The organism is Saccharothrix stipae (assembly GCF_054781895.1).
In genome coordinates, this window is the sequence record NZ_BAAGTN010000018.1 from 1 (window position 1) to 230,686 (window position 230,686).

172 protein-coding genes and 3 pseudogenes (1 of these 175 cut by a window edge) are annotated in these 230,686 nt (G+C 72.3%); 93 read left to right on the forward strand and 82 right to left on the reverse strand.

The window, feature by feature from the left end; translation table 11 throughout:
• Positions 1-197: hypothetical protein (locus tag ACYVLT_RS33565; protein WP_461124359.1), on the reverse strand; the 197-nt coding region annotated here is incomplete at its 3' end.
• Between ACYVLT_RS33565 and ACYVLT_RS33570 the strand changes: the two genes are divergently transcribed.
• Positions 102-455, forward strand: coding sequence for a PaaX family transcriptional regulator C-terminal domain-containing protein (locus ACYVLT_RS33570; protein WP_461124351.1), 354 nt, complete (start codon positions 102-104; stop codon positions 453-455). The genes ACYVLT_RS33565 and ACYVLT_RS33570 overlap by 96 nt on opposite strands.
• On the opposite strand, the gene ACYVLT_RS33575 is transcribed toward ACYVLT_RS33570, so the two are convergent.
• Both ACYVLT_RS33575 and ACYVLT_RS33580 read right to left on the reverse strand, forming a co-directional pair.
• The gene (locus ACYVLT_RS33575) at positions 382-4,167 is read right to left on the reverse strand and encodes a WD40 repeat domain-containing protein (RefSeq protein ID WP_461124179.1); all 3,786 of its coding nucleotides are present in this window, start codon (positions 4,165-4,167) and stop codon (positions 382-384) included. The genes ACYVLT_RS33570 and ACYVLT_RS33575 overlap by 74 nt on opposite strands.
• A 226-nt stretch (positions 4,168-4,393) precedes the next feature.
• On the reverse strand, positions 4,394-5,413 hold the full coding sequence (locus ACYVLT_RS33580) for a PaaX family transcriptional regulator (RefSeq protein ID WP_461124180.1): 1,020 nt from the start codon (positions 5,411-5,413) through the stop codon (positions 4,394-4,396).
• 422 nt (positions 5,414-5,835) lie between these two features.
• On the opposite strand from ACYVLT_RS33580, the gene ACYVLT_RS33585 reads away from it, so the two are divergent.
• Positions 5,836-7,059, forward strand: coding sequence for a poly(ethylene terephthalate) hydrolase family protein (locus ACYVLT_RS33585; protein ID WP_461124181.1), 1,224 nt, complete (start codon positions 5,836-5,838; stop codon positions 7,057-7,059).
• Positions 7,060-7,217: 158 nt separating this feature from the next.
• On the forward strand, positions 7,218-8,051 hold the full coding sequence (locus ACYVLT_RS33590) for a hypothetical protein (RefSeq protein WP_461124182.1): 834 nt from the start codon (positions 7,218-7,220) through the stop codon (positions 8,049-8,051).
• Positions 8,052-8,104: 53 nt separating this feature from the next.
• Here the strand turns inward: ACYVLT_RS33590 and ACYVLT_RS33595 are convergent, their stop codons facing one another.
• The 4 genes from ACYVLT_RS33595 to ACYVLT_RS33610 are packed head-to-tail and all read right to left on the reverse strand — an operon-like array spanning position 8,105 to position 12,237.
• Positions 8,105-9,157, reverse strand: coding sequence for an ABC transporter ATP-binding protein (locus tag ACYVLT_RS33595; protein ID WP_461124183.1), 1,053 nt, complete (start codon positions 9,155-9,157; stop codon positions 8,105-8,107).
• Positions 9,157-9,978: an ABC transporter permease subunit gene (locus ACYVLT_RS33600; protein WP_461124184.1), complete on the reverse strand. Its 822-nt coding sequence runs from the start codon at positions 9,976-9,978 to the stop codon at positions 9,157-9,159. Before ACYVLT_RS33600 ends, ACYVLT_RS33595 begins: the two co-directional genes overlap by 1 nt.
• Positions 9,975-10,859 carry a carbohydrate ABC transporter permease gene (locus tag ACYVLT_RS33605; RefSeq protein ID WP_461124185.1) on the reverse strand — a complete coding sequence of 295 codons (885 nt, stop codon included), beginning with the start codon at positions 10,857-10,859 and terminating at the stop codon, positions 9,975-9,977. Before ACYVLT_RS33605 ends, ACYVLT_RS33600 begins: the two co-directional genes overlap by 4 nt.
• The gene (locus tag ACYVLT_RS33610; protein ID WP_461124186.1) at positions 10,846-12,237 is read right to left on the reverse strand and encodes an extracellular solute-binding protein; all 1,392 of its coding nucleotides are present in this window, start codon (positions 12,235-12,237) and stop codon (positions 10,846-10,848) included. The genes ACYVLT_RS33605 and ACYVLT_RS33610 overlap by 14 nt, the downstream gene beginning before the upstream one ends.
• Before the next feature lie 216 nt (positions 12,238-12,453).
• On the opposite strand from ACYVLT_RS33610, the gene ACYVLT_RS33615 reads away from it, so the two are divergent.
• Positions 12,454-14,130 (forward strand): ribonuclease J, encoded by a 1,677-nt coding sequence (locus ACYVLT_RS33615; RefSeq protein WP_461124187.1) that lies wholly within the window; start codon positions 12,454-12,456, stop codon positions 14,128-14,130.
• 45 nt (positions 14,131-14,175) lie between these two features.
• On the opposite strand, the gene ACYVLT_RS33620 is transcribed toward ACYVLT_RS33615, so the two are convergent.
• Positions 14,176-14,949 (reverse strand): alpha/beta fold hydrolase, encoded by a 774-nt coding sequence (locus ACYVLT_RS33620; protein ID WP_461124188.1) that lies wholly within the window; start codon positions 14,947-14,949, stop codon positions 14,176-14,178.
• A 151-nt stretch (positions 14,950-15,100) separates the two neighbouring features.
• Between ACYVLT_RS33620 and ACYVLT_RS33625 the strand changes: the two are divergent.
• The 6 genes and pseudogenes from ACYVLT_RS33625 to ACYVLT_RS33650 form a co-directional block, all read left to right on the forward strand.
• A pseudogene (locus tag ACYVLT_RS33625) lies at positions 15,101-15,289 on the forward strand (antibiotic biosynthesis monooxygenase family protein); the annotation flags it as partial.
• A pseudogene (locus tag ACYVLT_RS33630) lies at positions 15,244-15,432 on the forward strand (hypothetical protein); the annotation flags it as partial. The pseudogenes ACYVLT_RS33625 and ACYVLT_RS33630, both read left to right, overlap by 46 nt.
• 116 nt (positions 15,433-15,548) lie before the next feature.
• Positions 15,549-19,016 carry a tetratricopeptide repeat protein gene (locus ACYVLT_RS33635; protein WP_461124360.1) on the forward strand — a complete coding sequence of 1,156 codons (3,468 nt, stop codon included), beginning with the start codon at positions 15,549-15,551 and terminating at the stop codon, positions 19,014-19,016.
• Between the two features lie 78 nt (positions 19,017-19,094).
• Complete coding sequence (locus ACYVLT_RS33640) at positions 19,095-22,118, forward strand: glycoside hydrolase family 2 TIM barrel-domain containing protein (RefSeq protein WP_461124189.1); 3,024 nt, start codon at positions 19,095-19,097, stop codon at positions 22,116-22,118.
• A gap of 197 nt (positions 22,119-22,315) precedes the next feature.
• Positions 22,316-22,963, forward strand: coding sequence for a response regulator transcription factor (locus ACYVLT_RS33645; RefSeq protein ID WP_461124352.1), 648 nt, complete (start codon positions 22,316-22,318; stop codon positions 22,961-22,963).
• Positions 22,960-24,261 carry a sensor histidine kinase gene (locus tag ACYVLT_RS33650; protein WP_461124190.1) on the forward strand — a complete coding sequence of 434 codons (1,302 nt, stop codon included), beginning with the start codon at positions 22,960-22,962 and terminating at the stop codon, positions 24,259-24,261. The genes ACYVLT_RS33645 and ACYVLT_RS33650 overlap by 4 nt, the downstream gene beginning before the upstream one ends.
• On the opposite strand, the gene ACYVLT_RS33655 is transcribed toward ACYVLT_RS33650, so the two are convergent.
• Positions 24,242-25,738, reverse strand: coding sequence for an aromatic amino acid ammonia-lyase (locus ACYVLT_RS33655; protein ID WP_461124191.1), 1,497 nt, complete (start codon positions 25,736-25,738; stop codon positions 24,242-24,244). The genes ACYVLT_RS33650 and ACYVLT_RS33655 overlap by 20 nt on opposite strands.
• A gap of 63 nt (positions 25,739-25,801) precedes the next feature.
• On the opposite strand from ACYVLT_RS33655, the gene ACYVLT_RS33660 reads away from it, so the two are divergent.
• From ACYVLT_RS33660 to ACYVLT_RS33685, 6 genes are read left to right on the forward strand one after another with little or no spacing between them, the layout of a single operon-like run.
• Positions 25,802-26,002 (forward strand): hypothetical protein, encoded by a 201-nt coding sequence (locus tag ACYVLT_RS33660; RefSeq protein ID WP_461124192.1) that lies wholly within the window; start codon positions 25,802-25,804, stop codon positions 26,000-26,002.
• Positions 25,989-27,461, forward strand: coding sequence for a class I adenylate-forming enzyme family protein (locus tag ACYVLT_RS33665; protein ID WP_461124193.1), 1,473 nt, complete (start codon positions 25,989-25,991; stop codon positions 27,459-27,461). The genes ACYVLT_RS33660 and ACYVLT_RS33665 overlap by 14 nt, the downstream gene beginning before the upstream one ends.
• Positions 27,462-27,476: 15 nt before the next feature.
• The gene (locus ACYVLT_RS33670) at positions 27,477-29,054 is read left to right on the forward strand and encodes an NAD(P)-binding domain-containing protein (protein ID WP_461124194.1); all 1,578 of its coding nucleotides are present in this window, start codon (positions 27,477-27,479) and stop codon (positions 29,052-29,054) included.
• Complete coding sequence (locus tag ACYVLT_RS33675; RefSeq protein WP_461124195.1) at positions 29,051-30,142, forward strand: alpha-hydroxy acid oxidase; 1,092 nt, start codon at positions 29,051-29,053, stop codon at positions 30,140-30,142. The genes ACYVLT_RS33670 and ACYVLT_RS33675 overlap by 4 nt, the downstream gene beginning before the upstream one ends.
• The gene (locus tag ACYVLT_RS33680; RefSeq protein WP_461124196.1) at positions 30,139-31,518 is read left to right on the forward strand and encodes a cytochrome P450; all 1,380 of its coding nucleotides are present in this window, start codon (positions 30,139-30,141) and stop codon (positions 31,516-31,518) included. The genes ACYVLT_RS33675 and ACYVLT_RS33680 overlap by 4 nt, the downstream gene beginning before the upstream one ends.
• Positions 31,515-32,801, forward strand: coding sequence for a cation:proton antiporter (locus ACYVLT_RS33685; RefSeq protein ID WP_461124197.1), 1,287 nt, complete (start codon positions 31,515-31,517; stop codon positions 32,799-32,801). Before ACYVLT_RS33680 ends, ACYVLT_RS33685 begins: the two co-directional genes overlap by 4 nt.
• Before the next feature lie 45 nt (positions 32,802-32,846).
• Here ACYVLT_RS33685 and ACYVLT_RS33690 read toward each other — a convergent pair whose 3' ends face one another.
• Together ACYVLT_RS33690 and ACYVLT_RS33695 are read right to left on the reverse strand one after the other, a co-directional pair.
• A complete protein-coding gene (locus ACYVLT_RS33690) occupies positions 32,847-33,503 on the reverse strand; it encodes a TOPRIM nucleotidyl transferase/hydrolase domain-containing protein (RefSeq protein ID WP_461124198.1) in 657 nt (218 codons plus the stop codon).
• A gap of 462 nt (positions 33,504-33,965) precedes the next feature.
• Complete coding sequence (locus ACYVLT_RS33695; RefSeq protein WP_461124199.1) at positions 33,966-34,607, reverse strand: GNAT family N-acetyltransferase; 642 nt, start codon at positions 34,605-34,607, stop codon at positions 33,966-33,968.
• A gap of 105 nt (positions 34,608-34,712) precedes the next feature.
• On the opposite strand from ACYVLT_RS33695, the gene ACYVLT_RS33700 reads away from it, so the two are divergent.
• On the forward strand, positions 34,713-35,729 hold the full coding sequence (locus tag ACYVLT_RS33700; RefSeq protein WP_461124200.1) for a LacI family DNA-binding transcriptional regulator: 1,017 nt from the start codon (positions 34,713-34,715) through the stop codon (positions 35,727-35,729).
• Between the two features lie 7 nt (positions 35,730-35,736).
• On the opposite strand, the gene ACYVLT_RS33705 is transcribed toward ACYVLT_RS33700, so the two are convergent.
• The 4 genes from ACYVLT_RS33705 to ACYVLT_RS33720 form a co-directional block, all read right to left on the reverse strand.
• A complete protein-coding gene (locus ACYVLT_RS33705; RefSeq protein ID WP_461124201.1) occupies positions 35,737-38,136 on the reverse strand; it encodes a glycoside hydrolase family 9 protein in 2,400 nt (799 codons plus the stop codon).
• Positions 38,137-38,393: 257 nt separating this feature from the next.
• Positions 38,394-39,158, reverse strand: coding sequence for an ATP-binding cassette domain-containing protein (locus ACYVLT_RS33710; protein WP_461124202.1), 765 nt, complete (start codon positions 39,156-39,158; stop codon positions 38,394-38,396).
• On the reverse strand, positions 39,155-40,180 hold the full coding sequence (locus ACYVLT_RS33715; protein ID WP_461124203.1) for an ABC transporter permease: 1,026 nt from the start codon (positions 40,178-40,180) through the stop codon (positions 39,155-39,157). The genes ACYVLT_RS33710 and ACYVLT_RS33715 overlap by 4 nt, the downstream gene beginning before the upstream one ends.
• Positions 40,181-40,183: 3 nt before the next feature.
• On the reverse strand, positions 40,184-41,236 hold the full coding sequence (locus ACYVLT_RS33720) for a substrate-binding domain-containing protein (RefSeq protein WP_461124204.1): 1,053 nt from the start codon (positions 41,234-41,236) through the stop codon (positions 40,184-40,186).
• Between the two features lie 224 nt (positions 41,237-41,460).
• On the opposite strand from ACYVLT_RS33720, the gene ACYVLT_RS33725 reads away from it, so the two are divergent.
• The gene (locus ACYVLT_RS33725; RefSeq protein ID WP_461124205.1) at positions 41,461-42,537 is read left to right on the forward strand and encodes a LacI family DNA-binding transcriptional regulator; all 1,077 of its coding nucleotides are present in this window, start codon (positions 41,461-41,463) and stop codon (positions 42,535-42,537) included.
• A 67-nt stretch (positions 42,538-42,604) separates the two neighbouring features.
• On the opposite strand, the gene ACYVLT_RS33730 is transcribed toward ACYVLT_RS33725, so the two are convergent.
• The gene (locus ACYVLT_RS33730) at positions 42,605-42,826 is read right to left on the reverse strand and encodes a hypothetical protein (RefSeq protein ID WP_461124206.1); all 222 of its coding nucleotides are present in this window, start codon (positions 42,824-42,826) and stop codon (positions 42,605-42,607) included.
• Positions 42,827-42,938: 112 nt separating this feature from the next.
• Here ACYVLT_RS33730 and ACYVLT_RS33735 point away from each other — a divergent pair, with 112 nt between their 5' ends.
• Entirely contained in the window at positions 42,939-43,556 is a 618-nt protein-coding gene (locus ACYVLT_RS33735) for a hypothetical protein (RefSeq protein ID WP_461124207.1), read from the forward strand.
• Between the two features lie 77 nt (positions 43,557-43,633).
• Here ACYVLT_RS33735 and ACYVLT_RS33740 read toward each other — a convergent pair whose 3' ends face one another.
• The 8 genes from ACYVLT_RS33740 to ACYVLT_RS33775 all read right to left on the reverse strand — a co-directional run bounded on the left by ACYVLT_RS33740 (position 43,634) and on the right by ACYVLT_RS33775 (position 59,803).
• A complete protein-coding gene (locus tag ACYVLT_RS33740; RefSeq protein WP_461124208.1) occupies positions 43,634-46,324 on the reverse strand; it encodes an RICIN domain-containing protein in 2,691 nt (896 codons plus the stop codon).
• 813 nt (positions 46,325-47,137) lie between these two features.
• Entirely contained in the window at positions 47,138-48,145 is a 1,008-nt protein-coding gene (locus tag ACYVLT_RS33745; protein ID WP_461124209.1) for a sugar phosphate isomerase/epimerase family protein, read from the reverse strand.
• A 24-nt stretch (positions 48,146-48,169) separates the two neighbouring features.
• A complete protein-coding gene (locus ACYVLT_RS33750; RefSeq protein ID WP_461124353.1) occupies positions 48,170-49,309 on the reverse strand; it encodes a Gfo/Idh/MocA family protein in 1,140 nt (379 codons plus the stop codon).
• Between the two features lie 39 nt (positions 49,310-49,348).
• Entirely contained in the window at positions 49,349-50,383 is a 1,035-nt protein-coding gene (locus ACYVLT_RS33755) for a substrate-binding domain-containing protein (RefSeq protein ID WP_461124210.1), read from the reverse strand.
• Positions 50,384-50,421: 38 nt separating this feature from the next.
• On the reverse strand, positions 50,422-51,450 hold the full coding sequence (locus tag ACYVLT_RS33760; RefSeq protein WP_461124211.1) for an ABC transporter permease: 1,029 nt from the start codon (positions 51,448-51,450) through the stop codon (positions 50,422-50,424).
• Positions 51,451-51,523: 73 nt separating this feature from the next.
• Positions 51,524-53,038 (reverse strand): sugar ABC transporter ATP-binding protein, encoded by a 1,515-nt coding sequence (locus tag ACYVLT_RS33765; RefSeq protein ID WP_461124212.1) that lies wholly within the window; start codon positions 53,036-53,038, stop codon positions 51,524-51,526.
• Positions 53,035-54,321, reverse strand: coding sequence for an ROK family transcriptional regulator (locus tag ACYVLT_RS33770; protein WP_461124213.1), 1,287 nt, complete (start codon positions 54,319-54,321; stop codon positions 53,035-53,037). The genes ACYVLT_RS33765 and ACYVLT_RS33770 overlap by 4 nt, the downstream gene beginning before the upstream one ends.
• A 97-nt stretch (positions 54,322-54,418) precedes the next feature.
• Entirely contained in the window at positions 54,419-59,803 is a 5,385-nt protein-coding gene (locus tag ACYVLT_RS33775) for a ThuA domain-containing protein (protein ID WP_461124214.1), read from the reverse strand.
• An 818-nt stretch (positions 59,804-60,621) separates the two neighbouring features.
• On the opposite strand from ACYVLT_RS33775, the gene ACYVLT_RS33780 reads away from it, so the two are divergent.
• Together ACYVLT_RS33780 and ACYVLT_RS33785 are read left to right on the forward strand one after the other, a co-directional pair.
• Positions 60,622-60,936, forward strand: coding sequence for a LuxR C-terminal-related transcriptional regulator (locus ACYVLT_RS33780; protein WP_461124215.1), 315 nt, complete (start codon positions 60,622-60,624; stop codon positions 60,934-60,936).
• A gap of 115 nt (positions 60,937-61,051) precedes the next feature.
• Entirely contained in the window at positions 61,052-62,404 is a 1,353-nt protein-coding gene (locus tag ACYVLT_RS33785) for an extracellular catalytic domain type 1 short-chain-length polyhydroxyalkanoate depolymerase (protein WP_461124216.1), read from the forward strand.
• Positions 62,405-62,481: 77 nt separating this feature from the next.
• On the opposite strand, the gene ACYVLT_RS33790 is transcribed toward ACYVLT_RS33785, so the two are convergent.
• A complete protein-coding gene (locus tag ACYVLT_RS33790) occupies positions 62,482-63,399 on the reverse strand; it encodes a TauD/TfdA dioxygenase family protein (RefSeq protein ID WP_461124217.1) in 918 nt (305 codons plus the stop codon).
• Positions 63,400-63,665: 266 nt separating this feature from the next.
• On the opposite strand from ACYVLT_RS33790, the gene ACYVLT_RS33795 reads away from it, so the two are divergent.
• The 8 genes from ACYVLT_RS33795 (at position 63,666) to ACYVLT_RS33830 (ending at position 71,008) form a co-directional block, all read left to right on the forward strand.
• Positions 63,666-63,749, forward strand: a complete 84-nt coding sequence (locus tag ACYVLT_RS33795) for a putative leader peptide (RefSeq protein WP_360457754.1) — start codon at positions 63,666-63,668, stop codon at positions 63,747-63,749.
• An 82-nt stretch (positions 63,750-63,831) separates the two neighbouring features.
• Positions 63,832-64,839 (forward strand): ABC transporter substrate-binding protein, encoded by a 1,008-nt coding sequence (locus ACYVLT_RS33800; RefSeq protein ID WP_461124218.1) that lies wholly within the window; start codon positions 63,832-63,834, stop codon positions 64,837-64,839.
• Entirely contained in the window at positions 64,836-65,669 is an 834-nt protein-coding gene (locus tag ACYVLT_RS33805; protein ID WP_461124219.1) for an ABC transporter ATP-binding protein, read from the forward strand. The genes ACYVLT_RS33800 and ACYVLT_RS33805 overlap by 4 nt, the downstream gene beginning before the upstream one ends.
• Positions 65,666-66,523: an ABC transporter permease gene (locus ACYVLT_RS33810; protein WP_461124220.1), complete on the forward strand. Its 858-nt coding sequence runs from the start codon at positions 65,666-65,668 to the stop codon at positions 66,521-66,523. The genes ACYVLT_RS33805 and ACYVLT_RS33810 overlap by 4 nt, the downstream gene beginning before the upstream one ends.
• A 27-nt stretch (positions 66,524-66,550) precedes the next feature.
• A complete protein-coding gene (locus ACYVLT_RS33815) occupies positions 66,551-68,140 on the forward strand; it encodes an FAD-binding protein (RefSeq protein WP_461124221.1) in 1,590 nt (529 codons plus the stop codon).
• Positions 68,137-68,490, forward strand: a complete 354-nt coding sequence (locus ACYVLT_RS33820) for a 4Fe-4S dicluster domain-containing protein (protein ID WP_461124222.1) — start codon at positions 68,137-68,139, stop codon at positions 68,488-68,490. The genes ACYVLT_RS33815 and ACYVLT_RS33820 overlap by 4 nt, the downstream gene beginning before the upstream one ends.
• Entirely contained in the window at positions 68,487-69,674 is a 1,188-nt protein-coding gene (locus tag ACYVLT_RS33825; protein ID WP_461124223.1) for an ROK family protein, read from the forward strand. Before ACYVLT_RS33820 ends, ACYVLT_RS33825 begins: the two co-directional genes overlap by 4 nt.
• A gap of 2 nt (positions 69,675-69,676) precedes the next feature.
• Positions 69,677-71,008, forward strand: coding sequence for an LLM class flavin-dependent oxidoreductase (locus ACYVLT_RS33830; protein WP_461124224.1), 1,332 nt, complete (start codon positions 69,677-69,679; stop codon positions 71,006-71,008).
• A gap of 146 nt (positions 71,009-71,154) precedes the next feature.
• On the opposite strand, the gene ACYVLT_RS33835 is transcribed toward ACYVLT_RS33830, so the two are convergent.
• The 5 genes from ACYVLT_RS33835 to sfnG are packed head-to-tail and all read right to left on the reverse strand — an operon-like array spanning position 71,155 to position 76,446.
• A complete protein-coding gene (locus ACYVLT_RS33835; protein ID WP_461124225.1) occupies positions 71,155-72,303 on the reverse strand; it encodes an LLM class flavin-dependent oxidoreductase in 1,149 nt (382 codons plus the stop codon).
• A 59-nt stretch (positions 72,304-72,362) separates the two neighbouring features.
• Complete coding sequence (gene ssuE, locus ACYVLT_RS33840; protein WP_461124226.1) at positions 72,363-72,914, reverse strand: NADPH-dependent FMN reductase; 552 nt, start codon at positions 72,912-72,914, stop codon at positions 72,363-72,365.
• Positions 72,915-72,926: 12 nt separating this feature from the next.
• Positions 72,927-74,108, reverse strand: coding sequence for an SfnB family sulfur acquisition oxidoreductase (locus tag ACYVLT_RS33845; protein ID WP_461124227.1), 1,182 nt, complete (start codon positions 74,106-74,108; stop codon positions 72,927-72,929).
• A complete protein-coding gene (locus ACYVLT_RS33850) occupies positions 74,096-75,313 on the reverse strand; it encodes an acyl-CoA dehydrogenase family protein (protein WP_461124228.1) in 1,218 nt (405 codons plus the stop codon). Before ACYVLT_RS33850 ends, ACYVLT_RS33845 begins: the two co-directional genes overlap by 13 nt.
• Positions 75,310-76,446 carry a dimethylsulfone monooxygenase SfnG gene (sfnG, locus tag ACYVLT_RS33855; RefSeq protein ID WP_461124229.1) on the reverse strand — a complete coding sequence of 379 codons (1,137 nt, stop codon included), beginning with the start codon at positions 76,444-76,446 and terminating at the stop codon, positions 75,310-75,312. Before sfnG ends, ACYVLT_RS33850 begins: the two co-directional genes overlap by 4 nt.
• Before the next feature lie 386 nt (positions 76,447-76,832).
• On the opposite strand from sfnG, the gene ACYVLT_RS33860 reads away from it, so the two are divergent.
• From ACYVLT_RS33860 to ACYVLT_RS33890, 7 genes are all read left to right on the forward strand, one after another.
• Positions 76,833-77,678 (forward strand): alpha/beta fold hydrolase, encoded by an 846-nt coding sequence (locus ACYVLT_RS33860; protein WP_461124230.1) that lies wholly within the window; start codon positions 76,833-76,835, stop codon positions 77,676-77,678.
• A gap of 634 nt (positions 77,679-78,312) precedes the next feature.
• Positions 78,313-79,623 carry an RICIN domain-containing protein gene (locus ACYVLT_RS33865; protein WP_461124231.1) on the forward strand — a complete coding sequence of 437 codons (1,311 nt, stop codon included), beginning with the start codon at positions 78,313-78,315 and terminating at the stop codon, positions 79,621-79,623.
• A 124-nt stretch (positions 79,624-79,747) separates the two neighbouring features.
• Positions 79,748-81,190, forward strand: a complete 1,443-nt coding sequence (locus tag ACYVLT_RS33870; protein WP_461124354.1) for an RICIN domain-containing protein — start codon at positions 79,748-79,750, stop codon at positions 81,188-81,190.
• 358 nt (positions 81,191-81,548) lie between these two features.
• Entirely contained in the window at positions 81,549-82,952 is a 1,404-nt protein-coding gene (locus ACYVLT_RS33875) for a hypothetical protein (RefSeq protein WP_461124232.1), read from the forward strand.
• Complete coding sequence (locus ACYVLT_RS33880) at positions 82,949-84,085, forward strand: ARPP-2 domain-containing protein (protein WP_461124233.1); 1,137 nt, start codon at positions 82,949-82,951, stop codon at positions 84,083-84,085. Before ACYVLT_RS33875 ends, ACYVLT_RS33880 begins: the two co-directional genes overlap by 4 nt.
• Positions 84,086-84,274: 189 nt before the next feature.
• The gene (locus ACYVLT_RS33885) at positions 84,275-93,235 is read left to right on the forward strand and encodes a SpvB/TcaC N-terminal domain-containing protein (protein WP_461124234.1); all 8,961 of its coding nucleotides are present in this window, start codon (positions 84,275-84,277) and stop codon (positions 93,233-93,235) included.
• An 11-nt stretch (positions 93,236-93,246) separates the two neighbouring features.
• Positions 93,247-93,717, forward strand: a complete 471-nt coding sequence (locus ACYVLT_RS33890) for a DUF4265 domain-containing protein (RefSeq protein ID WP_461124235.1) — start codon at positions 93,247-93,249, stop codon at positions 93,715-93,717.
• A 7-nt stretch (positions 93,718-93,724) separates the two neighbouring features.
• Here ACYVLT_RS33890 and ACYVLT_RS33895 read toward each other — a convergent pair whose 3' ends face one another.
• A complete protein-coding gene (locus ACYVLT_RS33895) occupies positions 93,725-96,280 on the reverse strand; it encodes an ATP-binding protein (RefSeq protein ID WP_461124236.1) in 2,556 nt (851 codons plus the stop codon).
• A gap of 642 nt (positions 96,281-96,922) precedes the next feature.
• On the opposite strand from ACYVLT_RS33895, the gene ACYVLT_RS33900 reads away from it, so the two are divergent.
• The 7 genes from ACYVLT_RS33900 to ACYVLT_RS33930 all read left to right on the forward strand — a co-directional run bounded on the left by ACYVLT_RS33900 (position 96,923) and on the right by ACYVLT_RS33930 (position 108,157).
• Positions 96,923-100,621 (forward strand): nitrate reductase subunit alpha, encoded by a 3,699-nt coding sequence (locus tag ACYVLT_RS33900; protein WP_461124237.1) that lies wholly within the window; start codon positions 96,923-96,925, stop codon positions 100,619-100,621.
• Entirely contained in the window at positions 100,621-102,324 is a 1,704-nt protein-coding gene (gene narH, locus ACYVLT_RS33905; RefSeq protein ID WP_461124238.1) for a nitrate reductase subunit beta, read from the forward strand. The genes ACYVLT_RS33900 and narH overlap by 1 nt, the downstream gene beginning before the upstream one ends.
• Entirely contained in the window at positions 102,321-102,992 is a 672-nt protein-coding gene (gene narJ / locus ACYVLT_RS33910) for a nitrate reductase molybdenum cofactor assembly chaperone (RefSeq protein ID WP_461124239.1), read from the forward strand. Before narH ends, narJ begins: the two co-directional genes overlap by 4 nt.
• Positions 102,989-103,714: a respiratory nitrate reductase subunit gamma gene (gene narI / locus ACYVLT_RS33915; protein WP_461124240.1), complete on the forward strand. Its 726-nt coding sequence runs from the start codon at positions 102,989-102,991 to the stop codon at positions 103,712-103,714. The genes narJ and narI overlap by 4 nt, the downstream gene beginning before the upstream one ends.
• Positions 103,715-103,923: 209 nt before the next feature.
• Positions 103,924-105,219, forward strand: coding sequence for a GGDEF domain-containing protein (locus ACYVLT_RS33920; RefSeq protein ID WP_461124241.1), 1,296 nt, complete (start codon positions 103,924-103,926; stop codon positions 105,217-105,219).
• A gap of 5 nt (positions 105,220-105,224) precedes the next feature.
• A complete protein-coding gene (locus tag ACYVLT_RS33925; protein WP_461124242.1) occupies positions 105,225-106,475 on the forward strand; it encodes an MFS transporter in 1,251 nt (416 codons plus the stop codon).
• Entirely contained in the window at positions 106,472-108,157 is a 1,686-nt protein-coding gene (locus ACYVLT_RS33930; RefSeq protein ID WP_461124243.1) for an acyltransferase, read from the forward strand. Before ACYVLT_RS33925 ends, ACYVLT_RS33930 begins: the two co-directional genes overlap by 4 nt.
• Here ACYVLT_RS33930 and ACYVLT_RS33935 read toward each other — a convergent pair.
• The 3 genes from ACYVLT_RS33935 to ACYVLT_RS33945 form a co-directional block, all read right to left on the reverse strand.
• Entirely contained in the window at positions 108,144-108,962 is an 819-nt protein-coding gene (locus ACYVLT_RS33935; protein WP_461124244.1) for a sugar phosphate isomerase/epimerase family protein, read from the reverse strand. The genes ACYVLT_RS33930 and ACYVLT_RS33935 overlap by 14 nt on opposite strands.
• Positions 108,959-110,830, reverse strand: a complete 1,872-nt coding sequence (locus ACYVLT_RS33940; protein ID WP_461124245.1) for a DUF2264 domain-containing protein — start codon at positions 110,828-110,830, stop codon at positions 108,959-108,961. Before ACYVLT_RS33940 ends, ACYVLT_RS33935 begins: the two co-directional genes overlap by 4 nt.
• Before the next feature lie 85 nt (positions 110,831-110,915).
• Positions 110,916-111,929 (reverse strand): hydroxyacid dehydrogenase, encoded by a 1,014-nt coding sequence (locus ACYVLT_RS33945; RefSeq protein WP_461124246.1) that lies wholly within the window; start codon positions 111,927-111,929, stop codon positions 110,916-110,918.
• Between the two features lie 243 nt (positions 111,930-112,172).
• On the opposite strand from ACYVLT_RS33945, the gene ACYVLT_RS33950 reads away from it, so the two are divergent.
• From ACYVLT_RS33950 to ACYVLT_RS33960, 3 genes are read left to right on the forward strand one after another with little or no spacing between them, the layout of a single operon-like run.
• Positions 112,173-113,162: an ABC transporter permease gene (locus ACYVLT_RS33950; RefSeq protein WP_461124355.1), complete on the forward strand. Its 990-nt coding sequence runs from the start codon at positions 112,173-112,175 to the stop codon at positions 113,160-113,162.
• Positions 113,159-114,046 carry a carbohydrate ABC transporter permease gene (locus ACYVLT_RS33955; RefSeq protein WP_461124247.1) on the forward strand — a complete coding sequence of 296 codons (888 nt, stop codon included), beginning with the start codon at positions 113,159-113,161 and terminating at the stop codon, positions 114,044-114,046. Before ACYVLT_RS33950 ends, ACYVLT_RS33955 begins: the two co-directional genes overlap by 4 nt.
• Positions 114,047-114,101: 55 nt before the next feature.
• Positions 114,102-115,745, forward strand: coding sequence for an extracellular solute-binding protein (locus ACYVLT_RS33960; RefSeq protein ID WP_461124248.1), 1,644 nt, complete (start codon positions 114,102-114,104; stop codon positions 115,743-115,745).
• 24 nt (positions 115,746-115,769) lie between these two features.
• Here ACYVLT_RS33960 and ACYVLT_RS33965 read toward each other — a convergent pair whose 3' ends face one another.
• On the reverse strand, positions 115,770-116,858 hold the full coding sequence (locus tag ACYVLT_RS33965; protein WP_461124249.1) for a LacI family DNA-binding transcriptional regulator: 1,089 nt from the start codon (positions 116,856-116,858) through the stop codon (positions 115,770-115,772).
• A 275-nt stretch (positions 116,859-117,133) separates the two neighbouring features.
• Between ACYVLT_RS33965 and ACYVLT_RS33970 the strand changes: the two genes are divergently transcribed.
• The 3 genes from ACYVLT_RS33970 (at position 117,134) to ACYVLT_RS33980 (ending at position 123,052) form a co-directional block, all read left to right on the forward strand.
• The gene (locus ACYVLT_RS33970) at positions 117,134-119,851 is read left to right on the forward strand and encodes an exo-rhamnogalacturonan lyase family protein (protein WP_461124250.1); all 2,718 of its coding nucleotides are present in this window, start codon (positions 117,134-117,136) and stop codon (positions 119,849-119,851) included.
• A gap of 148 nt (positions 119,852-119,999) precedes the next feature.
• Positions 120,000-122,192: a rhamnogalacturonan lyase family protein gene (locus ACYVLT_RS33975; RefSeq protein WP_461124251.1), complete on the forward strand. Its 2,193-nt coding sequence runs from the start codon at positions 120,000-120,002 to the stop codon at positions 122,190-122,192.
• 620 nt (positions 122,193-122,812) lie between these two features.
• The gene (locus tag ACYVLT_RS33980; RefSeq protein WP_461124252.1) at positions 122,813-123,052 is read left to right on the forward strand and encodes an RGCVC family protein; all 240 of its coding nucleotides are present in this window, start codon (positions 122,813-122,815) and stop codon (positions 123,050-123,052) included.
• On the opposite strand, the gene ACYVLT_RS33985 is transcribed toward ACYVLT_RS33980, so the two are convergent.
• Positions 123,027-123,419 (reverse strand): STAS domain-containing protein, encoded by a 393-nt coding sequence (locus tag ACYVLT_RS33985; RefSeq protein WP_461124253.1) that lies wholly within the window; start codon positions 123,417-123,419, stop codon positions 123,027-123,029. The genes ACYVLT_RS33980 and ACYVLT_RS33985 overlap by 26 nt on opposite strands.
• 402 nt (positions 123,420-123,821) lie before the next feature.
• Between ACYVLT_RS33985 and ACYVLT_RS33990 the strand changes: the two genes are divergently transcribed.
• The 3 genes from ACYVLT_RS33990 to ACYVLT_RS34000 all read left to right on the forward strand — a co-directional run bounded on the left by ACYVLT_RS33990 (position 123,822) and on the right by ACYVLT_RS34000 (position 126,313).
• A complete protein-coding gene (locus tag ACYVLT_RS33990; protein ID WP_461124254.1) occupies positions 123,822-124,430 on the forward strand; it encodes a DUF5994 family protein in 609 nt (202 codons plus the stop codon).
• Between the two features lie 357 nt (positions 124,431-124,787).
• Positions 124,788-125,543: a GAF and ANTAR domain-containing protein gene (locus ACYVLT_RS33995; protein WP_461124255.1), complete on the forward strand. Its 756-nt coding sequence runs from the start codon at positions 124,788-124,790 to the stop codon at positions 125,541-125,543.
• A gap of 23 nt (positions 125,544-125,566) precedes the next feature.
• A complete protein-coding gene (locus tag ACYVLT_RS34000; RefSeq protein WP_461124256.1) occupies positions 125,567-126,313 on the forward strand; it encodes a GAF and ANTAR domain-containing protein in 747 nt (248 codons plus the stop codon).
• 15 nt (positions 126,314-126,328) lie between these two features.
• On the opposite strand, the gene ACYVLT_RS34005 is transcribed toward ACYVLT_RS34000, so the two are convergent.
• From ACYVLT_RS34005 to ACYVLT_RS34015, 3 genes are all read right to left on the reverse strand, one after another.
• A complete protein-coding gene (locus tag ACYVLT_RS34005) occupies positions 126,329-127,093 on the reverse strand; it encodes an AfsR/SARP family transcriptional regulator (protein WP_461124257.1) in 765 nt (254 codons plus the stop codon).
• A gap of 367 nt (positions 127,094-127,460) precedes the next feature.
• Positions 127,461-127,928, reverse strand: coding sequence for a calcium-binding protein (locus ACYVLT_RS34010; protein WP_461124258.1), 468 nt, complete (start codon positions 127,926-127,928; stop codon positions 127,461-127,463).
• Positions 127,929-128,151: 223 nt separating this feature from the next.
• On the reverse strand, positions 128,152-129,468 hold the full coding sequence (locus ACYVLT_RS34015) for a hypothetical protein (RefSeq protein WP_461124259.1): 1,317 nt from the start codon (positions 129,466-129,468) through the stop codon (positions 128,152-128,154).
• Between the two features lie 605 nt (positions 129,469-130,073).
• On the opposite strand from ACYVLT_RS34015, the gene ACYVLT_RS34020 reads away from it, so the two are divergent.
• The 3 genes from ACYVLT_RS34020 to ACYVLT_RS34030 all read left to right on the forward strand — a co-directional run bounded on the left by ACYVLT_RS34020 (position 130,074) and on the right by ACYVLT_RS34030 (position 132,447).
• Positions 130,074-130,934, forward strand: a complete 861-nt coding sequence (locus ACYVLT_RS34020; protein ID WP_461124260.1) for a hypothetical protein — start codon at positions 130,074-130,076, stop codon at positions 130,932-130,934.
• A 146-nt stretch (positions 130,935-131,080) separates the two neighbouring features.
• On the forward strand, positions 131,081-132,307 hold the full coding sequence (locus ACYVLT_RS34025; protein WP_461124261.1) for a cytochrome P450 family protein: 1,227 nt from the start codon (positions 131,081-131,083) through the stop codon (positions 132,305-132,307).
• Positions 132,304-132,447 carry a hypothetical protein gene (locus tag ACYVLT_RS34030; RefSeq protein WP_461124262.1) on the forward strand — a complete coding sequence of 48 codons (144 nt, stop codon included), beginning with the start codon at positions 132,304-132,306 and terminating at the stop codon, positions 132,445-132,447. Before ACYVLT_RS34025 ends, ACYVLT_RS34030 begins: the two co-directional genes overlap by 4 nt.
• Before the next feature lie 105 nt (positions 132,448-132,552).
• Here ACYVLT_RS34030 and ACYVLT_RS34035 read toward each other — a convergent pair whose 3' ends face one another.
• The 4 genes from ACYVLT_RS34035 to ACYVLT_RS34050 all read right to left on the reverse strand — a co-directional run bounded on the left by ACYVLT_RS34035 (position 132,553) and on the right by ACYVLT_RS34050 (position 136,764).
• On the reverse strand, positions 132,553-134,037 hold the full coding sequence (locus ACYVLT_RS34035) for a radical SAM protein (RefSeq protein WP_461124263.1): 1,485 nt from the start codon (positions 134,035-134,037) through the stop codon (positions 132,553-132,555).
• A 7-nt stretch (positions 134,038-134,044) separates the two neighbouring features.
• The gene (locus ACYVLT_RS34040) at positions 134,045-134,287 is read right to left on the reverse strand and encodes a hypothetical protein (RefSeq protein ID WP_461124264.1); all 243 of its coding nucleotides are present in this window, start codon (positions 134,285-134,287) and stop codon (positions 134,045-134,047) included.
• A 291-nt stretch (positions 134,288-134,578) separates the two neighbouring features.
• Complete coding sequence (locus ACYVLT_RS34045; RefSeq protein WP_461124265.1) at positions 134,579-135,355, reverse strand: HNH endonuclease family protein; 777 nt, start codon at positions 135,353-135,355, stop codon at positions 134,579-134,581.
• The gene (locus ACYVLT_RS34050) at positions 135,352-136,764 is read right to left on the reverse strand and encodes an AAA family ATPase (protein ID WP_461124266.1); all 1,413 of its coding nucleotides are present in this window, start codon (positions 136,762-136,764) and stop codon (positions 135,352-135,354) included. The genes ACYVLT_RS34045 and ACYVLT_RS34050 overlap by 4 nt, the downstream gene beginning before the upstream one ends.
• A 310-nt stretch (positions 136,765-137,074) precedes the next feature.
• Between ACYVLT_RS34050 and ACYVLT_RS34055 the strand changes: the two genes are divergently transcribed.
• Positions 137,075-138,205 carry a hypothetical protein gene (locus ACYVLT_RS34055; RefSeq protein ID WP_461124267.1) on the forward strand — a complete coding sequence of 377 codons (1,131 nt, stop codon included), beginning with the start codon at positions 137,075-137,077 and terminating at the stop codon, positions 138,203-138,205.
• A gap of 101 nt (positions 138,206-138,306) precedes the next feature.
• On the opposite strand, the gene ACYVLT_RS34060 is transcribed toward ACYVLT_RS34055, so the two are convergent.
• The 4 genes from ACYVLT_RS34060 to ACYVLT_RS34075 form a co-directional block, all read right to left on the reverse strand.
• Positions 138,307-140,238: a glycosyl hydrolase 53 family protein gene (locus tag ACYVLT_RS34060; protein ID WP_461124268.1), complete on the reverse strand. Its 1,932-nt coding sequence runs from the start codon at positions 140,236-140,238 to the stop codon at positions 138,307-138,309.
• A 64-nt stretch (positions 140,239-140,302) separates the two neighbouring features.
• Entirely contained in the window at positions 140,303-141,616 is a 1,314-nt protein-coding gene (locus ACYVLT_RS34065) for an RICIN domain-containing protein (protein WP_461124269.1), read from the reverse strand.
• Positions 141,617-141,663: 47 nt separating this feature from the next.
• Entirely contained in the window at positions 141,664-143,244 is a 1,581-nt protein-coding gene (locus ACYVLT_RS34070) for a glycosyl hydrolase 53 family protein (protein ID WP_461124270.1), read from the reverse strand.
• Between the two features lie 496 nt (positions 143,245-143,740).
• Complete coding sequence (locus ACYVLT_RS34075) at positions 143,741-144,607, reverse strand: GNAT family N-acetyltransferase (RefSeq protein WP_461124271.1); 867 nt, start codon at positions 144,605-144,607, stop codon at positions 143,741-143,743.
• Between the two features lie 263 nt (positions 144,608-144,870).
• Between ACYVLT_RS34075 and ACYVLT_RS34080 the strand changes: the two genes are divergently transcribed.
• The 7 genes from ACYVLT_RS34080 (at position 144,871) to ACYVLT_RS34110 (ending at position 153,188) form a co-directional block, all read left to right on the forward strand.
• Positions 144,871-144,987, forward strand: coding sequence for a keywimysin-related RiPP (locus tag ACYVLT_RS34080; protein WP_461124272.1), 117 nt, complete (start codon positions 144,871-144,873; stop codon positions 144,985-144,987).
• Positions 144,988-144,998: 11 nt separating this feature from the next.
• Complete coding sequence (locus ACYVLT_RS34085; protein ID WP_461124273.1) at positions 144,999-146,831, forward strand: lasso peptide isopeptide bond-forming cyclase; 1,833 nt, start codon at positions 144,999-145,001, stop codon at positions 146,829-146,831.
• A gap of 12 nt (positions 146,832-146,843) precedes the next feature.
• The gene (locus ACYVLT_RS34090) at positions 146,844-147,101 is read left to right on the forward strand and encodes a lasso peptide biosynthesis PqqD family chaperone (protein WP_461124274.1); all 258 of its coding nucleotides are present in this window, start codon (positions 146,844-146,846) and stop codon (positions 147,099-147,101) included.
• A complete protein-coding gene (locus ACYVLT_RS34095) occupies positions 147,098-147,544 on the forward strand; it encodes a lasso peptide biosynthesis B2 protein (RefSeq protein WP_461124275.1) in 447 nt (148 codons plus the stop codon). Before ACYVLT_RS34090 ends, ACYVLT_RS34095 begins: the two co-directional genes overlap by 4 nt.
• Complete coding sequence (locus tag ACYVLT_RS34100) at positions 147,541-149,265, forward strand: ABC transporter ATP-binding protein (RefSeq protein WP_461124276.1); 1,725 nt, start codon at positions 147,541-147,543, stop codon at positions 149,263-149,265. The genes ACYVLT_RS34095 and ACYVLT_RS34100 overlap by 4 nt, the downstream gene beginning before the upstream one ends.
• A gap of 115 nt (positions 149,266-149,380) precedes the next feature.
• On the forward strand, positions 149,381-151,165 hold the full coding sequence (locus tag ACYVLT_RS34105) for a glycoside hydrolase family 3 protein (RefSeq protein WP_461124277.1): 1,785 nt from the start codon (positions 149,381-149,383) through the stop codon (positions 151,163-151,165).
• Between the two features lie 4 nt (positions 151,166-151,169).
• Positions 151,170-153,188, forward strand: coding sequence for a serine hydrolase (locus ACYVLT_RS34110; RefSeq protein ID WP_461124278.1), 2,019 nt, complete (start codon positions 151,170-151,172; stop codon positions 153,186-153,188).
• Positions 153,189-153,258: 70 nt separating this feature from the next.
• Here the strand turns inward: ACYVLT_RS34110 and ACYVLT_RS34115 are convergent, their stop codons facing one another.
• Both ACYVLT_RS34115 and ACYVLT_RS34120 read right to left on the reverse strand, forming a co-directional pair.
• Positions 153,259-154,272: a TerC family protein gene (locus tag ACYVLT_RS34115; RefSeq protein ID WP_461124356.1), complete on the reverse strand. Its 1,014-nt coding sequence runs from the start codon at positions 154,270-154,272 to the stop codon at positions 153,259-153,261.
• 245 nt (positions 154,273-154,517) lie between these two features.
• Complete coding sequence (locus tag ACYVLT_RS34120; protein WP_461124279.1) at positions 154,518-155,705, reverse strand: cytochrome P450; 1,188 nt, start codon at positions 155,703-155,705, stop codon at positions 154,518-154,520.
• Positions 155,706-155,933: 228 nt separating this feature from the next.
• Between ACYVLT_RS34120 and ACYVLT_RS34125 the strand changes: the two genes are divergently transcribed.
• The 4 genes from ACYVLT_RS34125 (at position 155,934) to ACYVLT_RS34140 (ending at position 159,073) form a co-directional block, all read left to right on the forward strand.
• Positions 155,934-156,647 (forward strand): GbsR/MarR family transcriptional regulator, encoded by a 714-nt coding sequence (locus ACYVLT_RS34125; protein WP_461124280.1) that lies wholly within the window; start codon positions 155,934-155,936, stop codon positions 156,645-156,647.
• A 142-nt stretch (positions 156,648-156,789) separates the two neighbouring features.
• The gene (locus ACYVLT_RS34130; RefSeq protein ID WP_461124281.1) at positions 156,790-157,185 is read left to right on the forward strand and encodes a GntR family transcriptional regulator; all 396 of its coding nucleotides are present in this window, start codon (positions 156,790-156,792) and stop codon (positions 157,183-157,185) included.
• A complete protein-coding gene (locus tag ACYVLT_RS34135) occupies positions 157,182-158,090 on the forward strand; it encodes an ABC transporter ATP-binding protein (protein ID WP_461124282.1) in 909 nt (302 codons plus the stop codon). The genes ACYVLT_RS34130 and ACYVLT_RS34135 overlap by 4 nt, the downstream gene beginning before the upstream one ends.
• Positions 158,087-159,073 carry an ABC transporter permease subunit gene (locus ACYVLT_RS34140; protein ID WP_461124283.1) on the forward strand — a complete coding sequence of 329 codons (987 nt, stop codon included), beginning with the start codon at positions 158,087-158,089 and terminating at the stop codon, positions 159,071-159,073. The genes ACYVLT_RS34135 and ACYVLT_RS34140 overlap by 4 nt, the downstream gene beginning before the upstream one ends.
• Before the next feature lie 130 nt (positions 159,074-159,203).
• On the opposite strand, the gene ACYVLT_RS34145 is transcribed toward ACYVLT_RS34140, so the two are convergent.
• Positions 159,204-160,097, reverse strand: a complete 894-nt coding sequence (locus tag ACYVLT_RS34145) for a LysR family transcriptional regulator (protein WP_461124284.1) — start codon at positions 160,095-160,097, stop codon at positions 159,204-159,206.
• A 118-nt stretch (positions 160,098-160,215) separates the two neighbouring features.
• Here ACYVLT_RS34145 and ACYVLT_RS34150 point away from each other — a divergent pair, with 118 nt between their 5' ends.
• From ACYVLT_RS34150 to ACYVLT_RS34180, 7 genes are all read left to right on the forward strand, one after another.
• On the forward strand, positions 160,216-161,250 hold the full coding sequence (locus ACYVLT_RS34150) for an alcohol dehydrogenase catalytic domain-containing protein (RefSeq protein ID WP_461124285.1): 1,035 nt from the start codon (positions 160,216-160,218) through the stop codon (positions 161,248-161,250).
• A gap of 24 nt (positions 161,251-161,274) precedes the next feature.
• Positions 161,275-162,432, forward strand: a complete 1,158-nt coding sequence (locus ACYVLT_RS34155; protein ID WP_461124286.1) for a flavin monoamine oxidase family protein — start codon at positions 161,275-161,277, stop codon at positions 162,430-162,432.
• A gap of 4 nt (positions 162,433-162,436) precedes the next feature.
• Complete coding sequence (locus ACYVLT_RS34160) at positions 162,437-162,973, forward strand: DinB family protein (protein WP_461124287.1); 537 nt, start codon at positions 162,437-162,439, stop codon at positions 162,971-162,973.
• A gap of 210 nt (positions 162,974-163,183) precedes the next feature.
• Positions 163,184-166,147 (forward strand): hypothetical protein, encoded by a 2,964-nt coding sequence (locus ACYVLT_RS34165; protein WP_461124288.1) that lies wholly within the window; start codon positions 163,184-163,186, stop codon positions 166,145-166,147.
• Complete coding sequence (locus ACYVLT_RS34170; RefSeq protein WP_461124289.1) at positions 166,147-168,000, forward strand: LodA/GoxA family CTQ-dependent oxidase; 1,854 nt, start codon at positions 166,147-166,149, stop codon at positions 167,998-168,000. The genes ACYVLT_RS34165 and ACYVLT_RS34170 overlap by 1 nt, the downstream gene beginning before the upstream one ends.
• Positions 167,997-168,977, forward strand: coding sequence for an NAD(P)/FAD-dependent oxidoreductase (locus ACYVLT_RS34175; protein ID WP_461124290.1), 981 nt, complete (start codon positions 167,997-167,999; stop codon positions 168,975-168,977). Before ACYVLT_RS34170 ends, ACYVLT_RS34175 begins: the two co-directional genes overlap by 4 nt.
• 187 nt (positions 168,978-169,164) lie before the next feature.
• Positions 169,165-169,815, forward strand: coding sequence for a hypothetical protein (locus ACYVLT_RS34180; RefSeq protein WP_461124291.1), 651 nt, complete (start codon positions 169,165-169,167; stop codon positions 169,813-169,815).
• Positions 169,816-169,818: 3 nt separating this feature from the next.
• Here the strand turns inward: ACYVLT_RS34180 and ACYVLT_RS34185 are convergent, their stop codons facing one another.
• Positions 169,819-170,535 (reverse strand): class I SAM-dependent methyltransferase, encoded by a 717-nt coding sequence (locus ACYVLT_RS34185; protein ID WP_461124292.1) that lies wholly within the window; start codon positions 170,533-170,535, stop codon positions 169,819-169,821.
• Between the two features lie 299 nt (positions 170,536-170,834).
• Between ACYVLT_RS34185 and ACYVLT_RS34190 the strand changes: the two genes are divergently transcribed.
• On the forward strand, positions 170,835-171,896 hold the full coding sequence (locus tag ACYVLT_RS34190) for a hypothetical protein (protein ID WP_461124293.1): 1,062 nt from the start codon (positions 170,835-170,837) through the stop codon (positions 171,894-171,896).
• A 67-nt stretch (positions 171,897-171,963) separates the two neighbouring features.
• Here the strand turns inward: ACYVLT_RS34190 and ACYVLT_RS34195 are convergent, their stop codons facing one another.
• From ACYVLT_RS34195 to ACYVLT_RS34205, 3 genes are all read right to left on the reverse strand, one after another.
• The gene (locus ACYVLT_RS34195; protein WP_461124357.1) at positions 171,964-173,109 is read right to left on the reverse strand and encodes an RNA polymerase sigma factor; all 1,146 of its coding nucleotides are present in this window, start codon (positions 173,107-173,109) and stop codon (positions 171,964-171,966) included.
• Positions 173,110-173,117: 8 nt separating this feature from the next.
• Positions 173,118-173,525, reverse strand: a complete 408-nt coding sequence (locus ACYVLT_RS34200) for a YciI family protein (RefSeq protein WP_360457836.1) — start codon at positions 173,523-173,525, stop codon at positions 173,118-173,120.
• A 190-nt stretch (positions 173,526-173,715) separates the two neighbouring features.
• Entirely contained in the window at positions 173,716-173,901 is a 186-nt protein-coding gene (locus ACYVLT_RS34205) for a hypothetical protein (RefSeq protein WP_461124294.1), read from the reverse strand.
• Positions 173,902-174,109: 208 nt separating this feature from the next.
• Here ACYVLT_RS34205 and ACYVLT_RS34210 point away from each other — a divergent pair, with 208 nt between their 5' ends.
• Positions 174,110-174,670 (forward strand): TetR/AcrR family transcriptional regulator, encoded by a 561-nt coding sequence (locus tag ACYVLT_RS34210; RefSeq protein ID WP_461124295.1) that lies wholly within the window; start codon positions 174,110-174,112, stop codon positions 174,668-174,670.
• 85 nt (positions 174,671-174,755) lie between these two features.
• On the opposite strand, the gene ACYVLT_RS34215 is transcribed toward ACYVLT_RS34210, so the two are convergent.
• Positions 174,756-175,658: a LysR family transcriptional regulator gene (locus ACYVLT_RS34215; protein ID WP_461124296.1), complete on the reverse strand. Its 903-nt coding sequence runs from the start codon at positions 175,656-175,658 to the stop codon at positions 174,756-174,758.
• Between the two features lie 85 nt (positions 175,659-175,743).
• On the opposite strand from ACYVLT_RS34215, the gene ACYVLT_RS34220 reads away from it, so the two are divergent.
• Together ACYVLT_RS34220 and ACYVLT_RS34225 are read left to right on the forward strand one after the other, a co-directional pair.
• Positions 175,744-176,586 (forward strand): oxidoreductase, encoded by an 843-nt coding sequence (locus tag ACYVLT_RS34220; protein WP_461124297.1) that lies wholly within the window; start codon positions 175,744-175,746, stop codon positions 176,584-176,586.
• Between the two features lie 144 nt (positions 176,587-176,730).
• Positions 176,731-178,035 (forward strand): ABC transporter substrate-binding protein, encoded by a 1,305-nt coding sequence (locus ACYVLT_RS34225; protein ID WP_461124298.1) that lies wholly within the window; start codon positions 176,731-176,733, stop codon positions 178,033-178,035.
• 142 nt (positions 178,036-178,177) lie between these two features.
• Here the strand turns inward: ACYVLT_RS34225 and ACYVLT_RS34230 are convergent, their stop codons facing one another.
• The 4 genes and pseudogenes from ACYVLT_RS34230 to ACYVLT_RS34245 form a co-directional block, all read right to left on the reverse strand.
• Positions 178,178-178,726: an EF-hand domain-containing protein gene (locus tag ACYVLT_RS34230; RefSeq protein WP_461124299.1), complete on the reverse strand. Its 549-nt coding sequence runs from the start codon at positions 178,724-178,726 to the stop codon at positions 178,178-178,180.
• 177 nt (positions 178,727-178,903) lie between these two features.
• A complete protein-coding gene (locus ACYVLT_RS34235) occupies positions 178,904-179,509 on the reverse strand; it encodes a zinc-binding dehydrogenase (RefSeq protein ID WP_461124300.1) in 606 nt (201 codons plus the stop codon).
• Between the two features lie 106 nt (positions 179,510-179,615).
• Positions 179,616-179,927: pseudogene (locus ACYVLT_RS34240) on the reverse strand (alcohol dehydrogenase catalytic domain-containing protein); the annotation flags it as partial.
• Positions 179,928-179,998: 71 nt separating this feature from the next.
• Positions 179,999-181,762, reverse strand: coding sequence for a hydroxysqualene dehydroxylase (locus tag ACYVLT_RS34245; RefSeq protein ID WP_461124301.1), 1,764 nt, complete (start codon positions 181,760-181,762; stop codon positions 179,999-180,001).
• Between the two features lie 588 nt (positions 181,763-182,350).
• Between ACYVLT_RS34245 and ACYVLT_RS34250 the strand changes: the two genes are divergently transcribed.
• Positions 182,351-184,585 carry a rhamnogalacturonan lyase family protein gene (locus ACYVLT_RS34250; RefSeq protein WP_461124302.1) on the forward strand — a complete coding sequence of 745 codons (2,235 nt, stop codon included), beginning with the start codon at positions 182,351-182,353 and terminating at the stop codon, positions 184,583-184,585.
• Between the two features lie 94 nt (positions 184,586-184,679).
• Here the strand turns inward: ACYVLT_RS34250 and ACYVLT_RS34255 are convergent, their stop codons facing one another.
• Both ACYVLT_RS34255 and ACYVLT_RS34260 read right to left on the reverse strand, forming a co-directional pair.
• A complete protein-coding gene (locus ACYVLT_RS34255; RefSeq protein WP_461124303.1) occupies positions 184,680-186,221 on the reverse strand; it encodes a cellulase family glycosylhydrolase in 1,542 nt (513 codons plus the stop codon).
• Positions 186,222-186,540: 319 nt separating this feature from the next.
• A complete protein-coding gene (locus ACYVLT_RS34260) occupies positions 186,541-188,985 on the reverse strand; it encodes a glycoside hydrolase family 2 protein (protein ID WP_461124304.1) in 2,445 nt (814 codons plus the stop codon).
• A gap of 258 nt (positions 188,986-189,243) precedes the next feature.
• On the opposite strand from ACYVLT_RS34260, the gene ACYVLT_RS34265 reads away from it, so the two are divergent.
• The gene (locus ACYVLT_RS34265; RefSeq protein ID WP_461124305.1) at positions 189,244-190,893 is read left to right on the forward strand and encodes an ABC transporter substrate-binding protein; all 1,650 of its coding nucleotides are present in this window, start codon (positions 189,244-189,246) and stop codon (positions 190,891-190,893) included.
• 59 nt (positions 190,894-190,952) lie between these two features.
• On the opposite strand, the gene ACYVLT_RS34270 is transcribed toward ACYVLT_RS34265, so the two are convergent.
• The gene (locus ACYVLT_RS34270; protein WP_461124306.1) at positions 190,953-192,212 is read right to left on the reverse strand and encodes an ROK family transcriptional regulator; all 1,260 of its coding nucleotides are present in this window, start codon (positions 192,210-192,212) and stop codon (positions 190,953-190,955) included.
• A 104-nt stretch (positions 192,213-192,316) separates the two neighbouring features.
• Positions 192,317-193,462, reverse strand: coding sequence for a cytochrome P450 family protein (locus ACYVLT_RS34275; RefSeq protein ID WP_461124358.1), 1,146 nt, complete (start codon positions 193,460-193,462; stop codon positions 192,317-192,319).
• A gap of 32 nt (positions 193,463-193,494) precedes the next feature.
• Here ACYVLT_RS34275 and ACYVLT_RS34280 point away from each other — a divergent pair, with 32 nt between their 5' ends.
• Positions 193,495-195,798, forward strand: coding sequence for a LuxR C-terminal-related transcriptional regulator (locus ACYVLT_RS34280; protein WP_461124307.1), 2,304 nt, complete (start codon positions 193,495-193,497; stop codon positions 195,796-195,798).
• 55 nt (positions 195,799-195,853) lie between these two features.
• On the opposite strand, the gene ACYVLT_RS34285 is transcribed toward ACYVLT_RS34280, so the two are convergent.
• A complete protein-coding gene (locus ACYVLT_RS34285) occupies positions 195,854-196,273 on the reverse strand; it encodes a hypothetical protein (RefSeq protein WP_461124308.1) in 420 nt (139 codons plus the stop codon).
• Positions 196,270-196,839, reverse strand: coding sequence for a PadR family transcriptional regulator (locus tag ACYVLT_RS34290; RefSeq protein ID WP_461124309.1), 570 nt, complete (start codon positions 196,837-196,839; stop codon positions 196,270-196,272). The genes ACYVLT_RS34285 and ACYVLT_RS34290 overlap by 4 nt, the downstream gene beginning before the upstream one ends.
• 161 nt (positions 196,840-197,000) lie before the next feature.
• Here ACYVLT_RS34290 and ACYVLT_RS34295 point away from each other — a divergent pair, with 161 nt between their 5' ends.
• Both ACYVLT_RS34295 and ACYVLT_RS34300 read left to right on the forward strand, forming a co-directional pair.
• Positions 197,001-198,809 carry a TIR domain-containing protein gene (locus tag ACYVLT_RS34295; RefSeq protein WP_461124310.1) on the forward strand — a complete coding sequence of 603 codons (1,809 nt, stop codon included), beginning with the start codon at positions 197,001-197,003 and terminating at the stop codon, positions 198,807-198,809.
• The gene (locus tag ACYVLT_RS34300) at positions 198,806-201,583 is read left to right on the forward strand and encodes an AAA family ATPase (protein ID WP_461124311.1); all 2,778 of its coding nucleotides are present in this window, start codon (positions 198,806-198,808) and stop codon (positions 201,581-201,583) included. The genes ACYVLT_RS34295 and ACYVLT_RS34300 overlap by 4 nt, the downstream gene beginning before the upstream one ends.
• Positions 201,584-201,597: 14 nt before the next feature.
• Here ACYVLT_RS34300 and ACYVLT_RS34305 read toward each other — a convergent pair whose 3' ends face one another.
• On the reverse strand, positions 201,598-201,756 hold the full coding sequence (locus ACYVLT_RS34305) for a hypothetical protein (RefSeq protein ID WP_461124312.1): 159 nt from the start codon (positions 201,754-201,756) through the stop codon (positions 201,598-201,600).
• Positions 201,757-201,861: 105 nt separating this feature from the next.
• Between ACYVLT_RS34305 and ACYVLT_RS34310 the strand changes: the two genes are divergently transcribed.
• A complete protein-coding gene (locus ACYVLT_RS34310; RefSeq protein ID WP_461124313.1) occupies positions 201,862-202,266 on the forward strand; it encodes a DUF4260 family protein in 405 nt (134 codons plus the stop codon).
• Positions 202,250-202,792 carry a TetR/AcrR family transcriptional regulator gene (locus ACYVLT_RS34315; protein ID WP_461124314.1) on the forward strand — a complete coding sequence of 181 codons (543 nt, stop codon included), beginning with the start codon at positions 202,250-202,252 and terminating at the stop codon, positions 202,790-202,792. Before ACYVLT_RS34310 ends, ACYVLT_RS34315 begins: the two co-directional genes overlap by 17 nt.
• Here ACYVLT_RS34315 and ACYVLT_RS34320 read toward each other — a convergent pair.
• From ACYVLT_RS34320 to ACYVLT_RS34340, 5 genes are all read right to left on the reverse strand, one after another.
• Positions 202,770-203,909 (reverse strand): nucleotide disphospho-sugar-binding domain-containing protein, encoded by a 1,140-nt coding sequence (locus tag ACYVLT_RS34320; RefSeq protein ID WP_461124315.1) that lies wholly within the window; start codon positions 203,907-203,909, stop codon positions 202,770-202,772. The genes ACYVLT_RS34315 and ACYVLT_RS34320 overlap by 23 nt on opposite strands.
• A 9-nt stretch (positions 203,910-203,918) precedes the next feature.
• Positions 203,919-204,524 (reverse strand): TetR/AcrR family transcriptional regulator, encoded by a 606-nt coding sequence (locus ACYVLT_RS34325; protein ID WP_461124316.1) that lies wholly within the window; start codon positions 204,522-204,524, stop codon positions 203,919-203,921.
• Positions 204,521-206,971 (reverse strand): PEP/pyruvate-binding domain-containing protein, encoded by a 2,451-nt coding sequence (locus ACYVLT_RS34330; protein ID WP_461124317.1) that lies wholly within the window; start codon positions 206,969-206,971, stop codon positions 204,521-204,523. The genes ACYVLT_RS34325 and ACYVLT_RS34330 overlap by 4 nt, the downstream gene beginning before the upstream one ends.
• A gap of 120 nt (positions 206,972-207,091) precedes the next feature.
• Positions 207,092-209,419, reverse strand: coding sequence for a hypothetical protein (locus tag ACYVLT_RS34335; RefSeq protein WP_461124318.1), 2,328 nt, complete (start codon positions 209,417-209,419; stop codon positions 207,092-207,094).
• A complete protein-coding gene (locus ACYVLT_RS34340) occupies positions 209,416-210,123 on the reverse strand; it encodes a hypothetical protein (protein ID WP_461124319.1) in 708 nt (235 codons plus the stop codon). The genes ACYVLT_RS34335 and ACYVLT_RS34340 overlap by 4 nt, the downstream gene beginning before the upstream one ends.
• 482 nt (positions 210,124-210,605) lie before the next feature.
• On the opposite strand from ACYVLT_RS34340, the gene ACYVLT_RS34345 reads away from it, so the two are divergent.
• Positions 210,606-211,658, forward strand: coding sequence for a lytic polysaccharide monooxygenase auxiliary activity family 9 protein (locus tag ACYVLT_RS34345; RefSeq protein ID WP_461124320.1), 1,053 nt, complete (start codon positions 210,606-210,608; stop codon positions 211,656-211,658).
• Positions 211,659-211,831: 173 nt separating this feature from the next.
• On the opposite strand, the gene ACYVLT_RS34350 is transcribed toward ACYVLT_RS34345, so the two are convergent.
• The gene (locus ACYVLT_RS34350) at positions 211,832-213,148 is read right to left on the reverse strand and encodes a GGDEF domain-containing protein (protein WP_461124321.1); all 1,317 of its coding nucleotides are present in this window, start codon (positions 213,146-213,148) and stop codon (positions 211,832-211,834) included.
• 143 nt (positions 213,149-213,291) lie between these two features.
• On the opposite strand from ACYVLT_RS34350, the gene ACYVLT_RS34355 reads away from it, so the two are divergent.
• Positions 213,292-213,417, forward strand: coding sequence for a hypothetical protein (locus ACYVLT_RS34355; RefSeq protein WP_461124322.1), 126 nt, complete (start codon positions 213,292-213,294; stop codon positions 213,415-213,417).
• 35 nt (positions 213,418-213,452) lie between these two features.
• Here ACYVLT_RS34355 and ACYVLT_RS34360 read toward each other — a convergent pair whose 3' ends face one another.
• The 5 genes from ACYVLT_RS34360 to mrf all read right to left on the reverse strand — a co-directional run bounded on the left by ACYVLT_RS34360 (position 213,453) and on the right by mrf (position 218,241).
• Positions 213,453-214,742 carry an MFS transporter gene (locus ACYVLT_RS34360; RefSeq protein WP_461124323.1) on the reverse strand — a complete coding sequence of 430 codons (1,290 nt, stop codon included), beginning with the start codon at positions 214,740-214,742 and terminating at the stop codon, positions 213,453-213,455.
• A gap of 132 nt (positions 214,743-214,874) precedes the next feature.
• Complete coding sequence (locus tag ACYVLT_RS34365) at positions 214,875-216,527, reverse strand: glutamate--tRNA ligase (protein WP_461124324.1); 1,653 nt, start codon at positions 216,525-216,527, stop codon at positions 214,875-214,877.
• Between the two features lie 210 nt (positions 216,528-216,737).
• Positions 216,738-216,899 (reverse strand): 50S ribosomal protein L32, encoded by a 162-nt coding sequence (gene rpmF, locus ACYVLT_RS34370; protein WP_461124325.1) that lies wholly within the window; start codon positions 216,897-216,899, stop codon positions 216,738-216,740.
• Positions 216,899-217,150 (reverse strand): type B 50S ribosomal protein L31, encoded by a 252-nt coding sequence (locus ACYVLT_RS34375; protein ID WP_461124326.1) that lies wholly within the window; start codon positions 217,148-217,150, stop codon positions 216,899-216,901. Before ACYVLT_RS34375 ends, rpmF begins: the two co-directional genes overlap by 1 nt.
• Positions 217,147-218,241, reverse strand: coding sequence for a ribosome hibernation factor-recruiting GTPase MRF (gene mrf / locus ACYVLT_RS34380; protein WP_461124327.1), 1,095 nt, complete (start codon positions 218,239-218,241; stop codon positions 217,147-217,149). The genes ACYVLT_RS34375 and mrf overlap by 4 nt, the downstream gene beginning before the upstream one ends.
• 47 nt (positions 218,242-218,288) lie before the next feature.
• Here mrf and rpmB point away from each other — a divergent pair, with 47 nt between their 5' ends.
• Genes rpmB through rpsR form a run of 4 tightly spaced genes read left to right on the forward strand, consistent with a single transcriptional unit; the run spans position 218,289 to position 219,236 of the window.
• Positions 218,289-218,528 carry a 50S ribosomal protein L28 gene (gene rpmB / locus ACYVLT_RS34385; protein ID WP_461124328.1) on the forward strand — a complete coding sequence of 80 codons (240 nt, stop codon included), beginning with the start codon at positions 218,289-218,291 and terminating at the stop codon, positions 218,526-218,528.
• A complete protein-coding gene (gene rpmG, locus ACYVLT_RS34390) occupies positions 218,528-218,695 on the forward strand; it encodes a 50S ribosomal protein L33 (RefSeq protein ID WP_360464866.1) in 168 nt (55 codons plus the stop codon). Before rpmB ends, rpmG begins: the two co-directional genes overlap by 1 nt.
• The gene (gene rpsN, locus ACYVLT_RS34395) at positions 218,695-218,991 is read left to right on the forward strand and encodes a 30S ribosomal protein S14 (protein WP_461124329.1); all 297 of its coding nucleotides are present in this window, start codon (positions 218,695-218,697) and stop codon (positions 218,989-218,991) included. The genes rpmG and rpsN overlap by 1 nt, the downstream gene beginning before the upstream one ends.
• A gap of 8 nt (positions 218,992-218,999) precedes the next feature.
• Positions 219,000-219,236, forward strand: a complete 237-nt coding sequence (gene rpsR, locus ACYVLT_RS34400; RefSeq protein ID WP_461124330.1) for a 30S ribosomal protein S18 — start codon at positions 219,000-219,002, stop codon at positions 219,234-219,236.
• A gap of 198 nt (positions 219,237-219,434) precedes the next feature.
• Here the strand turns inward: rpsR and ACYVLT_RS34405 are convergent, their stop codons facing one another.
• The 4 genes from ACYVLT_RS34405 to ACYVLT_RS34420 form a co-directional block, all read right to left on the reverse strand.
• Complete coding sequence (locus tag ACYVLT_RS34405) at positions 219,435-219,848, reverse strand: STAS domain-containing protein (RefSeq protein WP_461124331.1); 414 nt, start codon at positions 219,846-219,848, stop codon at positions 219,435-219,437.
• Positions 219,849-220,128: 280 nt separating this feature from the next.
• Positions 220,129-222,144, reverse strand: coding sequence for a cellulose binding domain-containing protein (locus ACYVLT_RS34410; protein ID WP_461124332.1), 2,016 nt, complete (start codon positions 222,142-222,144; stop codon positions 220,129-220,131).
• A gap of 139 nt (positions 222,145-222,283) precedes the next feature.
• On the reverse strand, positions 222,284-223,663 hold the full coding sequence (locus ACYVLT_RS34415) for a flavin-containing monooxygenase (RefSeq protein ID WP_461124333.1): 1,380 nt from the start codon (positions 223,661-223,663) through the stop codon (positions 222,284-222,286).
• A complete protein-coding gene (locus tag ACYVLT_RS34420; protein ID WP_461124334.1) occupies positions 223,660-224,388 on the reverse strand; it encodes a hypothetical protein in 729 nt (242 codons plus the stop codon). Before ACYVLT_RS34420 ends, ACYVLT_RS34415 begins: the two co-directional genes overlap by 4 nt.
• A gap of 154 nt (positions 224,389-224,542) precedes the next feature.
• Here ACYVLT_RS34420 and ACYVLT_RS34425 point away from each other — a divergent pair, with 154 nt between their 5' ends.
• On the forward strand, positions 224,543-226,063 hold the full coding sequence (locus ACYVLT_RS34425) for a flavin monoamine oxidase family protein (protein WP_461124335.1): 1,521 nt from the start codon (positions 224,543-224,545) through the stop codon (positions 226,061-226,063).
• Positions 226,039-227,355 (forward strand): S-methyl-5-thioribose kinase, encoded by a 1,317-nt coding sequence (mtnK, locus tag ACYVLT_RS34430; RefSeq protein ID WP_461124336.1) that lies wholly within the window; start codon positions 226,039-226,041, stop codon positions 227,353-227,355. The genes ACYVLT_RS34425 and mtnK overlap by 25 nt, the downstream gene beginning before the upstream one ends.
• Positions 227,356-227,362: 7 nt before the next feature.
• Here the strand turns inward: mtnK and ACYVLT_RS34435 are convergent, their stop codons facing one another.
• Positions 227,363-230,686, reverse strand: partial view of a hypothetical protein gene (locus tag ACYVLT_RS34435; protein WP_461124337.1) — the 3' portion only. It continues 120 nt past the right edge of the window; the window shows 3,324 of its 3,444 coding nt (coding positions 121-3,444); the start codon falls outside the window, past its right edge — the gene reads right to left on this strand; it ends in the stop codon at positions 227,363-227,365.

The window sequence follows — 230,686 nt, forward strand, 5'->3', positions numbered from 1 at the left end:
TCCACCTCGACCCCACCCACCACCTCAACGTCTTCACCGCCCACACCGCCAAACCCACCGACCCCCACCACATCGCCCACACCGCCTACGACATCCCCGCCATCGCCCACCGCTACCAGGCGTTCCTCCACCGCTGGGACCACCACCAACCACTGCCCCACGCACCCGACGACCTCGCCAGACAACTCCTCCTCCACACCGAATGGCTCCACCTCGTCCGACAGGACCCCCGACTCCCCGCCCAACACCTACCCCACGACTGGCCCGCCATCCGCGCCCAACACCTCTTCCACACCCTCGCCCTCGCCTACCAGGAACCCGCCCACACCATCGCCGAATCGGTGTTGGACACCATCCCGGTCGAAGATCCTCCGACCGGCCTCACCCGTCGCACATCGACAGGTGCTCGTCCGGGTCCAACTCCGGCACGTGCCGCTCCAGGCCGGCACGGGTGAGGTCGCCCCGCACCTGCTCGCACGCGTCCGCGAGGACGCCGTCGGCACCCGCGAAGTCCAACCGCCAGACGCGCACGGTGCGGTCGTCGCTGCCGGTGTGCAGTTCGGTGGTGCCGGGGCGGAAGCGGACCACGTTGACCTTGTCCCGGTGACCGGTGAGGGCGGCCCACGGGGTGGGGGCGGCGGGGTCGGTGACGTCCCACAGCCGCACCGTGCGGTCGTAGCTGCCGCTGGCCAGCTTGCCGCGGCCGTCGAACGCGACGCTGAGCACCGGGCCGGTGTGCCCGACGAGCGGTTCGCCGATCGGGTCACCCGTGCGGGCGTCCCACAGGCGCACCGTGTTGTCGAAGCTCGCCGTCGCGACGACCTCACCCGTCCGGTCGAAGGCCACCCCGCACACCATGTCCTGGTGGCCGACCAGCGGTTTGCCCTTCGGGGTCCCGTCGGCGGCGTTCCACAACCTCGCGACGTGGTCGAAGCCGCCGGTGACGAGCGTGGTGCGGTGGTCGTCGATCGCCATCCCGCACACCGCCTTCCGGTGCGCGGCGGCCGTGCCGGGAGCCTTCAGCTCGGTGGGGTTCCGGAGGGTCGTCCCGTCGTCGGTGATCTCGACCTGCCACCGCTTCACCTTGCCGGTGGTGTCGCCGGTGAACACCGTGTCCTCGTCCGCACCGAAGGTGATGGCGTGGACGGTGCCGGGCCGCTCGGCCGCTTTGGCCCAGTGCCCGGTGAGGACGACCCCGACCCGGTCGAAGCGGGACACGTTCGCCAGCTCGCTGCCGCCGGCCACGGCGACCCGGTTGCCGGATCCGCTGAACGAGACATCGGTGTAGACCGCGCTCGGCCCGCGCAGGAACCTGCCCTCGTCACCCCAGAAGTTCGTCAGGACGCCGCCCGTGGCGTCGACCGACACCACGTGGGCACCGTCGTCGGTGAAGGCGATGTCGTTGACCGCGGCGGTCGAGGACACCTGCGCACGGCCGACGCTCCACCAGCCGAGGGTGCCGTTGTCGTTGGCCGTCACCACCCGGAAGGAGCTGCCGACGAACGCGGCACCGTGCGCGGTGGTGTCCTGGGTTTCCAGGGTCGTCCGCTCCGCGGAGGTGACCACGCCCTCGTGCTGGGTGATGTTCCACAGCCGCGTCGTGAGGTCGTAGCCGACCGTCATCAAGGTGCACCCCGGCTGGTTGCCGCTCCTCCCGCACAACTCGCCCGGTGCGAAGGCCACGCCGTTCACCAGGAGGTTGTGACCGGCCATCGCGCCCAACGGGGCTCCGGTGCCGCCGTCCCAGAGGCGCACCGACTGGTCGTCGCCGCCGGTCGCGAGCAACGACCCGTCGGCGTTGAAGTCGACCGCGAGCACCCGGGCACCCTTGGCCGCCGCCGACGTGCCCAGCGATCGTCCGGTGTTCCGGTCCCACCGCCGGACCGCGCCGACCGTGCCCCCGACGATCTCCGCACACCCGTCGCAGGGCCGGTAGGCGACGTCGAACACCGGTCCCCCGTTGTCACCGAACGTCGGCCCGTGCGGCTCACCCGTCCCGGCGGCCCACTGCTTGACGCCTGGGTCGGCCCCCGCCGTGGCCAGCGACGCGCCGTCGGCGCTGAACGCGACCTTGAAGAGGTACCCCTGTCCGGCGTCGAACTCCCGGCGTCCCGCGTCCGACGTGGCGTCCGGCCACAGCACGACCTTGCCGGTCTCGTCGGGGACCTGGCCGTCGGCGGGCGCCGCGGTCGTCGCGGGTGCCACGGTGGTGGCCGCCAGGGCCTTGTCACGACCGAACGCGAGAGCGGTGATCGTCTGCCCCAGGTCCATCTCCCGCACCACCGCGCGGTCCGCCGGGGACAGCAGCCGGACGATCCCGTCCTCGCCGCCCGTGGCGATGAGCTGCCCGTCGGCGGTGGCGGCCACGGTGAACAAGGGGCCGCCGAGTTCGGTGGTGCCGTCGTACGGGCTGGTCTGCGTGCTCAGCACCGCGCCACGCGACTCGGGGGTTCGCGCCGTGTTCCAGGAGGCGAGCGCCAGCAGGATCGACGCCCTCGGGTTGACCGCGCCGAACCTCTCGGCCTGGGCGACCAGCTGCTGCGCCCGTGCCTCGCGCTCCGCGGTGGCGGCGACGGACGCGCTGTGGGCCGCCATGCCGGCGAAGACCAGCGCGAGGACCATGACCACGACGAGACCGCCGACCATCCGCCGCCGCCTGCGGGTGTCGCGCTGCTGCGCGCGGCGGCCGGCTGCCAGGAACTCCTGCTCCGACGGCGACAGCACGACGTGCCGCTTCTCGGCGGCGGCGTGCGCGTCGGCCAGCACCACCCCCCGGTACAGCGCGTCCGGCGGGCGGTTCTTCCGCTCCCAGGTGGCCGCCGCGTCGGTGAGCCGCTGGTGCACCAGCAGGCCGTCGCGGTCCTTGTCCAGCCAACCCCGCAGCACCGGCCACGCGCGGATCAGGGCTTCGTGGGTGATCTCGACGGCGTCCCGGTGACGGGTGAGCAGGCGGTTCGCGGTGAACGCGTCGAGCACCGCCGCCGCCGCGGTCGGGTCGTCACCGGTGTCGAGGAGCTCGGCGCGGGACAACCGGCAACGCACGTCGTCGGTGCCGTCACCGATCTTGACCAGGCGCAGGAACAGCGACCGCGCCGCCTCCTGTGCCACCGGGTCCAACCGGGCGTGCACCTGGTCGGCCGTCTGGGCGATGGCGCGTTCGATGCCGCCGGTCGTGCGGTAGCCGTCGACGGTGAGCGTGGCGCCGTGCCGCTCGTACCACGCCCCGCGCAGCGCGTGGGCCAACAGGGGCAACCGGCCCGCCTCGTAGCCGCTCGCGCCCTCGGTGGCGCCCAGGTCGCGCAGCAGCAGTTCCACCAGGCCCGGCTCGACGTCCAGCCCCACGGCGCTCGCCGGGTGCATGATCGCCTCGCGCAACTCCGAGTACGACATCGGCCCGAGCACCACGGGGCTGTCCTGAAGCGCCGCCCGCAACGCCGGGTAGTCGGCACAGGTGCCGTAGAAGTCCGCGCGCACCCCGAGCACCACCAGCACGTCCGCGCCGCTCGCGGTCGGTGCGGCGAGCCGGCTGAGCACGTCGACGAACGCGTGGCGCTCACCCTCGTCCGCGCAGAGCGTGAACAGCTCCTCGAACTGGTCGACCACCAGCAGCACGCGGGACTCCGGGTGCCGTCCCCTGAGCCGTCCCACGCACCACTCGGGGTGCGCGACCAGAGCCTCCGCCACGACCGCAGGGTGGGCGCCGATCAGCGGTGCGAGCTGCACGGCGAGGGAGTGCAACGGCTGGGCGGTCGGCGTGAACACCGACTTGGGCCACGTCCGCGACCCCGGCAGCGCCTGGCGGTGCAGCCGGGGCAGCAGACCGGCCCGCAGCAGCGACGACTTGCCCGCACCCGAAGGGGCCACCACGACCTGCACACCACCGGAGGCCAGCCGCCGGCCGAGCAACCCCAGCAGGTCGGCCGTGGTCCGGTCCCGCCCGAAGAACCAGCGCGCCTCCCCCGGCCCGAACGCGGCCAGACCGGGGTACGGGCAGGCGTCGACGACCACGCCGGACTCAAGCCGGCGGGTGCGGCCCGTGCCGTCGTGGAAGTGCAGGTGGCTGTCCCGACCCGACTGGTAGATCACCGCGCCGTCGGCCGCGTTCGCCTCCAGGTTGACGTGGTTCACCGGTGGCGGCACCGACCACTCGTCGGTGTTCGATTCCATCCACGACCCCCGGTGCGGTGATGCTCCTGCGTCCGCACAGATCCTGTTTCCACCGCAGCCGTTGTGGACCGCACTTTTCGTGGCAGGGCATCACGATTCAGCGCGGGTGGACGGTTCGGCGGCCCCGGCGGCGAACCCCGCGCGATCGGCGGTTCTGCTCAGTCCGCGGGAACGGACACGGCTCGACGCGCCGGACCGTGCCGCCGTTCGCGCTCAAGGCGTCGGGTCACGCCGTCGACATCTGGCTCGCCTGCGTGCCGACCGCCTCGTCGGCGCTGCGGCCGGATGACGCACCGCCGACGCCGGCGGCCATCTCGGCCACGGTGTGGGCGCCGATGTCGGGGTGTGGTCCGTCGTCGAAGTGCGCGGCGACGGCTCGGACGTGGTCCTGGGCGGGTTCGGCCAGTCCGTCGTACACCGCGAGGAACACCTCCCGCGCGTGGGTGCGCGGCCAGTCGGGCGGCAGGAGTTCGAGCGGGAGCTGGGGGTCGAGCGCGGGGAATCGGCGGTAGGTGTCCATCACCTCGGTGCGGGCGCGCACGGCGTCCGCACCGGTGACGCGGTCGGCGCGGACGCGGGGCAGCAGCGGGTTCCAGCGCCGGACGAACTCCTGGTACTGCTCGGCGATGGCCGCGGTGTCCCAGGCTTCGATCGGGTCGCGTGTCGTGCCCGAGGTGAACCGCAGGTGCCGCGCGCGGAACGCGGTCGTGGCACCGGGCGTCGCCGCGACGAGCTCGGCGTGGTCCTGCTCCGAGAGCGAGCGCGGCGACACCCAGACCCCGTCGTAGAGCGGCGCGTACCCGCGCCAGCGGAGTTGGGCGCGAAGGGAGCTCCGCCGGGTCTTCTCCTCCTTCGGCATGGTGAAGACGAAGGCCGTCCACAACCCGTCCCAGCTGTCGGGTCCGGCCGCGAACGCCGCGATCGAGGTGCCGCCGACGGACAGGTCGACCGCGGCGGGCCCGGTCAGTCGGTAGGAACTGTGCCGACCGCGCCTGCTGCCCTCCAGCACGCCTCGGCGGGCCAGCCTGCTGATGGCGGTCCTCGCCGCACCGGGGGTCACGCCGAACTCGCCCAGCAGGGCCGCGATCGCCGCGCTCGGCAACCACGCCCGGCGGCGGATGGTGTAGTCGGCGATCAGGGTCACCGCCAGGCCCTGGGGTGAGCTGCCGCTCTGCCGGCGCGGCAACCGCACCGAAGCGGCACCGACGTCGGGAAAGATCTCTTCGACGTCGAACGGGCTGATCACGGTGCGCTCCCGTGGCAGGTCGGCGTGAGGGGCGAGGCCGACTGTAGCGGGCCCGCGCGTATCGAGACCCGATCGTTGACACTTCAGGTGACCCTGGCCAGACTCAGTGACACACTTCGGTTCTGCGGGGAGCCGGTGAGGCCACCCGCCTCCGCGCGGCCCGGATGCCGGGCGCTCGCAGCGCGCTTCGCCACGCACACGGCCGCTGCGGACCGGCCGGCGACCTCACGGCTCGTCATCCCATCGGGTTCGGGTCGGGCCCGCGCACACGTCTGTCCGCCGCACTTCGGCAGGAGGTACATGCAGTGTTAGGAAGCAATGGCGCTCCCTTCACACCAGGGGGACCCGCACTCGGCCGGTCGGAGCGCCGCACCACAGGTCCGCAGTGGCAGCGCGCCGCAGCTGCGGCAGCGGCCGCGGTCATGTTCGGGGCGCTGACGGTCGCGGCGGCGGTCAGCCCGGCGTCGGGCGCCGAGAACCCGTACCAGCGGGGACCGGACCCGACGCCGGCCAGCGTCGCCGCCAACCGGGGCACGTTCGCCACCGCCCAGGTCGGCGTGCCGGCCGGGAACGGCTTCGGCGGCGGGGTGATCTACCACCCCACCGACACCAGCCAGGGCACCTTCGGCGCGATCGCCGTCGTGCCCGGCTACACGGCCACCTGGGCCGCCGAAGGGGCCTGGATGGGCCACTGGCTGGCGTCGTTCGGGTTCGTGGTGATCGGGATCGACACCAACACCCGCAACGACTGGGACACCGCCCGCGGCACCCAGCTGCTGGCCGCGCTGGACTACCTGACCCAGCGCAGCTCGGTGCGCGACCGGGTCGACGCGAGCCGGACGGCCGTCATGGGTCACTCCATGGGCGGCGGCGGGGCCATGTACGCGGCGCTCCAGCGCCCCTCGCTGAAGACCGCGGTCGGCCTCGCGCCGTTCAGCCCCTCGCAGAACCTGACGAGCACGCGGGTCCCGACCATGCTCCTGGCCGGGCAGAACGACACGACGACCACCCCCGCCAGCATCCAGAACCTCTACAACGGGATCCCGGCCGCCGTCGAGAAGGCCTACCTGGAACTCTCCGGCGCCGGTCACGGCTTCCCCACCTCGAACAACCCCACGATGATGCGCACCGTCATCCCGTGGATCAAGGTCTTCCTCGACAGCGACACCCGCTACACGCAGTTCCTTTGCCCGCTTGCGGACCGCAACGGCATCAGGACGTACCAGAGCACCTGCCCGCTGGTGCCCTCCCCGGTGCCGACGACCACCACGACCACGTCGACCACCACCACGTCGACCACGACGAGCACCACGACCACGACAAGCACCACGACCACCACGCCGCAGCCCGGTGGCGCGTGCAGCGCGACCTACCGCACCGCCAACTCGTGGCCCGGCGGATACCAGGGCGAGGTCACGGTGAGGGCGGGCGACTCGCCGGTCAGCGGGTGGACCGTCCGGTGGACGCTGGACAGCGGCCAGACCGTCACCCAGGTCTGGAACGGCGCGCTCACCGTCGACGCTTCGACCGCATCGGTGCGCAACGCCCCGTACAACGGCTCGCTCGCGGCCAACGCGTCGACCACGTTCGGCTTCATCGGCGGCGGCTCACCGCCCACGTCGGTCCTCTCCTGCACCAGCCCGTGACGGTGCGGGGCAGCGCGCCTCCGTCGCACCGGATCCACCCCGACGCGGTACCCCTCGCTGCTCCGTCGGCGGACGGGTGATACCCGGAGGTGTCCGGCGAGGCGGCTAACGGTGATCCCGCTCGGGTCGATTCCGGAATCGACCCGAGGGGGATCACCGTGACGACGACCGTCATCCCACGCACCACCGCCGGACCCCTGCGCTACTTACCGCTGCTGGTGCCCGGACTGCTGTTCCTCGTAGCGCTGGCCATCGCGCCGGTCTCGCCGGCAAGGGCCACCGACGGCCTGTACAAGATCACCACCACGCAGTTCTCGATCAGTCACCACGACATCGACTGCGTGAAGGACGTCGAACGGGTGGCCACCTGCACCACGACCGTCGACGGGAAGGTGCTCGACGTCCGGCTGGACACCGCCCCCGTCATGGAGCTGTCGTGCACGGCGACGTACGACTCGCGCGACACCGCCTGCACACGTGCGTTCGACTACGGCCCCGGTTCTCACCGGGTGCACCTGGACTCGCTGGTCGTCCCGGAGCCCGCTGCCCAGAAGATCCGCGACGCGTACCCGTGGTGGTCGTGGCTCTTCGACGGCCCCTGGTTCCTGTTCGCCCTCGGCCTGCTCGTGGCCATGACGATCGCGGCCGGCGCGCTGGCGTGGCTCTGGTCCCGCCACCCCCGCCCGGCCGCGAGGCACCGGGCGCTGAGAACGCTGGTGACGTTCGCCGTCTACTGGACGTTCCACCTGCCGGTCACGCTGGTCGTGGCGCCGTGGGAGGCGACGAAGCTCTCCTACCACCTCCTGCTCATACCGCACTCGGTCCTGTTGCCCGCCGTGCTCGCGCTCGTGTGGCAGCTCGCGGTCGGCGGGAAGGTCACCGGGGCGACCGGTCAACGGATCGGGCTCACCGCGGCGAGCGCCATGACGACCCTCGTGTGCGGCTCGATGATGATGTTGATGCTCGCCGTGACGACCGGGATGCCCGACTGAGAGCGCGGCCGGGTCCACCAGCGCGGTGACGGTCGACAGCGTCGCCGGACGGGTCAGCCGCCGAGCAGCCGGCCGTCGTCCGCGCCGTAGAACAGCAGCCTGCCGGGCGCGGCGTCGACGGTGAGGGACGCGCCGAGGGCCGGCTCCTCCTGCTCCGGCACGGTGAGGCTGATCAACGTGCCGGAGCAGTCCAGGGTCACCAGTGACGACACGCCCAGGTTCTCCACGGCGGCCACCCGGCCGGTTATGCCCTCGCCGGCCGGAGCCAGGTACTCGGGCCGCACGCCCACCACGACGGGCGTGCCGTCGGCCAGCCCCGCCGGGCCCGGCAGGCCGGCCCCGGCGCACTCGACGCGACCGTCGCGGACCTCCGCCTCGATCAGGTTCATCGGGGTGGAGCCGATGAAGTTCGCGACGAACGTGTCGACGGGCCGTTGGAACACCTCGCGCGGCGTGCCCAGCTGGCGGATCCGGCCCGCCTCCATCACCGCGATCCGGTCGGCCAGCGCCAACGCCTCGGCCTGGTCGTGCGTGACGAACACGGTGGTGAGCGCCAGGTCGTGCTGCAACCGCTTGAGGAACGTCCTGGCCTCCAGCCGCAGCCGCGCGTCCAGGTTGGACAGCGGCTCGTCCAGCAGCAGCACGTCGGCGCCCGCGGCAACGGCACGCCCCAGCGCCGCGCGCTGCTGCTGACCGCCGGACAACTGCCCGGGCCTGCGGTCGAGCAGCGCGGACAGGCTCAGGCCCTCGGCCACCTCGGCGGCCGCCTCCCGTTGCCGGGCCTTCGGCGCACGGCGCACGCGCAGCGGGTAGGCGATGTTCTCCGCCACCGTCATGTGCGGGAACAGCGCGTAGTCCTGGAACACCATCGCCACCCCTCGCCCGCCTGGCGGCAGGTGTGTCACGTCCCGCGACCCGATCGTGACGGCACCCGCCGAGAGCGGCTCCAGGCCCGCGATCGTGCGCAGCAACGTGGTCTTGCCGCAGCCGGACGGGCCGAGCAACGCGAACAGCTCGCCGTCCACCACGCGCAGGTCCAGTGCGTCCACCGCGCGTACCCCGTTCGGGTACACAGTGGACACGCCGGTGAGGTCGATGCCCGCCATCAGCTCTTGATGCCCCCGTGGAATCGGAACCCGTAACGCTTGTTGACGACCAGGTACAGCAGCACCACCGGGATCGAATACAGCAGCGAGAACACCGGGATCACGGTCAGGTTGGCGCTGCCGCCCTCGTCCTGCAACGTCCGCATCAGCACCGCCGCCGGCTGCTTGCCGACGTCGCGCAGGAGCAGGAACGGCAGCAGGAAGTTGCCCCACGCGTTGACGAACGACCACACCAGGATCATCGCCAGCCCCGGTCTGGCGATCGGCAGCACCACGTGCCCGAGCACCTGGCGGGGTGAGGCGCCGAACACCCGTGCGGACTCCTCGTACGAGCGCGGCACGGAGTCCACGAAGTCCTTGAGGATGAAGATGGCGGCGGGCAGCATGCCGCCCGCGATCACCAGGGCCGTGCCGAAGCGCGAGTCGATGAGCCCGAGCTGCAGCATCAGCACGAACAGCGGCACCATGGCCGCGGTGCCCGTGACCACGCTCGACAGCAACAGCAGCACGTACAGCAGCACGTCCCGGCCGGGGATGCGCACGCGGGACAGCGCGTAGGCGGCCAGGGCGGCGAACGCCGTCGTCACCGACGCCGCGACCAGGCACAGCACCAGCGAGTTGACCAGCGAGCGCACCGCGTACGGGTGGCGGAAGGTGGCGACCACGTTCGCCGACGTCCACTCCGGCCAGCGCAGGCCGAACCCCGGCCGCGCGTCGAACGGCGCGCCCGCCAGCCACAGCATCGGCACCGCGAAGAACGCCAGCACCACCGCGATCAGCACGTAGAAGCCGATCCGGCGCACCACCCACGCCGGTGTCACGCGCGCCTGCGCAACAGCCGCAGGTACACCAGCGCCACCACCAGGTTCCCGACCAGCAGCAGCAACGACATCGCCGACGCGTACCCGAGCCGACCGCCCTCCAACGCCTGCCGGTAGATCAGCACGGGCAGCACCTCCGATTCGTGGTTCGGACCGCCGGCGGTGAGCAGGAACGGCGTGAAGTCGTTGGCCGTCCACAGGCTGATGAGCAGAGTGTTGGTCAGCACGTGCCCTCGGATGTGCGGGAACACCACGTCGCGCACGGTCTGCCAACCGCCGGCGCCGGCCAGCCGGGCGGTCTCCAGGTGCGACGGCGGCACGGCGGCCAGCGCGGAGGTGTACAGCAGCATCGAGAACGCCGTGCCGCGCCAGGTGTTGAACACGATCAGGCTCACCATCGGGTACTGGACCAGCCACGCCGTCCCCGGCCGGCCCAGGAGCAGGCCGAGCGTGCCGCCGTCCCGGCTCAGCACGGCGAACCACAGGTAGGCGACGACGGGACCGGGCAGGATCCACGCCAGCAGCACGAGACCCTCGACGGTGCGCCGCAGCCCCGGCCGCACCCGGCGCAGGAGCCAGGCGAGCGCGAAGCCGAGCACGTTCTGCCCGACGACCGCGGAGCCGAGCACGAACAGGGCGGTCAGCCAGAGCGAGTTGGCGAACAGCGGGTCGGCCAGCGCGGTGGCGAAGTTGTCCAGGCCGACCACGCTCGGCTCGGCCGCGGCCGGCCCGGTCAGCTGGTAGTCGGTGATCCCGATGTAGAGCGTCCACAGCGCGGGGAACACCAGGAACAGGCCGATCAGCAGCAGCGCCGGTGCGACGAACCCGATCGCCCGCGCCGTGCCGAGCCCCGCCGGGTCGCGGCCGTCAACCGCCCGCAACGGCGTCCTCGCCGACCGCCTCGACCAGCGCGTCGTGGTAGGACCGGGCGGCGTCGTCCGGGCTCTTGCCGGCCACCACGTCGGCGGTCGCCTGCTGCAACGCGGCCGACACCTTCGGGTAGTCCGCCAGACCGGGCCGGTACCGGGTGATCGGCAGCACCCGGTCGGCGATGAAGCGCAGCATCGGGTCGCCCGCCAGCACCTCGTCGTTCACGTCGGTGCGTTGGGTGACCTGCGCGGCGCCCGCCAGCGCCGACTTGACCGCCTCGGCCGAGTTGAGGAACCGCATGAGCTCCCACGCCTGCCGCGGGTACCGCGTGTTCGGGTTGACCACCCGCACGCCGCCACCGGACGTGCTGACGAAGTCCTGGCCACCGACACCGGCCCCGGGCGCGCGGGCGGGGATCAGCGCCCACCCGACGGCCGTGTCCCGGTCGGCCATCTTGGCCACGCCGACGCGCGGCTCGACCACCGAGCGCCAGAAGTAGTCGCTCTCCAGCAGGATGCCGATCCTGTTCTCGGCGAACATCGCGAACGACCGGTCACGGCCCTTCGCCTCCTGCTGGAGGATGGGGTCGCCGAGCCCGTCGCGGTAGACGCGCTGGTAGAGCGAGAGGACGTCCTTCACGCCCGCCGTGGCGCCCTGCCACTTGCCGTTCTCGTGCACGGCCGTGCCGGTGCCCAGCAACGCGGGCAGCACGCCCTGCATCGTGGTGGCCTCGCCCATCGCGGTGCCGGCGTTGAGCTGGAGCGGCGAGACGCCGGGCAGCGCCTTGAGCTTCGCGGCGGTGTCCAGGACGTCGTCCCAGCTGCGCGGTTGCCAGTCGGTGGGCAGGCCCACCTGCGCGAACAGCTTCTTGTTGTAGAACAGCACCCGGCCGTCGGTGCCCATCGGCACGCCGTAGCGCCTGCCGTCGAACTCGCCGAGGCCCTGCACGGCGTCCGGGATCTGCCGCCAACCGTCCCACGCGTCGACCTCGTCGGTGCCGACGACGTCGTCCAGCGGCTTGACCTGGCCCGCTTGGGCGAACTCGCCGAGCCAGATGCCGTCCAACTCGACGATGTCACCGCCGCCGCCGGTCTTGAAGTCCAGCGCGACCTTCGTCTTGAAGTCCTCGTCACCCGCGCCGTTCTGCTCGAAGCGGACCGTGGCGTTGACGCCCTTCGCCTTCTGCTCCTCGGTGAACCTCGGTATCACCCAGTTGGTGATCCACTCCGCGCCGCGCGCGTTCTTCCCGCCCGCCACCGCGTTGGCCGTGATCGTCAGCGTGACGTCCTTGGCGTCGGCGTTGCGCGCCGGATCCGCTTCCCGGGACTGGCCGAGGCACCCCGCGAGCAGGCCCGCCACCGACAGCAGGACGATCGTTGTCCGCCGCATCGCGCTCCCCCGCCAGAGTGCACGCCACTTCGTCACCTCTCAACATGGCACCCCGGCCGGCCGATCGCAGCACCTCGGGTCGGCATCACCCGTTTGACGGCCCGCCGTCGTCGGTGGTGACCGGAGGGAGAGGGGGCGAGGTCGCGGTCGTGCCGGTGCGGCGCGGGACGCCGATTTCGATTCCGTCACGCTCGCACGTAACGTGATGGTGTGACCATGGCTCGAACCTCCACCCCTCCACCAGCTCTCGCTCCCGACGCCCTGCGGGTCATCGCCCTGGGCGGGCTCGGTGAGATCGGCCGGAACATGACCGTGTTCGAGCACGAGGGCAAGCTGCTCGTGGTCGACTGCGGGGTGCTGTTCCCCGAGGAGCACCAGCCGGGTGTGGACGTGATCCTGCCGGACTGGAGCTGCCTGCGCGACCGGCTGTCGGACGTGGTCGCGGTCGTGCTGACCCACGGGCACGAGGACCACATCGGCGGGGTGCCCTACCTGCTGCGCGAACGGGCCGACATCCCCATCGTCGGCTCGCGCCTGACGCTGAGCCTGCTCGCCGCCAAGCTCGTCGAGCACCGCATCACGCCCGTCACGGTGGAGGTCAAGGAGGGGCAGCGGCTCGCGCGCGGCCCGTTCGACCTGGAGTTCCTGGCGGTCAACCACTCCATTCCCGACGGTCTGGCCATCGCCATCCGCACCGACGCCGGCCTCGTGCTGCACACCGGCGACTTCAAGATGGACCAGTTCCCGCTGGACGGCCGGATCACCGACCTGCGTGGTTTCGCCCGCCTCGGCGAGGAGGGCGTCGACCTGTTCCTGGTCGACTCCACCAACGCCGACGTGCCCGGCTTCACCACCGCCGAGCGCGACCTGGCCCCCGCCATCGACGAGGTGTTCCGCACCACTCCGCGCCGGGTCATCGTGTCCAGCTTCGCCAGCCACGTGCACCGCATCCAGCAGGTGCTCGACGCCGCCCACACCCACGGCCGCAAGGTCGCCTTCGTCGGCCGTTCCATGGTCCGCAACATGAGCGTGGCCACCGAGCTCGGCTACCTCAAGGTGCCCGACGGGCTGGTCGTGGACATCAAGCGGATGGACCGGCTGCCACCCCACCAGGTGACCCTCGTCTGCACCGGCTCCCAGGGCGAGCCGATGGCCGCGCTGTCCCGCATGGCCAGCGGCGACCACTCGATCCAGGTCGAGGAGGGCGACACCGTCCTGCTGGCCAGCTCGCTGATCCCCGGCAACGAGAACGCAATCTACCGGGTCATCAACGGCCTGACCGACCGCGGCGCGAACGTGGTGCACAAGGGCAACGCCAAGGTCCACGTCTCCGGCCACGCCAGCGCCGGCGAGCTCGTCTACTGCTACAACATCGTGCAGCCGGCCAACGTCCTGCCCGTGCACGGGGAGGCCCGGCACCTGCGCGCCAACGCCGAGCTCGCCATCAAGACCGGCGTGGACCGCGAACGGGTGCCCATCGCCGCCAACGGGCACGTCATCGACCTCCACGAAGGACGGGCCCGCGTCACCGGCAAGGTCGAGGTCCACAACGTCTACGTCGACGGGCAGACCGTCGGCGGGGTCACCGAGGCCTCGCTGGCCCAGCGCCGCACCCTCGGCGAGGAGGGCGTCATCACCGTCGTCGCGATCGTCGACATCGACTCGCGCCGGCTCGCCGAGCCCCCGGACTTCATCGCCCACGGCTTCGAGCACGACGCCGCGACCTTCGCCCCGGCCATCCCCGCGATCGAGAAGGCCCTGGCCGGCGCGAACGAACGGGGCGTCACCGACTTCGAGGAACTGGAACGGCTGCTCGCGCGCGAGGTGCAGAACTGGGCGTACCGGACCCACCGCCGTCGTCCCGTGGTCATCCCCGTGGTCATCGAGGCCTGACCCCGCCGGGGCGCCGCCCGACCGTCCACAGCGACCAGGAACGGCTCACCGACCGACGAGGATCCGGGTGAGCCGTTCCGGCGTGCGCAGCGGTAGGTAGTGATCAGCCCCGGCCACGATCTCCAGGCGCGCGCCGGGGATGCCCTCGGCGAGTCGGCGGGCGATCACCCCGATCTCCGGGTGGTCGTGGTCGCCGACCACGACGGTGGTCGGCGCCTCGACCCGCCCGAGGTGCTCGACGGCGGCCTCCTGCGCGAACCGGACGTGCCCCTTCTCGCTCACCGCGCGCACCTCGGCGTTCTCGGTGACCATGGTCGCGATCGCCGGGTACCCCGGTGCCCGGTCGCCCAGCGAGGCCCACACCGCGAGCTCGGCCTCGGCCAGGCGGTCGGCATCGCCTCCCCGGTCCGCCGCCGCGTAGGCGTCCAACTCGGGTGACCGCGGCCAGTCGTGGCCGCCTGCCGACGCCGCGACGAGCGTCAGCGAGCACACCCGTCCGGGATGTTCCAGCGTGAAGTCGAGCGCGACCTCGCCGCCCATGCTCAGCCCGACCAGCGCGGCGCGCTCGACGCCGAAGTGGTCGAGCACCGCGAGGAGGTCGTCCTCGTAGCGGAACGGCGCGGTCGGCGGCGTCGACCGTCCCAGGCCCCGCGCGTCGTACCGGATCACCGTGCGGTGGAGCGCGAGCGCGGGGAACACACCGTCCCACAGGCGACTGTCGTGAACGGACCCGTGGAGCAGCACCACGGGTGGTCCGTGGCCGGACTTCTCGGTCCACAGGCGGCCCCCACCGGAGACGGGGACGTACTCGATCGTCATGCGACCGATTCGACCACACCATGCCCGCTCCACCCGGACCCGGGCGATACCGCCACGGCCGGGTCCGGGTGCGCGACCGGTGCCGGTGACGCACCGGCGCCACGTGCCCGACTGTCGGCGGCGCGCGGACGCCTGACGTCCCGCCCGCACGCTGCGACTCGCGGACGGTGCCGAGGACCGTTTCATGCACGCCTACCAGGCCATTCGCCACCAGGTGGCCTCGGTCGGCGGCTACCTCGGCGACGAGGTGTGCGAATCGACCACGGATCCACATGAATGGATCATCACCAGTGAGTGGGAAAGTCTGACGCATTTCCAAGCGCGGGAAAGCGGGGTCGATCACCGCGAAACTCGCGGCGCCACTGGTGGCGTGTTCGACACATCGCGAATCCCGCCGGTATCACGTCCGACTGGCCACCGAACCCCGACGACCTGGACGGAGCCGTGCTCGTGCGCCCGGACGGCTTCATCGCGTGGCGCACCACGACCGCGGCACCGCCGACCTGCAACCGTCACGACCACCTGACCGTCGATCCGAGCGCGGAAGGAGACGTGGCCGAAGTTGCGGGTGGCTTGACAGAGCGAAGCGGCTGTGTGCGATGTTGGACGCACGGGGACAGGTCGAGCGGGTGTCGGCGGAACGGCGGCGGGTGGACGAGGTCAGGGTCTCCAGGACCGGGGATGCGATCGCGAGCGCGCCGGGCGCGGTCGCGATCAGCGGAGTCGGCACGGTGCAGCTGACCGGTGCTCCCCCGGCGCGCTCGGACTACCGGCACCAGATCGCCCGGATCGCCAAGACGCCGCTGCGCGACCGGGAGGCGGAGCTCGCCGAGCTGGCCGCGTTCTGCGCCGACGCCGACGAGAACGCACCGGCGTACCGGTGGTGGCGGGCACCGAAGTGGTCGGGCAAGACGCTCCTGATGGCCCACTTCGCGTTACAGCCGCCGCCGGACGTGCGGATCGTGGCCTTCTTCGTCACGGCCCGCTTGGCCGGCAACGACACCCGCGCGGCGTTCGTCGACGTCGTCGGCGACCAACTGGCCGAGATCCTGGGCGAGCCCAGCCCGACCACCCTCCCCCGGCACGTGAGCGACAGCTACCTGAACGGGCTGCTCACCCGCGCCGCGCAGGCGTGCCGCGAGCGTGGCGAGCGGTTGGTGCTGCTGGTCGACGGCCTGGACGAGGACCGGGGCACCCCGCACGACCAACCGGTGCACGGCACCAGCATCGCCGCGGCCCTGCCCACGCACCCCCCGGCGGGGATGCGGATCGTGGTGTCCGGGCGCCCCAACCCCCAGCTGCCCGCCGACGTCCCGCCCGACCACCCGTTGCGGGATCCGTCGGTGGCGCGGCCCCTGGCACGATCGCCGCACGCCGAGGTCGCCGAGGACCAGATGCTGCTGGAGCTGAACCGACTGCTGCACGCCGGTCCCGTGGAGCGTGACCTGCTGGGCCTGGTGACCGCCGCCCTCGGTGGCTTGACCGCCGACGACCTCGCCAAGCTCACCAAGCGGCCGGCCGCGGACGTGCGGCGCCTGCTGCGCGGGGTCACCGCGCGAACCCTCGACACCCGGGGCGGGCACTGGCGCCCCGACACCGAGGTCTACCTGCTGGGCCACGAAGACCTCCACGCCATCGCGACCGCGGAACTGGGCGAATCCCTGCTCGGCGAGTACCGGCAGCGCCTGCACGACTGGGCCGAGCACCACCGCGACCTGCGCTGGCCGGCCGAAACGCCCGAGTACCTGCTCCGCGGGTACTTCGCGATGGTGAGAGCCAACGGCCTCACGTCGCACATGGTCGCCTGCGCGACGGACCCGCACCGCCGCGACCGGATGCTCGACCTGTCCGGCGGTGATGTCGACGGAATATCGGAGATCACTGCCACGCAGGAGGTCATCGCGACCGGGGATCGCCCCGACCTGTGCGCGATGGTCCGCCTCGCCATACACCTCGACCACGTGACCAACCGCAACAGCAACATCCCACCCGTACTGCCCGCCGTCTGGGTCGGACTCGGCCACGTCGACCGAGCCGAATCCATCGCCTACTCGATCGTCGACCCCACGAAACGCCTGGAGGCGTTGACGGCGGTGGCCGCCGCGACCGCGGAGTCGGGTGATCGTGACCGGGCCAGCCGCCTTCTCGACCAGGCGGAGCAGCTCGCCCACACCATGGCGGATGGCCCGGACTCGCACGCGAACGCACTGGCGCGGGTGGCCGGAGCGGCCGCGGAGGCCGGCGATCCCGATCGGGCCGAGCACATCGCCCGCACCATCGCCGACCACCCCCACGCATACGCGAACGCGCTGGTGCGGATGGCCGGAGCGGTCGCGGAAGCCGGCGACGTCGAGCGGGCCGAGGAGATCGCCCTCACCATCGCCGACCACCCCCACGCATACGCGAACGCGCTGGTGCGGATGGCCGGAGCGGTCGCGGAAGCCGGCGACGTCGAGCGGGCCGAGCGGATCGCGCACACCATCTCCGACGACCGCTACTGGTGGGCGAAGGCCATGGCCCGGATAGCCGGGGCGGCTGCCGGCACCGGGGAGTTCGAACGGGCCGAGCGGATCGCCCGCACCATCGCCGATTCCCCGGACCCGCACGCGCGTGCGGACGCGCTGGCGCGCGTGGCCGCAGCGGCCGCGGAAGCCGGTGACCCGGCACGTGCCACACGACTCATCCACGAGGCCAAGCAGCTCGCTCGCTCCATCAGGGAGCCGCACAACCAGGCGAACGCGCTGGAGTGGGTGGCCGAGGCGCTGGTGAAGGCCGGTGATCTCGACGGAGCCGAGCAGATCGCCCGCACCGTCACCTACCCGCCCCACCAGACGAAGGCCCTGGCCCGGTTGGCTGAAGCGGTCGCGGCGGCCGGCCAGGTCGACCGGGCCGAGCAGATCGCCCGCACCATCACCGTCCACGACCCCTACTCGAAGGCGGAGGCACTGGCACGGGTCGCCGGAGTGGTCGCGGAAGCCGGTGACGCGGGACGTGCCACACGACTCCTCCACGACGCCGAGCAGGTCGCCCGCACCATCACTCCCCGCCGCGCGCCGGTGGAGGCGCTGGCCAGGGTGGCCGGGATGATCGCCGAGGCCGGTGCCTTCGAGCGGGCCGAGCGCATCGCCGACACCATCACCAGCTCCCACTGGCGGGCGACGGCGCTGGCGCGGATAGCCGGGGCGGTCGCGGAAGCCGGTCATGTCGACCGTGCCGAGTGGATCGCCCTCACCATCACCGACGCCGACCACTACTGGAAGGCGGAGGCGGTGGCGCGGGTGGCCGCGGCGGTCGCCAAGACGGGCGATGTCGACCGCGCCGGGCAGATCGCCGACACCGTCGACCACGAGAGTTCACCGGTGAACGTCCTGGCACGGGTGGCGGAGGCAGTCGCGGGCACCGGGGACGTCGACCGGGCCGAGCAGATCGCCCGTACCGCTCCCCGCCGGCAGGCCGAGGCGCTGGCGCGGGTAGCAGGCGCGGCCGCCGAGGTCGGCGCCGTCGACCGGGCCGAGGACATCGCCCGCTCCATGGCCGACGGCTATTGGCTGGCGGGCACGCTGGCACGGGTAGCAGGCGCCGTTGCGGAAGCCGGTGAATCCAGCCGTGCCGCACGTCTCCTCGACGACGCCGAGCGCGTCGCCCGGAACATCACTCAACCGTACAACCGGGTGAACGTGCTGACGCGGATGGCCGAAGCGGCCGCCAAGGCCGGTGATCGCCGACGTGCCACGCGTCTCCTCGATGACGCCGAGCGGGTCGCTCGCGCGATCGGTCACCCCTACTCGCAGGCCGACGCGTTGACGCGAGTGGCGAGCGCGGTGGCCGAGACCGGGGATGTCGACCGGGCCGAGCGGATGGCCCGGGCCATCACGGCGGATCGTTCGCATCGGACCGAAGCGCTGGTGGCGTTGGCGGGGAATCGTTCGGTTCCACGCCGGGAACACCTGGTGGTCGACGTGTTGAGACTCCCGGACTGGCAGTTGTCCGTCGACGTACTGGTCGAGCTCGCCCCGGCGGCGCTTGAGGTGGTCCTCGCCGAGCTCGCCACCGTCGAGTGGGCGTGACCCACTATTGACCGGCCTCTGACGGCCTCACTACGCTGTCGAAGCGCTTCGACAGCTGGAGGGGCGAGGAGGAGCGGGATGTCCGGACGCTATTTCGAGGCCTTCTCGCCCGGCTACGGCAAGGTCGCACCACGCGCCGCGCTGGACTCGGACGCCCCGCGGTTGGACCTGAACGGCGACTGGGCGTTCCGGTTCTCGACCACGGTGCTCGACGAGCCGGACGGCTTCGAGCTGCCCGACTTCGACGACACGGCGTGGGACCGGCTCCCGGTCCCGTCGCACTGGCAGCTGCACGGCTACGGCGCACCGGTGTACGTGAACATCGCCTACCCGATCCCGGTCGACCCGCCGTTCGTCCCCGACGAGAACCAGACCGGCGACTACCGGCGCGTCTTCGACCTGCCGCCGTCCTGGGCGGGCACGCCCGCCGTGGTGCGCTTCGAGGGCGTGGACTCGTGCGCCCGGGTCTTCCTCAACGGCGTCGAGCTCGGGGTGGGCTTCGGCAGCCGGCTGCCGGCGGAGTTCGACGCCTCGGCGGCGCTGCGGCCCGGGCGCAACGTCCTCGCGGTCCGGGTGCACCAGTACTCCTCGGGCACCTACCTGGAGGACCAGGACACCTGGCGCATGTCCGGGATCTTCCGGGACGTCACCCTGCTGGCACGGCCGGTGGGCGGCATTCGCGACGTGTTCGTCCACGCCGACTACGACGCGGCCACCGGCGGCGGGCGGTTGCGGGTCGACGTGGACGCGGACGCCCCTGCGGCGATCACCATCCCCCGGCTGGGGGTCGACGACGCGCCCGTCGACCGCGTGTTCGACTTCGCCGCCGTGCGGCCGTGGAGCGCGGAGGACCCCTACCTCTACGACGCCGTGCTGGCCACCGCAAGCGAGCGGGTGCGCGTGCGGCTCGGGTTCCGCACCGTCGCGATCAACGAGTCCGGGGTGCTCACGGTCAACGGCCGCCGCGTGGTGCTGCGGGGCGTCAACCGGCACGAGTTCGACCCGGAGCGCGGGCGGGCGGTCACCGTCGAGACCATGCGCCGGGACGTCGAGATGATGAAGCGGCACAACATCAACGCCGTGCGCACCTCGCACTACCCGCCGGACCCGAGGTTCCTCGACCTGTGCGACGAACTGGGCCTGTGGGTCATGCTCGAATGCGACCTGGAGACGCACGGGTTCGAGTACAGCGGGCCCGGGTACTGGTCGGACAACCCCTCCGGTGACCCGCGCTGGCGCGCGGCGTACCTCGACCGCGCCGAGCGGACCGTGGAGCGGGACAAGAACCACCCCAGCGTCATCTCCTGGTCGCTGGGCAACGAGGCGGGCGAGGGGGAGAACCTGGAGGCGATGGCCGCGTGGGTACGCGAGCGCGACCCGTCCCGGCCGATCCACTACGAGGGCGACCGGATGGCCCGCTACGTGGACATCCACGCGGTCATGTACCGCACGCCGGCCGACGTCGGCCGGATCGGTCGCGGCCTGCTGCGGCCGGGCGAGAACCACTACCCGGCCGACGACGGCGAGGGCGACCCCGCGGACGAGCCGCGCAACCGCATGCCGTTCCTGCTGACCGAGTTCGCCCACGCGATGGGCAACGGCCCCGGCGGCCTGGCCGAGTACATGGCGCAGTGCGAGCGGTACCCGCGGGTGCAGGGCGGGTTCGTGTGGGAGTGGATCGACCAGGGCCTGCGCACCACCGACGCCGACGGGCGGGAGTTCTTCGCCTACGGCGGCGACTTCGGCGAGGACCTGCACGACGGGAACTTCATCTGCGACGGGCTGGTGTTCCCCGACCGGACGCCGTCACCGGGGCTGCTGGAGTACCAGAAGGTCATCGAGCCGGTGCGCATCGAGGCGGGCGACGACGGCATCCACGTGCACAACCGCTACGACTTCCTCGACCTGTCGCACCTGAGGTTCACCTGGTCGCTCTTCCGCGACGGCACTCTGATCGCCGACGGTGTCCTCCCGACACCGCGACTCGGCCCTGGTGAGCGGACCGGGCTGCCCCTCCCCCCGATCGACCTGCGCGGCGACGGCGAACGGTGGCTGACCATCGAGGCGGAGTCGGCGGAGCCCACCGCCTGGGCGCCTCGTGGACATGTGGTCGCGTGGGGCCAGATCCCGCTGCCGACCGCCGGCGACGCCCGCCCCGTCACGCTGAGCGGCGCGCCCGTGCCCGCGCAACCCGTCGAGGCGCACATCGTGCTCGGCTCGGCGCGCTTCGACCGGCACACCGGCACGCTGGTCAGCCTCGGCGGGCAGCACCTGGACGGTCCCCGACTGGCGTTGTGGCGCGCACCGACCGACAACGACCTCTCGTCGACCCAGGGCGACGCGCGGTACTGGGAGGCACGCGGCCTGCACCGGCTGCGCCACCGGACGGTGTCGGTCAGCCCGGGCCGCGACGGCCTGACCGTCGTGGTGCGCAGCGCCGCCGCGGCGGTGACGTGCGGTTACCTCACCACCTACCGCTGGGACGCCGACGGTGAGCGACTCCGCCTGCGCGTGCACACCGAACCGGTCGGCCACTGGCCGGAGCGGGACGACCGCTTCGCCGAGGCGATGGTCGACGCGGAGCTGCCGGCCGAGCGGTACGAGGAACTCGTCCGACGCGACAAGGCGCCCTCCCTGGCACGCATCGGCCTGCGGTGGACGGTGCCCGAGCAGTGGTCGCACGTGCAGTGGCTCGGTGCCGGACCCGGCGAGGCCTACCCCGACTCCCGGCAGGCGGTGCGCATCGGCCGCTTCCGGAGCACGATCGAGCAGCTGCAGACGCCCTACGTGCGACCGCAGGAGAACGGCAACCGGCTGGACGTGCGCTGGGCCGAGGTGGCCGACCCGGAGGGCTCGGGGATCCGCGTCGAGGGCGACCCGGTGTTCAACCTGGCCGCTCGGCGGTGGAGCGACCAGCACCTGGCCGCGGCACGGCACCAGACCGACCTGACCGCCGAACCGAGGATCCACCTGTACACCGACCACGCCGTGCAGGGCCTCGGTTCCGGTGCGGTGGGGCCGGGCGTGTTGCCCGAGTACCGGCTCGAAGTCCGACCCGCCGAGTTCACCTTCGTCCTCACCGCCCTGCCGGGGCGCCGCTGACCGGACGTGCCCTCCATCCGAGACGGCACGAGCGGCCCTTCGGTCCAATCCGGCCCGCCACCGGGCATCCCGCCGATCCGCCGGAGGACGGCGCGGCCGTAGCCACGGTGCTCTCGTCACGTTGACCGAACACCCCGAAGTGGGATTCTGGTCGCGTGCAGGGCAACTCCAGATCCTGGCCGGCCAACTGCTTCCGGTTGTTGCTGGTGGAGGACGACCGCGAGCTCGTGGAGTTGCTCGCCGCCGCGTTGCGCGACGAGGGTTACGCGGTCGACATCGCGTTGGACGGACAACGAGGACTGCACCTGGCCCTCACCCGCCCGTACGACGTGGTGGTCATCGACCGCGGCCTGCCCGCACTCGACGGGCTCGACCTGCTGGTGCGGCTGCGCTCGAAGTCCGTGCGGGCGCGGGCGTTGATCCTCACCGCGCTGGGCGCCGTGCACGACCGGATCGACGGGCTCGACGCGGGCGCGGACGACTACCTGGCGAAGCCGTTCGACCTGGACGAGTTGAGCGCCCGGCTGCGGGCGTTGTGCCGGCGTTCGGTGGAACTGGCGGACGTGCTGCCGATCGGCGCCGGGCACCTGGACGTCGGTCAGCGGGAAGTGGTGCTGCCCGACGGCGGACGGGTGCCGTTGACCACCCGGGAGTTCACGCTCCTGCGCGTGCTCGCCAGCCGCCCGGACACGGTGCACACGCGGGCGCAGTTGCGGCGGGTGGTGTTCCCGGACGCCTCCGCGACATCCATTGTGGACACTTACGTGTACTACCTGCGGACCAAGACCGACCGTTCGGTGGTGCACACGGTGCAGGGACTCGGCTATCGGTTGGGGGCGCTGTGAGTCGTTCGTGGGCCGAGGCGGAACGCGCGGTGGTCCGGCGGGCGCGCCTGCGGATCAGCGTGCTGGTGGCGCTGGCGATCACGGTGCTGGTCGCGTTCGTCGGCGGCATCGCCTACGCCGTGATGGTGCACGCGCAGGAAGCGCAGGTGAAGCGCGAGCTGTGGTACAACGCCACGTTCGGCGCCCCGTCGACGCCTCCGGGGTGCACGTGGCTGTTCATCCTCGACGACGGTGTGCTGGACGACGGCCTGCTGAAGGTGCCGCCGGGTTTCCCGCGGCACGACGACATGGAGGCGGTGCGGGCGTCGGGCGGGACCATCGAGCGCGACCTGGACCTGAACGGCACCGAGTACCTGGTGCGGACCCAGCGCGGCGCGGGTGACAGCACGGTCCAGGCCGTGTTCGACACCCGCTACCAGCTCGCCGACCGGCGGCACCTGTTGCTGGCGCTGGTGATCGCGGAGCTGGGCGGCCTGCTCGTGGCGGCCCTGATGGGGTTGGGCGTGGGTCGCCGCACGGTCGCGCCGCTGGCGGAGGCGCTGGCCAGGCAGCGGCGGTTCGTCACGGACGCGAGCCACGAGCTGCGGGCGCCGATCGCGCGGGCGTACACGCGGGCGCAGTTGCTGGCGCGCTGGGCCAAGGCGGCGGACCTCCCCGACGCCCACCGCGACAGCCTCGACAAGCTCGCCACCACGATCCGCGGGCTCGGTGACGTGGTGGACGACCTGCTGCTGTCGGCGCGGTTGAGCCGGCCGTCCGAGGGGCCGGACGGTCGGCCGGTGGACCTGGCCGCGGTGGCCGAGGCCGCGGTGGAGACGGAGCAGGACCGGGCGGGCGAGCGGCGGATCACGCTGACCGTCGAACGCCCGGCGGGCCCGCTGGTCGTGATCGGCGTCGAGACCGCGTTGCGGCGGGCGGTGGACGAGCTGCTGGCGAACGCCGTGCGCCACACGCCGGACGGCGGCCGGATCGACGTGCGCCTCGGGCGGCGGGACGGGCAGGTCGAGCTGGCGGTCGAGGACACGGGCGAGGGCTTCGACCCGGTCGAGGCGGACCGCCTGTTCGACCGGTTCCACCGGGGGCCGGGCGGTCCGGAGCGGCGGTTCGGCCTGGGGCTCGCGTTGCTGCGGGAGGTCGTGACCGGCCACGGCGGCACGGTGGAGGCGGTCGGCCACCCGGGCCGGGGCGCCCGGTTCGTGCTGCGGCTGCCGGTGGCGGCCGACCCCGCTGCCCCTGCCGACCCCGCTGCTCCGGCCGACCCCGCTGCCGGCGAGGCGATCAGTACCGGCCCGCGCTGACCAGGTCGGCCGCGACCCGGACGTCGACGTCCAGCGGGCGGTCGGGGTCGACCGGGGCGATCGCGTCGGACAGGGCGTCGAGCAGCGCGGCGCAACGGGGTGCGGTGGGCCGTCTGCCGCCCACGTGGACCGCCTGCCGCAGGCCGAGCGCCAGCGAGCCGCACAGCAGCCGCAACAGCTCGGCGAGGTCGTGGGCGCGCAGCGCGGCCTGGGTGCCGAACGGCACGACGTCCTGGTTGTGCAGGTTGGTCGGCAGGCTCTGCGTGCTCGCGGGCACGACCGCCCGACGGATCTCGGCGACGAACGCGGTCGTGGCCAGCTGCACGCCCTGCAACCCGTGCTGACGCCCGGGACCCGCGGCGAGCATGGGCGGCAGGCCGGTGTTGCGGACCGGGTCGACCAGCAGGTCCAGCTGCCGCTCCGCGAGGTTGCCCAACGACGCGGTGACCATGGCGAGCACGTCCGCGGCGAACGCGGCCGGCTGGCCGAAGAAGTTGCCGCCGTGCGCCACGAGGTCGTCACCCGGGAAGAACAGCGGGTTGTCGCTGACACCGCCCAGGTCGGCCGCGACGACGCCCTCGACGTAGCGCAACGCGTCCTCGGCCGCACCGAGCAGCTGCGGCGAGCACCGGATGCTGTACGGCTCCTGGAGGGCGCGCTTCCCGCTCGGGATCGTGCCGACGAGGGTCGCCCGCATGCGGTCGGCGACGGTGACCGCACCGGGATGGCCGTACGCCGAGATCAGCCTCGGTTCGAGGAAGCCGGGATCGGCGCCGAGAACGTCCACGAGCAGGCACGTCAGGTCCTGGATGGCGCGGTGTGAGGCGCGCACGCCCGCCAACGCCAGCGCCGTGGCGGCCGTCGTGACCGACGTGCCGTTGACGAGCGCCAGCGCGTCGCGCCCGTCGAGGGTGAGCGGCGTGAGGCCGGCACGGCGCAGCGCGTCGCCCGCGGGCATCCGCTCGCCGTCCAAGTAGGCGTGGCCACGGCCGCGCAGCGCCTGGGTCGCGTAGGCCAGCGGGATGAGGTCGCCGCTCGCGCCCACCGAGCCGTACCGGGGGATCGCCGGGACGAACGTGGTCGCGAACATCGCCGCCAGCCCGTCCACGACGCGCGCGGAGACGCCCGAGAAGCCTTGGGCGAGCGACCACGTCCGCACGAGCAGCGCGGCGCGGGCGATGTCGGCGGGCAGGTCGGGCCCTTGACCCGCGCCGAGGTGTGCGAGGGTGTTGTCGCACTGGTCGGCCTCGTCGTCACGGCCCGCGAAGCCGATGAGGGCGCCGAACCCGGTCTTCGCGCCGTAGACGGGCCGTTCGTCGTCGGCCAGCACGGTGCGCAGGTACTCGCGGCCCCGGTCGACCCGCTCCCGCACGGAGGCGCTGACCAGCACGGGCAGCGGTGCCACCGCACGGCCGAGGTGGTCGCCGGTCAGCGGGGCGCCGAGGTCTACGGGAGCATCGGTCACGGTCGTGGTCACGGCACCGACGGTAGGCATCCGATCTCAGAGAGTTCTGAGATCCGGTGCGTAGCTTCCTGGCCCATGGCGCACGACTACCTGATCATCGGGGCGGGACCGGCCGGCTTGCGGCTCGCCGCCCTGCCGGAGCGCGACGGTCGCGATCACGCCGACCCGGGACAGCGGCCGCGGTTCGACACCGCCGTCCCGCGCGTGGCCGAGAACCTGGAGAACCGCCGGGATCTGCCGGCCCCGTTCGTGGGGGAACGCCTTGTCGGCGCGTGACGCCGAGCCGTTCCCGCGCGCGGTGCTCGACGTGCTCGACGCCGCCGCGGACCGGCCGGTGTTCGAGCACGGCTCGCGGGTGGTGACCGGCGCGGAACTGCTCGACCTGGTCGCCCGGATCACGGCCGGCCTGCGGCGCGAGGGACTGGGACCGGGTGACGGCGTCGCGCTCGTGCTCGGCGTCAACCCGGAGGCGTTCGCCACGATCCTCGCCGCGCACGCCGTGGGCGCGCGGGTGCTGGGGGTGCGGCCGGGACTGCCCGACGACCAGCTCCGCCACCTCCTGGGCCTCGACATCGCCGCCGTGGTCACCGACTCGGACGTGGCCCGTGCGGCGACCGTCGACCCGGACCGCACCCGCGCGCTGACCGTCGACTCGTTGCGCGGGGCCCGTGCCGACGGCCCGCCCCGCTGCACCGGCAGGCCCGCGGACGTCGCGCGGCTGATCCACACCAGCGGCAGCACGGGCGCGCCCAAGGCGTGCGCGCAGACTTACGCCGCGATGACGGCCGGGTGGGCCGCGCGGCCGGACGCGTGGCCGCCAGCGATCCGCGAACTGGCGTCCCGGCTGGACCGCTTCCTGGTGTTCGGGTCGCTGTCGAGCCAGGTGATGTTCGAGTACGCGGTCGTGGCGATCACCGGCGGTGGCACCGCGGTCGTGGCCGACCAGCCGGGGTTCCCCGCCGCGATCACCCGCCACCGCGCCACCGCGAGCGTGTTCACGGTGCCGCGGTTGGCGAAGCTCGTCGCCGGGCAGCGCCGCGCACCGGCCGACCTGTCGACGTTGCGGGCGCTGATGGTGTCCGGGTCGCCGCTGACGACCGACCGGCACCGCGAGGCGCTGGACGTGCTCGGGCCGGTCGTGTTCCAGGGCTACGGCCAGAGCGAGACGGGCATGATCTCGATGGCGACCCCGGCCGACCCGCCCGGCACGGTGGGGACACCGCCCGCCGCGGTGCGCGTCGAGGTCCGCGGCCCGGACGGCGGACCGGTCCCGCCGGGTGTCGACGGCGAGCTGTTCGTCCGCACGCCGGCGCAGGCCGACGGGTACTGGGCGGATCCCGCGCGGTCGGCCGAGGTGTTCGCGGACGGCTGGGTGCGCACCCGCGACCTCGGCCACTTCGACGCCGCCGGCCACCTGCGCCTGACCGGCCGGACCCGGGACGTGGTCATCGTGAACGCGAACCTGCACTACGCGGGCCCGATCGAGCGGGTGATCGCCGAGCACCCGGACGTCGCCGAGGCGTACGTGGTCGCCGTGCCGGACGAGGACACCGGCGAGGCGGTGCACGCGTTCGTCGTGCCCTCCGGTGACCGGGCGCCCGAGCTCGCGGCACTGCGCGAGTGGGTGACCGCCCGGTTGGGCGCCGCGTGCGCGCCGGTGCGCGTGACCGCGATCGAAGAACCGCCGCTCGCACCGAGCGGCAAGCCGGACAAGCGCCTGCTGTCCACTCCCTGACGTGAGGAGAAAGTCGTGTCCAGCGAGGTTTCCACGGAGTGTCTCGTGATCGGCGCCGGCCCGGCCGGGCTCCAGGTGTCGTACCTGCTCGCCCGCGCCGGGCGCGACCACGTCGTGCTGGAGGCCGGTGACGCCCCCGGCACGTTCTTCACCCGCTTCCCCCGGCACCGCACGCTGATCTCCATCAACAAGCCGAACACCGGGTGGGACGACCCCGAGCTCAACCTGCGCACCGACTGGAACTCGCTGCTGTCCGACGACCCGTCGCTGCTGTTCACCGGCTACACGCCCCGCTACTTCCCGCACGCCGACGACATGGTCCGCTACCTCGGCGACTTCGCCGCGAAGCACGACCTGCCGATCCGCTACGGCACGTCGGTGGTGGAGGTGACCCGGCCGGACGACTTCGTGGTGCGCGACCAGCACGGCGGCACCTACCGGGCACGTCGGCTCGTCGTGGCGACCGGGGTGTCCAAGCTCTACGTGCCGCCGATCGACGGCGTGGAGCTCGCCGAGCGGTACGACGAGGTGTCGGTGGACCCGGCCGACTTCACAGGGCAGAAGGTGCTGATCGTCGGGCGCGGCAACTCGGCGTTCGAGACCGCCGACAACCTGATCGAGACCGCGTCGGTCATCCACGTCGCCGGGCCCGGCTCGCTGAAGCTGGCGTGGCAGACGCACTTCGTCGGCCACCTGCGCGCGGTCAACAACAACTTCCTCGACACCTACCAGCTCAAGTCGCAGAACGCGCTGCTGGACGGCCAGGTGCTCGACATCCGACGCGACGGCGACGGGTACCTGGTGCGGGTCAGCTTCGCGCGGGTCGCGGAACGGGTGAAGGAGATCCGCTACGACCGGGTCGTCCTCGCGACGGGGTTCCGGTTCGACGCGTCGATCTTCGCGCCCGAGTGCCGGCCGCGGTTGACGATCAACGACCGGTTCCCGGACCAGACCGCCGCCTGGGAGTCGACCACCGTGCCCGACCTGTTCTTCGCCGGCACCATCACGCAGTCCAGGGACTTCAAGAAGTCGACCAGCGGGTTCATCCACGGCTTCCGGTACGGGGCGCGGGCGCTGCACCGCATCCTGGAGCACCGCTACCACGGCGTGCCGTGGCCCAGCCGCCACGTCGCCCGTGAGGACGTGGCCGACGCCATCCTCGACCGGGTGAACCGCACGTCGGCGTTGTGGCAGCTGTTCGCGTTCATGGCGGACGCCGTGCTGGTCGGGCCGGACGGCGACCTCCGCTACGCCGAGGAGGTGCCGGTCGCGCACCTGCACGAGGCGGTCGGCCGGGGCGACTTCGGCGACGTCGAGTCCTACCTGGCCGTGACGCTGGAGTACGGCGCGGACCACGACAAGGTCAACCCGTTCGACATCACCGCGGGCCGGGTGTCGCAGGAGGACACCAGCGGGCTCGACGGCCGCTACCTGCACCCGGTGGTCCGGCACTTCCGCGCCGGGGCGCTGCTCGGCGAGCACCACCTCACCGAGAACCTCGAGAACGAGTGGGACAGCGAGGACGTGCACCGGGCGCCGCTGCTGGCGTTCCTGCGGGACCGGACGGCCCCGACCGCCGTGGGGCCGGCGTGAGCACCGGGCTCGCCGAGCTGCACGAGGAGGCCCGCGCGGTGCTCGACGCCGTGCACTACGACTACTACGCGGGCGGGGTCGGCGACGAGGTCGTGCTCGGGGAGAACGAGGCCGCGTTCCGGCGCCTGGCCCTGTTGCCGAGGGTGTTGCGCGGCCGGGTGACCCGGGACCTCGGCGTCGATCTGCCCGGCGGCCGACTGGAAGCGCCGGTGCTCATCGCGCCGACCGCCTTCCACCGGCTCGCCCACCCCGAGGGCGAGCTGGCGACGGCACGTGCCGCGGCGGCGGCGCGGACGGTGCTCGTGTCCGGTGTGGCCGCCACGGTGGCGATCGGTGAGGTGGTGGCGGCGGCCCGGTCGGTCGACGTGGACGCGTCGGTGTGGTTCCAGCTCTACCCGCAACCCGACGAGGACGTGACCCGGTGCCTGGTGGAGCGGGCGGTACGGGCGGGCTGCACGGCGCTGGTCGTGACCGCCGACTCGCCGGTGTTCGGCCGGCACCGCCGCGACGCCGAGCACGGCTTCCACGACCTGCCGGCCGGGCTGGCGGCGGAGAACATGCGGGACCTGCCCGGTGGGCCGCCGGGAGGTGTGCGGGACATCGTGATGTCGCCGTCGGTGTCGTGGGAGCACCTGGACCGGCTGCGGGAGCTGACGTCGCTGCCGTTGTGGCTCAAGGGGGTGCTCCACCCGCGTGACGCGGTGCTGGCGGTGGAGCACGGGGTGGCCGGGATCGTGGTGTCCAACCACGGTGGCCGCCAGTCCGACCTGGCGCCGGCGGCGGTGGAGGCGTTGCCCGCAGTGGTCGACGCGGTCGCGGGCCGGGTCCCGGTGGTGCTGGACGGCGGTGTGCGCGGCGGCGGTGACGTCGCCGTGGCGCTCGCGCTGGGTGCGGCGGCGGTCGGTGTCGGCCGGCCGGTGCTCTGGGGTCTGGCCGCGGCCGGCGAGGCCGGGGTGGCGCGGGTGCTCGACGTGCTGCGCGACGAGTTCGACCACGTCCTCGCGCTGTGCGGCGGGCGTGACCCGGCCGACCTCACCCGCGACCTGGTCGTCGCGCGCGGGGCGGGGGTGTCCGCGCGGTGTGGGTGACCGGGTTGCTCGCCGCCGCGGTGGTGCTGACCGCGCCGCGGTGGCTGCCGGCGCGGGTGGTGGCGCTGCGCGCCAAGGTGTTCGAGAAGGTCAACGGGGACGACGCGATCACCTTCCCGAACGCCGAGGTCGGGCCGGACCGGTTCCGGGAGCTCTACGGGCACCCCGCGGCCGGCGGCCGCAGCCGGGGCGCGGGGCTGTCGGACCTGTTCTGGTACTGGCTCTCCCCCGGCCCCGAGGTGCACCAGGAGCACCTGGAGGCCGGACCGCGTTACGACGCCGTGGCGCGCACGACGCGCGCGCTGCTGTCCGGGCCGGGCGACGCGCTGTCGGAGGCGGCGGCCCGCTGCACCGGGCGGGTGCTCGACGAGGTCGTCACCGGACCGGTCACGCTGGTGCGGCTGCGCGACCTGATGATGCCGGTGTGGGCGGCGTACTTCCACGAGCTGGTGTTCGGCGAGCCGTGCCCGCGCGACGCGCGTGACCTGATCGTGGGGCACGCCGACGACGTGGTGACGTCGCTGAAGTGCACCGGCCTGCGCCACCCCGCCCGGCGGGCCGCGCTGACCCGCTACCTGGCCCGGCGGGTCGCGGCGGGTGACGTGCGGCAGCCGTTGCCGTCGACCCTGTCGCCCACCGAGCAGGTGCACTACCTGCAGGGCACGTTCTTCACCACGGCCGTGGTGCAGATGTCCGAGGCGATGGCGCACCTGCTGCTGGCGTTGGCCCAGCACCCCGGGGTCACGGCACGGCTCAGGGCCGACGAGCGCTACTTCGCCCACGTCCTGGACGAGACGATGCGGATGTACCCGTTGTTCGGCATCGCGCACCGCGTCACCACCGCCGACATCGCGTTGGACGAGCGCACCACGCTGCGCGCGGGGTCGGTGCTGTGCTTCGACTACCCCGCCTACCACGCCACCGGGCACGCGCGGCCGGACGTGTTCGACCCGGACCGCTGGGAGCACGTCGAGTCCCGCACGGCGCACCACATCCCGTTCGGCGTCGCCGCCAACCGCCCGTGCCCGGCGTGGCGGCTGGCCCCGCTGGCGCTGCGCGCGGCGACCCTCGAAGTGCTGCGCCGCGTGACCCCGCACTCCGCGGTGACGCACACCCGGTCGTTGCCGAGCCGGGGCCCCTGCTTGCTGGTCCGCACGGGCGAGTCGCCGCGCGGGCGGGCCGCGCTCGGCGCGTTCCTGCTCGTGCGGGACCGCTGGGAGGGCGTGTGGCGCAGCGTGGTGCAGCTGGTGCTCGGCACGGTCATGGTCCTGCACGCCCGCCGCCTGCGCCTGGCCGGGCGCTACTTCGAGGCGCACGACACCCAAGGTCGTCCGGTGCGGCGTCAGCCGCCTTCCACCGAGGAGATCACCGAGTGAACCAGATCCAGTTCGCGTTGCGGGTGTTCGCCGCGCTGGCGGTCGTGCTCGCGGCGACGACGTTGTGCGGGCGCATCGCCATGGCGGTCAAGCAGCCGAGGGTCGTCGGCGAGATGGTCGCCGGTGTCCTGCTCGGACCGGCCCTGCTGGGGGCCGTGGCTCCCGGCGTGCAGGCCCAGCTCTTCCCCGCGGACGTCAAGGACACGCTGTACGTGCTCAGCACGATCGGCTTGACGTTCTACATGTTCCTCGTCGGGTCGTCGCTCGACCACGGGCTGGCCGCGGGGCGGAACATGCGGCGGGCGGGCGCGCTCGCGGTGTCGGGCATCGTGCCGACGTTCGCGTTGGGCGCGGGCGCGGCGGCGCTGTTCTTCGGGTCGCTGAGCCCGGAGGGCACGACCCGCTGGGAGTTCATGCTGTTCGTCGGCGGCGCGCTGTCGATCACCGCGTTCCCCATGCTGGCGCGGATCCTGCAGGAGCGCGGGATCGCGAACACGCCGATCGGCGGCCTCACCCTGGTCGCGGCGGCGATCGACGACGCGGCGGCGTGGGTGATCCTGGCGGTCATCATCGCCGTCGCGGCGGCGGGCAGCCCGTTCGACGCGGTGGGCACGGTCGCGGGCGCGGCGGTGTTCGCGCTGCTCATGCTCACGGTGGGGCGCAACCTGTTCCGGCGGATGGGCGCGCGGGTGGAGCGCGAGGGACGGATGAGCCGCGACGTGATGGCGCTGGTGCTGCTCGTCGTGCTGGTGGCGGGGTGGTTCACCGACTACATCGGCGTGTTCTCGGTGTTCGGCGGGTTCATCACCGGGTTGGCGATGCCGCAGTCGTCGGTCGTGCGCCGGGAGCTGGAAACGCGGCTCACGGACCTGAACTCGATCCTGCTGCTGCCGGTGTTCTTCGCGTTCAGCGGGCTCAACACGCAGGTGTCCGGCTTCGGCGCGGGCGGCGGCCTGTGGTGGCCGCTCGCGGTGATCATGGCGGTGGCGTTCGCCGGCAAGTACCTGGGCTGCGCCGCGGTCGTGCGCGCCCAGGGCTTCTCGTGGCGCTACGCGTCGGCGGTCGGCGGGCTGATGAACGCGCGCGGCCTGATGATCCTGATCTTCATCAACATCGGCCTCGCGCACGGCATGGTGACACCGGAGCTGTTCGCGATCCTCGTCGCGGTCGCCATCGTGACCACCGCCGCCGCGATGCCGATCTACCGCGCCTCCCTGCCCGAGAGCCTGGAGCGCGGCACGACCGACCTCCTACCACCCCCGGTGCCCGCGCGGAAGCCGTGACGCCCGTCGTGCGCAGGCGGCCTCGTCCCGGGGCCGCCTCGTCGGTCAGATGGCGGTGAGCAGCGCGTCGAGCGGTCGGGGCAGGGCGTTCCGGTCGACCGCCGCGGCCACCAGCAGCCGGGCGTAGCGCAGCTTGCGTCCCGAACCGCTGCCCAGGAAGCGCCGCATCTGCGCCTCCGGCCGCCGGCCGCGCCAGGCGGGTTGGTTCTGCATCGACCGGAACGACCCGAGGTCACCTTGCGCGTCGAAGAGCGCCTCGACCCCCGCCGGGCCCACGGCGCGGATGAGCTCGTCCTCCAGGTCGTCGACGCAGACGTGGAAGCCGAGGCGCTCCAGGTCCGCACGCGTGCGCGGAGCGCCGACACCGGCCGCGACCAGCCCGCGCCGGAACACCTCCACCTCACCCAGGTCGCACAGGCCGGCGAGGCGCACCCCGCTCGCAGACAGGCCCGAGCCCGCCAGGACACGGCCGATCGCCTGCGCACCGCCGATCGGCACGATCACCACCCGCTCCGCCTCGAGATCCCGCCCGAGCCCGAGCGCGGCCGTCTCCACCGCGATCTGATCGCTGATGCCTTCGACCACCACCACGGCCACCGCGCCGTCGACCTTCGCCAAGGCACGAGCGGTCGCCCGGATCGGGGCGCCCGGACCACTCACCTCGTCGTCGAGCGCCCCGCGAGGTGGTCGGGCAGTGGCCATGGCCGCCATCATCGGCGACGCGCGGGCCGCCGACAAGCGGTGTTCGCGGTTGCCGGTCGAACTCTCGACCGCAGCTCAGGGCGTTCTCAGCGGGTGCCGGTACAACTGGGCGCAAGGGGAGAGGAGGCGAGCCGCGGTGCGGGAGGTCCACCACGAGCTGAGCGGAACCGCCAGGGATACCGCTGCGGTGACGCGATCCGCGGTCGGGTCGGCATCGCCCACCTGGAGGTCGACCCGTCGGCGGGGGCGTTGGACGTGGTCGCTCGTGCTTACGCGGACAAGTGGGTGCGCCTGCACTGGGGCGACGAGGTCATGACGAGGTACGGCGCGCTCGTGGAAACCGGCCGGATCGCCGCGGACGGCGGCGCGCGCTACTACGGCGTCCAGCTCGGCACCGCGTGCTCATCCTGTTCGCCGGCCGGGACGACGGATCCCGCGGCAGTCACCTGCCCGGGTGAACGCTCACGCGGTTCGCCGCACCGCGGGGTCCGGACGGTGCGCCGCGACCACCTCCGAGTCGACCCGCCAACCGAGGGACTCGTACAGGTGGCGGCCCTCGGCCGTGGCGACCAGGACCGCGACGCCGGCGCCCCGGTCCCGCGCGTGCGCGCCGATCGTGCCCATCACCAGCCGTCCCAGGCCGCGCCGCCGGTGCGCGGGTTCCGTCACGACCTGGTCCACCGCCGCCGCGCCGCCGTGCACCGCGAACCGGCCGCGCGCGGCCCGGCCACCGTCCGGAGCGGTCACGACCACCTCGTGGAACCCGCGCTCCCCCACGACCTCCGTGCGGTACCCGTCCGGCGCGGGAACCGCGAGACCACCGTCGAGGGTGGTGCTCATCAGGAACTCCGGTGCGCCGACCACCCAACCGGGATCGAGCAGCGGCACCACGTCCGCACGCCTCCCGCAGATCTTCAGCCACGTGCCCGGCTCAGTCGACGCCACCGCCCGCTCGCGCACCGACGCCGTGCCTGTCAACACGAACCGCACCCGGTGCCCCGGCAGGCCGACGTCGATCCGGAACCCGTCGGGCTCATCGACCGGTTCCGGCGCGTCGCGGCACCGCGACCAGCCCCACACCCATTCCCGCACGCGCTGCTCCACGAGATCAACACGGTAGCCCGCCCGGCGCGGTCGCGATCCTCCACGTCGCCGTGGGCCGTCGGGTGATGATCGGGTGACCGCGCCGTTGCGCGTAGGCTGCCGTTCGTGGGTGTGGATGGGCGCGCGGGCGGTGAGGTGCGGGTTTCCCGGATCGCGGACCTGGCAGGGGTGTCCGCCTCGACCGTGTCGAAGGTGATCCACGGGCGGCCGGGTGTGTCCGACGGGACGCGCAGGCGCATCGAGGAGTTGATCCGCGAGCACGGCTTCCAGAAGACCGAGAAGGTCGAGCCGGTCCCGATCGTCGAGGTGGTCTTCCAGTCCTTGGACAGCCTGTGGGCGTTGGAGATCATCCGCGGGGTCGAGGAGGCGGTCCGCCCGCACGGCCTGGCGGTGACGCTGACCGAGATGCAGGGCGGCCACACCCCCGAGAGCGCGTGGGCGCGGCAGATGCTGGCCCGCCGGCCGGTCGGTGTCATCGCGGTCTCCGCCGAGTTCAGCGAGGCCCAGCTGGCCCAGTTGGGCAGCCGGGCCATCCCGCTGGTCGCGCTGGACCCCACCGGCGAGCCGACCCACTCGATCCCGTCGGTGGGCGCGACGAACTGGAACGGCGGGCTGGTCGCCACCCGTCACCTGGTCGGGCTCGGCCACCGCCGCATCGCCATGGTCAACGGCCCGTCGGAGTTCCTGTGCTGCCGCGCCCGCCTGGACGGCTACCGCGCGGCCCTCGACGCGGCCGGCGTGCCGCAGGACCGCAAGCTCGTGCGGACCGCGCCCCTCTACCACGACGGCGGCCGCGACGCCGCGCGCGAGCTGCTGCGGCTGCCCGACCGGCCCACCGCCGTCTTCGCCGCCAACGACCTGCAAGCCCTGGGCGTGTACGACGCCGCGCGGGAGGCGGGGCTGCGCATCCCGCACGACCTGAGCGTGGTCGGCTTCGACGACCTGGCGTTCACCCAGTGGTCCGATCCCCCGCTGACCACCGTGCGGCAGCCGTTGCGGCGGATGGGCGCCGAGGCCGCCGGGATGCTGCTGACCCTGGCGGCGGGCGGTGAGCCGGACGACGATCGCGTCGAGTTGCCGACGAGGCTCGTCGTCCGGGGCAGCACCGCGCCGCCGCCGTGACGGACGGTCAGCCCGTGCAGGTGTAGTCCGAGGGCAGTGCGGTGCTGCCGTTGGGACGTGCCGCCTGGAAGCCGAACTCGGCCGTCGCCCCGGGCGCCAGCGAGCGGACGGCCCGCGCGGTCACGACCTGGCCGCTGGTGGTCACCGCCGCGTTCCACGACCCGGTGACCGAGTGCCCGGACGGCAGCGTGAACGTGACCGCCCAGGTGATCGCCGACGCCCCGGTGTTGGTGACCCGCACCGGTTGCACGACGTAGCCGGTGCCCCACTGGCTCTGGGTCGTGGCGACGACCGTGCAGCCGGCCCCGCCGCCCTGCACGGTCACCTGGACCTCCGCCGACGCGGGGGACGTGTTGCCCGCCGCGTCCCGCGCCCGCACCTGGTAGCGGTAGGTGCCTGCGGCCAGGCCGCTGTCGGTGTGGGACGTGCCCGGCGCGGTGGCGACCCGGGTGAACGTGCCGGACGAGCCGGTGGCGCGCAGGACGTCGTAGCCGGTCACGCCGACGTTGTCGGTCGAGGCTCCCCACGCCAGCGACACCGAGCCGCCCGAGGCCGACGCGGTCAGGCCCGCCGGCGTGCTGGGCGCGGTCGTGTCCGCGGGCGAGCCGGACCCCGCCTTCTCCGCCGCCCACGCCGACAGCCACGCCAGCGCGGAGTTCCAGTTCAACGCCACCTCGTTGACCGACCAGGCGTTGATGTCGTCCAGGTAGCACTTCTGGGGCTTGCAGCCCGCCAACTGCTGCTGCGCGACCGGGTCCTGCAGGTCGACGTTGGGGCCGCCCGCCAGCAACCCCGCGGGCGGGATCGGCAGCGACGGGTCCAGCTGGTTGGCCCAGAACCGGTGGTGGGAGTTGCGGGTGGCGCGCTCGCCGTAGCCGGTCACGTAGGAGTGGTTGAACGGGTTGCGCCCGAACAGGTAGTCCAACGTCTGGTAGACGCCCGTCCGGTACTTGGCCTGGCCGGTGAAGTCGTGCGCCAGCGCCAGCACGTTCGCCGCGTTGGCGACCACGCCGTTGGAACCCCAGTAGTAGCCGCTCGCCGGCGCCGGGTAGCCCTGGGTCGACGCCTGGCCGAGCAGCCGGTCGCCGTAGGAGGCGAACGCCGCACGGGTGGCCGACACGTCCGAGGCGGCCAGGCCGTTGGGCACCAGCGCCAAGGTCGTGTCCCCCAGTCCCGCGGTCCACCACCAGTCGAACCCGCCCTGGTCGAACCCGCGGCCGCGGAACAGCGACGACCCGGTCACGTCACCGCGGTAGGCGCCGGAACCGGTGGTGGTGAACAGCTCCGCCGCGGCCCAGAAGAACTCGTCGGTCACGTTGTTGTCGACGTAGGTGCCGCCGCCGTTGCCGTCGTTGGGGTCGGCGTAGCGCGTCGGGTTGGCCTTGGCCGCCGTGTAGGCGCGCTGCGCGGCGGTCAGGGCGCGGGCGGCGAAGTCCGCGTCGATGTCGCGCCACACCCGTGCGGCCTGCGCGGCCACGGCGGCCAGGTTGAGCGTGGCGGCGGTCGTCACGGCCGACAGCAGGCGCGGCTGCGGGTCCTGGTCGGGGCGCATCGGCAGGGCGGTCCAGTTCTCGTCGCTGACCTTGTGCCGCACCATGCCCGCGTCCGCGCGTCCCTGCGGCACCTGCATCTTCATCAGGAACTCGACGCCCCACCGGGCCTCGTCGAGGATGTCGGGCACACCGTTGCCGCGCTCGGGGATCGCCAGCTTCCCGTCGCCCAGGGCCGCCCGGTCCGCGCCGTTCACGTACAGGGTGCGCTCGTACTCGTTGACCAGCTGCCACGCGGCGATGCCGGTGTTCACGCCGTACTTGCCGTGGTCGCCCGCGTCGTACCAGCCGCCCCGCACGTCGGAGGTGTAGCCGCACGACACCCGGCACGGCACCCCGTCGTCGCCCCGGTTCGGCGAGACGTTGACGTGCCCGGCGGGCCGCGCGTACCGCGCGCCGACGTGCTCGGCCTGGATAGGTGTGCCGCTGCGCTGGTGGTAGAAGAACGCCAGGGCGTCGTAGCGCAGGCGCCTGAGCGGATCGGCCGAGATGTCGAACGGGTTGCTGTCCGCCCCCGCCACCGACAGCACGTAGCCGGCGCCGGGCGTGTCGAACGACGAGAAGTCGACCACGTGCACGCTGTCGCCCGACAACGGGTCCACGCCGCGCACGGTGGTCCGGCCCGAGGCCACGGTCACCCCGGAGGCGCTGCGCAACGACCACGCCGCGGGCGAGCCCGAGCCGTCGACCACCGTGGCCTGTTTCGGCAGACCGGGCACGTAGGCCACCTGGTTGACCTTGACCGCGGGACCGGCGTCGGGAGCCGCCAGGGCGGCGGACGGAGCCAGGGTGGCCGCGGCCAGCGCCAGGGCCCCCGCCACCGCCACCCCACGACGAAGTTGGTGATGAGTGCGCACGGACAGATCCTCCTTGGATCACGCCGCCACCCTGACCGAAACGTTCTCGATCCAGAACGACAGTGTTGCGGACCGGGAGCGCTCCCAGAAGAGCGCCTTCAGCTCTGATGGTGAACCACCAGCAACGCTTTGGTCAACGTTCTCTCTGGAGCGAGAAATTTTCGTAGCATGAGCTGCGGCGAACCGGCCCGTCACGCAGGTCGCCCCGGCCCGACGCATGTGGTGCGTCGGGCCGGGGCGACGGCGGGCGGCCTGGTCTAGTCCGGTGGTTCCATGGCGCCGGTCATGATCGCGACGGCGTCGGACATCGAGACGGTCTTCGGGTCGACCACGGCCTTGCGGCGGCCGAGGCGCTGGATGTGGATGCGGTCGGCGACCTCGAACACGTGGGGCATGTTGTGGCTGATCAGGATCACCGGCAGGCCGCGGTCCCGCACCTGGAGGACGAGGTCGAGCACGGCGCGGGACTCGCGCACGCCCAGTGCCGCCGTCGGCTCGTCCATGATCACCACCCGGCTGCCGAACGCGGCGGCCCGCGCCACCGCCACCGCCTGCCGCTGCCCGCCGGACAGCGTCTCCACCGCCTGGCCAGGGTTCTGGATCGTCATGATGCCCAGCGCGTCGAGCTGCCGCCGTGCCTCCTCGCGCATGCCGTTGCGGTCGAGCATGCGGAACACCGTGCCGAGGACGCCCTTGCGGCGGCGCTCACGGCCGAGGAACAGGTTGCTCGCGATGTCCAACGACGGCGAGACGGCCAACGACTGGTGCACCGTCTCGATGCCCGCGTCACGCGCGTCGATCGGCGAGGTGAACGACACCGGCCGGCCGTCGAGCAGGATCTCGCCCTCGTCCGGCACGACCGCGCCCGACAACGCCTTGATCAGGCTGGACTTGCCCGCGCCGTTGTCGCCGATCACGGCCAGGATCTCGCCGGGCAGCAGCTCCAGGTCGGAGCCCGCCAGCGCGGTCACCCGCCCGTAGCGCTTGACCAGCCCGCGGGCCTGCAACACCGGTGTGGTCATGGCTTCACCTTCCGGATCCACTGGTCCAGCGACACCGCGACGATGATCAGCACGCCCACGGCCAGCGTCTGCCACAGCACGTCCACCCCGGCCAGCGCCAGGCCGTTGCGGAACACACCGACGATCAACGCGCCGATCAGCGAGCCGACGATGGCGCCACGACCGCCGAACAGGCTGGTGCCGCCGATGACGACCGCGGTGATCGAGTCGAGGTTGTCCATCTGCCCGGCCTGCGGGCTCGCCGAGGCGATCCGGCCGATCAGCACCCACGCCGCCAGCGCGTACACCAGGCCCGCCGCCGCGTACACGCTCAGCAGCACGCGGGCGGTGCGGATGCCGGACAGGCGGGACGCTTCGAGGTCGTCGCCGGTGGCGTAGACGTGACGGCCCCAGGCGGTGTTCTTCAGCGCGAACGCCATCGCGGCCACCAGCAGCACCATCATGATCGAGCCGTAGGTGACGCGGGTACCGCCGAGGTTCACCGTCTCGCCGGTCCACAGCAGCAGCGACGGCATGTCGGCACCGCGGATGGTGGCGCTCTCCGAGTACCAGAGGTTCAACGCGAAGAACACGTTCAGCGTGCCGAGGGTGACGATGAACGGCGGCAGCTTCAGCCGCGTCACGAGCAGCCCGTTGAGCAGGCCGCACAGCGTGCCGACCAGGAAGCCGAGCAGCAGCGCGGGCAGGCCCGGCAGCCCGGTGTCCGCCGCCACCTTCGCCATCACGATCGACGTGAGCACCATGATCGCGCCGCACGACAGGTCGATGCCGGCCGTGAGGATGACGATGGTCTGGCCGACGGCGAGCGTGCCGATGACCGCGACCTGTTGCAGGATCAGGGAGATGTTGCCCGGCGTGAGGAAGCGGGGCGACAGCACGGCGAACACGACGATCGCGACCAGCAGCACCACGGCGGGCCCGATGGTGGCCTGCGAGTGCAGCAGGTGCTGGAGACGGGTCAGGGGTGACGGACGGACCTGGTCACCGCCCGGCGCGCGTTCGTCCGACAGCGTGGTCGACATCGCTCAGCCCCAGCAGTTCTGCAGGCCCCAGGCGGAGTCCTTCGACTCGACCCCGGCCGCGGGCTGGTCGGTGATCAGCGTGACACCGGTGTCGACGAAGTCCTTGCCCGCGGTGTTCTGCGGCTTCGTGCCGTCCTTGGCGAACTTCGCGATCGCCTCGACGCCGAGCTGCGCCATCTTCAACGGGTACTGCTGCGCGGTCGCGCCGATGACGCCGGTCTTGATGTTCTCCACGCCGGGGCAGCCGCCGTCCACCGAGACGATGACGACGTCCTTCTCCTTGCCGGCCGCCTTCAACGCCTCGTACGCGCCCGCCGCGGCCGGCTCGTTGATCGTGTAGACGAGGTTGATGCCGGGGTCCTTCTGCAGCAGGTTCTCCATCGCCGTCCGGCCGCCCTCGGGTGCGCCGTCGGTGACGTCGTGGCCCACGATCCGCGGGTCGCTCTCGTCGCCGATCCGTTCCTTGTCCCGCACGTCGACGCCGAAGCCCTCCAGGAAGCCCTGGTCACGCTGCACGTCCACGGAGACCTGGTTCGGGTTGAGGTCCAGCAGCGCGATCTTCGCCTGCTTGCCCTCGGTCTCGAACTTCGCCTTCGCCCACTGCCCGATCAGCTTCCCGGCCTGGTAGTTGTCGGTGGCGAAGGTCGCGTCGGCGGCGTCGGCCGGCTCCAGCTGGGTGTCCAGCGCGATGACCAGCAACCCGGCCTGGCGCGCCTTGTCCACCGACGGCACGATCGCCTTCGAGTCGTTGGGCGTGATCAGGATGCCCTTGGCGCCCGCGCCGATCAGGTTCTCGATCGCGTCCACCTGCGACTGGTTGTCGCCGTCCTGCTTGCCCGCGAACGACTGCACCGTCGCACCGGAGGTGCCCGCGGCCTGCTGCGCGCCCTCCTTCATCTTCACGAAGAACGGGTTCGTGTCGGTCTTGGTCACCAACCCGACGAGCGTGCCGCCACCGGCCGCGTCGCCGCCGTCCCCGCACCCGGTGACCAGTGCCAGCAACGACGCCGACACCAGCGCCGTGAGCCTGACGCCCATTCGCGACCGTCCGGTCATGTCTCCTCCAACGTCAACGTTGACGTAACCAGCCATCGAGCAGGAAGCGGATCACGTCGGGCTTGGTCACGCGATATCGCAAGCAGAAGTCCCGCACGTCCTCCCTCGACAGATGCACCGGGAGGAAGGGGGCTTTTTTTAAGTCATCGTTGACGCTAGCTTCGTGGTCCGAGGTGCGACAACCCGCCGTTACGCAAGCGTTACCCAGGATGGAGCAGAGGACCATGGACCCACGGGGTGCACGGCGCGAGCCGACCATGAGGGACGTCGCCGCACTCGCCCAGGTCAGCACGAAGACGGTGTCACGGGTCATCAACGACCTGCCCGGCGCCGGCGCCGAGGTCGTCGAACGGGTCCGCGCCGCCGCGCGCACCCTCGGCTACCGCCCCAACCTGACCGCCAGCAGCCTGCGCCGTTCCGACCGGCGCAGCGCCACCATCGGCGTGCTGTTCGAGGACCTGTCCAACCCGTTCGACGCCGCCCTCCTGCGCGCGGTCGAGGACCGGGCGCGGCAGAACGGCGTGCTGGTGCTGGCGGGCAGCAGCGAGGACGACCCCGGCCTCCAGCGCGAGCTGCTCACCTCCCTGGCCACCCGCCGCGTGGACGGCATGGTCGTCATGGCCGTCGGCGGCCACCAGGACGCGCTCCAGCAGGAGCGCGAGCGCGGCACGCCCATGGTGCTGGTCGACCGGCCGCCGACGTTCGGCGGCACCGACAGCGTCACCACCACCAACCGCGACAGCTCACGGGAAGCCGTGCTCCACCTGGCCGGTCGCGGTCACCGGCGCATCGCCTTCCTCGGCGACCGGCAGACGCTGTGGACCAGCCAGGAGCGCTACACCGGCTACCTGGAGGGGCTCGCCCACACCGGCCTCACGCTGCACGAAGAACTCATCCGCACCGACCTGCACGGCCCCGATGCCGCGGCGACCGCCGCCGCGGCCCTGTTCGACCTGGAAGAACCGCCGACCGCGCTGTTCACCGCGCAGAACCTGGTGACCGTCGGCGCGATGCGGATCCTGCGCGCCCGCGACCTGCACCACCGGGTCGCGCTGATCGGCTTCGACGACTTCCCCTTGGCCGACATGCTCGAACCCGGTGTCACCGTGCTGCGCCAGGACGTACCCGCACTCGGCCGCAAGGCCGCGGAGCTCATCTTCGCGCGCATCGCCGGCGACCAGTCCCCACCGACGCACGCCGTCGTCCCGGCCACCCTCGTCCAACGCGGTTCCGGCGAGCTCACACCGTCACACGACCAGGCCGGCAACCGTCCGGACGCCCTCGCGCACCCGGCACGGTGACGTCCGGGCACCGTCACCCGCGGGGAGCCCGACCGGTGTCGGACTCCCCGTTGTCGGTGCGGGTGCGTCAGGGGCCCGCGACGGCCTGGGCCTTGGCGTTGCGCTCGAAGACCGACCAGAACGAGGACGAGCAGTAGGCGCAGCCGGGGCCGAAGTACAGGCCGCGGGCCTGTTCGTCGGCCATGAGGTGGAGCCGGAACCAGTCGGTGACGGTGCCGTGCAGGGCGGGGATGCCGTAGTGGTCGGCGCCGCGTTGCTCGGCGTAGACGGCGGGGACCTGCGGGTCCATGTGTCCCGAACACACAGGCCACCGGTGCAGAACGGGCGCGATGAACAGCGTGACGCAGGCCGCCACCGAAACCCGGCGCCACCTCGAACGGGTCACGGACGTCCTGTAGGGCATGACCGACGAACGCGCCGCGTCGAGCGCACGCCACGTCGACGTGACGGACCTGCCCGAGGACGTCGTCGCGCTCATCGACGCCCTCGATCCCGGCGAGATCCTGTTCATCACGAGGGACGGTGCCCCGATCGCCGCGGTCGCCGGCATCGGCGGCGGAACCGGCGCGCGGCGCGCGGACGCCGAGCAGGAACCGTCGGTGCACGACGTGACCGTGGTCGCCACCGCGATGAAGTTGTCGAGTTCGGCCCGGGCGTCGCTGTCCGCCGCGCTCGGCGGGGACTACATCGTGCTCGACATGCACTCCGCGCCGACCACGGCCGACGTGCTCCTGGTGCCACCGAGCAGCCCGCAGCTGATCGGGAACCTCCGGTCGATGTTCCCGAGAGCCCGCGTCATCGTCACCGACGTCGAGGACGACGGCCTCGGTGTCGGCTACCGGGGTCCGGTCCGGCGCATGCTCGACGCCGGGGCCGACGGCTACCTCACCTCGACCACCATCCCCCGCCTGGCGCGGCAACTCGACCACGTCGTCACCCGGCACCGCGAACTCGACGCCGGCACCACCACGAGGGTCGAGATCGAGGCCTCCACCTGGGTGCCCGACCCTCCGCCGTGACTCCGGCAGCGTGGAGGCCCCGGCCCGGCTCGTTCGCCGGACCGGGGCCTCCACGCGGCTCCGACCACCTGGTCGGGTCAGCCGCGCAGGCTCCACTGCTGGTTGGCGCCGCTGCCGCAGGTCCACAGGATGAGCTTGGTCCCGTTGGCCGTGCCGGCGCCGTTGGCGTCCAGGCACAACCCGGACTGCACGCCGGTGATGGTGCCGTTGGCGTTGACGTTCCACTGCTGGTTGGTGCCGCCGTTGCAGTCCCAGACCACGACCGCCGTGCCGTTGCTGGTGCCCCGGTTGTAGGCGTCCAGGCACTTGGTGCCGGCCACCTGCAACTGCTTGCCCGAGGTGTGGGTGAAGCGCTGGTTGGTGCCGCCGTGGCAGTCCCACAGCTGGGCTTGGGCGCCGTTCGTCGGCGTCGAGCCGGCGATGTCGACGCACCGGCCGGACTGCGCACCGACGATCGTGCCGTTCTGCTGACCGCCGCCCTGGCGCCGGACGAGCGACTTCGACTCGGCCGACCGGTTGCCCTGTGCGTCCACGACGTAGAGCCGGTAGTCACCGGACGAGGTCGGCACGTCGATGGTCACCGCGGTGCCGCTCGCCCTGGTCATCGTCGGACCGGCGACGAAGTTGGTCGTGCCCGGCGGGGCCAGCCAGACCGTCCTGGTCGCATCGCCGGTGCTCCGGATCGGGATCGACGTCGCCCCGGCGGCGAGGAAGGTGCTGGCGGGCAGGGCGTAGTCCGGCAGGGAGAGGTTGGCCTGCGGCACGATGTCCCGGTACGCGTCCTCCAGCCCGGAGTTCACCGCGATGCCGTAGGCGGGTGCCGGCCAGACGTAGTCGGGGTAGGCGAGGATGTCCTGGATGGTGCTGTTCGGCAGGTTCTTGTTGGAGACCTTGTTGACCGGTCCGTAGGTCTGCGTGATGCTCAGGTCGTGCTTGCGCCCGAAGTCGTCCGAGTTGATGAGCCAGGTGATGTTCGGGTCCACGCTCAGGACGTTGTCGCGGAAGGTGATGAAGGCCGAACCCTCGTCCGGGTGTAGCCCGTACTTGTGGCCCGACGGGACACCTTGCAGGTAGTTGTTGGTGATCGTGGTTCCCGGCTGGCTGCCCAGCGTGTAGATGGGGGCCGTGTCGCTGAGGCGCTGCACCGTGTCGATGATGTGGTTGTGGCTGATGGTGTTGTTCTTCGCCGTGGTGGTCGGCCGGTTGGGCGCGATCGAGCCGGACGACCCGTCGAAGTTCCACCAACCCCAACCGAGCGTGATGCCCGACCACGGGCTCTTCTCGATCCGGTTGCGCTGGATCGTGAGGGTGTCGGCGAAGTACGCCGAGATGGGGCTGTGCCCGTGGAACAGCACGGCGCTGTCGTAGAGGTAGTTGTTCTTGATCTCGATGTTCTTGGGCAGGCCCTCGACCTGGGCCGAGTACTTCTCGCCGTTGGACGCCGTGTGGTCCCCGATGTAGACGTGCTGGGGGTGGCCCACGGTGATGGCGGAGCCCGCGATGTCGTTGGTGTGGTTCCCGATCAACTGCGTGCCCTGCACGTCGTTGACCATGTTGATCCCGTCGGCGCCGGTGTGCTGGACCCGGTTGCGCTGCAGGACGATCCCGTCGGCGTTCTGGACGTGGATGATGCCGGGGGTCACGTCGACGTTGCGGTAGTAGTAGACGTGGAAGTTGCCCCGCGCGTACGCGGTGTTGCCGAGGTTGCCCTGCTGCGCCTGCTTGAGCACGGAGCCGGCCACGGTGAACAGGTTCCAGTCGGAGTGCTGCACCGTGAGCCCGGTGAAGGTGATGTTGCGCGCGTGGCTGCCGGTGGACGTGCCGGCGACCCGCAGCACGGTCGACACGTTGTTCGGCGCGAACACCGTGGCGGTCGCCATGTTGTCCGAGTTGGCCTTGTAGTAGTAGACGGTCCGGCTGGTCTTGTCGAAGTAGAACTCACCCGGCGCGTCCAGGAACTCGTAGGCGTTCATGAACTTCTGGCTGCCGCCGACCTGGGCGTTGCCGTTGAAGGCGCCCTGGGCGATGGCCGCGCCCGGCTGCTGGAACAGCGCCACCCGGCTCGCGCCGTCGGAGCTCGTGGTGACCTGGCGGACGCCCACGATGGCCGTGGTCCAGGTCGTCCCGGTCTCGATCTCGATGTCGTCCTGGTTGCGGGCGATCGCGGGCAGGTCGGCCATGTTGTACCTGGCCCCGTCGCACTGCGAGCCCGATTCCCACGCCCAGGGCGCCTGCCCGGCGGTGATGTTGTACGTGCCGTAGCACCCCTGCGAGCTGATGGTCTTGGACGCCATGAGCGCACGCTTGTCGTTCACGTACAGCGCCCGCAGCTTGTTGGCGCGATCGAGCGGCGCCTTCCAGATGTTGCCGCTGTGCTGCGTCCAGCCGGTCACCTGGACACCGCCGTTCAGCACCGGCGTCTCGTTCTGGTACGCCGAGTACACGACGCGGTGGCCGTTCGTGCCCGAGTCGGCCGGCGCGAACTCCACGGTGCTGCTCACCGGGTAGTTCCCGCCGCGCAGGTACACGTAGATGTCGCCGGACATGTTCGCGTTCACCGTGCGGACGACGTCCCGCGCGCGCTGCACGGTCTTGAACGGCGCGGTGATCGTCCCGGCGTTGGCGTCGTTGCCGTCGGGGGCCACGTAGTAGGTTGCCTGGGTGGCGGCCGAGGCCCGATCGAGGTCCGCGAAGGTCGGCAGCAGCGCAGCGGACACGAACACCGCGAGGGCCACCGACAATCTCGCGGCGGTAGTGGCTGGTTTCACCTTCTTTTCCCTTTCGCTTGGTTCCGGCTGGGCGTGTTGCCCCGCGCACGCTGTCGCGGCGTGGCCGGCGGACGCCCACCGTGCGGTCGGCGGCGGCTCGTGGTGGTTGATCGGACCGGTCGCGGCCGGACGCGTGCGGCGCGGTCGGCGCGTGCGGCAGGGGATGTGGTCGGCCCGGGGTGCGGTCATCGCGGTCGGCCCGTGGGTGCGGCCGGCCGGGGAGTGAGGTCGGCCGGGGAGTGCGGTCGGCCGGGGAGTGCGGCAACGCCCTCGTCCGGCGGCAGGTCGAGGGCGGCCGGGACCGGCGGCGCGGAACCGGGTGGCGGCGGAGGCGCCGTCGTCGGTCCGGCGGGACGGGCCGGGTGCCGGCGGCGTGGCTGACGTCGCGGTCGGTGGCCGTCCTCGTCATCCACCCGCCGACGAACCCGGCTAACCGGCCCCGGTGGCGGGCCTGGGCGCGCGCTCTTCACGATCCCGGCGCGGCGCCGTCCTGTCGAACGCGCGGATCCAGCCCTTCATGAGCACTCCACTTCGCTGTGGCACCTGCGCGGCACCTGCCGGTCGCGCGGCAGGTGAACCTCTGAAGGATGTGTACTACTCATCGAGCTGGCCGGCCCGCACGCACGCCCAATCGGACCTGACGTGCGGGCATCGCTGTTTGCCTTGGTGCAGACGAAATCTTGACGACCGACCCGGTAGTCTATGAGAGCAGCAGGGTCACTCGCCGTCAAGGATAAGCGGGCTTATTTTTCCGCTCGACCACCGATTTGGTGAGCGAAATTGTTTCGCCGGTGACGATCGACCGCGGCCTGCTCACCCCCCGGTCGAGAACGCGGCGTCGAACGAGGCCGACGGCGGGTCGAACGCGTTGCGGCGCACGAAGGCCAGGGCCTCGGGCGCGCCGATGAGGCGGTCCATCCCGGCGTCCTCCCACTCGACGCTGATCGGGCCGTCGTAGCCGATGCTGTTGAGCATCCGGAAGGAACGCTCCCACGGCACGTCACCGCGGCCGGTGGAGACGAAGTCCCAGCCGCGCCGGGGGTCCGACCAAGGCAGGTGCGAGCCGAGCCGACCGTTGCGCCCGTCCCCGACCTGGCGCCGGGCGTCCTTGCAGTCGACGTGGTAGATCCGGTCGCGGAAGTCCCACAGGAAGCCGACCGGGTCGAGGTCCTGCCACACGAAGTGCGACGGGTCCCAGTTGAGGCCGAACGCGGGCCGGTGCCCGATCGCCTCCAGCGTCCGCACGGTGGTCCAGTAGTCGTAGGCGATCTCGGACGGGTGCACCTCGTGCGCGAACCGGACGCCGACCTCGTCGAACACGTCGAGGATCGGGTTCCAGCGGTCGGCGAAGTCGGCGTACCCGGCGTCGATCATCGACGGCGGCACGGGCGGGAACATCGCGACGGTCTTCCAGATCGAGGAGCCGGTGAACCCCACGACGGTCGACGCGCCGAGCTTGGCGGCGGCCCTCGCGGTCGCCTTCATCTCCTCGGCCGCGCGGCGCCGCACGCCCTCGGGGTCGCCGTCACCCCAGATGCGGGAGGACAGGATCCCCTTGTGCCGCTCGTCGATCGGGTCGTCGCACACGGCCTGACCGGTGAGGTGGTTGGAGATCGTCCACACCTTCAGGTCGTGCTTGGCCAGCACGTCGAGCCGATCGCGCACGTAGTCGTCGTCCTCCGCCGCGCGCCAGGGGTCGAGGTGGTCGCCCCAGCAGGCGATCTCCAGGCCGTCGTAGCCCCACTCGGCGGCCAGCCGGGCGACCTCCTCGAACGGCAGGTCGGCCCACTGGCCGGTGAACAACGTGATCGGACGCGCCATTCTCGTTCTCCTGTGGTCGAAGGGTCAGACGTGTCGCCAGGTGCGGGACGCCGCGCTGGCCTCGACGGCGGCCAGGACCCGCTGCACCTGGAGCCCGTCGGCGAACGACGGGGCGGGGTCGGTGCCGGCCGCCACGGCGCGGACGAAGTCGACGGCCTGGTGGGTGAACGCGTGCTCGTAGCCCAGGCCGTGGCCGGCGGGCCACCAGGCGTCCACGTAGGGGTGCTGCGGCTCGGTGACGACGATGCGGCGGAAGCCGGCGACCGCGGCGTCCTCCGCGCCGTCGTAGTAGTGCAGGACGTTCATGTCCTCGAAGTCGAACGCCAGGCTGCCCGCGGAGCCGTTGATCTCGATGCGGATGGCGTTCTTGCGGCCGTTGGCGAACCGGGTGGCCTCGAACGCGCCGAGCGCGCCGCCGGTGAACCGGGCCAGGAACAGGGCGGCGTCGTCCACCGTGACCGGCCCGGTCCGGTCCGCGACGGCGGTGCCGGACAGCCCGGAGTGGTCGGCCGCCAGGGGACGCTCGGACACGAACGTCTCCAGCATCCCGGACACCTCGCTGATGGTGTCGCCGAGGATGAACTGGGTGGCGTCGACGATGTGCGCGCCGATGTCGCCCAGCGCGCCCGACCCGGCCTTCTCCTTCTGCAGCCGCCACGACAGCGGTGCGGCCGGGTCGACGATCCAGTCCTGGAGGTACTGGGCGCGCACGTGGTGCACGCGCCCCAGCCGGCCCTGCGCCACGAGGTCGCGGGCGAGGGAGAGGGCGGGCACGCGCCGGTAGGTGAACCCGACCATCGCGCGCACGCCCTCCGCGACGGCACGGGCCGCCGCACCCGCCATCGCCTCGGCTTCGGCGACGGTGTTGGCCAGCGGCTTCTCGCACAGCACGTGCTTGCCCGCGGCCAGCGCCGCGAGGGCGATCTCGGCGTGCGTGTCACCGGGCGTGCAGATGTCCACCACCTGCACGTCGTCCCGGTCCAGCACGGCCTTCCAGTCGGTCGCGGCCTCCGCCCAGCCCAGTCGCGCGGCGGCGGCCTCGGTACGGGCCTGGTCCCGGCCGCACACCACGGCCATGACCGGGCGCACCGGCAGGTCGAAGAAGCGCGGCGCGACCCGCCACGCCTGGGAGTGGGCGGCTCCCATGAAGGCGTGGCCGATCATCGCGATACCCAACGTCGCTGTCGTCAAGGCGGTGATCTCCTAGGACTCGAAGGCGGTGGGCAGGTAGCGGTCGACGTTGTCCTTGGTGACGACCGGGGCGTACAGCTCGATCTGACGCGGCACCTCGACCTCGACCAGGTCGCCGAGGCTCTTGCCCTGCACGGCGAGCCGCGCCAGCCGGATGCCGTCCGCGCCCTGGGTGGAGGGGTAGACCACGGTCGCCTTGTGCAGGCCGTTGCCGGCCTTGATCTCACGCATGACGTTGGCCGAGCCCGCTCCGCCGACCATGAAGAACTCGCTGCGGCCGGAGTTCTTGATCGCCGCCGTGACGCCGACGCCCTGGTCGTCGTCGTGGTTCCAGATCGCGTCGATGCGCGGCGCGGCCTGCAGCAGGTTCGCCGCGGCGCGCTCCCCGCTCTCCACCGTGAACTCCGCGGCGACCCGGTTGCTCACCTTCAGCCCGCAGTCGCCGAGGGCCTCGGCGAAGCCCTTGCTGCGGTCCTGCGTCAGCGGCAGGGAGTCGATGCCCGCGATCTCGGCCACGACCGCACCGGACTTGCCGCCGAGCTCCTCGCAGATGTACCTGCCGGCGGACACGCCCATGCCGTGGTTGTCGCCCAGCACGGTCGACCGCGCGGCGAACGGGCTGCCGAACTCGCGGTCGACGTTGATCACCGTGATGCCGGCCTTCATCGCCTTGAGCGCCACCGGCGTCAGCGCCGCGCCGTCGAACGGCAGCAGCACGATCGCGTCGACCTTGTCGTTGATGAACGTCTCGACCTGGCTGATCTGGAGGTTGACGTCGTTGGTGCCCTCGACCACCTTCAGCTCCACGTCGGAGTACTTCTCCGCCTCCGCCTTGGCGGCGTTGGTGATCGCGGCCATCCAGCCGTGGTCGGCGGCGGGCGCGGAGAAGCCGATGACGACCTTGTCGCCGGGCTCGTCGTTGGCGACCCGGGCGCCGCCCTGGTCACCGCTGCCGGCCGGGGGCGCCGGGGTGTTGCCCGTGCAGGCGGTGAGGGCGAGACCGACCGAGAGGGCGGCGACGAGACGGGTTGTTGCCTTGCGTGACATGGGATTGCTCCTCGGGATGGCGGCGGTTGTGTCGGGGGTCAAGCACCACTGCGGCGGGCCAACCGCTGCTGGAGCAGCACGGCGACCACGATGATCGCGCCCTTCGCGACGGCCTGGGCGGAGATGGAGAGGTTGTTGAGGGTGAACACGTTCGACAGCGTCGTGAAGATCAGGACGCCGAACACGGTGCCCGCGATCGTGCCACGACCGCCGGACAGCAGGGTGCCGCCGATCACCACCGCCGCGATGGCGTCGAGCTCGTACAGCCCGCCGTGGGTGGAGCTGCCGGTGGTGGTGCGGGCGACGAGCATGATCGCGGCGATCCCGCAGCACACGCCGAGCAGCGTGTAGAGCAGCACGGTGTGCCGCCGCACGTCGATGCCGGCCAGCCGGGCGGCCTCGGGGTTGCCGCCGACGGCGAAGGTCCGCCGCCCGAACGTGGTGCGGTTGAGCACCACCCACCCCACGACCGCGACCAGCGCGAAGATCACCACCAGCACCGGCACGCCGAGCACCGACGCGTCGAAGAACGCGGTGAAGCCCGGCACGTTCACGATCTGGGTCTTGCGGTTGGAGATGATCTCGGCCAGGCCGCGGGCGGCGGCGAGCATCGCCAGCGTCGCGATGAACGCCACGATCCGCCCGTAGGCGATGAGCAGGCCGTTGACCACGCCGCAGCCGGCGCCCACGGCGAGCGCGGCGAACACGATGACGAGCCAGTGGGCGTCGTTGGCCATGGTCTGCGTGGCCAGGGTCGTGGCCCAGACCGAGGACAGCGCGACGATCGCGCCGACGGACAGGTCGATGCCGCCGCCGGTGATCACGAACGTCATGCCGACGCTGACCACGCCGATCACCGACGCCAGGCGCAGGATGGTGAGCACGTTGTCGACGTCGGCGAACCGGTCGCCCGCGGTGGCCACACCCACCACGCACAGCAGCACCAGGGCGACCACGAGACCGGTGTTGCGGCCGGCCGCGGACCCGAGCAGCGCGCTGACGCCGCGATTCGCGCGGTTCACCGTCGGCGGGCCGGCCTTGGTGGTGGCGGCGGTCTTCTCGCTCATGCGCACACCTCACCGGCGCTCGGCGTGGCATGGGCACAAAGCAGTGTGTCGAACGTTTCGCGCGCGAGCTCGCTCATGCGGCGGTTCCTTCCATGACCAGGTCCAGGACCCGGGATTCGTCGATCTCGCGGGCCGGTCCCTCGTGGACGACCCGGCCTTCGCGCACCACCAGCACCCGGTCGGCCAAGCCGAGGACTTCCTCCACCTCGCTGGACACGACCACCACCGCCACGCCCCGGGCGGACAGGTCGCGGATCAGCTCGTAGATCTCGCTGCGCGCACCGACGTCCACGCCCCGGGTCGGCTCGTCGAGCAGCAGCACGCGGCACTCGCGCAGCAGCCACCGCGCCAGCACGACCTTCTGCTGGTTGCCACCCGACAGGGTGCGCACGGCCCGGTCCACGCCCGGCGGGCGGACGTCCAGCGCCGTGGTCAACTCCCGCGAACGCGCGCGCTCCGCGCCGTTGTCGAGGAAACCGAAGCGGGAGAACGCGGACAGCGTCGACACGGTGATGTTGCGGTACACGGACTGGTCCAGCAGCAGCCCCTGGCTCTTGCGCTCCTCCGGGCACAGCCCGACACCCGCGCGCACGGCCGCGCCGACGCTCCCCCGCCGCAGCCGCCTGCCGTCCACCTCGACGGTGCCCGCCGTGGACTTGCGCGCGCCGTAGACGGCTTCCAGGATCTCCGACCGCCCCGACCCCACGAGACCGGCGAGCCCGACCACCTCGCCCGCGCGGACGGTGAGGTCGACGCCGGAGAACCGGCCTCCCGCGGCCAGCCCGCGCACCACCAGCACCTCGGGCGCGGTCGGGTCGACCGGTTCGCGCGGCGGGAAGTCGTACGCCACGTCGCGCCCGGTCATGAGCCTGATCAGGTCGGCGGTGCGGGTCTCGCGGGCGGGCAGGCCGGTGGCCACCGTGCGGCCGTCCTTCAGCACGGTCACCCGGTCGCCGATCTCGCGGATCTCCTCCATCCGGTGCGAGATGTAGACGATCGCCACGCCCTGGGCGGTCAGCTCCCGGATGACCCGGAACAGCGTCCGCACCTCGTCCTGGTCCAGCACCGCCGACGGCTCGTCCATGATCAGCAGCCGCCCGTCGCGGGACAGGGCGCGCGCCATGCTGACGATCTGCTGGTTGGCCGCGGACAGCCGGCCGACGTCGCGGTCCGGCGGGATGTCCGGGTGGCCGAGCCGGTCGAGCAGCGCCCTGGTGCGCCGGTGGACCTCGGCGCGGCGGGTGAAGCCGGCCTTGGACAGCTCGTGGCCGAGGAAGACGTTGTCGGCCACGGACAGCCCGGCCACCAGGTCGAGCTCCTGGTAGATGGCGGCCACGCCGCTGCGCATCGCGGCGGTCGGGTTGTCGAACGACACCACCTCGCCCTGCCACCGGATCTCGCCGTCGTCCGGGCGGTGCGCCCCGGACAGCACCTTGATCAACGTCGACTTGCCCGCGCCGTTCTGGCCGAGCAGGCAGTGCACCTCGCCGGCGCGCACGTCGAAGTCGACCCCGCCCAGGGCCGTCACGCCCGGGAAGCGCTTCACCACGCCCCGGACGGACAGCAGTGGCGCTGTCGTGGTCGTCATACGGTTTCCTCCTGTGCCAGGGGCTTGTCGACCGGCTCGACGAGCACGGGGTCGCGGAAGACGCGGTCGAGGATCTGAGACGCCCCGCCGCGCACGGAGCCGGAGAAGCCGAGGGCCGAGAACGCGACGCGGGTGCTGCCGACGTCCCCGGCGAAGACGTGGCCGCGCAGCTCCTGGCGCAGGGAACCGGCGATCCACGGTCGCAACGCGGCGAAGTAGCCGCCGAGGACCAGCAGGTGCGGGTTGAAGACGTTGACCAGGATGCCCGCGCCGACGGTGAGCCACCGGTCGATCTCGGCGATGGCGGCCAGCACCCGGGCGTCGCCCGCCGCGGCCCGGTCGCCGATGCCGGCCAGCCTGCGTTCCAGGTCGGGCAACGGGTCCTGTTCCGGGTCGTGCACCGACGCGCTGCCCGGCGGGGGCTCCGGGGCGGCGGCGAGCAGCGCGTTGAGGCCGACGGCGGCCTCCCAGCAGCCCGTGCGGCCGCACGCGCACGGCGGTCCGTCGTCGCGGACGCGCATGTGCCCGACCTCGCCCGCGAACCCCTGCGCGCCGCGCAGCAGGCGCCCGCCCACCACGATGCCGCTGCCGACGCCGGCCGCCCCGGTCAGCAGGATGAGGTCGCCGCCCCGGTCCAGGCCCTGCGCCTCGACCTCGGCCAGCGCGGCGAGGTTGGCCTCGTTGTCCAGCAGCACCGGGTACGGCGGCTCGCCCAGCAACCTGCTGATCTCGGCGACCACCGGGATGTCGGTCCACCCCAGGTTGGGCGCCTCGCGCACCACCCCGGTGTCGGCCTCGACCAGGCCGGGCACGGCGATGGCGACGCCGACCGGGCGGACCGCGACGCCGACCAGCGCCGAGTCCAGCAGCCGCCCCAGCCGGGCCAGCACCAGCGCCGGCTCCATCGCGGCGGTGTCCAGCGCGATCCGCTGCCGCGCCACGACCTGGCCGCGCAGGTTGAGCACGAGCACCGACAGGTAGCCGACGTTCACCTCGGCCCCGACCGCGACGACGTGCTCGCCGTCGAGCCGGATGATCTGGCCCGGCCGCCCGACGGTGGCCCGCTCGGTCTCCCCCTCCCCCACCAGGCCGCGGTCGACGAGCTCGGCGACCAGGCTGGAGACGGTGGCCTTGTTCAGCCCCGTCTCCCCGGCGAGCCGCGCCCGCGACCGCGGCCCGTGGTCGCGCAGGTGGGACAGCACGACGGAGAGGTTGTGCCGGCGGACCGTGGCCTGATCCGCGGTCGATCCGCCCGTGCGCGGGCGAGTCGGCCTGTACCTCATGGCACTCCTCGGTTTCGGGCGGGTGGACGTGGGGTGCGCCCCGGCGGCGGGGTCGGTCGAGCGGGTGGGACCCGGGCGGGCCCCACCCGCTCGACCGTCAGACGTGCTGCCGGCAGCCGTCGTCGCGCCCCGGCTTGGGCGTGTACCGGCCGATGGCCTCGACGTTGCCCGCCACGTCGATCGACCGGTACTCCAGGTACTCCCGGCCGTCGGGCCGGATCCGGATCTCCTCGCCCCGGTGGACCTGCCACTTGCCGCCGGAGATGCGGTACTCCGTGCGGGCCACGCCCGAGGTGGCGTCGGTGGCGGTGAGCTTGACCCGGGACGCGGACTTGCCGCGCTTGGCCTTGGTCACCGGCGGCGCGGTGTCCACCTTCACCGTGATCGACTGCTCGGCGGAGGTGTTGCCCGCCGCGTCCGTCGCCCGCACCCCCACCCGGTGGGTGCCGTCGCCCACGGACACCACGCCGGTGTAGGGCCGCCACGGGCCGCCGTCGAGCCGGTGCTCCAGCACCGCGCCGCCGGACGTCGCGTCGGTGGCCGTCGCCGAGACCAGCGCCTGCCGCGTGAACCAGCCCTCGGGTCCGGGGGCGTTGTCCGTCTTCACGGTGAGCCGCGGCGCGGTGCGGTCGACCTTGACGGTCACCGACTTCTCCTCGGAGACGTTGCCCGCGGCGTCGGACGCCCGGAACGCGACCACCCGTTCACCGTCGTCGGCGAACGCCAGCGGTGTCGTGTACTGCGCCCAGTCGCCCGTGCCCACCCGGTACTCGACGCGCACCGGCCCGGTGCCGTCGTCGGTCGCGGAGGCGGTGAGGGTCACCGGACCCGTCCACCACCCGCCCGCACCCGGCGACGCGGGGTCGGCGACCACCGAGACCACCGGCGCCGTGCGGTCGGTGACCAGCCGGAAGTGGTTGAACTTGGCGGGCTTCGACGCGGTCTGACCGCCGCCCAGGGCGAACAACCCGATCCGCGCACCGGCCAGGTTCTCGTTGACCACCGGTTCCAGCGACGTCCAGGTCTGCCCGTCCGCGCTGTAGGAGCCGGTGTAGGTGGAACCGGACTTGGCCAGCCGCAGGTGCCACACGCCCCCGGTGAGGCCGCTGACACCGGGCTGCGGCTGACCCACCACGTCGCCGCTCTCCGTCCGCAGCTCCACGCCGCGTTGCACGGGCGTGCCCGCCTCGTTGGTGGCGATGTGGTCGAACTTCACGTAGTTCGCGTCGTCCGCGTAGGCGATCAGCCCGGCCTGCTGGTAGCGCTCGTCCAACGCCGACGCGTCGACCTCCGTCTCGATCACCCAGTCACCCTCGGGGGCGCGCTGGAGGATGAAGTTGGCCGGGTCGTCGGCCGACCCGCCGTAGATGTCGCCGTCGCTGGTGTCGATGCGCAGGCTGCCGTCGGACACGCCGTAGCGGGTCGGGTCGGGTCGGACCACGGCGTTCCAGCGGCACCCGTCCAGCGCCGTGCCGGCGAAGTCGTCGTCCGGCGCCACCGGCGCCGTGTCGTCCGGCGTGAGGGTGAACCAGTCGAACTCGGCGTTCACCACCGGGCGGTCGCCGCCACCGCCGACGAGCGAGAGCAGGCCGATCTTCGGGTTCACCATGCCCGCCAGCGCCTTGGTCTGCGGCATGTCGGTGAACGTCTGCCCGTCCGCGCTGTAGGACGCGACCAGGTTCTGCCCGTCGCTGGTGAACCGGACCCACACGGTGTCGGGGTACCCGGCGCCCAGCGGCGCGGTGTTCGACTCGCCGACCTCGTTGGGCTGGCCGGCCTCCTCGCGGATGAACTGGAAGATCCGGTTCGCCGCGTCGTCGGTGTCCGACCGGCCTTCGAGCACCATCTTGGCGTAGTTGTCGTCGTCGCCGTAGATCACCAGACCGGCCTGCTGGTAGGCGCGCCGCACGGGCACGCGCACCTTGGCCGTGGCCTGGAACGGCCCGGACGGCAGGTCCTGGAGCACGATGTTGGGCGTGGTGTTGGTGGTGCCGTAGATGTCGGACGGCGCGGTCGGGAGCACCACGTGGCCGTCGCGCACCGCGAGGTCCTGGTTCTCCCGCACCACGGTGGTCCACCGGTCGCGGTCGAGCGTGGTGCCGAGGAAGTCGTCCGAGCGGCCGGAGAAGCAGGTGACGTCGGGTGCGCGGACGGTGATCGGGATGGTCTTCGTCCCGCTCGCGCCGCGCGCGTCGGTCGCGGTGACCTTGGCGTTGAAGGTGCCCGGGGCGGTGTAGGTGTGGCTGACCGACGCGCCCGTGGCGGTGCCGCCGTCGCCGAACACCCAGGTGTAGCCGATGGGGGTGTCACCGTCCGGGTCGGTGGCCGACGCGGTGAAGTCGACCTCCAACGGCGTGGTGCCCGTCGTGGCGGTGGCCGTGGCCTCGACCGCGGGCCGCTGGTTGTGCGTCACGCCGCGACCGGCGAACTCCAGCCAGTTCACGTTGGCCAGGTAGCTGGTCGTCGTGCTGCCTTCCGACCTGCGGGTGACGAAGTACAGCTCGGACCCGGCCGGCACGTCGTCGGCGATGTCGGCGGTGACGGTGGTCCAGTTCTGCCAGCCGCCGGTGCCGGCGAAGGTCGCCGTGCCCGCGAGCGGGCCGTCCGGCGCGCCGACGCGGACCTCCAACCGGCCGCCCTCGGACCCCGAGGCCACCCGGAACCGCACCTGGTCGATGCCCTGGAGCGTGGCCGGGCGCAGCGAGAACCAGTCGCCGTCGGTGATGAACCCGATGTTCTGGCCGCCGCCGGTGTCGGTGGTGTTCTCCTTCTCCACGCCCGCCGTGTCGTCGCCGACGCCGTCCGCGGTGCGGCCGGTGCCGGTGTAGAACTCGGCTTCCTTGTGCTTGGGCTGGAGCACCAGGATCGACTCGCCGGTCAGCGGTGACGCGCCGTCGCCGCCCTTGTCGGTGTACTTCGCGGTGAGGACGCCGAAGATGTTCGCGCCCACGTGGCCCTCGTCGCCCGACATCAGCGCCAGGCCCTCGCAGCCGCGGTACTGCTCGTAGCCGTGGGAGTGCTCGTCGTGGCCCAGGGCGGGCTGCACGACGACGTCCTGGCAGTCGACCGTGCCGTCCTCGGCGTCGGTGACCGTGACGCGGTAGGAGACCTGGTCGCCGAAGTCGATGAAGCCACCGTTGGCCGGCGCGGTCAACGTGACCACGGGAGGCGTGTTGCCGACCACGATGCTCACGTTGGCGACCGCGGACCTGCCGCCCTGGTCGGTGACGGTGAGCCGGGCGGTGTAGTTGCCGTTGGTGGTGTAGGTGTGGCTGGGCGCGGTGTCCGTGCTGTCGGTGGTGCCGTTGCCGTCGAAGTCCCAGGCGAAGGTCAACGGGTCGCCGTCGGGGTCGCGCGACCCGGCCGAGTCGAACCGCACGGTCAGCGGCGCGTGCCCGGAGGTCTTGTCCGCCTTCGCGACCGCGACCGGGCTCCGGTCGCCGCGCACGTAGTCGATGCGGTAGACGCCGCTGTCGGCGTTGTTGCCGCCGAAGCCGGAGCCCCACTCGATCACGTACAGCGCGCCGTCCGGGCCGAACTGCATGGCGTGCACCCGGTTGAACGCCATACCGGGCAACATCCGGCTGATGTCGAACACACCCGTGCCGTCCTCGGTCAGCTGGAGCGAGAACAGCCTGCCGTCGTTCCAGTCACCCCACATCGCCTTGCCGTCCCAGTACGCGGGCCACTTGCGCGCGGAGGCGAGCTCCGGGTCGTACCGGTAGGTGCCGCCCGCCATCGGCGCGCCGCTGCCGCCGATCTCGGGGTTGCCGGTGCTGGTCTTGCCCTGCCAGATCTTGGTGCCGATCGCGGCGGGCAGCTCGGTGAGCCCGGTGTTGTTCGGCGAGTTGTTCACCGGGTTGGCGCAGTCGAACTGCTCGCCGGAGGCGCCGGTGGCGAAGTCGTAGTCGACGTACGGGGTGTTGTCGCCGACGCAGTAGGGCCAGCCGTAGAACCCGGGGCGGTCCACGACGTTCCACTCGACGCGGCCGTCCGGACCACGCCGGGGGTTGCTCTGGCCCGCGTCGGGGCCGTAGTCGGCGACCTGGAGCTTGTTGGTCAGCGGGTCCAGACCGATGCGGAAGGGGTTGCGGAAGCCCATGGCGTAGATCTCGGGCCGGGTCTTGGCCGTGCCGGCCGGGAACATGTTGCCCGCCGGGACGGTGTAGGTGCCGTCGGCCTGCGGGGTGATGCGCAGGATCTTGCCGTTGAGGTTGTTGCTGTTGGCCGAGGAGCGCTGGGAGTCCCAGGCGGAACGGCCGGCGGTCTCGTCGAGCGGCGAGAAGCCGTCGGAGGCGAACGGGTTGGTGTTGTCGCCGGTGGTGATGTAGAGGTTGCCGTCGTTGTCGAACTCCAGCGCGCCGCCGGCGTGGCAGCACTGCTCGCGCTGGGTGGCGACGGTCAGCAGGACCTTCTCGCTGCCGGGCACGATCACGTCGCCCTGCAGCGTGAACCGGGAAACCCGGTCGACGGACTCGGCGCCCGCGGGCGAGTAGTACAGGTAGAGCTGGTTGTTGGTGGCGAAGTCCGGGTCCAGCGCGATGCCCAGGAGGCCGAACTCCTGTCCGGTGTAGACGTTCACGGTGCCCGCGGTGACGACCGCGCCGTCACTCCGGACGATGCGCACCGCGCCGTTGCGGTCGATGTAGAACACGCGGCCGTCGTCGGCGATCGTGAGTTCCATCGGGTTCGCGGTGGTGTCGTCGAGGGTGACCTTCTCGAAGGCGTTGGTCCGGGTGGCCGAGCAGTCGGCGTCCACCACACCGGCGGCGGTCTGGATGCCCTTGAGCAGGTGCTCCAGGAACGCCGGTTCGGCGAAGGACTCGTCGGCGTGGCCCATGCCCGTGTACCAGGAGCGCCCGCCCTGGTAGTCCTGGCACCAGGAGATCGGGTGGCTCGACCCCATCGTGCCGCCGCTGTAGCTCGTCTCGTCCAGCTCGGCCAGCACGTGCACGTCGGCGGACGGGTCGGCGCGGTAGTTGTACCACTCGTCGACCCGGCGCCAGGCCTGCGGCAGGTGCGCCGTGGACGGGTGCGCCGGGTCGGTGACCTTCACGGTCGCGTTCTGCGGTTCGGGGTGGCCGGAGAAGTAGGCGCCCACCAGGTCGCCGTACCAGGCCCAGTCGTACTCGGTGTCGGCCGCGGCGTGCACGCCCGCGTACCCGCCGCCCGCCTCGATGTAGCGCTCGAAGGCCGCCTGCTGGGTGGCGTCGAGGACGTCGCCGGTGGTGGAGAGGAAGACCACGGCCTCGTACTCGGCGAGGTTGGCGTCGGTGAACGCGGCGGCGTCCTCGGTGGCGTCCACGGTGAAGCCGTGGTCGACGCCGAGCTGCTCGATGGCGGCGATGCCCCGGGGGATCGACGGGTGGCGGAAGCCGGCGGTCTTGCTGAAGACGAGGGCCTTGAAGGTCTCGTCGCCGTGGCCGGGGTGCGCTTGAGCCGGTGCGGCCAACGCGACCAGCGACCCCAGTAACGCCGCCACGAACACGACAGTCGACCACCGTCTCCGGCCGCGCCTGGACGAGCTCATCATTGAGGCCTCCCACCGGATCGGCGCGCCGCGCGGCCGAGCACAGGATTCGTCTGTCGGGTAAACAAACTAATGACGCGTTTTCCAGGGGGTCAAGGCCGCGGCATGTCCACTACTCGCCAATCACCCACCTGCCCAAGAAGCGCGACTAGCGCATTCGGCGGCTTTACTCCGCCGCTTCGCCGCTGCACACTTCGCGCACGCGCATGTCGCCCACGCAGCGGCGCAGCCGTCGATCCGCCGTGCGGCGCAACAGTTTCGCGGACGTCGACCGGGCCACCCTGTCGGGACGGTCGAACGGACTCGTCCATTCCCCGTAACGCCGAGTCGGACGCGGCCATTGCCCGCGCCGGATTCCGCCCGGTCCGTGATCCGCGGACGGCCGACCCGGTGGTGTAATGGTCCGCCGACCGGCGGGTTCGCTCGACAGGTCGACCCGGACGCCGGCGACCTACCCCGGACCCTGTGCCGGCACGACCGGATGAGTATGACTCTGTTCGGCCGCGACCGACCGCCCCGAACAGGCCGTCGACGGCCCCTCCGCCACCTCCCCCGGCCGGTCGAACCCGGAGATTCTCAAGTCCGACCGGCCCGTCCCTTGACTTCAGCGGCGTGTGACCGCTGTCATTGGCGTCGGAGGCGGTCGTGGGGCGTCGGCCGGATCCAGGAGCAGTCGGGCGCAGGACCGCCCGCGGAGAGTCAGACACATCCCGCCCCGGATCCGCCCTCGGACGTCACCCGGTGGGTGCCACGACGCAGTGGAGCAGTCCATGACAGTGAAGACCCGAGGGCTCGCGCCCCGTTCCCCCGCGCCACCGCCACGCGACCGCCGGCAGTACGAGTCGGCGGAACTGGCCATGCCGCCCGTCGTGGAGGACGTGGACGACGTGGACCTGGAACCCACGGACGCGACACGGCACCTGCTGCGGCTCATGCGCACCGGGGCGATCGACGAGGCCATCGCGCGGGAGCTGGGCGTCAGCGTCCGCACCGTGCACCGCCGGATCACGCGCCTGCAGAACCTGCTGGGCGTCCGTTCGCGCTTCCAGCTGGGCGTGATCGCCCGCGAACGGGATTGGGTGTGACCCGGTACCGCGAGCCCACCACCCGGTTCTCCCGGGCCCGCAGGGCATCGGCGACCCGGTCCGGCCGCCTGGCGACCACCGAACCCCACCGCCCACGTCCACCAGGGAGTACTCGATGAGACGACTGTCGCGCGCCTTGGCGGCCGCGGTGTTGCTGTTGCCGCTGATCGTCGGCACGGCGCTCATGACGGCCGGTCCGGCGTCGGCCGCCACGTTGACCCGGGTGACGGACTTCGGTCCGAACCCGAGCAACATCAACATGTACGTGTACGTGCCGGACAACGTGGCGCCGCAGCCTGCGCTGCTGGTCCTCGTCCACTACTGCGGCGGATCGGCCGGCGCGATCTTCAACGGCAACGGCCGCGACTTCGCCACGGCGGCCGACCGGTACGGGTACGTCGTGGTCGTGCCCGAGGCCACCCGGGAGGGCCGTTGCTTCGACGTGTCCACCCAGGCGGGGTTGACCCGCAACGGCGGCAGCGACTCCACCGGCATCATGTCGATGGTGTCCTGGGCGCGGCAGCGCTACAACGTGGACCCGGCCCGCATCGTGGTCAGCGGCTTCTCCTCCGGCGCGATGATGACCAACGTGCTGGCCGCCCAGTACCCCGACGTGTTCGCCGCCGGATCCGCCTTCTCCGGGGTGCCGGCCGGGTGCTTCGCCACGACCAACGGCTCGCTGTGGAACAGCCAGTGCGCCGGCGGCAACGTGGTCAAGTCCGCCCAGGAGTGGGGCGACCAGGCCCGTGCGATGTACCGGGGCTACACCGGGCGCTACCCGCGGATGCAGCTGTGGCACGGCGCCACCGACACGACCCTCGCCTACCCCAACTTCGGCGAGGCGATCAAGCAGTGGACCAACCTGCACGGCCTGTCCCAGACCCCGTCGTCCACCGACCGCCCCCAGACGAACTGGACGCGCACCCGCTACGGCGACACCAGCACCCGCGCGACCGTCGAGGGGATCAGCATCTCCAACACCGGTCACACCCTGCCGCAGGCCGGGATGCTGGCATACGCGATCTCCTTCCTCGGTCTCGACGCGGGCGGCGGCGGTGGCGCCAAGACCGGCGCGCTGCGCGCGGTGGGCGCCGGCAAGTGCCTCGACGTGCCCGGCCAGTCCACCAGCCCGGGCACGCGGTTGCACATCTGGGACTGCTGGGGTGGGGCGAACCAGCAGTGGACCTCCACCGCGGCGGGTGAGCTGACGGTGTACTCCGGGAGCACGTCGCGGTGCCTGGACGCCGAGGGCGGCGGCTCGACGGCGGGCACGGCCGTGATCATCTGGTCCTGCCACGGCGGGGTCAACCAGAAGTGGCGGCTCAACGCGGACGGCTCGGTGACCGGCACGCAGTCCGGGCTGTGCCTGGAGGTCACCAACGCCGGGACCGCCAACGGCTCCCCCGTGCGGCTGTGGACCTGCAACGGGCAAGCCAACCAGCGGTGGACCCTCGGCGCGACCGGGTAGGTCCGGCGCCCCATGCCGCGGCGATGTCGGGCGCCGGCGGCCGCCGTCCCGCCTTCACCAGGCGGGACGGCGGGGTGTCAGAGTGCGGAGAAGTGGGCCGCGTCGCCGACGACCGTGGTGCTCGTGACGCCGTCCACGCTGACCGGGACGTCGCCCGCGATGGTGATGCGGTGCAGGCGGCGACGCGCGTCGTCGTAGTCGGCGACGCCGTAGTGCTGGGTGGCGCGGTTGTCCCAGATCGCCACGTCGCCGTCGGCCCACTGCCAGCGCACGGTGTTCTCCAGCCGGGTCACCCGGTCCTGGAGCAGGCGGTAGACCGTGTGCGACTCGGCGCTCGTCAGACCCACGATCCGCTTGACGAAGTGGCCGAGCAGCAGCGCGCGCTCACCGGTCTCCGGGTGCACGCGCACCACGGGGTGCTCGGTCTCGTAGCGCTGGGACTGGAACTCGTCGCGGTAGGACTCCTCCTTCACGTCCACCCCGCCGATGCGGGTCGAGTCCACGTGCCCGGCGTAGTCGTAGACGTTGCTGTGCACCGCCCACAGCCGGTCCACCAACGCCTTCAGCGCGGGCGGCAGCTCCTCGTACGCCCGCACCGTGTTGGCCCACACCGTGTTGCCGCCGTACGGCGGCAGCTCGACCGCGCGCAGGATGCTGATCGCGGGCACGCGGTCGACGAACGTGACGTCGGTGTGCCAGCTGTTGGCCTTGCCGTAGTCGGAGTCGATCGGCAGCACGTTGGCGTGCTCGCGGCCCCTCACGGTCGGGTGGGCCAGCGTCGGCTCGCCGAGCAGCCGGGCGAAGGCGAGCTGGCCCGCGTCGTCCAGGTGCTCCTGGCCGCGGAAGAACACCACCTTGTTGGTCAGCAGCGCGTCCCGGACGGTCGCGACGGCGCCCTCGGACAGGTCGCCGCCCAGCCGGACGCCCTCGACCCGCGCGCCGATGCCCGCGCCGAGCCGGTGGACCGTGATCGTGTCGGAAAGCTGTGCGGTCATCGCCGGTGTCCCCTCGTGAGAATTCCGTTCCGACTCAACGATGGGCAGTCGGGCGGAACGGGCACAACATTGCGCGGCGGTGAATTAAGTCGTCCCAGCACGCGGACGCGGTTGACGTCGGCGACCGCCTCGACCGAGGTTCCGGCACTTCGTTGCACTGGACAAAAAAGTGGCCGGTGTCCAGCCACGCGGACCGCCGACTCCATGATGTGGGACGGCCACCGAGCCCGTTGACCCCGCGTGACCTGGGTGTGAGGCTCTGGCCCGTGAGCCAAGCCGTCAACCTCACCTCGCGCCGGCACGTCGATCTCCGACGGCAAGCCGGCGCCCTCTGTCGCGCCGGTCGCTGAACCCGCCCTCCTTTTTCTCCCCCACTCGGGTGTCGAAACCCGGTATTTCGGCATGCCCGCTTTCCCCAACAAAGGATTCGCCGTGATCAGCACGCGACGGAACTTCCTCGGCCTCACCCTCCTCGGTCTGACGGCGGCCACCGTCGGCTGCTCCACCGCGGGCGCCGGTGGCGGCGCCGAGACCAAGACCCTGCGCTACCAGGGCTGGGCGGGCGACGTGTCCCTGCCCGAACTGGCCGCCGACCTCGGCTACCTCGGCGACGTGCGGCTGGAGTGGGTCGGCAACACCACCAGCGGCCCCCAGGACATCCAGTCGGCGGCCACCGGCCAGGTCGACTTCGGCGGCGCGTTCAACGGCGCGGTGGTCAAGCTCAAGGCCGCCGGCGCCCCGATCAAGTCGGTGATCGGCTACTACGGCTCCGACGAGGCGGCCTTCAGCGGCTTCTACGTGCTGGAGGACAGCCCGATCTCCTCCGCGCGCGACCTGATCGGCAAGAAGGTCGGCATGAACACCCTGGGTGCGCACCACGAGGCCATGCTCGGCATCTACCTCAAGCGCAACGGCCTGTCCCCCGACGAGATCAAGAAGGTGGAGCCGATCGCGGTGCCGCCGGTCAACATCGAGCAGTCCGTGCGGCAGGACCAGATCGAGGTCGGCGTGCTGGGCGGCATCCTGCGCGACAAGGCGTTGGAGAAGGGCGGCCTGCGCAAGCTGTTCTCCGACTTCGACCTGCTGGGCGCGTTCACCGCGGGCACGTACGTGTTCCTGGAGAAGTTCCTCAGGGACAACCCGAACACCGTGCGGACCTTCGTCAGCGGCGTGGCGCAGGCCATCGAGTGGAGCCGCACGACGCCGCGCGAGGAGGTCGTGGCCCGCAAGGTCGAGATCCTCACCAAGCGCGGGCGCAACGAGGACCCGGCCGCGTTGCGGTACTGGAAGTCCACCGGTGTCGCCGAGAAGGGCGGCCGGATCGTGGACAAGGAGCTGGCCATCTGGGTCGACTGGCTCGCCGAGCGCGGTGAGATCACCAAGGACCAGGTGCGGCTCACCGACCTCTACACCAACGAGTTCAACGGGGTGGCGGCATGAACGGCGGCACGAGCACCCACATCAGCTTCCGCGACGTGACCAAGCGGTTCGTGGTCCGCGACCGCGCGTCCCGGCGGCGCACCGAGTTCACCGCCGTGCGGGGAGTGGACCTGGACGTGGAGCGCGGTGAGTTCCTGGTCCTGGTCGGGCCGAGCGGCTGCGGCAAGTCCACGTTGCTCGACCTGCTGGGCGGGCTGACCGAGCCGAGCGAGGGCCGGGTGCTGCTGGACGGCGCCCCGATCACCGGCCCGGGCCTGGACCGGGGCGTGGTGTTCCAGCAGTACGCGCTGCTGCCGTGGCGCACCGCGCAGGGCAACGTCGAGTTCGGCCTGGAAGCGGCCGGTGTGCCGCGCCGGGAGCGCCGCAGGCGGGCCCGCGACTTCTTGGACCTGGTGGGGCTGAACGGCTTCGAGGACCGGCACCCGCACCAGCTGTCGGGCGGGATGCGGCAGCGCGTCGCGATCGCCCGCAGCCTGGCCTACGACCCGACCGTGCTGCTGATGGACGAGCCGTTCGCGGCCTTGGACGCGCAGACCCGCGAGTCGTTGCAGGACGAGCTGCTGCGCATCTGGCGGCGCACCGGCAAGACGGTCGTGTTCATCACGCACTCCATCGACGAGGCGGTGTACCTGGGGCAGCGGGTCGCGGTGCTGACCTCGCGGCCCGGCCGGGTCAAGGAGGTGGTCCCGATCGAGCTCGGTGACCGCACCGGCCAGGTCGACCTGCGTTCCAGCACCGAGTTCGCGCGTTACCGGCACCGGATCTGGGAGCTGCTGCACGACGAGGTCTCCCGCGCACAGCAACAGGAGAAGGAGGTGGCTGCGGTATGACCGCGCTGTTGGAGTCACGACCGGCCGTGGACGAGGAGCGCCCCGTCGGCGGGGACCGGGTGCGCGGGCCGTCGGCCCTGCGCCGGGTCGTGGACGTGCTGGTAACGTCGGTCGGCAAGGTCGCGGCGATCGTGCTGCTGCTGGCGGTGTGGGAGACCGCGCCCAGGCTCGGTCTGGTCGACGCCACGTTCCTGCCGCCGTTCTCCACCGTGGCCGACGCGTGGTGGCAGCTGGCCGCAGGCGGTCAGCTGCTGGACAACACCGGGGCGAGCCTGGCCCGTTCGCTGTCCGGGTTCGGCCTCGCGGTGGCGGTGGCCGTGCCGCTCGGCCTGTTGATCGGCTGGTACAAGCCGGTGGCGACGCTGCTCGGGCCGCTGCTGGAGGTCTTCCGCAACACCGCGGCGCTGGCGTTGCTGCCGGTCTTCGTGCTGCTGCTCGGCATCGGCGAGACCTCGAAGATCGCCATCGTGTTCTACGCCTGCACCTGGCCGATCCTGCTCAACACGATCAGCGCGGTGCGCGATGCCGACCCGACGCTGCTGCGGTTGGCCCGCTCGGTGGACCTCTCCGGGTTCCGGCTCTTCCAGAAGGTGATCCTGCCCGCCGCCGTGCCCACGGTGTTCACCGGCATCCGGCTGGCCGGCGCGGTGTCGATCCTGGTGCTGGTGGCCGCGGAGATGGTGGGCGCCAAGGCCGGGCTCGGCTACCTGATCAACGCCTCGCAGTTCAACTTCGCCATCCCCCAGATGTACGCGGGCATCATCACCATCTCGGCCATCGGCGTGGTGTTCAACCAGTTGCTGGTCGCCCTGGAACGCCGGTTCACGTCCTGGCGGGTCCCCGTCGGTTCCTGATCACCCCGAGCAGTGGAGGAGCATCGCATGACGCTCGAACTCGACGCGGACGTGCTGGTCGTCGGCGGTGGTCCCGCCGCGACGTGGGCCGCGCTCAAGGCGGCCGAGGACGGCGCCGCGGTGGTGCTGGCCGACAAGGGGTACTGCGGCACCAGCGGCGCGACGGCGTCCGGCGGCACCGGCGTGTGGTACGTGCCGCCGGAGCCCGAGGCACGGGAACGGGCCATGGCCAGCCGCGAGGCGCTGGGCGGCCACCTGGCGGACCGGCGCTGGATGGCCAGGGTGCTGGACGAGACCTACGACCGGATCAACGAGCTGGCCGAGGTGGCCCGCTACCCGTTCCCGGTCGGCCCGGACGGCTGGCCGCTGCGCAACGGCCTCCAGGGGCCCGAGTACATGCGGCGGCAGCGCATCCGGGTGCGCCGGGCCGGGGTGCGGATCCTCGACCACAGTCCCGTCACCGAGCTGCTCGCGACGGACGACGGCGCGGTGGCCGGCGCGGCGGGTTACCAGCGGCAGGCCGACCGGGCGTTCCGGGTGCGGGCCGGCGCGGTGGTGCTGGCGACCGGCGGCTGCGCGTTCCTGAGCAAGGCGTTGGGGTGCAACGTCAACACCGGTGACGGCGCGCTGTTCGCCGCCGAGGTCGGCGCGGAGCTGTCCGGCATGGAGTTCTCCAACGCCTACGGCATCGCGCCCGAGCACACGTCGGTCACCAAGACCGCGTTCTACAACTACGCCACGTTCTACCGGGCGGACGGCTCGGTGCTCGACGGCGCGGGCTCCCAGCGCGGCCGGTCGGTGATCGCGCGGACGTTGCTGGCGTCGGAGAAGGTGTTCTGCAAGCTCGACCGCGCCGACGAGGCGGCCCGCAAGGCCATGCGGCTGGCCCAGCCGAACTTCTTCCTGACCTTCGACCGGCTGGGCATCGACCCGTTCACCCAGCCGTTCGCGGTGACCCTGCTGGCCGAGGGCACGGTGCGCGGCACGGGCGGCATCCGGATCGTGGACGACGGGTGCGCGACCACCGTGCCGGGCCTGTACGCGGCCGGCGACGCGGCGACCAGGGAGCTGATCTGCGGCGGGTTCACCGGCGGCGGCAGCCACAACGCGGCGTGGGCGATCTCGTCCGGGTCGTGGTCGGGGCGGGCGGCGGCCCGGTTCGCCCGCGCGCTCGGCCCGACCGCCGTTCGGCGCCGGGTCCGCGCCGCCGGTGGTGCGGGGCTGCGCCCGACCGGCACGACGTCCTCGGTGTCATCGGCGTCGTCGGTCTCGGCGGCGGAGGTCGTGGGCGCGGTGCAGGCCGAGGTCCTGCCGTACGACAAGAACTACCTGCGGCACGGTGACGTGCTGCGCGCGGCGTTGACGCAGCTCGACGGCACGTGGTCGGCGGTGCGCTCCGGTCTGCGCGCCGACGGCCCGGACGTGGTGCGGGCGCGCCAGGCCGCGGCGATGGTCGCGCACGCCCGGTGGATGTACACCTCGGCGCTGGTGCGCAGCGAGAGCCGGGGCATGGCCAAGCGGCTCGACTTCCCCGACCTGGACCCCGCCCAGCACTTCCGGATCACCTCCGGCGGCCTGGACGACGTGTGGGCCCGCCCGCAGGAGGTGGCGGCGTGATCGAGCTGGTGTCGACCGCGCAGTGCGTCACCTGCGACAAGTGCATCGCCGTGTGCCCCACCAACGTGTTCGACCGGGGCGCGGACGGCGTGCCGGTGATCAGCAGGCAGCAGGACTGCCAGACCTGCTTCCAGTGCGAGGCGAACTGCCCGACCGACGCGTTGTTCGTGGCGCCCCACACCCACCCGCTGCCGGCGGGGTCGTCCGCCCACGACGAGGAGCACCTGCGGCGGACGGGGCTGCTCGGCAGCTACCGCCGCGACATCGGGTGGGGTCGCGGGCGCACGCCGGGAGCGGCCCGAGCGGTGGGCCCCGCGCTGTCCCCGTCCGGCCCGCCGCTGATCTCGTGAACCCCGGCGTCGCGGGCCGCGGCACGGCCGCCGCGGCGGTGCTGGGCGCCGTGCTGCGGCACGGACCGGTCGCGCGCACCACCATCGCCCGGCTGACCGGTCTGAGCCCGGCGGCGGTGACGCGCAACTGCGCGGCGCTCGCCGGTCTCGGCCTGCTCACCGAAGTGGCCGGGTCGCTGCCGTACCGGGGCATGGGCCGCCCGCACTCGCCGGTGGACGTGGAGACCGGTCGCCACCTGGTGGCCGGGATCCACATCGCCCACGAGTACTGCACGCTGGCGTTGCTGGACCTGCGCGGCCGCGTCCGGGCCAGGCTGCGCGTGCCGCACCGCGACCCGGACGACCACCGGGAGGTGCTGACGACCGCGGCCGACCGCCTGGTGCGGCTGCACGCCGAGCACCTGCCGGGACACGTGCCGCTCGGCCTGGGCGTGGCCGCCGGCGGTTGGGTCGACACCGAGGCGGGCGTGCTGGTCGAGCACGCCTCGCTGGGGTGGCGTGACGTGCCCGTGCGCGACCTGCTCGCGGCGCGGACCGGGCTGCCGGTGCTGGTGGACAGCCACGCGCGGGCGTTGGCCCGGGCGGAGCAGCTGTTCGGCGCCGCGGGTCACCACGGGTCGCTGGTGCACCTGTTCGTCGGCAACGTCGTGGACGCGGCGATCATCACCGGCGGCGGCACGCACCGGGGCGCGCGGTCGGCGGCGGGCGGTGTCGCGCACCTGGCGCTGGGCGACCCGGCGATCGAGTGCCCGTGCGGCCGCAACGGGTGCCTGGAGGCCACCGCGTCCGACCTCGCCTGGGCGAGGCGTGCCCACGAGGCGGGCGTGATCCCCCGGCCGTCGATCGCGGACCTGGGTGACGCCGCCGTGGCCGGGAACGCCGCGGCCACCGCGCTGCTCGTCGACCGCGCCAGGCTCGTCGGCCGCGCCGCGGCGCTGTTGTTCGACATCGTCAACCCCGACGTCGTCGTGGTCACGGAACTGGGCGTCATCCGGCTGCGCGAGTGCGCGGACGCGTTGCGCGCCGAGGTGGCCGCGACCTCGCGCGTGTGCCCGTCGCCGTCGGCCGTGCTGCCGAGCAGCTTCGGCCTGGACGTCCTCGGCGTGGCGGCCGGGTCCGTGCAGCTGGACGCGATCTACGCCGACCCGCTCGACATCCGCAACCCGATCCGATTGGGAGTCTGAAGTTGTCCGCACGCAAGCTCCACCTCAACGCGTTCCTCATGGGCGTCGGCCACCACGAAGCCGCCTGGCGGCACCCCCGCACCGACCCCGGTGCCCTGGACGAGGTCGCGCACTTCCAGCACCTGGCGCGGGTCGCCGAGCGCGGGACGTTCGACTCGGTGTTCCTCGCCGACGGTGTGCAGATCTGGGGCGACGTGCGGCACACCGCGGCCAACCGGTTCGAGCCGATCACGCTGCTCACCGCGATCTCGCAGGCCACCGAGCGCATCGGGCTGATCGCGACCGCGTCGACCGGGTTCAGCGAGCCGTACAACCTGGCGCGGCTGTTCTCCTCGCTCGACCACATCAGCGGCGGTCGGGCCGGGTGGAACATCGTGACCACGGCGGGCGACCGGTCGGCGCAGAACTTCAACCGCGAGGTCAACACCGAGCACGCCGAGCGCTACCGGCGTGCCGACGAGTTCCTCGACGTGGTCACCGCGCTGTGGGACTCGTGGGAGGACGACGCGCTGGTCGTGGACCGGGAGTCCGGTGTGTTCGCCGAGGACGCCAAGGTGCACGAGATCAACCACAAGGGCCGGTTCTTCTCGGTGCGCGGGCCGCTGAACGCGGTGCGCAGCCCGCAGGGCCACCCGCTGCTGGTGCAGGCCGGGTCGAGCGAGGACGGCAAGGCGTTCGCGTCGGCGTGGGCGGAGGCGGTGTTCACCGCCCACCAGGCGCACGGCGACGCGACCGCGTTCTACGCCGACCTCAAGCGCCGCGTCACCGCCCGGGGACGTGACGCCGACGGCGTCAAGGTGCTGCCCGGGATCGTCCCGGTGCTCGGCGGCACGGAGGCCGAGGCGCGGGCGCTGGCCGACGAGCTGGACGAGTTGATCATCCCGGTGCGGGCGGTCCGGCAGCTGACCGAGCTGATCGGCGTCGACCTGACCGACCACCCGCTGGACGAGCGGTTGCCGGAGTTCCCCCCGGTCAGCCGCGTCAACGGTGCGAAGAGCCGGTTCGAGCTGGTGCGCGACCTGGCGCGGCGGGAGGAGCTGACGTTGCGCCAGCTGCTCGGTCGCCTCGGCGGCGGGCGCGGGCACCAGGTCGTCGCCGGCACGCCCGAGCAGATCGCCGACCACGTCGAGCTGTGGTTCACCACCGGCGCGGCGGACGGCTTCAACGTGATGGCGCCCCTGCTGCCGTCCGGCCTGGAGGACTTCGTGGACCACGTCGTGCCGCTGCTGCGGGCCCGCGGCCTGTTCCGCACCGAGTACACCGGCCGCACGCTGCGCGAGCACTACGGCCTGCCCCGCCCGGCCGGCCGGTACGCCGAGGCCGCGTTGGTCTGAGGTACGACCCGAGGCCGGACGACCGCGGCACCGCGGCCGTTCGGCTGGACGGGACGAACACCTGCTGCTTGAGCCGCGCGGGTGCGCTGGTTCCCGGCGGCGCCGTACCTGGAAGGGCCGTGCCCAGGGCGGCGCCGGCGGCGAGGTCAGCGCGTCGATGCGAACGGGATGCCGCGCACGGTTTCGGCGGGCACGTCGACGGGGTGCCGCCACAACCCCTTGTCCCGCAGCAGGGGCAGCACGCCCTCGCCGAACCAGTAGGCCTCCTCCAGGTGCGGGTGTCCCGACAGGACGAACTCGGTGATGCCCGCCGCGTGGTACTCCTCGATGCGCTCGGCGACCTCCGTGTGGCTGCCGACCAGGGCGGTGCCCGCGCCGCCGCGCACCAGGCCGACGCCGGCCCACAGGTTCGGGTACACCTCCAGGCCGTCCCGGCTGCCACCGTGCAGGGCGATCATCCGCCGCTGCCCCTCCGAACCGCTGCGCGCGAGCCCTTCCTGCACGCGCGCGATGGTGGCCGGGTCGAGCGCGTCGAGCAGCCGCTCCGCCTCGGCCCACGCCTGGTCGGCGCGATCGCGGCTGATCACGTGCAGCCGCACGCCGAACCGGGGCTCGCGGCCCAGCGCCGCCGCCTCGCGCCGGATCCGGTCGACCTTCTCCGCGACCTGGTCGGGCGGCTCGCCCCAGGTGAGGTAGACGTCGGCGTGCCGGGCGGCCACCCGACCGGCGGCGGCCGACGAACCGCCGAAGTAGATCTCCGGCACCGGGTCCGGGGTGCGGGCCAGCTCGGCGTCCTCGACGGCGAGGTGCTCACCGTCGAAGTCGACCCGCTCACCGCGCCACAACGCCCGCACGACGGTCAGGAACTCGTCGGTGCGCCGGTACCTGGCTTCCTTGTCCAGGAAGTCCCCGTAGGCCCGCTGCTCGTGGTCCTCCCCGCCGGTCACCACGTTGAGCAGCAGCCGGCGGCCGGAGTGGCGTTGGAAGGTGGCCGCCATCTGCGCCGCCAGCGTGGGGCTGACCAGGCCGGGGCGGAAGGCGACGAGGAACTTCAACCGCTCGGTGGTCGCGACCAGCATCGCGGTGGTGAGCCAGGCGTCCTCGCACCACGCGCCCGTGGGGGTGAGCGCGCCGGCGAAGCCCAGCTGCTCGGCGGTGCGGGCGATCTGCCCCAGGTAGGCCAAGGTCGCGGGCCGGTCGCCACCGGCCACCGTGGTGGCGACCCCGTGACCGCCGCCGACGAGGTAGCGGCTGTCGCCGTAGGTGGGCAGGAACCAGTGGAACGTCAGTGACATGGGGTCCTCGTCAGGGCATCGGGTGTCGGACGTCGGGTGTCGGGCCGGGCGTCGGGTCGTCAGGGCGCGGCGAGCAGGGAGCGGCGGGAGTGCAGCGCGGCGGAGAAGCCGTCCACCACGTCGTGCAACGGGCGCTGCGCCTCGGCGGCGAGTGCGGGCGCGTCGCCGGTGGTGGTGATGTGCTTGTCCAGCACGAACCACCCCTGCACGACGTGGTGCGCCCCCAGCGAGGACAGGACCGGCCGCAACGCGTAGTCGACGGCGAGGACGTGCGCCGGGCTGCCCCCGGTGAGCACCGGCAGCACCACCTTGTCGGCCAGCGCGAACTGCGGCAGCAGGTCCAGCAGCGCCTTGAGCACCCCGCTGTAGGCCGCTTTGTAGACCGGCGAGGCCACCAGCACGCCGTCCGCCTCCGCCAACGCCGCCACGACCTCGGCGATGGCCGGGTCGCCCGCGTCGGCGCTCAGCAACGCCTCGGCGGGCAGGTCCCGGACGCGGACCGTGCGCACGACGTGGCCGTCACCGCGCAGCCGGTCGGCGACGTGCTCGGCGAGGGCCGCGGTGCGCGAGGTCGGGGAAGGGCTCCCGGACAGCACCAGGATCGAGGACATCGTCCACCTCCGTCAGATCAGGCCGTGGCGCGGCGGCGGTGTGCCGTCGAGCGCGTAGCGGCCGATGTGCTGGACCTTCCAGCGCACCGGGTCGTGCAGGGTGTGCGTGCGGGCGTTGCGCCAGTGCCGGTGCAGGTTCAGCCCGTCCAGCGCCGAGCGCGTGCCCGACACCTCGAACAATGCGCTGCTCGTCTCCAACGCCACCGGTTCGGCGAACGCCTTCGCCGCGGCCACCGCGATCGACGCGGCCGCCGCGCTCCGGTCGTCCAACGCGGCGCCGGCCGAGTCCAGCGCCGCGCCCGCGGCGACGAGCAACGCCTCGGCGGCCCGGACCCGCACCTCCAGCTCGCCGAACCGCTGGACGGTCAACGGGTCGTCGGCGGCGCGCTCCACGCCCGCCTCGAACCACGGCCTGCTCTTGGTGCGCACGAAGTCCGCCGCCTCCGACAGGGCCGAGCGGGCCAGCCCGACCTCGATCGCGGCGTGCAGCGCCTGCGCCCGGGCGCCGTGCAGCTGCGGACCGGTGAACGTCAGGTGGTGCGGCACGACGTGCTCGGCGGGCACCCGCACCTGCCGCAGGTGGACCGTGCCGCTGGCGGTCGTGCGCTGGCCCATGCCGTCCCAGTCGTCCACCACCTCCACGCCCGGCGCGTCGGCCGGCACGTACGCCACCACCACCCGGTCGTCGCCGTCCTTGGCCAGCACCGGGATCCAGTGCGCGAACAACGCGCCGGTGCAGTAGTGCTTGGTGCCGTCGAGCACGAGGCCGCCGTCGGGGTGGGGCAGCAACCGGGTCCGGTAGTCCTGCACGTGCCTGGTGCCCGCCTCGGACTGGGCGTTGCCGAAGCGCCTGCCCGCGAGCACCTCGCCGAAGAAGAACGCCTGCTGCCCGGCGCTGCCCCGCTGCCGCAGCACGTTGACGTAGACGAAGTGGTTCTGCGGCACCTGGGCGATGTTCGGGTCGCCCACCGCGAGCAGCCGGAACACCTCCAGCACCGTCGTCCACGACAGGTCCGGCCCGCCGTGCTCGGCGGGGACCGTGATGCCGAGCAGGCCCGACGCCGACAGCTCGTCCAGCTCCGCCCTCGGCAGCCGGCGCAGCGCGTCGCGTTCCGCGGCCCCCTTGGCGAAGCGCCCGGACAGCTCGGCGGCCGTCCGGACGGCTTCCGCGTCGTCGGCGATCACGTGTACCACGTGGGCTCCGGCACCTCTCCCAGCAGCGCGTAGCGCCCGACCTCGGCGCGCTTGTAGGCGATCGGGTCGTGCAGGCTGTGGGTGCGCAGGTTGCGCCAGAAGAGGTCCAGCCCGACCGAGGCGGCGGTGGCCCGCGCGCCGGTGACCTCGAAGATGCGGGTGCCGATCTCCAGACCGGTGTCGACGGCGCGTTGCTTGGCCGCCGCGATGACCACCGCCGCCTCGCCGCGTTCGCGGGCGGTGACCTCGTCGGGGTGGGAGTTGATCCGCTCGATCAGCCCCGCGGCCCGTTCGGCCAGCGCCTCCGCCGCCCACAGCTTGGACTGCAGGTCGCCGTAGGTCTCCAGGACGTAAAACTCCTCGGTGGCCGAGTCCTTGTTGTCCCCGCCGTAGGGCCAGGGCCGGGTCTTGTCCCTGGTGTAGGAGGTGGCCGTGGTCAGCGCGCCCTGGGCGATGCCGAGGTAGAAGTTGGTGAACACCAACTGGATCAGCGGGACGTTGAGGGTGTTGTAGGTGCGAGGTCGGAACTCCTTGTCGACGTAACCGGCGGCCTGCGCCCAGGGCACCCGCACGCCGTCGACCTCGACGCTGCCGCTCTCGGTGAGGCGCTGGCCCACGTTGTCCCAGTCGTCGTTGAAGACGATGCCGTCCTGGTGGGACGGCACGATGGCGAAGATGTGCTTGTCGGTGCCCTCCAGCACCCCTTCCAGCACGGTGACGTCGGAGACCTTGCCACCGGTGGAGAACGACTTGCGGCCGGTGAACTCGATCTCGTCGCCGTGGTCGGTGATGACGAGGTCGTCGTCGCGCGGGTTGACCGCGCCGCCGAAGAACCACCGCTCACGGGTGGCCTGCTCCTCCACGGCGGCGACCTGCTCGGGGGTGGCGACCAGCCGGGCCGCCCAGAACCACAGGTAGTGGTAGCCGATGAGCTGCCCGATCGACCCGTCGCCCGCGGCGACCTCGCGGATCACCCGGTAGGCGGTGGTCCAGTCCTGCCCACCGCCGCCGTGCTCCACCGGGCCCAGGAGGGTGACCAGCCCGGAGTCCTTCAGCAGGGCGACTTCCGCGTGCGGGGTGGCCCTGGCGCGGTCGCGTGCCACCGCGTCGGTGGCCAGCAGGGTGGCGACCTCCCGCGCGCGGGAGATCCACTCGTCGGAGGTGGCGGGCGTGGTGGTCCAGGTGTGCTGGGCGGACGCGGTCACGGGCGGGCTCCGATCGGTTCGGGGGTGGCGGCGGAGGTGTCGAGGGACGCTTCGAGCTCGCGGACGATCGGCAGCACGTGCTTGCCGAAGTAGGCGACTTCTTCCTTGTAGTGCAGGAAACCGAGCAGCAGCAGGTCCACGCCGCGCCGCCGGTACTCCACGATCCGGTGGGCGACATGCTCGGGCGTGCCGATGAGCCGGGAGCGGAACCCGTCGTTGTACTGCACCAGGTCGTCGAACGCCGAGTCGGACCACATGCCCTTCTTGTCACCGGTAGAGCTGCCGGCCTGCCGCACGGCGTCCCGGAACCCGTGCACCGCCTCGGTGTCGGCCTTGGCGACGATCTCGCGCAGCGTCTCGCGCGCCTCGGCCTCGGTGTCGCGGGCGATGAGGAAGCCGTTGAGCCCGAACCTCACCCGGCGCCCGTGCACCGCGGCGGTGCCGTTGACCTCCTCGATCTGCTCGGTGATGCCGTCGAAGTCCTTGCCGTTGCTGAAGTACCAGTCCGACACCCGCCCCGCCATCGCCCGGGCGGCGGTGGAGTTGCCGCCCTGGAAGATCTCCGGGTGGGCGCGTCCGGGCACCTCGGAGGGCTTGGGTTTGAGGTCGTAGCCGTGCAGCCGGTAGAAGTCGCCGGCGAACTCGGCCGGTTCCTCGGTCCAGCTCTTGCGCAGCACGCGGATGAACTCTTCGGCCCGGCGGTAGCGCTCGTCGTGCTCCAGCCACGGTTCACCCAGGGCGGTGAACTCGGCCTTGAACCACCCGCTGACCACGTTCACCGCGGCACGGCCACCGGAGAGGTGGTCCGCCGTGGCGACGAACTTGGCCAGCACGGCCGGGTGCCACAGGCCCGGGTGCACCGCCGCGATCACCTTCAACCGCCGCGTGGCCAGCAGCAGCGCGAGGCTGAAGCTGGTCGACTCGTGCTGGTAGGCCGCGCCGTAGCCGGCCATGTAGCGGACCTGGCTGAGCGCGTACTCAAAGCCGTTGTCCTCCGCGAGCACGGCCAGCTCGCGGTTGTAGTCGTAGGACCAGTCGGTGCGTTGCTCGATCTTGCTGACGACGAGGCCACCGCTGACGTTCGGCACCCAGTAGGCGAACTTCAACGGCTCCCGCTCCCGGTTCTCGGGCACGGTGAACTCCCAGCTGTTGGGTGGGCAAGCTGTGGGGTGGGCGAGCGGCGGAACTGTCCGGACCGGACAGGGCGTGGACGGTGTCGTGGCCTAACGGGGGCAACAGCCCTGGGCGCCGACGCGGACGAAGTCCACGTGCCGGCGCCTGGTCAACACGGTCGGTCGCTGCACGCCCTCACTCCAACAGCACCGGGCTACCGGGTCAACGCGGAACGTGCGCCTCCCACATGATGAACGCACCGGTGGGGGTCCGTAGAAGTTCACTTGACCGGGCGAACGGCGCTCGGCCGTGCCCACCTGGAGTGGGCGCCGCCGACCCGCCGTACCGTTCGACGGGCCCGCACCCGCACACCCGCACCGCCACGGACCCACCCGGGAGACGCGACATGACCGACGACCTCACCGCTGCCGACGCACGACCGGCAACCGGGCTCGCCGCCGGCCCGCCGCGGACCGCCACGCTCGTCGTCGACGACGGCACCGTGATCGCCCACCACCACTGGGACCCGGACCCCGGCACCGACCCGGACCCCGTCCCGGTCGTGCTCCAGCACGGCTTCGCCGCCGACACCCTGGTCGAGTGGGCCGGTCGCGGTGCGGTCGCCGCCCTCACCGCCGCCGGGCGCCGCGTCGTGGGCGTCGACGCCCGCGGGCACGGCGTGTCCGGGAAGTCCACCGACACCACCCGTTACGGCGAACGACGCATGGCACGCGACCTGCGCGCCGTCATCGCCACCCTCGACGTCCCGGCCGTGGACCTGGTCGGCTACTCGATGGGTGCCGTCATCGTCCTCCTGACCGCCACCGAGGAACCCGCCGTGCGCCGACTGGTCGTCGGCGGCGTCGGCGCCGGGGTGGTCGAACTCGGCGGCGTGGACACCCGGGTCCTGCCCAACGACGTCCTCGCCGAGGCGCTCCTCGCCGATGACCCCCGCACCCTGCCACTGCCACCCGATGTCGCGGGGCTGCGCGCGTTCGCCGAGACGTCCGGAGCGGACCTGCCGTCCCTGGCCGCACAGGCCCGCGCCGTGCACCAGGGCGACATCGACCTCGCCGCCGTCACCGCCCCGACCCTCGTCGTCGCCGGCCACGACGACCCGCTCGCCGAACGCCCGCACGTGCTGGCCGACGCCATTCCCGGCGCCCGGCTCCGCCTGGTGTCCGGCGACCACGGCGGCACGGGCGGCAGCCCCGACTTCCACACCGCGATCGTCGACTTCCTGCGCGGCTGACGCCGCGGCCGGGATCCCGCCGGCCGGAGCCGACCCGACGACCGGAGCGAAAGCGAAAAAGGCCGCAAAGATGTGTTCAGCTTCGAATACAGTCGAAAAAATTCGATAAACGGCGATCGAATTCGACCACCGCGGCGGGGACCCGACCCGGCGGACGGTCCTCGACATGGCGGCAACCACCAGCCCTTTTCCCAGTTCCGGGCACCGTTGACCGGCGGCCCGGCACGGCGGTGCGACCTGCTCCGCCGGCGGAGATGCCCGCGAAGTGGCAGGAAGTGGCCAGCCGTTACGCTCTTGACACCTTAGTGCCTTTGCTCGCACACTATGACGACTTTGGATGTTAGCGCAAACATTCTGAGCAATTCCCGATAGGCATTTCCGAGGAGATCAACGATGAACTCTTCACCCTCCCGCCGCGAACGCGTGACCACACCTACCGCGAACGCCGCCAGGAGCGACTCCGAGGGCCCGGACCGGGCCGATCCGCGGGACGACCGCGCCGCCGGCTAGCGAGTGCCGCCTTCCTGTCCACATCGGACAGCGCACCACCAGGTGCCCCGTGCCCACCTCACCCGCACGGCTTTGACGTCGGTCGCGGCTGCGCGCCCCGTCCCTCCGACCTAGGAGATCATCCGTGAAACGACTGCCGAAGGTCAGCCGCCGGCTGGCCCGACTCGGCCTCGTGGCGCTCACCGTGGCCGGCACCGCGGTCGCGGTCGTGTCACCCGCCCAAGCCGCCCCCGGCTACGTCTACACCACGTTCAAGGGCGACGCCGCCGCCGACCAGGAGCTGTGGGTCTACTCATCGGCCAACGGCACGAACTTCGGCGTGCTGGCCGACACCGACTACCGCGGCCCCTCCGGCGTGCTGCGCGACCCCAGCATCATCCAGCACAACGGGCTCTACTACGTCGCCCACACCGTGCAGTCGTGGACCACGAACTCGACGCACTTCAACATCGCCTCCAGCCCCGACCTGGTCACCTGGACGCACGTGGCGAGCGTCGACTCCGGCGTCGCGAACACGCGGTTCACCTGGGCGCCCGAGTTCTACGTCGAGGGCGGCACCGTCCGGATCATCGTGAGCATCGCCCAGACGACGTGCTCCAACTGCTTCCGGCCCTACCTCTTCACCGCCCAGAACAGCTCCCTGACCTCCTGGAGCGGGCCGGCGCAGATGGGCGGCCTCGGCTACAACTACATCGACACCTACGTGGTGAAGTCGGGCAGCACCTACCACGCCTTCACCAAGAACGAGACCTCCAAGTACGTCGAGCACTGGACCAGCACGAGCCTCACCGGCGGGTGGGGCAACCGGGGTCAGCTGTGGAGCTCGGGCTACGAGGGACCGGCCGTGCTGCGGATGGGCGACGGTTCCTGGCGCATCTGGGTCGACAAGTACACCAACGGCGGCATCTGGACGGCCACCAGCTCGAACCTGGACTCCTGGTCGGGCCTGAGCCAGATCACGTGCCCCGGTTGCCGCCACGGCACGATCCTGCCGGTGGCCGACGTGCCCGGCTCGGCGCCGACCCACCGCGTGACCAACCGCAACAGCGGCAAGGTGATGGACGTCGTGTCGGCCTCCACCGCGAACAACGCCGAGATCAAGCAGTGGACCTGGAACGGCGGCGGCAACCAGAAGTGGCGGTTCCAGGACGCCGGAGGCGGCTTCTTCCGCATCGTCAACCAGAACAGCGGCATGTGCCTGGACGTGGCGAACGGCTCCACCGCCGACGGGGCCAACATCATCCAGTACACCTGCGGCACCGGCGCCAACCAGCAGTGGCAGATGGTCGCCAACGGCAGCTACTTCCAGCTGCGGGCACGGCACAGCGGCAAGTGCCTCGACGTCGTCAACTCCGGCACCGGCGACGGCGCCGACATCCAGCAGTACACCTGCGGCAGCGGCGCCAACCAGCAGTGGAGCCGCGACCAGGTCTGAGCCTGACCGGCAAGCGCTTTCCTCCCTCGACCCCGATCTAGCGATTGGACATTTCATGACACTGATCATGGCGTCTGGTGGTCACTCGTCAGGACCACCCCGGCGCGCTCGGCCGTTGCGGCGGGTGCTGACCGCCCTGGCGGTGACCGCCCTCACCGCGGCGGCGGGACTCGTCGTCGTCGCGTCGCCGGCCAGTGCCGCCACCAGTCAGTTCCGCGGCATGAACTGGGCCGTGATGGGTGACAACTTCAGCACCGGCACGCTCGTCGTGCAGGGCCTGAGCCAGTCCGACAGCAACGCGACGGTGCGGGCCAAGGCCAACGCCCTCTACGACGACATGGCCGCCACCCTGGGCGTCAACACCGTCCGCCTGCCGATCAACACCCACACCGTGGCCAACACGACCTGGTGGAACGCCTACCGCGGCGCCATCGACGCCGCCACCGAACGCGGCTTCAAGGTCATCCTCGCCTACTGGGAGGACGGCGCCGCGTCCGGCGGCCGGATCACCAACCTCGCCGCGTGGAACACGATGTGGTCCAGCGTGACCAACACCTACGGCTCGAACGCCAACGTCTACTTCGAGCCGATGAACGAGCCGCACGGCTACAGCTCGACGGACTGGCGCAACGTCGCGGCGAACTGGCTCAACTACCACACCTCGGCGGTGCCCGGCCGGGTGCTCATCGGTGGCACCGGCTTCAGCCAGGACCTGCGGGACATCTGCAACGACAGCCGCTTCAACTCGACGCTGCTGTCCTTCCACCACTACGCCTTCTTCTACGGCGCGATGACCTACGACCAGTTCCGCAGCCACATCCAGACCCGCCTGGGCAACTGCGCGTCCCGGGCGGTCGCGACCGAGTTCGGCGCGCCGATGTCCACCGGCCTCAACTACGGCGACCCGAACAGCACCGAGAACTTCGTGCGCTACATCCGTGCCATCGCACAGGTCATGCGTGACAACCAGATGGGCGGCACCTACTGGCCCGCGCTCGGTGGCAAGTACAAGGACAACCTCGGTTACGACTGGTACTCGATGTACGCCCTGAGCGGCAGCGGCACCGACCTCAACCTGACCATCCGCAACCCCTCCGGCGCCGACCGGCTCCGGTACGCCTGGGGCGACGGCTCCACGAACCCGCCGCCGACGTCCTACCGGGTCGACGTGCGCCACAGCGGCAAGACCATGGGCCTCCCGCAGGCGACCGCCGACAACGGTGCGCGCGTCGGTCAGTACACCTACGGCGGCAACGCGTGGCAGCAGTGGCAGTTCCAGGACGCGGGCAGCGGCTACTGGCGCATCGTCAGCAAGCACAGCGGGAAGTGCCTCGACGTGGTGACCGCCTCGACCGCCGACGGCGCCGACATCGTCCAGTACACCTGCGGCACCGGCACCAACCAGCAGTTCCAGATGGTCGCCAACGGCAGCTACTTCCAGCTCCGGGCACGGCACAGCGGCAAGTGCGTGGACGTGCCGACCTCGTCGACCGCCGACGGCGTGGTCCTCAAGCAGTACACCTGCAACACGGGCGCCAACCAGCAGTGGTCGCGCACGGCCGTCTGACCGCCGTCTCGACGTGACCGCACGGTCACGGCACGACCTTCGCGCCCCCGGTGTCGAGCCTCCTGCTCGGCACCGGGGGCGCCGGTGTTGCCGGGTACCGGCTGCCGGGCCTCGGCGGTGGGGCCTCGGCGGTCGGGCGGGTCGGGCGTCGGGCGTCGGCGGTCGGGCGTCGGAGGTCGGGTGGGTAGGGCCTCGGCGGTCGAAATGCCCGGGCGGATCCCGGTGGCCGGTTGCTAGAGTTCGCCGGCCGGCCGCGGGACTCCGGTGCGACTTCCGGAACCCGCCTCTGAAGCGATGATTCGCTGATCGTGCCCCCACTCCCCGGCCGGCCCCGACACCACCCCCGGAGCGTGGACGCATGGACGCCATCACCGCCGACGACATGTTGATGTTCATCAACGCGGCGACGACGTCCACCTCGCAGCGCGAGTTCCACGGCGGGGCCGACGACCAGCGGTTGTCGCTGGACTTCCTGCACGACTACGTGATCGGCAACTACCGGGACCTGTACGCGGCGGCGCTCGCGCTGGACATCAACGACCACAACGCCGCGCTGATCGTCCGCAAGCTGCTGGAGACCACCGGTGACGCGACCGCCGACCAGCGGCGGGTCGAAGGCGGGCTGATCGCCCGGCGGCTGCGGGTGCTGCCGCCGCAGCGCGTGTACGACCTGTTCCGCGCGTTGCGCCGGGCACGGGTGAACAACCGGCGCACCCGCGCGATCATCCGCGAGTGGGTCGCGGGTCGACCCGACCCGGCGTTCGACGCCGTGAAGTACCGCACCGGGCTGAAGCACGCCCTGCGGCACGCGCACGTCGCACCGGACGGCGAACTGGGCCCGTTCCTGTTCACGCCCGGCCACCACCGCCGGTACGACACCCCGCTGCTGGAGACCTGGCGGCGCGCGCACTACGAGCAGGCGTCGGTGTACGGGCTGCCGTACACGGTGGCCGAGGGGTTCGCCGCCAAGCACGGGATCGACCGGTCGACGTTCCTCAAGCGCATCGAGCCCCGGATGACCAGGCTCGAACGGCTCCGGGTGCAGCAGTCCGCGCGTCGGGGCAAGGCCGCGGTGGCGGTCGACCTGGGGTCGATGCCGCTGACGCGCCTGGCCTCCTACGTGCTGGCCCTGCCGGTGCCCGAGCGGGTCGAGCGGCGGGGTGAGCTGACCGGCGCGCTGCGGGCGGCGGCGGTCCGTGCCGCCGGGCGGGCCGCCGGCGGGTGGGGTCGGGTCGCGGCGGTGCTGGACGACAGCTTCTCCGCGTCCGGGTCCGCGCAGAAGCGCCGCCGGCCGTTGGCGGTCGCGCTGGCCTGCCACTACCTGCTGGCGGAGTTGGCGACCGAGTACGTCCCGCTGTGGACGTCGGGGCGCACCGACGCCCTGCTGGCCCACCCGTACGGGATGACGCCGCTGGGCGAGCGGGTGCTCGACGCGCTGGAGCACGCGCCGGACCGGCTGCTGATCGTGTCCGACGGCTGGGACAACGCGCCGTACGGGCTCGCGTCGGAGGTGCTGCGGGTGTGGCGGGCGAGGCTCGACCCGGCGCGCCGGGTGGTCGCGGTGCACCTCAACCCGGTGTACGACGCGGTCGACTTCGACGTGAAGCGGCTCGCGCGGGCGGTGTCGACCGTCGGCGTGCGCGACGCGGAGGACGTGCCCGCCCTGGTCGAGTTCGCCCGGTTCACCGAGGGCACGACGGGGTTCGCCGGCCTGCGGGCGCACTTCGACGATCGCGTGGCCAGGTTCCTGGAGGAGGGGTGACGGTGGAGCTCGACCTGACCGGGCTGACCACGCGTGCGGCGCAGGTGTGGGGCGGTGTCCGGCTCGTGCCGTTGACGCGGGACGAGCCGATCTCCGGGCTGCGGCTGCACGCCCGCGCCTACGGGGACGAGCCGGGTCTGGTCGAGGTGGGCCGCCGCACGCACTACGTGTCCTACATCCCGCACGGCTTCGTGGCGACGTGGACCGACGACGACACCCCGGTCGCGGCGTACGGCACGCAGCTGAAGCGGAACACCGACGACGAGCCGCCCGCGCACGGCATGAGGTTGCGCTTCCACCGCCGGATGGCGCGCCGGGTCGAGCGCAACCGCCTGCGCTTCCTGCCCCTGCACGTGGCCGTCGAGGGCTACCTGGCGCTGCACTTCGGCGGCCCGGAGGTCGTGTGGGAGGAGTGGTCGCAGCGCGCCATCCGCCGTGGCCTGTCGCCGCGCGTGGAGGAGGCGTACGTGGGCGCCGAGGTCGCGGGCCTGGCGGACGCGCTGAAGCACTTCGAGATGCACCCGGGCCAGTGCGGTGTGCTGGTGTACGTGGCCGACGCGTTGGCCGCGGCGTTCGTCGTGCCCCACCCGGACGACTACCGTGCGCTGCACACCACCCTCGTGCAGGACATGTACGGCGAGCTGGTCCACCACTACGCGACCCTGACGACGCCCGCGCCGCGGTTCGACGTGCGGCTGCCCGACGACGTGGCGTCGTTGGCCGACCTGCGTGCGGCGGCGGTCCGGGAGCAGGCGGAGTGGGCCCGCTTCCACGACACGACGATGGCGGACGGGCTGCTGGGCGAGAGCTACGCGATGAGCCGCGTGTACCGGATGGGCGACTACACGTTGTCACGCTTCCTGCCGACGTTCCGCCTCAAGCAGGAGAACCACATCGGTGAACTGATCACCGACCGTGATGGCCGCACGGCCTACCTGAAGACCTTCCGCCTCTCGGAGGCCCAGACCCGCCGAGGCCACCTGCTGACCACCCTGGCCGCCCACGACTGGCACCTCGCGACCACCGCGGCCGCGCTCGGCCTCACCGAGCAGCAGCTCGGCCTGCGCCTCCAGGCGGCCGGCTTCGGCGCGCTGCTCCGCGAGGACGTCCTGGCCCGCTACCGCGCGGGTTGACACCAGACCACGACCCCGGCCTCGCGGGCACGACCACTCACACGATGTGTTCCCCACATCGGGGCGGCCGGTCTTAGGCCACCACGGTGCCGGCGGTAGGCCATCCCGGTGAAGCGGTGCAACGGGACGCCGCCCGGCCGCGATGCAACGGCTGCTCGGTCTGCGCACCGCCACCCCAGGAGTGGATCAATGAGCCGGATCTTCGCTGGCCACCTGCCGTTCAGCCGGAGGACGAAACTGCTGAAGGGCTTGGCGCTGGGCGCCATGGTCGCCTTGGCGGTCGCCGGGGTCTCGGCGTCACAGCCCGGGACCACGAGCCGGTCGACCTCCATCGGCGCGAACGGCGGCCAGGAGGCCGCGCTGACCGGGCAGTGCGACGTCAGCTCCGCGCAGGCGCGCCCGGTGTCCGCGGCGCGCGCCGCCGACCTGCCCAAGCACCAGACGATCGTGCGACCCGGCGGGAAGGCGCCCGCGGTGGTGGAGCACGACGGGGCCAAGCTGGAGATCCGCCCGAGCGCGGTCAAGTTACCCGTCGGCGTCGGGATCACCCCGCTGGGCGCGGGGCGCGTGCCGGACCTGGACCCGGGCATGACCAACGTGACCACCGGGCCCCGACGCGGCTACGAGTTCACGCCGACCCCGCACACGTTCTCCGACGACATCACCGTCAGCCTGCCCTACGACCCGACGCTGATCAGCGCGGACTTCACCGCCAACGACGTGTTCACGTTCTTCTACGACGAACTCGGCGGGTGCTGGAAGCCGTTGCCCAGGGTGTCGGTGGACGAGACCAACCACGTGATCGTCTCGACCACGAACCACTTCACCACCATGGTCAACGCCACCGTGACGGTCCCCGAGCACGCCGAGGGCACGTCCTTCAACCCCAACCAGATCAAGGACATCGAGGCGGCCGACCCGGGCGCGGGGGTGAACCTGATCCTCCCGCCGGGCGCGAACAACCAGGGCGACAACCGGCTCAGCTACCCGATCGAGGTGCCCCGGGGTCGCGAGGGCCTGGAGCCCAAGCTGGACGTGCGCTACAACTCCGCGGGCGGCAACGGCTGGCTGGGCGTCGGCTGGGACGTCGGCACACCCGCCATCACGATCGACACCCGCTGGGGCGTGCCGCGCTACGACGCCGGCCTGGAAACCGAGACCTACCTGCTCAACGGCGAACAGCTCACGCCGGTCGCCAACCGCGGCGAGCTCCAGTCGCGGGTGGCGGAGAAGGTGTTCCACGCCAGGGTCGAGGGCAAGTTCGACCGGATCGTGCGGCACGGCGACAACCCGCGCAACTACCGCTGGGAGATCACCGACAAGACCGGCACCCGCTGGTTCTACGGCGCCGGCGAGGGCGCGTCCGAGCCCGACGCGAACACCACCCTGGCCGACGGCGCCGGCAACGTCTACGTGTGGGCGCTGCGCGAGGTGCGCGACGCCAACGACAACCTCATGCGGTACCACCACACCCTGGTCGAGGACGGCGGGATCGAGGGCGGCGCCGAGCCCGGCCGCAACCTCTACCCGGACCGGATCACCTACACCGGCCACGGTGACGCCGAGGGCCGCTACGCGGTCACCTTCCTGCGCGACCGCCAGCTGGGCGAGTCGCCGCGCCCGGACAAGACGATCGACGCGCGGGGCGGGTTCAAGCGGGTGGCGGCCGACCTGCTGCGCCAGGTCGACGTCACGCTCGACGGCGAGCTGATCCGCCGGTACCGGTTCGACTACACCACCGGCGCGTTCTTCAAGACCCTGTTGCGCTCGGTGTCCCAGCTCGGCTCCGACGGCGCGCCGTTCAACACCCACCAGTTCGAGTACTTCGACGACATCCGCGACGCGCAGGGCCAGTACCAGGCGTTCGACTCGGTCGGCTGGACCTCGCCCGACGACGACCTCGGCAACGACGCGCTCAACCTCACCCCGGACGAGGCGGGCAACGCCAGCGCGCTCAACGCGAACACCAGCGTCGGTGGCGGCGGCCACGTCTACGTCGGCGTCGGCACGTCGCCGACCAAGTCCGGCTCGGTGGGCGTCAAGGTCGGCTTCAACCACGCCGAGGACAACGGGCTGCTCGCGCTCATCGACGTGGACGGCGACTCCCTGCCGGACAAGGTCTTCACCGACGGCGGGACGGTCAAGTACCGCCGCAACCTGTCCGGCCCGACCGGTCAGCCCCGGTTCGCCGAGTCGGCGACGCCGCTCAACCTGCCCGGCATCCAGGGCGAGAGCAGCAACTCCCTCACCCTCGGCATCGAGGGCTACGCCGGCGCCGTCGCCGCGCAGCTCGACTACGTCAACACGTTCTCCAAGACCACGCAGTACTTCAGCGACGTCAACGGCGACGGCATCAGCGACCTGGTGAACGGCACGGCCGTGCTGTTCGGCCGGGTGGGACCGAACGGCACGCCGGTGTACGGCGTCAGCGGTGACACCCCGGTGCCGGTCGGCGCGGGCCAGGTCGACACCACCGGCCTGCTGCCCGACTACGCCGCCGACCAGGAGCGCATGGTCGACTCGTTCCCGCTGCTGGACAGCCTCCGGCGGTGGGTCGCCCCGTTCGACGGCCGGGTGCGGATCGACGGCGCGGTGAAGCTCGCCGACGAGACCGCGGCACGGCGGGCGGACTCGAACACCGCCGACGGCGTGCGCGTGGCGATCCAGCACGAGGACGCCGAGCTGTGGTCGCGGCGGATCGAGGCGAGCGACAACGCCGAGCACACGCCGTCCGGCGTCGACTCGATCACGGTCACCCGCGGTCAGCGGCTCTACTTCCGCGTGCAGTCCGCGTTCGACGGCGGCCTGGACCAGGTGGCCTGGGACCCGACGATCAGCTACCTCGACGTGCCGGACACGACGGACGTCAACGGGCTGCCGCAGCACCGGTTCCAGGCCTCGCGCGACTTCACGCTCGGCGGGCGCGCGTCGCAGGTGAAGGTGCCGCTCACCGGCACCATGCACCTGTCCGGTGACCTGCTCAAGCGCGCCGCCACGACCGACGACGTCACGGTGGTCGTCACCCGGGACGGCACGCCGGTGTTCGAGCAGACCCTGGCCGCCGGGTCGGCCGGCACGGTCCCGCTGGACCTCGACGTCCCGGTGCAGAAGGGGCAGATCCTCAAGTGGCGGGTGCGGGTGGACTCGCCGATCGACGTCGACCAGCTCGAGTGGACCCCGCGGGCGTACTACACGGCGGCCGAGGGCGTGGACCGGGTCACCGGGCCGAACGGCGAGTTCCTCATCGACGTGCACCCGCCGTACGACCTCGACCTCTACCCCGTCGACGGGCTGACCGGACCCCAGGGCTTCCTGGACGTGCCGCAGGACGACCAGCTCACCGTCACCCCGAGCCTGTCGTTCGCGTTCGGCTCCGAGCAGCCGACCGCGCGCGTCGCGTTCACCGTCAAACGGCGTGGTGAGCTGCTCGCCAAGCGGTTCTTCGAGGTGGTCGACGGGCAGGTGACCGCGCCGGCCGCGTTCACCGTCGACGCGGGCGCCGACGACGAGCTGTTCTTCGACTTCAGCACCACCGACCCGAAGCTGCGCGGGTTCCTGACCGGGCAGTCGGTCTCCGTCGCGTTCGGCCAGGGCGGCTCGGCGACGCCCCAGAGCGTGTTCCGCGGCCCCGCCGAGGAGGGCGCGTTCAGCCAGCCGTACCGCGGCTGGGCGGCCATCGGCTACAACGGCAACCGGGACAGGGCCGACCAACCGGTCGTCCAGGGCGACCTCGTGATCGACGAGAACTTCGGCGACCAGCTGCCGGACAGCGTCGACCCGCAGGCGCAGAAGGACGAGTTCGCGGCCGACCCCCGCATCGACCCGCCGAAGGTGGCGCCCTTCTCGCCGTCGCCGAAGTCCAAGCGCTGGGGCGCGGGCGAGCACAGCTGGGTGGCCAAGTCCGGCGTGAGCAGCTCGCGGCTGGGCATCGAGTCGATCAGCCTGCCCAAGCCGTCGGACTTCGCCGACGCCACGGCGGTGCCGCGGCTGTCCCGGTCCGAGCAGATCTCCCTCACCGGCGGCGTCGGTGGCGGCGTCGGCTCCATCGGCGGCAGCGTCGCGACCGGTGACAGCAGCGGCGAGGTCGACTTCATCGACATGAACGGCGACCAGTTCCCGGACGTGGTCGGCTCCGGCGGCATCCAGTACTCCGACATGGTCGGCGGGCTGGGCGCCACCAAGGGCTCGCTGCCCGACGGCGCCGTGCGGCGCAGCGAGAACGTCTCCGGCAACGCCAGCGCGGGCAGCGCGGCGCGCACGATCGGCACCGGGCGCGGCCACGCGACCCCGCCGGGACACGCCGCCGCGAACACCTCGCAGTCCGGCAACGACATGCCACCGCTGGGTGTCGGCCTGAACCTGGGCGGCAGCACCTCCGACAGCAGGTTCGACCTGCTGGACGTCAACGGCGACGACCTGCCGGACCGGGTGTACGCCGACGGTCGGGTGGCGTTGAACCTGGGCTACCGGTTCGGCCAGCCCGAGCCGTGGCGCAACCCCGCCCCGCTCAACGACGGCAGCGGCGAGAACGCCGGCGTGAACATCGGGTTCAACACCGACTTCTACGGGTTCGCCGGTGGTGCCTCGTACAGCGAGGGCAGCAGCTCGACCTCCAGCACGCTGATGGACATGAACGGGGACGGGCTGCTCGACCGGGTCCGCGCGGGCACGCCGATCAAGGTCGCGCTCAACACCGGCAACGGGTTCGAGGCCGAGACCCCCTTCCACGGCAGCCTGGCCGGGATCAACGGCGACCAGAACGCCAAGCTCGGCGGCGGTGTCTACTTCACGTTCGGCATCTGCTTCACCGCGGTGTGCGTCGTCATCAACCCCGGCGCCGACCTCTCCACCGGGTCGAGCCGCACCGAGCAGTCCCTGCGCGACATCGACGGCGACGGCAACGCCGACCACCTCGCGTCCACCGAGGACGACGAGCTGTCGGTCGCGCGCAACCGCACCGGCCGCACCAACCTGCTGCGCGGCGTGACCCGTCCGATGGGCGCGCGGATGGCGTTCGACTACGGCCGCGACGGCAACACCTACGGTCAGCCGCAGTCGCGCTGGGTGCTCAACCGGGTCTCGGTGCACGACGGGCAGCCCGGTGACGGGCAGGACGACCAGCTGGTCACCTACGAGTACCAGAACGGCTCCTTCGACCGGCTGGAGCGGGACTTCTACGGCTACGCCACGGTGACCGAGCGGCACCGCGACCCCGGTGCCGGCGACGCCGTGTACCGCAACGTGATCCGCGAGTTCCACAACGACAGCCACTACACCCGCGGCCTGCAACGCCGCGAGCTGACCACCGACGCGGCGGGCAACCCGTTCGTGGAGACGCAGCACACCTACGCGCTGCGGGACGTGCTCACCCCGGGCGGCCAGGCCGACGCCAAGAGCACCACGGCGACGCTCTTCCCGACGTTGGCCCGGACCGACCGCCGGTTCTTCGAGGGGCAGCCGAACCCGGGCAAGTCGACGTTCGTCGAGATGGACTACGACGCGTTCGGCAACATGACCAGGCGGTTCGACGCCGCGGACGCCGGGCCGGGCGACGACGTCGACACGAGGGTGCGGTACACGGCCGAGGACGCCGCCTGCGCCCCCGGTCACATCGTCGGCACCCCGAAGGTCATCGACGTGTTCGGCAACGGCACGCCCATGCGGCACCGCGAGTCCGTCGTGGACTGCGCGACGGGCGACGTCCGCCAGGTGCGGGCGCGGCTGGCCGGCGGCGCCGAGGCCGTCACCGACATCGAGTACCTGCCGAACGGCAACCTCCGGTCGGTGATCAAGCCGCCCAACGCGACCGGGCAGCGGTACCGGCTCGACTACACCTACGACCAGGTGGTCGGGGTGCACCTCGAAAGCGTCACCGACAGCTTCGGCCTGCAGACCCGGTCCACCCACAACCTGAAGTTCGGCCTGGTGGAGACCACGACCGACACCAACAACCAGGTCGTGCGCAACACCTACGACACCGTCGGCCGGGTGGACACCGTCACCGGTCCGCACGAGGCGCCGGAGAACCGGGTCACGATCGACTTCGAGTACCACCCGGAGGCGCCGGTGCCGTACGCGGTCACCCGGCACGTCGACCGGGAGGCGGGCGGCGCGGTCCGGGCCGACACCATCGACACCATCGCCTTCGCCGACGGGCTCAAGCGGGTCATCCAGACCAAGAAGGACGCCGCGGTGCACGTCGCACCGGACCAGCCGGCGCAGGACGTGATGACCGTGTCCGGCCGGACGGTCTTCGACTTCGTCGGACGGGTGGTGGAGACGCGCTTCCCGGTGACCGAGCCGAAGGGACCGGCCAACACCGCGCTGAACACCGCGGTCGACCCGGTCGCCCCGACCCGGCTGTTCTACGACGTCCAGGACCGCGCGGTCAGGACCGTGCTGCCGGACGGCACCGAGACCGCGAACAGGTACGGGTTCGGTCCGGACCGGGCCGGTGCGACCCAGTTCGAACTGGTGGCCACGGACGCGAACGGCAAGCCCAAGCACACCTACACCGACGTCCGCGAGCTGACCACGGCGGTCAAGGAGTTCAACCCCGCCGGCGGCCAGCCGGTCATCTGGACCAGCTACGGCCACGACCCGCTCGCGCAGCTCACCTCGGCCACCGACGACCACGGCAACGTCACCACGTCGGCGTACGACGACTTCGGTCGGCGCACGGTGGTGGACAGCCCCGACTCCGGGCGCACGGAGACCGCGTACGACCTCACCGACAACCCGGTCCGCCGGGTCACCGCCAAGCTCGCCGCCACCGGTCAGGCGATCGAGTACGACTACGACCAGAACCGGCTGGTCAGGATCCGGTACCCGGTCTTCGCCGCCAACAACGTCACCTACACCTACGGCGGACCCGGCGCACCGAACAACGGCGCGGGCCGGATCACCGCGATCACCGACGGCGCCGGCTCCGCCGCCCGCGAGTACGGGCCGCTGGGCGAGATCACCAGCGAGTCCCGCACCGTCTCGGTCCAGGGCAACCAGACCCGCTCCTACACCACGCGCTACCGCTACGACACGTGGAACCGGATGCTGGCGCTGACCTACCCGGACGGCGAGGTGCTGTCCTACCGGTACAACAGCGGTGGTCAGGTCGACGCTGCCACCGGGGTCAAGGCCGGTTCCACCTACGAGTACCTGACCCGGTTGGACTACGACAAGTTCGAGCAGCGCGTGGTGCAGCGGACCGGCAACGGCACGCGGACCGAGTACACCTACGACTCGGTCAACCGCAGGCTCGCCAACATGCGCGCGCAGCTCGACGACCAGCACGGCAACCACGTCTTCCAGAACCAGGACTACTCCTACGACGCGGTCGGCAACGTCACCACGATCGCCAACGACGTGGTGGCGCCGAGCGGACCGGAGGTCGGCCGCCAGGTCGGCGGCCCGAGCACGCAGACGTTCGGCTACGACGACCTGTACCGGCTCACCCACGCCGAGGGCGTGTACCAGCCGCGCACGCCGCGGACCGACCGGTACTCGCTGGACCTCACCTACGACACCGTGCACAACATCACCGACAAGAACCAGCGGCACGAGATGGTGAGCGACGGCAACGCCGTCGTGCAGAAGAAGACCACGTACAACTACGGCTACACCTACGGCGGCGACCAGCCGCACGCGCCGACCGGCATCGGGCCGTTCACCGTCGGCTACGACGCCAACGGCAACCAGATCAGCAAGTCGGAGCAGCCCAGGCCGCGCCGCCAGCTCATCTGGGACGAGGAGAACCGGCTGGCGTGCACGCACGAGAACGTGCAGTCGCACACCCTGCCGCAGACACCGGCGTCTTGCGACAACGCGGGCGGCACGGCCAACCGGGCGCGGCACCGCTACGACGACGAGGGCAACCGCGTCATCAAGGACGGCGCCAACTTCCACGTCTACCCCAACCAGAACTACTCCACCCGCGGCAACCACGAGTTCAAGCACGTCTACGTGGGGCCGACCAAGCTGATCACCAAGGCGGTCGAGCCGGACCACCGGTTCGAGGACCGCCAGTACTACTCGCACGGCGACCACCTGAGCTCGACCAGCTTCGTCACCGACAACGCCGGCGGGCTCACCGAGCACGCGAAGTACTTCGCCGCCGGCGAGTCCTGGGTCAGCGAGCACCCCGCGCAGCCGGTGCCGCACCAGTACACCGGAAAGGAGATCGACCCCGAGACGGGCCTGTACTACTTCGGTGCCCGGTACTACGACCCGCGCACCCAGCTCTGGCAGAGCCCGGACCCCGCGCTGGAGTCCTACCTGGACGGTGCGCCGAACGGCGGGGTCTACGCCCCGGCGAACCTCGGGCTGTACACCTACGGCCAGCACAACCCCATCCGGCTCGTCGACCCGGACGGGCGGTGGGTCAACATCGCGATCGGCGCCGGTGTCGGCCTGCTGATCGGGGTCGGGGTCGAGGGTGTCCGCCAAGCGGTCAAGGGTGAGTTCAACGGTGGCCGCCTCGCCGGCGCCGCCGCCGCGGGCGTGATCTCCGGTGCCGTCGCCGGTGCGACCATGGGCCTGACCCTCGCCGCGCAGGGCACCGCCGCGGTGGGTGCGGGCGTGGTCGCCGGTGCGACCTCCCGGGCGATCGCCGGTGAGGAGCAGACCGTCGGGGCGGTCGCGACCGACGCGGTCATCTCCGGCGTCACCTTCGGTGTGGTCAAGGGTGGCGGCGCCATCATCCGCTCGGTCCGCGGTACCCCACCCGCGGCCGCTCCCCCGGCGACCACACCGACGGTCCGCCCCGCCACGCAGCAACCGACCGGCGGCGCCGGCACGGTGTTGCGTGACGGCCAGGGCGCCACCGCGGCCGAGGTCGCGGCCAGCGCCGGCGGACCGACCGGTGGTTCGCGAGCCGGCCAGCAGGCGGTCCGCGACGCCCTGATAGACGAGGCCGACCAGGCCGGCGGGATCTACCGCTGCTGGCGCTGCGGCCAGACCACCACCAACCCGTCCAACGTCCACTTGGGACACCGCAACGTGCCGACCTCGCAGGGTGGGAACCTGTCCAGGGCCAACGTGTGCCTGGAGGGCGCGGCGTGCAACCTCAGCGCGGGCAACAGGGGCGCGCCGAGACCGGGCATGTCGTGCGCGGAGCGAGGTAGTTGCGGCGCCCCGTACGGACGAACCGACTAGGATCGGACGGCGTGGCGATCGTACGACTGCTGGTCCAGATCGGCCCTTCCGGCCGGCCGGTGCACGAGGACGTGCCGGCCGTCCGGGAGGGCGCCGGGTGGCGCCTGTCCGCGTCGCCCGGCCTGGCCATGGGCGCCGCCGCGGGCGATCTGCTGCGCGTCGGGCCGGACCACTCCTTCGAGGTGGTCGAGCGAGGCGGCAACATCGCGGTGCACGTGAGCGCCCCCGCGTCCGCCGGTGCCGACCTCGCCCGCCTCAGGGCCGAGCTGGAATCACTGGGCGGCTGGTCCGACGGGGTCGGCTGGACCAGGGACAAGTCCAGCTCCCTGACCGTGTTCACCATCCCGTTCCAGGCGGGCTTCGCCCCCGTCGAAGCCGCCCTGACCCGCTACCGCACCGCCGTCCCCGCCGGCGAGTGGTACTACGCCAACGTCTACGACCCCACCGACGACAGCACCCCGCTCAACTGGTGGCTCGACTAGCCGGCGTTCAGGAGGCGCGGTCGTCGCCGGTGGTGAGGTGGTCGCGCAGGTCGTCGGCTTCCGGCAGGTCGAGCTCGGTGTACAGGGTGGTGGCCTGCTGGTAGTGCCGGCGGGCCTGGGCGGTGTCACCGAGGGCGCGGTGCGCGTGGCCGAGCCCGGCGTGGGCGTTGGCCTGGGTGTCCCGCGCACCGATCTCGTTGGCAATCGTGAGTGCCGCGAGGTGGTGGGTGAGGGCGTCCTTCGGCCGGCCGGCGGCGCGGGCGACGTCGCCCAGGCTGTTGAGCGCCCAAGCCTCGAAGTGCCGATTGCCGATCCTGCGGGCGATGGCGAGTGCCTCCCGGTAGTGGCCGACGGCCTGAGCGGGCCTGCCGAGGCGGCTCTGGAGGGCGCCGAGGCCGTGCAGCGCTCCGGCTTCGCCGTCGAGGTTGCCGATCCGGCGGTACCGGGCCAGCGCCTCGTGGAGGTGGTCAGAGGCCGATTCGTAGCGACCGAGCCGCGCCTCGACGTCACCGAGGTGCTTGAGCGCGATGGCTTCGGCGTCGCGGTTGTCGGTCTGTCGTGACAGGGTCAGCGCCCTCCGGTGACGCTCCGCCGCCGCGTCGTGGTGGCCCAGACGCCCTTCGATCTGGCCGAGGTTGTTCAGCGTGTTGATCTCGATGGCCCGGTCGCCGGACGGACGGGAGACGGCCAGGGCTCGTGCGCAGTGGTCGGCGGCTGCCCGGTAGCGGCCCGACCGTGCTTCGATCACACCGAGGTTGGCGTGCGCACGGGCTTGGCCGACCAGGTCACCGGTCCGCCGGAACAGCAGTAGGGCGTGCCGGAAGTGCTCGGTGGCGATCGGGTAGCGACCCAACTGCGTGTGGGCGCCGCCGAGGCCGATCAGCGCGTGGGCCTCCGCGTCCGGGTCATCCGCTTGCCGGGCGGCGTCCCGGGCGTGGCCGTGGATCGCCAGCGCCTCGGTGGGGTGATCGCAGGAGAGGTAGCGGAACAGCGTGGTCGACAGCCGGGTGGTGTGCGCGGTCCAGCCATGGGCCGCGGTGTGCGCGGCGACGGCGACGAGTGTCGGGCGTTCGGTGTCCAGCCACGCTCGCGCCGTGGTCGGACCGTTCAGAGCCGGGACCGGTGGTCCTGCCGCGGGGCGGTGGACCCGGGCCGGGAAGAGGGTGTCCATCGCGGCCGTGGCGGTGGCCAGGTAGTGGTCGAACAGCCGGGTCCGGGCGGCGCGGCGTTCGGGTGGGCGGTCCTCGTCGACGGCCTGGGACGCGGCGAAGTCGCGGACCAGGTCGTGGTAGGAGTACCGGCCTGGAGCGCTCTGTTGCAGCAGGTGGTCGGCGCACAGGTCGTCCAGGAGTAATCGGACGGTCGCGGCGTCCGCGTCGGCAAGTGCGGCTGCCGCGTCGGTGTCGAAGTCCTGACCGGGGTGCAGCGCCAGGAGCCGGAGCAATCGTCGCCGGTCGGCGGAGAGGTGCCGGTAGGACAGGTCGAGCGCGAGTTCGACCCCCGTGTCCAGGCGCCGGTCGCGGTGGCGTTCGTCGAGCCGGTCGGCGTGGTCGGTGAGGGTCCAGCCGGGCGTGGCACGGATGTGTGCGGTGACCAGGCCGAGAGCCAGCGGCAGGTGGCCGCAGCGCCGTGCGATCCGCGCCGCCGCGCCCGGGTCCGGGCCGACCGGCACGCCGGGCGTGGCCTGGGCGAGGAACCGTTCACTCTCGTCGGGAGCGAAGACGTCCACCACGAGGTGCGTCGCCGGGCGAAGACCGGCGAGACGCCGCCTGCTGGTCACCACGACGGGGCATCCGGGGACGTCCGGGAGCAGAGGGCGGACCTGGTCGGCGGAGGCGGCGTTGTCGAGCACGACCAGGGTTCGGGTGCCCGCGAGCCGGTTGCGGTAGGCGGCGGTGCGGGCGTGCAGGTCGCGAGGGACCAGTTGGCCGGGCATCCCGAGGATTCGCAGGAACCCGTCCAACACCGCGGCCGGGTCGACCGGGGGTTGGGCGGGGTCGGGGTGCAAGCCCCGCAGGTTGACGAACAGCACCCGGTCGAAGGGGTCCTGGTGGGCGAGCAGGTGGCCGACGTGGACGGCGAGGCGGGTCTTGCCGACGCCTGCCATGCCCTCGATCGCGGAGATCACCACCGGTGCGGGCGCCCGGGCGCCGCGTGACAGCGCCTCCACCAACCGGTCGAGTTCGGCGGCGCGACCGGTGAACCCGGCCAGGTCTTGCGGCAACTCGTCCTGGACCCGGACCTGCGCCGCCGCGCGCGTCTCGCCGAGGACCACTCGCAACGCCTGCCGCCACTGCGCGACGTAACCCACGTCCGGGTGCAACGCCCGCACGACCGCCACGACGAGGTCGGTGTTGATCCTTCGCCTGCCCGCTCGGAAGCAGTCGACGACGGTCCCCCTCCGGGCCAGTTCCCCGGCCGGGAGACCCGCCTCCGTCCACGCGGCGTTGATCCGGCTCGTGATCACCTCGTACGAGGGCTCCCCCGCCCACGACTTCAACAACCGCAGGCACTCGGTGATCCCGTCGAGCGTGCGGGCACCACCCGGGTCGGGGAGCGACACGCACCCAGCCTAGGCCTGACGGCGACGAGGCAGCTGTGGATTCGTTTGGGATGTGCGCACGTCCGACCGGATGACGGGAGAGTCGAGGAGTCCGGGTGCGAGGGGGAAGCAGGCGAGCCCGGACGACGCGGCGGAGCCGGTTGAGCCCGGCCACTCCAGGGCCACGCGGTTCCCGGCTCCGCTGCGACACAATCGAAGCGGGTCTTCAGGGACTCTCCCGGTGGCGCGAGCCCGGGATTACGTCGAGGGCCGTCGCGGGGGGGAATTCCTGCCCCGGAAATACCCAATACCGATCCCTACCCGGTGGTAGTTCCGGCCCCGCGCCGGCGGCGATGTGACTTGGATGTTAAAGATACGTGTGGACCTGTCGGGCGACGCCCGGTCACGCACGGTGCCGACCAGGCCCGAGACGGACGTTGTAGCAGGTGGGACGGGGTAGCGCAGGTACGGTCCGGGCACGTCGGGCAAGGTGGTGGTAAACGGGACGTTACGTCACGCTCACCACCTCCACCGGGATAACGTGCGAATGTCAATCCTTTCTTGGCAGCCACCCTGCCGGCCCCTATCGTGACTGACCGAGCAGGGTCAATAAACGACCGACTGCCGAATTTGCGATTCACTATTACCTCGGAGGTGATCGCCGTGTCGAATTTCTCCGCCGGCAGCGTTCGTCCGGACGGTGCGGAGAAAGATTCCGAGATCGGCGACTCGCTGCTGCGCCTGGCCAGGCACTTCCAGCGAGGCGAGACCTCCGCGGACGGGCGCACCCTGCACCAGATCGGTGGCCGCGGCGCCGACGTGTTCTACCGGGACCGGTGGGCCTACGACAAGGTGGTCCGCTCCACCCACGGGGTGAACTGCACGGGCTCCTGCTCGTGGAAGGTCTACGTCAAGGACGGCGTGATCACCTGGGAGTCGCAGCAGACCGACTACCCGTCGATCGGTCCGGACAAGCCGGAGTACGAGCCCCGCGGGTGCCCGCGCGGCGCCTCCTTCTCCTGGTACACCTACTCCCCCGCCCGCGTGCGCTACCCGTACGTGCGCGGCGTGCTGCTGGAGTTCTACCGCGAGGCGAAACAACGGCTGAAGGACCCGGTGCTCGCCTGGGCCGACATCGTCGAGGACCCGGAGAAGTCCCGCCGGTACAAGGCCGCCCGCGGCATGGGCGGGTTCGTGCGCGCCGAGTGGTGGGAGGCGGCCGAGATGGTCGCCGCCGCGCACGTGCACACGATCAAGCGCTACGGCCCGGACCGGGTCGCGGGCTTCTCGCCGATCCCGGCGATGTCCATGGTCAGCCACGCGGCCGGGGCGCGGTTCGTCTCGCTGGTCGGCGGCTCGATGCTGAGCTTCTACGACTGGTACGCCGACCTGCCGGTGGCGAGCCCGCAGGTGTTCGGCGACCAGACCGACGTGCCGGAGTCGGCGGACTGGTTCGACGCCGGGTACCTGATCATGTGGGGCTCGAACGTCCCGGTCACCCGCACGCCCGACGCGCACTACATGACCGAGGCGCGCTACCGCGGCCAGAAGGTCGTCGTGGTCTCACCGGACTACGCCGACAACACCAAGTTCGCCGACGAGTGGCTGCCCGCGCGCCCGGGCACCGACGCCGCGCTCGCCATGGCGATGGGACACGTGATCCTGCGGGAGTTCTTCGTCGAGAAGACCACCCCGTACTTCACCGACTACGTCAAGCGGTACACCGACCTGCCGTTCCTGGTCACCCTGACCGAGACCGACGACGGTCACGTGCCGGGGAAGTTCCTCACCGCCGCGGACCTCGGCGACACCACCGAGGGCGCGGAGTCCAAGACGGTCCTCCTCGACGCCGACGGCAAGCCGGTGGTGCCGCCCGGATCGCTCGGACACCGGTTCACCGACTCCGGGCAGGGCAAGTGGAACCTCGACCTCGGCGAGGTCGACCCGCTGCTGTCGGTGCACGGCGGCGACCCGGTCACCGTCGCGCTGCCCCGGTTCGACACCTCGGAGCCGGGCGTGCTGCACCGCGGCGTGCCGACCCGGATCATCGCGGGTCGGCGGGTGACCACGGTGTTCGACCTGCTGCTCGCCCAGTACGGCGTGCGCCGCGGCGACCTGCCCGGCGAGTGGCCCACCGGCTACGACGACGCCACCCAGCCCTACACGCCCGCCTGGCAGGAGGGGATCACCGGGGTGCCCGCCGCCGCGGCCGAGCGGATCGGCCGGGAGTTCGCCGACAACGCCGAGCGCTCGAAGGGCCGGTCCATGATCCTCATGGGCGCGGGCACCAACCACTGGTTCCACTCCGACCAGATCTACCGCTCGTTCCTGTCCCTGACCATGCTCACCGGCTGCCAGGGCGTCAACGGCGGCGGGTGGGCGCACTACGTCGGCCAGGAGAAGTGCCGGCCGATCACCGGGTGGTCGACGCTGGCGTTCGGGTTGGACTGGCAGCGCCCGCCCCGGCACATGCAGGGCACCATCTTCTGGTACCTGGCCACCGACCAGTGGCGCTACGACCCGTTCACCTCGGACGTGATGTCCTCGCCGCTGGGCACCGGGCGCTTCGCCGGTCGCACCGCGGCCGACAACATCGCGCTCGCGACCCGGCTGGGGTGGATGCCGAGCTACCCGACGTTCAACCGCAACCCGCTCGACCTGGCCGACGAGGCGGAGCGGCTGGGCAAGCCCGCCGCGGACCACGTGGTGGACGGGCTCAAGTCCGGGCACCTGCGGTTCGCCTGCGAGGACCCGGACGCCCCGGAGAACTTCCCGCGCGTGCTCACCGTGTGGCGGGCGAACCTGCTCGGCTCGTCGGCCAAGGGCAACGAGTACTTCCTCAAGCACCTGCTCGGCACCGACACGAACCTGCGCGCCCGCGACGCCGACGGTGTCCGGCCGGAGGACGTGACCTGGCGTGAGGAGGCGCCGGTCGGCAAGCTGGACCTGTTGCTGTCGCTGGACTTCCGGATGACGTCGACCACGCTGTTCTCCGACGTCGTGCTGCCCGCCGCGACCTGGTACGAGAAGCACGACCTGTCCTCCACCGACATGCACCCCTACGTGCACGCCTTCTCGCCCGCGATCTCCCCGCCGTGGGAGACGAAGACGGATTTCGAGGCGTTCCACCGCATCGCCCGCGGGTTCTCGTGGCTGGCCGAGAAGCACCTGGGCAAGCGCAAGGACATCGTGGCCGTCGCGCTCACCCACGACACCGCCGACGCCACCGCGCAGCCGGGTGGGCAGGTGCTGGACTGGAAGGCCGGCGAGTGCGAGCCGATCCCCGGTAAGACGATGCCGCGGCTGGTGGTGGTGGAGCGCGACTACCCGGCGGTCGGCGAGAAGATGGCCGCCCTCGGGCCGCTGGTCGAGCAGGTCGGGCTGACCACCAAGGGCGTCACCGTCCACCCGGACGAGGAGGTGGAGTACCTCAAGGGCGCCAACGGCACGATCTCGTCGGGCATCGCGGCCGGCCGGCCGTCGCTGGCCAAGGACACCCACGCCGCGGAGGCGATCCTGGCGCTGTCCGGCACGACCAACGGTCGCCTGGCGACGGAGGGCTTCCGCGCCCTGGAACGCAGGACCGGCACCGAGCTCGCCGACCTGGCCGCGGAGAGCGAGGGCAAGCGGATCACCTTCCCCGACACCCAGGCCCGGCCGGTGCCGGTGATCACCTCGCCGGAGTGGTCGGGCAGCGAGGCGGGCGGCAGGCGGTACTCGCCGTTCACGATCAACACCGAGCGGCTCAAGCCGTGGCACACCCTCACCGGGCGGCAGCACTTCTTCCTCGACCACGACTGGATGTTCGAGCTCGGCGAGCAGTTGCCGATCTTCCGGCCACCGCTCGACATGACCGCGCTGTTCGACGAGCCGTCGGTCGGGTCGCTGAACGGCGGGGTGAACGGCGGGGTCACGGTGCGGTACCTCACGCCGCACTCGAAGTGGTCGATCCACTCGGCCTACCAGGACAACCTGCACATGCTCACGCTGTCGCGGGGCGGGCAGGCGATCTGGATGTCGGACCGGGACGCCGAGAAGATCGGCGTCAAGGACAACGACTGGATCGAGGCGGTCAACCGCAACGGCATCGTGGTGGCACGCGCGATCGTCTCCCACCGGATGCCCGAGGGCACGGTCTTCATGTACCACGCGCAGGACAAGGCCGTCGGCGTGCCGCGGACCGAGGCGACCGGCAAGCGCGGCGGCATCCACAACGCGCTGACCCGCCTGATGATCAAACCGTCGCACCTCATCGGCGGGTACGCCCAGCAGTCGTTCGCGCTCAACTACCACGGTCCCACGGGCAACCAGCGGGACGAGGTCACGACCATTCGCCGCCGCAGCCAGGAGGTGCAGTACTGATGCGCGTGATGGCACAGCTCGCCATGGTGATGAACCTGGACAAGTGCATCGGCTGCCACACGTGCAGCGTCACCTGCAAGCAGGCGTGGACCAATCGCGGCGGGGTCGAGTACGCGTGGTTCAACAACGTGGAGACCCGCCCGGGTCAGGGCTACCCGCGCCAGTACCAGGACCAGGACAAGTGGAAGGGCGGCTGGGCGCTGAACAAGCGCGGCAAGCTGACCCTGCGCACCGGCTCGCGCCTGAAGCGGCTGCTGAACATCTTCGCCAACCCGGACATGCCCACGGTGGCCGACTACTACGAGCCGTGGACCTACGACTACCAGAACCTGCTGTCGGCCCCGCCTTCGGACACCACCCCCACGGCCAACCCGAAGTCGTCGATCACCGGCGAGGACACGAAGGTGACCTGGGGCGCCAACTGGGACGACGACCTGGGCGGCGGGCCGGAGCAGATCGGCAAGGACCCCCTGCTGGGCAAGCTCTCCGAGCAGGTCAAGCTGGAGTTCGAGCAGACGTTCATGTTCTACCTGCCCCGCATCTGCGAGCACTGCCTCAACCCGTCGTGCGCGGCGTCCTGCCCGTCCGGTGCGATCTACAAGCGCGCCGAGGACGGCATCGTGCTGGTCGACCAGGACAAGTGCCGCGGCTGGCGGCAGTGCGTCACGGGCTGCCCGTACAAGAAGATCTACTTCAACCACAAGACGGGCAAGGCGGAGAAGTGCACGTTCTGCTACCCGCGGGTCGAGGTGGGCATCCCGACGGTGTGCTCGGAGACCTGCGTCGGCCGGCTGCGCTACATCGGCGTGCTGCTCTACGACGCGGACAAGGTCGGCGAGGCGGCGGCGGTGAGCGACGAGAAGGACCTCTACCCCGCGCAGCTCGGCGTCTTCCTCAACCCGCACGACCCCCGCGTGGTCGAGGAGGCCGAACGGGCGGGCATCTCCGGCGAGTGGATCGAGGCCGCGCAGAACTCGCCGGTGTACCGGCTCATCGTCGACTACCAGCTCGCGCTGCCGCTGCACCCGGAGTACCGCACCATGCCCATGGTCTGGTACGTGCCGCCGCTGTCGCCAGTGGTCGACGTGCTGAGCCAGACCGGCCACGACGGCGAGGCCGCGGGCAACCTGTTCGGCGCGATCGACGCGCTGCGCATCCCGGTGGAGTACCTGGCCGAGCTGTTCACCGCCGGTGACGTGAGCCCGGTGCGGGCCTCGTTGCAGCGGCTGGCCGCGATGCGCGCGCACATGCGCAAGGTCAACCTCGGTGAGGACGTGGACGACTCGATCGCCGCGTCGGTGCGGCTGGCGCCCGGCGAGATCGAGTCGATGTACCGCCTGCTGGCCATCGCCAAGTACGAGGACCGCTACGTGATCCCCGGCGGCGCCGGGTCGGACGCGCACCGGCTGGAGGCCCTGACCACCGGGTGCAGCCTGGACGAGGACGGCGGTCCCGGCATGACCGCGTTCGACGTGATGGCGGAGAAGTTCCAGCTGACCGACACCAACGGCGCGGCCCCACCGGACAAGACCAAGCGCATCAACCTGCTCGACTGGGACGGCGTCGGCACCGCGGGCCTGTTCCCGACCCGGGGCAACGCGACCGCGGACAACGGCACGGGCAACGGCGGCGCGGGCAACGGCGCGGTGGCCAACGGCGGCACGGGCAACGGCGCCGCGCACGAGCCGGAGGCCATCGGATGAAGGCGCTGCGCAAGCGGGACAAGGTCGACGCTCCCCCGGAGCGGGACAGTCGGCTGGTGTGGCGGATCGCCGCGCTCCTGATCGACTACCCGAGTGCGGCGGTGACCACGATGCTGCCCGACCTCCGTGCGGCGGCGGTGTCCCTCCCGGTGCCCGCCGGGCCCTCGCTCGTGTCGTTCATCGACCACGCGCTGTCCACGGCGGAGGGTGCGCTCGCGCAGCACTACGTCGAGACCTTCGACCTGCGCAAGCGCAACTGCCTGCACCTGTCGTACTACGCCTACGGCGACACCCGCAAGCGCGGCATGGCGCTGCTGCGGTTCAAGCACGCCTACCGCGCGGCCGGTGTGGAGCTGGGCGAGCACGAGCTGCCAGACCACCTCGCGGTCGTGCTGGAGTTCGCCGCGACCGCCGACCCCGTCGCCGGACGGCGGCTGCTGGTGGAGCACCGCCCGGTGCTGGAGATGGTTCGGCTGTCCCTCGCCGAGGGCGGGTCGCCGTACCTGGCCGTGCTGGACGCGGTGTGCGCCACGCTGCCGGAGATCAGCGCCGCGGACCTGCGCAAGATCGCGACGCTGGCCGCGGAGGGCCCGCCCGAGGAGGACGTGGGGTTGGAGCCGTTCGCGATGGACCCCGCGCTGCACGCCGAGTCGGGAGGACGACGATGAGCACGCTGCTGTGGCTGGCCCTGCCGTACATCGCGCTGACCTCGTTCCTGGTCGGGCACGTCTGGCGCTACCGGCACGACCAGTTCGGCTGGACGACCCGGTCCTCGCAGATGCACGAGAGCAGGCTGCTGCGCCTGGGCAGCCCGCTGTTCCACTTCGGGTTGCTCGCCGTGATCGGCGGCCACGTGCTCGGCCTGCTGGTCCCCAAGAGCTGGACCGAGTTCGTCGGCATCTCCGACGGGATGTACCACGTGGTCTCCGTGACGGCCGGGACGCTGGCGGGCGTGGCCACCGTGGCCGGCGTGGCGATCCTGCTGTACCGCCGGATCAGGGTGTCCGCGGTGCGCATGGCCACCACGCGCGGCGACACGATCATGTACGCGTTCCTCGCGGCGGCGATCGTCACCGGGATGTACAACACCGTGGGCGAGAACCTGATCGGCGGCGGCTACGACTACCGGGCCTCGGTGTCGGTGTGGTTCCGCGGCCTGTTCACCTTCTCCGCGCGGCCGGAGCTGATGACGGGCACGCCGCTCAGCTTCCAGGTGCACAACGTGGTCGTCCTGGTGCTGCTGGGCATCTGGCCGTACACCCGCCTGGTGCACGTGTTCAGCGCCCCGGTCGGCTACCTCGTCCGGCCGTACGTGGTGTACCGCCGCCGTGACCCCCAACGCCCCGACACCAGCCGTTACGCCCGCGCGTGGGGCGACCAGCACGAGTAGGACCGGGCGGGCCCGGCCGCGCGCGGGGCGTGGCCGGGCTGCCCGGTGGGGACCTTCAGCGCCGCCAGTCGTTGGGACGGCCGGTCCGCCAGTCGTTCGGGCGGCCGGTGGTGGTGATGGTGGTGTTCATGCTGGTCTCCCGTGGGGTGCTCGACGCTGGGTGAGCGTCTGGTTACCGTGTCCTCACCTGAGGTGAGGTGGTGGCTCCCATGGTCGCTGGAGGCACGGGTCGGCGCGCATCCCCGGTGCGGTGGTGTCGTGGCTGGTCGCTGTGGCGGGCGCCACGCGCGGTCTTGTTCTACGTGTTGGGTGTGGAGCTGGTGGCGGTCGTCGCGGTGGTGGCCAGCGCGACCGTGACGCCGGTGACGGCACGGCACTGGGTGTGGTTCGGCGTGCTGGCCGGTGCGGCGGTGGTGCACTTCGAGGCCGCGCGCGGGCTGGAGCGGGTGCGGGAGGTCGCGGCCGAGGGCAGCCCCTACGCGCATCCGCAGTCGATCTGGCTGTTCGCGGGCGTGCTGGTGCTGCCGCCGCCGTTGCTGGCCGGGTTGGTCGCGGTGAGCTACGGCTACGGGTGGCTGCGGATCTACCGGCACAGCCCGCTGCACCGCAAGGTCTTCTCCGCCGCCACGGTGCTGCTGGGCTGCTGGTCGGCGGGCGCGATCCTGCTGGCGGTGCACCCGGACCGGGCGCTCCCGCACGCCGCGCAGCTGACCGGTCCGGTCGACCTCGGGATCCTGGTGGCGGCCGGTGTGGCGTACTGGCTGGTCAACCTGGCCCTGGTGGTCGGCGCGATCCTGCTGTCGACGCCGGCGCGGCCGGGCCGCGACGTGCTCGGGCCGCTGAGCCAGCAGCTGGTCATCGCCGCGTCGATCGGTCTGGGCACGGGCCTGGCGGTGGTGCTGGTGACGGCGCCGTGGGTGATGCCGGTGCTGGTGGTGACCATGCTCGGGATGCACCTGGGGCTGCTGCTGCCGGTCTACCGCACCGCCGCCCGGGTGGACGGCAAGACCGGCGCGCTGACCTCGGTGGCCTGGACCGAGCGGGCGACCGCCGAGCTGACCCGCGCCGCGGCCACCGGTGCGCCGATGGGCGTGCTGCTGCTCGACCTCGACCACTTCAGCCACATCAACAACACCCGCGGGCACCTGGCCGGTGATCACGCGCTGCGCGCGGTGGCGACCGAGCTGCGCCGCCAGGTCCGCGACGGCGACCTGGTGGGCCGGTGGGGCGGGGAGGAGTTCGTGGTGCTGCTGCCCGGCGCCGACCCGACCGCGGCCCGGCAGGTCGCCGAACGGATCCGCGCCGCGGTGCGGGCGCCGCTGACCGACCTGCCCGGCACGGTCCACGGCGATCTGAGCATCACCGCGTCGCTGGGGGTGGCGGCGTACCCGGCCCATGGCGAGACCGTCGACGAACTGCTGCTGGCCGCCGACACCGCCCTGTACCGGGCCAAGAGGAACGGGCGGGACCGGGTGGAGTCCGCACCGGCCGGCACCGCGGGCTGACCGGGATGGTGCCGCAGAACGGTGGGCGCGCCCGGTACCGCGAGGTGTTCGCCGCCGCCGAGTTCCGCGCGTTGTTCGTCGCGCACACCGTCTCCACCGTCGGGGACCAGTTCGCCCGGGTCGCGCTCACCGTGCTGGTGTTCCGCGACACCGGCTCCCCCGCGTGGGCGGCGATCACCTACGCCCTGACCTTCCTGCCCGACCTGATCGGCGGCCCCCTGTTGGCGGGCTTGGCCGACCGGTACCCCCGGCGCGCGGTGATGGTGTGCTCGGACCTGGTGCGGGCCGTGCTGGTCGCGGCGATGGCGGTGCCGGTCGTGCCGTGGCCGGTGGTGTGCGGGCTGCTGGTGCTGTTGCAGTTGGCCGGCGCGCCCGCCGTGCCGGCGCGGACCGCGCTGCTGCCGCACGTGCTGCCCGGTCCGGCGTTCCGCGCGGGCGCCGCCGCGCTGTCCACGGTGAGCCAGGCCGCCCAGGTCGCCGGGTTCGCCGCCGGCGGCGTCCTGGTGATCGTCCTGGGCACCAGCGGTGTCCTGCTGCTGGACGCCGTGTCGTTCGCGGTGTCGGCCGCCCTCGTGGCCTGGCGGGTCAAGCCCCGACCCGCACCCGGCGCACCGGGTGCGCCGCGGCCCGGTTGGTGGCGTGCGATGACCGCGGGCGCGGTGCTGGTCTGGCGCGACCGGCGGCTGCTGGCGCTGATCGGCTTCGCGTCGCTGTCGGCGTTCTACATCAGCGGGGAGGCGCTGGCCGTGCCGCTGGCCGACCGGCTCGGCGGTGGGCCGGTCGCGGCCGGGCTGCTGTTCGCCGCCTACCCCGCCGGCTGCGCGCTGGCGAGCCTGGTCGTGGCCACCCGCCCGGAGGCCACCCAGTTGCGCGCGTTGCCGGTGCTGGCCGTGGCGACCAGCGCGCCGCTGATCGGCTGCGCCCTGAACCCCGACCTGCCCGTCCTCGTGCTGCTGTTCGTGGTGTCCGGCGCGGCCAGCGCCTACCACGCCATCGCCTCGCCCACCTTCGCCCTGTGGACCCCCGACGAGGCCCGCGGTCAGGTCTACGGCCTGGCCATCACCGCGCTCAAGGTCGCCCAAGGCCTCGGTGTGGCCGCCGCCGGGCTGGCCGCCGAGCACGCCCCGCCCCACCAGGTCGTCGCGGCCGGTGGTGTACTGGGCGTGCTCGCCGCACTGGCCGTCGGCGTGCTGTGGCGGCACAGCGGCTCCACCCGTGAAGCCCTTGGCCGGCCGGGAGGAAAGCGCATTCCATGACCGGGCTCCCCGCCGACGACCGGCCGTTCGACCGCAACCACTTCGACTACTCGCCCTGGTCCTTCTGGGACGAGGCGGACGACCGGGCGCGCCGGCGCCAGCTCGACCTGCGGCGGGACCTCGTCGAGCACCGCGGCTACGAGATCGGCGAGCGCTGCTTCCTCTCCGAACTCGCCTCCGTGCAGAACGAGGAGTTCCGCCTCGGCCACGGGAGCTACGTCGCCGCGGGCGCCTACCTGAGCGGGTCGCTGCACGCCGGGCGCGACTGCACGATCAACCCGTACGCGGTGGTGCGCGGCGACATCCGCCTGGGCAACGCCGTGCGCATCGGCGCGCACACCTCGATCCTCGGGTTCAACCACACCGCCGAGGACCCCGACACCGAGGTGTTCCGGCAGCCCCTGCGCTCCCTCGGCATCACGGTCGGCGACGACGTCTGGATCGGCTCGCACGTCGTCGTCCTGGACGGGGTGACGGTCGGCGACCGGTCCGTGATCGCCGCCGGCGCCGTGGTCACCAAGGACGTCCCGGCCGGTGCGATCGTCGGCGGCAACCCCGCCAGGGTCCTGCGGTGGCGCGTGCCCGCGCTCGCCCCGCGCTCGGACGACCTCGTGGGCGCGCTCACCGCCTTCGCCGAAACCGCCCGTGCCCAGGCATCCGCGGTGTTGGCCCGCTGCTGGAACCCCGACCTGGGGCTGTTCGCCGACAAACCGGGGGCCGCGCCGACCGTGCGCGCCCAGTGCGACGCGGTCGAGATCGCCGACCTGCTGCTCGGCCGCGCGCCCGACCCGCTGCCCGCCCGAGCCCAGGTGGACCGGCTGCGCGGCTGGCAGGACCCGGCGACCGGCCTGGTCGGCAGGCTCCGGCCGGACGGCACCGTCGAGCCCGCCCACGACGGCTTGGCCGACCCGGACGCCGCCTACCACGTCCTGTCCGTCGGCTACGCGCTTGACCTGCTGGGCAGCGGCTTCGCCGAGCCGGTCCACGTCGCCTCCCGCGCGACCGCCGAACAGGTCGTCGCCGGGTTGGAGCGACAGCCGTGGACCACCGACGCCTGGTCGGCGGGCGCCTGGGTGGACGCGCTGGGCACCGCCCTGCACTGGAACCGGCGGCGCGGCGACCGCGGCACCCCCGGTGCCACCGAAGCCCTCTTCGGCTGGCTGGTCACCACCGTCGACCCCCGCACCGGCACGTGGGGTCGACCGTCGCCCGACGACGGCCTGCTCCAGGTCGTCAACGGCTTCTACCGGGCCGCACGCGGCACGTTCGCCCAGTTCGGCCTGCCCGTGCCCCATCCGGAGCGGGTCGTCGACACGGTCCTGGAGCACGTCCGCGACCCCCGCTTCTTCCGGCCCGAGAGGCAGAACGCCTGCAACGTCCTCGACGTCGCCCACCCGCTCTGGCTGACCCGCCACACCGGACACCGCACCGACGAGGTCCTGGCGGTCGCACGCCGACTGCTCGCCGACGCGCTGGGCCACTGGACCGACGGCGCCGGTTTCGGCTTCCGGGCGCCGCACCCCACGACCGCCGGCCTGCCCGCCACGGCGCCGGGCCTCCAGGGCACCGAGATGTGGTCGGCGGTGATCTGGCTGCTCGCCGACCTGCTCGGCCTCGCCGACGCCCTGGGTTACCGCCCGCGCGGCGTGCACCGACCCGAGCCGGCCATCAGCCTCCCCTGATCCGGGTGGCCGCACCCGGCGAGGCGTTGCCCTCCGGTCGCCACCGGGCGTACCAGTCGGCGGCGGCGCGCAGCGGCACGGGCAGCGGGGCGATGTCCGGGTACCAGGCCCGTTCCCACTCCAGCGACACCCAGCCCGACCAGTCGGCCAGCAGCCGCCCGCACTCCGCCAGCGGCACCGCGCCCTCCCCCGGTGGCACGGGGGTCGGGCCGTCCGCACCCACGTCCTTGACCTGGAAGTAGCCCAGGTACTCCCCCAGCACCGCACGGGTGCGCGCGGGCGGCTCGCCCGCGCGCCACGGGTGCACCGCGTCCCACAGCACGGCCACCCGATCGGGCTCGCCGAACGGGGCGACCAGGCGTCGCGCGGCCTCGCCCGTCGGGTGCGAGTCGTGCGTCTCGACCAGCAGTCGCACACCGGCGGCGCGCAGGTCGGGCAGCACCGCGGCGATGCGCGCCAACCCGCGCCCGTCGTCGTCGCCACCGGGGAACACCCGCACCGACGGCGCGCCGAGCAGCACCGCCAGCTCCACCAGGGCGCGCAGCTCGTCGACCACCGGCCCGTCCGGTCCCGGCCGGCACACCGCCGGGTACCCCGCCAGGCAGGCGATCGCCAGGCCGGCATCGGCGACCCGGTCGCGTGCCCCGGCCGCCCGCGCGGGCGACATCCCGGGGTGGACCTCCTCGTCGGGATGCGCACGGATCTCCAGGCCGTGGCAGCCGTGCGACGCCGCCACGCGTGCGTTCTCCCACACCGGCACACCTGGCGCACCGAGCGTGCTCACCGCGAACCGCCACCCGCTCACCGGTGCACCACCTCCAGCGGCACGAACGACACCAGCGTCACCCGGCCGTCCGACCAGTGCACCTCGACCGCGTCCGATCCCGCGGCCACGACCGTGACCACGTCGGTGAGGTCGGGTGGTCCCGGTTCGGCGGTGAGCACCGCGAGCGCGGCGTGGACCGAGGTGCCGGTGGTGGTGCCGCGCAACCTCGGCACGCGCGCCGACGGGGTGAACGCGGTGCCGCCCGGTGCGACGGCCTCGTCGGCGAAGTCCCAGCCGTGCAACGGATGCAGCGCCGAGCGCAACGGCTCGTCCCGGCCGACGGCCCACCCGGTCAGCTCGACCCCGGCCCCGGCCGGCGCGCCCACCACGCGGTGCACCCGCAGCTCGAACGGCCCGCGTGCGACGACGGCGCTCTCCACCCGCAGCACGGGCACCAGCGGTGAGCCGCCGGGGAACACCGGTCGGTACCACGAGGCGGCCCAGCCCCAGCCGTCACCGTGGCCCGCGCCGAGCGGGTGGATGCGGCGGCGGACGCCGGGCAGGCCGCGGCAGACCACCGCGAAGTGGTTGTCGACCGGGTTGCCCGCGGGCGTGGGACCGGTGCGGGTGGAGTAGGCGAACCGGCCGTAGTGCGGGTCGTCGCCGTCGGCGGTCTCCGCGTGGCCCGGGCGCACGTGGTCGCTGCCGTGGTTGTGCAGGCGGGCGATCCCGTCGGCCGCCGTGGTGTGCACCAGGAAGCCCGGCGCGGACAGGCTCAGCACCCGGTCGCGCTCCTCGACGGGCGCGTCCCGCTCGACGTCGGTCCACAGCGGGTCGTCCGGCCCGGCGAGCAGGCAGACGAACGCCTTGGACGCCCAGTACGGCGAGGCCGGTCCGGAGTAGTGCTGCACGACCGGCGCGTACGGGCCGTGCCAGCCGAGGGCGAGCAGCCCGCGGTCGTCCACCGCGCCGCGGTCGAGGAAGTAGCGCAGGCACCCGCTGAGCAGTCGTCGCGACACCCCGGGCGCGAGCGGCGTGTGGCCGGTGACCGCGCCCAGGGCGACGGCCGCGCCGGCGGCGAACCGGTAGGTCAGCGACCTGCCCTGGTGGATCGGCGCGCCGTCGCCGCCGAACAGCAGCGAGAACCCGGAGAGGTGTTCGCGCAGGCGGTCGCCGTGCGGGGTGGTCGTGCCGGCCAGGTGCGCGTCGAGCACCGGGTACAGGTGCAGTGCCCAGCCGTTGTAGTGGTCGAAGGCGCGCCCGTCGCCGTCGGAGTACCAGCCCTGGCCCCGGTACCACGCCTCCAGCAGCTCCAGGGCGCGGTGCCGGACGCGGGCGGTGTCGGCGTCGCCCCGGCCCACGGATTCCAGGAACCCGGCCACCGAGTACGGGAAGAGGTACCAGTTGTTCGGTGCCGGCAGCGCGTGCAGGGCGTCGCGCAGCCACGACTCGACGCGGTCGCGCACGGCTTCGTCCAGCCGGTCCCACAGCCACGGCCTGCTCACCCGCAGGGCGAGCGCGACCGACGCCGCCTCGACCAGCGGCTGGCCTCGCACGTGGTGGTCGCGGATCACCGGCCACGACTCGGCGTCGTCGGCGCCGGGCGTGCGGGTGCCGGCGTCGAGCCCGTCGGCGTAGCGCACCAGCCAGCCGCGCGGGTCGTCGCCGCCCGCGCCCGCGACCCGGTAGACGGCGGCGAGCATGGTCCTCGCGAACCCCTCCAGGCCGTCGCTGCGCGCGCCGCTGCCCGACGCCGGGCCGGGCAGGTCCAGCCGGGCGCCGCCGGCGCTCGCCCACCGCCACGCGCCGGTCAGCAACGCGTCCGCGGCGGTCTCCCAGTGGGCGCGGGTGTAACCGGTGCGCGGGCTGAGCCCTCGGTCCTCCGCCACGTCGGCCACGGGGTTCACGCGGTTCGCTCCTCTCGCTCGCGGTGCACGGGTGGGGTGGGCGGAAGCATCACGCACCGGTTGCCGGACGTGCGGGCCCGCACCGTCATGCCGTGTAGGGCAGGCGCTCCGGCTCCACCCGTCCGACCAGCAGCGCACCCTTGAGGAACCGGCCCACCTCGGCCACGGCGAACTCGCCGAGCCGTCGCACCTCGCGCCCCTGGGCTCCCGCCAGGTGCGGGGTGATCAGGACGTTGGGCAGGCTGAAGAGCGGGTGCCCGGGCGGCAGCGGCTCGGGTTCGGTCACGTCGAGGATGGCGGAGATCCGGCCGGTGGCGCACGCCCGCGTCAGGGCCTCGGTGTCGATCAGCGAGCCGCGGGCGGTGTTGACGACGAGCGCGCCCGCGGGCAGCAGGCCCAGCCGGCGGTCGTCGAGCATGTGACGGGTCTCGGGCAGCGCCGGGGCGTGCACGGTGACGACGTCGCTGCGGCGGCACAGGTCGTCCACGCCCACCAACTCGACGCCCAGGCGCGCGGCTTGCGCGGGGGCCACGTGCGGGTCGTGGAGCAGGACCTCGACCTCGAACGCCCGGAGTCGCCGCAACACCAGGCGGCCGACCCGGGACGCGCCGACCACCCCGACCGTGCAGTCGTGCAGCCCGGTCCCGGCCCCGGACACCCAGTCGCGGGGGGTGTCCCCGTCGGCGGCCGCGTACCTCCTGGCGCGGCTGAACGCGTGCTTGACGCCCAGCACGAGCATGGCCATCGTGTAGTCGGCCACCGGGACCGCGTTGACCTCGGCGGCGGAGGACACGACGAGGCCGCGCTCGAACACCACCGGGTCGATGCAGTTCTTGACCGTGCCCGCGGCGTGCACGACGGCGCGCAGCCCCGGAGCGGCGGCCAGCACGTCGGCGTCCACGCGTGGAGATCCCCAGCCGGTGAGCAGGACGTCCGCCTTCGCCAGGGCCGCGGCGGCGACCGGCCCTTCGAACGAGGTGAGGGTAGTCGCCGGGTCGACGTCCACGAGTTGGCGCAACCGGGCGACGACGTCGGCGGGGAAGACGTCGGCGAACGCCCAGGGAGCGAGGGCGAAGACCGCAACGGGTCGCCGTGGCACGGAGTGGGCTCCTATCGGAGGGCCGACTGGCGGCTGGTCGATGTAACCGTTTGCATCAGGATCCACTGTACGCACCGGGCATCCCGCTCACAACGTCGACCGCCGGTCTCATCCGATCGCGATGACGTGCGATTACACCTTTCCCTAGTCGATGCGCAAGGCGTTGACGAAGCCGTGTAACCGTTTTATCTTTGTGAAAATCCTGTGTCGGCCCGGACCGCGAGAGAGGCGTTCGACGTGAGCATGACTCGGGTCCGCGGTGGCACCGGTGGCACCAGCCCACCGCCCAGGGAGCCGCGTCCCCGCCCCGACGGGAGCGGCTCGCGCCTCGGCCAACTGCGCCGCCTCCGGGCGAACCGGGTGTTGCTGGTCATCGCGGCGCCGGCGCTCGGGTACTTCCTGGTGTTCCACTACGGCGCGCTGTTCGGGAACGTGCTGGCCTTCCAGGACTACGTCCCGTTCCTCGGCCTCTCGGGCAGCGAGTGGGTCGGCTTGGCCCACTTCGAGCGCATGTTCGGCGATCCGCAGTTCTGGACCGCCGTGCGGAACACCCTGCTCATCGCCACGTTGCAGCTGGTGTTCTTCTTCCCCGCACCGCTCGCGCTCGCGGTGCTGCTCAACAGCATCGTGGGCGACACCGTCCGGCGGTTCGTGCAGAGCGTGGTCTACCTGCCGCACTTCCTGTCGTGGGTGATCGTGATCGCGCTGTTCCAGCAGATGCTGGGCGGCGCGGGCGTGGTGAACGGCTGGCTGTCGACCCTGGGCCTCGGCGGCGTCTCGATCATCGGCAACCCCGACGCCTACGGGCCGCTTGTGGTCGCGCAACTGATCTGGAAGGAGTGCGGCTGGGCCACGATCATCTTCCTGGCCGCGCTGTCGCAGGTGGACGAGCAGCAGTACGAGGCCGCGGCGCTGGACGGCGCGGGCTGGTGGCGGCGGCTGTGGCACGTGACGCTGCCCGCGATCAGGCCGGTCATCGTGCTGCTGCTGGTGCTGCGGCTGGGCGAGTTCCTGTCCATCGGGTTCGAGCAGTTCTTCCTGCAGCGCCAGTCGGTCGGCCCCGAGACCGGCGAGGTGCTGGAGACGTTCGTCTACTTCACCGGCTTCGCCAACGGCGACTTCGGCTACGCCGCGGCGGTCGGGCTGTTCAAGGGCGTGATCGGCGTGGCGCTCATCTACGCCGCCAACAAGGTGGCGCACCGGCTGGGCGAACAGGGGGTCTACAAGGCATGACCAGCGCCGCGGCACCGGCCTGGATGGGCCGTCCCACCCCCGCCGTGCGCGCCGCCAAGGCGGTCGCGCTGACGGTGGTGGTGCTCCTGGTGGTCTTCCCGCTGTGGACGGTCCTGGCGACGAGCCTGGCGAGCCCGCAGAACGTCATCGACAACGGCGGCTGGGTGGTCTGGCCGGAGGACTTCTCGCCCGACGCCTACGCCGAGATCCTCCAAGGCGGGATCATCACCCGCGCGTTGCTGGTCAGCACGGGCGTCACCGTCGTCGGCACGGCGCTGAGCCTGCTGTGCACCATCGGCCTGGCCTACACGCTGAGCAGGCCGAAGGTCTACGGCGGCAAACCCATGCTGCTGCTGGTGCTGTTCACCTTCCTGTTCCCGCCGGGCATGGTGCCGCTGTTCCTGGTGGTGCAGGGCACCGGGCTGTTCGACTCCTACGCCGCGCTGGTGCTGCCGTTCCTGGTCAACGTGTTCAACCTGGTCGTGATGCGCGGCTTCTTCCAGTCGATCCCGTCGGAGCTGATCGACGCGGCACGCATCGACGGCGCCGGCGAGCTGGGCATCCTGTGCCGGGTCGTGCTGCCGCTGTCCAAGGCGGTCATCGCGGTGATCGGCCTGTTCTACGCGGTCGCGTACTGGAACCGCTTCTTCGAGGCGATCATCTACTTCAACGACCAGACCAAGTGGCCGATCGGCACCGTCCTGCGGCAGTACGTCACCGGCGGGGCCTCCCTCGCCGAGACCTCCGGGGAACTGGCGACGGCCTCGCCCCAGTCGGTGCAGATGGCCGTCGTCATGCTCGCGACGCTGCCCATCGTGTGCGTGTACCCGTTCGTGCAGCGGTACTTCGTCAAGGGTGTCGTCACCGGAGCCGTGAAGGCATGACCTCCCCCCACCCGGACCACTCCTTTCGGCGCCACGCCGGGAGAGGAAACCCGTCATGGACCACCGCATCGACCGCCGTTCCCTGCTGCGGCTGGCCGGCGTCGGCACGCTCGGCCTGGCCGTCCCGTCCCTGCTCTCGGCGTGCGGTGGGAGCACACCCGGCGGTGGCGTCTCCAACGCCGGCAAGGACCTCACCCCCTGGCCGACCTACGTACCGTTCAGCGGGCCGACCCCCGACGAGCCCGGTGACGACTCCGGCGTGCAGCCGCTCTACCTGAAGTACCCCGACGAGGTCGTGCGGTCGGTGGACGGCCCGGTCGGGGACGGCTCCGACGTCACGGTGATGGTCGTGTCGTACGGCGCGCCGCCCAAGCCGGTCAGCGAGAACCAGTACTGGCAGGCGGTCAACCAGGCGCTGGGCGTCAACCTCAAGGTGACCGTCGTGCCCGAGCCGGAGTACGGGCAGAAGATGGCCACGCTGATGGCATCGGGCGACGACCTGCCGGACATGATCATGTTCACCAACCTGGCGCTGCCGCACGCCGCCGAGTTCGTCCAGGCCCGGTGCGCCGACCTCTCGGAGTACGTCGGCGGTGACGCGGTCGAGAAGTTCCGCAACCTGGCCAACATCCCCACCTACGCCTGGCAGGGCATGGGCCGCATCGGCGGCAGGATCTTCGGCGTCCCGCTGGAACGGCCGATGCCGGCCAACAGCCTGTTCGTCAACCGCACGGCCATGGACGCGGCGGGCATCCCGAAGGACTGGACGACCGACCAGTACCTGGCCGCCATGCGGGAGCTGACCGGTGACCGCAGGTGGGGCGTCGGCTGGTTCAAGACGCTGTTCGGCGGGTTGGGCGCGGTGACCTACCACGCCGGTTCGACGGGCGCACCGAACACGTGGTCGATGCGGGACGGCGCGTTCGCGCACACCATCACCACACCGCAGTTCGAACAGGCCCTGGAGGTGATGCGCAAGCTGGTCGAGGCCGGCACGCAGTACCCGGACAGCCTCACCACCAGCTCCACCGACATGCAGAGCTACTTCCACAACGGCACCGTCGCCTCGATCAACGACGGCTTCGGCTCGGTGAACACCTCCTTCCTCAACAAGATCAACGGCCGGTTCGCCCCCGACCTCGGCCGGCCGTACGGACCGGGTGCCACGCCCTGGCAGAGCAACGGCACCTTCGGCTACGTCACCCTGAAGAAGGCCGACCCACCCCGGATCAAGCTGCTGCTGCGCGTCGTCGACTACCTCAGCGCCCCCTTCGGCACGCAGGAGTACGAGCTGGCCAACTACGGGGTGGAGGGCAAGCACTTCACCAAGGAGGCCGGCGGCATCAAGCTCACCGACCTGTACAGCCAGGAGAACAACTCGCTGCTGCCGACCAAGTACATCGGCGTGGCGCCGTCGGTCCTCCACCTGCCGGGCCACCCCGACGTGGCCAGGGCCGTGCACGACTGGCAGAAGGCGACGTTGCCGCGCAGCGTGCGCAACCCCGGCACCGGGCTCCGCTCCGCCACCGAGGCCGGCAAGAGCGCCCAGCTCAACCAGATCCTGGGAGACGGCATCACGGCGATCACCTTCGGCCGCAAACCGCCGTCGGCGTGGAAGGACGTCGTCACGCAGTGGCGACAGGCGGGCGGTGACAAGGTCGCCGAGGAACTGGCCGAGGAGCACGCGGCCAACCGGTGAACCGGGCCGGTGGCGGGCCCGGGACTACCGCGCCGGGATGTCGGGGCGCACCAGCGGGCGGACGGAGTCGCGCACGACGATGTGGGTGCCGAGCATGACCCGCTCGGGCACGCCCGACTTGTCCCGCGCGCGCTGCAGGGCCATGCGCACCGCGGTGCGGCCCAGCTCCTCGTGCGGCACGTGGACGGTGGTGAGGTCGATGTCGGCGGCGGGCGGGAGGTTGTCGAAGCCGACCAGGGAGACGTCGTCGGGGACCCGCAGCCCGTGCTCGCGCAACGCCTGGCGGGCGCCCGCGGCGATGAGGTCGTTGCCCGCGAAGACGGCCGTGAAGTCACGCGGTCCGGCGGCGAGCCGCTCGCGGATCATCCGGTAGCCCTCGCTGCGCTCCATCGTGCCCTCGACCTCCAGGCCGGGGTCGTGCGGCACGTGGTGGTCGGCCAGGGCCTCGCGGTAACCGGCGATGCGGCTCTCCGGGGTGGTGTAGCTGTCGCGGCGGCCGAGGAACAGGATGCGCCGGTGACCTGCCGACAGCAGGTGGCTGGTGATGGCGTGGGCGCCGCCGGTGTTGTCGTACTCCACGACGAGGGCGGGCACGTCGGGCCCCAGCGGCGGGCGTCCGCACAGGACCAGCTGCGAACCCGCGAGCGCGAGCGCGCGGGCGTAGTCCGCCATCCGCTCGCGGTACGCCTCGTCGGCCACCACGTTGCCGACCAGGATCACGCACTCGGCGTGCTCCTCGCGCATGAGCTGGACCGTGGCGAGCTCGCGCTCGGGGTCGCTGCCGGTGGTGCCGACGATGCACAGCTTGCCCTCGATGGCGGCCTGCGCCTGCACGCCCTGCGCCACGTGGGCGTAGTGCGGTGAGACGACGGAGTTGACGATGATGGCCACGCTGCGGCTGCGCGCACCGGCGAGCCCGCGCGCGTTGGCGTTGGCCACGTAGTCCAACTCGCGCACCGCCCGCAGGACCCTGCTCCGCGTGGCGGTCGCGCCGGGGTAGGTGCCGGACAGGATCCGGGAAACGGTGGCGACGGACACCCCTGCGTGCGCGGCCACGTCGCGGATCGTGGTCGGCCGTCGCTCGCCGTTGTCGGCCGCCGCGCGCCGGACCATGTCGCCTCCACCTGGTGCTGCAACCACGCTGGTAAAACGCTTACACGCGATGTTTCCGGCTCACTCTCTTGGTGTCAAATCACCGTTCGGCCGACAACCGGTACACGAGGGACCGTCCGGACCCCTTTTCAGCAAGCATTCATGTAACCGCATACGTCGATCGGCGGCAACCCTTGACAGGTCATGTGACCCATGCTGCCATTACCTCGCTGTAAACGTTTCCACGGCTGACATTCCACCGGCGTTGCCCTGCTCACAGTGGAGCCCCCATGGCGATGATCTCCCGACGTAACCTCATCCTCGGCGCCGCGGCGGTCGGCGCCGCCGCGCAGGTGGGTCGCACCACCGGTTCGGCGCACGCCGCGAGCGGGTGGCCGGCGACGGCGAGCGGTGCACTGGAGGACGGTGTCGAGCTCCGGTGGCTGGAGGGGGGCGCGCCCCGCCAACTCGCCGCCGGGTCGACGTGGGGCGTGCCGTGGCCCGAGGGGACGGTGTCCCGGGAGCAGTCCTTCGCGTTGCGCACAGCGGCGGGGCAACAGGTGCCCGCGCAGTCGTGGGCCACCGCGTACTGGCCCGACGGGTCGCTGAAGTGGACCGCGCACGCCATCGGCGCCGAGGTGCCCGCGGCCGAGTGGTACGTGCTCACCGGGGGCACGCCCGCGGCGCCCGCGACGGCCCTGGCGATCAAGGAGAGCCGCGACGAGGTCGAGGTGGACACCGGCGTCATCCGGTGCCACGTCCCGAAGAGGGGCGACCGGCTCGTGCGCACCATCATCCGGGGTGGTCGCGAGATCGCCCGCCACGGCAAGTTGGTGTGCCTGCGGCAGGGCGAGCCGGGCGACGAGGACGGTTCGGCGAAGCCGGACAAGTTCACCGGCCGGGTGGAGAAGGCGACGGTCGAGTCGTCCGGCCCGGTCCGGGCGGTGGTCAAGGTCGAGGGCAGGCACCGGCACGGCGGGCGGTCCTGGCTGCCGTTCACGGTGCGCCTGTACTTCTACGCCGGCAGCGACGGCATCCGCGCGGTTCACACGTTCGTGTTCGACGGCGACGAGGGGAAGGACTTCATCCGCGGCCTGGGCATCCGGTTCGAGGTGCCGATGCGCGACGAGCCGCACAACCGGCACGTGCGCTTCGCCGGGCCGGGGGACGGCGTGCTGTCCGAGGCGGTGCGCGGCATCACCGGCCTGCGCCGCGACCCCGGTGCGGCGGTCCGCCAGGCGCAGGTCGCCGGGCAGGCCACCCCGCCGGTCGACACCTGGGACACCCGCGTCAGCTCACGCCTGCACCTCATCCCCACCTTCGGCGACTACTCGCTGCGCCAGCCGTCCGCCGACGGCTTCCAGATCCGCAAGCGCACCAAGGCCGGTCACGCGTGGATCCCGGTCGACGCCGGCGGCCGGGCGGGCGGGCTCGGGTACGTCGGCGGCCCCGGCGGCGGGTTCGCCTTCGGGATGCGCAACTTCTGGCAGCTGCACCCCAGCCGGCTCGACGTCCGCGGCGCGGCGGGTGAGGCGGCCGAGGTCACGGTGTGGCTGTGGTCGCCCGACGCCGAGCCGATGGACCTGCGCTTCTACCACGACGGCATGGGCCAGGACACCTACCCCGAGCAGCTCGAAGGCCTGGAGATCACCTACGAGGACTACGAACCCGGATTCGGCACCCCCTACGGGATCGCGCGCACCACGGAGCTGGTGTTCTGGGCGCTGGACTCGACGCCCGCCGCGCAACGGGTCGCGGAGCTGGCCGAGGCGGTGCGCACACCCCCGCTGATCGTCACGTCGCCGGCGCACCTGCACGCCGCCGGCGTGTTCGGCGACTGGTCGCCGGTCGATCGCTCGACGCCCGCCAAGGCGCGCATCGAGGACCACCTGGACTTCCTGTTCGACCACCACAGCGGGCAGGTCGAGCAGCGGTCCTGGTACGGCTTCTGGGACTACGGCGACATCATGCACAGCTACGACCCCGACCGGCACGTCTGGCGCTACGACGTCGGCGGCTACGCCTGGGCCAACTCCGAGCTCTCCCCCGACCTGTGGCTCTGGTACCAGTACCTGCGCACCGGCCGGGCCGACGTGTTCCGCTTCGCCGAGGCGATGACCCGTCACACCGGCGAGGTCGACGTCTACCACCTGGGCAAGTGGCAGGACCTCGGTACCCGGCACGGCGTGCAGCACTGGGCCGACAGCGCCAAGCAGCTGCGCATCAGCAACGCCGGCTACCGGCGCTTCCTCTACTTCCTCACCGCCGACGAGCGCACCGGCGACCTGATGCGCGACCTCGTGGACGCGGACCGGACGTTCCTGGTGCTGGACCCCATCCGCAAGATCCGCACCGGGCCGTACGAGCCGGACCCGCACGCCCTCGGCGTCAGCACCGGCACCGACTGGAGCGGCCTCGCGCTCGCCTGGCTGACAGAGTGGGAGCGCGGTGGCGACCCGGTCGCCCGCGAGAAGCTGCTCAACGGCATGCGCACCATCGCCGCGATGCCCAACGGGTTCGCACGTGGCAGCGGCCTGTACGACCTCGACGACGGCACGTTCAAGCCGACCGAGCCCGCGGTGAGCGTGGGCTCGCTGGGCTCGGTGTTCGGCCTGGTGGAGCTGTGCAGCGAGGTCATCTCCCTGACCGGGGACGAGGCGTTCACCCGGGCGTGGTTGCAGTACTGCCGGCTCTACAACGGCACCGCCGCCGAGCAGCAGGCGGAGACGGGCCAGTCCTGGGGCAGCCTCAACCTGAGGCAGGCGCACTCCAGGCTCACCGCCTACGCCGCCGCCAAGCTGGGCGACACCACCCTGGCGGCGCGCGCCTGGCGGGAGTTCGACACCGGCCACGCCGGCTACCCGCGCAACCGCGAGTTCGCATCGGTGCGCGTGCAGGGCCCGAGCGTGCTCAAACCGGTCGACGAGGCGAGCTTCGTCTCCACCAACGCCAGCGCCCAGTACGGCCTGGCCGCCATCCAGTGCCTGGCCCTGGTCGGCGACCACCTGACCTGACCCGCACACCACCTGATCCGGCCCCGCACACCACCGGACCGAGGCCCCGCCGCCGTTGTTCGACCACCGAGCCGTCGAGGTGCGGAACACCTCGACACGTCGAAGGACAACAATGAAACGACTGACAAAGGCGTCCGTAGTCGTTGCCGTGACCACCTTGCTGACCGGTGCGCTGACCGCAGTGGTGTTCACCCCTGCCGGGCACGCCGCGACGACCCGGTACGAGGCGGAGACCGCGCCGGCCACCTGTGACGGTGCGATCGCCACGAACCACTCCGGCTACTCCGGGAGCGGGTTCTGCGACTCCAACGGCACCACCGGAGCCACCGCGAGGTTCATCGTCAACGCCGCCGCCGGCGGCACCGCGACCCTGGCCATCCGGTACGCCAACGGCAACACCGCGGGCCGGCCCGCGACCGTCAGCGTCAACGGCGCGGCGGTGCAGACCGGATCCGCGTTCGACCACACCGGGGGCTGGAGTGCCTGGGCGACCAAGACTCTCACCGCCCCGCTGAACGCGGGCGACAACACCGTCGAGCTCTCCGCCACCACGGCGGCCGGGCTGGCCAACATCGACTACCTGGAAGTCGCCACGAACGGCGGCGCCGCGGCCAGGCGCATGGAGAGCCTCGGCCGCGGGGTGGTGGCCGTGCGGTCGAGCGACCGTGCCGTCCTGGTCAGCTGGCGGCTGCTGGGGCTCGACCCGGCCGGGATCGGCTTCAACGTCTACCGGTCCACCGCGGGCGGCCAGGAGGTCAAGCTCAACTCCGGCGTGCTGACCGGGGGTACCAACTTCACCGACTCGACGGCGAACCTGTCGCAGTCCAACAGCTACCGCGTCCGGCCGGTGGTCGGCGGCGTGGAGCAGGCGCCCAGCGGCGCGTTCGCGCTGCGCGCCAACGCCGCGACCGAGCCGGTGGTGCGCGTGCCGCTGCGCGCAGGCGGCGCGGTGAAGTTCCTGTGGGTCGGCGACCTCGACGGCGACGGCGAGTACGACTACGTGCTGGACCGGCAGACGTCGCCGCAGAAGATCGAGGCCTACCGCCGTGACGGCCGGTTCCTCTGGCAGGTCGACATGGGCCCCAACAGCACCGACCAGAACAACATCGAGGGCGGCTCGGCCACGATCGACGTCGGCCACAACGACGGTGTCACGGTGCAGGACTTCGACGGCGACGGCCGGGCCGAGGTGGCCGTGCGGATCGCCAACGGCGTCACCTTCGGCAACGGCGTCAGGTTCACCAACGGCGACGACGACCGGCAGTTCATCGCCATCCTCGACGGCATGACCGGCGCGGCCCGCGCCACCGCGCCGGTGCCGACCGACTACCTGGCCGACGGCCCGATGTACGCGCGCTTCGGCGTCGGCTACCTCGACGGCGTCAACCCCAGCCTCGTGGCGTTCATGAAGAACCGGATCGGCGGCGGCGACTTCAACCTCATGTTCACCGCCTGGAGGTTCACCGGCACCGCGCTGACCATGCAGTGGAAGTTCCTCCGCGGCAACCGGAACCTGCCCGACGGCCACAACACCCGGATCGTCGACGTCGACGGTGACGGCCGCGACGAGATCGCCGAGATCGGGTTCGTGCTCAACGGCGACGGCACCCTGCGCTACTCGCTCGGCCCGGCCGGCGTCGTGCACGGCGACCGCTTCCACATCGCCGACATGGACCCGAGCCGCCCGGGGCTGGAGGGCTACGGCGTGCAGCAGGTCAACCCCAGCGGCCTGCGCGACTACTACTACGACGCCGCCGGCGGCAACATCATCTGGCGGCACACCGAACCCGGTACCGCCGACGTGGGCCGCGGCATGGCGGGCGACATCGACCCCCGCCACCCCGGCATGGAGGTCTGGGCGTTCTCGGGTCTCTACAACGCGTCCACCAACCGGCTCACCCAGTCCAGCACCTCGTTGCAGCCCTGGCCGCAGCTGGGCCTGTACTGGGACGGCGACACCACCATGGAACTGCTCAACGACGGCAAGTTCGAGAAGTGGAACCCGATCAGCCCCACCCCCACCAACAGCGTGCCGCGACTGCTCACGACCTCGCAGTACGGTGCGGTCGACGCGGCCCAGGGCAACTCGCCCACCATCTACGGCGACCTCTTCGGCGACTGGCGAGAAGAGGTCGTCTACACCAACGCCGCCTTCTCCGAGCTGATCATCTTCACCACGAACCAGCCCAGCAGCACCAGGCTGTACACGTTGGCGCACAACCCCGCTTACCGCAACGCGATGACGCTCAAGGGCTACATGCAGTCCCACCACGTCGACTACTTCCTCGGAGCCGGCATGGCGACTCCGCCGCGTCCCGCCATCACCTACCCGGAGCGGTAGGCGTGCGCGACCCGGAGTAAGACCGCTTGACGTGACACGAGGCGCCGACCGGCCGCAGCACGATTGCCGCGCGGCCGGCCGGCGCCGACCCGAGCTCCACGACACCGAAGCCGGGTTCACCAGGGTGTTCGTGCGTGCGTCGCGCACCGGCGCGCTGGTGCCCTGGAATTTCCATTCCACATCATCCCGAAATATCTCCGACGCTTTGCACGGATAGGTGATTTCCGGTATCGGGAGAACCACCGAGCGCATACCCCCTATGAGCCGATTCAGTTCGATCGACTTCGTCCGAGCAGTTCCGATGATTATCCGGACCTGCCGGGGCCCACTTTCTTCGTGACCGGGGCAACCTCCTGAACATCCGCCGTGTCGCAGCCTCGATCCTCGCCGCCTGTGCCCAGGCTCAGGGCCCGAGCGCCGCACCGCTCAGTCGGGCACCGGCGGCAAGGGAGATCAGGGTGCTCGCCCACCCCGGTGTCCCGGACGCCGGCGCGGATCCGCGCGACAAACCCGTTCGCGCGTCCGGTCAAGGGGTATCCGGAGTACGCTCGGCGAGATCGCCCCAGTCCCCGGCGAAGCCGACCAGAGTCGATCACGAACCACTTCAGAGGGACGGGCCGATGCCGACAAACGACGTGCTCATGGACCGCTCCACCCCCGACACCGCTGGACAGGTCGAGACGCCCTGCCCCGCGTGTCCCCACCCGACGAACGCGCACGACCCCATCGCCCGGCGGTTCTGCTCCGCGACCGAGGCGGGCGCGCTCTCCCGGGGCTGCCAGTGCTCGACCGAGTCGAGCGGCGCGACCTACGGCAAGTCGGGCCACGGGACCATCAGCGACCGGGCCGGTCGCGCATGACCCCGGGACCGCGCTCCGCCGCGGACTGCTGAGCGGGAACCCCGCCCCGCACCGGCACACCGGCGACGTCCGGGTACACGCGGAGGGCGCGGTCCAGTCCGGTGAGGGTCAGCGGCAACAGGACCGAGCGGGTGCGGGCGACGACGCAGAACCCCACCCCGGACGCGTCGGCCGCGGCCTGGACCTCCACCAGCACGCTGAGGCCGGCCGCGCCGAAGAAGCCCACCTCGACGAGGTCGGCGACGACGTCCGGGCCGGCGAGGCGCACCTGCCCCAGGAGGTGGTCGCGCAGGTGGGCGGCGGTCCCGAGGTCCACCTCGCCGGACACCGCGCAGACCGAGGCGGAGGACGACAACCGCTGTGTCACGACGATGAGGGGTTCGACCGGCGGCTGGACGGGCGACGGGAGGACGACATCGGGCGACGGTGGCGAGGCCGGATTTCGAACGGGGACACCCATGAGGGTCCTCTCACCTGAACATGGCGTCCGCGAGGTCCAGGCGGAAGAACTGAGGTGTTGAGCATATAGCCAGGCACGATCACAGTTCAAGGCGTTCTCAAACCCGTCCGGGCTATTTTTTCGACGCACTTGCGACCCGACGGCCCGACCGCCGCCGAAAGGTGCGCCGAAAATCGATGCCGGCGGTTTTCCCGGCGTAATGTGTGGCGTACCGAGGGCACATCGAGCACCGGCACCAGAGCCGGCGCCGCCTTGGGCGCACGGGTGACAGCCGTCCGGCCGGGTTCGGCCGGAGGCGGGAGCGCCGAGATGATCTCGAACCAGCCCGGACCCACCACCGACCCGATCGCGGGCCGCGAGTGCCGTTGGACGATGAAACCGCACACGTCCGCACCGGGCCTCGTCCACGGTGGCTGGTGGCCGTGGTCCGCCGACCCCGTGACCGAGTTCCCGCCGTTGATCACGGCCATGGCCGCGTTGGGGATGCGCGTGCTGCGGGTGTCCTACCACCTCGGCACGTGGGTGCCGACCGGGCGCCGACTCACCGTGCACGACGCGGACGTGCGGCTGGAAGGCTTCCGCACCACACAACCCCACACGGTCACCATGATCGGACCGGGCCACGCCCGGACCCGGCTGCTGGTGATCCCTCCGGCCACCCCGGGCGGGGCCGCGCGGGCCGCGTTGCGCGCCGCCGCCGACGCCGACTCGACCGCCACCGCCGAGGACATCCTGAGGTGGAACAACGTCCTCGTGCCCGGCCCGCGGACCGGCACGACCGCCCAGCCCGGGTGGCGGACCGTCGGCACGGAGCCGACCGAACACCGGGAAGCCGACGGCGGCACGCAAGACCTGCGGGCGGCGCTGCGCGGGCCACAACCGGATGAACACCCCACCGAAGACAGGGCGGCGTCGTGACAGCCGACACCCGGCCTCCCTGGCCCCGAGCGGGGCCGTCCTCCACGGCCCGCTGTGGCGCGGGCGTCTCCGGCCCCCCGTGAGCCGACGCCTGCGGTCCCACGCCACACCGGTCGCCGCCCGAGACAGCCGGTCGACACCGCCATCCGCGCCGGGACCGAGCGGATGCCGCGCGCGGCACCGGCCGGGTGACCGCCGACGGCGCGATGTCCGACGCGCATCCGGGTGACAGCACCGGTGGCAGGCGCTTCGGACGGTCCAGGGGGATGCCGACCCCATAGGGTGAAGCGTCCCGCTTGCCCGACAGGGGACAGCACGCGACTTCTGCCGCGTGCCAGGTGACTGGGAGGTCTCCGGATGGCCCGGTACACCACCAGTCGGTTGGTGCAGGTGAGCCGCTGGATCGCGGAGAAGGCCGTCGAACTGGACGAGCCGGTCTCGATCGGCGCCCTCTGCCAGAGCGCGGTGGCGCGGTTGGGCGTCAGCGGCGTCGTGCTGACCGTGGACACCTCAGGTTGGCCGGAGCTCAGGTGGGCCACGGACGCGTTGGGTGAACGGCTGACCGAGTTGCAGGTGACGGTGGGTGAGGGCCCGGCCGTGGACGTCTGGCGGGGAGGCGGCCCGGCGCTCGTCGCCGACCTCGACGCCCCGTCCAGCCAGGCGCGGTGGCCGATGTTCGCGCCGCTGGCCGTCGAGGCGGGAGCGGGCTCGCTGTTCGCACTGCCGCTGTGCGTGGGCGCGATCAGGGTCGGGCTGCTGTCGCTGTACCGGGTCGAGGCGGGTCACCTCGACGCCCCGTCGCTGACCGACGCGTTGGCGTTCGCGGAACTGGCCCTGCGACTGCTGCTGGATGAGCAGGCCAGCCCGGACGGGGCGGGCGGCGCCACCGAGGACGACCTCCCGTTGCACAACCCCCGGGTGCACCAGGCCACCGGGATGGTCGCGGCGCAGCTCGACGTGGGCATGGCGGACGCGTTCGCCCACCTGCGAGCGCGATCGTTCGCCGAGCAGAGGCCGCTGGGCGACCTGGCGGCCGACGTGGTGGCCAGGCGACGGCGATTCGACCGTGACGAGGACGACCGTGACACCGGGCGGGACGCGAACGCACTATGAACACACCCGTGGAGGTGGCTGCGATGGACGGTGAACGTCTCGTCGAAACGTTCGTCGAGTTGGCCGACACCCTGGTCGACGACTTCGACGTCATCGACTTCCTGCACATGCTCGCGGACCGGTGCGTCGAGCTCCTCGACGTCGACGCGGCGGGCCTGCTGCTGGTCGACCACCAGGGCAGGTTGCAGTTGATCGCGACGTCGAACGAGCAGGCCCGGCTGCTGGAGCTCTTCCAGCTCCAGAACGACGAGGGGCCGTGCCTGGACGCGTTCGCCGCCGGCACCAGGGTCAGCCACCCCGACCTGGCCAACGCGGGCGAGCGGTGGCCGAGGTTCACCGCGGCGGCCACCGAGGCCGGGTTCGCCGCCGTGGACGCGGTCCCGATGCGGCTGCGCAGCGAGGTGATCGGCGCGCTCAACCTGTTCCGGAACCGGTCCGGGGAGCTGGACGCGAGCGCGTTGCGGACCGCCACGGCGTTGGTCGACGTCGCCACCATCGGACTGCTGCAACAACGTTCGATCCACCACCACCAGGTGCTGACCGAGCAGCTCCAGGCCGCGTTGACCAGCCGGGTGATCGTGGAACAGGCCAAGGGGCTGGTCGCCGAACGCCTCCAGGTCGACATGGACACCGCGTTCGCCGCACTGCGCGGGTACGCCCGCGGGCACAACCTCAAGCTGAGCCGGGTCGCACGCGACGTCATCGCGGGCGACATCAACACCCCGGACCTGCTCAAGGCGCCCGTCAGGGTCAAGCCACTCCGACGCTGACCGGCGGCCGGCCGGTCAGCCGCGAGACGGCCTCGCGTGGCCACCGACCAGGTCTCGGAGCTGCGGGGTGGGCGCCAGGCCCAGGTCCAGCCGCAGGAGGCGGCTGAACCGGTCGAACGCGTGCACCGCCTCCGACCGGTTGCCCTCGGCCAGGTGGACGCGGATGAGCGCGGTCTGGGCGCTCTCCCGCAACGGGTCGGCCCGGACGACCACGCCGGCCGCCGCCGTCGCATCGCCGAAGCGCCGTGCCTCGACCAGGCCGTCCACCACCGCCTCCAACGCGTGGAGCCGGAGTTGGCGCCAGTCCTCGGCCTCGAAGGCGACCCAGTCGTCGTACCAGAGCGGCAGCAGCTCCGACGACAGGGTGGCGACCGCCTCCAAGCTCAGGTCCACCGCGGCGTGCGGACCGGGCTCCAGCAGGCGGTGGGCGAGCGTCTGGGCGTCGCGCAGGTCGACCGAGACACCGGGTGCGAGTTCGAGGCTGGACGGGGTGACCAGCAACGCGCCGCGGCAGGCGGGGTTCATCCGGATCAACGTCGACCTCAGCGCCGCGTAGGCGTGGCCCTCGGTCGCGTCCGCCCACAGGGAGCCCGCCACGAGCAGTCGCCCCACCGCCCGGTGGCGCATCGCCATGAACGCCAGCAGGCGCTCCGCCCCTCCGGAGACGGCGATGGCGTCGGCTCCCCCGGTGAGCCGGAAGCCGTCGAGGAGCGCGACGCGCAAACCCGCTCGGCGCGCGGGCGGCGCCAGGCGCGCGTCCGGCGTCGCGAGTGGACTCATGAGGCCGGTGTCGGCGTCGTTCCGCGGAAACCCGGAAAAGTGTTCACGGATAGCCTCTCGGCTTCGTCTTGCACGTGTGCGCGGTGCCCGCGCGGTCGCTGCCGGATCAGAGCCGGCTGCGCTGGAAGACCGTCGACTGACGTCCGTCGACCAGGTTACCAGCGCGGGCACGGCGACTGGGCCGGCTCGCAAATGCCTTGCCAGCACTGGCTTCCGCCACGCGTGGAGCTGGGGGCGCCGCCGGCCAAACCACCCGTTCGGGGAGTTCTCGCGGCACCGGGGACGCGCGAAGCGACCCGGTCCCCTTCCAGGGCCGGGTCGTCGTCGGTCTGTCGTGTCCGCGGGTCATCTCGGCGGTGCCCGAGTGCTAGGACTCGCAGCTGCTGCGGAGGTCGGGCGGGGTGCCGACGGGACCGCACGAGTCGGTGTTGTCGCCGCCGTTGAGGGTGTCCTGGGCGAGGTCGGTGCCCGGCCCGCTGAGCGTGTCGTTGCCCGCGGAACCGTTCAGGGTGTCCGTGCCGAGGTCACCGTTGAGGGTGTCGTTGCCCACCTGGCCGGTGAGCGTGTCGTCGCCCGCGCCGCCGTGGATCGTGTCGATGTAGGCGGTGCCGGTGATGGTGTCGTTGCCCCCGCTGCCGTAGATCGTCTTGCCGGGGTTGGCGCTGGTGCAGTCGATCGTGTCGTTCCCACCGGACCCGAACACCGTGGTGTCGTTCTGCGTCACGTTGGGGCCGATGGTGCACGGCACCGCCGCCGAGGCGACGCCGGCGCCCATGAGACCACCCATGACCATGACGCCCGCGGCCAGGATCGGGTAGAGCTGTCGAGTTCGCACTTCGTCCTCCGTTTCGCGCTCCGGGAATTCGGATGACCACAGCGTGTTCCGCGAGGCGTTACCGGCGCGTGACGCCGTCACGAGCACGCCCGGAGACGGGAGGAGCCGAAACCTCGTCGCCTTCGTGCACAGGGCTTTCCCGGTGCCGGGTGAGCGGGCCCCGGGCTCGCGGCGGCGTGGCCGCGAGCCCGGGGCCCTGGTGGTTCCGCGTCACCGCGGACGGTCAGCAGGAGCAGACGCCGCCGTTGTTGACACCGGCTACGCCGTTGGGACCGACGAGGCCGCTGGTTCCGTTCACCACGGTGGTACCGGCCTCGACGGTGCCGGTGTTGCCCAGGCCACCGGCGCCCGCGGCGCCACCGAGCCCGCCGGCACCGCCGGGACCGCTGCACCCGGTGCCGCCGTTGCCGCCCGCACCGCCGTTGCCCCCGTTGCCGCCGGTGACGGTGATGACGTCGTTGCCGACCTCGCCGTTGACGGCTCCGGAGTTGCCGACACCGCCGGCGCCACCCGCTCCGCCGACGCCACCCGCGCCACCGGGCTGGGTGGCGCTGATGCCGTTGCCGCCCTTGCCACCGACACCGCCGGCACCGCCGACGCCGCCGTTGGCCTTGAGGGTGTCGACACCGGCACCGCCGTTGAGGGTCCCGCTGTTGCCGATGCCACCGGCGCCACCCGCTCCGCCGATGCCACCCGAGCCGCCGCCGCTGCCGCAGCCTCCGACACCGCCTGCGGCGCCGGTGCCACCCGCGCCCCCGGTGACGGTGATGGCGTCGAGACCGGTGTCGGCGGTACCGCCGTTGAAGGTCCCGGAGTTGCCGACACCGCCGACACCACCGGCTCCGCCGATGCCACCGGCGCCCGCGCCGCCCGCGACGAGGCCGCCGTTGCCGCCGGGCGCACCGAGGCCGCCGTTGCCGCCCTTGCCCCCGGTTGCGCTGACGGTGTCGTTGCCGGAGCCGCCGTGGATGACCCCGGCGTTGCCCGCGCCGCCGACCCCGGCCACACCGCCGTTGCCTCCCGCGCCTCCGGCGCCGCTGGTGAAGCCCTGCCCGCCGTTGCCCCCGTTGCCACCGTTGCCGCCCGCACCGCCGGTGACGGTGATGTGGTCCGTGCCCGCGCCGCCGTCGATGAGCCCGGTGCTCCCGACGGCGACACCGCCGCCGGTCCCGACACCGCCGTTGCCGCCGGCGCTGCCGGCCGGGGTTCCCGCGGTGCCGTTCGCGCCGGGGGAGCCGTTCGCACCCGCGACACCCGCGACGCCGGTGACGGTGATGGTGTCGTTGCCGCCGAGCGCGTCGACGGTCCCGTTGACGGGGCCGCCGGTGATGGTGATGACGTTGTTGGCCGACGTGCCGGTCAGGACGTCACCGGCGGGGATGCCGGCGGTGCAGACGAAGTTGTTGCCCGATTGCGTGCACCCGGGCGGGATCGCCTGGGCTGTTCCTGGTGCCACCAGGGCGAATCCGGCCACCGTGCCCAAACCGACCAGGGCCCTGCCGAACCGGCCGGCCGTGCCGGCGCGCGCTGTCGTTGTCATGATCAATCTCCACCCGTGGGGTGGGTCCGAGCCGATGCCGCGGACCCGCGGGGGGGTGATCCGATGACCGGGGGCCGGGGTCACTGTCCGGTGCTGCCCAACGAGAGCACCGAAACCGACCAACACCCTCGTGACCCCAGCGTGCGCGCGCCGGGTCGGCGCGTGGAAGGCACGGCACCGCCGGCCACCCGAATGCGGGCACACCCACCCCCGAATGCGACCGAAGCCGCAATTCGCGGGCCGTGGTCGAGTCCCCGGTGGCGTCGCCGAGGTCCGACGGCGACCACCCACTTGAGTGACGAGCCACGCCGAGGACGAGCCGACCGTGGTCGGAATACCGCAGCAGCTACCCCCGTTCGGGCGACTGTGGCGACGATCAATGCGACGCGGGTATAGGTTGAAGGCTGTTACCTCGGACCCCGGTGGCGGAGAAACCTTCGTGTTGATCACGCAGGTGGATCGCGAACCGGGGTCTTCTCGCACGGATGACGGCCACAGCCCGGCGCCCGAACAGCACCGCTGCGTGCGCACGCCGTCTCGCCGTCTTCTGCCGTCGGCGCACCGCGCAGGTCATCATCGACCGCGTCCCAGGAAATGAAGTCATCATGCGCATCCACACCATTTGTCGAACGATGTTCGGCGCCACCGTCGTCGCCGGCGGCCTGGTCGCCTTCCCCCCGATCGCGCAGGCCATCACCATCCCGGTGGCGTGCAACGAGAACGCCCTCGTCGCGGCGGTGAACCAGGCGAACTCGACGCCCACCGCGGACACCCTCGTGCTGGCGGGAGGCTGCACCTACCGCATGACCTCCGGCCACGGTGGCGCGTCGAACGCGCTGCCGGTCATCACCACCCCGATCGAGATGGTCGGCCCCGCCACCGTCACCAACGCCTCGCGGCTCGGCCTCGGGCGGTTCCGGATCGCCGAGGTCGGCCCGACCGGCAGCCTCACGCTCACCACCGGGATCGCGTTCACCCGCGGCAACGTGGTCGGCCACGGCGGCGGCATCCTCAACCGCGGCGCGGTGACCCTGACCGGGAGCACCCTCACCGGCAACACCGCCTCGGGCAACGGCGGCGGCCTCGCCAACGCCGACACCCCGTCCGGCACCGCACCCGCCGCGACGTTCACCAACAGCCCGGTCTCCGGCAACACCGCCACGCTCGGCGACGGCGGCGGCATCCACAACGGCCTGCGCGGCACGCTGACCACGACCGGCGTCTCCGGCAGCCCCCTGGTCATCACCGGCAACAGCGCCGGCCGCGGCGGCGGCATCGCCGCGGTGAACTCCACCGCGACGACGCTGACCCAGACCGCCGTGACCGACAACCACGCGCTGCCGGGCCCTTCCGGTGGGGTCTACCGCCAGGGCGGCACCATGACCACCACCGACTCCCCCATCACCGCCAACACCCCGGACAACTGCGTCGGCAGCACGCCCGCCGTCCCCAACTGCACCGGCTGACCCCGATCCACTTCGGAATTCCGTCGGCAGGACCGAACGGCGCGTGGGATAAAATCCGGCGGTGATCGTGCTGCCGGGTCCGCCCGGTATCCGCGGCATCCGAACGGAATGGGGCGCCCGCGTTGGTCTCCCGGCCGACTGAACTCGTGCTCGACCCGGAATTCTTCCGCGACCCCTTCCCCGCCTACGCGGCGTGCCGGGCGGAGGGCGGAGTTCACCGGGTGGTGCTGCCCGGTGGTCCGACCGCGTGGGTGCTCACCCGTTACGAGGACGCACGGGCCGCGCTCGTCGATCCCCGGCTCAGCAAGGACCTGAGCGCCGCCGGCGCGCTGTTCGAACGCCACACGCGCAGCTCGACCGGCGGGCGCGGCCCGAACCCGGTCATCAGGCACATGCTCAACTCCGACCCGCCGGACCACACCCGGCTGCGGCGCCTGGTCAGCCGCGCGTTCACCGCACAGCGGATGTCGGCCCTGCGCCCGGGCATCGAGCGGATCACCGGGGAACTGCTCGACGTCCTCGCCGAACGCCGCGGCGTCGTGGACCTCGTCAAGGAGTTCGCCTTCCCGTTCGCCACGGTCGTGCTGTCCGAACTGCTCGGCGTGCCGGAGGACGATCGGGACGACTTCGCCCGGTGGGCGTCGGCCGCCGTGGACGGCACCGAGGCCGCGCCGCCCGAGCCGGACCAGGCCGGCCTGCGGACCATGGTCGGCTACCTGGCCCGGCTCGTCGCGGCCCGACGGACCGAACCGGGAGACGACGCGCTCAGCCTGCTGGTCGCCGCGGGCGACGACGTGGACCGGCTGACCGACGTCGAACTGGTCATGACGGCGTTGCTGCTGCTGGTCGCCGGCCACGACACCGTGGTCGGCCTGATCGCCAACGGGGTCCTCGCGCTGCTCGGCGATCCGGACCAGCGCGCCGCCCTGCTCGCCGACCCCGCCGTGGTCCCGGGCGCGGTCGAGGAGCTGTTGCGCTTCACCGGTCCGGTGAACTTCAGCACCCTGCGCTACACCACCGCCGAGGTCGGGATCGGCGGGGTGACCATCCCGGCGGGCGAGTTCGTGGTGGTCGCGCTCGGTTCGGCCAACCACGACCCGCACCGGTTCACCGAACCCGAACGGCTCGACCTGCGCCGACCGGCCGGCGGCCACCTGGCGTTCGGGCACGGCATCCACTACTGCCTCGGCGCACCGCTGGCCAGGCTGGCCGGCGAGGTGGCCATCCCGCGACTGCTGGCGCGCTTCCCGGACCTGCGACTCCCGGCGGACGCGACCGAAGTGACCTGGCTGACCAGCGGCCTGCTCCGTGGTATGGAAAGCCTTCCGGTCCTGCTGGACCGGGCGGACCCCACCAGGAAAGGAGACCGATGAAATCGGCATCCGAAGCGACGTTCGGCGACACCGGCCGGAGGAACACCGGCGACGACGGCGCCGTGCGTCAGCAGGAACTCGTCGACGAGGTCTGCGGCTACCTGCTCGGCTCGTGGACCATCTGGTTCCCCGGCAAGTGATCACCCGACCACGTGATCACCTGACCGGCTGACGGCGTCCTCGGCCGGTGCGGCCTGCCCGGCACGCCGGGCAGGCCGCGTCGCCAAGGACCGGGTCGGGCCCGGCTACCCGGTCTTGATCACCCGCCGCGGCCGCCGGGGTGCCCGTGGCGGCCCGAACACGTCGCGGCAGGTGCCGCACACCGTGGCCTGGACCGGCATCGTCACCTGCTCGCCGTCGACGTCCGGGCGGGGGTTGTCGCGCACCCAGTCGGCGAACGTGCCGAACTGCCAGTACGGGACGCGCGGATCGCGTTGTGCCACGGCCGCCACGCCGTGCGGACCGTTGCCGTCCAGGTTGCCGATCCGCCGGTAGTCGATCGGCCAACTGGTGCCGGAGCAGTAGACCCAGTCGCCCGCCGGGTACAGGCTCGCCGACGCCTTGATCGGGCACCGCAGGTCGGCCAACGAACGCTGCTGCTGGGGCAACGTCTCGTACCAGCGCTTGGCCCGACCGGAGTCGGACACCGCCGGCCGGGCCATCCACTGGATCCGGTCGTGGACACCGCGCCGCTTCGCCTCGGCGACGAGGTTGCGCAGTTCGGCGTCGGTGCGGACCAGCTCCACGTCCAGCACCACCGGGTTGCCGATGATCTCGTGGTGCAGGGCGGCCACCGTGAGCACGTCCGACGCCGACACGAACGGGACGTGGAACTCACCCGAGCTGATCTTCACCTGGTCCTTGGGGCTGTCGCCGAACCCGGTCCGGCGCAGGCGGACGAGCAGGTCGCGCGCGGCCGCTTCGTCGTTGCCCCAGAAGCCGTTGGTGAACGGGCTGACCAGCGGCACGCCCAGTGCCTTGAGCTCCGCGACCATGTCCACGACCAGGTCCGGGTACAGGAACGGCTCGCCGCCGGAGAGGCCGATGTCGGTGACGCCGAGCCCGACCCACTCGCGGAGGTGGTCGCCGGTCTGCGACCAGCCGAGGCAGTCCGCCGACCGCTTCGGGCCGCTGACGTTGTAGCAGTGGGCGCAGGCGGCGTTGCACCGGTAGGTCAGGGTGAGCCCGAGCGCCCGCGGCCGCCACAGCGGGTACACCACGTCGGCCAGCGCGGCGGCGGAACCGGCCACCGCCCGACCCTCCGGCGAGTGCAGCAGCGACCGGAACTCGTACCGGCCGAGGCCGTGGAACCCGGTGAGCGCCTCGGCCCGGCGTTGGAAGCGATCCTCCCGGTCGGCCGGGAGGGCCCAGCCGTGGCGGGCGGCCAGCCGCCGCGTCACGGTCCAGACGTCCTCGTCATCCCAGACCGGCCGGACGCGCACCGACCCGTCCTCGGCCGAGACGGCCAGCGCGCTCGCCGGACCGCCGCTCGTCCCGACGCCGGTACCGGCGGGTGAGATCAGCACCCGGGTCTCGTCCACGTAGAAGTGGCGTCGGATCCCCTGCCGGGCTCCGGGATCGCGCGCCAGCAGCAGCGCGGCCTCCTCGGCGGCCACCAGACCGAGTTCGGCCTTGTGCCGGTAGGGCACCACCGCGTCCGCCAGGTCGTCCAGCACATCCCAGTGGCCGGCGCGCAGTGCCTCGCGCAGGGTCGGCGGGGACGGGATCACCTTCGCGTCAGGCTTCCGGGGGCATGTAGTCGGCGCTCTCCAGCACGGTCACCGTGACGCCGTCGACGGTGAACGCGTCGGGGACGGGCGCCTCGGGGGTGGGCGGCATGTAGTCGGCGCTCTCCAGCACCGCGATGGAGACCCCGTCCACCTCGATCGGCGCCGCCGACGCCGTCGCGCCGGTCAAGGTGATCCCCGCGGCGACCAGACCCGCGAGCGTGGCCGCAGGGACCGCATGGCGAATGTCCATCGACGAACCTCCCCATTGACAAAGCGAATGCGCGGTCCCGATGGCCCGCGCCCGCACGGTACCGCAATCGGCCACCGGGCAGGATTGCCGATAACCGGCCGGTGTTCGTGGCGGACGCCGCTGAGGCGAAGACCCGATTCGTTTAGCCCACTCGCCGGGAAGCGTCCTGCTCCCCTTGCCGTACCGACTCGGAAATCGTGGTCGAATGGTTCGCGATCACGACGCCGGGAGCGTCAATTGGGAAAAAATCAGTTCGGCGAACCGATCGGGTGCGAGGCATCCGCCGCGGGCCTACCGGGCGGCGTCGAGGCGGTCGCGCAGCTCCGGTGAGCGCAGCACCGGCAGGAGGTCCCGACGATCCTCGAACACCTCGTCCGCCCCGACGCCGGTCGCCTGCCGCACCATGGCGTCCAGCACGTCGGCGAAGGGCTGCTCGCGGACGGTGCGCTCGATCATCACCAACTCGGGCTCGACCGCGGGGGCGGCCTCCCCGCGGGTTGCAGCGGCGCGGTCCGCCACCTGCGCCCACTGGCGCAGCAGGAGCGTCACGGTGTCGAACGCGGTCCGTCGCCCCTGGGTGAGCACGTCCCGGTTGAGGGCGCAGACCCGGATCGTCGCGTCACCGCGCGGGGTCAACGGCAGGTACCGGCCCGCGTTCAAAGCCAGGAACAGGTGCTCGGCCGGGTCGTCCACCGAGGGGTCGAGCAGCAACGGCCTCCCGGCGTCGTCGACGGGGAACTCGTCGCGCTTGTGGTGGCTGTTGCAGCGCGAACAGGCCAGCAGGTGGTTGAGCCAGGCGAAGGTCAGCAGCGGCTGGAGCGACACGGGCTGGTAGTGGTCGATGTCGGTGCCTTCGTTGTCGCCGCAGTACATGCACCGGTCCCGGCCGGCGGCGAACGTGGCCAGCACGGCCTTGAGGTCGCGCTTGACCGCCGGTCGCGCCTTCCAGAGCCCCCTGGCCTTCGCGACCCGCGACTTGCCGCGCCGTGCGCCGCGGATGTCCCCGGTCAGCGACGTCAACCTGTCCTGCAACGGCTCGGCCAGCGGGGCGCGGTGCAGTCGGATCATTCGCCGTCCGCCGCGTGCAGCCTCATCCGGGCGTCCACTTCCCGCACGCGGGCGGTGGGCGAGCTGGTCAGCAGGTCCTTGATCTCCCGGTACCGCTTGCCCTGGACGTCGTCGGCCGAGCCGGTGAGCACCGCCAGCTCCAGGCGTGCCAACTCGTCGCGCAGGGCCACCGCGCGCCGTGAGTAGGCGGTGTCCAGGCCGAACAGGTCCGACAGCACCGCGTCGTCGCCGCTGCCGTAGACGATGCGCTCCCACAGGTTCCGGCTCACCGTCTGCGGCGGCACCGGTTCGTCCGGGCCGGGCAGTCGGATCAACCCGGCTTCGTCGGCCGCCTGGCAGATGTAGGGGCTGTGGGTGGTCACGATGAACTGGATGGCCGGGAAGTGCCGCTTGAGCCACTCCCCGATCCGCTTCTGCCAGGACACGTGCAGGTGGGCGTCCACCTCGTCGATGATCACCACGCCGGGCGCGCGCACCCGCACCACCGAGTCGGCGCCCTCGTCCGGGCCGGGGTCGTCGGCGTCCAGCGGCCGCTCCCCCCGGTACGCGTCCAGCCGTCCGTAGGCCTCGTAGATCTGCTTGAGCAGGTCCACCACCAGGGCCACCACCGTCCGGTAGCCGTCGCTCATCTCCCGCAGCGGGAAGCGGTGGTCGTCCTTGCGCACCCACAGGCCCCGCGAGTCCACGCCCTCGATCCGGTAGTCGTCGGGCAGCAGCCCGTCGGCCAGGATCGCCAGCGCGGTCCGTTTGAGCTCCTGTGCGCCTTCCCGCCCCTCCAGGGACCTCAGGTGCTGCTCGATCAGCCAGCTGACGCCCTCGGACAGCGACGCCTCCTCGTGGAACAGGCTGGCCGTGCGGCTGACCGGGCCCGCCGTCATCATCAGGCGTTGCGCCTCGCCGCTGCCGCCGACCAGCCTGCGGAACGGCCCGTACGCGGCGCAGAACCACCCGGTCGGGTTGTCCTGCCACGGGCCGCGGGCCGCGGCGGTCTTGGCGTTGCGCACCGAGCTGTAGGGCGCCAGCGCCGGCTGGGAAGGCCGGGTCGGGGCCACCTCGTCCTCCGGTGACGGGGCGGTCCACCGCAGTCCCGACCAGAACGGACCCGCCGGCGGCCGGCCGATGCGGAACTTCTCCCACCGGGAGTCGAACACCACCTGCACCTCGGCGACCGCCTCGTCGGCGCCGGCCGAGATCCAGGCCTCGAAGTCGGGCACCAGGCTGCGTGCGACGGCCGGGCCACCCAGGGCCAGGGCGATCCCCCGCAGCAGCGACGTCTTGCCGGACCCGTTGCGGCCGGCGAGCACCGTCCAGCCCTCGTGGCTGCCGTCGGGGCGCCGCAGGTCGAGGTCGACACCACGCGAGCCGTGGAAACCCCTCACATTGCGCAGCCGGACCTTCGACACGTACACGGCGGATCCTCTCGGCACTCCTCGTCGTCACCGCGCACTGTATTGGGTCACCCCGTCCGGCCGTGGCGCGGCGACGCGGTCGGCGGCCGTGCTCGCGGGCCTCCCGACCGGCTGAACGGCACCGCCTCGATCGGGTCATCTCCGCACAACGGCGGTCCGCGGGTCGACAGCCCGGCTGACACTCGACGCGGCTTATGGCCTCCGTATCGCACGGGGACGAAGGGGACCAGGCGAAGCACCCCGGGTGCCCGTGCCTCGGCACGGGCGTCCGGGTTGTCCTGACCGACCCGCAGTCCCCACGGAGGTAACCATGATCGGGTTCGAACTGGAGATCAGCCTGTTGATCGCGGACAGGCGCGGCCGGGTGCTCGACGGAGAGACACCACTCGCGTCGTGCCCCCAATACCAGTTGAAGATCGTCAGCGACAAGCGGCAGGGCTATTCCAACATCGAGTTCGTGACCGACCCCGTCTCGGTGACGGGTGCGGACAGCAAGAGGGGTCCGGAAACGCTGGCCGCGCAGGTCCGAGGTATCCGCGCGATGCGGGACGCGCTCTACGCGGCCAAGCCGGGGCCCTTCGCCGACGCGATCGCCCCGTACGGGACGGCGGTCGACGAGGGCCGGACCGCGCGGATCCGCAAGTTCCCGCCGCGCGCGGTCTACCAGCCCGCCGAGGCCGACGGGAGGAGCGACGGGCTGTTCCTCCACTACTCGCTCGGCGTGCCGGTCGGCGCCCTCGCGGGCTTCTTCGACCTGTTGCGCGACACGATCGCCCCGTTCACGCCCGACGACCCCCGGTTCCTCGACCGCGCGCGGTTCCGCACGGCCCAGGCGGCCGAGTTCGCCGAGTCGGTGGTCACCGACTTCGCGGTCGGCGGCGCCACCGGCGACCAGAGCCTTGAGGTCATGCGCGCCTACATGCAGCTCGTGTACACGCAGATCGCCGGGATCGCCGACTACACCGACCACGCCATCGGCGTGAAGCCGAGGGGTCAGGTCAAGAACGGCACCGTCGCCCTGTGCCGTGCGTCGTTCCACGAGATCTTCCCCGCGTTGCCGGAGGACGTGCGCAAGTACCTCGAGGAGAGCTGGTCCGACGAGTCGATGATCGAGCGGATCGCGGCCACGCAGGACATCACGGAGAAGCCCGACGTGCACGCGGACTTCAACGAGAACGACATCCGTGAGATCCCCGGCCTGCCCGCCTTCTCGCTGAAGCAGTACCTGAAGTCCGCGCTCACCGGAGGTCCGCAGGTGCCCCAGTCGAGCATGTACGGGAAGATGACCCTCGTCCCGCCCCACCGCGAGAACGGGGTCGACCTGATCGTGTTCGAGCTGCGCACCACGGGCGATCACCACAAGACCTGGGCGCAGGTGACGGCCGACCTCCAGCTGCTGGTCACGTGGGTCCAGGGCGTCTCCAAGCCGGTTGGTTCCTGACGCACGCGCACGTGGGGACGGCGACCGGCCGATCGCGGTCGCCGTCCCCACCCCGTCGTGCCCCACGCCCGTCCCGGCGAATCGGCGGCCGGGACGTCGACCTACGAGGTGGTCGAGTCGTGCTCGCCGCGCCCGGGCAGGACGTCGATCACCGCCGTGACGGGTCCGGCGGTGGTCACGCCGGTGACCGTCACCTCACCCGGCTCGTCGGTCGCGCCGGGTGGCAACGGCTGCCAGCGGACGGCGACGTCGGTGATCTTGTTGGTGGCGGTGGTGAGCAGGTGGACGGAGGAGGGCAGCTTCGGCGCGGTGCGCACCGCGGTCGCGATGTGGACGGTGTCCTGGAGGACGTGCTTGGCGCGGCCGGCGTTGAAGACGTTGATGGAGGCGTGCGGCTCCCACGTGTTCGCCAGCCCGGGCACGGCCCGGAACATGGTCTGGAACCCGGCCGGCTCCCAGACCAGCACGCCGGCGCCCTTGTTGTCGACCACGTCGTTGGCGGCCTGGAAGACCCGCTGGATGGCGTCGGCCTGTCCCTGGATCGTCCGGGGGAAGGGCGAGTTGGGCATCGGCGAGCCGTCGCCACCCGAGGCGGGGTAGGCGGTTTCGGCGATGTCGATCTTGTAGTCGGGGTGGGTGGTGGCCATCGTGTGCAGGTTGACGTCCAGCGCCTCGGGCGTGCCGTGCCACTCCGAGTAGTACGAGATGGCCAGCACGTCGGGGTCCTGCCCCTTGGCCTTCACCCGGGTGAGGAACTGGTGCCAGAACTCCATGGTCTTGGCGAGCCGGTCCTTGCCGACGATCACGTGGATCTCGACCTCGGACGTCGGCGACGCGTCGCGGACCGCCTTGATCCCGGAGGCGGCCAGGGTCGTGAACCGGTCCCACGCCTGGTCGTAGAGCCGCTGCTCGACCGGGTCGGTCGAACCCCAGTACCGCCACAGCAGGCCACCACCGGGCTTCGACTGGTAGACGTCGGCCTGGTCGACGAAGTACGGCGGACTCGTCGTGCCGATGAGGGCGGCCTCGCTGCCGTACATGAACCCGTTGATGATCTCGTTGCCGACGGCGACCTTGTCCGGCGTGGTGCCCTGGCGGATCAACTGGCGCAGGTGGTCGGCGGTGAAGTCGTACACCGCGCGGCTCAGGTCCTCGAACTCCAGCCCGGCCCAGGCTCGCGGCTTCGGCTGCTTGCTCGGGTCCGCCCACGAGTCCGCGTAGTGGTAGTCGATGCCCAGGCCCATGTTCCGCTGCTTGATCCACCGCGCCGAGGTCAGCGTGCGCTGCGGACCCTGGCGCGGTACGGCGGTCGGTTGACCGGTGCTCTCGCTGCGCGGCTCGTTCCACACCCGCAGCCGGGCGTGCTGCATGCCGCGGTCCTTGAGCACGTCCAGCTGGTGCGGCCCGGCGCCCCGGTCGGCGGCCAAGGGGTTGACCCAGTACTCACGGGACTGGTGGTCGTCCACCCAGGACAGGTCGGCGCCGAGGACGAGGTCGTCGCGCAGGTAGTTGAAGACCTGGAGCTCGCTGACACCGGCCCGGGTGCGGCCCGGCCCACCGGTGAACGTCAACCGGACGAAGCGCGTCGCCGGTCGGGTGAACAGGTGCACCTCGCCCCGTGACGCGGCTCTGTTGTGCGATCTGTCGGCCACGGCCTTCCACAGGCGACCGTCGGTCGAGACCTCGACGACGTACCGGTGGACCACGCCGCGCTCCGGGAACACCACCTTGACCTTGCGCAGGTTGTCATAGGTGCCGCCGAGGTCGACCGTGAGCCACTGCCGGGCACCGGCGCGGTCGGGGTACCAGGACGTCGCCGGGTCGCCGTCGATGGCCTGGCCGGCGGTCGACGAACCGCTGCTCGCCTTCGCCGAGGCCCAGGACTTGGCGGCGATGTTGCTCTCGATCGGCTTGATGTCCGCCGATCCGTAAATCGCACCGGCGGGCGAGGGCACCACGAGCATGCCCGCGGACACCGCGGTGGCGAGTGTCGTCAGGCCCGCTGTGGCGCGGGCCAGGCGCTTGTTGCGCATGTCCTTCTCCTGAGGATGAGGCTCTGCGGCTTGGTGGTCGAACGGTGCCTCGACCGGTGCGGCGTCAGACGCGTCGGCGGGTGAAGCGCTGGTTGGGGCTGCCGGCGTTGTAGGCGTACTGAGCGATGCGGGCGCCGTCGGCGGTGGAGTGTTCCCAGACGTCGAGGGCCAGGCCGGTCTGCCGGTTGACCAGGCTGACCACGTCGCCGCCGTGGTCGACGACCCGCCACTGCTGGTTGGCCGCGCCGGTGCCGGTCTGCTGGGTGGTGTCGGTGCCGGAGCCGCTGCCCGCCTGGAGCACCAGGCCGCTGTGCCGTGCCTTGATCGTGACGTGGCCGTCGCCGGTGTCGGCGAACTCGAACTGCTGGTTGGACCCGCTGCCGGCCGTCCACTGGATGAGCCGGGCGCCCGGAGCGGTGGACGCCTCGGTGATGTCGGCGGCCTTGCCGCTGTGCTGCGCGATCAGGGTGTAGGCGGTGGGGCCGCCGGGGGTGTCGCCGAGTCGGGCTTCCCACCGGGTGTTGGTGCCGGCGGCGTCGGCGGGGAGGCGGTCGCGGGCGGTGGTGTCGCCGTACATGGTCCAGCGGGCCCAGTCGACGACGGTGCGGGGGAAGCGCTGGTCGCTCCAGAAGCTGGTGTGGCTGCCACCGACGAAGGTGAGGAACGCCTTGGGCCAGGTCATCTCGGTGTAGGCCTGGCGCGCGGAGGAGTACTGGGTGGTGGTGTCGCGGTCGCCGTGGACGAACAGGACCTTGGCGTTGACGGAGCCGGCCGGGTTGCCCATGTCCACACAGGACTGCGGGTTGGCGGAGACGATCCGGCTGTCGGGCCAGGAGGTCAGCAGCCCGTGGGTGACCATGCCGCCCAGGGAGTGCCCGGAAACGCCGACGCCGGTCGAGGTGTTGATGTGCCCGGCAAGTGGTCCGCTGGTGTTGAGGGCGAGGGTGTTGGTGAGGATCTGGGAGACGTCCTTGGAGGTGTTGCCGTTGTTGACGTCGCCGAAGTTGTGGTTGAAGTGGGGTGCGGGGACGACGAAGCCGGCCGAGGCGAGGGCGCGGATGATGAACAGGGAGCCCTGGGGGCTGCTGCCGAAACCGTGGGTGAAGTTGTAGACGGGGAAGACACCGTTGGCGACGGGGGCGTCGGTGACGGGGTTGCCGCCGGCGGTGCCCGTGGCGGGGTAGTAGACGTAGGTGGTGCACGGGCGTCCGCCGCGGGTCCAGTCGTACCGGCGCACGCCGACCGCGAACGGCGTGGTCGGCGCCGTGGCCAGGGTTCCGATGGAGGCGGGGGCCTGTCCCGCGCCGAGCAGCGACAGGCCGACACCCGCCGCCCCGGCCGCGCTGATGGTGAGGAACTTCCGCCGTTGCATGGTCATGGACGACTCCTTGGGTGCGGGGGTGGTCGTGAGATCCGGTGGCGTCGTCAGGGGAGCCAGCGGATGTTGGGGTTGATCCGGCCGTTGCGGTCGAAGACGGCCTGGTTCTCCCAGCCGTTGCCGGAGTTGGCGATGTCGGCGGGGTCCCAGCCGTTGCCGGGCACGGCGTGCCAGGTGGGTTCCCAGTAGAAGACGCCGGTCGCGCCCGCGTTGCGGGAGGTGTTCTGCACGGCGGCGAAGTTGGCCTGCTGCCCGGCGGGTGTGGCCGGGTGGCCGGCGCAGGGCTGCGAGGCGGTGATGATGTTGGCGGTGCCGTCGTGGTTCGCCGTGGTGTACGGGTAGGCGGTCTCGGCGAGGATGACCGGCTTGCCATACCGCGACTTCATGTCCGACACGACACCGGCCATCCCGGACATGCTGCCGTGCCAGTAGCAGTAGTACGACAGCGCGGTGACGTCCCACTGGACGCCCTGGGCGCGGATGCCGTCGTAGAACCAGCGCGCGCCGCTCTCGACCCGTGCGGTGTGGATGACCACCTGGGTGCCGGGGTTGCACGCCTTGGTCGCGTTGTAGCCGGCCTTGAGCAGCAGACCCAGGTTGGTGAAGTTGCTGTTGTCCACCCGGCCCTCGGGCCACAGCATGCCGGTGTTGATCTCGTTGCCGATCTGCACGCTGTCCGGCACGGTGCCCTGCGCCTTGAGACTGGCGCACACGTCGTAGGTGTAGTCGTAGACGTCGGTTTGCAGCTGCCCGACGCCGTGGTTCGCCCAGGCGGCGGGCTTGAACTGCTTGCCGGGGTCGGCCCAGGTGTCGGAGTAGTGGAAGTCGACCATCAGCTTCAGGCCCTTGGCCTTCACCGCCTGCGCGTACCGCAGGACCTTGGCCTTGTTGTTGTAGCCGCTGACCGGGTCGTTCCAGATCCTCAACCGCACGTAGTCGACGCCGGCCGCCTTGAGGATGTCCAACGGATCGCCCTGCGTGCCGTTGGCGTGGTAGTACTTCGCGCCGAGCTCGACGGCGCGCTGCAACGTCGACACGTCCGCGCCCCGCATGACCGAGCCGTCCCCGACGTCGCCGGTCGTGACCTCCAGGTAGTCGATGTTCCCGAGGCCGGCGGCGGTCGTCGCGGCCAGCTGCACGGTGTTGTCCCCCGCGTTCAGCCGCACGGTCACGGTCTTGGTCACCCAGGTGGTCCACGCGCCGGTGGCCTCGAACGCCGCCCCGGGCTGGATCACCGACCCGTTGACACCCACGTCGCCGGGCCGGTTCGCGCCGCTGCCGTTGGCGTAGCGGAAGGACAGCGTGGCCTGGCCGGCGGCGGTCGCGGTCACCTCGAACCGGACCGCGCTGCCGACGGCGTTGGACGTGTCGCAGAAGCCGCCGCCGGAGTAGCCGGAGTGGTTCGAGGCGACGACACCACCGCACACCGACGGTGCGGACTCCGCCTCGTGCCGACTCGTCGCGGCGGTCTCGTCGACCGTCGGCTCGGCACCGGCACCGGACGGTGCGGTCGTCGCCGAGGAAATCTCCGGTAACGGCCGCGGAGCACCATTGGCGGCGGCCGGGATTGGGGTCGCGGCGACTCCCGTGACCAGGACCGATGTCGTCGCGATCAGCAGTGCACGCATCAACGTTGATTTGTGCATGGCGATTCCGTTCGTCGGAGGGACTAATTGCGCGGCTTTCCTCGAAAGGTGCGGCAGGCGGGGCCCGGGCGAGGTCGCAGGTCGCTGTGAACGTGCACAGTAGCGGGATGCGTCACGTATGTAAACACACCAAAGTCAGTGGTCCAGACCGTGCAGATGGCCCGTTAGCGCTGTGCACGCTCCCACGAGATCACCCATTCAGCGCAGTCTCGGCGTCTCCGACGCCCTTATGCCGAAGTGCCGCCACGGCACCGCGGCCCACCCTGCCGGAAACGGCCGTGAGCAGCCGGTCCAGGGCGACGGGGAATTCGTTCGACACATTCATTCGACCACGATTCGAAAGAGCGCCAATCGAGACGGCAAGTACGGCGGGCGACGGAAGGGTTGACAGGAACCGATGAGCTTCATAACGTCTGACCGAGGATTGGATCGTTTCAACCCGAAGGAGCGACGATGCTCTCCGAGGTCCGGAAATCCCCTAGGCGTCGCGGCACTTGTCCCGGACCTCGGGTAGTCGCCGGAAGCCGGCCGACCGGTAGGTGGCGACGGCGCCGACGTTGAAGCTCGGGGTGCAGACGATCGCGCTCGACGAGCCCAGCTCCCGGAGCGCGGCGGCCGCGGCGACGGTGATCGCCTTGCCGTAGCCGTGACCGCGATGGTCCCGGTGCACGCCCATCGGTTCGAGCAACCCGGGCCTGCCCGGACCGGCCGACCACACCGTCACCGCCGCGACCGCTTCGCCCCGGTCGTCGTGGGCGACCAGGCACCGGGCGTCGGCGTACGGCGATCCGGCCACCATCGCGTGCCAGCGCTCCTCGGTGAACGTCGACCCGTCGAACGACGCCCGCTGCACGGCGGCCCGCACGGTCGCGCGCTCCGGACCGATCACCTCGATCCGCACGCCCGGGTCCGGCACCGGCCCGGTGAGATCGCGGTGCAGCGGCGTCCACGGCTCGTCGTCGTGCCAGCCCGCCTCGGACAGCAGGGCGTGGACCAGTGCGTCACCCGGCGCCTCGACGTTCACCCTCCCCGCCGGCAGCACGCCGCGTTCGGGCTCGGTCACGTCCTCGACCAGTCGGCGCGCCAACTCCTCGTCCCGCCGGGCGTCCGGCGCGATCGTCAACCGCAACAGCCCCGGACCGTCCAGCAGCCCGACGGCGAGGACCCGCCCGTCCCGGCTCCACGTCCGCACCGCCGCGGCCGTCGCCTCCGCGCCGAACCGCCAGAACCAGCCCAGGTCTCCCGGGTGCAGCTGCATCGGCGCACCTTCGTGCTGCCACTCCCGCAGCACGCCCGCAGCCGCGTCCGGCCCGTCGACCCCCGGCTCCCCCAGCACGATCGCCATGCCGCCGATCACACACCAACCCGCCGAGCGCCCGCACCCGATTTCCCCGGCACGATCCGCGAACACCGGTTCGAGTGCGCCGCCGCCGGTCATGCACGGCGCCAATCTCGTACGAGTGGTTTGACCGGCACGGGGAACGCGGTTGGCGCCGCAGGTCACATGATGAGACGTGGACGCCCTCCCGTGCACGCGGTCGCGTCGTCGGCCGACGGGAGCACCGGACGGCACCACCCCGAAACGATCTGCACGAGAAGGGATGAACGATGACCAAGCGCGTGTACGAGGCACCCCTCCTGATCGACTGCGGCGCCTTCGCGATGACGACCGGCCTGCTGCAGTTCCGCGGTCGCGACCACATCCTGCTCAGCAAGAACTGGTGAGTCCGAGCTCGATGTCGGCGCCGACCGGCACACCGGGCCACGGCGAGGTCGGCTTCGCGGTCCTGCCGGACTGCGACGGCGCCCTCGCCGTGGCTCCGTTCCGGAGCCCCGCCGACCGGATCGTCACGCACGCCTCGGGACGACCGTGGCTGGTCGCACGCCGACCCGGCGGTGAGATCACCGCGGCCGAGGCCGGGCGCACCAGGCTGGCCGTGATCGGGTGCTGCCCGGTGACGGCGGCGGAACTCACCCGGGAGGCCGCGCGGGTGCGGGACGTGACCGACCTGGACCGGTTGGCACGCCGCCTGCCCGGCAGCTTCCACCTCGTGGCCTCGGTGGACGGGCGGCTGCGCGTGCAGGGCGCCGCCTCCGGCATGCGGTTGGTGTTCCACGCCGTCGTCGCGGGCGTGACCGTCGTCGCGGACCGGGCCGACCTGCTGGCCGCGCTCGCCGGTGCGGAACTGGACGAGCGGCAGGTCGCGGTCCGCCTGCTGTTCCCCGTGCCGCACCCCTTGGGGGACACCCCGATGTGGCGCGGGGTGCGTTCGGTCGCGCCCGACCACTACCTGGTGGTCGAGCCGGACGGCCTCCGCACCCGCGAGTCACGCTGGTGGTCCCCGCCCGAGCCTTCGCGGTCCCTGGCCGAGGGGGCCGCCTCGGCGGGCGAGGCGCTCGCCGAGGCCGTCGACGCGCGCACCCGCCGGGGCGGCGTCGTGAGCTGCGACCTGTCCGGTGGCCTGGACTCGACGTCGGTGTGCTTCCTCGCCGCCCGGGGCAACGCCCGGGTCATCGCGTTCACCTGGCCCGGTCTGGACGAGGCCGACGACGACCTGGTGTGGGCGCGCCGCGCCGCCGCGCACCTGCCCGGAGTGGCGCACGTGACCCAGCCCGCCGACCAGTCCCCGTTGGTGTACGCGGGACTGCGGGACGTCGACGACGTCGTGGACGAGCCCACCATCGGGGTGGTCGACCGCGCGCGGCTGCTGGCCCGCCTGCCCCGGCTCGCCTCCGCCGGTGCGCGTTTGCACCTCACCGGCATCGGCGGCGACCACGTCGCCTGGTGCTCGGACGCCTACCACCACACGTCGATGCGCACCCGACCGCTCTTCACGTTCCGCCGACTGCGCGGGTACCGCTCGTGGTGGCACTCGACGTGGCGGGACATCGCCCGCGCGCTGGTCGACAACCGCTCCTACGGGGCCTGGCTGGCGGGTTGCGCCGACGGGTTGCGGTCACCGATGGCCGACGCCGCCGCGGTCGGGCTGGGCTGGGGCACTCCCCCGCGGGTCTTCCCGTGGGTGACGGAGAAGGCCGTCGGCCTGGCGCGCGAGGCCCTGCTGGCCGCCGCACCCCGGGCACGACCGCTGGGGCCGGCGAGAGGGCCGCACGCCGACGTGGAGCAGATCCGCGGCAGCAACCGCGTCATCCGGCACTGGGAGCAGATCTCCGCGCGCGCCGGGCTGCCCATCACGTCGCCGTTCATGGACGACCGCGTGATCGAGGCCTTCCTGTCCGTCCGGCCCGAGGACCGGGTCACCCCGTGGACCTACAAACCCGTGCTCAAGGCGGCGATGCGGGGTGTCGTCCCCGACGAGTGCCTGGCGCGCACCAGCAAGGCCCAGGCCGAACTCGACGCCGCCGAGGGCTTGCGCGAGCACCGCGGCGACCTGCTCGCGCTGTGGGAGGACTCGCGCCTGGCGGCGTCCGGACTGGTCGACGCCGACCGGCTCAAGGCGCTCGCCGTCCGGCCCGACACACCGGACCTGCGCCGGGCGACCCTCTACCCGACCATCGGCTGCGAGGTCTGGCTGCGCGTCCTGGCGCGCTCCACCACGTCCGCCTGAAAGGAGATCGGCATGACGCTGCGGATCCGGGAGTCCGTCTCCACCGCGGACACCGAGTACGGCACCGTGCTGCTCGACGAGCGCACCGGCCACTACTGGCAGCTCAACCCGACCGCCGCGGAGGTGGTGCGCCTGCTCATGGCCGGCCGCACGCCCGCCGAGGTGGTGCGGGCGCTGACCGAGCAGTTCGACGTGGCCGAACCGCAGGCCAGGCAGGACGTCGCGACGTTGCTCGACGGCCTGCGCGCGGCCGGCCTGGTGACCCCGTGACCACACCGGGCGCCGTCATCCGGCCTCGCCGCGAGGAGATCGCCTGGTCACGACGGGTGGCCGCACGCATGGCGGTCGCGGCGGCCCGTCCGATCGCGCGGTTGTCGCCCGCGCGCATCCGGCAGGTGCTCACCGTGCTGCGCCGCCGAGCCCGACCCGCCACCTACGCGCAGGCCAAGCAGGCGCGTGACGCGGTCCTCGCGATCAGCCTCGCGTGCGCCGGACCGCAGGGGTGCCTGCCGCGCTCCCTGGCGACCGCGTTGCTGTGCCGCATGGCAGGCACCTGGCCGACGTGGTGCACGGGCGCGCGCAGGAAGCCGCCGTTCGCGGCGCACGCCTGGGTCGAGGCCGACGGCCGGATGGTGGACGAACAACTGCCCGCCGACTACTTCATCCACCTCATCGACGTGCCACCGGTCGCACCGGGGCGGTCCGCCGGATGAGCCGCGGGCCCGACGCGCCGGGCGCGCGGGTCAGGGATCTGCTCGGGCTCGTGCGCGGCCACCGGCGAGCCGTGCTGATCGCCGTGCTGCTCACGGTGGCGGGTGCGGTCCTGGGCCTGGCGCAACCGCTGGTCGCGCGGGAGGCCATCACCGAGGCGGGCGCCGGCCGAACGGCGTGGGGGCTCGCGACCGTGCTCGGCGCGTTGTTCGTCACCCAGGCGCTCTTGGGCGCCTTCGGCCGGTTCCTGCTGGAACGCACGGGCGAGGGCATCGTGCTCGGGTTGCGCCGGTCGATGATCGGGCACCTGCTGCGGCTGCCCATGGCGGTCTACGACGAACGCCGGATCGGCGACCTGGTGTCGCGGACCGGCGCCGACACGACCGTGCTGCGCGACGTGGTCGCCCAGTCCTTCGTGGACCTGGTCACCGGCGCCCTCACGACGGTCGCGATCGTCGTCGTGATGGTGTGGCTCGACGTCACGCTGTTCGTGCTGGTGTCCGTGACCGTCGTGGTCGGTGCCCTGCTCGTGGTGGGCGCGTTGCGGGGGATGCGGGCGGCCAGCGAGCGCACCCAGGCCGGCGTCGGCGCGATGGCCGCCGACCTCGACCGCGCCCTCGGGGCCATCCGCACCGTGCGGGCCAGCCGTGCGGAGCAGCGGGAGACCGAGCGCATCGGCGGGCAGGCCGACGCCGCCTACCACTCCGGGGTGCGCACCGCGAGGCTGGCCTGCGTCGCCGAGCCCGCCGTCGAACTCGCGGCCAACGGGACGCTGTTGCTGGTGTTGCTGGTGGGTGGCGTCCGCGTCGCACGTGACGCCGCCTCGCTGGGTGATCTGGTGGCGTTCCTGCTGTACGCGAGCTACCTCGCCGTGCCGCTGGCAGCGGTGTTCCACGCGGTCGGCACCATCCAGCGGGGCATGGGCGCGTTGCAGCGCGTGTGGGAGGTCCTGGCCCTGCCCGTCGAGGAGCACCGCGAGACCGTTCCCGGGCCGGTGCCGCCGCGTCCGACGACCGCCGTGCTGGAGTTCCGGGACGTGCGGTTCCGGTACCGGGACCGCGCGGTGCTGCGCGGCGTGTCCTTCGAGGTGCCGCCGCGCTCCCTGGTCGCGCTCGCGGGCCGGTCCGGGGAGGGCAAGTCCACGGTCCTGGCGCTGGCCGAGCGCTTCTACGACCCGCAGGACGGCTCGATCCTGCTCGAAGGCCGCGACGTGCGGGAGCTGAGCCGGACGCAGTGCCGGGCACGACTCGCGTTCGTGGAGCAGGACACCCCCGTGCTGCACGGCACGCTGCGGGAGAACATCGTCTACGCGACACCGGACGCCGACGAGGCCGAGGTCGACCGCGTCGTGCGCCTCGCGAACCTCGGCGACCTCCTCGAACGCCTGCCCGCCGGGCTGGACTCCGAGGTCGGCGACCGCGGGTGCACGCTGTCCGGCGGGGAGCGCCAGCGGGTCGCGCTGGCCCGCGCGCTGCTCACCAGGCCCTCGCTGTTGCTGCTGGACGAACCGACCTCGCAGCTGGACGCGGTGACCGAGTCGGTCCTGGCCGACACCGTCGCCCGCATCACCGCCGAGTGCGCGCTCCTGGTCATCGCGCACCGGCCGTCGACCCTCCGCAACGCGGACCGCGTCGTGCTGCTCGACGGTGGCCGGGTGGTGGCCCGGGGCACGCCCGCGCAGTTGCTGTGCGACAGCGAGTTGTACCGGCGACTCGCCACGTGACGCCGCGACCGGCGGATCGCGCGTCCGGCCAATGCCACCGAACGGCCGATCCCGACCGCGGCGCCACCTGCGTACATTCCGACAGATCAGTGAATTTCCCACTGCGGGAGTGCAGATGAGGAAACTGTTCAACGGACGTCGGGTGCTCGCCGTCGCGGCCGCCCTGCTGGTCGCCTCCGCCCCGACCGCGACCACCGCCGCGGCCTCGGCCGAGTCCCGGCCGACCGACCCGGTGACCGACCTGCTGAGCCGCATGTCCCTGGAGGAGAAGGTCGGCCAGCTGTTCGTCACCTACGCCTACGGGGCCACGGTCGACACGTCCGACCCCGCCTCGGTGGCCGCGAACCGGCGTCAGCACGGCGTGGACAACGCCCGGCAGCTCATCGAGAAGTACCACCTCGGCGGCATCGTCTACTTCGCGTGGTCCGGCAACACCGCCAACCCGGCACAGGTCGCCGAGTTGTCCAACGGCATCCAGCGGGTGTCCGCGATCCCCGTGCTGGTGAGCACCGACCAGGAGCACGGCGTGGTGTCGCGGATCGGCGCGCCGGCCACGCTGTTCCCCGGCAACATGGCGCTGGGCGCCGCCCGCGACCCGGCGTCGGCGGGCACCGCGGCCGAGATCGCCGGCCGCGAGCTGCGCGCGATGGGCGTCAACCAGGACTTCGCCCCGGTCGCGGACGTCAACGTCAACGCCCTCAACCCGGTCATCGGGGTCCGTTCCTTCGCCGAGGACCCCGGGCTCGTCGCCCGGCTGGTGCACGCGCAGGTGCGTGGCTACCAACGGGGCGGCGTCTCGGCCACCGCCAAGCACTTCCCGGGCCACGGCGACACCGCCGTGGACAGCCACACCGGCATCCCGGTGATCGGGCACAGCCGGTCGGAGTGGGAGCGGCTGGACCTGCCGCCGTTCCGCCGCGCGATCGCCGCCGGCGTCGACTCGATCATGACCGCGCACATCGTGGTGCCCGCGCTCGACCCGTCCGGCGATCCGGCCACCCTCTCCGAACCGATCATGACCGGCATCCTGCGCGACGAGCTCGGCTACGACGGCGTGGTGATCACCGACTCGCTCGGGATGGCCGGCGTCCGGCAGAAGTACGGCGACGACCGCGTGCCCGTGCTGGCCCTCAAGGCGGGTGTCGACCAGCTGCTGATGCCGCCGGACATCGACCTCGCGTTCCACGCGGTGCTGACCGCGGTGCGCGACGGCGAACTCGCCGAGGACCGCATCGACCGGTCCGTCCGCCGGATCCTGCGCATGAAGGCCGGGCGCGGGTTGTTCGGCGACCGGTTCGTCGATCCCGCCCGGCTGCCGGAGGTCGTCGGCACCGAGCGCAACGAGCAGATCGCGCAGCGGATCACCGACCGCACCACCACACTCGTCCGCAACGCCGACGAAACCCTACCCCTGCGCACCCGTCCCGCCTCCGTCTTCACCACCGGTTGGGGCACGACGGCGGATCCGGTGCCGCAACGACTCGCCACCGCCGTCGGCCGGCGTTCCGCGTCGGCGACGTCCCTCACCACCGGCGCCAACCCGAACCAGGCGACGATCGACCGGGCCGTCGCCGGAGCGGGCGGCGCCGACCTGACGATCGTCACCACGAACAAGGCGTGGGCCGACACCGGGCAGCAGAACCTGGTCGAGGCGCTGCTGGCCACCGGCCGGCCGGTGGTCGTCATCGCGGTCCGCGACCCGTACGACATCGCGCACTTCCCCGACGCCCGGACCTACCTCGCCACCTACTCCTACACCGAAGTCTCGGTCGAGTCGGCCGTGCGAGTGCTGTACGGGGAGCGCGCACCGGCCGGGAAGCTGCCCGTCACCATCCCGGCGGCGGGCGACCCCTCGACCGTGCTGCACCCGTTCGGCCACGGCCTGACCTGGGAGGGCTGAACCGATGCGCGAGGCCGTCCGCCGACTGCTGACCGCCGCCGCCTGCGGCCTGCTCGTCACGAGCGCGCCCGCGGCGGCGCACGAGGGGCGATCCTCGGCGCCGTTGACCGTGATGTCCTACAACATCCACTCCGGAGTGGGCGTGGACGGCCGGCTCGACCAGGCCCGCGTGGCCGCCGAGATCGAGGCTGCCGGCGCCGACGTGGTGGGCCTCCAGGAGGTCGACGTCCACTGGATGGCGCGCAGCGAGTGGCGCGACCAGGCGGCGGAACTCGCGGCCGCGCTCGACATGGACGTCTACTTCGCGCCCATCTACGACCTGGAGCCCCTGGCGCCGGGCGAGCCGAGGCGGCAGTTCGGCCTGGCGGTGCTCAGCCGCCACCGCGTCGTCGCGGCGGAGAACCACTGGATCACCAGGCTGTCCACGCAGGTACCCGACCCGACCCCGCGGCCGGCGCCGGGTTTCCCGGAGGTCGTGCTGGACGTGCGCGGCGAGCGCGTCCACGTCTACAACACGCACCTCGACTACCGCACCGACCCGGCCGTGCGACAGGCACAGGTCGCGGACATGCTCCGCGTCATGGCCGAGGACCGGGGCGAGGCGAGGGTGCTGCTCGGTGACTTCAACGCGGTCCCGGACGCACCGGAACTGGCGCCCCTGTGGGCGGAACTGGTCGACGCGTGGGCGATGACCGACCCGTCCTCCCCCGGCGCGACCTACCCGGCGCAGGCGCCCACCAAGCGCATCGACTACGTCACCGCCGCGTACCCGGCGCGAGTGCGCGACACCCGGGTGATCACCACCGGCGCGTCCGACCACCTGCCGGTCGTGGCCGACCTGACGATCTCCCGACGACGCGGGTCTCCCTGGGACGGGCCGCTGCCCTACCAAAGGCTCCGCGACGGCACGCCCCGCCAGGCCGGCCTGCTCACCGAGCACGTGGACCGACTGGTGCCGACCGTGGAGGCGGGCGTGCGGTCGACCCCGCCCGCCTTCCCCGGCGGTGTCGTCCTGGTCGCGCGCAACGGTGTGATCGCCGAGCACGCCGCCGTGGGCGATGCGCTGCGCCACGGGCCCGACGGCACGGAGCTACCGCCTGATCAGCGCATCCCGATGCGCGAGGACACCATCTTCGACCTGGCGTCCTTGTCGAAGCTGTTCACCACCGCGGTCGCGCTGCGGTTGGTGGAGCGCGGCCTGATCGACCTGGACGCGCCCGCCGCCCGCTACCTGCCGGAGTTCGGCGAGAACGACAAGCAGGACGTCACCGTGCGGCAACTGCTGACCCACACCGCCGGTCTGCCCGCCGGCTTGGCGCTCGGCTCGTACCCCACCATCGACCGACGACTGGCCGCCGTCTACGCCGTGGCACCGCGAGCGCCGCCGGGCACCCGCTACGTCTACTCCGACCTGAGCCTCATCGTCGTGGGCAAGATCGTCGAACGCGTCGCGAACCGATCCCTGCCGGAGCTGGTCGCCGCGGAGATCACCGAACCACTCGGCCTGCACGACACGATGTACACCCCGCCGGCCGACCTGCGGCCACGCATCGCTCCCACCCAGTACCAAGGCGGCACGCGCGGCCTGATCTGGGGCGAGGTGCACGACTCGACCTCCTGGTACCTGGGCGGAACCGCGGGGCACGCCGGCCTCTTCGGCACCGCCCGGGACCTGGCCGTCTTCGCGCAGATGCTGCTCAACGGCGGCCGCTACGGCGACCGGCGCATCCTGCGCCCCGAGAGCGTGCGGGCGATGACGAAGAACTGGAACGCCGCCATCCCGGGCGCCGACCGAGGCCTCGGCCTGGACCTCGGCAAGCCGGCCTTCATGGGCATGCTGAGCACCCCGTACACCGCGGGCCACACCGGTTACACCGGAACGTCCCTGGTCATCGAACCGGAGAGCCGCTCCTTCGTGCTGCTGCTGACCAACCGGGTCCACCCGACCGCGGCCGGTCCGCCGACCAACCCCCACCGCCACGCCGTGGCCGACCACCTGGCCCGTGCCATCCCGGACCACTGACCCGCACCAGCCGCCCCGGATGCGGTCGGCCGTCAGGTCCTCGGTGGGGGTAGCCCTGCCCGTCGGCGAATCAGCCCTCCAACGGATCGGCGTCGCGGGCCGGCGCGGCCGCCAGTCGGTCGCGCCGGGTCTTCAGCAAGCTCACCACCGTGGTGACGGCCAGCACCGAGACGATGACGCCGAGCGAGACCCAGTTGTCGATCTCGGGGATCCCGGTGAGGTGCCGACCGCCGTTGATGAACGGCAACTCGTTCTCGTGCAGGGCGTGCAGCACCAGCTTCACACCGATGAAGCCGAGGATGACCGCCAGGCCGTAGGACAGGTAGACGAGCTTCTCCGCGAGCCCGCCCAGCAGGAAGTAGAGCTGCCGCAGTCCCATCAGCGCGAACGCGTTGGCGGCGAAGACCAGGTACGCGTCCTGCGTGATGCCGAAGATCGCCGGGATGGAGTCGACCGCGAAGACGAGGTCGGCGCCGCCGATGGCGACGACCACGATGAACATCGGCGTGAGCAGGCGGCGGCCGTCCTGCCGGACCGTCAGCCGGGCGCCGTGGTACTCGTCGGTCACCGGGAAGAGCTTGCGGACCAGCCGCACGAGCCCGCCGTCGGCGTCGTACTCCTGCTCGCCCTGGCCGCTGAACGCGAACTTCACCGCGGTGTAGATCAGGATCCCGCCGAACAGCCAGAAGATCCAGCTGAACTGCTTGACCGCCTCCGCGCCGACCGCGATGAAGAACCCGCGCATCACCAGCGCCATCACGATGCCGATGAGGAGCACCCGGTGCTGGTGCACGACGGGCACGGCGAAGTTCGCCATGATGATCATGAAGATGAACAGGTTGTCGACGCTCAGCGAGTACTCGGTCAGGTACCCGGTGGCGAAGCTCGCGGCCTGGTCACCGCCACCGGCGATCCAGACACCCACGCCGAACGCGACGGCGCAACCGACGTAGAAGGCCACCCACCTGGCGGCTTCCCGCGCACCGACCTCGTGGGGCTTGCGGCCGACGACGACCAGGTCGGCGAGGATCAGGACGACCAGACCGGCGATGGTCGCCGCCCACAGCCAGGCGGGCACGGACATGGGTGGTGGCACGGGTTCCTCCGACAAGGCGTCGACGCGTCTGCCGGAGGTCTTCTCCGCCCGGACGGACCCGGACCGACCACACCGGAACCCGTGGGGGTTCGTGGTGACGACATGGCCGCGAAGGAGTACTCCCCTCCCCTAACGACCACAGTTTACCGTGATCAGACACCTCCGTGGAATGAACGACGAACGCCGCTGTGGCGATCCGGTCAGGCGACGGTCCACAACGGACGGTCGAGGTGTCACCACGCCACCGGCAGGCTGTGCACGCCGTAGATGTCCTGGTTGTCGCGCAACGGCACGGCGTCGGGCGGCACGGCGAGCCGCAGGCCGGGGAACCGGGCCAGCAGCGCGGGGAACGCCACCCGCAGCTCGACCCGGGCGAGCTGCTGGCCGAGGCACTGGTGGATGCCGTGCCCGAACGCGACGTGCCCGGTGGCCGAGCGCCGCAGGTCGAGCCGGTCGGGGTCGGGGAAGACCTCGGGGTCGCGGTTGGCGGCGTTCACCGCCAGGGCGACCGTCTCACCGGCCTTGATCACCTGGCCGTCGATTTCGACGTCCGCCAGCGCGGTGCGCACCCCGGTGGGCGTGATGGTCAGGTAGCGCAACAGCTCCTCGACGGCCTTGTCGGTCAGGCCCGGGTCGTCGCGCAGCGCGGCCAGCTGGTCGGGGTGGCTCAGCAGGGCGAACGTGCCGAGCCCGATCATGTTCGCGGTGGTGTCCAGACCGGCGCCCAGCAGCAGCGCGGCGACGGCGGCGAGCTCCTCGTCGGTGAGGTCGGTCGTGGTCAGGTCGCCGAGCAGGTCGTCGGTCGGTTCGGCGCGCTTGGCCAGGACCAGGCCGTACAGCATGCCGCCGAGCCCGTTCATCGCCGCGACGTTCTCTTCCTGGGTGGCGTCGAGGTCGTTCAACGTCGCGGTGTGCTTGAGGAAGAAGTCCCGTTCGTCGTAGGGAACGCCGAGCAGCTCGCAGATCGTCAACGCCGGCAGGGGTTGCGCGTAGGCCTCGACCAGGTCCACCGGCGGGCCCTGGCGCTGCATGGCGTCGAGGTGGTCGGCGGCGATCTGCTCGATCCGTTCGGTGAGCAGCCGCATCCGGCGGACGGTGAACTTGCCGGTGAGCAGCTTGCGGTAGCGGGTGTGCCGCGGCGGGTCCATGCCGATGAAGTCGCCGGGCACGGCGGGCGGGAACCGCTGCCCGTCGGCCACGGCGGCCCTGGGCTGGGGTGAGTGCATCAGCTCGTACCGGGAGCTGAACCGGGGATCGGCCATCACCGCCCGTCCTACCCGGTGTCCGGTGACGAGCCACCCCTCGTGCCCGTCGGGGAACACCATCCGGGTCAACGGCCCCAGCCGTGACAGCCCTTCGGCGGGGTCGAACGGACGGCCCGCGGGGCGGGTCGTGGGCAGTCCGGTCAGGATCTCGGTCATTCGCTGCTCCCCCGGTCGCACCTGATCTTCAGGATGGGTCGAACGCTAGGGTTGCGCTCGGAACACGCGCAACCGACGAATCGGGAGCCGACCCCGTTTTCCGAGCTGGAGACGTCGAAACAATTGCAACGGGACTGAGACCGAACGCAACAGGATCGTCGAGGTCGTTGCAATGACCCAGGCCTGAACGCATACTCCCGGCAGTGGCCGACGAGGAGGTGGGATGCCGTGCCCGGAGCCAGGCTCACCGCGCGGGACCGCCAGGACATCGCGGCCGGGTTGGCCGACGGGCTCACCTACGCCGAGATCGCCAAGCGCCTCGACCGGCCCACCTCGACCGTCACGCGCGAGATCGCCCGCAACGGCGGCCCGTCCGGGTACCGACCGCACCAGGCGGAGCTGGCGACCCGGCGGCGAGCGCGTCGCCGCGCACCGAGCCGGGCCGCCACCGCACCGCCGATCGAGCCGGCCCGCGACTCGGCGGCCGTGCGCGCGGTCGAGGAGCAGTTGACCGCCGCGCTCGTCGACGAGGGACTGCCGCGGCTGACGGCCAGGGTGCTCGGTTGCCTGTTCACCACCGACTCCGGCAGCCTCACCGCCGCCGACCTGGTCGCGCGGCTGCGGGTCAGCCCCGCGTCGATCTCGACGGCCATCCGCTACCTGGAGGGGCAGCAGCTGGTCACCCGACGACGTGACGGCGGCAGCCGACGGGACCGGTACCACATGGACGACGACACCTGGTACCGCGCGATGCTCGCCACCGCCGCCAGGAACGCGCTGATGGCCCGGACCGTCCGCGAGGGGGCCGAGGCCCTCGGCCCCACCACGTCCGCGGGCCGGCGCCTCCAGGACGTCGGCGAGTTCCTGGAACACCTCCACGACAACCTCGTGCGCACCGCCGAGCACATGCGCCGGGAACAGGCGGCACGCCGGGCCCGCTGACGGTCGGCGCTCGGGCGTCGAGCCACACCTCGAAGGTGGCCCGACACTCCTGATCACCTCGCGGGGGTACCGGCCCGGCCGGGTTGCCCGAGTGCGATCTTTACTGCTTTACTATTGCCCTAGTAAAGCAGTAGGAGGGTTCATGTTCGTCTTCCGGATCGACAGCCGCTCGGGCGTGCCGCCGTACCTCCAACTCGTCCAGCAGGTGCGGCAAGCCGTGCTGCTGGGCTTCCTGCGGCAGGGCGACCGGCTGCCGTTGATCCGCGAGGTGGCCGAGGCGCTGGCGATCAACCCGAACACGGTCGCCAAGGCCTACCGGCAGTTGGAGCAGGAGGACCTCGTCACCGGACGCCCGGGGCAGGGCACGTTCGTCAACGAGGCGCCGACGGCGGGGATGTCCGCCGCGACCTACACCTCGTTGCGGCGTGGCCTGGAGACCTGGTTGAACCGGGCCCACGCCGCCGGGCTGGACGAGCAGGCGGTCAACGCGCTCTTCACCGCTGTCGTCAACCGAGCGAAGAATGAGAACATCGCATGACAACGACGCAGTACGCACTCCGGACCGACGGTCTGGGCAAGCGCTACCGCCGGGCCTGGGCCCTGCGCGACTGCACCCTGGCCGTGCCGACCGGCCGGGTGACCGCGCTCGTGGGTCCCAACGGCGCGGGCAAGAGCACGCTGCTGCGCTTGGTGGTGGGGTTGCTCGCGCCGACGACCGGCACCGTGGAGGTGCTCGGCCAGTCGCCGGCCACCAACACCCCGCAGGTGCTGTCCCGCGTGGGTTTCCTGGCCCAGGACCACCCGCTCTACAAGCACTTCACCGTCGCCGAACTGCTCCGCATGGGCCGCGCCTGCAACCTCCGCTTCGACCAGCGCCTCGCCGAACGGCGGTTGGCGCGGTTGGACATCCCGCTGGACCGCAAGGCCGGTGCGCTCTCCGGCGGCCAACAAGCCCAGGTGGCGCTGGCACTGGCGCTGGCCAAGCGGCCCGACATGCTCGTCCTGGACGAGCCGATGGCGAGCCTCGACCCGGTGGCCCGACTCGAATTCCTCCAGGCCCTGATGGGCGCGGTCGCCGCCGACGGCATGACCGTCCTGTTCTCCTCACACGTCGTGCCCGAACTGGAACGCGTCTGCGACCACCTGGTCGTGCTCAACCACAGCCGGGTCACGCTCGACGGGGACATCGAGACGCTGTTGAGCGAGCACCGGCTGCTCGTCGGTCCGCGCACCACCGCCGATCTCGACAAGGCGGGCACGGTCGTCGAGGCCTCCCACAGCGACCGGCACACCACGCTGCTGGTGCGCGACGGCGGCAGCGCGCCGACCGCGCCCGGCTGGCAGGCCGATCCGATCGGGCTGGAGAGCCTGGTGCTGGCCTACCTGCGCCGCCCCACCCGGCACGACGTCGAGGCCACGACCGTCTCGGAGGTGCCGGCATGACGTGGCTGACCTGGCGGCAGCACCGCGCCGAAGTGTTCACCCTGGGCCTGCTGGTCGCGGCGATCGGACTCTTCCTGCTCGTGGCCGGGTTGTCGATGCGCTCCCTGTTCCCCGACGGCGCGGCGGCCTGCGCGGGCGGCCTGACCGACGCCACCGACGCGTGCTCGACCGCCCTCAGGCGGTTGAACGAGGAGCACGGGTACACGTCCAAGCTGCTCACCTTGTTCAACCTGGTGCCGTTCCTGATCGGCGCGTTCCTCGGCGCACCGCTGGTGGCCCGCGAACTGGAAGCGGGCACCTGGCAGTTCGCCTGGACCCAGGCGGTGCCGAGGATGCGCTGGCTGGCCGTCAAGCTGGGTGCCCTCGGCGCGCTCACCGCGACGCTCGCCATCGCGCTCTCGGCGGCGATCACGTGGTACCGGCAGCCGTTGGACGTCCTGGGCGACCGGTTCTCGGCCGACGCGTTCGACCTGGAAGGGCTCGTTCCGGCGGGGTACGCGCTGTTCGCGTTCGCCGCCGCCACGGTGGCCGGCGCGTTGCTGCGGCGCAGCCTGCCCGCGTTCGCGGTCGCGCTCGGCGTCTACCTCGCCGTCCGCTTCGTCGTGGCGGGTTGGCTGCGCCCGAACTTCCAGGCGCCGGAGACCACCGTGCAACGCGTGGCCGCCGACGACGTCACCCTCGACCCGGGAGGTTCCCGGATGTCGACCGGCGACCGCCACGACTGGATCGTGGCGTCCGGCTACGCGGATCCGTCGGGCCGGCACCTCTCGGTCTACGAGGCCGTGGAGATGGACGTCGCGGCCCGACGTGCCGGGGTGGAGTTCAGCGCGTACCTGCACGAGCGCGGTGTCCAGCAGTGGGTCACGTACCAACCGGCCGATCGCTTCTGGACGTTCCAACTCGTCGAGGCGAGCGTCTTCGCCGGCCTCGCGGCAGCCCTGCTCGCACTCGTCGTGTGGCGGATCAAACGCCGCGTCTTCTGAGCGTGCGCGACCGCGCCCTGCCGACGGACGTCGCAGCTGCGGCCGGGGGTGCGCCACGGGTGCCCGTCCGCCGCTCGGCCGGCTCCGGGAGTTGCCGGACCACCGGTGCCGCGGCTATAGCCAACCGTTATCACGAGGGCGAGGCCACCGCGGCGGCGTCGGCGAGGAAGTCCACGAACTCCTCCAGGTCGGCGGCGAAGTGGTTCTCGCGGGACCAGACGGCCTCGTAGGAGATCTCCACGGGGTTGCCCCCTCGGACCAGGGGGCGACAGCTGGCGTGCCGACGGGTGATCTTGGAGCGGGGCAGCAGGGCCGCGCCCACGCCCAGGCCCGCCCACTCGTCCAGCACGCGGTGGCTGGCCGCCTCGCCGGGGTAGGTGCGCAGCGCCAGGTCGTTGCTGTGGAAGAGCCGGGTGGTGAACGTGGTCAGGCCGCAGGTGTCGGGGACGAGGATGTAGTCGGCGTCGGCGGCGGCGCCCAGTTCCAGCGGCCCGTCCGCGCCGGGGGCGGCGGCCGGGTCGACGACGACCATGGGCTCGCTGGCGATGACCCGGTGGCGGTAGGCGGGCATGGCCTCGACCGCGGGGACCAGCAGGACGTCGAGTTCGCCCGCCTGCAACGCCGCGCGCAGCAGGTCGAGGTCCGATTCCCGCAGCACCAGGTCACGCGGGTGGGACAGGCGCCGGGCGGCGTCGAAGGCGCAGGCCACCAGGTCGGACCCGATCAGCGGCGAGACGCCCATGCGGATGGTGCCGGTCGCCGGTCGGGCCAGCCGGCGCGCCTCGACCACGACCGAGTCCAACGCCGCCAGTGCCCGGTCGATCAGGGGCAGGACGCGCGCGCCCTGGGCGGTGGGTTGGACGCCGCGCGGTGAGCGGTCGAAGAGCTTGACGCCGAGCTCCTCCTCCAGCCTCGCCACGCCGTTCGACAGCGCGGGTTGGGTGACGCCGTAGTCCCGCGCCGCGGCGCTGAAGGACTTCGTCCGCGACACCGCCAGCGCGTAGCGCAGCCCCTCGATGTTCATCCCGCACCCACCTCGGTCATAACGGCCGACTATAGGGGCATTCAGCGGGAGCCTCTACCGCGTTCGGGTGGACGGTTCTACGGTCGCCCTCGTGCGTTGACCGTCAGGAGTGATCGTCTTGTCCCAGGATCGCCGCCCGGCCCACCGGGCCGCGCAGGTGGTGGAGCCGGGTGGGCCGGTGCTCCTCGCGCCGGTCGAGGTGCGCGAGCCCGGACCGGGCGAGGTGCGGCTGGACGTCGTCGCGTCGGGGATCTGCGGAGCCGACGCGGGCACGGTCGCGGCCTCCTCCCCGGCGAACGGGTTCCCCGTCACCCCGGGCCACGAGGTGGCCGGCGTGATCGCCGAACTGGGACCGTGCGTGCGCGGCTGGGAGATCGGTGAACGGGCGGGTGTCGGTTGGTTCGGCGGCAGCTGCGGCTCGTGCCCGGCCTGCCGGTCGGGCGACGTGGTCCACTGCCCGCGACGCCGGATCCCCGGCCTGTCCTACCCCGGCGGCTGGGCGTCCACCATCACCGTCCCGGTCGACGCCCTGATCCACATCCCGGAAGGGCTCACCTCGGCGGAGGCCGCGCCCTTCGGCTGCGCCGGGGTGACCACGTTCACCGCGCTGCGGGACGGCGGCGCCGAGCCGGGTGATCGCGTCGCCGTGGTGGGTGTCGGTGGTCTCGGGCACCTGGCGGTGCAGTTCGCCGCGGCCATGGGCTTCGAGACGGTGGCCGTCGCACGGGGCGAGGAGAAGCGGCGGGCGGCCACCGAGCTGGGCGCGCACCACTACGTCGACGCCTCCCGCGAGGAGGCCGGGCGAGCACTGCGCGACCTGAGCGGGTGCCGGCTGATCCTGTCCACCGCGTCGAGCAGCGAGCCGTTGGCCGGGCTCGTCACCGGGTTGGCGCCGCACGGCCGCCTCACCGTCGTCGGCTTCGACGGCACCCCGGTGCGACTGCCGCTGGGCGACCTGGTCATGCACGCCCGCGGCGTCACCGGCCACCTGACCGGCAACCCGACCGACACCGAGCAGGCCATGCGCTTCGCGCTGGCGGCCGGCGTCCGGCCACACGTGCGAACCGTGCCGCTGGACCAGGTGGGCGAGGCCCTGAAGACCCAGCAGGCGGGCCGAGCCCGGTTCCGCATGGTCCTGCTCCCGAACGCCTGACCCGGACACGAGATGGAGTCGCACATGCCGCACGCCGACGACCGGCCCGTCGTGGTGGTCGGGGCGGGAGCCTCGGGACTGGCCGCGGCCGCCACCCTGGCCGACGCCGGGTGCGACGTCCTGTGCCTGGAGGCCCGCGACCGCCCCGGCGGCCGCCTCCTCAGCATCCGCGCCGACCGCACCCACCCCGACCGCACCCACCCCGACGGCACCCACCCCGGCAGCACCGGCGCCGACGGGGAGAACGCGCTCGACCTGGGGGCCACCTGGTTCTGGGACGGCGAGCAGCGGGTGCAGGACCTCGTCGCCCGTCTCGGTCTCGACACCTTCGCGCAGCACACGGCGGGCAGCGCGATCTTCCAGGACGCCAAGGGCACCCACCGGTTGCAGGGCAACCCCATCGACGGCCCCGCCCACCGCTACACCGCGGGCGCCGATGCCCTGACCGACGCACTCGCGGCCACCCTGCCCGCCGGCGCACTGCGCCTGAACACCCCCGTGACGGCGATCCGCGCCACCACCGGCGGCCTGGCCGTCGAGACCGCCGGCACGACCCACGTGGCGGGCCACGTCGTCCTGGCCGTGCCGCCCGCCCTGGCCCTGGCCCGCATCGACTTCGGCGACGCGCTGCCGACCGACCTCGTCGGCCTGGCCCGCGCCACCCCCGTGTGGATGGGCGCCGTCGTCAAGGTCATCGCCGTCTACCCGGACGCGTTCTGGCGCCACGACGGCCTGGCCGGTGCGGCCTTCAGCTACACCGGTCCCCTCCAGGAACTCCACGACATGTCCGGTCCCTTCGGCCGCCCGGCGGCGCTGTTCGGGTTCGCCACCGCGACCGCCACCACCACCTCCACGGGCCCCGCCTTCCGGCAGGCCGTCATCGAGCAGCTCACCGAGCTGTTCGGTCCGGCGGCGGCCCGCCCCAGCGCCCTGCACGTCCACGACTGGAGCACCGAGCCCTGGACCTCGCCACCGGACGTGCACCGACTGAACAACTACAGCCTCTTCGGCCACCCCCGGTACCGGCAGCCCGCGCTGGCCGGACGGCTCCACTGGGCGTCCACGGAGACCACCGACTACACCGGCCACCTCGAAGGCGCCATCGCCGGCGGGCAGCGCGCCGCCCACGCGGTCCTGAGCGCCCGTTCCGCCCCGGACCCCGCTCCCACCACACCCAGGTGATCACATGTACGAGGTCGAAGCACTGCTGCGCGAGTACGACCACGCCCGCGCCTACACCGACGAGCTCTGGCGGGACCTCAGCCCGGACGAGGTGACCTGGCGGCCGAGCGAGGACTCCAGCGCCATCGGCTGGCACCTCGGCCACCAGGCCCACGTCGCCCACTTCATGATCCGCAACCTCACCGCGGCCGAGCCGAGCCCCGACCCCGAGCTGGACGCGCTGATGGACTCCGCGCAACCCGAGCGGTTCCGTGGCGCGCTGCCCACCATCCAGCGGCTCACCCGGTTCCGCGACACCGTCGCCGAACGCGTGCACGCCCGGATGAACGCCATCGCCACCGGCCGCGTCGCCGCCCCGGAGCAGCTCACCGTCGTCGCCACCCACCTCCTGGTCGCCCTGGTCAACCACGAGTACCAGCACGACCAGTGGATCGGCGAGGTCCGCGCCAACGACCTCGGCCACGCCCTCCCGCCCGACCCGGACACCGGCCGGGTCGCCCGCCTGGACGGGTACCTCGTCCTCAACCCCCTCGCCGGGTGAGCCGATCGACCCGGCGGGCCGCGGCCGGTCGTCGGGTGATCGGTCGACGCACGGCCGTTCGCCCGTTTCGCCCTCGTGGACAGTCCGCAAGGGCAGCAACCGGGGGCCCCAACGGGTGAACGTCGGGACATTCCGGCGTACCCGACCTCGGCCGGAGACTCGTGATCACCGTCACCGTCACCGCCACCCAGGTCGATTGGGGCTCCACCCATGGAAGAGATCTTCCGGTTCCTGCTCCTGCACCCACCCGCCCCCGCGACCGCGGTCGACGTGTTGGCCTCGGACGACTTCGCGGCGGCGCTGGCCGAGGCGCACGACGCCCCGGACAGCAAGACGGCGTTGAAGACCGCGGCCGCCCGGCTCGTCGCGAACGAGCGTGGTCTCACCGACCTCGGGAAGCTGGCCAACGCGACCGCCCTGTGGCACACCGAACGTGCCTTGCGCGGCACGGACGCCCCCACCCGGGCGGACGTCGAGCAGGCCGTGGCGGACGGTTTCGGCGAGCCCCCGTCCCAGGTGGTCGAGGCGCCCGCGTTCACCGCCGACCGCGAACTGCTGTCCGACAACCTCATCGCGGCGAAGCTGCTGTCCCGGGACGGCGCCGTCGAGGCGCGCACGATGGAGGACCTGCTGCGGCTGATGGCCGTGATCGACCGGGTGGCGGCCGGTGACCCGGCGCTGGACGAGGCGGGCGCGGTCGGCGCCGCCCTGAACCGGCCGACGGCGATCGGCCGGGCCGTCCCCGGACCGCGCCGCGCCCTGCCCGAGGACCGGCCGCCGCGGCGGCCGGAGCCGGACACCGACGCGGAACGCGAGCGGATCCGCGCGCGGATCGGCGCCCTGGAGTCCCTCAGCGACACGCTGGCGGCCGTGGCCCCCGGCGCCTTCGCCGTGCCCGAGGCACCGCAGAGCACGCCGTCACCCGGGCGGCCCGCCGCGGCGGAGACACTCCGCCGGGCGATGACCGAACGGGTGCGCGCGGGAGAGGTCGAGCGCATCGAGACCGAGCCCGTGCACGCGGTCATGCGCGCGCTGGCCGACGTGCAGTCGTCCGCGGTCGAACCCGGCGAGCAGCACCCGCCCGCCGCCCGGTTCCTGCTCAGCCGGACCGCCGTCGCGGAGCTGCCCCAGTCGCACCGGGCCACCTTGGAATCCCTCGACCTGAGCCTCGAACGCACCCCACTGCCCGGCGCGCTGAAGTCCGTCGAAGGCGAGCTCACCACCCTGTACGGCCGGCTCGCCGAACTGGAGCACGGCGCCACCTCCTACACCTTGATCGGCTCGCAGCTCTACGACACGGGCGCGCTCGACAAGACCGACATCAGCACGTTCGGGCTGCCCCACGCGGTGCCGGAGAGCCACGGCACCATCAAACCCGTCGGCGTCGGCGACCTGCTGGTCGTGCGGCAGCAGCTCAAGGGTTACCACGGCGGCGAGGTCGCCCACGTCGAGAACGTGCTCAAGGGCGAGTCCAAGAAGCGGTCGACCCTGCGCAGGCAGGAGACCGAGGAGACCGTCACGGTCGAGCACGAGATCACCAAGGTCGAGGAGCGCGACACCCAGACCACCGAGCGGTTCGAGATGCAGCGCGAGGCCGCGGAGGTGGTCAAGAACGACATCACCTTCAAGGCGGGCCTCGCGCTCAGCGCGTCCTTCGGGCCGGCCGTGGAGTTCAAGGCCTACACCGACTTCGCCATGAACCACGTCAAGCAGGAGTCCACCAAGACCGCGACGAACTACTCCAAGGAGGTCACCAGCCGCGCCTCGTCCAAGGTGTCCGAACGCCACCGCGAGGTGCGCGTCCTGCGCACGCTGGAGATCTTCGAGGAGCGCAACGAGCACGGCGTGAACAACGCCGCGGGCGAGGGCCACGTCGTGGGCGTCTACCAGTGGATCGACAAGGTCTACGAGGCGCAGGTCTTCAACTACGGCAAGCGGATGATGTTCGACATCATGGTGCCCGAGCCCGCCGCGTTCTGGATCCACGCGCACGCGCACAAGCCCAAGCCGGGCGCGACCCTCGAAGAGCCCGAGCCGTTCACGCTCGAACCGATCCAGATCACCGAGGCCAACTACGGCCTCTACGTCGAGCGGTACCAGGTGGCCGGGCTGAAGCCGCCGCCGGAGCCGTACACCACGGTGTCCAAGACGTTCGAGGGCGTGGTGGCTCTTGAGGACAAGAGCGGCACGAAGGTCGCCGACGTGCCCATCCCGGACGGTTACCAGGCGATCACCGGCCACGCGCTCGTGATCGCGAGCCGCTGGGTGCCCGACTTCGAGGACGACTGGGCCGTGGTCGTCGTCATCGGCAAGCGGCAGTGGGGGCGGAGGAAGAACAGCTTCATCAACAACTACTACACGCTGGACAACGAACGCGGTTCGGTGCCCCTCACCGTGCACTCCTACGGCTGCCGCACCTGGACGGTGGCCGTCGAAGTCGACTGCCAGCGGACCCAGCGGGCCTACCGCACCTGGCAGTTGGAGACCCACGCCGCCATCCAGCAGGCCTACCTGAAGATGGAGCGCGACTACCGCGACGAGCTGGCCGCGCTGGAGGTGCAGGCCGCCAACGACATCCAGGGCCGCAACCCGGCGGAGAACCGGATCATCGAGCGCACCGAGCTGCGCAAGCAGGCCATCAGCGTGTTCACCGCGCAGCACTACGACCTGTTCGGCGCGATCGGCCACTCGCCGGAGGGCTACCCGCAGCCCCACCTCCACGAGGCCGACGCCGAGGGCCGCTACATCCGCTTCTTCGAGCAGGCCGTCGAGTGGGAGCACATGATGTACCTGTTCTACCCCTACTACTGGGGGCGCAAGAACGGGTGGCGGACGAAGGCGCTGCTCCAGGACGTCGACACGCAGTTCGCCGAGTTCCTCAAGGCGGGCTCGGCCCGGGTGGTGGTCCCGATCCGGCCCGGTTTCGAGGCCGCCGTCGCCCACTTCCTGGACACCGGGGAGATCTGGGAGGGCGCCGACCCGCCGACGCTGACCAGCCCGCTGTACGTGAACATCATCGACGAGATCAAGGAGCGCACCCAGGCACCCGGCGCCGAGATCCCGCAGGGCGACCCGTGGGAGGTGCGCCTGCCGACCACCCTGGTGCGGCTGCGCCCGGACGACTCGTTGCCGACGTGGACCAAGCAGCCCGACGGGACCTGGCTGGAGGACTGATGGCCAAGCCCCCGCGTTACCGCATCCACCCGGCGATCGGCGTCGCGCGGGTCGGCGACGCCGCCGCGGACGAGTTCTTCCTCGGACCCGAGGTGCCCGACCGGTTCGGCCGCATGGGCGAGCCGGGCACCGGGAAGACCGTGCCGCCGCACAAGGTCGGCGGCCGGATCCGCCGCCAGGCGCAGCGCTTCCGGGTCTTCGAGTACACCGAGTCCGGTGGCGTGTGGACCGCGTCGCGGGAGATCACCGCGGACCTGGCCGACGTCGTGAACCTGACGTGGACGGTGGACCTGGCCAACCGCAAGGCGTCGTTCTTCGAGTTCGACGGGCTGTCCGGCTCCCCGCTGCTGCCCCGCCAGCCCAAGCGGGTCCGCCGCAACGAGGCGCAGGCCGACCGCCGCAAGCTGCGGATCGTGCCCGGCCCGCGGTCGATCGCCGGGCGCGCGGCGAGGGGGGTCGAGTTCCGCAAGGGCACCTCCACCAACCCGGCGGCCGAGCAGTGGCCCGACCCGGCGCCCTCGCCCGCGCTGGAGTACCTGGGCGAGCTGCGCACCGACGCCAGGGGCAGGCTGATCGTCATCGGCGGTGCGGGCGTGGTCGCCAAGCAGGCCGGCGCGCCGGACATCGCCCAGTACGCGAACAACGACATGTGGTTCGACGACGTCTCGGACGGCCCGGTGAACGCCGTGCTCCGGCTCCGCGTGGGCGGCGGGATGACGACCGTGCCGGTGCGGGGCGCGTGGGTTTTGGTCGGCCCGCCGGACTTCGCACCGGGCATCCCGCCTACCGTCACGCTCTGGGACGTCCTGGTCGACCTGGCCGTCCGCCGGATCCCGCTGCCCGAGGACGAGGCGGTGTTCGGCACGGGCGGGGCGCTGGCACGGCTCACCGCGATGGCGAAGGACCTCGGGCGTGGCCCGTCCCTGTCGCGCTACAAGCCGTCGTTCGACGAGGACGTCGCGCCGATCCTGCGCCAAGCCGTCCTGCCGGGGTGGGTCTTCGAGCAGTTGCAGGGCTTCCACACCGCCATGGGCGCCGGTGGCCTGCCCGCCGCGCGGTGGGAGGCGCTGTCCGATCCGGCGACGCCGAACGACGCGCGGCTCGCCGTGTTCCAGCGGTTGCGCAAGCCCGGCACGGCGGGACTGGGCGCGGACAACATGCCCCAACTGCTGGGCGACGACCCGTACAACAACCTGAGGACCAAGCGCTGGGGGCTGTCGCTCACCACCACCCAGTACGCGATCATGGAGGCCTGGGCCGGTGGCCGCTTCGTCAAGTCGGCACGGCCGCCCGCGTCGCTGCTCACCCCGGTCGGGCCTGGGATGGTGACACCCGACGGGATGGACCGCGCGGCGGCGCAGTCCGTGTCCGGCGGCGCTTTCTACCCCGGCATCGAGGTCGGCTGGCAGATCCGGGAGCCGGAGCTGTTCGCCGAACCGTTCCGGATCAAGCACGGCGCGCCCTCGAAGTACGTCGGCGACGCCCGCGGCCGCACCGTGGTGGCCGGGCACTTCACCCGGCAGATGGCGCTGCCGTGGATCGCGGACTTCCTGCAGTGCAAGGTCGAGGAGCAAAGGGTCACCAAGGCCGACTGGGGCTGGTGGCCGTCCCAGCGCCCCGACGCGGTGTACGCGACGACGGCCGACGCCCTGGCCGCCGGGACGATGGTGCACTGGCACCGCGCCACGGTCGGCGCGTCGTCTGACTGGCCGAGCGACGCGCACGAACCCAGTCCCCGTTCCAGCGACATGCCGTCCTACCAGCAGATGGTGGACAACTGGACCAAGCTCGGCTTCGTCGTGCCGGGGGCGGGTGTGTTCGCCGAGACCGAACGCGGCGGTGCCGTCCCGTGAGCGGTCGTCACGACCTGGTGGTGGTCGGCGCGGGCCCGGCCGGTGCGTGCCACGCGCTGGCCGCCGCCCGGGCCGGGGCGTCGGTGCTGCTCGTCGGTCCCCCGGCGCGGCACCGTCGGCACACCGTGGAGCTGCTCACGGCCGCGGCGCACGACGCGGTGGCCTGGTTGGGGGTGGTGGGCTTGCCGGCGCGTCCCTGTGCCGGGGTGCTCGCGAGCTGGGGCGGCGCGGTCGTCGACAAACCGGCGCTGCTCACGCCCGGTGGCGCGGGTTGGATCGTGGACCGCGCCGAGCTGGATCCGGCGCTCGTGGCCGCCGCGGTGTCGGCCGGGTGCACGTGGGTCCCGGCGAGGGCCCAGGGCGTCGAGCGGGACGGTGGCGCCTGGCGCGTGCGGGTGGGCGGTGAGTGGCGGCTGGCGGACCGCGTGGTGCTCGCCACCGGCCGCACCGCGCGGCTGCCCCGGCTCGGCATCGCGCGCGAGGTCACCCACCGGATGACCGCGTCGACCGGCTGGGTGGACGCCCGGCTGCCGGGGCTGGGCGACCGGCTGCACGTCGCCGCCGCGCCCGGCGGTTGGTGGTACGCGATCGGTTGCGGTGCGGGTACCGCGCTGGGCCTGTGCACCGACACCGACCTGCTGCGCACGGGCGACCGGTTCGCCTGGGCCGGGCACCGGGTGGACACCTGGCACCGCTCGGCCACCACCGCGCGGACGACCGGCCCGGTGCCCGCGGGCGTCGCGGTGATCGGGGACGCGGCGCTCGCCGTGGACCCGCTGTCCGGGCAGGGCTTGGCCTTGGCGGTGGAAGGCGCCGTGCTGGCCGCCGACGACCCGACCGGTTATCCCGACTGGCTCGCCCGGGCGACGGCGGCGCACGCGGCCGGCGCGCGGGCCGTCTACTCGGCCGCAAGCCTCGACGGCCCGTTCTGGCGGCGGCGTGCCGGCGGTCGGCTGCCCGTCACGGGCGGTGCTTGAGCCGCCGACCTGCCTGCTCGGGTGGCGTTCGCCGCGACGGAGGACACCGCCCGCACGGCCGCCGGGTCGCGGCCCTCTTCGCCTGCGACGGTTGGGGGTCACTTCGGCTGTGCCGCAGGGAAACCCGGCCTTCCGGCCGAGGTCGTTGCTACGATGCCGGGTCGGAACCTGGGCGGGGGCGTTGGTCATGACGCTGTACTCGGAGTTGGACGCGGCCATCGAGCGCGACGACGGGGCGCCGGTCGTGGCGTGGGCGCGCGGGGTGCTGGACGGGGTGCTGACCGACCGGCTCGGGGTCGGGGTCGTGCGCCACCCGTTGGGGTTCCTGTGCGTGCCGGCTCACCGCGACGGCTCCGAAGGGGTGTGCGTGCACCTCTGGGACGCCCGGTCCGCTTCGGCGGCGCCGACCGCGTCCGCGCCCCACTCCCACAGCTGGGACCTGTCCAGCTGGGTGGCGGCGGGCGCGCTGCACAACCGGACCATCCGGGTCGTCGACACCGACGACGCGCCGACGCACCGGGTGTTCGACGTGCGCAGCGGGCCGGAGGGCGACCACGTGCGGCCGACCTCGCGACTGGTCCGGACCGAGGTGGAGCGGACCGTCGTGCACCGCGCCGGTGAGCGGTACCGCCTGTCGGCCGGGATCTTCCACGAGACGGTCGTGCCCGACGAGGCCGACGTGGTGGTGACCGTCGCGCTGGGGTGGACGCGGGCCGCCATGCCCAACCTGTCGCTGGGCGACCCGGACGCCGGTGAGCACCGGGTGGTGCGGCGGTTGTGCGAGCGGGACGAGGCCGTGCGGGTGGCGTCGATCGGGTTGGCCGCGATCGCGGGCTGAGCATCACGTCGGCCGGACGGCGCTGACCACGAGGGACCCGCCCCACGTCGGCAGGTGGCGGGCCACCCACGCCGAGCGCAGGTCGCCGAAGCGCGTGCGCCAGACGACGTGGTTGGACCGCAGTGCCGTGGGCGTCAGGCCCGCGAGCCGCAGGCCGGTCGCCAGCAGGCCCGCGGTGAACGGGCGGATGTGCAGGTGCAGGTACTCGTGGAACGGGTCGACGTGGCGCGGGGCGTGCCCGAAGAGGAACCGCAGCCGGTCCTGCGGGGTGGCGAGGTTCGGGGTGGTCAGCACGAGCACCCCACCGGGTCGCAGCACGCGGTGGCACTCCGCGAGCAGCGACGCGGGGTCGTAGACGTGCTCGATGATCTCCCCCGCCAGGATCCCGTCCAGCGCGCCCGAGCGGAACGGCAGCGGTTCGCCGAGGTCGAGCGCGACGGCCGGCACGCCGGCGCGCAGGGCGGCGCGGCCCGCGTCGAGCACCACGTCGCAGGCGATCGGCCGGGCGCCGCGGCGGGCGAGCACGGAGCAGACCTGCCCCCCTCCCGCGCCGAGGTCGGCGACGAGCGGGCGTCCGGCCAGGTCGAGGTGCTCGCCGAGCAGGTCGAGCGCGAGGCGCAGCCGGCGGCGGTGGTAGGGGTCGCGCAGGTAGCCCGCGACCTCGTCGTGGGCGTACCGGCGCCGGTTCGCGGCGGTAGCCCGGCCCTGTGCTCGACCCACGACCGCATGATCGCGCAGAACCGGGGACCGGCGCGCTGCCAGTCGGGTGAAGTTCGGTGTCGCGCCTGCCGAAACGGGACGCGGCGGCCGACCCGATCTGGTTCAGTGGCTCGACCAAGCACGCCGAGGGGAAGCCGACGGATGCGGACCGACCACATCGTGCCGGACCGGATCCGGCTCCCGTGCGCCTGCGGTGATCCGCACGGACGTGACGCCACCCGCGTGCCGGTGACGCTCCCCTCCGCGTGGCCGGGTGGTGCGCACCGGCGTGGTCCGGGCCGCGTCGGACGGCGGGAGCCGTGACGCGCGGCCGGTCCCGCCGGCCCACCACGTCGGCCCGCGCGCTGCGCCTGGCCCTGGTCCGCTACTCGTTCGCGACCGCGTGCGGCGTGGCGGTGCTGATCAGCGTCGCCCTGATCGCGCGGGACGACGCCCTCACCGCCACGCAGATCTACTCGGCGGTGGGGTTGAACGTGATCGCGAGCGTCGTGTTCGCGCTGGTGTTCGCCACGCTCGCCAACTGGACGCAGGACCGGCACCTGCGGGACACGCTCACCGAGGGCATGGAGGAGGTGGCCGACCGGTTCGAGCGGAACATGGCCCGCACGAACCGGTTGTTCCTGCCGTCCAAGCACTACGACGCGCTCAACCCCACCGACGGCTTCGGCGACCCGTACAACGAGGACATGACGCTCGACCTGCAGAAGAGCGGCTTCTTCGCCTTCTACGGCCCGAACGCGCGGTTCGTGGCGGCACGGCTGCTCACCTCGCGCCACCGGCTCCAGCAGATCCGGATCGCGATGATCAACCCCGGCAACCGCAAGGCCGTCAGCCGCAGCGCGTCGGACCGGATGTCGACACCGCGGTTCCGGGGGCGGACGATCGCGCAGATCGAGCAGGAGCTGGAGAACGAGCTCCTGATGAACCTGGTGTCGCTGTTCGACTGCCGGTGGCTGTGCCCGGTGGAGATCCTCTACAACGAGGACACGGCCGTGTACCGGTACGTGATGCTGGACGAGTCGGTGTACGTGTCGTGGTACCACAGCCCGCAGTCGACCCAGATGGAACTACCCGAGTCGTACCGCTTCGGCCGGGACTCGTTCCTCTACTCGACCTTCCGCATGGAGCTGATGCGCAAGTTCGAGATCTCGCACCACAAGGTGGTCTTCGAGGCCACCGACGACGACACCAAGCTGACCACCCACCTGCGCACCCTGACCGGCCGCGAGATCACCGCCGCCGACCTGGCGCGGTGGCGGTCGGAGCAGGAACAGGACAGCGCCGCGTTCCGCCACTACCTGGGCACGCTGCGGCAGTCGTCGGCACACCACCTGTCCCGCGAGGACAGGTCCGACACCTGACCCCGTGCACACAAGCCATTCCGGCTCGGGATCGGCGGCACGTCCGCGAGGCCGGCGCGACCCGGGGTCAACGACCTTCGTGGGCGTTGAGCCGGGCGGCCTGGCGGGTCAGGTGGACGCACTCGGCGAGGTTGGTGGCCTTGCCGGCCGCCTCGGTGTAGAGCCGTGCCGCCCGCACCAGGTCGCCGTCGCGCTCGTGGAGGTACGCCGACACCGCCGTGTGCCGGGGAAGCGAGTCGTCCAGCGGCGCGAGTGCCGCCAGGCCGGCCCGCGGTCCGTCCGCCTCGCCGACGGCCACCGCGCGGTTGAGCCGGACGACCGGGCTGTCGGTCAGGCGCACGAGCTCGTCGTACCACTCGACGATCTGCACCCAGTCGGTCTCCTCGGCGGTCGGCGCGTCGGCGTGCAGTGCCGCGATGGCCGCCTGGGCCTGGAACTCGCCCAGCCGGTCGCGGGACAGCGCCGCCTGGAGGATCCCGACGCCCTCGGCGATCAACCGGGTGTCCCACCGACCCCGGTCCTGCTCGGCGAGCGGCACCAGGCTGCCGTCCGGCGCGTGCCGGGCGGCGCGACGGGCGTGGTGGAGCAGCATGAGGGCGAGCAGCCCCGCCACCTCGGGGTGGTCGATCGCGGCCGCGAGCTGCCGGGTGAGGCGGATGGCCTCGGCGGCGAGGTCGACGTCGCCGGAGTAGCCCTCGTTGAACACCAGGTAGAGCACGCGCAGCACGGTGGCGACGTCGCCCGGCTGGTCGAACCGCACGCCGGCCACGGTGCGCTTGGCCCGGCTGATGCGCTGCGCCATGGTCGTCTCGGGCACCAGGTAGGCCTGGGCGATCTGGCGGGTGGTGAGGCCGCCCACGGCGCGCAGGGTGAGCGCGACCGCGGACGACGGCGTCAGCGACGGGTGGGCGCACAGGAAGTAGAGCTGGAGCGTGTCGTCCACCGCCGGCACGGGCTCCGGCGCGGGCTCCTCGTCGACGACGTCCTCACGCCGGCGGCGCGCGGCGTCCGCCCTGGCCCCGTCGAGGAACCGGCGCCAGGCCACGGTGACCAGCCAGCCCTTCGGGTCGCGCGGCGGGTCGGCGGGCCAGACGCGGACCGCCTCCACCAGCGCGTCCTGCACGGCGTCCTCGGCCGCCGCGAAGTCGGCTCCGCGGCGGACGAGGATCCCGAGCACGTTCGGGGTGAGGCTCCGGAGCAGCGCCTCGTCCATCCGAGTGGTCACTCCGTGATGGTCGGCGGCGTGGACAGGAACGGGCGCAGCTCCAGCCACTCGTGGATCGGCTTCCCGCCCGCGCCCGGTGCGGCCGACAGCTCACCGGCCAGCTCGACGGCGCGGTCGTAGCTGTCGACGTCGATCACCATCCAGCCGGCGATGAGGTCCTTGGTCTCGGCGAACGGGCCGTCGGTGATCGGCGGGCGCCCCTCGCCGTCGTACCGGACGAACGTCCCCTCGGGGGCGAGCGCCTGACCGTCGACGTACTCGCCGGTCTCCTCCAGCCTGGCCGCGAAGTCGCGCATGTACTGCACGTGCGCCGTGATCTCCTCCGGCGTCCACTGGTCCATCGCCACGTCGTTGACCGCTGCCGGGGCGCCGCGGTAGTGCTTGAGCAGCAGGTACTTGGCCATCGGGGTTCTCCTCGGTGCTTGTGCGACCCATTCTGGTCGCGTTCACCGCAGGGACGGAGCCGGTGCCGGGATCTCGACATCACCGTCCCCCGATTCGAGTGTGACCCGCGTCACCGCGGGCGCCTGGCAGGTCAGCCCGCCAGGCGCCCGCGGTGTCGATCGACGCGGTCGGTGACCCAGCGCCGGTGTCTCAGCGCCCCATGCCCGGGATCGACCACAGGTCGTGCACCGAGCCGTTGTCGTCGTTCACCGGAACGTGGTGGACCTGCCCGTCCACCGGCTGGATCGCCGCGGCCGCGACGGTGGCCGGCGCGAGGCCCAGCGGCAGTGCCGCCAGGACGAGCACAGCCGCGTTGGCCGCCTTCGTGATGTTCATCTTCCCCCCAGTTGGCGTGATGACGGTGCCTGGTGCGCCCGGACCCCCAGCCCGGGCCACCGCGACACGGTCTCTCCCTCCCCCGATCCACTACGACCGATGGACTACAGTCGCTGTGGTTCTTTTGGAGTATGTGCACGGGTGACGACGGCAGGCAAGAGCTGGGTTGCGCGACTTGAGCACGTTCGCCTGAAAGGGTGACCACGAGATGCCGACGAATCCGGCGCGCCGAGCGGACCTGCTCGACGCCGCGATCGAGATCCTCGCCGCGAAGGGTTGCCGCGGCCTGTCCTTCCGCACGTTGGACGTGCAGGCCGGGTTGCCCATCGGCACGTCGGTCAACTACTTCGGCCGACGCGACGTCCTCCTCGTGCAGGTGGGGGAACGCGTCGTCGACCGGTACCGCGAGCAGAACGCGCGGGTCGCCGACGAGCTGGGCGCGGAGCACGACCGGGTGGCCATCGCGCAGCTGCTCACCCGCCTCATGCTCACCGACTTCCGCACGATCGCCCTGGCCACGCTGGAGCTGCGGGTGGAGGCCACCCGCCACCCGGCCCTGCGCAAGGCCCTGACCGCCAAGACGCTCCACCACTTCGACGCCGACGTGGCCCGCACCGGCATGGCGCCCGAGGACTGGCGGGTGGTCGTCGTCGCCTTCAGCGGCCTGATCTGGTCGCAACTCACCCTCCCCGACGGCCTGGGCATCACCGACACGGACCCGGTCGTGGAGCTCCTGGCACGCCGCCTCCTGCCGCCCCCGAGCACGTGACGAAGGCGCGTCGGCGGTGCTCGCCCGGGCGGTGCTCGCCCGGCCGGACCGCGTGGGCCGGGAAGGACCACGTCGGGAGAGCCCGCTAGGACCGGCCGGAGCCCGCGCTCAGCTCCGCCGCCGCGCGGGCGTAGCCGACGACCGGCGGGCGCGTGTCGTCCGCCCGCCACACGACCGCCAGTTCGCAGGGCGACACCCCGGTGACCGGGCGCACCACCACCTCGTCCCTGGCGACCAGCGGCGCGTTGCCCTCGGCCAGGAGCACCACGCCGTCGCCGTTGGCCACCGCCTCGTGGGCCTCCTCGGCGCTGGCGATCTCACCGCCGATCACCGGTTCCCGGCCGCCGCGCGCGTCCAGCGCGAGCCAGTAGTCGCGCACGTGGCCCGCCGACTCGGGTAGCGCGAGGAACGGCTCGTCCAGCAGCTCGGTGAAGTCGACGCGCTCCCGCGCCGCCAGGCGATGGGCCGAGGGCAGGGCGACCAGGCGCGGCTCGCGTGCGACGACCACCCACCGGTACCGGTCCGAGCCGGGGATCGGCAGCCAGACGAAGCCGACGTCGGTCGAGCCGTCGGCGAGGCCGACCGTCGGGTCGCCCCAGCCGACCTGGCGCAGGGTGATCCGGGCGGTCGGGTGCTCGGCGACGAGCCTGGACCGCAGCGCGGGCAGCAGGCCGCGGCCGGGACTGGTGCTCATGCCGACCACCAGCGTCGCCCGCCGCGCGGCTTTCGCCGACTCGACCGCCGCCCGGGCCAGCCGCCACTCGGCGACGATCCGCTCGGCGTGCGGCAACAGCGCGGCGCCGACCGCGGTCAACCGCACCTCGCGCCGGTCCCGCTCGAACAGCGGCGCGCCGAGCTGCCGCTCCAGCACCCGGATCTGCTTGCTCAGCGCGGGCTGGGACACGAACAGCCGCGCGGCCGCCCGGGTGAAGTGCAGCTCCTCGGCGACCGTGACGAAGTAGTTCAGGTCACGTCCGTGCACGTCCATTGCCAAGGGTTATCACAACGGATCTTGGACGCCGATGCGGCCCGTCGGCCACCGTGGTCTCAACCCGACGCACAGAGGAGCGAAGTTGACCGAGAACCCGAAGGTGTGGCTGGTGACCGGCGCCAACAGCGGCTTCGGCCGGGCGATCACCGAGAACGCGGTCGCCCTGGGCGACACCGTGATCGCCGCCGTCCGCCGCCCGGACACGCTGGCCGACCTGGTGGCCGCCTACCCCGACCAGGTGGACCCGGTGCGGCTGGACGTCACCGACACCGCGCGGATCGAGGCGGTGGTCGAGGACGTGCTGGCCCGGCACGGCCGGATCGACGTGCTGGTGAACAACGCGGGCCGCACGCAGGTCGGTGCGGTCGAGGAGACCACCGACGCCGACCTGCGGTACCTGTTCGACCTGCACTTCTTCGGCCCGGCCGCGCTGATCCGCGCGGTGCTGCCGTCGATGCGGGCCCGGCGCGACGGCGCGATCGTGAACCTGAGCAGCGTCGGCGGGCAGCTGTCGTTCGCCGGGTTCTCCGCCTACAGCGCGACGAAGTTCGCCCTCGAAGGGCTCTCCGAGGCGTTGGCCGACGAGGTCTCGGAGTTCGGGATCAAGGTGTTGGTGGTCGAGCCCGGCGCGTTCCGCACCAACCTGTTCGGCGTGGACGCGGCGCACTTCAGCGCGGAGAACCCGGCCTACGCGGGCAGTGCGGGCCGGACCCGGGAGTACGTCGTGACGGGGGACGGCGAGCAGCCGGGCGACCCGGCCAAAGCGGCAGCGGCCATCCGGGCCGCGCTGATCTCCGACCGCACCCCGTTGCGGCTGCCGCTCGGCGACGACTCGGTGGACGCGATCCTGGGCCACCTCGACGCGGTGCGCGCGGAGATCGCGGACTGGGAGAAGGTCGCCCGGGACACCGCGTTCGGCGGATGAGCTCCGCGTCGAATGCCCGGATTCGGATTCCCTATCCTCCCGGCGGTTTCCTTGGTCGGTCTCAATTGGGCTGTTAGCGTTCACACCCTTGTCGTGACCCCGATCACGACGCAGCCGTGAACCGACCGAGAAGAGGAACCGCCCATGTCCCTGCCCGAACGGCTGCCGCGTGGTGGCGTGCGGCGCTCCGCGATGACGTTCGTCGGCGTGGCCGGCCTGGTCGGGGCGCTGCTCACCGGTTGCGGCACCGACGGGCAACCCGCGTCCGCGTCGGTCACCCGGTTGACGTTCTGGAGCGGCTACGCGGGTCCGGCGCCCACGGCGCTGGAGGCGATCGTGGACGAGTTCAACTCGGCGAACCCGGACGTCCGGATCGAGGTGAGCCTCATGCCGTGGGACGTGTTCTTCCAGAACCTGCTCCCCGCATACTCCTCCGAAGGGGGCCCGGACCTCGCCGCGTTCGACAGCACCCGGGTCGCCCAGTACGCGAAGAAGGGCGTGCTCGCACCGGTGGACGACTGGTTCGCCGCCGACCCCGCGTCCAACGCGCTGGTCACGGCGGCGGTCGACGCGGTCACCTACCAGGGCGTGAAGTACGCGGTGCCGATGACCTTCACGAGCCTCAAGCTGTGCTACAACCGGGCGCTGTTCACCGAGGCAGGGCTCGATCCGGTCCGGCCGCCCACCACCTGGGACCAGTGGCGCAACGCCATGATCCGGTCGACCTCCGACGATGACGACGACGGCGTCCCCGAGCAGTACGGCCTGGCGATCCCGGACCACGAGACCATCCCGGTCTGGCCGATCCTGCTGTGGGGCCACGGCGGCGACCTGCTGGAACCCGACGGGTCGAAGTCCGCGCTCACCCGGCCCGAGTCGATCGCCGCGGTCCGGACCTGGACCGATCTCGTGACCAGGAAGAAGGTATCCCCCACCGGGCTCTCGGGCGCCGAGGCCGAGGAGTTGTTCCGCACCGGCAAGGCGGCCATGACGATCACCGGACCGTGGGCCACCAGCGGCTTCCAGGACGCGGGCGTCGACTTCGACCTCGCCCCCGTGCCGCCCGGACCGATCCGGCAGGCCACCCTGGGCTCGACCACGTCGCTGGCCCTCAGCGCCACGCTGACGCCCGAGAAGAAGCGGGCCGCGCAGCGGTTCCTGTCGTACTGGGTCGGCGAGCAGGCGCAGGAGAGCTGGATGAAGGGCTCCGGTTACCCCTCGATCCGCCTCGACCAGTACGCGCCGAACGACAACCCGTTGGTCGGCGAGTTCGCCGACGACGCGCGGATCGCCCAACCGCTGATGCCGGGCACCGTCGAGTTCGCCAAGATCCACGACGACGTGTTCGAGCCGGCGATCCGGGACGTCGTCAGCGGCAAGATCGGCGTGAACGACGGCATGGCGGCGGCGTCACGGCGCATCGACGAGATCCTGGCCGCATCGGGGTGACCGACCACCGGCAGCGAGCCCGGTGCTCACCGCGCACACCCCGCCGGTCGCGTCCACGCCGGACGGAACCCGTTCCCGCCAGGGGAATGAGGACCGAGCCGCGTGACCGGTGACCGGCGGGGTCGCCGTGCCCCCGACCGGTTCAGTCGCCGAGCATGTGCGCGCCCTTCACCGAATCGTCGGTGGCCGTGAGCAGACCCCGCACGTTGGCGTTGAACTCGGCTTTGTCGATGCGGCCGTCGCTGTCGGCGTCCATCCCGGCGAAGGCGACCAAGGCGGTCTGCTCCGGGTCGGGGACGTCCGCGCTGCGGTACAACGCGATCAGCTCCGCCTGGTCGATGGAGCCGTCACCGTTGCGGTCGACCACGTCGAAGCACCGGTCCGAGGCGGCCATCCACAGGTCCACCACGGTCTCGGCCGACAGCCGCCGCGCCATGTGCGCCGCCTCGAACTCCTCCTTCGTCACCACCGCGTCGCGGTCGACGTCCGCCGCACCGTGGACGTACTCCCAGAGCCGCCGGTAGGCGGTCAGGAAGTCGCGGACCTCGGGCGCGTCCTCGGTGAGCCCGAACTCCCGGCCGATGCGGCTCGTCTTCGTCTCGAAGTCCGCCCATTCGAGGATTCCGTCACCGTTCAGGTCGAGTGCCACGAAAATGCGGTCGATGTTCCGGGCGAGCACCTCATCGGACATGGTTCACCTGTTCTCGTCGTCGTTCTCGGCCGTCGAGGGGAAGCGTATCGACGCGGATCGGCGCACCGAATCGCGAAAAAGGGTTCAATAACTCACTCGAACGGTTAGCGCGACCGCCGTGCACAATGGGTCGCATCGCCGCCGACCGAACACCCGGCTCACCCCGGGCCGGCCGGATCAGACGGTGAGGAGGGTCTTGATGGCGCGGCGCTCGTCCATGGCCCGGTAGCCCTCGGCGGCCCGGTCGAGCGGGAGGGTGAGGTCGAAGACCTTGCCCGGGTCGATCTCCCGGCGCCAGATCAGGTCGACCAGCTCGGGCAGGAAGCGGCGGACGGGTGCGGGGCCGCCGTGCAGGTGGACGTGGGAGAAGAACATCTCCATGCCGGGCAGCGCGACCTCGTGGGTGACGCCGACGTAACCGACGTGCCCGCCGGGCCGGGTGGAGCGGATGGCCTGCATCATCGACTCCTGGGTGCCCACCGCCTCGATGACCGAGTGCGCGCCGAGCCCGTCGGTGAGGTCCTTGATCCTCGCCACGCCCTCGTCGCCGCGCTCGGTCACGATGTCGGTGGCCCCGTAGTCGAGGGCGAGCTCCTGGCGTGCCCCGTGGCGGCTCATCGCGATGATCCGCGCCGCACCGAGCCGCGCCGCGGCCAGCACGCCGAGCAGGCCGACCGCGCCGTCGCCGACGACCGCGACGGTCTTGCCGGGGCCCACCTCGGCGGCCACCGCGGCGAACCAACCGGTGCCCAGCACGTCGGAGGCGGCCAGCAGGCCGGGCACCAGGTCGTCGGGGGGGCAGGTCGGGGGTGGCCACCAGGGTGCCGTCGGCCAGCGGCACCCGCAGGAGTTCCGCCTGGGCGCCGAGGCCGCCCATCGGCACCCGGTGCACGCACGAGCTCTGGTAGCCGGCCCGGCAGGTCTCGCAGGTGTTGTCCGAGGCGAAGAACGAGCCGACCACGAACTGCCCGGGCCGCACGTCGCGGACCTCGTCGCCGACCTGCTCGACGACGCCGACGTACTCGTGCCCCATCGGCGTCGGCCCGCCGATCTCCTCGATGCCCCGGTAGGGCCACAGGTCCGAGCCGCAGACGCAGGTCGCGGCCAGGCGGATGACCGCGTCCGTCGGCGCGACGAGCCGCGGCTCCTCGCGTTCTTCGACCCGGACGTCGCCGGGGGCGTGCAGGACGACACCGCGCATGGTGTTTCTCCTCGACTTCGTCCGAGGGCGCCCGCCTGGCCGGCTGGGTGGCTCCGGTCAGGCGGTCCCGGTCAGGGCAGGACGTCGAAGGCGTTGGGCAGTCCGAGTCGGTAGGCCACCTGGTCCTTGACCTTGAGCAGCTCGAACTCCGGCGCGCGGTACAGCTCGTGGACCACCGCGCGAGGGGCGGTGGACCCGGCCTCGTCCAGCAGCGCGTTCACCGCCAGGCGCGCGGCGCTGTTCGCCGCCTCCATGCCGGCCGCGTTGATCGGCGTCCGCACGTAGTCACCGGCGAGGAACAGGTTGGGCACGGCGGTGCGCGCGGTCGGGCGTCGACGCCACGAACCGACCGGTTGCACGACCAGCTCGTCGGCGTTGGTCGGGTTCGGACCGCCCAACCCGGTCACGCCGGGATCCAGGAACCAGGTCACCAGCGACGATTCGTCGAGCACCTGGCCACCGGTGTCGTTGAGGTGCTGCTTGAGCTGCGCCAGCACCTCCTGGACGATCTGCCGCTCGGTCAGCTGCTTCGCGGGGCGGCCGAACAGGACGCCGGGCGTGTCCCAGTCGGAGATCACCACGGACACGCAGTCGGCGATGGTGCCGTCGCCGTAATCGGCCCGGAAGTCGCGCTCCGGCCAGAACGCGGCCTGGCTGATCGAGCTCAGCGACCACGGCGCGTGGACGTAGTAGACGTGACCGTGCACGAGCGGGGTCGGCCGGTCGAAGTAGAGCATCAGCCCGGTCATCCACTGCGTCTCCAACGTGGCCGCGTCGCGCAACCGCGGGTCGGCGGCCAGCAGGTCCGCGTTCCACACCCGTCTGGCGTGCTCCACGGGCAGCGCGCAGACGTAGAAGTCGGCATCGACCTGCTCCTGGCGCCCCTCGGGGTCGCGGACGCGCGCCGCCGAGATCCGGCCGCCGGCCACCGCGAGGTCCTCGACCGCCCACCCGACGCGGAACTCCACCCCGAGGCCGCGCAGGTGCTGCTCCCACGGGTCGATCCACGCCTCGTTCGTCGGCCGGTCCAGCACCCGGTCCACCGGGCCCTCCGCGCCGCGGCCGAGGAGGTTGAACAGGATGCGCTCGAACACCAGGCCGGCGGTGTGCGTGCTGGCGTTGTCGGTCCTGGTCGACGACAGCACGCGGGTGGGGCCGTAGACGAAGAGCCGCCGGTAGTCCTCCGACTTGCCCCGCGCGCGCAGGAAGTCCGGCCAGGTCGTGTGCTCCCACTGGTTCAGGCGGCGTTCCTCGCAGCTGGTGAGGTAGACCAGCACGCGCTGGGCGAAGACCGCGGCCTCGTGCGGTGGCAGGTGGAACCGGGTCTCGACCACGGCTCGCACCTGCCGCAGCAGCAGGTCCGGCGAGAGCTGGTCCGGCAGGCCGTCGAACCCCAGCGGGACGCTCAGGTCCTCCCGTCCACCGGCGAAGGACGCCAGGAACCCGGTCGCCGCGGTCAGGTTGTCGTGCACGCCGTTGGCGTTGCCCGGGAACGGGATCCTGCGCAGCGTGTCGGGCAGGTCGTGGTAGAAGCCGAAGAAGATCCGGAAGCCGTGCTCGCCCGGCAGGTCGCGCCGACCACCGCGGCCGGTGCCCGGCACGGGCATGCTGCGGCACTTGCCGCCGAGGGCGCGCCGTTCGTAGAGGGTGACCGCGAACCCGCGCTCGGCCAGCTCGTGCGCCGCCGTCATCCCCGCGACCCCGCCGCCGAGGACCGCCACCGTGGCGCCGGCGCGACTGCCCGCCGCCACTCCCGGCAGGGCCAACCCGGCCACACCGGCACCCGCGCCGGTCAGGAAAGTGCGCCGACTGAGCTCGATTCCGTCCACGGACACCGCCCCACCCTCGAACCGGCCCGACCGGGCGGCACTCTAGCGCACCGCCCGGTCGTCGAGCCATGATCGTCGACATTCCACTTGATGACGAAACCGTTGCGCGACAACGGTAATACCGAACGTCGACTGCGAGCACAGCGCCGGAAATCACCCGATCAGGTTCGGCGCGGCACCCTGTGTGAGTCGATCACCGGGGCCCGGCACCCGGTCCGAAACTTTTCGCCGAGGCTGTTGACACCGGGGCGGCGACGTTCGTACGGTCTACCCGAGCAGCGTTGGCGCTCGAACGTCATGGGCGCCAACGGCTTTCGAACGACGACCAAAGCCGACGAGTGATCTCACGGCCGAGGTGCCCACTGCTTGGATAGCGCTTTCCAGCACTACCACGCAAAATTGAATCGTTTCATACCGTGGTGCCGTCCCGCAGCCCTGCTGCGGGATGCGCCCGGTCAGCGCTGGGAGCGTTCCCAGAATCTGCGACGGAGGAGCAACGGTGCTCACCAACTTTGTTCAGGGTGCGGGTTGTCGCCCTGACGGACTCACGACGCAAGCACCACCGAACCGGCTGGTACGCGCAGGAGGTCCGTCATGCTCGTGAACAGGCGGCGCACCGCGCTGCTCGCAACAGGCGTCATCCTGGCCGTCGCCGGCAGCGGCGTCCTCGTCCCCGCCGCTTCGGCGGCTCCGACCCGTTACGAGGCGGAAAGCGCACCGGCCACCTGCGCCGGTGCCATCGAGTCCAACCACGCCGGCTACTCCGGCAGCGGGTTCTGCAACGCGGACAACGCGGTCGGGGCGTCGGCGCAGTTCACCGTCACGGCGGCCGCGGCGGGCTCCGCGACCATCGCCGTCCGCTACGCCAACGGCGCCACCGCCAACCGCCCCGCGGACGTGCTGGTCAACGGCGCGGTCACCCACCCGGGCACCGCGTTCGACCCGACCGGCGCCTGGAGCACGTGGGCCACGAAGACGCTCACCGTCCCGGTGACCTCCGGCACGAACACGATCCGGTTGAGCCCGACCACCGCGGACGGCCTGGCGAACGTCGACCACCTCGACCTCGACGCCGCCGGCACCCCGCCCACCGGCAAACAGCTGGAGGACCTCGACCGCGGCCTGGTCAGCGTGCGCTCCGGGTCCGGCAACCTGGTCTCGTGGCGGCTGCTCGGGACCGAGCCGGCCTCGACCGGGTTCAACGTCTACCGGGGCGCGACGAAGCTGACCGGCTCCCCCATCACCAACTCCACGAACTTCACGGACCCCGGGGCGCCGGCGGACGCCTCGTACACGGTCCGCGCGGTCGAGGGCGGGGTGGAGAAGGAGCCGTCCGGACCGTCACTGCGCTTCACCGGCGGCAACTACCTGGACGTGCCGATCTCCCGGCCCGGCAGCACCTACACGGCGGGTGACGCGAGCGTCGGTGACGCGGACGGCGACGGCCAGTACGAGATCTTCCTCAAGTGGGACCCCAACGACCAGAAGGACAACTCCCAGTCCGGTCACACCAGCAACGTCTACATCGACGCCTACAAGCTCAACGGACAGCGGCTGTGGCGCGTCAACCTGGGCCGCAACATCCGCGCCGGCGCCCACTACACCCAGTTCCAGGTGTACGACTACGACGGCGACGGCCGGGCCGAGCTGGCGGTCAAGACCGGTGACGGCACGGTGTCCGGCACGGGTCAGGTGATCGGCAACGCCAACGCCGACCACCGCAACTCCTCCGGTTACATCATCACCGGACCCGAGTACCTGACCGTGTTCAACGGGCTCACCGGCGCCGCCGTGTCCACGGTGCCGTTCGACCCCGCTCGCGGCAACATCTGCGACTGGGGCGACTGCAACGGCAACCGGGGCGACCGGTTCCTGGCCGGCACCGCGTACCTGGACGGGCAGCGCCCCAGCATCATCATGGGCCGCGGCTACTACGCGAAGAGCACCATCGCGGCGTGGGACTTCCGCAACGGGCAGCTCACCCGGCGCTGGAAGTTCGACTCCGGCTCCGCCGGCAACCAGTGGACCGGCCGGGGCACCCACTCGCTGTCCATCGCGGACGTCGACGGCAACGGCACCGACGAGATCATCTACGGCGGCATGACCATCAACTCCAACGGCGCCGGGCGGTACACCACGAACTTCTACGCCCACGGTGACGCCCTGCACGTGGGCGACTTCATCCCCAGCCGTCCCGGCAAGGAGATCTGGCAGATCCACGAGCAGAGCTCCGGCGCCGCCGCCACCCTGCGGGACGCCAACAGCGGCGCCACGATCATGCAGAAGAACAACACGTGCAGCTGCGAAGGCCCCGCTCGCGGCGTGGCCGGCGACGTGCACGCCGGGAACCCGGGCGCCGAGTTCTGGGGCAAGGGCACCGGCCTGACCGACCTGTTCAACGGCTCCGGCGGCACCGTCGGGCGTGCGCCGGCCAGCGCGAACTTCCTCGCCTGGTGGGACGCCGACCCGGTGCGGGAACTGCTGGACGGCAACCACGTCGACAAGTACGGCACCGGCGGTGACACCCGGCTGCTCACCGGTACCGGGGCGCACTCCATCAACGGCACCAAGGCCACCCCGTCGCTCTCCGGGGACCTGTTCGGCGACTGGCGGGAGGAAGTCATCCTGCCGCGCGACGACAACGCCGCGCTACGCGTCTACGCCACCACGACGCAGACCGACCGGCGGATCCACACCCTCATGCACGACGCCCAGTACCGCGTGGCCATCGCGTGGCAGAACACCGCCTACAACCAGCCGCCGCACCCGAGCTTCTTCCTCGGCGGCGGCATGAGCACCCCGCCCCAGCCGAACATCCACGTCCGCTGAGCCCGATCGGAGGGGCGGGCCGGTCCACATCGAACCGACCCGCCCCTCCGTCGCCTGATCGGGTGCCGGATGTCGACGCCCGCGGCGCGTTCGACTACGGCGTGACGTACGGGTCCTGGCTGAGCAGGTGCGCCTTGAGGCCCTCGCCAACGCCGGGCTCGGGCGTGCCGTTCCAGTCCTTGATGAGCACGGCGCCCGTGGTGCAGCCCCACGGGTTCCAGGTCCACGCGAGGTAACCCATGTCGTGCGCGTCGGCCCAGGTCACCAGGCGCTGCATGTAGTCGAAGCCGCAGTCGTCCTGGCCGAACTCACCGAGCACGACCGGGACCTGCTGCGCGAGCGGGGCGATCTGGCTGTCCCAGCAGGACTCGGCGGCGCAGGCGTTGAAGCTGTAGGCGTGCCACGACGCGGCGATGTTGTTCAGCGGGTCGGTCGGCTTGTGAGCCAACCACTCGCGGGTGTCGTTGGCCCACTCCAGGCCGCCCAGCATGAGCACGTTGGTGGCGCCGGTGGCGCGCACCGCGTCGACCAGGTCCTGCATGCCGGCGGTCTCGTACGGCAGACCGGTGCAGGTGCCCCCGTCCCGCCAGCACTGCCAGCCCAGGGTCTTGTTCCAGTCGGCGGGCATCTCCGGGTACGGCTCGTTGAACAGGTCGAAGACGACGGCGTCGTTGCCCTTGAACGTGTTCGCGACGCCGGTCCAGAACTGCGGGGAGTACCGCGCGTCCGGCATCGGCTTCTGGCAGGTCGCGTGCTCGTCCTTGCAGTGCCAGTCCGGGCTGTTCGTGTAGGCGCCCCAGTTCCAGTGCAGGTCGAGGATCACGTTGATGCCGTTGGCCACCAGCAGGTCCACGTAGGCCTTGACGTTCTGCTGGTAGGTGGCGCCGCCGGGCGAGCCGTTGACGTCCAGCCAGCACTCCTCGTTCAACGGGACCCGCACCGCGTGGATGTTCCAGGTCTTCATCGCGTCCACCGACGCCTGGTCGACCGGACCGCCGTCCCACATGCCCTTGCCCTGCACGCAGGCGAACTCGCCGCTGGAGCGGTTCACCCCCAGCAGCCGGTAGGGCTCGCCGGCCGCGGTGACGAGCTTGTTGCCCGCGACGCGCAGCGTCGGTGCGGGGCCGTCGCCCGGCGGAGTGGTCGTGGTGGTGGTGGTGGTCGTAGTGGTCGTGGTGGTGGTCGTCGGGTCGACGCCGGTGCACTTGGCGCCGTTGACCGCGAAGTCCGTCGGCTTGGCGTTGCTGCCGCTGTAGGCGAAGATCGCCCCCGCGGTGACGCCGCGGCCCGCCGGGATGGTGGCGTTCCAGCTCATGTTGGTCACGGTGACCTGCTTGCCCGACTGGGACCAGTTGCCGCTCCAGCCGTGTTGCAGGGTCTGGCTGCCGGCGTAGGTGTAGGTCAGCGCCCAGCCGTTGACGGCCGACGAACCGAGGTTGGACACGGTCACGTCGGCGCTGAACCCGCTGCCCCAGTCCTTGGTCGTGTAGTCCACCCGGCACGCGAACGCCGGCGCCGCGCTCGCGTCGCTCGCCCACGGCCCACCTGCCGCCGCCGTCAGGATCGCGCCCGCGATGGACACCGCGGCGCCCAGCGCGGCGAGCGCGGTACTGCGTTTTCCGACTCTTCCCAACATCAGCACTCCTTTGTGCAGGTGACGTTCAGCCCGGTGCCGTGTCTCGCCGAAGCGCTCAACCGGTAGGCAGGGCCACTGAATTGGGGACGGGCCGCTCCGGTGATGGATGTACCCACGAGCCTGGGAGCGTTCCCAGGACGACCGTAGCGAAGATGTCGCAAAACGTGAAGCCCTTGGCGCGGAAACGTCGGCGGGATTCATTCCGCGAAATCCGGTCGCCAAATTCCGGAGCCGTGGCCGATCGAATCGACAGCGCGATCGGCTCCGCGCTCCGGGCGCACGGATGTGAACTTCTGCGTTTATCTCGCTCGCGGGTGGTTCACGACGCGCCCGATGCCGATGTGTTGGCGCAACGAAGCACGCGCGGATCCAGCAGGTCGGCCGGTTCCCGCACCGTCTCGGACGTGTGCACGACGAAGTGGTGTGCTTCGCCGGCGGTCAGCGAGACGAGCATGTCGTCGACGACCGCGTCGGCGGCCACCTTGTCGGCGAGCAGGCTGAGGTCGCGGACGTACGAGGTGGCCCGCACGTCGACGCGGTACCCGCCGGCCACGGGTGTGACGGCGGCGGTGAACGGCGCCGGGTGGTAGCGCAGGTCGAGGTCCTCGCCGAACAGGTGGTGGGCGCGGACGCCGCCGGCCGTCGCGATCAGCACCTCGCTCCTCGGGTCGGCCGGTTCGAGGAGATCATCGGCCAGGTCCAGCACCGCGGTGGCCCGGGGCGGCACGCTGAGCGGCAGCTCGGCGGCGGCCAACTCCCGGCCGTCGAAGTCCTGCCGGGTCACGTGCACCGCACCCGCCCAGGGCTCGTCGTGGTCGTTGATCGCGATCAGGGTCGGCCTCCCCTCGCGGGGCTGCACGGTCAGCAGCCGTGGCGCGAAAGCGTGCTTGAGGGCGTAGTAGAGGGGTTTGGGTCGCTCGTCGCTGTCGATGGCGGCCCATGAGGTGACCGGCCAGCAGTCGTTGAGCTGCCAGACCAGGGCGCCCGCCGTCCGCGGCCACCAGGAGCGGTAGTGCTCGATGCCGAAGGCCACCGCTCGGGCCTGGTTGAGCTGGGTCGCCCAGTGCCACTGCTCGAAGTCGGTCGGCGCCGGCAGGTGGGGTGCCAGGCCGCGGTCCAGTTTCCCGTTGCCGTCCTCGGCTTTCTGGTGGAGCAGGAACGCGGGCGAGGTGGGTGTCAACGGCTCGTCGTGGACCCACCGGGTGAGGGTGGCCCAGGTGGGCGGCCCCTGGAAGCCGAACTCGGCGCAGAACCGCGGGACGTGGTCGCGGTAGTGCGTGTAGTCCAGGGCGTTCCAGACGTCCCAGTCGTGCCGGGTGCCGTGGTGGGCGTCGTTGGGCGGCAGGTCGCCGGGGCTGTGCGGGCTGCCCGGTGCGTAGGGGCGGGTGGGGTCGAGCTCTTCGACGATCTTGGGCAGCACGTCGGCGTAGTAGCCGCCGCCCCAGCTCCGTCCCTCCAAGCTGTCTTCCCAGCCCCAGTCCGTGAAGGCGGGGAGGTTCTCGTTGTTGCCGTTCCACAGCACGAGGGACGGGTGCGCGACCAGGCGGGTGACGTTCTCCCGTGCCTCGGCCTCGACCTCCCCGAGCAGTGGTTCCTCCTCGGCATAAAAGGCGCAGGAGAACGGGAAGTCCTGCCACACCATCACGCCGCGTTCGTCACAGGCGTCGTAGAAGTCGTCGGTTTCGTAGATGCCGCCGCCCCAGACCCGCAGCATGTTCATGTTCGCGCCGACGGCCTGGTCGATCCGACGGGCGAGCCGCTCGCGGGTGACCCGGGTGAGGAAGTGGTCGTCCGGGATCCAGTTGGCGCCCTTGGCGAACACTCGCTTGCCGTTGACGACGAAGACGAACGGGGTGCCGTGCTCATCCGGTTCGGTGTCCACGGTGACGGTGCGGAACCCGATCCGGCGCCGGACGGCGTCCACCTGCCTGCCGTCGGCCAGCAGCTCGACGGTCAGGTCGTAGCGCGGTTGATCGCCGTAGCCCACCGGCCACCACAGCCGGACGTCCGGCACGAGCACGGTGACGTGCGCGATGTCGTCGGTGACCGCCACTCGTTGCGCGTGGTCGCCGACCGTGACCAGCGCGGTGTAGTCGTGATCGGCGGCGCGGTCGAGTTCGAGGTGCACGTCGACGCGGCCGGTGCCGTCGGCGTCGACGGTGACGAGGGGGCGCACACCGGTCAGACGGGCGGTGTCCCAGCGTTCCAGCCGCACCGGTTTCCACAGACCGGCGGTCTGCAGGTCGGGTCCCCAGTCCCAGCCGAAGGAGCACGCCATCTTCCGGATCGCGTTGTACGGGTGCGGGTACGCCCGCCGACGCCACCCGAGCTCGGCCTCCGCCTCCTCCGCGTGGGTGAGCGCGGACCTCAGCGTCACGGTCAGGTCGTTGCCGCCGTCGCGCAGCGAGTGCCCGACGTCGAAGCGGTAGCCGCGGTGCATGTTGGCGGTCCGGCCGAGCACCTCGCCGTTCAACTCGACCGTGGCGACGGTGTCGATGCCGTCGAAGACCAGGTCCACCCGCTCGCCGACCTGCGGCGCCTGCGCCGGGAACGTGGTCGAGTACTGCCAGTCGACGCGGTGCATCCAGCTCAGCGCCGCCTCGTTGCCGTCCAGGTACGGGTCCGGGATGACGTTCGCGGCCAGCAGGTCGAGGTGGGTGCTGCCGGGCACCCGGGCGGGCACGTCCAGGTCGGCGAGGCCCTCCGGCACCGGGCCTCCCACGGCTCGCAGGCGCCAGCCGTCGGGCAGGTTCGAGCGCGTCATGGCAGCCCTCTTCCTCGGTGGTCGACGTGGGGGCCGAGACCACGCTGATCGTTACTCAGGCAGCCGAACTAAGTCAACAGGCAGGCCCTACGGGTACCGAAGGGTGCCGTGCCCGCCGGGGGTCCACTGCGGCCATCCGCTCTATTGACGGCTTATTTAGGCAATCTAATAATGGCGGCGCAGGCGGCCGTCGCGGCATGCCCGCGCGCTACACCTCGGGAGGACGTCGTGAGGGTGTCGAGGAGTGCCGGCGCTGGTGTGCGCGCCGCAACCGTCCTGCTCGCCGCGGTGGTGGCGGGCTGCGGGCCGTCGGGCACGTCGGCCGGGCCCGACAGGTCCACCCTGGTGGCGTACACCGGCCAGTCCGGCGACTACCAGATCAACTTCAACCCGTACGCACCGACCAACATCGGCGGGACGGGGACGATCTTCCAGACCCTGTTCTTCTACAACGTGGTCCGCGACTCCGAACCGACTCCGAGGCTGGGCACCGAGTTCACCTGGAACGCGGACGGCACGCGGCTGTCCATCACCCTCCGGGACGGCGTGCGCTGGTCCGACGGCGAGAAGTTCACCGCCGCCGACGTCGTGTTCACGCTCGACATGATCAGCAGGAACAAGGGCATGAACAGCACCGGTTACGCCGGGCGGGCCGAGGCGGTCGACGACGCGCACGTGGTCATCACGTTCGACCGGCCGTCGTTCGCGGACGGCCCGTCGGTCCTCGGCAAGACGTACGTGGTGCCCGCGCACAAGTGGAAGGACATCGCCGATCCGGCCGTGACCGCGGTCCAGGACCCGGTCGGCACCGGTCCGTACCTGCTGGAGGAGTTCAAGCCGCAGGCGTACACGCTCAAGGCGAACCCGGACTACTGGGGCGGTGAACCCGCCGTCAAGAAGGTCCGCTACCTCGCGCTGTCGGGCAACCAGGCCGGCGCCGCCGCGCTCAAGGCCGGTCAGATCGACTGGCAGACCGGGCCCGTGCCGGACGTCGAGGACGTCGAGCGGAACTACCCCGGCTACCGGGCCGCCATCACCCCGGTGAACCAGATCGCGCTGTTCACGTGCAGCAGCGCCGCCCTGGGCTGCCAGGGTCCGCAGACCGACCCGGCCGTGCGCCAGGCGATCTACCACGCCATCGACCGGACCCAGCTCAACGCGCTGGCGTTCGAGAACACCGGTGGCGAGATCTCACCGAGCTTCCTGCTGCCCAGCCGGGACAGCGCCCTCATCTCCGACCGGTTGCGGGACCGCACCGCCCCGATGCGACCGGACCCGGCCAAGGCGCAGCAGCTGATGGAGAGCGCCGGCTACGCCAAGGACCCCGACGGCGTCTACGCCAGGAACGGCGAACCGGTGTCGTTGACGCTGAGCACCGTCGCCGGTTGGACCGACTACATCACGGCCGCGGACACGATGGGGCAGCAACTGCGGCGAGCGGGCATCAAGGTCACCTTGCAGCAGGTGTCCTGGAACGAGTTCGTCGACGCCCGGGATCGCGGCGCCTTCCAGATGATCATCGACTCGCTCTACCAAGGCCCCGCGCCGGACCCGTACTACCTCTACAACTACTTCTACAGCACCGCGCAGACCGCCCAGGTCGGCGCCAAGCCGGGCCCGAACGTCAGCCGGTTCTCCGACCCGCAGGTCGACCAGGCCCTCGACGCGCTCAAACGCCTCAACCCCACCGACACCGCCGCGCGGCAGCCCCTCCTGGAGACGATCCAGACCCGCGTCGAGCAGGCGATGCCCTACATCCCGGTCCTGACCCAGGGCACGATCAGCGTCTACCGCGAAGCCAAGTTCACCGGCTGGCCGACGGATCACGACCTGTACGCCTTCCCCGCGGTCTGGGCGCACCCCGACCAGGCGGAGATCCTCCTGCGGCTCAAGCCCACCGGCGGGTGAGCGGGTCCGCTCGGTAGCACCTGCTCCCGCGCCCACCACGAGCGCTGACGGCGGCGCGGTCAGGGCGCCTGGGCCGCGCCCGCGGGCACCGGCCGCGCCCCGTCGTCGGAGCGGCCGTGGCCGAGCGTGAGCTCGCTCTGCAGGACGAGGACCGCCCCGCCGATCGCCGCCGCGTCCGACCCGTTGACCGACGGCACCACCCGCACCGGGTGCGCCCGCCGCGCGAACAACCGGCGGTCCACCTCCCGCTGGATCACCGCCTGGTAGATCGAACCGGCCACCGCGAAGCTCTGCCCGGCCAGGACGATCACGTCCAGGTCGAACAGGGTCGCCAGGGTGACCGCGGCGTGACCGAGGTAGCGCGCCGACCGCTCGACGAGTGCACGCGCCTCGGGGTCGCCCGCGTTCGCGGCGGCCGCGATCCGCGCGAACTCGGTCAGGAAGTCGTCGCCGGCCGGGTCGAGCGCCAGCCGTCGGGCGAGTCCCGGTGTCGCCAACGCCTTGCGGACCAGGGCGGACGGGCCGGCGTAGTTCTCCAGGCACCCGACGTTGCCGCACGGGCACTCGTCGCCGTGGACGTCGATCGAGACGTGGCCGATCTCCGCGCTGTTGGACGAGCTGCCCCGGTACACCTCACCGGCGACCACCACCCCGCCGCCGATGCCGGTGGCCATGTAGATGCAGCCGTAGGTGCTGTGCGGGTCCACCGCACCCATCCAGTACTCGCCGATGGCGGCCGCCGCGGCGTCGTTGTCGAGCAGCACGGGCAGACCGAGGCTCTCCGCGAGGCGTGGGGCGACCGGGTAGTCGCACCACTCGTCGGTGGGCTGCGGCGTCAACAGCACGCCCGCGCGCCGGTCCTGCGGACCGTAGCTGACCAGGCCGACCCCGAGCACCTTCGCGCGGTCCACGGCCGCCGTCGTCAGCAGGGCGTCCACCTGTGCCGCCACCAGCGGCAGCGCCCGCTCCGGCGGCATCGACGCCACGCCTTGGAACGAGGTGCGGGCCACGGGCCGGCCGGCCAGGTCGACGACCACGATGACGCACGCGTTGCGCTCCAGCTGGACACCCACGCCGTAGCGGGCCGGCGGGTTGAGCTGGACCAGCGTGCGCGGCTTGCCGCCGGTCGGCGCACCGCGGCCGGCCTCGACGACCAGGCCCTCGCCCAGGAGCTCGCGCACCACCTCGGAGATCGTCGCGCCGGTGAGACCGGTGGCCGCCGCGAGTTCCACCCGGCTGATCGTGCGCGCGGCCCTGATCACGTCCAGGACCATGCCGCGCGTCTTCGGCCGGCTCGCCCAGATCGGGCTCCTCGCCACGGACACCTCCTCCGTCCCACCCCTTTGCCAGGTTACTTTATTTACCGGTTCCGCCGGGCGGCGGAGGGGTGGAGACCGGCACGGGGTGGCGGCCGGCCGGGTGATCACCCGGCCGGCCGCACCGGCAACGCGGTCACCCCCCGGCTGATCGCGTACCGCCACGTCACGCCGCCTCCGGCGAGCGTGGTCCGCGGGTAGCGGCGCAGCAGGGCGGTCAGGGCGACTTCGCCCTCCAGCCGGGCCAGCCGCGCGCCGAGGCAGTAGTGGGCGCCGTGGCCGAACGCGAGGTGCGCGCCGCGCCCGAACACCAAGGCATCGGGGTCGGGGAACCGTCGTGGGTCGCGGTTGGCCGCGGCGACGGAGACGAGCACCAGGTCGCCCGCCGAGATGACGGCCCCACCGAGCGCCACGTCCGCGGTCGCCACCCGCAGCACGCCGGGGCTGATGGGGCCGTCGAAGCGCAGCAGTTCGTCCACGGCGGCGGGCACCAGGCCCGGGTCGGCGACCAGCGCGGCCCACCGGTCCGGGTTCCGCATCAGTGCCAGCACGCCGTTGCCGATGAGCTGCACGGTCGTCTCGTGCCCGGCGGTGATCAACAGCGCCAGCATCGCGACCAGTTCGGCGTCGGCGAGCAGGCCCGCGTCCCGGTCGGCGAGCAGGGCCGTGGTCAGGTCGTCGCCCGGCTCCTTGGTGTCGGCGAACCCCGTCAGGTGCCCGGTGAGGCGGAGGTAGGCGTCGACCATGCGCTCCGGGTCCATCAGGCCCTCGGTCAGCTCGCGCAGCACCGCGTGGTCGGCGGGTGGCAGGCCCATCAGCTCGCCGATCACCCGCAGCGGCAGCGGGACCGCGTAGGTGTCGACCAGGTCCACCACGTCCCGGCCCGCCCACGCGTCCAGCAGCTCTTCGGCGATGCGCTCGACCCCGGGCCGCAGGGCGTCGACCCGCCGCGCGCCGAACGCCCGCACGACGAGCGCGCGCAGCCGCGTGTGCTCGGGGGCATCGGTGTGGTTCATCATCCCGCTGGGCGTGACCGCGCTGCTCAGGTGTTGGTGGGTGAGGGCGGCGGTGACGTCGGCGTGCCGGGTGAGCAGCCACGGCCGCGTCCCGTCCGGCATCCGCACCCGCGTCGGCCCGATCCGGCGGCACGCGTCGTAGAAGGGGAACGGGTCCTGGAAGAACACCTGGTCGATCTGCATGTGCCCAAGCCTGGCCGCGGCCGGCGTGCCGGTCCTGAGCAGCGAGCCACCCATCCGCGACACGGCGACCACCTAGCCTGGGTGGCATGAGGTGGCCGTTCACGGGGCAGGCGGCGGAACTGGCCGCGGTCCGGCGTGCGCTGCGCGGCGCCGGGCTGATCGTGGCCGGTCCGGCCGGGGTGGGCAAGACGAGGCTGCTGGAGGAGGCGACGCCGGGACGCGTGGTGCGCGCGACGTCGGCGTCCCGGGCGATCCCGCTGGGCGCGCTGGCGCCGCTGCTGCCCGCCGACCCGCCGGCCGGCCCCGGGCTGCTGCGAGTGGTGCGGGAAGCGCTGCGCGGGACGGTCGTGGCCGTGGACGACGCGCACCTGCTCGACGAGACCAGCGCGGTGGTGCTGCACCAGCTCGTGCAGCACCGCGAGGCGGTGGTGCTGGCGACGATCCGGTCCGGTGAGCGCGCGCCCGCGCCGGTGACCGCGCTGTGGAAGGACCAGCTGCTCGACCGGCTGGAGCTGGCGCCGATGGACCGCGACGGCGTGGAGGCGCTGCTGGTGGCCGTGCTCGGCGGGCCGGTGGACAGCCGGGCCGTCACCCGCGTCCGGTCCGCGACCGGAGGGAACCTCCTGCTGCTGCGCGAGCTGCTGCTCGCCTCCACGCCGGAGCTGCGCGACGGCCTGTGGCGGCTGGACGGCACGTGGTCCGTGCCGCCGCGGCTGGCGGAGCTGGTGGAGGACCGGCTCGGCGCGCTGCCCGACGCCCGGCGGCGGGTGCTGGAACTGCTGGCGTTCGGCGAGCCGCTCGACGTGGACCTGTTCGACCCGGACGACCTGGAACCGCTGTCCGACCGCGGGCTCGTGGTGGTGGCCGAGGATGGCCTGCGCCTGGCCCACCCGCTCTACGGCGAGGTGCTGCGGGCGGGCTGCTCGGACGTGCGGGCGCACAACCACAAGCGCCGGCTGGCCACGTTGCTGGACGACCCGTTGCGCGTCGCCGTGCTGCGCCTGGAGAGCGGCACGGCGGACGACCCCGACCTCCTGCTCACGGCGGCGCACCGCGCGTGCGACGCGTTCGACGTGGGTCTGGCCGCACGACTGGCCCGTGCCGCGTGGGAGACCGGCGGCGGACCGCCCGCCGGCTACCTGCTCGCCCAGCTGCTCGGCGTCGACGACCGCCCCGAGGAGGCCGAGGAGGTGTACGCCGCCGTGACGTCACCCGACACGCCACCGGAGGTGATCGCCACCCGGGCGCTGAACCTGCACTGGGGGCTCGGGCGGGTCGACGAGGCCACGTCCATGGTGGACCTGCCGCCCGGGACCCGCGCGTACCTGCTGTTCGACTCCGGACGGCCGGAGGAGGCGCGGCGGGCGCTGCCGGGCACCGGTACACCGGAGGAGGCCGTGCTCGTGGCCATGATCGACGCCGTGACCGGCCGACCCGTCGGGGAGTTCCCCGTGGTGTCGGACGTGCGGGTGCCGGTGGTGGGGCTGGAAGTCGTGCGGTACGCGGAGTGGTTCGTCCGGATGACGACCGGCGACCTGCTGGAGGCCGAACGCGTCGCCACCACCGCGCACGCGGGCAAGGACCGGTGGGACGCCTCACGCGTGCAGTGGGGCGTCTACCGCGCGATCACCGCCCGGCACCGCGGGCGGCTGGACCTGGCGCACCGGCTGCTGCACGAGACCGAGCCGTCCGCGATGCCGGGTTTCCGGCGGTTCCTGGCACTGGTGGAGCTGTCGGTGGTGCTCGCGATGCGCGGCGAGGACGGGCGGGACGTGCTGGCGCGGGCGGAGGCCGTGCGGCCGGGTGGCCACGGGCACGCGGCCCTCGACCACGCGCGGGTCTGGGTGGCCGGCGCGTCGCCGTTCGAGGCGGCGCGCGCGGCGCGGGAGCGTGGCGAGCAGTCGGTCGAGGCGGCCCTCCTGCACGACGCGGTGCGGCTGGGCCACGCCCGTGAGGCACTGCCCCGGCTGGTCGAGGTGGCGTCGTCCGTCCACGGTCGGCTGGTGCCGCTGTACGCCGAGCACGCCCGCGCCCTGGTCGCCCGGGACGCGGCGGCCCTGGAACGGGTGGCCGCCGACTTCGCCGCCGCCGGCGCCGACCTGCACGCCGCCGAGGCCGCCGCCGCCTCGGGCAACCGCGCCCTGGCCGTCGGCCTGCGCACCCGCTGCCCGGGCGCCGCGACGCCCGCCCTGGCCGCGGTGACCGCGCCGGAGCTGACGCCGCGGCAACGGGAGGTCGCCGTGCTGGCGGCGCGGGGACTGACCAACCGCGAGATCGCCGACGTGCTGACCACGTCCGTGCGCACGGTCGACAACCACCTGTCCGTCGCGTACACGAAGTTGGGCATCACCACCCGGGCCGTGCTGCCCGCGGCGCTGGGCTTGACCTAGCGTCGTGCGCCGGGAATTCACGGGGTTGGTCCGTTCCCTGGCGCGAGCGAGGACGTCAGTGCGCGGTCGGACGGTGTCCGCGTGCCACGACCAGGCACAGCGCGGCCAGTACCGCGATCACCGGTGCCCAGCCGAAACGTTCCCACGGGCTCGGCGAAGCCAGGTTCATCAGCAGCCCGGCCGTGAGCAGCCCGACCAACACCCACGTGCCGACCCTGGCGACCCGCTCCGGTACCCACCGCACGGGGTGGCCACCCCGTCGCAGCACCACCGCCGCGGCCAGCAGCCAGAACACGGTGGCGACCCCGCTGGCCACCCGCAGGGTGGTGGGCAGCTCGGCCGCCGCTCCGCCCCACGCCGCGTGGCCCAACGGGACTCCGGCGGCCAGCAGGGCCTGGAACACCGACACCGCGACGAAACCCGCCCCGGCAGCGGCGGCGGCCCGTCTCAGTCGGTGCGTGATGGTCATCGTCATGAGGTTTCCCCTGATCGTGTGCTCGCCGGGTCGTCTTCGAGGTCGGCGAGAGTGGACAGCGCTTCGTCGGCCCACGCCTGTGCGGCGCGGGCGGAATGTTCTCCGGCGGAGACGGTCAGCAGCCAGTAGTCACGGTCCTGGCCGTCCTGGCCCTCGATCTCCGCGCGGATCCGCGCGTACCGCTTGAGCGCGTCCTGCGCTTCGGCCAACGCCGCCTGGACCAGCGCCCGGCACGCGGCGGGACCGAGGTGGCGGCCGAAGTACAGCCGCAGCAGCAGTCCGTTGCGCGGTGGCGTGGCCTGGACCGGCTGCGCCAACAGCTCCTCCAGGTGCCGGGTCCCCGACGGCGTGATCGCGAACGTGGACGCACGGGCCCTGGCCGCGCCCTGCCGGCTCACGAACCCCTGCCGTTCGAGGTCGGCCAGGGTGGGGTAGATCTGGCCGTAGCTCTCGCTCCAGAAGTGCCCCAGCACGTCCCGGATCGCCTCGCGCAGCGCGTACCCGGTCATCGGCTGGACGCTCAACCCGCCCAGCACCGCGACCTCGGTCTGACTCGCCCTCGCCATCCGGCCTCCTCTCTGCCAGATATATCTATCAGAGACATCGCTCTTCGGGCAAGCCGCTCGCCGCGCGCCGGGCGTTGCGGAACGGTGGGCCGTGCCGATAACCACTCGGGCGGTGAAGACCATCGGGGCGCTTCCGCACGGACGGTGAGCATGGAGGCGGCATGGCGGTGCGACGGGTCTTCCTCAGCTACGCCGAGGAGGACAGGAGCACGGCCGAGCAGCTGGTGGCGTGGCTGGCCGACCACGACCTGACGGTCTTCTGGTGGCAGGACCCGGTGCGTCGCGGTGACCGGATCGTCGAGGTCGTCGAGGACGAGCTGCGGCGGGCCGACCTGTTCATCGCGCTGTTGTCCGCTCACTACCTGGGTTCCGGGTGGTGCCGGCGGGAGAGCCGGTTCGCGCTGCGGCGCGAGATCAAGTCCGGCACGCGGTTGATCTACGTGGTCCGGGTCGACCGGGTGGACCCGGACGAGGCCGGCCTGCTGGGCGACTACGACATGCTGGACCTGCGCCCGCCGTTCGGGCCGAAGTTCCCGGCGATCGCGGCCGCGCTGGGACTGGAGGTGGCGGAGCCCGCCCCGGAGCCCGCCCTGGAGGTCGTGTCCACGGGCGGCCGTGAGCAGGAGGTCGCACTGGTCCGCGCCGCCCTGGCCGGGTCGGACGACTTCTGGGTGGTCGCGGGCCCGCCCCGGGTGGGCAAGTCCTGGCTCCTGCGCCGGCTGCGCGACGAGCTGAGCGGCACCGGCGAGTGGTTCACCGTGCGGCTGCTCGACGTGCGGGGGCGCGAGAGCCTGCGGACGGACGCGGTTCGCCTGCTCGCGGCGCTGCTCGACGTGGAGGCGGAGGGCTTCACCGACGCCGACATCGCTTCGTTGGCGGGGCAGCTCGCCGAACGCGGACCGCAGCAGCTCTACCTGCTCGACTCCGCCGACCGGCTCCACCCCGCGACCACGGCCGAGGTCCGCCAGGCACTGGCCGCGCTGCGCCGCGCGATGGCGGGCGAGGTCCGGGTGGGCGTGGTCGTCGGCACCCGCCGATACGCGGACTGGCGAGGTCTCGGCCGAACCGGCGACGCCCGGTTCCGCTCGGTGGCCCTGGCCGAGTTCGGCCAGGACGTCGTGCGGGCGATGACGGTGGCCCGCCAGGCGACGGGGCCCGCCCACCGGATCGACGAGCGCGCGAGGCGGCTGCACGAGCTGAGCCAGGGCATGCCCGAACCGCTGTTCGCCTGGCTCGACTGGGCAGCGGAACGGGGCTTCACCGGTATCACCGAGGCCCAGACGTCGGGGGCGTTCGACGCGATCACCCAGCCGTACCTGCGCGACCACCTGCTCACCGCCGAATCCCTCGGTGTCGACCGGTCGCCGGATCCCGTCCGCGCGAGCGCGGTGGTGCGGCGAGCGCTCCGACACCTGGTCGTCCACCGGCTGATGACGAGAACGCACCTGCGCTTCCACGCCCAACGCGACCCGGAGCTCATCGCCGGTGCGGCGGAGGTCGGCTGGGACCTCGACCAGCTGTGGAGGGTGGTGAACTCGACGTCGTTGACCCACCAGTTCGGGTACGAGCTGTGGTACACGATCAGCCCACCGATCCGGCGGCTGCTCTACCAGAGCTACTACCGGACCGACCGGGAGAGGGTGCGAGCCCATGCCACCGCGGCGGACCTGTACCACCGGTGGTCGGGCCAACCCGGCTTCGGCGAAGTGGCGGTGACGGCCGTCGAGTGCCTGTGGCACGAAGCGTCCTGGCGGCTCTTGGCAGAGCGCGAGTCCGTCGACCGGACACTCCCCCGGGCCGCGGGCGCGCTCGCCGCCGCGTTCCTCGACCCCGGCGAGCACACGCCGGCGGAAGTCGTCGATCTCGTCGCCGCCCGGGTGGAGGACGACGCCGAGCTCCGCTCAGCCTTGCGGGAGTTCGACGGGCTGTTGGAGGACGTCGTGAGAGCCATCAGGAAGGCCGTCGAATGACCGCGTGGCCCGAAGACGACTTCTACGTCGCACGAGCCGCGGAAGCCGACGTGCTCGCCGCCGCCCACGCCGTCGACGTCGACGGCCGGAGCCGGGCGGTGCTGGTGCACGGGCCCGGCGGAGTCGGCAAGACGCGGATGGTGCGGGCGCTGTCGCAACGCACCTCGCCCGGTGTCGTGTGGCTCCCGCCGGTCGACGTGGACGACTCCGAGTTCTGGCCGATGGACGGCTTGCAGGAGTACGTCGCGCACCACCTCGACCCGGAGCGCCGACACTTCGCCCCGTACCTCCGGCACCTCTCGCGGACGCCCGACCACCCCGACGCGGGTCTCGGTGCCGACACCGTGTTCGGCCGGCTGCGGCGAGCCAGGGACCTGTTCGTCGAGTGCTACCGGTCGTTCGTGCACGACACCGGGACGACGGTCGTGATCACCCTCGACACGGTGGAGGCCGCCCCGAGCCGGTTCTTCCCGACCGCGTCGGCCCAGTGGATGAAGCGACTGCCCGGCACGCTGTTCGTCCTGTCCGGCAGGCCGGGCGTCACCGCGGACCCGGCCGGCGCGATCGCGGACCTGTTGCGCCAAGGGCACGACCCCGTGGAGACCACGTCGATCGGCCTGACCGGTTTCACCGACGTCGAGGTGGGGAGGTTCTTCGACGCGGGTCCGCTGCGCGACGCGCTCGGCCCCGCCGAGCGGGAGCGGATCGCCCGGCTCACCGAGGGGCACCCGCTGTGGCTGGCGCTGACCGTGCGGTTCCTGGTGCACGACGACGCACCGGCCGAGCTCACCGACGGCCGCCCCGTCGACCGCCGGGTGCGCGAGGCGTTCCGCCGTCGGCTCCTCACCCCCTACCGCGGCGCCGACTTCTGGGCCGAGGCCACCAGGCGCCTGGTCGTCGTGCGGCACGCCGTCAGCCAGGCGGTGTGGACCGGGCTGATGAACGACCGGTCGCTGCCCGACGGCATCGCCACGTGGGAGGAAGCGTGGCGGTCGCTGCTCGCCCGGCCGTGGATCCGACCGCGCGCGAACCACCACCACATCACCCTGCACGACGCGCTCGCGGAGGAACTGGCCCAGCGCCTCCTCCCGCTGGACGACCACGACGGGACCTGGCGGGCCCGGCTGTGGCGCAGGGCTTCCGATGTCTACGGCTCGACGGCCGCCGAACAGGCGGCGCGAGAGGGCGGGGAACGCGAACCGGCGCAGCTCCGGGTCGCCGAACTGCGCTACCGGCTGCTGGTCGACCACGCCGCGGGCGCGGCGACGTTCCTCGCCTGGCACGACGAGGCCCTCCAACGCCACGACGTGCTGTTCGTGGAACTCCTCTGCCACGAGGTCGAGCGCTTCCTGCCCGGCACCCGGCTGGCGCTGAACGACTCGGAGAGCGCGGCCGTGCACGGTTTCCGGCAGTGGTTGCGGGACGGGGGTGCGACCCCGCACCTGGAGATCGCGCTGCGGGTCGCCGAGTTCCTGACCTACAACGAGCAACCGGCCGAGGCCTTGGAGCTGCTCGCCGACGTGCCCGGCCACGCCGCCGGGCCGCGGTTGCGCCGCGCGCTGGCGAACCTGCGCGGCAACGCGTACCTGCGCCTGCCGGGGCGGGTCGCCGAGGCCGAGGAGCACTTCCGGCAGGCGTTGCGCGAAGCCGCCGACCTGCCCGCCGACCTGCGGGCCACCGCCCTTGCCAACGCGCACAAGGAGTTGGGCTTCTACTACCGCAACGTGGGCCAGTGGGTGGAAGCGGAAGACTCCTACGCCAGCGCACGGGACGCGCTCGTCGGCGGGCTGGGGCCGGGCAGCGACGAGGCGGACCGCGAGGAGATGGCCTCGATCCAGACGAACTGGGCCTACCTCAAGGCGTTGCGGGGCAGCTACCGGGAGGCGCACAGCCTGGTCGAGAGCGCGATCGCGGTGCGTCGCAAGCTCGACAGGCGATTCGGCGTCGCCCTGTCGCTCAGCGTCCAGGGCGAGGTGAACCGCTACGACGAGCAGTTCGTCCGGGCGTGGCACGCCTACGAGCAGGCCGAAGACCTGTTCCAGCGGTACCGGAACGTGCCGTGGCTCGGGATGGTCCACCAACAGCAGGCCATCTGCCTGTTCCAGGCACACCGGCTCGGCATCGACCTGGTGGACGATCCGATGGCCCGGGCCCGCGAGCTGATCACCCGCGCCGTCGACATCTGTCGCGACCTGGCGGTCCGCTCGTACCCGACGGCGCTCAACCGGGCCGGCCGGATCTTCGGCCACGACGACGCGGACCTGGGACTGCGCTACCTGGCGCAGGCGATCACCGAGGCGAGGCGGATCGGCGACGGCTGGTCCCTGTCGGCGTCGCTCGTGGAGGTGGCGGAGTTGGCCTGTCGAGCCTGGCGCCGGACCGGCGATCAGGAATACCGGTTCCTGCTCGACGCCTACGCGGTCGACATCAGCGAGGTCGACCGGGCGTACGACTTCCTCGACCTCCGGGGTCGTTGGCGGCTGCTCAAGGGTTACCTGACGACCCTGGACGCGTTGGCGGCCGACGCGCCCGCGATGCTCGACGCCGCGCTGCGGCACTACTCCGACGGTTTCCTCACGCTCGCCGACCCGCGCATCGGCCCGCACGGCACGGCGGCGGTCAGACGTGAGTTCCCGAGGTTCGAGGAGGTGTTCCGGCTGCTCCCCGAGGACGTGCGGCGGCAGTGGTTCGAGACGCTGCGCCGTGAGTGGACCGGCGATCGGCGGGGCCGCACGTCCACGATCCTGTCGGCCTTCCTGGAACACCTCTACTGACCGCCCGGACCCGGTCACGGCAGCCGGGGTGCGGGCGTCGGTGGTGGCCACCTCCAGGCGGCTCGGGCGACGAACAGCATCGTGATCCACAGGGCGCAGAGCACGAGCTTCACGTCGACCGGAATGTCCCGGTACCGCCAGGGCGTCATCCGCAACCGCGTCCAGATCGCCATCTGGGCTTATGAAACCGGGCGAGTACGGCCCTGAAGCGCGACTTGACGGCTAACGACGTTAGCCTTAGGGTCGCGCTAACAACGTTAGCCACGGCTGGGGTACCGATGTCCGTCGTTCCGACACCCGCCCGCCAAGTCGCCAAGCGGGTGGCGTGGGCCGCTCTGGCGGCGTTCCTCGTGGCCTTCATCGTGCTCGAGGTGATCAACCACGGCGGCCCGGCGCTGATCGGCGCGCTGCTGTTGCTGATCGCGCCCGACCTGACGATGTTCATCGGTGCCCGTGCGGCCGGCAACGGCAGGCTGTCCCCGAAGGCCGTGCCCTACTACAACGTCGTGCACCGACCGTGGATCCCACTGGCCGTCCTGGTCGTCTACAGCACCGGCGCGCTGGGAGACCACGTTCCGCTGTTCACGGCGGGCCTCGGCTGGCTGGCGCACATCGCCTTGGACCGGGCCTTCGGCTACGGCCTGCGCGAGCGCGACGGGAGCCGGCGTGTCCGAGCGGTCTGAGCAGATCGTCGACGCGGCACGCGCGCTCGTCGAGGAAGGCGGTGCCGCGGCGCTGACCATGCGAGCGCTCGGCGAACGGCTCGGCATCCGCGCTCCGTCGCTCTACAAGCACTTCGCGGACAAGGGCGCGGTCGAGGCGCAGGTGATCGCGGTCGCCATGCGGGAGCTGGCCGGCGCGCTGGCAGGAGCCGACTCCTTGGTCGCGCTCGCGGCGACCTACCGCGCCTACGCGCTCGCGCACCCCCACCTCTACCGGCTGATGAACTCCGGACCGCTCCCCCGCCACCTGCTGCCGCCCGGGGTCGAGGACGCGGCCGCGCTGCCACTCGTGCGCGCGGTCGGGGGCGAAGTGGACCGGGCGCGCGCCGTCTGGGCGTTCGCGCACGGCATGGTCATCCTCGAACTCGACGGCCGCTTCCCGCCCGACGCGGACCTCGACGGCGCTTGGCGGACAGGGCTGGCGGCGTTCGCCGATCCTGCTCGACCGCGCCGCCCCCGAACGCTCAGCGGGAACGACGTGGGGTGACGAGCCGGACCAGGTGGGCGACCGTGTCGGCGGGCGTGGGCAGGGACTCGATCTCCCGTCGCACCTCGTCGGCGGCGGTGCGGGCCGTGTCGTCGGTCAGGACCGCGCGCAGTTCACGATCGGTCACGTCCTCGGGTGTGCTGACCAGGGCGGTGTTGCGCCGTTGGGCCGCGAGCGCGTTGATGTGGCGGTCGGCCCCGTTGGGCAGCACGAGTTGCGGCACGCCGCAGGCGAGGGCGGTGAGCGTCGTGCCCGCGCCACCGTGGTGCACGATCGCCCGGCACGTCGGCAGCAGCGAGTTGAGCGGCACCCAGCCGACCGGCCGGACGTTCGCGGGCAGCGGACCCAGCGGGGTCGGGTCCGCTTCGCCCAGTGCCAGCGCGAACTCCGCGTCCACCTCGCCCGCCGCGTCGACCAGGCGCCGCAACGACCGCAGCCCGTTGCGCTCGGGCACCACGGTGCCGACGCTGACCGCGACCCTGGGCCGCTCCGGCGGGTCGGACAGCCACGCGGGCAGCGGCGCGCCACCGTTGTACGGCACGTAGCGCATCGACCACCCCTGCGGCGGGCCGTCGAGCATGCTGGGCGGGGCGACGTCGATGGCGGTGTGCCTGACCGGCAGGTCGACGCCGTGCCGGTCGAACACCTCCGCCATGTGACCGCGGAACAACGCGGCCAGTCCCCCGGTGCGGGCGAACCCGAACCCGTGGTCCACCAGGGGAACGCCGACCCTCGCCGCGGCCACCAGCCCCGCTCCTTGCAGCTGCGACTGCACGATCACATCCGGGCGCCAGGTCAGCGCGGCGGCGACGAGCCCGTCCGCCAGCAGCGCGGAGATGCGCGCGAACGCGCCGGCCGCCTCCCGCACGTCGTCCAGCCCGCCGGTCAAGGCCAGCTCCGCGAGCCGGGGCTCCTCCCGCAGGAGCCGGGTCCGGACCGCGTTCAGGTCGACGTCCGGGGCGAGGTCGACCACCGGCAGCCCGGCCCGTGCGGCGATCAACCCGGTGTCGGTCGTCGCCACCAGGACCTCGTGCCCCGCCGCGCGCAACGCCCACGCGAGGGGCACCATCGGGAACACGTGCCCCGCGCCGGGGCTGGAGACGAACAGGACGCGCACGGGTGCCTCCTAGACGCGGAAACCGGGCTGGACGCGGAAGAGCGGGACGACGACCTCGTCGACGATCCCGACGATCACGTCGTCGGGCACGGGCACGCCGTTGAACAGGAAGTGCTGGCGCAGCATCGCCTGCGGCACTTCCAAGCGTCGGGGCGTGACGGAGTCGCCGTCGACCTCGCCGCGTTCGACGGCACGGCGGGTGATCTCCCGCATCGCCTTGCGACCGTTGCCCTGGGAGAGCCGGCGCAGCTCGGCGGTGCGCTCCGGGTCGCGGAGCACGTCGCCGAGCAGGCCGCGCAACGCCTCGCCCGCCGGTCCGCTCAGCAGCTCCGCGTTGCGCCGCAGCAGGGCGAGCAGGTCGCCGCGGAAGCTGCCGGTGTCCGGTGGCGACGCCGGGTCAGGCAGCGCGTGGTACACCGCGTCGATGGCCAGCTCCATGCGGCTCGACCACCGGCGGTACAGGGCGGCCTTGCCGGTCCGCGCGCGCTCCGCGACCCGTTCCATGGTGAGCTTGGCGTAGCCGACCTCGGCCAGCTCCGCCAGCACCGCCTGGTAGATCGCCGCGTTGAGCTCCTCGCCACGTCTGCGCGGCAGCTTGCGGTGGTCTTCGGTCATGACGGTTCCCCGGCGGACGCGGGTGCCGCGGCGGTGACGCGGCCGGTGTCACCGTCCACCGTGACCAGTTGGCCGTCGGACAGGACGCTCGTGCCGGTCGCGGTGCCCATGATGGCCGGGATGCCGTACTCGCGCGCCACGATCGCGGCGTGCGACGCGGGTCCACCCGAGTCCACCACGACGGCGGCGGCCCGGGGGAACAGCGGTGTCCACGACGGGTTGGTGTAGGGGCAGACCAGCACCGAGCCCTCGGTGAACTCGGCGAAGTCGGCCGCCTCGCGGATCACCTTGACGGTCGCGGTGACCGTGCCGCCGGAGGCGGGCGTCCCGGACACCAGCGCGTCGCCGTGCCCGCTGCGCGGGAAGATCAGCGCGGGGTCGATGAGCCGGACCCCGCGCAGCTCGTCGCGCCGCGCCGACCGCTCCCGGACCGCCGCCCGCAGGTCGCGCACGACGTCGTCCGCCAAGGCGGCCGGGTCGGCGATGGCCTCGATCTCCGCCAGCCGCAGGTGGAACACGGCTTCGGCGCTGTCCAGCACGCCCGCGTCCCGCAGCCGCCCGCCGATCTCGACCAGGGTCCGCCGCAGCACCGGCAACGGCTTGGTGAAGTAGAAGTGGCTGTCCTCGCGGAACGCGATCCCGGCCCGGGCCTGGTCGATCCACCGCTGGACGCGCGCCCGCCTCTGCGGGGTGCGCAGCCGCGGATGACGGAACAGCCGCTGCACGGCCCGTGCGGCGTGGTCGACGGCCTCGGTCGGTTCGGCGGCGAGCACCTTGATCAGGCCCAGCACGGTCTCCGGGGCCTCGCCCCACGTCGGTGGCGTCACGAGGATCGGGCTCACGGTCTCGCGGTGGCCGTACTCGGCGAGGAACGCGGTGAACTCGCGGTGGAAGTCGCCGAACGCCGCCAGACCGGCCAGGTCGAGGCGGTCCACCGCGGCCCCCAGCGCCTCGTCGTGGCGCACCCGGTCCGCGAGCGCCTCCAGCGCGCGGTTGGTGTCCGCCGTCCGCGTCCTCGTGCCGAGGAGCAGGTCGGGCAGCAGCGGTGCGAGGCCGAGCAGCTTCAACGCCAGCAGCAGGCGCGCCAGCGCGAGCCCGGTGCGCGGCAGGTAGGCGATGCGCAGGTCGGCCACCGGCTGGACGGAGTCGAGCACCTCCCGGGGGAACCGGACCAGGCGCGACCACGGCATCGCGGCGAGGTCGCGGCCTTCAAGGTCACTCACCCGGGCCAGGTAGGCGACGAACCGCGGGTCCGCCGTCCAGCGGGCGGGGTCGTGGCGCCTGGCCAGCGCGACGAGCCGGAACGGCGTGCCGAGGATCCTGGGCGTGGGACGCGGTGCCGGTGGGACGAGCCGGTCGACCACCCCGTCCTGTTCCACCAGGAAGTCCTCGAAGGCGCCGCGCAGCCCGAAGTAGCCCGTCACCTTCCCCATCAGGCCCGCCGGCCCGAACGGCAGCCACGTGGTCATGTCGAGCGGGTAGGGGCGCACGGGCACGTACTCCAGCAGCACGGAACCCAGCCGCCGCTGGAAGCGGCCGAGCCGCACCGGCGGCGGTGGGAGGGCCGTCATCGGGCGCGCCTGCAACAGCCACACCCGTCCGCCCGCGAAGGCCCACTCGATGTCCTGCGGTCGCCCGAAGTGGGCGGCGACCTCGGTGCCGAACCGGGCCAGGTCGGCGAGCACCTCGGCGGGCAGCCGGGACGGTGGCGAGGTGTCGGTCCCGTGGCTGACGCCGCCGCCTTCGACCGCCCTGATGACGACCTCGCGCCGGCCGGGAGTCCACTCGCGCACCGCGCCACGCCGGTCGAGCACGTAGTGGTCGGGTGTCACCAGCCCGGACACCACGGCCTCGCCCAGTCCGCTGTTGGCCGCCAGCACGAGCTGATCGCGGTGGCCGGTGACGGGGTTCGCGGTGAACAGCACGCCGGCGACCTCGGCGTCGACCATCCGCTGCACCACCACCGCGATGCGCACCCCGGCCGGGTCGACACCGCGAGCACGGCGGTACGCGATGGCCCGGTCCGTCCACAGTGAACCCCAGCAGCGGCGCACCGCGTGCACCAGGTCGGTCTCGCCGACGACGTTGAGGTAGGTGTCCTGCTGACCGGCGAACGCGGCTCCGGGCAGGTCTTCCGCGGTGGCACTGGACCGGACCGCGACCGGACCACCGCCCAACGCGGCGTAGGCCTCGATGATCGCGGCGCGGACGTCGTCCGGGACCACCACCGCCTCGAACGCCGCACGCAGCGTCGCGCCCCGGTCCGACTCCACGTCGAGGTGGAGGCCGGCGGACCGCACGACGGCGTCGTAGGCCTCGGTCGTGACGACGAAGCCTTCGGGCACGGGGAAACCGGCGGTGACGAGTTCCCCGAGGTTCGCCCCCTTCCCGCCGGCCTCGGCGAGATCGGCACGACCGAAGGCGCCCAGCGCCGAGACGAGCGCCATTCCCCACCTCGCAAGTTAGTGAACGGTTCGTTCACTAACCACGTTAGCGCCTGCCGTTAGAGAACGCAACGTTCACCGGATGGTGGAGCTCGTAGGACCGTGGTGGGATGCGGGCAGCGGCTACCCGACGCGGACCAAGGTGCTTGTCCCGCAGGAAAGGCAGGTCCAGCTGTCCGCGTCATCAGGCGACTGGGTGATCGTCAGCAGGGCGGTGTCCTGATCGGCACCCACGTCGACCGTGACGGTGACGTACCCGACCAGGGAACCGCAGTAGCCACCGCCGGTGTCGGGGGTCCGTACCGGAGCCTCTCCGGTGGCTTCCGTGTCGTCACCGATCAGCCTGACCGTGTCGTCGCACTCCGTTCGGTAGAGGTACGCGCCGGACCCGGACTCCACGATGCCGATGGTGGACTGGCCGTCGTTCCAGATACCGGCGACCCCGGTCTGCCGGGTCCGCGTGCTCTCGGGCTCCTCGGCGTCCGCGGTCCCGGTCGGTCGGCCGTTCGCGATGCCGGTGCTTCCCGCACCGGTGGTCGCGGGTAGCCCGCTGCCGGTGGCCTCGGGTTCCCGGTTCTGGTCGTACGCGTAGATTCCGATGGCACCCACGATCGCGAGCGTGATGAGCAGCGTGGCCAGCAGCGAGCCGCCCTGCGTGGCGGCTGCCGCCGTCGCACCGGTGGCGGCCGTCGCCCCGGTGGCGCTGCCGGGTAACGCCGGACCTGTCACGTTGGCGGTCAGGCCGAGGTCACCGCCGCCCGGTGTGGTGGTGGCGTTGCCGAGCGCTTGGGTCGGGCCCGGGTCGGGCGGCACCTCGAAGTCGGCGAGGTCGGTGCCGGAGTAACCCTGGTCGACGCTGTCGTAGGTGGTCGGTGACGGGGGTTCGGGCATCGTGCGTTCGAGGTCGGCCATGTGGTCGGCCACCGCCCGGGAGACGTCGTCGGGGACGGTGTCCGCCGGTGCGTCGATCGGGCCGGGTGGCTGGAGTTCCTGCGGCAGGAACTGGTGGGCGTCGGCGGCGGCGGTCGTGCCCCGGTCGTCGCCGAGGACGTGCCACAGCACGGCCGCCTGCGCCAGCAGGGCCGCCGCCGCCACGCGGCTGCCCGTGACCAGGCAGCGGATGCCTTCCTCGTGGGTGAAGTACGCCTCGGCCTCGCGATCACCCGCCCGCCGGGCACCGTCCCAACCGCGGCCCAGCGTTCGTCCCCAGGCGTCGAACCGCAGCGAGTGCGCCAACTTCGGCGACGCGGCCCGGCCGAGCGCCACGGTGAGTTCGGGCATCCCGGCGTTCGTCGCCAGGCCGGCGACCCTCTCGATCGCCCGGCTGTGGGCGGCGACCTGGGCGGGCGTGGTGGCCGGATCGGCCGCCCACCGGGTGAAGTACCGGCACAGTCCCTCGACCGGGATCGCCGCGGGGTCGCGACGCCGCACGGCCGACACCACACCCGGCGCGCACCGGTAGCCGTGCTCGCCGGGCGTCGCGAGCCCGAGGTCCGTGAGGCGCTCGCACAGCGCGGCTGGATCCGGGTCACCGGCCAGGGCACCGATGTGCTCGGCGGCGAGTTCGGCGTCCTGCAACGTCGCGAGGACGTTCAGCGCGTTCATCGCGGGGTCGTCGAGCTGTTCGAGCAGCCGCGGCAGGAGGTCGTCGACGGCGCCCGGCGCCGGCAGCGCCGACCGGCCGGATGCCGCCATCCCGGCCGCGCGCAGCAGGAGCAGCGGGTTACCGCCCGACACCTGCCACAGGTCGGACGCCGTGACCCGTTCCGCGGCGCTCAACGGCCTGCCGAGGGCATCGGTCAGCAGTCGCGTCGCCACGTCCTGGCCGAGGCCGTCCAGGTGGTGCACGGCGCCGTCGCCCGACAGCGCGATGTCCCGACCGGCCACCACGAAGGTCGCGTCGGGTGCCAGGTCGGCGAGTTCCCGCAGCTGGTCGGTCGTCAGGTCCGCGTCGTCGACGTACACCGTGATCCGGAGACCGGTCAGCATCCCGCGCAGGTCGGTCCGGGACGGCGCGTAGCCCCAGGTCCGGTAGCAGGCCTCGAAGACCTCCTGCGCGAGGTCGGCGACCTGCTTGTGCGTGGCACCGACGAACACCACGCCGTCGGGTCCGTTCTCGGCCGTGCGCGCCAGGTGGCGCAGCAAGGTGCTCTTGCCGATCCCGGCCGGCCCGCTCAGCCGCACCAGACCACCCTCGGCGATCACCGCGGCCAGCGTCGCCGCATCGGTCTCCCGCCCGAGCGGCTCGCGCGTGCGTCGGGGCAGCACCGAGATCCGATCCCTGCGCACCGGCGCGGGCCGCTCCCGCTCGACCCTTCCCACCGTGACGGAGGACCCGTGCCGCGCGTCGATCACGAGGTTGTAGTCCCCCGCGACCACCGGCCCGTCGGTGCTCCCGCCGACCTCGACGTGGTGGCTGTTGCCCCCGTGCGCCCGTGCGGGTCCGGTCACACCAACCTCCACCAGGCATCGCAGGACGTCTCCTTGACGAGCACCGCGACGTGCCGGTAGCCGGTGGGACCGACCTTGCAGTAGCCCTGGTCCACCACGTGCTTCACCGCGTCCGACACCACCAGCGCCAGGCACGCGTCGCGGGCTCCTTCGAGACCGTGCTTCACCTCGGGCGCGTCCACCAGGCGCGCCGCGTGCACCAACGGGGTCCCCGACCACTCACCGCCCACCCGGTCGACGTAACCGACGTGCACCGCGGCCCGCAGGTCGATCCGGTAGGCGTCGGCGGCCGCCTCGTTGTGCTCCCGCAGCACCCTGGCGACCGCCTCGACGAACGTGTCCAGGACGTCGACCAAGCCGACCGCCTCCGGCATCACCACCTGGAGACCGTCACCGCGGTCGACCAGCCCGAAGTCGTCCGGTGGCACGCCCAGTGCCACCGCCCCCGCCTGGACGCACTCCTCCAGCGCTCGGCGCATGCGCCGTTGCCCGTCGTTGTTGCGCGAGCTCGACCTCTGCACGTCCGTGGTCACCAGGACCCGGTGCGCCGCCAGCAGGTCGGCACGCCCATCCCGTTCGGACGCGGCCTCCGGGGAGGGCGCCGCGGTGTTGACGTGGGTGACGTTGCCACTGCCGGCGACCACCGGACCGTGGGCGTTCCCGCCGATCTTGACGCGCACATCGTGCGATGGCTGCCCCTGCATCACGACTCCTCGCCGCCGAACCGCCCCCGACCCGGTCACCCCCTCGGTGATCGTTCACCTCGTGGGCGGCCGATGTGACGCAGTTGTACCGATCGGCGGAGGCGCGTTCTGCGTCATATGACGCACAACTCACGGGAGACGTCCCGCACCACGGCGTGAACCGAGGCGCAATGGGCCGAACAAGGGCTGCCGTACCGCCTGTTCCACTACACCCACCAAGGCCGATCGGCCGATTTTGCGCAATGTCACCCTAATGGCGGAATGCCAGCGGTCGTCACTGTCCCAACACTGACCAACGTCGCTGGGAGCGCTCCCAGAGCTGCGTGAAGGGACGCGCCACGCGGTCGTGCTCGATCGCACCAGCGGCAGCACCGGTTCCGCCTCCGGAACCGCTAGGTCCACCTCGTCGTCCGATCAACGAAGATTTGGCGGTACACATGCTTCACGTTCCTGGGAGCGCTCCCAGCAAGCCGCGGGGCGCCTTGACCGCGAAGGTCCCGTCCCGACCCGGCTCGTTGTGGCGGGTGTCGGCGGTGGTCGGCGCCTGCCTGGCGTTGCTGACGACCCTGCTGGTGACCTTCGGCGCGGGCACCGCCTCCGCCCACGGCGCGGTCAGCGACCCGCCCGCCCGCCACTACGACTGCTACCTGCGGTGGCCCAACGGCCCCACGCAGCAGATGGCCACCGAAGACCCCATGTGCTACAAGGCGTGGCAGGCCGACTCGTCGGCGATGTACAACTGGAACGGGCTGTTCCGGGAGAACGTCGCGGGCAACCACCAGGCCGCCATCCCGGACGGGCAGCTGTGCAGCGCCGGCCAGACGTGGAACGGCCGCTACAACGCCTTCGACGAGCCCGGCAACTGGAAGCCGACCGACCGGCCCAACCAGTTCACCCTGAACCTGCGCGACCAGTCGTCCCACGGCGCCGACTACATCCGCGTCTACGCCACCAGGCAGGGCTTCGACCCCAAGACGCAGAAGCTGAAGTGGAGCGACCTGGAGCTGGTCGGCCAGACCGGCCGGATCGCCACCGGCATGACCACGCCCGTCCCGGTCAACGCGCCCGGCCGCACCGGCCACCACATGCTGTACACGGTCTGGCAGGCCAGCCACCTCGACCAGTCGTACTACTTCTGCAGCGACGTCAACTTCACCGGCGGTGGCCAGACCACCACGACCACGACCACCAGCACCACGACGACCACGACCACCACCACCACGACCTCCGACGTCCCGTCCAAGGGCTGCTCGGCCACCCTCCGCACCACCTCCCAGTGGTCCGGCGGCTTCCAGGCCGAGGTGCGCGTGACCGCCGCGTCCGCCGCCATCACCGGCTGGGCGGTGAACTGGACCTTCGCCAACGGCGAGCGGATCAACTCCATCTGGAGCGCCGCCGCGACCACGAGCGGAACCTCGGTCACCGCGCGCAACGTGAACTACAACGGCTCGCTCGGGGCGGGGGCGAGCACCACGTTCGGCTTCGTGGCCTCCGGCACCCTCGGCACGCCGACGCTCACCTGCACCGCGTCCTGACCACGCACGCCGAGCCCGGCCGCCCACGCTGGTGGGTGGCCGGGCTCGGCCGTGCACGGGCGGCTGCCGACGATCTCGCCGACCTGGCGCTCAGTGACGACCACCGCGCCCTGTCAACGGCCCGGACGGGCCGGTGCGGTCGGCCGAGGTACCCACGCCGCGGGCGTCCCGGGTCAGGGAACGTCTTCGGCCGCGGTGGTGCTCGGCGCCAGGGCGAGCCGACCCTTGCCGGACTTCTTGGCGCGTGACTCGGCGGTGTCGGCGGCGAGCAGCAGCCGGTCGACGGTGTTGCCGTGCTCGGGCATCAGGGCGGCGCCGATCGAGGCCGACAGACCGGGCAGGTCGACCTGCCCGGTCGTGGTGGTCACGGTGAGCCGCAGCTCGCGCAGGGCCCGCTGGACGCGGATGCCGATCTCGTCGATGTCGGCGGTGCACGCCCCCGGCAGCAGCGCCACGAACTCGTCGCCGCCGTAGCGCGCGACGAGGTCGCCCTCGCGCAGTTCGGCTCGCAGGATCGAAGCCACCTCGCGCAACACCTCGTCACCCGCCGGGTGACCGAGCTCGTCGTTGATCGCCTTGAAGTCGTCCAGGTCGAGCATCAGCAGCGCCGCCGGCCTGCCCTGGTCGCGCAGGCGCCCCAGCAGCGGGTCGGCCACCTGCGCGAAGAACTGCGACGACAGCAACCCGGTCTTGGCGTCGGTCCGGACCTGGCGCTGCAACTGCGGCATCAGGAACCCGCGGTGCAGCGTGAGGACGGTGAGCATGAGGATCGCCACGAGCCACGGCTGGTACAGCAGCAGCGCGGCCATGCCGATGCCCAGCCCGAGCGCCGCCGCGACGATGAGCTGGTCGGCCGGATCGCCCAACACCTTGCTCAGCGACGTGTCCGGTGCGCTGAGGGCGACGACCGCGACGACCAACGCGAAGTTGACGAACCACCACGTGACGCCGGCGGCGACCAGGACCAGCGCGCCCAGCGGTCCGTCGGGGACACCGGGCCGCACCACGAGCCCGGACGCGGTCAGGACGGCGGCGGCGGTGCCGGAGGCGAGGACGAACGTGGCGGCGGTGTAGACCTTCTTGGACGCGGTGGACTGGCCGTCCACGCGAGCCCAGGCGTAGACGAAGGTCACCGCCACCACCGCGGCGACCAGGGGCAGCGGCAGCAGCAGGACCGCGGTGAAGCTCCACAGGCTCTTGAGGTTGACGTACGGGGAGCCGCTGACGGCGATCTCCCGCAACCGCTCGATGTGCCGCGCCCCTTCCAGGTGCACCACCGCCGCGGCGGACAGGATCGCGAAGCGCACCAGGTCGGTGTCGGTGATCGTGGCGTGCACCGCGGTCAGGGCGACGAGGACCGCGGCCGCGGCGTCGACGGCGAGCACCAGGGCGAGCACCGGCCGGGGTAGCTCCCACAGCCGCCACCGGGACGGCTGAACGAAGCGCAGCCGCCGGCCGGTCATTCGCGCCCGCGGGGACTCCGCGCTCACACTCATCCCATACCCCAATAGGTTCACACCACGCCGCACTTGGACGTATCCCAGCACCGTAACCACCGAACTACCCCACGTCACGAGTCCGTACGGGTGCGGCGACCATCCCGGCCGGCACGACCTACGTCGAGGAGCACCCCATGATCACCACGTTCGGCAACGAGTGGACCCCGGCCGCGTCCCGGCGCGGCAACGAGTGGACCCTCCGCCACGGCAACGAGTGGACCCGCGCGGGCAACGAGTGGACCCGGCACGTCCGCCGCTGACCCCGCCCCGCGACACCCCGCCGGGCCCGGCGCGTTCACCCCGCCGTTCCGGGCCCGGCGGCGGTGTCCGCACGTCGCCACGACGCGGTGGCGGCCAACGCGACGAGCGCCCCGAGCCCGCCCGCGACGGCGACGGTCGCCGAGGCGGGCATGGCGGTGGCCACCAGACCAGCCAGCACGATCCCGCCGCCCTGTGCGGTGCGCAGGGCGGTCACGGCCAGGCCCAGGCACTGGCCCCGTTGCCGGTCGGGCACCCGTTGGACGAACGCGGCACGGGCGATGGTGTGGTAACCGGAGGCCGCGCCGGACAGGCCCCACAGCAGCAGGGTGGGCAGCAATCCCGGTTGCCACGCGCACAGCACCAGGGGCAGGCACGCGGCCACCGCCAGCGGACCCAGCAACCGCAGCCGGCGGTCCGGCGCCAGGCGGGTCACCAACACCGTGCCCAGCACGGTCCCGGCCGGGTTGGCCGCGAGCAGCAGCCCGACCGCCGCGGTGCTCGTGCCGATCTCGGCGGCGTAGGGCACCGCGAGACCCTCCACCGTGACGTAGAACCCGGCCACGCACGCCAACGCCAGCAGCGCACGCAGCCGCCGGTCGCCCCAGACCAGCGCGGCGCCGGTGCGCAGCGACAGCCACCAGAACCCGGCGGTCGACGCACCGGGCCCGGCGGGACCGTTCGGGGCCGGACGCGCCCGCACCCCGAAGCGCACCAGCAGCGCCGAGAGCGCGAACGAGGCGGCGTCGAGCAACAGCCCCTCCCCCACGCCCAGCAGCGCCACCACCGCACCGCCGGTGGCGAAGCCGACCAGCTGGCTCGTCTGCACCATGACGTCCTGCGCCGCCGCCGCGACGGTGAACCGGTCACCCGACAGGGCCGCGGCCAGGGTCGCGCCGCGGGCCGCACCGTGCGGCGCGCCGAGCGCTTGCACGCACACCAGCAGCACGGCGGCGCACCACAGCGGCAACCCGGGCAGGGCCATCACGGCCACCAGCGCCGCACGCCCCAAATCGCTGACGATCATGACCGCGCGCCGGGGGTAGCGGTCGGCGAACCCGGACAGCAGCGGCCCGGAGACCAGGTCCGGCAGGTAGGTCAACCCGTAGGTCAGCGCCGTCCACCCGGCCGAGTCGGTGCGCTCGAAGACCAGCACCGACACGGCCACCCGTGCGAACTGGTCACCGAGCACGCTGAGCAGCTGCGCGGCGAACAGCGCCCGGAACTCGCCGGACGCCACCACCGAACGCCACGTCGCCGCGCCACCCTCCGCCGCCCGCGCCATCCCGTCCCCCGCTCGCCACGCGACCCGCCGCGCACCCAGCATGGCGGGTCCGGCAACGACCCGGGGCCACCGGCACGCCCGTTCGCCGTGCCGGTGTCGACTCCCGCCGGAGGCCGGCGATCAGGTGGTGCCGGGGATCAGGTGGTGCCGGGAGTGGGGCAGCCGGGGAGTCGGTCAGCCGGCGAGGGCCCGCACCCGGCGGAGCACCTCGTCGGCGCCCAGAGCGGTGGCCACGGCGTGCAGGTCGGGGCTGCGGGTGGCCCCGGTCAGGGCGAGCCGGATGATCTGCGAGGCCTCGCGGATGGACCCGCCGGCCGGGTAGGCCTCCGGGTTCTGCTTGAGGTCCTTCGGCTTCGCGGCGAACCCGTGCTTGGTGGCCAGCTCGCGGATCTGGTCGAACCACTCGCCGGAGTCCTCCAGCGGCCGGTAGCCGTCGGCGAAGTCGGTGGCGAACGCGCGCACCAGGTCGGGCGCCACGCCGAGCCCGGCGAACTGCTCGCCCGTCACACTCGGCGGCGTGAACAGCTCGGGGAAGAAGAACCCGTAGGCCTCGCGGAACCCGGACCACTTGCGCAGGTCCTTGCGCGGGTTCGGCACGTCCGCGCCGCGCTCCACGGCCAGTGCGGCCAGGGCGAGGTCGCGGCGGGCGTCGAGCACCGGCACCAGCTCCGGGTCGTGGTCGAGCGCCCACGTGCGCACGGCGTCGAGGACCTCCCGACCGGACAGGGTGGCGATGTGGTCGGCGGAGATGTCCTCCAGCTTGACCAGGTCCACCAGCGGCCCGGCGACACCGCACTCCGCCAGCCGGATCGGCGCGTCCAGCGCCTCGGCCAACGGGGTCTCGGCCAGCCGGCCGTTGGCCAGCCCGCGCAGGTAGTAGAGCACCGCCTCGGCCGGGAAGCCCTGCTCGATGTAGAAGTCGACCGAGGCCTCGGAGTCCTTGCGCTTGGACAGCTTCCGCTTGCCGCCGGGGATCTGCTTCATCAGCGGCGCGATGTGGGCGTAGCGGGGCGCGGGGAAGCCGAGCGCGGCGAACAGCTGCAGGTGCAGCGGCACCGAGGAGATCCACTCCTCGCCGCGGATCACCAGGGTGGTGCGCATCAGGTGGTCGTCGACGGCGTGCGCGAAGTGGTAGGTGGGCAGCCGGACCTCGTTGGCCGAGGACTTGACGATCACCACGTCGTTGCGGTTGTCCTCGTGCTCCAGCTCGCCCCGGATCTCGTCGTGGAACCGGGCCCTGGCCTCGACGCCCGGCGAGCGGAACCGGATCACGTACGGGGCGCCCTCCGAGAGCTTGGCGCGCACGTCGGCGGGGTCGCGGTCACGCCACAGCGCCCAACCCGCGTAGTAGCCGGGGGGCATCTTCGTGGCGTCCTGGCGGGCCCGGATGTCGGCGAGCTCGTCCGGCGTGGCGAAGCACGGGTACGCCTTGCCCTCGCGCAGCAGTTCCCGGGCGTAGGTGAGGTAGATCAGCTCGCGCCGGGACTGGTGGTACGGGCCGTAGTCGCCGACCTCGTCGTGCTCGTCGGCGGGCAGGCCGAAGTAGGCGAAGGCCTGGTCGAACTGCGCCGCGGCGCCCTGCACCTCGCGGGCCTGGTCGGTGTCCTCGACCCGCAGGACGTAGGAGCCGCCGGTGCGGTGGGCGACGTCGCGGTCGATCATCGCCACGTAGAGGCCGCCGATGTGCACGAACCCGGTGGGCGAGGGACCGAACCGGGTGACCTCGGCGCCCTGCGGCAACCGCCGCTCCGGGTAACGCTGCTCCCAGTGCGCCGGCTCCGGCAGGTCGGCGGGGAACAGGGCGTCGATCTCGGCGCGGTCGAGCATCGGGTTCACGGTCTCCAACAACGGGTGGGTGGGCGGACCGTGAGGTTATCAACAGGCCTCCACCGGCCCGCCCGCCGCCGACCCCGGGCCCGCTCGGACGTCGCGGTGACCGGTGCGGTGGCCGGGTGCGGTGGCCGGGTGCGGTGGCCCGGTGCGGTGAGCGGCGGCGCCAGGTGGTGCGGGCCGGTGCCGCCGCTCACCGCACCGCGATCAGAGCAGGCCGCGCCGGTAGGCGGCGACCAGGCGGCGGGGCACGGTCAGCTTGCGGCCGTCGAGGGTGGTGACCGGCACCAGGTCGGGCACCTCGGCCTTCCACTGGGCGCGGCGGTGTCGGGTGTTGCTGCGCGAGGTCCTGCGCTTGGGCACGGCCATCAGCGGGTCCTCTTCCCGTAGCGGCGGTTGAACTTCTCCACGCGGCCCGCGGTGTCCACGACGCGCTGGTTGCCCGTCCAGAACGGGTGCGAGTCCGCGGTGATGTCGACCGTGATCAGCGGGTAGGTGTTGCCGTCCGCCCAGTCGACCGTCCTGGTCGACGTGGCCGTGGACCGGGTCAGGAACGCCTTGCCCGTCGACTGGTCCTGGAAGACCACCGGGTGGTAGTCGGGGTGGATGCCCTGCTTCACAGCTCCTCCATCTCGTCGTGCCACTCGGCGAACGGGTCGGCGAACTCCAACTCGTCCGCGAGCGCCAGTTCCTCGTCGGTCACCAGCGCGTCGCGCAGGGCCGCGGTGATCTCCTCCGGCGCCGCGGTGCTGGTGATGACCACCAGCTCCTGGGACCGGTCGCCGAAGCAGGGGTCCCACGACGCCGAGGCGATCGCCCGGCGCTCGGCGGTGGCGTGGGACCAGTCGTCCTCGGCCGCCAGCCACGGCCCGAGGTTGCCGACGTTGAGCCCGCCGCCCGCGGACTCCAGCCACAGCGCGTGGTCCGGCTGGCTGGCCACCCACACCCGGCCGCGGGTGCGGACCACGCCGTCGAGCAGCACGTCCAGGGCGTGGTGCAGCCGGACCGGGTGGAACGGCCGGCGTTCGGCGAAGTGCACGACCGCCACGCCGTGCGCCGGCTCCAGCGGCGGCTGCCCGTGCAGGAGGGCGCCGAACCCGTCGTCGAAGCGGCCGCGGCGGGCGTTGTCCGGGATGGCGGCCAGCAGGGCGGGCACGTCCAGCGCGTGCCGGTCGTGGCGCGGGGCGAGCGGGGACAGCCGGTCCAGCACGGCGTCCAGCACCGGGTCGCCGCCCGCGCCGGTCAGCACGATCGCGTCGGCGAACTCGGCCTGTCCCGCGACCACCTGCGCCACGGTCCGCTCGTCACCGGCGGCGGCGCCCAGGCCGCGTTCGGCGAGCGTGTCCTCGCCGGTCGCGTCGGCCAACCACGTCGCCCGGTCCACCACCGTGATCACGGCGTCGACCCGGACGTCGAGCCCGCGCAGGGCGAAGCAGACGGCCTCCGGTTCCAGCGCCGGGTCCAGGTGCACGACCACCCGGCCGGTCAACCGCTCCAGCAGCGGCAGCAGGTCCAGGCGCAGCGTGCACGAGACGCAGCCGTGCGCGAGTTCCAGCACCGTCAGCTCGCCGTCGACCCAGCGGCGCACCACGCCCTCGGCGAGGTCGCGCAGGTCGTGGCGCACCAGCACGGATCCCGGCGACACGCGCCAGACCTCCTCGGCCACGTCGTGGTGCGCGAGCCCGGCCACCAGTACGACCTCGGTTCCCATGTGCGCTAGCCTAACGGAAACGATTGTCGTTTCAAACTGGAGGCACCGTGTCCTCGCGTCACTGCCAGTTGTCGGGGCGCAAGCCCGGCTTCGGCAAACAGGTCTCGCACTCGCACCGGCGCACGTCACGCCGCTGGCTGCCCAACACCCAGCGGCGCCGGTTCTGGCTGCCGTCGGAGAACCGGCACGTCGTGCTGACGCTGTCCACCAAGGCCATCAAGACGGTCGACCGCCGCGGCATCGAGTCCGTGGTCGCCGAGCTGCGCCGCCAGGGGGTGAAGGTCTGATGGCCAAGTCGACCGATGTCCGGCCGATCATCAAGATGCGCTCCACCGCGGGCACCGGCTTCACCTACGTCACCCGCAAGAACCGCCGCAACGACCCCGACCGGCTCGTGCTGCGCAAGTTCGACCCGGTCGTCCGGCGGCACGTCGACTTCCGCGAGGAGCGCTGATGGCCAAGAAGTCCAAGATCGCGCGCGACCGGCAGCGGCGCGAGGTCGTCGCCCGGCACGCAGCGCGGCGCGCGGAGCTGAAGGAGATCATCCGGCTCGACCCGGAGCACCGCGACGAGGCCCTGCGGGCGTTGCGGAAGCTGCCCCGCGACGCCAGCCCCACCCGCCTGCGCAACCGCGACACCGTGGACGGCCGGCCGCGTGCGGTGTACCGGGCGTTCGGCCTGTCCCGGATCAGGCTGCGCGAGATGGCCCACCGCGGCGAGCTGCCCGGCGTGACCAAGTCGAGCTGGTAGGAGGAACCGTGCCCCGACCCGAACGCACCCCGAAGCGCCGCGTCAACCTCCTGCGCAAGGAGGGCATCGCGGAGGTCGACTGGAAGGACGCCGCGCTGCTGCGGAAGTTCATCTCCGACCGCGGCAAGATCCGCTCCCGCCGCGTCACCGGCCTGAGCCCGCAGGAGCAGCGCCAGGTCGCCACCGCGATCAAGAACGCGCGGGAGATGGCGCTGCTCCCCTACCCCTCGCAGGGGAACCGGTGATCACCGACCACCGCGGCCGCTGAAGCGGAGGTGGAGGGCTCGGGGCGACCGGGCCCACCACCGCCGCGCGGCGCAGGCACCGGGGCGGTGGAGGTTCGGTGCTGCGGCCGGCGCGTTGAACCGCCGACCGCAGCACCCGGGGAACCGAAGGCGCGGCACACGCCGGGAAGGCGGTCCTCGTCCCCCTCGGGAAGTTCGTCAGGGCGTCGGTTGCCCGACCGCCCGCTGCGCCGGGATCCGCGCCACGCCGGACTCGACCGCGCAGGCCGCCTCGGTCAACGTCGGGAAGACCTGGAGCCGGCGGTCCACCCCGGTCACCCGCAACGGCCGCAGCACCGGGCGGCTGTCGGCCACGACGGCGAAGAACGTGCCCAGCCGTTCGGCGCGGGTGTTCGCCGCGATCAGGGCGGCGGCACCGGCGGCGCCGACGAACGTCACCCCGGTCAGGTCCACCACCAGCGCCGGCGGTGCGCTGTCGAGTCGAGCGGCCATGCCGGCGCGGAACACCGACACCGTGCCGATGTCGATGGGTCCGGCGATGGAGCAGAACTCCACGTCCTCCTCGGCGAGGTGGACGCGGGCGGTTCCGGTGTCGCTGCGCTGGTCCAGCATGGGTGCGCTCCTTCGGGTGGCCCCGGGGAGGAAACCGTCAGCAGGCCGGTTTAGCCCGTTCAGGTGTCTCAAGATCGGCCATACGGGGTATGTCTCGTATGGCACGTTACGACGCGCCCGACGAAGGTCACAAGCCCTTCACGACATCACCATCGAGTGAGCCGACCGTCCCGACACCTCATTCCGGTGACCGTGCGTAATAACACCGCGAGTGGCCTGCCGGGTCGGGACCGGTGACGTGCGCTGCCCCCCGCGGTCGACGGGGGGGCAGCGCTCGTCGTCATCGGGTGGTGCAAAGGGTCCCGTTGAGCGAGTACTTCACCGGGTGCACGTTCGGTCCCTGGTAGCCGCCCACGAACCCGGCCGTGGTCGACGCACCCGGCGCCAGGGTCGCGGTGCTGGAGACCGTCACCTCCCGGCCGGTCTGGGACCAGGTGGCGTTCCAACCGCTGGAGACCTGCTGCCACGTGGTGGGCCAGGTGTAGGTCACCGTCCACCCCGCGATCGGCACCGCGCCGGTGTTCGTGATCTCCAGGTCGGCCACGAAGCCGTTGCCCCAGTTGGTGGTCTCCCGGTAGGTCACCGCGCAGGACGACGTGGCGGGCGTGCCGGTGGTGAACGTCAGCGGCGGTGAGGACCACGACGTCCGACCCGCGTTGTCCCGGGCGGTCAGGTTGACCGTGTACTCGGTGCCGGGCACCAGGTTCGCCGCGGTGAAGGTGGTGCCGGTGGTCTCGCCCCACTGCTCGGTGTTGGCGCCCACGACCCGGTGCACCTCGTACTTCACCCCGGCGGGCGGGGCGGGCCACGACAGCTCGGCCGTGCGGTCGGTGACCTGGCCGGCCACCGGACGGGCGGGCGCGGGCGGGATGGTCGTGCGGGCCGCGGGCTTGAGCACGAGGGTGGTGATCGAGTACGGCGGCAGCGTCGCCTCGGACGACGAGCCCGCGGTGGTGGAGATGGCGGTGTCGCCGTTGCCGAAGCTCAGCACCGTCGCGTCGGCGGCCAGCGCGTAGCCCGCGAACCGCAGGCCGACGGTCTTGGCCGCGTCGGGGTCCTGGTTGACGAGCATGACCGCCAGGCCGCCGTCGGGCCGCCGGGCCGCGTGTGCCCGCACCAGGGGGTCGCTGGAGGCGGCCGTGACGAGCTGGTCTCCCGGGCGGGCGAAGCGGGACAGCATCGAGATCGCGTGGTACGGCGCGAACGGCGTGTTCAGCGCGGGCTGGCACGTGGTGCCGTCGGAGGTGCAGGTGCCGCTGGAGAGCAGGCCGTAGTCGTCGTAGTCGGGGTGGCCCGCGATCTCCCGGACCTGGCCGATGCCGTTGTGGACGTTCCACCAGTCCACGGAGAACACGCCTTGGCCGATCATCGTGGCGTAGGCGTCCGCGGCGAACAGCGCGCCCGGTTGGGTGTTGCGGCCGTAGGAGGTGTTGACCTCGGTCAAGGCGACGCCGAGGTCCTTGCCCGCCAGGCGGCGGGACTGCTCGCGCACCAGGGCGATCTGGTCGACCACCCGGTCGGTCTTGGTCAGCACCTGCGCGGCGGTGTCCCCACCGGGGTACCAGTGGATGATGCCGAAGTCGACCACCGGACCCGCGATCGACAGCACGACCTCGTTCCACGACCCGGCGTCGCCGGCCGCGGTGATGCCGTCGGGCCACTCGCCCGGGGTGGTCAGCACGGCGCCGATCTTGATGGTCGGGTCGACCGCCTTCATGGCCGTGGCGTAGTCGCGGACGAGCGTCGCGTAGTAGCGCGGGCTCTTGTCCGGGTGGTGGTCGGCCTCCCACCCGGAGCCGTAGTGGCCGTTGCCGTAGTTCTCGTTGCCGATCTCCCAGTACTTGACGCCGTAGCCCTTCTCGACGTTCGCGTAACGCACCCAGGCCGCGGCTTCCTCGGGCGTCCCGGTGCCGTAGTTGGCGGTCACGACGGCCTGACCGCCGGCGCGCCGCACACCGCTCATGAACGTGTCGAAGTCGGTGTTCGGGGCCACGTAGCCGCCGGGAGCCGTGTGGTCCTCCCAGTGGTAGATGTCCGAGTACGACCCGCCCGGGTAGCGCATGGCCTTCACGCCGGCGGCCTTGAGCAGGTCGGCGACGTCATCACTGCCCAGGTGGGCGTCCCAGATGGCGTGGTTCACCCCGATCGCGGCCTCCTGCACCACCTCCAGCCCGGCCCTGGTGTTGACGGTGACGGTGACGGACGGATCGGCCTGCGCCGGGGAGCCGGCGGTGAGCAGGACCTGGGCGGCCACGAGCGCGGCGAGCGCGGGCAGCACGACGGAACGCGGTCTCATAAGAGGATTCCCCATCGACGGTGATGAAACTGGGAGCGCTCCCGAACTGTGCGTGCAGGCCCCTACCTTGTCAATCGTCCCGATCACCGCGGGGCACGAGTTGCGTACGGGTGGCGGATCCGCCCACCGGCCACTTCGGTCAACGCGTCGAACGTTTCGACAGCACGAGGCGGTTCGTGCCTCCGCGTGATCCCGGCCCCTCGGTCCGCGCACGGCGCAGCGCGCGCAGATAGCGGGCGACGTCCACCTGGAGCGAATCCGCCGCGGTGGCTCCGTGGTGCCGCTCGGCCCAGCGGAGGTGGGCGTCGATTTCCGCCACCATCGTGCCGGTGTCCGGCAGGGCCGCGACGCCGAGCACGAGGTCCGCGATCCAGGCCGCCTGCGCCTCGAACACCGGGGTCAGCGCGCCCAGCGGACGGACGACACCGCGGACGAGGCCCGCGAAGTACAGGCCCACGTGGTGCGGCGGCACGGCACGGAGGTAGAGCGCGGCCTGACCGGTGGGGCGGAACAGCGCTTCGCGGGGCACGACGGGCACGCCCATCCGGTAGCCCGTGCAGCAGATCACGGCGTCGCAGTCGACGCGCGTGCCGTCGGTGAAGTGCACGGTCGCGTGGTCGACGTGGCTGATCGGGGGTTTGACCGTGATCGCACCGCCGCGCAGGCGTCCCGGCAGGTCGTCGGACACGACCAGGGGCGTCGCGAGCACCGGTCGTCGCGGCCGCGGGAGGCCGTGGTCGGCGAGCGGTCCGCGGGTGGCGCGCAGCACCGCGGCCACCAGTCCGCTCTGCGCCCGGGCCGGCAGCGCGGCCCACCACCAGCGGCGGTTGAGCTGGTCCAGGGGGATGCCCATGAGGTGGCGCGGGACGATGTGGGCGCCGCGCCGCACGGCGAGCACGGTGCGGTCCGCGACGTGCGACACGGCGGTGGCGACGTCGCAGGCGGAGTTGCCGAGGCCGAGCACCAGCACGCGCTTGCCCGCGTAGGCCTCCGCACCGCGGTAGTCCAGCGTGTGGACGACCGTGCCGGGGAAGGTGGCGATGCCGGGGATCGAGGGCAGCCTCGGGTTCCAGTGGTGCCCGGTGGCCATGACCACGTGGGAGAAGTTCCGGTACCGGGGACGCCCGCGCCGGTCGCGGGTGGTGACGGTCCAGGTGCCGTCCACCCCGGGGTGGACCGCGTCGACCGCGGTGCCCAGCTCGACCCGGTCGCGGAAGGCCTGCGCGACGGTGTCGAGGTAGGCGGCGACCTGGTCGTGGCGCGGGTGCGTCGGATAGTCGTCGGGCATGCGCGACCACGTGAACGCCGTGGTGTGCTTGGAGGTGTTGAGGCGCAACGACGGGTACGCGGGGCTCGCGCCGGTGCCCGAGTAGCGCCACACGCCGCCGATCCCCGTGCCGCGGTCCAGGCAGGTGAAGGGGATCGCGCGGACGTGGAGCTCGCGGGCGACGGCCAGTCCGGCGAAGCCCGCACCGACCACGCAGACGTCGAGGTCCGCCGTGCCGGGGACGGCGGTCACCGCGGCGGTGCCGCCACGGTGTCGTGGGCGGCGCGGTGGCCGTTGTTGCGCACCGGTGGCGCCAGGGTGGGGCGCAGTTCGGCGAACTTCTCCCCCAGCGGCCGGATGACGTGCTGCTCGACCTGGTAGTAGCTGGTGAGCGAGGCCAGCGGCACCCGGCGGAGGTACCAGCTGCCGGCGAGGTTGCAGCCGATCTCGGGGCTGCGGTGGAACCTGCCGGTGAGCCACCCGGCGGCCTCGGCCTCGAAGGTCCGCTCCAGCCGGAAGTAGTTGAACAGGCTCTGCGCCGTGACGCGCACGGTTTCCTCGTCGTCGTCCGGCCTCGGTTCCGCCACGCCGACCCAGCACTCCGGTCGCCCGGCGTCGTCCACGTAGGCGTCGTTGAACCCGAGCCACGGCCAGACGAACGCGATCAACCGCGCCCGCGAGGTGCGCAGGTCGTCCGCGCCCTGCCCCTCGGCCACGTGGTCGGCGTCCACGTAGGAGCGGCCGAGCCACGTCGGTGTCCACAGGTAGTACGGGTACGCGCTGTCGTCGGAGAGCAGGTAACTGTTGGCGTTGGAGAACAGCTCGTTGCCCGCGACCGGGCGCAGCCGCACGCCGTACTCCGGCAGGGCGAACCGGACCGAGAGGACTTCGAAGAAGGCCCGGATGTCGCGGTAGTACTCGGTGAGCTGGCGGTAGGCGGCGCCGGTCTGGGCGAGCACGTCGTCCCTGAAGATCATCACGTCTCGATTCCGGTCACACCCGCCGCGTGCGACACCTTGACGGAAAGCAAGATTTCGTCACTCAGAGCAACGAGGGACTCTACCTCAGGACGATAACGCTGTAAATAGCTTAGAGTAATCGGACGGGTGCTCTAAGTGCGCGGGAGACGACGTGCTCGACGTGGCGGTGGTGGGGGCCGGGGTGGGTGGTTGCTACTGCGCCTACCGCCTCGTCGTCGGGACGGGGCGCGGTGGCAGGGTCGCGGTGTTCGAGCGGACCGACCGGGTCGGCGGCAGGCTGTGGTCCGCGCCCGTGCGCGACGCGCCGGACCTCGTCGCCGACCTCGGTGCGATGCGCGTGCACCGCGGGCTGCGATCGGTAATCGGGCTGATCCGGCACCTCGGGCTCGAACCGGACCTGAGGCCCTTCACGTTCGACCGGCCGGAGAACCTGGTGCACCTGCGCGGCGCCACGACCCGGCGACGTGCGGCGGGGCGGTCCCCCGACGACCTGGTGGCCGAGGCCGCCGCGCGCCTGGTACCCGGTTTCGCCGAGCTGCGCCGCCGCCGGAGCGAGGCCCGGTCCCGGGGCGATCGGCACCGCGCCGACCTCCTGCTGCGGTCCTTCCACGAGCAGCGGGACCGCGCACGCCTCGCCCGACGCCCCCTTGACGCTCTGGAGTGGACAGAGGCCCTCGAACACGCCATGGGCGCGACCGCGGTCGCGGTCGTCCACGACGCCGGGGGCTACGACGTCCGCCACGGCGCCGAGAGCGCCGCCGCCCGGCTCGACCTGCTCTTCCGGACCCCTCCCGACGCCGAGTACCTCACGCTGCGCCACGGCATGCAGGCGTTGTCCGATGCCCTCCACGCCCGGTTCACCGCCGAGGGCGGCGTCACCCACACCGGCCACCGGCTCGTGCGGCTCGCCCGGGAACCCGGCGAGGACCACTACCGCCTCACCTTCGCGGTGCACGACGGACGGCGCGAGAGCGGGCACACCCACGTCCTGGCCCGGTCCGTCCTGCTCGCCGTGCCGCCGGAAGCGCTGCGCGGCCTCGCCCCGTCCGGACTGCCGCTCGCCCGATGCCTGCGGCCCCTGCTGGACGCGATCGAGCCGGTGCCCGCGTTCAAGCTCTTCCTGGTCTACCCGGAACCGTGGTGGCGGCGCCTGGGCATCACGCACGGCCGGAGCACCACCGACACGGAGCTGCGTCAGCTCTGGTACGGCGGGACGTGCTCCCCGGCGACCACGACCGGTTCCGCGCTCCTGCTGGCCGCCTACCCCAGCGGCCGGTCCGTCCACGCCTGGGACGACCTGCGCGACGGCGTCCCGCACACCCCGGCCGCGCCGGCGCCGACACCGGGCCGGGCGATGGTGGACCACGCGCACGCCCTGCTCGCCCGGATGCACGGCACCACCGACGTGGCGGCTCCGGTCGGCGCCTGCTGGGCCGACTGGAGCCGCCCGCCGCACGCCGCGGCCTGGCACGTCCGACGTCCGGGTCACGGTCGTGACGACGCCGGGCCGCGCACCCGGCACCCGCTCCCCCGCGAACGCGTGCACCTGGTCAGCGACAGCTGGACCGCCGACCCGGGTTCGATCGAGGGCACCCTCGCGTCGGCGGAGGACGTGCTGCGCGCCTGCTTCGAACTCCCCGCCCCGCCGTGGCACGCCGGATCGCCGCGCTGACCCCGTTCGTGGAGGACACGATGGATGCCCGCACCCCGGCACCGGACGCGGCGGACGTCGCGGCCCACCTCGCGGCCGTGCCGACGTTGGCCGCGCGGCTCGGCGGCGACCCCGCCGACTGGGACGTGCGCGAGATCGGCGACGGCAACGTGAACTTCGTCTTCGCCGTGCGCGGCCCGAACGGGACCCTCTGCGTGAAGCAGGCGCCTCCGTTCGTGCGGGTGGCCGGCGCCTCCTGGCCCCTCACCCCCGAACGCGCCCGGTTCGAGCACCGCGCCCTGCGCGAGCACCACCGCCACGCGCCGGACCACGTGCCCGTCCCGCTGCACTACGACCCGTCCCGGCACCTCCAGGTCATCGAGCACCTCGACGGGCACGTCGTGCTGCGCCACGCGCTCGCGGAGGGCCGGCTGCCCGCCGACGTGGGCGGGCACCTCGGCGCCTACCTCGCCCTGACCCTGTTCCACACCAGCGACCTGGCGCTGCCCGCGAACCGCAAACGACCGCTGGTCGCCGAGTTCGAGGGCAACGCCGACATGTGCTCGATCATGGAGGACATGGTCTTCACCGAGGTCTACCACCCGTTCCACCGCAACCGGTGGACGCGGCCGCACCTCGACGCGGACGTCGAACGGCTGCGCGCCGACACCGAGCTGCTGATCGCCGTGGCCCGCCTGAAGGACCACTACCTGACCAGCAGGCAGGCCCTGCTGCACGGCGACCTGCACACCGGGTCGATCATGGTGTCCGAGCGCGCCACCCGCGTGATCGACCAGGAGTTCGCCTGCTTCGGCCCCATGGGTTTCGACATCGGCAGCCTGTTCGCCCACCTGTTCATCGCCTACTTCGCCCAGGACGTCCCCGGCGGGTCGGCCGAGACGCCCCTTCAGGACCGCCTGCTGGCGACCGTCGACACCGTGTGGCGGGAGTTCGCCACCCGCTTCACCGCCCTGTGGCGGGAGAGCCCGACCGGTGATTCCTACCCGGCGGCCGTCTTCCGCACCCCCGCGGCCGACACCGATCCGCTCGACCGCGATCCGCTCGGCCCGGAGCGCCGGGCCTACCTGGACCGGGTGCGGCGGGACAGCGTCGGCTTCTGCGGTGCGGAGATCATCCGCCGCGTCGTCGGGTTCGCCCGGCCGGCCGACTTCACCACCATCCAGGACGCGCGGCACCGGGCGACCTGCGAGCGTCGAGCGCTGCGCCTGGCGCGCGAGCTGCTCCTCGGCGATCACGACGACATCCAGGACGTGACCGCCGCCGCGAGGAGAGCACGACTGCCGGCGCGGTGATCCGCGCTCACCCCACCGGGATGATCGCCTTGACCTGGAACACGCCGTCCGGCCCGACCGCGATCACGGGCAGCCGCCGACCCACCGCGTTGCCGGTGTCGGCGTCGATGGTGAACGTGCCGCCCGCGCCGTTGATCTGGTTGCGCTCGCGGTCGGTGCGCTCCAGCTGGGCGCGCACCGCCTGCCGGCCCGGCAGTTCGCCGCTGGGCAACCCGTTGGCCGAGCGGCTGATCGCCTCGGAGGCGGTGAGCAGGGCGTCGTGCATCATCACGCCCCACCCGTCGGCCAGGTCCGCGGTGTCGAACCCCAGCTCCTGGAACTTCTCGGTCAGCGCGGCGAACTCGGTGATCCCCATCTCCCGCGCCGCGTCCGGGTCGACGTGCGGGGTGTAGACGATCGTCAGGTCCGGTTGGTCCTCGCGCGGCTGGAGGTCCTTGCGGGTGCGCAGCATCGAGGCGTCCGAGCCGGTCACGAGGGTGATGTTGCGCTCCCTCGCGCAGGGCCTGCTCTGCAGGTTGGTGATCAGGTCGTCCAGCAGCACGGCGCGCCCCGCGTACAGCACGGTGCCCGGAGCGCCGTCGACGCACAGGTCCTTCATGATCTCCCGGAACTGCGTGGCCAACGACGCCTCGGTGTCGAACGGGCTCTCGATCGTGATCTCCAGCGCACCGCCCGCCGCGGCGGCCTTGAACTCCTCGTACAGCGTCGAGGTGTACAGGTCGTCCTCGTTGCCGTCGTAGACGAGCATCGCCCGGTCCACGCCCTGTTGCGCCAGGTAGGACGACAGGACCCCGATCTGGTTGCCGGTGGTGGAGCTGACGCGGGCGAAACCCTTGATGTAGCCGACGGGTTGGCCCGCCTGCGCCGGTTGCTCGACGTGGAAGTTCGTGGCCGTGACCACGGAGGCGACCATGGGGATGCCCGCTTCCGACAGCGCACGCGCGGTGTGCCGGGTGTTGGTGGTGCTCTGGCCGACGCCCACCACCCCGACCAGCCGCTGCTCGTCGGCGAGCTCGACGAGCTGGTCGACCACCCGGCGCCACTCCTGCTGCGTGCTGCCCGGGTTGGCCAGCAGCAGCCGCACCTTCGGCTCGCGCTTGCCCTCGTTCGCGGCGAGCTGGGCGACGTGGGCGCCCTCCAGCTGCGACCGGACCCGGTGCCACGTCACGCTGCCGACGTCGGTGGGCAGCAACGGGGTGAGCACCGCGATCGTGACGTGCGGCTGCCCCTGCACCTTCCGGTTCTCCTCCAGGATGCGCCGCTGCACGCCGGCGAGCTGGTCGTCGAACACGTACGACCCGTCGGTCACGCCGACGCACTCGCCGCCGTGCTCGAACACGCCCTCGCCGCACCGGGTCAGCAGGGTCACCCCGGCGACCGCCGCCCCGCCCAGCACCAGCGCCACCACCGCGGCCAGCGCCGCCAACCGGGTGCGCTTGCGGCGCACCGCCCGCCTCGGCGTCGGTGGGGTGAAGTCGACCGGGTCCGGCGGACCGCTCAACGCCCGCCGCGCGGTGGCCCGGCCTCGCGGGGGCGCGCCGCCCTCCTCCGCCCTGCCCTCCAGTTGCGCCGCGGCCCTGAGGAAGTCGTTGCGGGCCACGCCCGGCTGCTGCGCGAGCGTCTTCAGGTCCCAGGCCGCACTGCTGTACAGGTCCGCGCGATCGGCCGTCGACAACGGGTCGTTCGCCATCCACAGCGCCGCCACCACGCGGGCGAGCGTGCGGCCCGGCTCGGCGGTGGCGTCGGTGTGGCCCGTGGCGGCCAGCACCCGGCCGGGATCGGCTTCGTCGGTGTCGAGGTCGTTGGGGGCGGCGGTGATGGCGTCCAGTTCGGCGAACCAGGCTCGCGTGTCGGGCAGGAGCGACTCAAGGCGCTGCACGACCGCGTTGACGTCCCTCAACGCCAAGGCGTGGTAGAAGCGGTCGCCTTCCCGGCCGTTGTCGCGCAGCCAGGTGTGCACGGCGTGCCACCGCTCGGGCGAGGCGGCCAGCCGGCGCAGCAGCAGGTGCCGCAGGGCGGGCAGCATGATCGCCCGGCCGGTACCGGGGTCGCGGACCTGGAGCACGACCGGCACCAACCCCGCGCCGCCCCTCGGCGCCGGCACCAGGCCGCTGCGCGCCAGCTCGTCGGCCTGCTCGACGTCCCGCGCGGCCGAGCACGCCTCCAGCACCGCCAGGGTGCCCTCCGCCGGCGCGCCGAGCAGCTCGCGCAACAGGCGTTCCTCGACCGTGACGGGATCCTTGTCGACCGGACCGCGCCACCGGGCCGCCAGCAGCTGCTTGACCGACGTGGGGTCGCCGGTGTTGTCGCCGATCGCCTTCACGACCACGGCGGTCGCGGCCGGGTGGCCCGCGGTGAAGCGGTAGACCTCGGTGGCCACGGCGCGGCGGGCGTTGAGCCGGGGACCGGCGACGTCGGCGACCATGTCCTTGACCTCGTCGGGCGTGAGGTCGCGCAGCGCCACCGGGTAGGAGTCGCTCTCGTAGTCGCCCTGCCGCCGTTCGAGGTAGTCGTCGTAGCCCGCCTCCTCGGCGTACGGGATCTCCTCGTCCGCCGCGAGCTGCCGGGCCACCCCGCCGGCGCTGGTGGCGACCACGGTCAACGGGTCGGACTCACCCCGGCGGGCGTCGGCCAGCGCCCGGTACAGCAGCCGTCCCGGCCGGGTGTCGATGTCGTCGAGCAGCAGCACGCAGTTCAGCGACCACGTGCGCGCGCCGCGCCCGGCGAACGCGGCCCGCAGGTCGGCCAGGAAGGCCGCCCACAGCAGCTCGGTGGCCTCCTTGCGGTCGGCTTCGCTCGCGTCGTCACGGGTGAGCAGGTTCAGCCGCACCAGTTCGTCGTAGGCCTGGTTGCCCGAGCCGTACCACTCCAGGCCCTCGCCCAGCACGACCCGCCGCCCGCGCCGCCACGAGACCAGGCCGTCCAGGATGAGGTTCGGCGCGTACCGGGCGGCCGTCGTCACGCCGGGCAGGCCGCCCACGACCGGCACCGCGCCGGCCACGTCCTCCGCCAGGTTGTCCAGGAACAGGCGCAGCTGGTCCAGCCGCCGTGCGTTCTCCAGCGCCTCGCGGATGCGCAACCGGGCGGCCTGGCCGGGCGCGTCGATCTGCGCGGCGATGGCGACCTGGGCGGTGACGAACCGCGGGAACGGGATGGAGCGGTAACCGGCGGCGTTGCGGTTGAGGTCGAACGCCAGCAGCGACAGCACTTCCCACGCGGTGGTGGCCTTCAGCTCGCCGCAGTTGATGCGCGCGTAGGGCGACTTGCCGCGCAGGCCGCGCTCCAGGGCGTCGAGCAACGCGGTCTTCCCACCACCCTTCGGGCCGGTGAA

Bases quoted from the DNA above. Each gene is read 5' to 3' on its own strand.
- ACYVLT_RS33980 (WP_461124252.1), top strand. From the start codon at position 122,813: ATGCCGACAAACGACGTGCTCATGGACCGCTCCACCCCCGACACCGCT.
- ACYVLT_RS34075 (WP_461124271.1), bottom strand. From the start codon at position 144,607: ATGGCGATCGTGCTGGGGGAGCCGGGGGTCGACGGGCCGGACGCGGCT.
- ACYVLT_RS34100 (WP_461124276.1), top strand. From the start codon at position 147,541: ATGAGCCGCGGGCCCGACGCGCCGGGCGCGCGGGTCAGGGATCTGCTC.
- ACYVLT_RS33640 (WP_461124189.1), top strand. From the start codon at position 19,095: ATGTCCGGACGCTATTTCGAGGCCTTCTCGCCCGGCTACGGCAAGGTC.
- ACYVLT_RS33755 (WP_461124210.1), bottom strand. From the start codon at position 50,383: ATGTCACGCAAGGCAACAACCCGTCTCGTCGCCGCCCTCTCGGTCGGT.
- ACYVLT_RS33760 (WP_461124211.1), bottom strand. From the start codon at position 51,450: ATGAGCGAGAAGACCGCCGCCACCACCAAGGCCGGCCCGCCGACGGTG.
- ACYVLT_RS34325 (WP_461124316.1), bottom strand. From the start codon at position 204,524: ATGACCGAAGACCACCGCAAGCTGCCGCGCAGACGTGGCGAGGAGCTC.
- ACYVLT_RS33770 (WP_461124213.1), bottom strand. From the start codon at position 54,321: ATGAGGTACAGGCCGACTCGCCCGCGCACGGGCGGATCGACCGCGGAT.
- ACYVLT_RS33860 (WP_461124230.1), top strand. From the start codon at position 76,833: ATGACCGACGACCTCACCGCTGCCGACGCACGACCGGCAACCGGGCTC.
- ACYVLT_RS34210 (WP_461124295.1), top strand. From the start codon at position 174,110: ATGCCGACGAATCCGGCGCGCCGAGCGGACCTGCTCGACGCCGCGATC.
- ACYVLT_RS33875 (WP_461124232.1), top strand. From the start codon at position 81,549: ATGGACGCCATCACCGCCGACGACATGTTGATGTTCATCAACGCGGCG.
- ACYVLT_RS33970 (WP_461124250.1), top strand. From the start codon at position 117,134: ATGATCTCCCGACGTAACCTCATCCTCGGCGCCGCGGCGGTCGGCGCC.
- ACYVLT_RS33950 (WP_461124355.1), top strand. From the start codon at position 112,173: ATGACTCGGGTCCGCGGTGGCACCGGTGGCACCAGCCCACCGCCCAGG.
- ACYVLT_RS33995 (WP_461124255.1), top strand. From the start codon at position 124,788: ATGGCCCGGTACACCACCAGTCGGTTGGTGCAGGTGAGCCGCTGGATC.
- ACYVLT_RS34360 (WP_461124323.1), bottom strand. From the start codon at position 214,742: ATGCTGGGTGCGCGGCGGGTCGCGTGGCGAGCGGGGGACGGGATGGCG.
- ACYVLT_RS33585 (WP_461124181.1), top strand. From the start codon at position 5,836: ATGTTCGGGGCGCTGACGGTCGCGGCGGCGGTCAGCCCGGCGTCGGGC.
- ACYVLT_RS34255 (WP_461124303.1), bottom strand. From the start codon at position 186,221: ATGTTGGGAAGAGTCGGAAAACGCAGTACCGCGCTCGCCGCGCTGGGC.
- ACYVLT_RS34120 (WP_461124279.1), bottom strand. From the start codon at position 155,705: ATGACCGAGATCCTGACCGGACTGCCCACGACCCGCCCCGCGGGCCGT.
- ACYVLT_RS34135 (WP_461124282.1), top strand. From the start codon at position 157,182: ATGACAACGACGCAGTACGCACTCCGGACCGACGGTCTGGGCAAGCGC.
- ACYVLT_RS33750 (WP_461124353.1), bottom strand. From the start codon at position 49,309: ATGATCGGCCACGCCTTCATGGGAGCCGCCCACTCCCAGGCGTGGCGG.
- ACYVLT_RS33810 (WP_461124220.1), top strand. From the start codon at position 65,666: ATGACCGCGCTGTTGGAGTCACGACCGGCCGTGGACGAGGAGCGCCCC.
- ACYVLT_RS34040 (WP_461124264.1), bottom strand. From the start codon at position 134,287: ATGGACATTCGCCATGCGGTCCCTGCGGCCACGCTCGCGGGTCTGGTC.
- ACYVLT_RS33575 (WP_461124179.1), bottom strand. From the start codon at position 4,167: ATGGAATCGAACACCGACGAGTGGTCGGTGCCGCCACCGGTGAACCAC.
- ACYVLT_RS34410 (WP_461124332.1), bottom strand. From the start codon at position 222,144: ATGAGACCGCGTTCCGTCGTGCTGCCCGCGCTCGCCGCGCTCGTGGCC.
- ACYVLT_RS34200 (WP_360457836.1), bottom strand. From the start codon at position 173,525: ATGGCCAAGTACCTGCTGCTCAAGCACTACCGCGGCGCCCCGGCAGCG.
- ACYVLT_RS34045 (WP_461124265.1), bottom strand. From the start codon at position 135,355: ATGATCCGACTGCACCGCGCCCCGCTGGCCGAGCCGTTGCAGGACAGG.
- ACYVLT_RS34060 (WP_461124268.1), bottom strand. From the start codon at position 140,238: ATGCGCAACAAGCGCCTGGCCCGCGCCACAGCGGGCCTGACGACACTC.
- ACYVLT_RS34250 (WP_461124302.1), top strand. From the start codon at position 182,351: ATGCTCGTGAACAGGCGGCGCACCGCGCTGCTCGCAACAGGCGTCATC.
- narJ (WP_461124239.1), top strand. From the start codon at position 102,321: ATGAAGGCGCTGCGCAAGCGGGACAAGGTCGACGCTCCCCCGGAGCGG.
- ACYVLT_RS33660 (WP_461124192.1), top strand. From the start codon at position 25,802: ATGGCGCACGACTACCTGATCATCGGGGCGGGACCGGCCGGCTTGCGG.
- ACYVLT_RS34130 (WP_461124281.1), top strand. From the start codon at position 156,790: ATGTTCGTCTTCCGGATCGACAGCCGCTCGGGCGTGCCGCCGTACCTC.
- ACYVLT_RS34260 (WP_461124304.1), bottom strand. From the start codon at position 188,985: ATGACGCGCTCGAACCTGCCCGACGGCTGGCGCCTGCGAGCCGTGGGA.
- ACYVLT_RS33805 (WP_461124219.1), top strand. From the start codon at position 64,836: ATGAACGGCGGCACGAGCACCCACATCAGCTTCCGCGACGTGACCAAG.
- ACYVLT_RS33690 (WP_461124198.1), bottom strand. From the start codon at position 33,503: ATGGCCACTGCCCGACCACCTCGCGGGGCGCTCGACGACGAGGTGAGT.
- ssuE (WP_461124226.1), bottom strand. From the start codon at position 72,914: ATGTCCTCGATCCTGGTGCTGTCCGGGAGCCCTTCCCCGACCTCGCGC.
- ACYVLT_RS33780 (WP_461124215.1), top strand. From the start codon at position 60,622: ATGACAGTGAAGACCCGAGGGCTCGCGCCCCGTTCCCCCGCGCCACCG.
- ACYVLT_RS34225 (WP_461124298.1), top strand. From the start codon at position 176,731: ATGTCCCTGCCCGAACGGCTGCCGCGTGGTGGCGTGCGGCGCTCCGCG.
- ACYVLT_RS34195 (WP_461124357.1), bottom strand. From the start codon at position 173,109: ATGGACGAGGCGCTGCTCCGGAGCCTCACCCCGAACGTGCTCGGGATC.
- ACYVLT_RS34295 (WP_461124310.1), top strand. From the start codon at position 197,001: ATGGCGGTGCGACGGGTCTTCCTCAGCTACGCCGAGGAGGACAGGAGC.
- ACYVLT_RS33955 (WP_461124247.1), top strand. From the start codon at position 113,159: ATGACCAGCGCCGCGGCACCGGCCTGGATGGGCCGTCCCACCCCCGCC.
- ACYVLT_RS33960 (WP_461124248.1), top strand. From the start codon at position 114,102: ATGGACCACCGCATCGACCGCCGTTCCCTGCTGCGGCTGGCCGGCGTC.
- rpmG (WP_360464866.1), top strand. From the start codon at position 218,528: ATGGCCAAGTCGACCGATGTCCGGCCGATCATCAAGATGCGCTCCACC.
- ACYVLT_RS33715 (WP_461124203.1), bottom strand. From the start codon at position 40,180: ATGTCGACCACGCTGTCGGACGAACGCGCGCCGGGCGGTGACCAGGTC.
- ACYVLT_RS34285 (WP_461124308.1), bottom strand. From the start codon at position 196,273: ATGACGATGACCATCACGCACCGACTGAGACGGGCCGCCGCCGCTGCC.
- narH (WP_461124238.1), top strand. From the start codon at position 100,621: ATGCGCGTGATGGCACAGCTCGCCATGGTGATGAACCTGGACAAGTGC.
- ACYVLT_RS33930 (WP_461124243.1), top strand. From the start codon at position 106,472: ATGACCGGGCTCCCCGCCGACGACCGGCCGTTCGACCGCAACCACTTC.
- ACYVLT_RS34155 (WP_461124286.1), top strand. From the start codon at position 161,275: ATGCCGCACGCCGACGACCGGCCCGTCGTGGTGGTCGGGGCGGGAGCC.
- ACYVLT_RS34090 (WP_461124274.1), top strand. From the start codon at position 146,844: ATGACGCTGCGGATCCGGGAGTCCGTCTCCACCGCGGACACCGAGTAC.
- ACYVLT_RS34420 (WP_461124334.1), bottom strand. From the start codon at position 224,388: ATGATCTTCAGGGACGACGTGCTCGCCCAGACCGGCGCCGCCTACCGC.
- ACYVLT_RS34055 (WP_461124267.1), top strand. From the start codon at position 137,075: ATGATCGGGTTCGAACTGGAGATCAGCCTGTTGATCGCGGACAGGCGC.
- ACYVLT_RS34365 (WP_461124324.1), bottom strand. From the start codon at position 216,527: ATGCTCGACCGCGCCGAGATCGACGCCCTGTTCCCCGCCGACCTGCCG.
- ACYVLT_RS34230 (WP_461124299.1), bottom strand. From the start codon at position 178,726: ATGTCCGATGAGGTGCTCGCCCGGAACATCGACCGCATTTTCGTGGCA.
- ACYVLT_RS34080 (WP_461124272.1), top strand. From the start codon at position 144,871: ATGACCAAGCGCGTGTACGAGGCACCCCTCCTGATCGACTGCGGCGCC.
- ACYVLT_RS33765 (WP_461124212.1), bottom strand. From the start codon at position 53,038: ATGACGACCACGACAGCGCCACTGCTGTCCGTCCGGGGCGTGGTGAAG.
- ACYVLT_RS33635 (WP_461124360.1), top strand. From the start codon at position 15,549: ATGTTGGACGCACGGGGACAGGTCGAGCGGGTGTCGGCGGAACGGCGG.
- ACYVLT_RS34020 (WP_461124260.1), top strand. From the start codon at position 130,074: ATGCGCATCCACACCATTTGTCGAACGATGTTCGGCGCCACCGTCGTC.
- ACYVLT_RS33785 (WP_461124216.1), top strand. From the start codon at position 61,052: ATGAGACGACTGTCGCGCGCCTTGGCGGCCGCGGTGTTGCTGTTGCCG.
- ACYVLT_RS33735 (WP_461124207.1), top strand. From the start codon at position 42,939: ATGACCGACGAACGCGCCGCGTCGAGCGCACGCCACGTCGACGTGACG.
- ACYVLT_RS34145 (WP_461124284.1), bottom strand. From the start codon at position 160,097: ATGAACATCGAGGGGCTGCGCTACGCGCTGGCGGTGTCGCGGACGAAG.
- ACYVLT_RS34355 (WP_461124322.1), top strand. From the start codon at position 213,292: ATGATCACCACGTTCGGCAACGAGTGGACCCCGGCCGCGTCCCGGCGC.
- ACYVLT_RS34070 (WP_461124270.1), bottom strand. From the start codon at position 143,244: ATGCGTGCACTGCTGATCGCGACGACATCGGTCCTGGTCACGGGAGTC.
- ACYVLT_RS34170 (WP_461124289.1), top strand. From the start codon at position 166,147: ATGGCCAAGCCCCCGCGTTACCGCATCCACCCGGCGATCGGCGTCGCG.
- ACYVLT_RS34300 (WP_461124311.1), top strand. From the start codon at position 198,806: ATGACCGCGTGGCCCGAAGACGACTTCTACGTCGCACGAGCCGCGGAA.
- ACYVLT_RS34275 (WP_461124358.1), bottom strand. From the start codon at position 193,462: ATGGGTGGCTCGCTGCTCAGGACCGGCACGCCGGCCGCGGCCAGGCTT.
- ACYVLT_RS34015 (WP_461124259.1), bottom strand. From the start codon at position 129,468: ATGACAACGACAGCGCGCGCCGGCACGGCCGGCCGGTTCGGCAGGGCC.
- ACYVLT_RS34180 (WP_461124291.1), top strand. From the start codon at position 169,165: ATGACGCTGTACTCGGAGTTGGACGCGGCCATCGAGCGCGACGACGGG.
- ACYVLT_RS33815 (WP_461124221.1), top strand. From the start codon at position 66,551: ATGACGCTCGAACTCGACGCGGACGTGCTGGTCGTCGGCGGTGGTCCC.
- ACYVLT_RS34105 (WP_461124277.1), top strand. From the start codon at position 149,381: ATGAGGAAACTGTTCAACGGACGTCGGGTGCTCGCCGTCGCGGCCGCC.
- ACYVLT_RS34030 (WP_461124262.1), top strand. From the start codon at position 132,304: ATGAAATCGGCATCCGAAGCGACGTTCGGCGACACCGGCCGGAGGAAC.
- ACYVLT_RS34405 (WP_461124331.1), bottom strand. From the start codon at position 219,848: ATGCTGGACCAGCGCAGCGACACCGGAACCGCCCGCGTCCACCTCGCC.
- ACYVLT_RS34005 (WP_461124257.1), bottom strand. From the start codon at position 127,093: ATGAGTCCACTCGCGACGCCGGACGCGCGCCTGGCGCCGCCCGCGCGC.
- ACYVLT_RS33745 (WP_461124209.1), bottom strand. From the start codon at position 48,145: ATGGCGCGTCCGATCACGTTGTTCACCGGCCAGTGGGCCGACCTGCCG.
- ACYVLT_RS34310 (WP_461124313.1), top strand. From the start codon at position 201,862: ATGTCCGTCGTTCCGACACCCGCCCGCCAAGTCGCCAAGCGGGTGGCG.
- ACYVLT_RS34340 (WP_461124319.1), bottom strand. From the start codon at position 210,123: ATGCAGGGGCAGCCATCGCACGATGTGCGCGTCAAGATCGGCGGGAAC.
- ACYVLT_RS33835 (WP_461124225.1), bottom strand. From the start codon at position 72,303: ATGTCACTGACGTTCCACTGGTTCCTGCCCACCTACGGCGACAGCCGC.
- mrf (WP_461124327.1), bottom strand. From the start codon at position 218,241: ATGGGAACCGAGGTCGTACTGGTGGCCGGGCTCGCGCACCACGACGTG.
- rpmF (WP_461124325.1), bottom strand. From the start codon at position 216,899: ATGGCCGTGCCCAAGCGCAGGACCTCGCGCAGCAACACCCGACACCGC.
- ACYVLT_RS33610 (WP_461124186.1), bottom strand. From the start codon at position 12,237: ATGCGGCGGACAACGATCGTCCTGCTGTCGGTGGCGGGCCTGCTCGCG.
- ACYVLT_RS34215 (WP_461124296.1), bottom strand. From the start codon at position 175,658: ATGGACGTGCACGGACGTGACCTGAACTACTTCGTCACGGTCGCCGAG.
- ACYVLT_RS34115 (WP_461124356.1), bottom strand. From the start codon at position 154,272: ATGTCCGTGCCCGCCTGGCTGTGGGCGGCGACCATCGCCGGTCTGGTC.
- ACYVLT_RS33925 (WP_461124242.1), top strand. From the start codon at position 105,225: ATGGTGCCGCAGAACGGTGGGCGCGCCCGGTACCGCGAGGTGTTCGCC.
- ACYVLT_RS34305 (WP_461124312.1), bottom strand. From the start codon at position 201,756: ATGGCGATCTGGACGCGGTTGCGGATGACGCCCTGGCGGTACCGGGAC.
- ACYVLT_RS33990 (WP_461124254.1), top strand. From the start codon at position 123,822: ATGATCTCGAACCAGCCCGGACCCACCACCGACCCGATCGCGGGCCGC.
- ACYVLT_RS34000 (WP_461124256.1), top strand. From the start codon at position 125,567: ATGGACGGTGAACGTCTCGTCGAAACGTTCGTCGAGTTGGCCGACACC.
- ACYVLT_RS34330 (WP_461124317.1), bottom strand. From the start codon at position 206,971: ATGGCGCTCGTCTCGGCGCTGGGCGCCTTCGGTCGTGCCGATCTCGCC.
- ACYVLT_RS34290 (WP_461124309.1), bottom strand. From the start codon at position 196,839: ATGGCGAGGGCGAGTCAGACCGAGGTCGCGGTGCTGGGCGGGTTGAGC.
- ACYVLT_RS33885 (WP_461124234.1), top strand. From the start codon at position 84,275: ATGAGCCGGATCTTCGCTGGCCACCTGCCGTTCAGCCGGAGGACGAAA.
- ACYVLT_RS33790 (WP_461124217.1), bottom strand. From the start codon at position 63,399: ATGACCGCACAGCTTTCCGACACGATCACGGTCCACCGGCTCGGCGCG.
- narI (WP_461124240.1), top strand. From the start codon at position 102,989: ATGAGCACGCTGCTGTGGCTGGCCCTGCCGTACATCGCGCTGACCTCG.
- ACYVLT_RS34205 (WP_461124294.1), bottom strand. From the start codon at position 173,901: ATGAACATCACGAAGGCGGCCAACGCGGCTGTGCTCGTCCTGGCGGCA.
- ACYVLT_RS34065 (WP_461124269.1), bottom strand. From the start codon at position 141,616: ATGACCATGCAACGGCGGAAGTTCCTCACCATCAGCGCGGCCGGGGCG.
- ACYVLT_RS33710 (WP_461124202.1), bottom strand. From the start codon at position 39,158: ATGACCACACCGGTGTTGCAGGCCCGCGGGCTGGTCAAGCGCTACGGG.
- ACYVLT_RS34085 (WP_461124273.1), top strand. From the start codon at position 144,999: ATGTCGGCGCCGACCGGCACACCGGGCCACGGCGAGGTCGGCTTCGCG.
- ACYVLT_RS34160 (WP_461124287.1), top strand. From the start codon at position 162,437: ATGTACGAGGTCGAAGCACTGCTGCGCGAGTACGACCACGCCCGCGCC.
- ACYVLT_RS34140 (WP_461124283.1), top strand. From the start codon at position 158,087: ATGACGTGGCTGACCTGGCGGCAGCACCGCGCCGAAGTGTTCACCCTG.
- ACYVLT_RS33615 (WP_461124187.1), top strand. From the start codon at position 12,454: ATGGCTCGAACCTCCACCCCTCCACCAGCTCTCGCTCCCGACGCCCTG.
- ACYVLT_RS34165 (WP_461124288.1), top strand. From the start codon at position 163,184: ATGGAAGAGATCTTCCGGTTCCTGCTCCTGCACCCACCCGCCCCCGCG.
- ACYVLT_RS33595 (WP_461124183.1), bottom strand. From the start codon at position 9,157: ATGGCGGGCATCGACCTCACCGGCGTGTCCACTGTGTACCCGAACGGG.
- ACYVLT_RS33965 (WP_461124249.1), bottom strand. From the start codon at position 116,858: ATGGTCCGGCGCGCGGCGGCCGACAACGGCGAGCGACGGCCGACCACG.
- ACYVLT_RS33720 (WP_461124204.1), bottom strand. From the start codon at position 41,236: ATGACCGGACGGTCGCGAATGGGCGTCAGGCTCACGGCGCTGGTGTCG.
- rpsN (WP_461124329.1), top strand. From the start codon at position 218,695: ATGGCCAAGAAGTCCAAGATCGCGCGCGACCGGCAGCGGCGCGAGGTC.
- ACYVLT_RS33730 (WP_461124206.1), bottom strand. From the start codon at position 42,826: ATGGACCCGCAGGTCCCCGCCGTCTACGCCGAGCAACGCGGCGCCGAC.
- ACYVLT_RS33725 (WP_461124205.1), top strand. From the start codon at position 41,461: ATGGACCCACGGGGTGCACGGCGCGAGCCGACCATGAGGGACGTCGCC.
- ACYVLT_RS34280 (WP_461124307.1), top strand. From the start codon at position 193,495: ATGAGGTGGCCGTTCACGGGGCAGGCGGCGGAACTGGCCGCGGTCCGG.
- ACYVLT_RS34110 (WP_461124278.1), top strand. From the start codon at position 151,170: ATGCGCGAGGCCGTCCGCCGACTGCTGACCGCCGCCGCCTGCGGCCTG.
- ACYVLT_RS33620 (WP_461124188.1), bottom strand. From the start codon at position 14,949: ATGACGATCGAGTACGTCCCCGTCTCCGGTGGGGGCCGCCTGTGGACC.
- ACYVLT_RS33920 (WP_461124241.1), top strand. From the start codon at position 103,924: ATGGTCGCTGGAGGCACGGGTCGGCGCGCATCCCCGGTGCGGTGGTGT.